153 protein-coding genes, 2 tRNA genes and 4 pseudogenes are annotated in these 163,327 nt (G+C 41.7%); 104 read left to right on the top strand and 55 right to left on the bottom strand.

Going from position 1 to position 163,327, the window contains the following annotated elements; all coding sequences use genetic code 11:
- Window positions 1-199: 199 nt before the first annotated feature.
- Window positions 200-814, top strand: a complete 615-nt coding sequence (locus tag QLG00_RS13730) for a glutathione S-transferase family protein (protein ID WP_282471221.1) — start codon at window positions 200-202, stop codon at window positions 812-814.
- A gap of 53 nt (window positions 815-867) precedes the next feature.
- On the top strand, window positions 868-1,179 hold the full coding sequence (locus QLG00_RS13735) for an ankyrin repeat domain-containing protein (RefSeq protein ID WP_282471222.1): 312 nt from the start codon (window positions 868-870) through the stop codon (window positions 1,177-1,179).
- 255 nt (window positions 1,180-1,434) lie between these two features.
- Here QLG00_RS13735 and QLG00_RS13740 read toward each other — a convergent pair whose 3' ends face one another.
- The 4 genes from QLG00_RS13740 to ribF form a co-directional block, all read right to left on the bottom strand.
- On the bottom strand, window positions 1,435-1,917 hold the full coding sequence (locus QLG00_RS13740; protein ID WP_004941888.1) for a peptidylprolyl isomerase: 483 nt from the start codon (window positions 1,915-1,917) through the stop codon (window positions 1,435-1,437).
- Complete coding sequence (gene lspA, locus QLG00_RS13745) at window positions 1,910-2,449, bottom strand: signal peptidase II (protein WP_004941885.1); 540 nt, start codon at window positions 2,447-2,449, stop codon at window positions 1,910-1,912. The genes QLG00_RS13740 and lspA overlap by 8 nt, the downstream gene beginning before the upstream one ends.
- Window positions 2,442-5,279: an isoleucine--tRNA ligase gene (ileS, locus tag QLG00_RS13750; protein WP_151815309.1), complete on the bottom strand. Its 2,838-nt coding sequence runs from the start codon at window positions 5,277-5,279 to the stop codon at window positions 2,442-2,444. Before ileS ends, lspA begins: the two co-directional genes overlap by 8 nt.
- 64 nt (window positions 5,280-5,343) lie before the next feature.
- Window positions 5,344-6,345: a riboflavin biosynthesis protein RibF gene (gene ribF, locus QLG00_RS13755; RefSeq protein WP_104125137.1), complete on the bottom strand. Its 1,002-nt coding sequence runs from the start codon at window positions 6,343-6,345 to the stop codon at window positions 5,344-5,346.
- Between the two features lie 417 nt (window positions 6,346-6,762).
- Between ribF and rutD the strand changes: the two genes are divergently transcribed.
- The gene (gene rutD, locus QLG00_RS13760; RefSeq protein ID WP_282471223.1) at window positions 6,763-7,578 is read left to right on the top strand and encodes a pyrimidine utilization protein D; all 816 of its coding nucleotides are present in this window, start codon (window positions 6,763-6,765) and stop codon (window positions 7,576-7,578) included.
- Between the two features lies 1 nt (window position 7,579).
- Here the strand turns inward: rutD and QLG00_RS13765 are convergent, their stop codons facing one another.
- Entirely contained in the window at window positions 7,580-8,194 is a 615-nt protein-coding gene (locus tag QLG00_RS13765; protein WP_004941873.1) for a TetR/AcrR family transcriptional regulator, read from the bottom strand.
- Window positions 8,195-8,643: 449 nt separating this feature from the next.
- Here QLG00_RS13765 and rutA point away from each other — a divergent pair, with 449 nt between their 5' ends.
- The 5 genes from rutA (at window position 8,644) to rutG (ending at window position 12,910) form a co-directional block, all read left to right on the top strand.
- Entirely contained in the window at window positions 8,644-9,753 is a 1,110-nt protein-coding gene (gene rutA / locus QLG00_RS13770) for a pyrimidine utilization protein A (RefSeq protein ID WP_282471224.1), read from the top strand.
- Entirely contained in the window at window positions 9,750-10,484 is a 735-nt protein-coding gene (rutB, locus tag QLG00_RS13775; RefSeq protein ID WP_025095220.1) for a pyrimidine utilization protein B, read from the top strand. Before rutA ends, rutB begins: the two co-directional genes overlap by 4 nt.
- An 11-nt stretch (window positions 10,485-10,495) precedes the next feature.
- Window positions 10,496-10,882 carry a pyrimidine utilization protein C gene (gene rutC / locus QLG00_RS13780; protein ID WP_004941863.1) on the top strand — a complete coding sequence of 129 codons (387 nt, stop codon included), beginning with the start codon at window positions 10,496-10,498 and terminating at the stop codon, window positions 10,880-10,882.
- A 69-nt stretch (window positions 10,883-10,951) separates the two neighbouring features.
- Window positions 10,952-11,518, top strand: coding sequence for an NADH-dependent FMN reductase RutF (gene rutF, locus QLG00_RS13785; RefSeq protein ID WP_282471225.1), 567 nt, complete (start codon window positions 10,952-10,954; stop codon window positions 11,516-11,518).
- Between the two features lie 27 nt (window positions 11,519-11,545).
- Window positions 11,546-12,910 carry a pyrimidine utilization transport protein G gene (rutG, locus tag QLG00_RS13790; RefSeq protein WP_004944467.1) on the top strand — a complete coding sequence of 455 codons (1,365 nt, stop codon included), beginning with the start codon at window positions 11,546-11,548 and terminating at the stop codon, window positions 12,908-12,910.
- Window positions 12,911-12,971: 61 nt separating this feature from the next.
- On the opposite strand, the gene QLG00_RS13795 is transcribed toward rutG, so the two are convergent.
- The 11 genes from QLG00_RS13795 to ubiG all read right to left on the bottom strand — a co-directional run bounded on the left by QLG00_RS13795 (window position 12,972) and on the right by ubiG (window position 23,035).
- Window positions 12,972-13,766, bottom strand: coding sequence for an ATP-binding cassette domain-containing protein (locus tag QLG00_RS13795; protein WP_282471226.1), 795 nt, complete (start codon window positions 13,764-13,766; stop codon window positions 12,972-12,974).
- 12 nt (window positions 13,767-13,778) lie between these two features.
- Window positions 13,779-14,579 (bottom strand): aliphatic sulfonate ABC transporter permease SsuC, encoded by an 801-nt coding sequence (ssuC, locus tag QLG00_RS13800; RefSeq protein ID WP_004941853.1) that lies wholly within the window; start codon window positions 14,577-14,579, stop codon window positions 13,779-13,781.
- Entirely contained in the window at window positions 14,576-15,760 is a 1,185-nt protein-coding gene (gene ssuD / locus QLG00_RS13805) for an FMNH2-dependent alkanesulfonate monooxygenase (protein ID WP_282471227.1), read from the bottom strand. The genes ssuC and ssuD overlap by 4 nt, the downstream gene beginning before the upstream one ends.
- A gap of 27 nt (window positions 15,761-15,787) precedes the next feature.
- Window positions 15,788-16,783: an aliphatic sulfonate ABC transporter substrate-binding protein gene (locus QLG00_RS13810; RefSeq protein ID WP_149931107.1), complete on the bottom strand. Its 996-nt coding sequence runs from the start codon at window positions 16,781-16,783 to the stop codon at window positions 15,788-15,790.
- Between the two features lie 17 nt (window positions 16,784-16,800).
- On the bottom strand, window positions 16,801-17,775 hold the full coding sequence (locus tag QLG00_RS13815) for a sulfonate ABC transporter substrate-binding protein (RefSeq protein ID WP_004944454.1): 975 nt from the start codon (window positions 17,773-17,775) through the stop codon (window positions 16,801-16,803).
- 401 nt (window positions 17,776-18,176) lie between these two features.
- Window positions 18,177-19,529 (bottom strand): amino-acid N-acetyltransferase, encoded by a 1,353-nt coding sequence (argA, locus tag QLG00_RS13820; RefSeq protein ID WP_282471228.1) that lies wholly within the window; start codon window positions 19,527-19,529, stop codon window positions 18,177-18,179.
- 109 nt (window positions 19,530-19,638) lie between these two features.
- Entirely contained in the window at window positions 19,639-19,944 is a 306-nt protein-coding gene (locus QLG00_RS13825; protein ID WP_119026423.1) for an RcnB family protein, read from the bottom strand.
- A gap of 182 nt (window positions 19,945-20,126) precedes the next feature.
- On the bottom strand, window positions 20,127-20,528 hold the full coding sequence (locus QLG00_RS13830; protein ID WP_004944447.1) for an RcnB family protein: 402 nt from the start codon (window positions 20,526-20,528) through the stop codon (window positions 20,127-20,129).
- A gap of 308 nt (window positions 20,529-20,836) precedes the next feature.
- The gene (locus QLG00_RS13835; RefSeq protein ID WP_004941833.1) at window positions 20,837-21,583 is read right to left on the bottom strand and encodes a YciK family oxidoreductase; all 747 of its coding nucleotides are present in this window, start codon (window positions 21,581-21,583) and stop codon (window positions 20,837-20,839) included.
- A gap of 31 nt (window positions 21,584-21,614) precedes the next feature.
- Window positions 21,615-22,325, bottom strand: a complete 711-nt coding sequence (locus QLG00_RS13840; protein WP_282471294.1) for an HAD-IA family hydrolase — start codon at window positions 22,323-22,325, stop codon at window positions 21,615-21,617.
- On the bottom strand, window positions 22,325-23,035 hold the full coding sequence (gene ubiG / locus QLG00_RS13845) for a bifunctional 2-polyprenyl-6-hydroxyphenol methylase/3-demethylubiquinol 3-O-methyltransferase UbiG (RefSeq protein WP_004941828.1): 711 nt from the start codon (window positions 23,033-23,035) through the stop codon (window positions 22,325-22,327). The genes QLG00_RS13840 and ubiG overlap by 1 nt, the downstream gene beginning before the upstream one ends.
- Before the next feature lie 179 nt (window positions 23,036-23,214).
- Here ubiG and QLG00_RS13850 point away from each other — a divergent pair, with 179 nt between their 5' ends.
- Complete coding sequence (locus tag QLG00_RS13850; protein ID WP_004941825.1) at window positions 23,215-23,835, top strand: thiol:disulfide interchange protein DsbA/DsbL; 621 nt, start codon at window positions 23,215-23,217, stop codon at window positions 23,833-23,835.
- Between the two features lie 80 nt (window positions 23,836-23,915).
- Here the strand turns inward: QLG00_RS13850 and QLG00_RS13855 are convergent, their stop codons facing one another.
- Both QLG00_RS13855 and QLG00_RS13860 read right to left on the bottom strand, forming a co-directional pair.
- Window positions 23,916-24,551, bottom strand: a complete 636-nt coding sequence (locus QLG00_RS13855; RefSeq protein WP_004941821.1) for a TetR/AcrR family transcriptional regulator — start codon at window positions 24,549-24,551, stop codon at window positions 23,916-23,918.
- 129 nt (window positions 24,552-24,680) lie between these two features.
- A complete protein-coding gene (locus QLG00_RS13860) occupies window positions 24,681-25,316 on the bottom strand; it encodes a TetR family transcriptional regulator (protein ID WP_282471229.1) in 636 nt (211 codons plus the stop codon).
- 191 nt (window positions 25,317-25,507) lie between these two features.
- Here QLG00_RS13860 and QLG00_RS13865 point away from each other — a divergent pair, with 191 nt between their 5' ends.
- The 4 genes from QLG00_RS13865 to QLG00_RS13880 all read left to right on the top strand — a co-directional run bounded on the left by QLG00_RS13865 (window position 25,508) and on the right by QLG00_RS13880 (window position 28,972).
- Window positions 25,508-26,530, top strand: a complete 1,023-nt coding sequence (locus QLG00_RS13865) for an FAD-binding oxidoreductase (RefSeq protein WP_282471230.1) — start codon at window positions 25,508-25,510, stop codon at window positions 26,528-26,530.
- A 38-nt stretch (window positions 26,531-26,568) separates the two neighbouring features.
- Window positions 26,569-27,717: an acyl-CoA desaturase gene (locus tag QLG00_RS13870; protein ID WP_282471295.1), complete on the top strand. Its 1,149-nt coding sequence runs from the start codon at window positions 26,569-26,571 to the stop codon at window positions 27,715-27,717.
- A 111-nt stretch (window positions 27,718-27,828) separates the two neighbouring features.
- A complete protein-coding gene (gene rph / locus QLG00_RS13875; protein WP_004941812.1) occupies window positions 27,829-28,545 on the top strand; it encodes a ribonuclease PH in 717 nt (238 codons plus the stop codon).
- 244 nt (window positions 28,546-28,789) lie between these two features.
- Complete coding sequence (locus QLG00_RS13880) at window positions 28,790-28,972, top strand: hypothetical protein (RefSeq protein WP_004941799.1); 183 nt, start codon at window positions 28,790-28,792, stop codon at window positions 28,970-28,972.
- Here the strand turns inward: QLG00_RS13880 and nadC are convergent.
- Window positions 28,969-29,814, bottom strand: a complete 846-nt coding sequence (nadC, locus tag QLG00_RS13885) for a carboxylating nicotinate-nucleotide diphosphorylase (RefSeq protein WP_282471231.1) — start codon at window positions 29,812-29,814, stop codon at window positions 28,969-28,971. The genes QLG00_RS13880 and nadC overlap by 4 nt on opposite strands.
- A gap of 177 nt (window positions 29,815-29,991) precedes the next feature.
- Here nadC and ampD point away from each other — a divergent pair, with 177 nt between their 5' ends.
- On the top strand, window positions 29,992-30,582 hold the full coding sequence (gene ampD, locus QLG00_RS13890) for a 1,6-anhydro-N-acetylmuramyl-L-alanine amidase AmpD (RefSeq protein WP_151752951.1): 591 nt from the start codon (window positions 29,992-29,994) through the stop codon (window positions 30,580-30,582).
- Window positions 30,583-30,634: 52 nt separating this feature from the next.
- Window positions 30,635-32,182 (top strand): murein biosynthesis integral membrane protein MurJ, encoded by a 1,548-nt coding sequence (gene murJ / locus QLG00_RS13895; RefSeq protein ID WP_151747088.1) that lies wholly within the window; start codon window positions 30,635-30,637, stop codon window positions 32,180-32,182.
- Window positions 32,183-32,281: 99 nt separating this feature from the next.
- Here the strand turns inward: murJ and QLG00_RS13900 are convergent, their stop codons facing one another.
- The 5 genes from QLG00_RS13900 to QLG00_RS13920 form a co-directional block, all read right to left on the bottom strand.
- Complete coding sequence (locus QLG00_RS13900; RefSeq protein WP_048763157.1) at window positions 32,282-32,974, bottom strand: FKBP-type peptidyl-prolyl cis-trans isomerase; 693 nt, start codon at window positions 32,972-32,974, stop codon at window positions 32,282-32,284.
- Window positions 32,975-33,038: 64 nt separating this feature from the next.
- Entirely contained in the window at window positions 33,039-33,746 is a 708-nt protein-coding gene (locus QLG00_RS13905) for an FKBP-type peptidyl-prolyl cis-trans isomerase (RefSeq protein ID WP_282471232.1), read from the bottom strand.
- Window positions 33,747-33,929: 183 nt separating this feature from the next.
- Window positions 33,930-36,122, bottom strand: a complete 2,193-nt coding sequence (locus tag QLG00_RS13910; protein WP_282471233.1) for a polysaccharide biosynthesis tyrosine autokinase — start codon at window positions 36,120-36,122, stop codon at window positions 33,930-33,932.
- Between the two features lie 23 nt (window positions 36,123-36,145).
- Complete coding sequence (locus QLG00_RS13915) at window positions 36,146-36,574, bottom strand: low molecular weight protein-tyrosine-phosphatase (RefSeq protein ID WP_282471234.1); 429 nt, start codon at window positions 36,572-36,574, stop codon at window positions 36,146-36,148.
- A 1-nt stretch (window position 36,575) separates the two neighbouring features.
- On the bottom strand, window positions 36,576-37,679 hold the full coding sequence (locus QLG00_RS13920; protein WP_282471235.1) for a polysaccharide biosynthesis/export family protein: 1,104 nt from the start codon (window positions 37,677-37,679) through the stop codon (window positions 36,576-36,578).
- A 462-nt stretch (window positions 37,680-38,141) separates the two neighbouring features.
- On the opposite strand from QLG00_RS13920, the gene rfbB reads away from it, so the two are divergent.
- The 15 genes and pseudogenes from rfbB to QLG00_RS13995 all read left to right on the top strand — a co-directional run.
- The gene (gene rfbB, locus QLG00_RS13925; protein ID WP_282471236.1) at window positions 38,142-39,206 is read left to right on the top strand and encodes a dTDP-glucose 4,6-dehydratase; all 1,065 of its coding nucleotides are present in this window, start codon (window positions 38,142-38,144) and stop codon (window positions 39,204-39,206) included.
- The gene (rfbA, locus tag QLG00_RS13930; protein WP_282471237.1) at window positions 39,206-40,081 is read left to right on the top strand and encodes a glucose-1-phosphate thymidylyltransferase RfbA; all 876 of its coding nucleotides are present in this window, start codon (window positions 39,206-39,208) and stop codon (window positions 40,079-40,081) included. The genes rfbB and rfbA overlap by 1 nt, the downstream gene beginning before the upstream one ends.
- The gene (locus QLG00_RS13935; RefSeq protein WP_282471238.1) at window positions 40,078-40,935 is read left to right on the top strand and encodes a WxcM-like domain-containing protein; all 858 of its coding nucleotides are present in this window, start codon (window positions 40,078-40,080) and stop codon (window positions 40,933-40,935) included. The genes rfbA and QLG00_RS13935 overlap by 4 nt, the downstream gene beginning before the upstream one ends.
- Window positions 40,935-42,050 (top strand): DegT/DnrJ/EryC1/StrS family aminotransferase, encoded by a 1,116-nt coding sequence (locus tag QLG00_RS13940; RefSeq protein WP_282471239.1) that lies wholly within the window; start codon window positions 40,935-40,937, stop codon window positions 42,048-42,050. The genes QLG00_RS13935 and QLG00_RS13940 overlap by 1 nt, the downstream gene beginning before the upstream one ends.
- Before the next feature lies 1 nt (window position 42,051).
- Entirely contained in the window at window positions 42,052-43,302 is a 1,251-nt protein-coding gene (locus QLG00_RS13945; RefSeq protein WP_282471240.1) for an O-antigen translocase, read from the top strand.
- Window positions 43,303-43,305: 3 nt separating this feature from the next.
- Entirely contained in the window at window positions 43,306-44,454 is a 1,149-nt protein-coding gene (locus tag QLG00_RS13950; protein ID WP_282471241.1) for a glycosyltransferase family 1 protein, read from the top strand.
- 51 nt (window positions 44,455-44,505) lie between these two features.
- Entirely contained in the window at window positions 44,506-45,546 is a 1,041-nt protein-coding gene (locus tag QLG00_RS13955; protein ID WP_282471242.1) for an EpsG family protein, read from the top strand.
- A 13-nt stretch (window positions 45,547-45,559) separates the two neighbouring features.
- A complete protein-coding gene (locus QLG00_RS13960; protein WP_282471243.1) occupies window positions 45,560-46,594 on the top strand; it encodes a glycosyltransferase family 4 protein in 1,035 nt (344 codons plus the stop codon).
- A gap of 6 nt (window positions 46,595-46,600) precedes the next feature.
- Complete coding sequence (locus QLG00_RS13965) at window positions 46,601-47,428, top strand: glycosyltransferase (protein WP_282471244.1); 828 nt, start codon at window positions 46,601-46,603, stop codon at window positions 47,426-47,428.
- Window positions 47,429-47,440: 12 nt separating this feature from the next.
- Window positions 47,441-48,046, top strand: coding sequence for a sugar transferase (locus tag QLG00_RS13970; protein ID WP_282471245.1), 606 nt, complete (start codon window positions 47,441-47,443; stop codon window positions 48,044-48,046).
- Window positions 48,047-48,085: 39 nt separating this feature from the next.
- On the top strand, window positions 48,086-48,967 hold the full coding sequence (gene galU / locus QLG00_RS13975; protein ID WP_282471246.1) for a UTP--glucose-1-phosphate uridylyltransferase GalU: 882 nt from the start codon (window positions 48,086-48,088) through the stop codon (window positions 48,965-48,967).
- Between the two features lie 11 nt (window positions 48,968-48,978).
- The gene (locus tag QLG00_RS13980) at window positions 48,979-50,244 is read left to right on the top strand and encodes a nucleotide sugar dehydrogenase (RefSeq protein WP_282471247.1); all 1,266 of its coding nucleotides are present in this window, start codon (window positions 48,979-48,981) and stop codon (window positions 50,242-50,244) included.
- The gene (pgi, locus tag QLG00_RS13985) at window positions 50,241-51,911 is read left to right on the top strand and encodes a glucose-6-phosphate isomerase (RefSeq protein ID WP_282471248.1); all 1,671 of its coding nucleotides are present in this window, start codon (window positions 50,241-50,243) and stop codon (window positions 51,909-51,911) included. Before QLG00_RS13980 ends, pgi begins: the two co-directional genes overlap by 4 nt.
- A 12-nt stretch (window positions 51,912-51,923) precedes the next feature.
- Window positions 51,924-52,946 (top strand): UDP-glucose 4-epimerase GalE, encoded by a 1,023-nt coding sequence (gene galE / locus QLG00_RS13990; RefSeq protein WP_282471249.1) that lies wholly within the window; start codon window positions 51,924-51,926, stop codon window positions 52,944-52,946.
- Window positions 52,947-53,068: 122 nt separating this feature from the next.
- A pseudogene (locus tag QLG00_RS13995) lies at window positions 53,069-53,703 on the top strand (NAD(P)-binding domain-containing protein); the annotation flags it as partial.
- A gap of 98 nt (window positions 53,704-53,801) precedes the next feature.
- Here QLG00_RS13995 and QLG00_RS14000 read toward each other — a convergent pair.
- Window positions 53,802-54,164 (bottom strand): HEAT repeat domain-containing protein, encoded by a 363-nt coding sequence (locus QLG00_RS14000; protein ID WP_282471250.1) that lies wholly within the window; start codon window positions 54,162-54,164, stop codon window positions 53,802-53,804.
- 298 nt (window positions 54,165-54,462) lie between these two features.
- Between QLG00_RS14000 and tviB the strand changes: the two genes are divergently transcribed.
- From tviB to QLG00_RS14055, 11 genes are all read left to right on the top strand, one after another.
- Window positions 54,463-55,743, top strand: a complete 1,281-nt coding sequence (tviB, locus tag QLG00_RS14005) for a Vi polysaccharide biosynthesis UDP-N-acetylglucosamine C-6 dehydrogenase TviB (protein WP_282471251.1) — start codon at window positions 54,463-54,465, stop codon at window positions 55,741-55,743.
- A 30-nt stretch (window positions 55,744-55,773) separates the two neighbouring features.
- A complete protein-coding gene (locus QLG00_RS14010) occupies window positions 55,774-56,799 on the top strand; it encodes an NAD-dependent epimerase/dehydratase family protein (RefSeq protein ID WP_151791635.1) in 1,026 nt (341 codons plus the stop codon).
- Window positions 56,800-56,804: 5 nt separating this feature from the next.
- Window positions 56,805-58,100, top strand: coding sequence for a lipid II flippase MurJ (locus QLG00_RS14015; RefSeq protein WP_282471252.1), 1,296 nt, complete (start codon window positions 56,805-56,807; stop codon window positions 58,098-58,100).
- Window positions 58,097-59,197 carry a glycosyltransferase gene (locus QLG00_RS14020; RefSeq protein ID WP_282471253.1) on the top strand — a complete coding sequence of 367 codons (1,101 nt, stop codon included), beginning with the start codon at window positions 58,097-58,099 and terminating at the stop codon, window positions 59,195-59,197. The genes QLG00_RS14015 and QLG00_RS14020 overlap by 4 nt, the downstream gene beginning before the upstream one ends.
- A 12-nt stretch (window positions 59,198-59,209) precedes the next feature.
- Window positions 59,210-60,292 (top strand): glycosyltransferase, encoded by a 1,083-nt coding sequence (locus tag QLG00_RS14025; RefSeq protein WP_282471254.1) that lies wholly within the window; start codon window positions 59,210-59,212, stop codon window positions 60,290-60,292.
- Window positions 60,289-61,437 (top strand): glycosyltransferase family 4 protein, encoded by a 1,149-nt coding sequence (locus QLG00_RS14030; protein WP_282471255.1) that lies wholly within the window; start codon window positions 60,289-60,291, stop codon window positions 61,435-61,437. The genes QLG00_RS14025 and QLG00_RS14030 overlap by 4 nt, the downstream gene beginning before the upstream one ends.
- Entirely contained in the window at window positions 61,431-62,045 is a 615-nt protein-coding gene (locus QLG00_RS14035) for a sugar transferase (RefSeq protein ID WP_282471256.1), read from the top strand. The genes QLG00_RS14030 and QLG00_RS14035 overlap by 7 nt, the downstream gene beginning before the upstream one ends.
- The gene (locus QLG00_RS14040; protein ID WP_151747137.1) at window positions 62,026-62,721 is read left to right on the top strand and encodes an acetyltransferase; all 696 of its coding nucleotides are present in this window, start codon (window positions 62,026-62,028) and stop codon (window positions 62,719-62,721) included. The genes QLG00_RS14035 and QLG00_RS14040 overlap by 20 nt, the downstream gene beginning before the upstream one ends.
- Window positions 62,715-63,908: a DegT/DnrJ/EryC1/StrS aminotransferase family protein gene (locus QLG00_RS14045; RefSeq protein WP_282471257.1), complete on the top strand. Its 1,194-nt coding sequence runs from the start codon at window positions 62,715-62,717 to the stop codon at window positions 63,906-63,908. The genes QLG00_RS14040 and QLG00_RS14045 overlap by 7 nt, the downstream gene beginning before the upstream one ends.
- 32 nt (window positions 63,909-63,940) lie before the next feature.
- Window positions 63,941-65,815 carry a nucleoside-diphosphate sugar epimerase/dehydratase gene (locus QLG00_RS14050; RefSeq protein WP_282471296.1) on the top strand — a complete coding sequence of 625 codons (1,875 nt, stop codon included), beginning with the start codon at window positions 63,941-63,943 and terminating at the stop codon, window positions 65,813-65,815.
- Window positions 65,816-65,878: 63 nt separating this feature from the next.
- On the top strand, window positions 65,879-67,528 hold the full coding sequence (locus tag QLG00_RS14055; RefSeq protein ID WP_282471258.1) for an O-antigen ligase family protein: 1,650 nt from the start codon (window positions 65,879-65,881) through the stop codon (window positions 67,526-67,528).
- Window positions 67,529-67,583: 55 nt separating this feature from the next.
- Here QLG00_RS14055 and QLG00_RS14060 read toward each other — a convergent pair whose 3' ends face one another.
- Window positions 67,584-68,957 (bottom strand): phosphomannomutase CpsG, encoded by a 1,374-nt coding sequence (locus tag QLG00_RS14060; RefSeq protein WP_282471259.1) that lies wholly within the window; start codon window positions 68,955-68,957, stop codon window positions 67,584-67,586.
- A gap of 143 nt (window positions 68,958-69,100) precedes the next feature.
- Window positions 69,101-70,000, bottom strand: coding sequence for a LysR family transcriptional regulator (locus QLG00_RS14065; protein WP_004941710.1), 900 nt, complete (start codon window positions 69,998-70,000; stop codon window positions 69,101-69,103).
- Between the two features lie 403 nt (window positions 70,001-70,403).
- Between QLG00_RS14065 and lldP the strand changes: the two genes are divergently transcribed.
- From lldP to QLG00_RS14090, 5 genes are all read left to right on the top strand, one after another.
- Complete coding sequence (gene lldP, locus QLG00_RS14070) at window positions 70,404-72,065, top strand: L-lactate permease (RefSeq protein WP_282471260.1); 1,662 nt, start codon at window positions 70,404-70,406, stop codon at window positions 72,063-72,065.
- Window positions 72,066-72,087: 22 nt separating this feature from the next.
- Window positions 72,088-72,840, top strand: a complete 753-nt coding sequence (lldR, locus tag QLG00_RS14075; RefSeq protein WP_004941703.1) for a transcriptional regulator LldR — start codon at window positions 72,088-72,090, stop codon at window positions 72,838-72,840.
- On the top strand, window positions 72,837-73,991 hold the full coding sequence (gene lldD, locus QLG00_RS14080; RefSeq protein WP_250365418.1) for an FMN-dependent L-lactate dehydrogenase LldD: 1,155 nt from the start codon (window positions 72,837-72,839) through the stop codon (window positions 73,989-73,991). The genes lldR and lldD overlap by 4 nt, the downstream gene beginning before the upstream one ends.
- A gap of 13 nt (window positions 73,992-74,004) precedes the next feature.
- On the top strand, window positions 74,005-75,708 hold the full coding sequence (dld, locus tag QLG00_RS14085; RefSeq protein WP_282471261.1) for a D-lactate dehydrogenase: 1,704 nt from the start codon (window positions 74,005-74,007) through the stop codon (window positions 75,706-75,708).
- Window positions 75,709-75,832: 124 nt separating this feature from the next.
- Window positions 75,833-77,275 (top strand): capsule assembly Wzi family protein, encoded by a 1,443-nt coding sequence (locus QLG00_RS14090; protein ID WP_282471262.1) that lies wholly within the window; start codon window positions 75,833-75,835, stop codon window positions 77,273-77,275.
- A 76-nt stretch (window positions 77,276-77,351) separates the two neighbouring features.
- On the opposite strand, the gene QLG00_RS14095 is transcribed toward QLG00_RS14090, so the two are convergent.
- From QLG00_RS14095 to QLG00_RS14105, 3 genes are all read right to left on the bottom strand, one after another.
- Complete coding sequence (locus QLG00_RS14095) at window positions 77,352-77,612, bottom strand: SemiSWEET family transporter (protein WP_004941693.1); 261 nt, start codon at window positions 77,610-77,612, stop codon at window positions 77,352-77,354.
- A gap of 133 nt (window positions 77,613-77,745) precedes the next feature.
- Window positions 77,746-78,960, bottom strand: a complete 1,215-nt coding sequence (locus QLG00_RS14100; RefSeq protein ID WP_282471263.1) for an amino acid aminotransferase — start codon at window positions 78,958-78,960, stop codon at window positions 77,746-77,748.
- A 189-nt stretch (window positions 78,961-79,149) separates the two neighbouring features.
- Window positions 79,150-80,547 carry an amino acid permease gene (locus tag QLG00_RS14105; RefSeq protein WP_282471264.1) on the bottom strand — a complete coding sequence of 466 codons (1,398 nt, stop codon included), beginning with the start codon at window positions 80,545-80,547 and terminating at the stop codon, window positions 79,150-79,152.
- 291 nt (window positions 80,548-80,838) lie between these two features.
- On the opposite strand from QLG00_RS14105, the gene QLG00_RS14110 reads away from it, so the two are divergent.
- Window positions 80,839-81,618 (top strand): helix-turn-helix domain-containing protein, encoded by a 780-nt coding sequence (locus QLG00_RS14110; RefSeq protein ID WP_119689729.1) that lies wholly within the window; start codon window positions 80,839-80,841, stop codon window positions 81,616-81,618.
- A gap of 72 nt (window positions 81,619-81,690) precedes the next feature.
- On the opposite strand, the gene hppD is transcribed toward QLG00_RS14110, so the two are convergent.
- On the bottom strand, window positions 81,691-82,743 hold the full coding sequence (gene hppD / locus QLG00_RS14115) for a 4-hydroxyphenylpyruvate dioxygenase (RefSeq protein WP_119689730.1): 1,053 nt from the start codon (window positions 82,741-82,743) through the stop codon (window positions 81,691-81,693).
- A 449-nt stretch (window positions 82,744-83,192) separates the two neighbouring features.
- Window positions 83,193-83,663 carry an Lrp/AsnC ligand binding domain-containing protein gene (locus QLG00_RS14120; protein ID WP_004941677.1) on the bottom strand — a complete coding sequence of 157 codons (471 nt, stop codon included), beginning with the start codon at window positions 83,661-83,663 and terminating at the stop codon, window positions 83,193-83,195.
- Between the two features lie 138 nt (window positions 83,664-83,801).
- Here QLG00_RS14120 and QLG00_RS14125 point away from each other — a divergent pair, with 138 nt between their 5' ends.
- The 8 genes and pseudogenes from QLG00_RS14125 to QLG00_RS14160 all read left to right on the top strand — a co-directional run bounded on the left by QLG00_RS14125 (window position 83,802) and on the right by QLG00_RS14160 (window position 92,833).
- Window positions 83,802-85,061, top strand: a complete 1,260-nt coding sequence (locus QLG00_RS14125; RefSeq protein ID WP_004941675.1) for a D-amino acid dehydrogenase — start codon at window positions 83,802-83,804, stop codon at window positions 85,059-85,061.
- 32 nt (window positions 85,062-85,093) lie between these two features.
- Complete coding sequence (gene alr, locus QLG00_RS14130) at window positions 85,094-86,191, top strand: alanine racemase (RefSeq protein ID WP_216198422.1); 1,098 nt, start codon at window positions 85,094-85,096, stop codon at window positions 86,189-86,191.
- 10 nt (window positions 86,192-86,201) lie between these two features.
- Window positions 86,202-86,561, top strand: coding sequence for a RidA family protein (locus QLG00_RS14135; RefSeq protein ID WP_004941667.1), 360 nt, complete (start codon window positions 86,202-86,204; stop codon window positions 86,559-86,561).
- A 190-nt stretch (window positions 86,562-86,751) separates the two neighbouring features.
- Window positions 86,752-88,176 carry an amino acid permease gene (locus tag QLG00_RS14140; protein WP_119689732.1) on the top strand — a complete coding sequence of 475 codons (1,425 nt, stop codon included), beginning with the start codon at window positions 86,752-86,754 and terminating at the stop codon, window positions 88,174-88,176.
- A 1,244-nt stretch (window positions 88,177-89,420) separates the two neighbouring features.
- Window positions 89,421-89,843, top strand: a complete 423-nt coding sequence (locus QLG00_RS14145) for a hypothetical protein (RefSeq protein ID WP_004941648.1) — start codon at window positions 89,421-89,423, stop codon at window positions 89,841-89,843.
- The gene (locus QLG00_RS14150; protein WP_104125354.1) at window positions 89,837-91,012 is read left to right on the top strand and encodes a CsgG/HfaB family protein; all 1,176 of its coding nucleotides are present in this window, start codon (window positions 89,837-89,839) and stop codon (window positions 91,010-91,012) included. The genes QLG00_RS14145 and QLG00_RS14150 overlap by 7 nt, the downstream gene beginning before the upstream one ends.
- Window positions 91,013-91,097: 85 nt before the next feature.
- Window positions 91,098-91,718 carry a hypothetical protein gene (locus tag QLG00_RS14155; RefSeq protein WP_282471265.1) on the top strand — a complete coding sequence of 207 codons (621 nt, stop codon included), beginning with the start codon at window positions 91,098-91,100 and terminating at the stop codon, window positions 91,716-91,718.
- A 187-nt stretch (window positions 91,719-91,905) separates the two neighbouring features.
- A pseudogene (locus tag QLG00_RS14160) lies at window positions 91,906-92,833 on the top strand (IS5 family transposase).
- Window positions 92,834-92,876: 43 nt separating this feature from the next.
- On the opposite strand, the gene QLG00_RS14165 reads toward QLG00_RS14160, so the two are convergent.
- The 3 genes from QLG00_RS14165 to QLG00_RS14175 are packed head-to-tail and all read right to left on the bottom strand — an operon-like array spanning window position 92,877 to window position 97,562.
- On the bottom strand, window positions 92,877-93,500 hold the full coding sequence (locus tag QLG00_RS14165) for a response regulator (protein WP_282471266.1): 624 nt from the start codon (window positions 93,498-93,500) through the stop codon (window positions 92,877-92,879).
- Between the two features lie 42 nt (window positions 93,501-93,542).
- On the bottom strand, window positions 93,543-96,368 hold the full coding sequence (locus tag QLG00_RS14170; RefSeq protein ID WP_282471267.1) for a response regulator: 2,826 nt from the start codon (window positions 96,366-96,368) through the stop codon (window positions 93,543-93,545).
- 15 nt (window positions 96,369-96,383) lie between these two features.
- Window positions 96,384-97,562 (bottom strand): EAL domain-containing protein, encoded by a 1,179-nt coding sequence (locus QLG00_RS14175; RefSeq protein WP_282471268.1) that lies wholly within the window; start codon window positions 97,560-97,562, stop codon window positions 96,384-96,386.
- A gap of 236 nt (window positions 97,563-97,798) precedes the next feature.
- Here QLG00_RS14175 and QLG00_RS14180 point away from each other — a divergent pair, with 236 nt between their 5' ends.
- From QLG00_RS14180 to QLG00_RS14220, 9 genes and pseudogenes are all read left to right on the top strand, one after another.
- On the top strand, window positions 97,799-98,464 hold the full coding sequence (locus tag QLG00_RS14180; RefSeq protein ID WP_282471297.1) for a molecular chaperone: 666 nt from the start codon (window positions 97,799-97,801) through the stop codon (window positions 98,462-98,464).
- A gap of 1 nt (window position 98,465) precedes the next feature.
- The gene (locus QLG00_RS14185; protein ID WP_282471269.1) at window positions 98,466-99,455 is read left to right on the top strand and encodes a fimbrial protein; all 990 of its coding nucleotides are present in this window, start codon (window positions 98,466-98,468) and stop codon (window positions 99,453-99,455) included.
- Window positions 99,456-99,508: 53 nt separating this feature from the next.
- Entirely contained in the window at window positions 99,509-100,513 is a 1,005-nt protein-coding gene (locus QLG00_RS14190) for a fimbrial protein (RefSeq protein ID WP_282471270.1), read from the top strand.
- A 442-nt stretch (window positions 100,514-100,955) separates the two neighbouring features.
- Window positions 100,956-101,814: pseudogene (locus tag QLG00_RS14195) on the top strand (IS982 family transposase).
- Between the two features lie 397 nt (window positions 101,815-102,211).
- Window positions 102,212-102,805, top strand: a complete 594-nt coding sequence (locus QLG00_RS14200) for a fimbrial protein (protein ID WP_151746908.1) — start codon at window positions 102,212-102,214, stop codon at window positions 102,803-102,805.
- 52 nt (window positions 102,806-102,857) lie between these two features.
- The gene (locus tag QLG00_RS14205) at window positions 102,858-103,580 is read left to right on the top strand and encodes a molecular chaperone (protein WP_151746907.1); all 723 of its coding nucleotides are present in this window, start codon (window positions 102,858-102,860) and stop codon (window positions 103,578-103,580) included.
- Window positions 103,581-103,607: 27 nt separating this feature from the next.
- Window positions 103,608-104,030, top strand: a complete 423-nt coding sequence (locus QLG00_RS14210) for a DoxX family protein (protein WP_151746906.1) — start codon at window positions 103,608-103,610, stop codon at window positions 104,028-104,030.
- 80 nt (window positions 104,031-104,110) lie between these two features.
- Window positions 104,111-106,603, top strand: a complete 2,493-nt coding sequence (locus tag QLG00_RS14215; RefSeq protein ID WP_282471271.1) for a fimbria/pilus outer membrane usher protein — start codon at window positions 104,111-104,113, stop codon at window positions 106,601-106,603.
- A 55-nt stretch (window positions 106,604-106,658) separates the two neighbouring features.
- Window positions 106,659-106,976, top strand: coding sequence for a hypothetical protein (locus tag QLG00_RS14220; protein WP_151746904.1), 318 nt, complete (start codon window positions 106,659-106,661; stop codon window positions 106,974-106,976).
- Between the two features lie 413 nt (window positions 106,977-107,389).
- Here QLG00_RS14220 and QLG00_RS14225 read toward each other — a convergent pair.
- Both QLG00_RS14225 and QLG00_RS14230 read right to left on the bottom strand, forming a co-directional pair.
- Window positions 107,390-107,465: transfer RNA gene (locus tag QLG00_RS14225), tRNA-Gly, on the bottom strand.
- A gap of 41 nt (window positions 107,466-107,506) precedes the next feature.
- Window positions 107,507-107,582: transfer RNA gene (locus QLG00_RS14230), tRNA-Gly, on the bottom strand.
- Between the two features lie 224 nt (window positions 107,583-107,806).
- Between QLG00_RS14230 and QLG00_RS14235 the strand changes: the two genes are divergently transcribed.
- The 5 genes from QLG00_RS14235 to QLG00_RS14255 all read left to right on the top strand — a co-directional run bounded on the left by QLG00_RS14235 (window position 107,807) and on the right by QLG00_RS14255 (window position 110,638).
- On the top strand, window positions 107,807-108,115 hold the full coding sequence (locus tag QLG00_RS14235) for a BolA family protein (protein WP_025095898.1): 309 nt from the start codon (window positions 107,807-107,809) through the stop codon (window positions 108,113-108,115).
- 11 nt (window positions 108,116-108,126) lie between these two features.
- A complete protein-coding gene (locus QLG00_RS14240; protein ID WP_004941634.1) occupies window positions 108,127-108,519 on the top strand; it encodes a SirB2 family protein in 393 nt (130 codons plus the stop codon).
- 82 nt (window positions 108,520-108,601) lie between these two features.
- Window positions 108,602-109,435, top strand: coding sequence for a ParA family protein (locus tag QLG00_RS14245; RefSeq protein WP_104125352.1), 834 nt, complete (start codon window positions 108,602-108,604; stop codon window positions 109,433-109,435).
- A gap of 12 nt (window positions 109,436-109,447) precedes the next feature.
- Window positions 109,448-109,828 (top strand): hypothetical protein, encoded by a 381-nt coding sequence (locus tag QLG00_RS14250; RefSeq protein WP_282471272.1) that lies wholly within the window; start codon window positions 109,448-109,450, stop codon window positions 109,826-109,828.
- Window positions 109,829-110,047: 219 nt separating this feature from the next.
- Entirely contained in the window at window positions 110,048-110,638 is a 591-nt protein-coding gene (locus tag QLG00_RS14255; protein WP_004941627.1) for a LysE family transporter, read from the top strand.
- 4 nt (window positions 110,639-110,642) lie between these two features.
- Here the strand turns inward: QLG00_RS14255 and QLG00_RS14260 are convergent, their stop codons facing one another.
- A complete protein-coding gene (locus QLG00_RS14260) occupies window positions 110,643-111,290 on the bottom strand; it encodes a DedA family protein (RefSeq protein WP_004941624.1) in 648 nt (215 codons plus the stop codon).
- A 197-nt stretch (window positions 111,291-111,487) separates the two neighbouring features.
- On the opposite strand from QLG00_RS14260, the gene QLG00_RS14265 reads away from it, so the two are divergent.
- The 3 genes from QLG00_RS14265 (at window position 111,488) to guaA (ending at window position 114,085) form a co-directional block, all read left to right on the top strand.
- Complete coding sequence (locus QLG00_RS14265; protein ID WP_282471273.1) at window positions 111,488-111,910, top strand: DoxX family protein; 423 nt, start codon at window positions 111,488-111,490, stop codon at window positions 111,908-111,910.
- Between the two features lie 133 nt (window positions 111,911-112,043).
- Window positions 112,044-112,388, top strand: a complete 345-nt coding sequence (locus QLG00_RS14270) for a NirD/YgiW/YdeI family stress tolerance protein (RefSeq protein ID WP_282471298.1) — start codon at window positions 112,044-112,046, stop codon at window positions 112,386-112,388.
- Between the two features lie 128 nt (window positions 112,389-112,516).
- Entirely contained in the window at window positions 112,517-114,085 is a 1,569-nt protein-coding gene (gene guaA / locus QLG00_RS14275; protein ID WP_004941614.1) for a glutamine-hydrolyzing GMP synthase, read from the top strand.
- Between the two features lie 138 nt (window positions 114,086-114,223).
- Here guaA and QLG00_RS14280 read toward each other — a convergent pair whose 3' ends face one another.
- The gene (locus tag QLG00_RS14280) at window positions 114,224-115,837 is read right to left on the bottom strand and encodes a phosphoethanolamine transferase (protein WP_282471274.1); all 1,614 of its coding nucleotides are present in this window, start codon (window positions 115,835-115,837) and stop codon (window positions 114,224-114,226) included.
- Window positions 115,838-116,189: 352 nt separating this feature from the next.
- Between QLG00_RS14280 and QLG00_RS14285 the strand changes: the two genes are divergently transcribed.
- Complete coding sequence (locus QLG00_RS14285; RefSeq protein WP_282471275.1) at window positions 116,190-117,137, top strand: pirin family protein; 948 nt, start codon at window positions 116,190-116,192, stop codon at window positions 117,135-117,137.
- Between the two features lie 190 nt (window positions 117,138-117,327).
- On the top strand, window positions 117,328-117,969 hold the full coding sequence (locus tag QLG00_RS14290) for a glutathione S-transferase (protein ID WP_076033341.1): 642 nt from the start codon (window positions 117,328-117,330) through the stop codon (window positions 117,967-117,969).
- Here the strand turns inward: QLG00_RS14290 and QLG00_RS14295 are convergent.
- Window positions 117,966-118,841: an AraC family transcriptional regulator gene (locus tag QLG00_RS14295; protein ID WP_282471276.1), complete on the bottom strand. Its 876-nt coding sequence runs from the start codon at window positions 118,839-118,841 to the stop codon at window positions 117,966-117,968. The two genes, QLG00_RS14290 and QLG00_RS14295, sit on opposite strands and share 4 nt — an antisense overlap.
- A 178-nt stretch (window positions 118,842-119,019) precedes the next feature.
- Here QLG00_RS14295 and QLG00_RS14300 point away from each other — a divergent pair, with 178 nt between their 5' ends.
- Window positions 119,020-119,922, top strand: a complete 903-nt coding sequence (locus QLG00_RS14300; protein WP_278804439.1) for a DMT family transporter — start codon at window positions 119,020-119,022, stop codon at window positions 119,920-119,922.
- Window positions 119,923-119,992: 70 nt separating this feature from the next.
- Here QLG00_RS14300 and QLG00_RS14305 read toward each other — a convergent pair whose 3' ends face one another.
- Window positions 119,993-120,607, bottom strand: a complete 615-nt coding sequence (locus tag QLG00_RS14305; protein ID WP_004944264.1) for an SPOR domain-containing protein — start codon at window positions 120,605-120,607, stop codon at window positions 119,993-119,995.
- Between the two features lie 120 nt (window positions 120,608-120,727).
- A complete protein-coding gene (gene argS / locus QLG00_RS14310) occupies window positions 120,728-122,521 on the bottom strand; it encodes an arginine--tRNA ligase (protein ID WP_282471277.1) in 1,794 nt (597 codons plus the stop codon).
- Window positions 122,522-122,841: 320 nt separating this feature from the next.
- Here argS and QLG00_RS14315 point away from each other — a divergent pair, with 320 nt between their 5' ends.
- The 4 genes from QLG00_RS14315 to QLG00_RS14330 all read left to right on the top strand — a co-directional run bounded on the left by QLG00_RS14315 (window position 122,842) and on the right by QLG00_RS14330 (window position 130,782).
- A complete protein-coding gene (locus QLG00_RS14315; RefSeq protein WP_282471278.1) occupies window positions 122,842-124,542 on the top strand; it encodes an NAD-dependent malic enzyme in 1,701 nt (566 codons plus the stop codon).
- A 151-nt stretch (window positions 124,543-124,693) separates the two neighbouring features.
- Complete coding sequence (locus QLG00_RS14320) at window positions 124,694-128,014, top strand: type VI secretion system Vgr family protein (RefSeq protein WP_282471279.1); 3,321 nt, start codon at window positions 124,694-124,696, stop codon at window positions 128,012-128,014.
- A 10-nt stretch (window positions 128,015-128,024) separates the two neighbouring features.
- The gene (locus QLG00_RS14325) at window positions 128,025-130,070 is read left to right on the top strand and encodes a LysM peptidoglycan-binding domain-containing M23 family metallopeptidase (protein ID WP_282471280.1); all 2,046 of its coding nucleotides are present in this window, start codon (window positions 128,025-128,027) and stop codon (window positions 130,068-130,070) included.
- Between the two features lie 13 nt (window positions 130,071-130,083).
- A complete protein-coding gene (locus tag QLG00_RS14330; protein ID WP_282471281.1) occupies window positions 130,084-130,782 on the top strand; it encodes a hypothetical protein in 699 nt (232 codons plus the stop codon).
- 45 nt (window positions 130,783-130,827) lie between these two features.
- On the opposite strand, the pseudogene QLG00_RS14335 reads toward QLG00_RS14330, so the two are convergent.
- Window positions 130,828-130,953, bottom strand: a pseudogene (locus QLG00_RS14335) (peroxidase); the annotation flags it as partial.
- Between QLG00_RS14335 and QLG00_RS14340 the strand changes: the two are divergent.
- The 4 genes from QLG00_RS14340 (at window position 130,918) to QLG00_RS14355 (ending at window position 133,232) form a co-directional block, all read left to right on the top strand.
- A complete protein-coding gene (locus QLG00_RS14340) occupies window positions 130,918-131,229 on the top strand; it encodes a hypothetical protein (RefSeq protein ID WP_282471282.1) in 312 nt (103 codons plus the stop codon). The pseudogene QLG00_RS14335 and the gene QLG00_RS14340 sit on opposite strands and share 36 nt — an antisense overlap.
- A gap of 11 nt (window positions 131,230-131,240) precedes the next feature.
- The gene (locus QLG00_RS14345) at window positions 131,241-131,615 is read left to right on the top strand and encodes a hypothetical protein (protein WP_282471283.1); all 375 of its coding nucleotides are present in this window, start codon (window positions 131,241-131,243) and stop codon (window positions 131,613-131,615) included.
- Window positions 131,616-131,632: 17 nt separating this feature from the next.
- Window positions 131,633-132,160, top strand: a complete 528-nt coding sequence (locus tag QLG00_RS14350) for a hypothetical protein (RefSeq protein WP_104125343.1) — start codon at window positions 131,633-131,635, stop codon at window positions 132,158-132,160.
- Between the two features lie 889 nt (window positions 132,161-133,049).
- A complete protein-coding gene (locus tag QLG00_RS14355) occupies window positions 133,050-133,232 on the top strand; it encodes a lysozyme inhibitor LprI family protein (protein ID WP_282471284.1) in 183 nt (60 codons plus the stop codon).
- Between the two features lie 132 nt (window positions 133,233-133,364).
- Here QLG00_RS14355 and QLG00_RS14360 read toward each other — a convergent pair whose 3' ends face one another.
- Window positions 133,365-134,288, bottom strand: a complete 924-nt coding sequence (locus QLG00_RS14360; RefSeq protein ID WP_282471285.1) for a Dyp-type peroxidase — start codon at window positions 134,286-134,288, stop codon at window positions 133,365-133,367.
- 152 nt (window positions 134,289-134,440) lie between these two features.
- Here QLG00_RS14360 and QLG00_RS14365 point away from each other — a divergent pair, with 152 nt between their 5' ends.
- Entirely contained in the window at window positions 134,441-135,067 is a 627-nt protein-coding gene (locus QLG00_RS14365; protein ID WP_025095882.1) for a LysE family transporter, read from the top strand.
- A 10-nt stretch (window positions 135,068-135,077) separates the two neighbouring features.
- Here QLG00_RS14365 and znuB read toward each other — a convergent pair whose 3' ends face one another.
- The 3 genes from znuB to QLG00_RS14380 are packed head-to-tail and all read right to left on the bottom strand — an operon-like array spanning window position 135,078 to window position 137,158.
- Window positions 135,078-135,896, bottom strand: coding sequence for a zinc ABC transporter permease subunit ZnuB (znuB, locus tag QLG00_RS14370; RefSeq protein ID WP_004941578.1), 819 nt, complete (start codon window positions 135,894-135,896; stop codon window positions 135,078-135,080).
- 3 nt (window positions 135,897-135,899) lie between these two features.
- Window positions 135,900-136,688, bottom strand: coding sequence for a zinc ABC transporter ATP-binding protein ZnuC (gene znuC / locus QLG00_RS14375; protein WP_004941575.1), 789 nt, complete (start codon window positions 136,686-136,688; stop codon window positions 135,900-135,902).
- Window positions 136,661-137,158, bottom strand: a complete 498-nt coding sequence (locus QLG00_RS14380; RefSeq protein ID WP_004941573.1) for a transcriptional repressor — start codon at window positions 137,156-137,158, stop codon at window positions 136,661-136,663. Before QLG00_RS14380 ends, znuC begins: the two co-directional genes overlap by 28 nt.
- Before the next feature lie 122 nt (window positions 137,159-137,280).
- Between QLG00_RS14380 and QLG00_RS14385 the strand changes: the two genes are divergently transcribed.
- The 11 genes from QLG00_RS14385 to QLG00_RS14435 all read left to right on the top strand — a co-directional run bounded on the left by QLG00_RS14385 (window position 137,281) and on the right by QLG00_RS14435 (window position 146,466).
- Window positions 137,281-138,123 (top strand): zinc ABC transporter substrate-binding protein, encoded by an 843-nt coding sequence (locus QLG00_RS14385; protein WP_282471286.1) that lies wholly within the window; start codon window positions 137,281-137,283, stop codon window positions 138,121-138,123.
- Window positions 138,124-138,295: 172 nt separating this feature from the next.
- The gene (locus QLG00_RS14390; RefSeq protein WP_004941569.1) at window positions 138,296-138,694 is read left to right on the top strand and encodes an ATP synthase subunit I; all 399 of its coding nucleotides are present in this window, start codon (window positions 138,296-138,298) and stop codon (window positions 138,692-138,694) included.
- A gap of 102 nt (window positions 138,695-138,796) precedes the next feature.
- The gene (gene atpB, locus QLG00_RS14395; protein ID WP_004941567.1) at window positions 138,797-139,672 is read left to right on the top strand and encodes a F0F1 ATP synthase subunit A; all 876 of its coding nucleotides are present in this window, start codon (window positions 138,797-138,799) and stop codon (window positions 139,670-139,672) included.
- An 84-nt stretch (window positions 139,673-139,756) separates the two neighbouring features.
- A complete protein-coding gene (gene atpE, locus QLG00_RS14400; protein WP_000424060.1) occupies window positions 139,757-140,002 on the top strand; it encodes a F0F1 ATP synthase subunit C in 246 nt (81 codons plus the stop codon).
- 39 nt (window positions 140,003-140,041) lie between these two features.
- On the top strand, window positions 140,042-140,512 hold the full coding sequence (locus QLG00_RS14405; RefSeq protein WP_004941564.1) for a F0F1 ATP synthase subunit B: 471 nt from the start codon (window positions 140,042-140,044) through the stop codon (window positions 140,510-140,512).
- 11 nt (window positions 140,513-140,523) lie between these two features.
- Window positions 140,524-141,060, top strand: coding sequence for a F0F1 ATP synthase subunit delta (locus QLG00_RS14410; RefSeq protein ID WP_004941560.1), 537 nt, complete (start codon window positions 140,524-140,526; stop codon window positions 141,058-141,060).
- A 45-nt stretch (window positions 141,061-141,105) separates the two neighbouring features.
- On the top strand, window positions 141,106-142,650 hold the full coding sequence (gene atpA, locus QLG00_RS14415) for a F0F1 ATP synthase subunit alpha (protein ID WP_004941557.1): 1,545 nt from the start codon (window positions 141,106-141,108) through the stop codon (window positions 142,648-142,650).
- A gap of 77 nt (window positions 142,651-142,727) precedes the next feature.
- Window positions 142,728-143,597 (top strand): F0F1 ATP synthase subunit gamma, encoded by an 870-nt coding sequence (gene atpG / locus QLG00_RS14420; protein ID WP_004941554.1) that lies wholly within the window; start codon window positions 142,728-142,730, stop codon window positions 143,595-143,597.
- A gap of 30 nt (window positions 143,598-143,627) precedes the next feature.
- Window positions 143,628-145,022 carry a F0F1 ATP synthase subunit beta gene (gene atpD / locus QLG00_RS14425; RefSeq protein WP_004941550.1) on the top strand — a complete coding sequence of 465 codons (1,395 nt, stop codon included), beginning with the start codon at window positions 143,628-143,630 and terminating at the stop codon, window positions 145,020-145,022.
- A 27-nt stretch (window positions 145,023-145,049) separates the two neighbouring features.
- Window positions 145,050-145,469 (top strand): F0F1 ATP synthase subunit epsilon, encoded by a 420-nt coding sequence (locus QLG00_RS14430; RefSeq protein WP_004941547.1) that lies wholly within the window; start codon window positions 145,050-145,052, stop codon window positions 145,467-145,469.
- A 115-nt stretch (window positions 145,470-145,584) separates the two neighbouring features.
- The gene (locus tag QLG00_RS14435; RefSeq protein WP_119690750.1) at window positions 145,585-146,466 is read left to right on the top strand and encodes a D-hexose-6-phosphate mutarotase; all 882 of its coding nucleotides are present in this window, start codon (window positions 145,585-145,587) and stop codon (window positions 146,464-146,466) included.
- A 6-nt stretch (window positions 146,467-146,472) separates the two neighbouring features.
- Here the strand turns inward: QLG00_RS14435 and QLG00_RS14440 are convergent, their stop codons facing one another.
- The 4 genes from QLG00_RS14440 to QLG00_RS14455 form a co-directional block, all read right to left on the bottom strand.
- Window positions 146,473-147,087, bottom strand: coding sequence for a hypothetical protein (locus tag QLG00_RS14440; protein ID WP_119690749.1), 615 nt, complete (start codon window positions 147,085-147,087; stop codon window positions 146,473-146,475).
- 185 nt (window positions 147,088-147,272) lie between these two features.
- Window positions 147,273-147,818 (bottom strand): hypothetical protein, encoded by a 546-nt coding sequence (locus QLG00_RS14445; protein WP_004944233.1) that lies wholly within the window; start codon window positions 147,816-147,818, stop codon window positions 147,273-147,275.
- A gap of 142 nt (window positions 147,819-147,960) precedes the next feature.
- Window positions 147,961-148,731: an AraC family transcriptional regulator gene (locus tag QLG00_RS14450; RefSeq protein WP_282471287.1), complete on the bottom strand. Its 771-nt coding sequence runs from the start codon at window positions 148,729-148,731 to the stop codon at window positions 147,961-147,963.
- 19 nt (window positions 148,732-148,750) lie between these two features.
- Window positions 148,751-149,965: an MFS transporter gene (locus tag QLG00_RS14455; RefSeq protein ID WP_004941532.1), complete on the bottom strand. Its 1,215-nt coding sequence runs from the start codon at window positions 149,963-149,965 to the stop codon at window positions 148,751-148,753.
- A gap of 148 nt (window positions 149,966-150,113) precedes the next feature.
- On the opposite strand from QLG00_RS14455, the gene QLG00_RS14460 reads away from it, so the two are divergent.
- From QLG00_RS14460 to QLG00_RS14475, 4 genes are all read left to right on the top strand, one after another.
- On the top strand, window positions 150,114-150,788 hold the full coding sequence (locus QLG00_RS14460; RefSeq protein ID WP_048763959.1) for a TetR/AcrR family transcriptional regulator: 675 nt from the start codon (window positions 150,114-150,116) through the stop codon (window positions 150,786-150,788).
- 75 nt (window positions 150,789-150,863) lie between these two features.
- Window positions 150,864-151,778, top strand: a complete 915-nt coding sequence (locus tag QLG00_RS14465; protein WP_004941526.1) for a DMT family transporter — start codon at window positions 150,864-150,866, stop codon at window positions 151,776-151,778.
- A 237-nt stretch (window positions 151,779-152,015) separates the two neighbouring features.
- Complete coding sequence (locus QLG00_RS14470) at window positions 152,016-152,957, top strand: LysR substrate-binding domain-containing protein (protein ID WP_004941523.1); 942 nt, start codon at window positions 152,016-152,018, stop codon at window positions 152,955-152,957.
- 306 nt (window positions 152,958-153,263) lie between these two features.
- Window positions 153,264-154,172 (top strand): outer envelope protein, encoded by a 909-nt coding sequence (locus tag QLG00_RS14475; protein WP_048763958.1) that lies wholly within the window; start codon window positions 153,264-153,266, stop codon window positions 154,170-154,172.
- 502 nt (window positions 154,173-154,674) lie between these two features.
- Here the strand turns inward: QLG00_RS14475 and QLG00_RS14480 are convergent.
- Genes QLG00_RS14480 through QLG00_RS14490 form a run of 3 tightly spaced genes read right to left on the bottom strand, consistent with a single transcriptional unit; the run spans window position 154,675 to window position 157,602 of the window.
- Window positions 154,675-155,247: a Sua5/YciO/YrdC/YwlC family protein gene (locus QLG00_RS14480; RefSeq protein ID WP_282471288.1), complete on the bottom strand. Its 573-nt coding sequence runs from the start codon at window positions 155,245-155,247 to the stop codon at window positions 154,675-154,677.
- Window positions 155,248-155,286: 39 nt separating this feature from the next.
- The gene (gene dprA, locus QLG00_RS14485) at window positions 155,287-156,438 is read right to left on the bottom strand and encodes a DNA-processing protein DprA (protein ID WP_282471289.1); all 1,152 of its coding nucleotides are present in this window, start codon (window positions 156,436-156,438) and stop codon (window positions 155,287-155,289) included.
- Window positions 156,439-156,459: 21 nt separating this feature from the next.
- The gene (locus tag QLG00_RS14490) at window positions 156,460-157,602 is read right to left on the bottom strand and encodes a LysM peptidoglycan-binding domain-containing protein (RefSeq protein WP_282471290.1); all 1,143 of its coding nucleotides are present in this window, start codon (window positions 157,600-157,602) and stop codon (window positions 156,460-156,462) included.
- A 119-nt stretch (window positions 157,603-157,721) separates the two neighbouring features.
- Between QLG00_RS14490 and def the strand changes: the two genes are divergently transcribed.
- From def to QLG00_RS14510, 4 genes are all read left to right on the top strand, one after another.
- On the top strand, window positions 157,722-158,246 hold the full coding sequence (gene def / locus QLG00_RS14495; RefSeq protein ID WP_004944209.1) for a peptide deformylase: 525 nt from the start codon (window positions 157,722-157,724) through the stop codon (window positions 158,244-158,246).
- An 81-nt stretch (window positions 158,247-158,327) separates the two neighbouring features.
- Window positions 158,328-158,759, top strand: coding sequence for a DUF2946 family protein (locus QLG00_RS14500; protein ID WP_282471291.1), 432 nt, complete (start codon window positions 158,328-158,330; stop codon window positions 158,757-158,759).
- A gap of 102 nt (window positions 158,760-158,861) precedes the next feature.
- Entirely contained in the window at window positions 158,862-160,853 is a 1,992-nt protein-coding gene (locus tag QLG00_RS14505) for a TonB-dependent copper receptor (protein ID WP_282471292.1), read from the top strand.
- A gap of 75 nt (window positions 160,854-160,928) precedes the next feature.
- Entirely contained in the window at window positions 160,929-161,234 is a 306-nt protein-coding gene (locus tag QLG00_RS14510) for a hypothetical protein (protein WP_004941498.1), read from the top strand.
- 33 nt (window positions 161,235-161,267) lie between these two features.
- Here QLG00_RS14510 and QLG00_RS14515 read toward each other — a convergent pair whose 3' ends face one another.
- Window positions 161,268-162,473: an oxygenase MpaB family protein gene (locus tag QLG00_RS14515; protein WP_282471293.1), complete on the bottom strand. Its 1,206-nt coding sequence runs from the start codon at window positions 162,471-162,473 to the stop codon at window positions 161,268-161,270.
- A gap of 83 nt (window positions 162,474-162,556) precedes the next feature.
- Here QLG00_RS14515 and QLG00_RS14520 point away from each other — a divergent pair, with 83 nt between their 5' ends.
- Window positions 162,557-163,153 (top strand): TetR/AcrR family transcriptional regulator, encoded by a 597-nt coding sequence (locus QLG00_RS14520; RefSeq protein ID WP_004941493.1) that lies wholly within the window; start codon window positions 162,557-162,559, stop codon window positions 163,151-163,153.
- The last annotated feature ends 174 nt before the right edge of the window (window positions 163,154-163,327 follow it).

Below are 163,327 nucleotides of genomic sequence, written 5' to 3' on the forward strand. Positions count from 1 at the left end.
TGTGAGAGTAAGTCATCGCCAGCTTTTAAATACTAAGCCCCCTTAACATACGTTAAGGGGGCTTTTTTATGCCTAAATGAAAGAGAAAAGAAATAAAAAAATAAGTAGAAAGCGCATATCAAATTAGAAAATACAAAATCTGCCCAGCACATCGATCACTTTACGTTATGATAAATGAAAAATCATCTTGGACGTACTTATGAAAGTTTATGGCGATATCCAGTCTGGAAACTGTTATAAAATTAAACTCTTATTAAGTTTCCTGAGAATTGAACATGAATGGATTCATATTGATGTGTTAAAAGCAGAGACACATACGCCAGAATTTTTAAAAATGAATCCAAATGCGAAAATCCCAGTTCTACAGCTAGAAAGTGATCAATTACTTGCTGAATCAAATGCAATTTTAGGCTATCTTGCAGAAGGAACGTATTTTGTTCCCTCAGATCGTTATAAGAAAGCTAAAATGTATGAGTGGATGTTCTTTGAACAATATAGCCATGAACCCTGTATTGCTGTTGCTCGATTTATCCAGAAATATCAAGGCATGCCAGAGGCCCGTATTGAGGAGTATAAAAAATTACAACCCAAAGGACATCGGGTTCTTAAAATTTTAGAGCAAGCACTTAATAGACATCATTATTTGTTAGGCGAGGAAATTTCACTTGCCGATATCTCGTTGTATGCCTACACGCATGTGGCTGATGAAGGTGGTTTTGATCTAAATTTATATCCGAATATACAGCACTGGTGTCAGCGTATTGCAAACAGTGCAGGGTATATTGGAATGAATGAACAAACAACTGCTGTATAAAACATTGTGATTGTAAAGTAAAAGCCAGTTTATTTTATAAGAGTGTTGATAAAATGAAAATAAATAGCGTTTCATCTCTGTCAGATCAAGAGGATGATGTTCAACTCCCTGAACTCGTGTACTGGGCATCACTTGGTGATACAGCGCGGGTAAGGCAATTACTCGCAGACGGTATCGATCCGAATCAGAGCGATGAAGAAGGTTACAGCGCCCTTCAGGCTGCTGCTGAAAATGATCATCTGGATGTTGTAAAGCTTTTGGTCAGTAAAGGTGCCGATATCAGTTTTAAAGGCCAATATACGGCACTGGAACTGGCAGAAATGGCACAAAATGCACAGATTGTGCAGTACCTAAAAGATTTATAACCATATATAAAAATAACAGCCAAAAAAGAACCCCTATCATCCTGATAGGGGTTCTTTGTATTCCGATTATTGTGTCGTTAATGTCCTATTCACGACCACGTCCTGTGTATTTTTATTTTCAATGAGACTTCCTGTCTCTCTATGTCTTGTATCTTAGTTAAAAATTCTTAATCACAACATGGGTGATTCACCATGATCCGTGTAGGCTTTTGCTGACAACGTGATAAAAAAAGCACTCCGAAGAGTGCTTTTGATTTACATCAGTTTAATGCCTTGCTGGCCAGCAGGTGTTACCTTAAAGATTTCAACTTCAAAGGTAATATTTTTTCCTGCAAGTGGATGATTAAAGTCGATTTCGGTAATACTGTCGTCGACCGATTTCACCACACCAAATAAGGTGGCTTTCGCTTTATCTTCAAACTCGATCATATGGCCGACAATAGGTCGTTGCTCGAATTTGACCGTATCAAACTTTTGTATGTTTTCTGGATTCCATTCACCAAAAGCGTCTTCTGGTGGTAAATGTACCGTACGGCGGTCACCAGCACGTAATCCAAACAGTGCTTTTTCGAAGCCTGGCAGTAAGTTGCCATCGCCAATGGTAAGACTAACAGGCGCTTCACGACTGCGGGTATTATCAATTTCAACGCCATTTTCAATGGCCACTGAAAAGTGCAAATCGACTTTTGCACCTTCTTCAATACGAATTTCTTCGTTAGGCTGGATAATCTCAGTCATGTTTGGCTTCTGCACGTTGGATGCGTTGCTTTTCTAGAAAGAACGTATCGATTAACAATAAAATGGTACCCAGAGTGATCGCACTGTCGGCAATATTAAACGCGGGGAAGTGGTGATCTTGATAAAATACATGGATAAAATCGACCACATAACCTAAGGTCACACGGTCAATCAGATTGCCCAATGCACCACCCAAAATCAATGCAATCGCAGCAGGCAGCACAACGGTCTGTTTAGGCATGCGCATCAGCCAGAACACAAAAATGATGGATACGATGCCTGCTAAACCTGTAAATAGATAGTGCTGCCAGCCTCCTGCATCGGACAGAAAGCTAAACGCTGCGCCATAATTATGCAGTAAGGTCCAGTTTAAAAAGGGCAAAACTGGCACCGGATCTGCATAATTTAGATGGGTGCTGGCAATCCACTTGGTCCACTGATCCACCACAATGGCCAGCACAGAAAGTGCGAGCCAAATCAGGTTATGAGGATAAAACTGGAATAAGCCCTTTTTTGCTTGAAGCTTAGGCATATTTTCTCACTTCGCCACTGCCCGTGACGTTAATAATACAACGACCACATAAACCTGGGTGATCTACATGTGTATTGACATCTGGAAGTACGTGCCAGCAGCGCACACATTTTTCACCTTCAGCCGCAGTCACTTTGACACGTAGGCCATCAAGCTCTGTCGCTTCACCGTGCTCTGCATAGGCATAAACATGCACTTGCGATGTAATCAGTACAAAACGGAGTTCATCACCCAACTGGTTTAAAACGCTTTGAATGTCATCTTTGGCCCAAATTTCAACTTTGGCAGAAAGATTACTTCCCACGATCTTAGCGTTACGTGCCGCTTCAATCTGCTTATTAATTGCTGATTTTACGTTAATTAATGTTTGCCAGTCGGCCTCAGACACCAAGTTTGCACTGCTTGCGACAGGAATATCGTACCACTCGGTAGTAAAGACATATTGCTCACTTTGCTCTGGAATTAACGGCCATGCTTCTTGTGCAGTGAAGCTTAAGATTGGTGCCATCCAGCGTACAAATGCCTGAACCAAATGATACAAAGCGGTTTGTGCAGAATGACGCGCTTGTGAGTCTGCTTTGGTGGTGTACTGACGATCTTTGATGATATCAAGATAGAAACCACCCAAGTCATTGATACAGAAGTTAGTCAATGCACTGCACACGATATGGAAGTTCATATCTTCGTAAGCTTGCTGAATGGTTTTTTGAACCTCAGCAGCACGTTGCAAGATGTATTGATCCAGTGCAATCAATTGATCGACAGGCAGTGCATCTGTAGACGGTTTGAAGCCATTGAGGTTGGCCAGCAAGAAGCGCAAGGTATTACGAATACGACGATAACCATCTGAGGCACGGCTGAAAATTTCTTTACCTGCGGTCATCTCATAACGGTAATCACTTGACGCAATCCAGAAACGTAAGCCATCTGCACCCATGTCTTTGATGATGTCTTGAGGGGTAATGATATTGCCTAAAGACTTCGACATCTTACGGCCTTTTTCATCGACCACGAAACCGTGCGTCAGTAAGCCTTTGTAAGGTGCACGCTGATTAATCGCGACAGAAGTGAGCAGAGATGACTGGAACCAGCCACGATGCTGGTCAGACCCTTCAAGGTACAAATCTGCCGGATCGGTTAATTCTTCACGCTGGCGCAAAACCGCATAATGTGTCGTACCTGAGTCAAACCAAACGTCTAGTGTGTCTCGGACTGCATTGTAGTGCGCTGCATCTTCACCAATGAAGTCTTTGGCATCACGGTTGTACCATGCATCGATGCCTTCTTGTTCGATCAGTTTAGCAACTTCTTCGATGAGTTCAGCGGTGCGCGGATGCAATTCATTGGTATCTTTATGTACAAAGAATGGAATTGGAACGCCCCATGTACGCTGACGTGAGATACACCAGTCTGGACGACCTTCAATCATGGATTGAATACGGTTTTTACCCCAATCAGGTACAAAACTGATCTCATTTTCGATGGCATTCATTGCACCGTCACGTAAGCCTTTTTGGTCCATACTGATGAACCATTGCGGTGTTGCACGGAAAATGATTGGTGTTTTGTGGCGCCAGCAATGTGGATAGCTGTGTTTGATCGGTTGATGTGCCCACAAGCGTCCAACACTGCCCAATGCCTCAATGATTTGCGGATTGGCTTTGTAGATGTGCTCACCGGCAAAAATAGGTGCGCTTGGTAAATAAACCCCGTTTCCACCCACTGGGTTATCTACTTTTAAGTTGTATTGCAAGCCAACTTTGTAGTCGTCTGCACCATGGCCCGGCGCGGTATGCACTGCACCCGTACCGCTCGTGGCAATCACGTGTTCGCCCAAGATCACAGGAACCTGACGATCTACCAGTAATGGATGTTGCAGCTTGAGATGCTCAAGTGCTGCACCTTTAAAGTCTGCCAGTACGACTGGATTTTCAAGCTTGTAACGCTCAATCGCCGATTCGACCAGATCTTTGGCCAGAATAAAGTTTTGCAGACCACGTTCGCCTTGAACTTGTACCAGTTGGTAATCAATCTCGGCGTTCAGTGCAACCGCCTGATTGGCAGGTAATGTCCATGGAGTAGTCGTCCAGATCACAATATCGGTTGGTGCGGTGACGTCTGCATTGACACGTTGTGCCAGATCGTGAAGATCGACCACGCCAAAACCAACGTCAATGGCGTCGGATTTTTTATCTTCGTATTCCACTTCAGCTTCTGCCAATGCAGAACCACAGTCGATACACCAGTTCACAGGTTTTAGACCAGGTTCGATATGACCTGCTTTTTGAATTTCACCCAAGGCACGCACAATATCAGCTTCTTGTTTGAAGTTCATGGTCAGGTACGGATCGTTCCAGTCACCAAAAACGCCCATCCGGATAAAGTCTTTACGCTGTAAGTCGACCTGACTCATGGCGTAGTCACGGCAGGCTTTACGGAAGCTCGATGCATCGATTTTAACGCCGACTTTACCAACTTTTTCTTCAACTTTAAGTTCGATTGGCAAGCCGTGGCAGTCCCAGCCGGGTACATACGGCGCATCAAAGCCGTCCATCACGCGGCTTTTAATAATGATGTCTTTGAGTACCTTGTTGACTGCATGACCCAAATGAATCTGACCGTTGGCATACGGAGGGCCATCGTGTAATACATATTTTTTCTTGCCAATACGCGATTCACGAATCTTCTGATAAATGTTGTCGGCGTACCACTCTTCTAACCATTTTACTTCGCGTACGGCCAAGTTTGCTTTCATTGCAAATTCGGTGCCCGGCAGGTTTAACGTGGCTTTGTAATCCACTGCATTTTCAGGAGTTTGCTTATCGCTCATGCAAGTCGTCTTCCAGTTCAATCAGCTCGAACGCTGACGTGTTTTACTATCAAAAAATTCGAAATTAAAAAGGGTGTTGTGAATGTTGCTCACGATATTCGAGCAAATCTTCAACATCTTGGTCAATGCCGGCCTTGAGTGCTTCAAGCGAAGGGTAAGGTCGTTCACCATGTAAATAGTGCAAAAACGTCACCCGCATCAATAAGCCATACAGATTAGCAGAAACTTGTGGAAAGTGTACTTCCAATCGCCATTCGGGATGAGTTTGCGCAATGGCAGGACGGGTACCCACATGGCCTGCGCCAAACAGGCTGTCACTTCGATAACCAGCTACGCCGGGTTGCTCCGGATTTTGCGCACGAACTTTTTCATTTAAGGCGGTGGTTTCGCAGACCACGTCTACGGCATAAATGCCACTTAAACAAGGCTTATGGCGCCCAAGGCGAACATTGATGGTCGGAAAGTTTAGGGTACGACCAATCTGGTCACCATACTGAACCCGACCAATAATACTATACGGACGCCCCAAAAGCTGCGCAGCCAGTGCCAGATCGCCTTCGGCCAGAACCTGACGGATACGGGTAGAACTGACGCGGTCACCTTCAAAATTGATGGTGTTTAAGTTGGTTACATCAAAGCCGTAATCGCGTAAAAACTCGCTATTGCCTTGACGGTTTTTACCAAAATGAAAATCGTCCCCCAAGACCAGATGCTGGGCATTAAGTTTAAATTTGAGCAAATCTGCAAATTCGGTGGCATTTAGGCTGCGAAAGAACTGATCGAATTTAGCAACCGCAATATAATCGACACCCAGTTCAGTCAAATATTCGACTTTTTCGCGAAGAGAACTGATACGTGGCGGAGCATCGTAGCCTTTAAAATATTCAAGCGGTTGAGGCTCAAAAATCATGACCAGCGTTTTTAATCCCTCAGCCTGAGCCAATGCTTTAAGCTGTGAAATCATCGCTTGGTGTCCCAAGTGAACACCATCAAAATTGCCGATCGTGACCGCAGTTGGAGCTAACTGAAAATCTGGCGATAATGCGTTAAGACGAAGCAACTTCATGAGCGTTAAATACTGAGAATTTTGCAGAGGCTTTATATTGCCATAATCTAACGCATTCGTCTTGTTGTTGTGTTTTTATGCAAAGGAAAACTTTCTCTTTTTATTGTTATGGATCAGTATTTCTAATGTTTTTATGAGTCATTAATCAATTTTACTGTTTTTGATGATAAATATACGCACTGCATCGGGTCAATCTGAATCGATCCCATCGGCATATACATAATCCAATACTGCTTGTGATGGAAAAGGATAAATACGTATTTCTATGATCTGATGGATAGGTAATGCTTCATCAAACAGTGTAGTGCACGATTTTTGATATTTCGATTAGACTTGCTCATAAAAGATTTTCATATGCTGTAAAACGGCATAAATTTTGCTGATCATTTCAATCATGATTTTACCAAATGGTTGAAAATGTACTATCAGGTTTATCCAAATATGACCAAAGAGGCCGATTATGTGGTGCTGGCCTCGGGTTTAGGTGGTCACGCCAGTTTCTGGCAACCGCAAATACAGGCCTTGCAAGCATACTTTCATGTGGTGATCTACGATCAGGAAGGCTGTCATGCCGACAGTGCGGCTTTGCCTGAAGACTATTCTTTTTTTAATCTTGCCGAGCAGGTCGAGCAATTACTCTGTCATTTGCAGATCAAACGCTTTCATTTTATTGGTCATGCCTTGGGTGGTTTTATTGGCGTGGAATGGGCATATCGATTTGCGCAGACCAGCGCCCAGATGCTCAGTCTGAGTCTGATTAATGCCTGGCAATCTCTCGATGCGCATACGCGGAGATGTTTTACCACTCGGCGCACCTTACTTGAGCAGGCCGGGGCTGAGGCTTACTTACATGCCCAGGCCCTATTTTTATATCCACCCACTTGGATTTCCAGTCATAGCGCGATGCTGATTGAACACGAAGCCAAGTTGCAGCAAGATTTTCCGCCACATGGCAACGTTCTGGCGCGCCTAAATGCCTTGATGCACTATGTTTTGGATAAACCGCGCTGTACCGCTCTAGATTCACTTCCGATTTTACTGTTGTGCAATCAGGACGATATGCTGGTGCCCTATACACAATCTTTGCAATTGTACCGGGCGCTGGGTCATGCAGAGCTGGTGATTTTGCCGCAAGGCGGCCATGCCTGCACGGTCACGCAAGCTGGACAGGTCAATACTTGTCTGATTGAATTTTTGAATCAAACAGATAATGCTCAGCTCAAATCAGCTTGAATCAGGTACGCGGCAGTACACCATAGAGCATCATGTGCACGGTATGTTCGATCGCGCGCTGATGCATACTTTTATTTTTCAGGGTTTTGCCGGTGACCATGTCCATTTGCGTGCTGAAATCGGCATAGTTTTGGGTAACGGCCCAAATATTCAGGATCAGTAATTCTGGGTCGATCTCTGCCGAGATTTTGCCTTGTTCCTGCCAAGTCTGGATAACTTTAGCTTTACGCTTAAATAATTTTTTCAGCGGCCCTTTTAGAATTTCCAGAATATGCGGCGCACCCTGAATAATCTCAAGCGCAAACAGTTTGGATGCTTTTGGCTGGGTACGTGAGACTTCAATTTTTTGAATCAGATAATGGGCCAAAGCCTCGGTTGGCTCCAGCTCAACTTCAAGCGTCTGTAAAGGCGCCAGCCATTTTTGTAAAACAGTGGTCAGCACCTCAACGTAGAGTGCTTCTTTATTTTCATAATAATAAAAGATGTTGGACTTATGCATTTGTGCCAATTGCGCAATTTCGTCCAGACTCGCCCCACTAAAGCCATACGTAGAAAAGACATCCAGAGCGGCATTGAGAAGCTGATTACGTTTTTGCGTACTCTTTTTTTGTTCCATTGATTTAACAAACTGGGGAAAGTCAGCTCATTGTAAGGGAAATCGAATGATTTGTGCACAGTTCTTGGCGATTTTCTTTCGCTTTATGTCCGCTTAAGTCGCTCATCTGTTTAGAGATTATCTAGTTTGATTAGGAAGTAAACACATGCTGCATACAACGGGTTGTAGTCGGCTATTTCGCAGCCAGATTTTCTGCTGCGCGATTTTTGCACACTATTGAATCGCTGTACACAAAAACAGTGCATCTGAATGCCACATTATTTTACTAAATGGTAAAAACTGTTTGACCGTATGTTTTTATTAAATATATGAAAAATAATATTTATTTAAAGTTGGCACGTTGTATGCAATATAAAAAATTAAGAATTGGCCATTCTGCGTACCACGATTATTAATCTAGGCGATCACGCACAGCGTGACCTATTGCCGTCATAAGAAGGATGGGTAGTATGAAAATTGGTGTTTTTTGTCCTATCGGAAATAACGGCTGGCTGCTTTCGGAAAATGCGCCTCAATATATGCCGACATTTGAACTGAATAAAAAAATTGTACAACGCGCTGAACATTACGGCTTCGATTTTGCGCTCTCTATGATCAAGCTTCGTGGTTTTGGCGGAAAAACTGAATTTTGGGATCATAACATGGAGAGCTTTACCCTCATGGCAGGGTTGGCTGCGGTCACCAGTAAAATCAAAATTTATGCCACTGCTGCAACACTGGTGATGCCACCAGCCATTGTGGCAAGAATGGCATCGACCATTGATTCGATTTCGAATGGTCGTTTTGGACTCAATGTCGTAACGGGCTGGCAAGCACCTGAATATAGCCAGATGGGAATGTGGCCAGGCGATGAGTATTTTGCCAAACGCTATGACTATTTATCTGAGTATGTACAGATCCTGCGTGAACTCTGGGCGACAGGACAATCCGATTTTAAAGGGGAACACTTCCAGATGGACGATTGCCGCGTGAGCCCTACGCCGCAAGCCGATATGAAAATTATTTGTGCGGGTCAATCCGATTCGGGGCTGGCATTTTCGGCACAACATGCCGACTACAATTTTGTGTTTGGCAAAGGCCTCAACACCCCGACTGCTTATGCCGCAATTAATGACCGTTTAAAGGAGTTTACCGATCAAACCGGGCGTGATGTACAAACTTATGTGCTGTTTATGGTGATTGCGGCAGAAACTGATGCTGAGGCCATGGCCAAGTGGCAACATTACAATGCCGGTGCAGACGTTGAGGCGATTAACTGGCTGATGAATCAAGGCAGTAAAGATACACGCTCAGGCGCAGATACCAATGTACGTCAGATGGCTTCGAGTGTTTCACCAGTCAATATCAATATGGGCACATTGGTGGGCTCGTATGCCAGTGTGGCTGCCATGCTCGATGAAATTGCCCAGATTCAGGGGACAGAAGGCATCTTGCTCACCTTTGATGATTTTGTTCATGGTGTTGAAGATTTTGGTGAGCGCATCCAACCGCTGATGATGTCGCGCCAAGATGCAGTTGCTGAATATCGTCCACTCACCGCATTGGAGAAAAGCGCATGAATACCGTTGTTGCTGATTTTACCGAACGTGCCGGAACGGGATGTGTACTTAAAGCCGAGCCAGAAGCCATCCAATTGGCACCTGAGCATACCGCGCTGATTGTGATTGATATGCAAAACGCCTATACCTCGATTGGCGGTTATCTGGATTTGGCCGGATTTGATGTCTCGAAAACCAAACCTGTGGTCAAGAATATTCAAAAAGCCGTCGCGGCTGCGCATGCTGCGGGTATACAAGTCATTTATTTTAAAAACGGTTGGGACAAGGCCTATGTTGAGGCAGGAGGTTCAGGATCTCCGAACTTTCATAAATCCAATGCCTTAAAAACCATGCGCAAACAACCCGAACTTCAAGGCAAATTACTGGCAAAAGGTGGCTGGGATTTTGAGCTGATTGATGAACTGACACCGCTGGCACAAGACATCGTGATTGAAAAGCCTCGCTATAGTGGCTTTTTCAATACCGCGCTAGACAGCATGCTACGTGCACGCGGCATACGCAATCTGGTTTTTGTGGGTATTGCCACCAATGTCTGTGTGGAATCGACCCTGCGAGACGGCTTCTTTTTAGAATATTTTGGTGTTGCACTGGAAGATGCCTGCTATCAGGCCGGGCCAGTCGAGATGCAACAGGCCAGCATGTACAACATTAAAACCTTTTTTGGCTGGGTATCGGATACCCAGACCTTTGTCGAAACTTTCGATCAATCTCATTTAGCCAAAACTGCCTAGCGAGTAGCCGTATGCCAAAAGAAATTATTTTACCCACCGGAACACCAGCCCCACTGGCACCTTATGTACCTGCCACCAAGGCAGATCATATTGTCTATGTTTCCGGTATTTTACCGCTCGATGCACACAACAACGTGGTACATGTCGGCGATGCCGCAGCCCAAACTCGGCATGTGCTTGAAACCATTCAAGGCATTGTCAGTCATGCTGGAGGAACGCTCAAAGACATCACCTTTAATCATATTTTTTTACGTGACTGGTCTGACTATGCGGCGATTAACGCCGTATATGCCGAATTCTTTCCAGATGAGCGTCCAGCACGCTACTGCGTACAGGTGGGTTTGGTTAAGCCCGAAGCCTTAATCGAAATTGCATCGGTGGCTCATGTGGCCCCTTAACGTATTAAAACCTTAAAGCGACCGGCGTATGAGATACCGCGCTTAGCCCAGTGAGGCAGGAGACAGGTTATGACCGTATTAGAAGACACTGCAAAACATATTGAAACGTTGATTCGTCAAAGTTCACCACTTGAACGTTCGACCACTTTACACGTCGACTCACAAGTTTTTCGACAGGGAATGTCTAATTTGGGTGCCGCCGTCCACGTGATTACCACCGATGGCATTGCAGGAAAATCTGGCTTTACAGCTTCGGCCGTATGTAGCGTCACCGATTCTCCACCGACCTTACTGGTATGTCTGAATCGGGGGGCATCGGTGTTTAAAACCTTTGAGCAAAATAAGGTGCTCTGCGTAAATACACTGGCAGCTCATCAGGTACATCTGTCAAATTTATTTGGTGGCAAAACCCCAATGAGCGATCGCTTTGCGCAGGGGGATTGGGATTTTTTGCTTACGCAATCACCCGTATTGCAAGATGCGCTGGTGTCGTTTGATTGTGAGGTCGTGAACAGTGTTTCGGTGGGCAGTCATGATGTACTGATTTGTGAGGTTCGTGCCATACAGCAATGTCAGGGTAAAAATCCCTTGATGTATTTTAATCGTCACTATTGTGAACCACATGCTGTGGCTTAAAGCAACTAAAGAGCAGGAGTAATCGTCATGTCGCAACATGAACCGTGGTTTACCAAATTTAAACCTTATCGAGGCGACCTGAATCATCAGCCGGTTCAAATCGATGAATATCTTCCCGCAGGAAAAAGTGTGGTTTTAGGTATGCAGCATGCCTTTGCCATGTTTGGTGCCACGGTGCTGGCACCCATGTTGATGGGTTTTGATCCCAATCTGACCATCTTGATTACCGGATTTGGTACCATCTTATTTTTTCTGCTCACTGGCGGGCGGATGCCCAGCTATTTAGGTTCAAGCTTTGCTTTTATTGCGGCGGTTGCTGCTGCCACAGGATACAATGGTGTGGGTGCCAATCCCAATATTGCATTGGCACTGGGTGGTACAGTGGTATGTGGTCTAATTTATGCTGCGATTGGTCTGATCGTGATGCGAACAGGAACAGCATGGATTGAAAAACTGATGCCACCGATTGTCACGGGTGCGATTGTGATGATTATTGGATTAAATCTGGCACCTGTTACTATCAAAAGTGTCTCTGCTAATGGCTTTGATACGTGGATGGCGGTCCTGACCATTTTGTGTATCAGTGCCGTTGCCGTCTTTACGCGAGGCATGTTGCGGCGCTTATTGTTACTGGTCGGGCTATGTTTGGCGTATCTGGCTTACTTTGTTTTGGCCAACCTAATGGGATTGGGTAAAGCCATCGATTTTGCGCCAATTGCACAAGCCGCATGGATAGGTTTGCCCACATTTCATCAGCCTGTATTTCAGGCAAATGCCATTTTGTTAATTGCACCTGTCGCCTTAATTTTGGTGGCTGAAAATCTGGGACATTTTAAAGCAGTTTCGGCCATGACCGGTCGTAACCTTTCGCCGTATATGGGGCGTGGCTTTTTTGCCGATGGAGTCTGTACCACCTTGTCGGCTTCTGTAGGCGGCACCGGCATGACCACTTATGCAGAAAATATTGGTGTGATGGCGGTGACCAAGGTTTATTCCACCACCATCTTTTTATTTGCAGGTGTCTTTGCGATTTTACTGGGTTTATCTCCAAAATTTGGCGCGATTATTCATACCATTCCGGTAGCACTGCTGGGTGGTGCATCGATTGTGGTATTTGGCTTGATTACAGTGGCCGGAGCCAAAATCTGGATCGATCATCGAGTTGATTTTAGTCAAAACAGCACGCTGATTATCGCGGCGGTCAGTTTGATTATGGGGGCGGGTAACTTTAGTTTGCATATTGGTGCATTTGATTTGGGCGGTATTGGCACGGCTACGCTGGCGGCGATTGTATTGAATTTGCTTTTAAACCGAACTCAGCAGCAGCCTGTCGCAACAGTGAATGCATCGACTGAAAAAACGATTCATCCTGCAACACCACATTCCTCCTAAAAAGAAAAATAAAAAAACAGCGTGCCAGATGACACGCTGTTTTTTATTTGGGCAGCGGTATTTAGGTGGCTAAAACGGCTTCAAGCACCTGTTGCTCAAGCTGGGCAAACTCTAGACTTTTCTGGCGCGGACGCGGCAATTTCACCTCAAAACTTTGTGCAATATGGCCTTTATCGAGCAGGATGATGCGGTCTGCCAGTTGCACCGCCTCACTGACATCATGTGTAACCAAAATGGCCGTAAAGCCTTGCTCAGTCCATAAACGTTCAATCAGGCTTTGCATTTCAAGGCGCGTCAGGGCATCGAGCGCACCCAGTGGCTCATCTAGCAATAAGATGCGTGGGGAATGTGAAAGCGCGCGTGCCAAGGCTGTACGCTGGCGCTGACCACCCGAAAGCTGCGACGGCCATTGTTCTGCTTTGTCTTTTAAGCCGACTTTTTCAAGCAAGGCGACGGCATGATGCTGCTGTTCTTTCTTTAAACCCAACTGCACATTATGCACAATACTTTTCCATGGCAACAGGCGCGGATCTTGGAACATGACCCGAATGTCGTCTGATGTAATGCCTTCACGGAAATTGCGTGCCGATTTAAATTTGATTTCACCGTAACTGGTGTCTTCAAGCCCTGCAATGAGGCGTAGCAGGGTACTTTTACCACAGCCGCTACGGCCAACAATCGCAATAAACTCGCCGGGTTGAATGTGTAAATTCAGATCTTCGAGTACTTTAACCTGACCATAAAACTTATGCAGTTGTTCGATTAAAATTTCTGCACCGATAGGCGCTTTTGTATCACCTGGAGTGGCTGCTGTGTTTGACTGATCTAGATACAGCGGGACATTTAAATTGCTCATGATCATGACCTCTTATTGTTGATAGCCTGCATGCCAGCGCAGCAAATAACGTTCTAGGCTTTGTGCCAGCACATCTGCCAGTTTGCCCAGTAAGGCGTAAAGTAAAATGCCTACTAGCACGACATCAGTCTGCAAAAATTCACGTGCGTTCATGGTCATATAGCCAATACCTGCTTGTGCAGAGATGGTTTCAGCCACAATCAGCAATACCCAAACCAGACCTAAAGAAAAACGCAAGCCCACTAAAATCGATGGCATTGCACCCGGTAAAATAATTTCTTTATATAACTGCCAGCGACTCAAACCGTAACTTTTGCCCATCTCGATCAGCTGAGGATCGACAGAGCGAATACCGTGATAGGTATTGATATACATTGGAAAAAATACCCCGACGGCCACCAAAAACAGTTTGGCAGATTCATCGATACCAAACCACAAAATTACCAGTGGAATCAGCGCCAGTGCAGGAATGTTACGAATCATTTGTAAGGTGGTGTCGAGTAGGGTAGAGGCGATTTTGGACGAGCCATTGAGCAGCCCCAAAAATAACCCCAGTCCACCCCCTATTAGTAAGCCAATCAGTGCACGACCAGCACTCACCTTGACATGGTGCCAAAGCTCACCACTGATCAGAAGCTGCCAAAATGCACTCACCACGGCACTCGGTGCGGGTAAAACACGGCTTTGCAACAGGCCCACGCTCGATGCAAATTGCCAGACTGCAATCAGCACCACCGGGAATACCCAAGGCAGTAATTGCTGCCCGAGTGCTTTGGTTCCACGTGAAACATTCGATGTATTCGATCGACTCATGCGGGCTCCTTGACGACCTGATTTTTGGGTTCGTCCTTTTGCTGGTTCGGAACATAGTTATTGGCAATAATCTCGCCAAATGGTCCAGTCAGATTCGGTTGGGTCAGTTTTTCACGGGTTTTAAGCGGCAGCAGTGGAAACACCAGTTCAGCAAAACGAATCGACTCTTCTAGGTGCGGATAACCAGAGAAAATAAAGGTATCGATACCAAGGTCGGCATATTCTTGAATACGCGCGGCAACGGTTTCAGGATCACCGACCAGTGCAGTTCCCGCACCGCCACGAACTAAACCAATCCCTGCCCACAAGTTGGGTGACACTTCAAGCTTATCGCGGCGTCCGCCATGCAAGGCTGCCATACGCTGTTGTCCCACCGAATCCATCTGGGCAAATTTCTTTTGTGCAGCGGCAATGGTGTCATCGTCTAAATATTGGATCAGTTCATTGGCTGCAGCCCATGCTTGCTCGTTGGTTTCACGCACAATCACATGCAAGCGAATTCCATAATTGAGTGTGCGGCCTTTGGCTTGTGCACGCACTTTCATGGCGTCAACTTTCTCTTTCACTGCCGCTGGAGGTTCACCCCAAGTCAGATAAGTATCGACTTGTTCGGCAGCCAGTTCGGCAGCCGCCTCAGATGAGCCACCAAACCAGAGCGGTGGATACGGCTGCTGAATAGGCGGATAAAGCAGCTTGGCATCATCGACACTTAACCGTTCGCCGTGAAAGGTCAATGACTCGCCTGTGTGCGAACGGGTTAAAATTTCGCGCCAGATTTTGACGTATTCGGAGGCCGTCTGATAGCGCGTGTCATGGTCTTCATATAAGCCATCGCCTTTGAGTTCCTGTTCGTCGCCACCGGTGACCAAGTTCAGCAAAACACGTCCGTTCGAAAGTCGGTCGAAGGTGGCTGCCATCCGCGCCGCTAGTGCTGGTGTGGTAATGCCCGGGCGAAGCGCCACCAAAAACTTGAGCTGCGTTGTGGCATCGATGAGGCTGGCGGCCGTAATCCATGGGTCTTCACAAGAACGACCTGTCGGAATCAGTACACCGGTATAACCCAGTTGATCGACCGCAACAGCAATTTGCTTCATATAGCCATGGTCGACCTGACGTGCACCTTTGCTGGTTCCAAGGTAGCGACTGTCACCGTGAGTGGGAATAAACCAGAAAATATTCATACTAACATTCCTTACAAGTTGCTAAATCTAGGGCTTCGCAGTCCAGATGGTCTGGCTCACGTTGATGGTTTTGGGAATAAGCTGCACCTGCTGAAACAGATCTGCAATCTGCTGCTGCGCTTGCGTTACTTCGGCATTGATGGGTTGAATTGGAGACGGTTTGGCACGCTTATCCAACACCGCCTTCGCCACTTGCGTATCTAGACCCGTACTCTGCGCATAAATACTTAAACCTTGATCTTGATGCTGAACAAACCATTGATCGGCTTTATTCAAACCATCTAAAACTTTCTGTGCTGCATCGGGGTGTTGCTGAATAAAGCGAGGATTGCCGATATAAAATGAATAGGTGGTTGGAAACGCACGGCCATCGATCAGTGATTTTGCATGGCCTTTAAGCTCGGTAGTGCTTAAGTACGGTTCCCAGATCGACCATGCATCAATGGCACCTTTGTCAAAAGCCGCGCGCGCATCGGCAGGTGGGAGCCAAATGGGCTGAATATCGCTCCAGCTCAGCCCCGCTTTTTGCAATACTTTGGCCAGTAGTTCATGCGCACTCGATCCTTTTTGAACGGCAATGCGCTTGCCTTTTAAATCGGCAATGGACTGAATGCCACTGTTTGTTGGAATCAAGATGGCTTGCGAATCGGCAGGAACTACTTCATATCCGACATAGCTCAGCGGTTTATCGGCTGCCTGAGCAAAAATAGGCGGTGTATTGCCCACAGCGCCAAAATCGACTGCACCTACGGCCAAGGCTTCAAGCATTTGTGGCCCAGCAGGAAATTCACGCCATTCAATTTTGGCGCCCGGAAACTCTTGTTCATAAATTTTTTGTTGTTTGGCAATCAAGAGATTCAGCGATGATTTTTGAAAGCCAATGGTCAGAGTTTTCACTGCGCTTTCGGCTGCAGGCGTGGTTTGGGCTTTATTTTCTGTGCCTGCGTCATGCTTTTGGCATGCGGTCATTACTACGCTCAGCCCCAATGCACCGATTACGCCGAATGTTTTCAATATGGTCATGATGAATGTTGCCCCAATTATTTTATTTGGCCAGTTAAAATGGCATCTTGAATTTTGAGTGGTTGTGGAATCAGTTTTTGTTGATAAAAGGCATCTGCAACGTATTGCTGCTGCTGAATCACTTCAGATGAAAGTGGTGTAACCCCAAAGCCCATACGCGAAATGGACGTTTTTAAAATATTGAAATCTAGTGCAGTCGGTTTTTCTAATAAACGAGCTGCATCGTCCTGATGGGTTTTGACCCACTCGGTGGTTTGATTGAGCTGTTGCACTACGGTCTTAAGTACTTCTGGATGCTGCTCGGCAAATTTGCGATCGGCTAAATAAAACTGATGGTTACTGACCAGATTTTGCCCAGTGGCCAGTACACGTGCGCCAATTTGCTGCTCTGCTGCTGCAAAGAATGGATCCCAAATCACCCATGCATCCACCGCACCTTTTTCAAAGGCTGCACGGGCATCGGCAGGTGGCAAATACACCACTTGAATATCCTGCAGCGTAAGCTGGTTTTTCTCGAGTAATTTAAGCAGCAGATAATGCACGTTTGAGCCTTTGTTCAGCGCCACGCGTTTGCCTTTTAAATCTTGAATACTTTGAATAGGCGAGTTTTTTTGAACAATCAGTGCCTCGGCGTTTGGTGCAGCAGGCTGATTGGCCACGTACACCAGATTAGGGCTGGCAGCTTGTGCAAAAATAGGAGGTGCCTCGCCCGACTCACCAAATACGACACTTCCGACATTTAAGCCTTCAAGCAGTTGCGGACCCGCCGGAAACTCGACCCATTTCACCTGAATACCCTGTGCTTTCAGGGCCTGATCCAGATCGCCACGTTGTTTCACGATGGGCAATAAACCGTATTTTTGAAAACCAATATTTAAAGTGGTGAGTGCTTGTTTTTGTTCTTTGGCACAGCCGCTAAGCATCATCATGCTGGTGATTCCTGCTGCAATCACTGAAAACTTAAACCATGAAGAAGATGCGATACTGGCCATGATGCGTGCTGCCTCGAAAAAGTGAAAAGATCGAACTAGAGGGCACACCTTAGAACCAATTGCTTTGCATAAAAAATAAGATTTTTAACATTACTTATGTAAAAAATAGATAAATAAAAAACTGCAAAGCTTATCTGTATTTGTCATTTATAAAATTATGACGGCAATGAATTTTATTGAATTAAGTATTTGAATTTTATGTATTTTTAATATATTAATAATGTCATCTTAAAACTGAATAAAGCGGTGAAGGCAGGCAATAGCGCTGATTTGACTAAAGATTGCATGAATAAAGATATAGCAAGTTCTGCTAAAGCCAAATGACTCACACAATCTGACATGTAGCGAAAGGCAAAGGGCAGTCTGGCTCTGACTTGCACGCGACTGCCCAACAGTTGGCCTTACATCAGGATTTTTTTAAAGACCAACGAGTTGCGCTGAAAATTGTAAAGTGCTTGGCGCGCGTTGGGTAATTCGTCCACGCTGGCATGCGAAAAACCATGCTCTAAGAACCAGTGCGCTGTACGTGTGGTCAGTACAAATAACTGTAAAATTCCGTCTTGGCGCGCTTTTTCTTCTAAAAAGTGCAAAATCTGGCTACCCCGGTTGGATTTGCGATAGGCCGGATCGACCGCTACACAGGCAATTTCGGCCGAACGAATTTCGCCCTTTGCGGTTGGTATTGGATACAGCGCTGCACACGCCAGAATCATGCCATCACGTTCAATCACAGCAAACTGAGCAATCTCGCTCTCCAGTCGTTCGCGTGAGCGGTACACCAAAATTCCTTCTTGCTCGAGTGGGCGCAGCAAATGAATCAAACCACCGACATCTTGAATGTTGGCGATACGCACCTCTTCATAATGTGCATCGGTAATAAGCGTACCAATCCCGTCACGGGTAAACAGCTCCTCAATTAAGGCACCATCATGAAAATAAGGAATTAAATGCACACGATGCACGCCTGAAAGCGAAGCCGTTTGGGCACCTTGTAGCGGAATGACATGCTCAAGCCTTTGTGCCTTTTGCTGAATGTAGCGATCAAGCTGATGCGGCGTTAGCTCGCGCAGCAGTTTACCTTCATCGTTGACCAAGCCTTGCTGATCGGTCAGAAAAATTAGTTTATCTGCTTTGAGCGCAATAGCCGTACGGGTGGCCACTTCTTCGGCCATTAAGTTGAATACCTCACCTGTGGTGGAATATCCCGTTGGACCCAATACCACAATATTATGGTTATCGAGGTGGCCTCTGATCGCATCGGTATCAATACTTCGTACTTCACCAGTGAGCTGAAAATCGATACCATCCCGGATTCCATAAGGCTTGGCGGTAACAAAATTGCCAGACACCGCATCAATGCGTGCGCCGTGCATCGGCGAGTTGGCGAGCCCCATCGACAGCAGCGCTTCAATTTGCAAACGAATTGAACCCACCGCATTCATGACACTCGCTAACGATTCACGTGTGGTGACACGCCGATGCTGGTGAATAGGCGTATATAATGATTTTTCTTGAAGATTCTGGTTAATTTGTGGGCGAGCGCCATGTACCAGAATCAGACGGATGCCCAGAGAGTGCAGCAGGGCAATATCGTGAATAATATGTTGGAAATTATGATGTTGAACGGCTTCACCACCAAACATTAAAACGAACGTTTTATTTCGATGCGCGTTGATATACGGAGCTGAGTTTCGAAACCAGTGGACATACTGTTGGGTTTGACTGTGTTCAGAATGATTTTCTGGAAGCGACATAGAAGGCTCAGCATAAGGAAAGCATAGTTAGGATTCTAAACAAAATCGCTAATCCTTCAATAAAAAAATGCCCAAACCGTCATGGCTTGGGCATTTTTGAGGGATTCAATTAGCGAACGACTTGAATAATTTTGTGGTTGTGATCGTTGATTAAAAGATAATGGCCGTTGGCTTTAATCCAGTGTTGGCCGCGCCCTGGCTTATGAAGCTTTTTATATCCGCGATGATCGACTTTATAACGATCAGATACGTACTGTTTTGGTGCGAACTGACCCGGACGCCAGTCGGCTTTTTTATCCTGATACGCAGCATGATGCTCATGACGCATGTCGTTGTGATCGTGTGGTGCAGCCATAGCCGAAGTGGTCACAATACCTGCTATTGCTAAAATAATGGCAGTAGTTAATTTACGCATGATGTTCCTCATTTATCTTTGTCGATTTGATAAATCTAATGTAATGAATAATTTAAGATGAATGATGAAGACAAGTTGTGGAAATGTGAACTTGATGGATAAAAATTGGATCCAAAAAATTTCTTAAATAAAAAAAGCCTGAACGTGGGTTCAGGCGAAATCTGACTTTTTGAGGAGATCGATTAAAAATTCATGATGCGAACGATATCGTTGCTGTCTGAATTGACCAAAATAAAATCATTGTTAATTTTATACCACTGCTGGCCACGGCTCGGACGGGGCAGATTAAACTCGCGATAGTCGGCTTTATAGGCATCGCCGCGATAATGCTGCGGCATGATGTAACCTGTCTGCCAGCGATGCTGTTTTAAGCGCTGTACGCCTTGTTCTTGACGAAAGCGGCGCTCCGAACGAATCGAGTCATCCTGATCGCGATCAAAACGATTTGAGCGATCAAAACCTTGACCGCGATCACGGGGAGGTCCCCCCATATCTGATCCGCGATCAAAATTAGGTGCTGCGATCGTGACAGTGCTTGTGAGCGTAGCAAGTGATACGACTAAGCTTGTCAAAATCTTTTTCATGATGCATCCTCGACGACACAAGTATTCTCTGTGAATGGGTATTTGTACGAGCCTTTAATGTACAAAAAAAATGCAGAGAAACTGTGAAGATCATTCAATAATTCTATTAAAAATATGGAGATATCTTTTTTGTTTATCAGGCTAAGGTGCTGAATTTTTTCGGCTTAGATCCGGCTTGTATATCATAAGATGCAATATTTTTATTTGATCATGATCTTCACTTTAAATGGATCTGATTGCATACGCAACCAGACCTAGACCAATGTGTAAGTGACCGAACACATGCTGTTCAAGATTCGCTTTATCCGTTAATCCTGTGCATCGATACTGACGCCGTTTAAATCGAGACTATCATCACCCATCAAGTACAGATAGGCGGGCATGATCGATTCGGATGTTGGTAAAGACAGTGGATCTTCTTCAGGATAGGCTTTGGCACGCATGGCAGTACGTGTTGCCCCCGGGTTAATGCAGTTAAAGCGAATATTCGGATAAGTATGTTCGCTGGCAAAAATTTTGCTGACAGCTTCAATGGCAACTTTTGAAACCGAATAAGCACCCCATAATGCGCGCGCTTCACGGCCCACACCGGAGCTGGCAAACACTACCGATGCATTTTGCGATTTTTCAAGCAAGGGTAATAGTGCCTGCGTTAATACAAAAGGAGCGCGCAGATTTACCGCCATGACATCATCCCATACGTCGGCAGGATAATGCGCCAGCGGAACACGTTCACCCAAGATGCCCGCATTGTGCAAAATACCGTCTAGGCGACCAAACTGGTCTTCAAGAGTATTAAACAGCAATTCGTAATCACGATCTGAAGCACTTGAAAGCTGTAACGGCAAAATGGCCGGTTGCGGTGCACCCAGACTCTCAATTTCATCATAAATGACTTCAAGTTTGTTTAGGGTACGGCCATGCAAGACCACTGTAGCGCCATGTAAGGCATAACTTAGTGCTGCTGCACGCCCAATGCCATCGCCAGCACCCGTGATTAAAATAATGCGGTCTTTGAGTAAATCGGTACGAGGTTGATATTCTGAATATTTCATTGTGGAACCTCCTTAAAATTGAGTGTTGTTATCAAGCATGCTGTTGCATCTGTTCAGCTGGATTTGATTTTAAACCCAGCTGCTGCAAAATTTTTGTTTCCAGTTCTGTAACTGTGTGCACAATTGCATCGGCTTGCCATGCAGCCAGATCGTCTTTGTAGGCCAGCGGTAGGTAACCATAAGCGGCCAGAATCGTATACATGTTGGCTGCGCGTCCTGCATCGATATCACGCGGATGATCACCCACATAAATAATTTGCTCGGCTGGAACCTGAAGCTGCTCGGCCGCCAGAAACATGGGTTCTGGATCAGGTTTGGCATGTTTGACATCTTCTGGGCATACCAACACCGCACAGCGCTCGGTCAGATCAAGTCGCTTTAATAGCAATTCGGTCAGATAACGTGGTTTATTGGTGACAATACCCCACGGAATCTGCTGCGCCTCTAACTGTTCGAGTAAAGATGTCATCCCGCTAAACAGGTCGGTGTCGACGACAATATCTTTCTCATACAAATCGAGAAAGCGCTGACGATGCGCGAGAAAGGTCGCATCATCGACGGCCAGTTCTGGATAGACCAACTTCACCATGGCACGAGCGCCTTCAGACACTTGAGTGCGAATCAAGTCGGCATCGACTACATCACGCTGTTCTTCACGGCACATGGCCTGAATGATGCGAATAAAGTCAGCCGCTGTGTCAATCAGGGTACCATCAAGATCAAAAAGAACAGCGCTCATGATTATCCTTGTTTTACCGTATGAACCATGTAGTTAACATCGACATTTGGCGCGAGCCAGTAACGCTTGGTCAGCGGATTATAATGCAGACCGATCATGTTTTTGAGCGTGAGCCCCGCATGGCGAATGTCTTGCGCCATTTCGGACGGTCGGATAAATTTGTGATAGTCATGCGTGCCCTTTGGCAGCAAACGCAAGATGTATTCGGCACCTAAAATGGCAAATACATAAGACTTTGGATTACGGTTAATGGTGGAGAAAAAGACATGTCCACCCGGTTTAACCAAAGCCTGACAAGCACGAATAATCGATGCAGGGTCTGGTACGTGTTCCATCATTTCCATACAGGTCACGACATCGTACTGACCGGCTTGTTCTTTGGCCAAGTCTTCCACCAGTACCTGACGGTATTCGATGTTGCTGACGTTTTCTTGCTGGGCATGCAAACGACCCACATTCAGCGGCGCCTCACCCATATCGATCCCGAGTACGTCTGCACCACGGCGTGCCATGCTTTCGGCTAAAATACCGCCCCCACAACCGACATCGAGCACCTTTTTACCCGCCAAACCGCCTGCATGCTCGTCAATCCAGTTCAGACGCAATGGATTGATCTGATGCAATGGTCGAAATTCAGAATCCTGATCCCACCATTGGGCCGCAAGTGCTTCAAATTTTGCAATTTCTTGTGGATCAACATTCAACTGTGACATGCGGGTGACCTCAGATTAAAATGGATTGTCATGATTTTGATATATTGTTTAGTGTAGCGATAATTCTAGAAAAAGCGATAAATTCAGAAAAAATCTTCACACAACGAAACGAAAATTGAATATTTGTTTTATATTTAGCGCATACACTCAGCATAATGATTCAGAGGATAATACGGACAATGAAAAAATTTGTTTTGGGCGGACTTTCTGCTGCAATAATGGCCTTTTCGGGCACCACGATGGCAGCCGATTTTGTGGCAGGCAAGGACTACACCGTGATTGCAAACCCGGGTAAAGTCGCGGTACCGGGCAAAATTGAAGTACGTGAGTTTTTCTGGTACGGCTGTCCGCACTGTTATAAGCTTGAGCCATACATGCAAACATGGTTAAAGCAACTGCCAAAAGATGTGAATTTCTTGCGCACGCCGGCTGCCATGAATAAAGTCTGGGAGCAGGGTGCTCGTGCCTATTATGTGTCTGAAGCGCTGGGTGTACGTCAAAAAACGCATCTCCCGTTGTTCCATGCGATCCATGCCCAAAACCAGCAAATTTTTGATCAGGCATCTTTGGCCAAGTTTTATGTGAACTATGGCGTGCCAGAGCAAAAGTTCAACAGCATGTTTAACTCTTTCCCGATTACGGCCAAAATTGCTGAATCGAACAAACTGGCGCAGCAGTATCAATTAACGGGCGTGCCGGCTGTGGTGGTCAACGGCAAATACGTGGTACAGGGTGAAGATGGTAAAGTGGTTCAGGTGGTGAACTATCTGGTGCAAAAAGAGCGCGCTGCGAAAAAATAACCCACAAAATCGCGATTAGCCCTCATAAAAAGGTTTCTGAACATCAGAAACCTTTTTTGTGCATATTGATTTTGCAAGGGTTAGGCATCTTTGAGTTCAATCTCGAATGCATCCAGATTGATCGACTGCGCAGGTAAAGAAAGCGCCTGATTAATATACAAGTTGATCAGTTTTTGTCGTGAGCCAATCGAGCGCTGATAATAGCTCGAATTGAGCAACAGTGCCGCACCATACGTCAGTGACCAAATGTACGACAGGTAATCACGAATCGACATGTCGTAATTGACCGATTTCAAATAGGCCTCAGTAATGTCCTTAATGGCCAGAATACGTGCCTGACGAATCTCGTAGAGCGCTTCGAATAGGTGATTCAGCTTCGATTCGGTCATGGTCAGATTTTCTTCAAGCTGATGCAGCAAGATGGTACGTGCAGGCGCCGTCAAATGGTGCAACATGTAGGTTGGTGCATATTCCTTAAAATCACGATTATGCTGTTGGGAAATCTCCAGCAAACGCTTTTCATTTTGAATCACCAGCTCTAAAAGTAGCTCGTTTTTACTTTTAAAATGTTTGTAGAGGGTGCCTTTGGCGATATCAAGCTCTGCCACCAGCTCGTCTAGGGTAATTTCCTGATTGTTTTCCAATAACAGCTTTTCGGCGACACTTAAGATGCGTTCTTTACGGATTAAAAATTGTTGATGGCGATCTGGATTCATGAGTATTCCTGTCACTGTTTTGATCACACGCCAGCATCCATTTGCTTTGGGCGAAATTATCTGTTGTCTTTGGTGATACCTCCCATCTATAGCATGTTGCATCACCTGTCATCAACAAAAAAAGCCACGCTATTCCCAGTTTGCAACGCCTCTGAACAATAAGCGCACTTGGGTTGTGGCATTTTCAACAAAGTTATGTTGCTGATCAGACAATATAGGCTCTTGTAATTGACGTGGCAGGCTTAGCCATGTCATGGCCCAGGTAAAAGACATATTAATCAAAATATCGGAAAGCACTTTTAAATCTTGAGAATGCTGAATATGTTCAAACATCGGCAGTTTGCGCAGGTCGCTGGCCAGATCTTCAATCAAATCGTCGATTTCGCGTGCAATGGCCTGACGTACTGCCGCAGAGCCGCCCCAACGCTCAGCAATCATAAATTGCCATTCTAGAGGGCTGCGGTTGATGGCTTGAAAAAACAGCTCAATACTGGTTTGCGGATGTGAATTGGCTTGTTGCAGATAACTTTGACCGAGCTGATGAATCAGACTTTTAATATGAAGCGCAACTTGATCGACCAGTTCTTGTCCCAATGCATCCATATCTTGAAAATGCCGGTAAAACGCGGTGGGAACCAAACCGACCTCGCGGGCCACTTCGCGCAGACTGATACTGCTAAATGAACGACCCCCTGTACTCAGTTGTAACGCGGCATCGAGTAATGCCTGACGACTTTGCTGTTTACGTTCATCCCGGATCGACATGCCCATGACCTAATAAAAACCTGCCACGAGTCTATCAAAAAGCATCGGTATTTCAAAAAAGTAAAAATAAGCAATCAAAAAACCAGTGAACACTTGTTGACTGAAATAAAAAAAGAGCCTATTGTGTACAAGTGTTCACTAAAAGCACATTTGTTCACTCATATAAATAGCCAGATACAAACGAGGAACGTATGAACATGTTAGCCCGCTACCAGCCGCAATGGATTCGTGAAGACTTTGTCGATTTTGTACTCGAACAGGTCAACCCAATGTGGTCGTGGAAGAAAGCCAAAGCACAGGTGGTTGCGGTTGAAGCCGTAGCGCCTGATTTTTATCAAGTGTCTTTATTACCGAATACTCATTTTAATACACAGCAGATCCGTGCCGGACAAAGCCTCTTGGTCACGCTGGTGCTTGAGGGTGTTCATCAGCAGCGCAGTTATTCGATTATGCGTAGCCACCCCAATGGTCAGATTGATTTAGGCGTTAAGGTACAAGGCAAGGTGTCTCGCGCAATTAGCCAGCTTAATGTGGGGCAGGTGATTGAGATTTCGCAGCCGCAAGGTGACTTTATTTTGGCGCCGGCAGCGAATCGTGTATTACTCATTGCCTCTGGTAGCGGCATTACGGCCATTTATGCCTTGTTAGAGCAAGCACTTCTTGAGCAATCTGAGCAAATCGATGTGGTTTACTTCACCCGCGACGATGCATTTCATGCCATGTTGCAGCAGGTGGCCGATCAGCACGAAACAGTCCGCTATCATCACATTAATACTGCACAGCAGCCACAGCATCTGAGTTTGGATTTTTTAAATCAACGTATATCCGATCTTGCACAGTGTCAGGTTTATGCCTGTGGTGCCTCGGCGATGATGCATGCAGCAGATGACATTTTTACCCAGTTAGGGTGCCGCGACAGATTACATATGGAGTATTTCCAGAGCCAAGTGGATGAATCGCTTGAGGCACAGCCAGTGACTTTTATGCGCGCACAGCAGCAATTTGAGGCCCGAGGTAACTTGCTTGAAAGTGCCGAGCACGCTGGACTACGCCCTGCGCATGGCTGTCGTATGGGAATTTGCAATACCTGCACATGCACCAAGGTCAGCGGAAGCACCAAAAATATACTGACCGGTGAAATTGATCATGGCAGCAATACCCAGATCAAACTTTGCGTTAGTCAGGCGGTCAGTCCTGTCGTGATTAACCTATAAAACGTTACAAGATCAGGATTCGGAGAAAAACAATGAATATGTCGGTTAAATTTCCTGAACGCAGTAAATCGAGCTATTTAAGCCCTGAACAAATCGAGGCCTTTGGCCAAGAGATTGAAACGATTCGCCGTGAGGTGATGGATCACTTAGGCGAAGCCGATGCACTGTATATCTACAAAATTCGCAACTTTGTCCGTTACACCGAGATTGCTTCACGTGGCATGCTGATGTTTGGCGGCTGGATTCCACCTGTATGGCTTCTTGGAACAGGGCTATTGGGTGTCTCTAAAATTGTAGAAAACATGGAACTCGGACACAACGTCATGCACGGTCAGTTTGACTGGCTCAATGATCCGAGTTTGAACGGCGCCAATTACGATTGGGACACCATTGCTACAGGCGACGACTGGAAACACACGCATAACTATGTGCACCACACTTACACCAATATCGTCGGTAAAGATCACGATGTCGGTTATGGCTTACTGCGCGTGAGTGAGCAGCAAAAATGGGAACCGCGCTTTCTTTTTAATATCCCGATGGCAGCGCAGCTGATGCTGTTTTTTGAATGGTACGTCGGTGTGCAAAATCTGCACCTAGAAGATGCCTTGGTGTATAAAACCAGAAGCTGGAAACAGGTCTGGCTGGACTCTGCCAAACTGCGCAAAAAAGTGGTGCGTCAGGTGGGCAAAGACTATGTATTTTTTCCACTCATTGCCGGCCCAAATGCGATTCCTGTCTTTATGGGCAATGCTGTCGCAAATGTGATTCGTAATTTATGGTCTTCTGCGGTGATTTTTAATGGTCACTTTACCGAAGATGCTGAAACCTTTGAAGAAGATCATACGGCTACCGAAACACGCGCGCAGTGGTACTTACGTCAAATTCGCGGATCGAGTAACTTTAGTGGTGCCGAATGGTTACACATTTTAAGCGGTAACTTGAGCCACCAGATTGAGCATCACTTGTTTCCAGACATGCCGGCCAACCGTTATGCCGAGGTTGCACCAAAAGTAAAAGCCTTATGCGAAGCGTATGGCGTACATTACAACGAAGCCAATTTTACCCAACAGTTTTGGAGTGTATGGGTTCGCCTCGCTAAATGTTCGTTACCCAATGATGTATCGATCAAAGTGACTGGACGCTGGCAGAAAATCAAACAGCGCTTGTTGGGTGGGTACACCTGAGTCAGTTGCTGTTTTGTACAGTTGTAAGAGGCGCTGAAAATTTGTCCAATCTTCAAAGTCAGGTTTGCTATACTATGCAGCAATTTGAATAGTGGCTATTAAGGATAAGTTATGCGTATTGACCAACGTGCTCTCGATCAATTACGTGATGTAAAAATTACGCGCAATTATACGCGTTATGCAGAAGGTTCCGTATTGGTTGAATTTGGTCATACCAAGGTCTTATGTACTGCTAGTATCGATCATTCCGTGCCGCGTTTTCTAAAAGGCCAAGGCCAGGGCTGGGTAACCGCTGAATACGGTATGTTGCCGCGCTCAACGCATACACGTAGTGACCGTGAAGCGGCGCGTGGCAAGCAAAGTGGACGTACACAGGAAATTCAGCGTCTGATTGGTCGAAGCCTGCGTGCTATGGTCGATTTGAAAAAGCTGGGTGAAAATACCATCACCATCGACTGCGATGTGATCCAAGCTGACGGTGGAACGCGTACTGCTGCCATTACGGGTGCTGCTGTGGCGTTGGTCGATGCGATGAACGTGTTACTGGAAAAGAAAAAAATCAAGCATGATCCACTTAAAGGCTTAGTGGCTGCAATTTCTGTAGGCATGTATCAAGACGAAGTCTTGCTCGATTTGTGCTATGAAGAAGATTCAAACTGTCAGACTGATCTAAACGTCGTCATGACTCAGTCGGGCGAATTTATTGAAATTCAGGGTACAGCAGAAGACAAGCCGTTTACCCGTACACAAGCCGATGCCATGTTGGAAATGGCTGAAAAAGGAATTCAGCAGCTCATTAAAAAGCAGCAAGATGCACTAGGCTGGTAAAATAGTTTCAATAAAAAACGCATCTTAGGATGCGTTTTTTTATGTCTATTTCCAATATGATGCAGATTAGGCGTCACTTTCTGGTCTAAAAAAATAGTGAAAACAGAAACTTCGTTACAAGATTTCAAATTGTTTCACAAAACGTAACCTTTTGTATTGAAGCACCTACATTCTCTGCCCATCCTGATCATGCTTGATCATTAAAGTTGTTCAGCATTGAAATTGAGAAATAGGGGAGCCAACTATGCTACAAATATTTATTGTGATTTGTGCGGTGATTACGTTTACCGTGATGGCAGCCGATCCGCGCCCGAGCCAAGATCAGCAGTCGGCTTCTGCATGGCAAAAACCGGATCAGTCGAAACCATCACAGGCCACTCAAAAAATTATTGAGCAGCCGAATAACTCAGCGCATGAAGATGCTTAAGCATTAAAACGCATCGATAAATCGATGGCAGTGACGTCTTTGGTTAAAACACCCATCGAAATATAGTCGACACCCGTTGTTGCCACTTCGCGCAAGTTGTCTAGCGTAATATTACCTGAGGCTTCAAGTTTGCAGCGACCTGCTACATGCTGTACAGCATCAATCATTTGCTGTTGAGAAAAATTATCGAGCATTACAATATCGGCACCCGCCTCTAAGGCCTGTTCCAGCTCATTCCAAGTTTCTACTTCTACTTCAACAGGCTTGTTCGGTGCAATCTGACGCGCCTGCGCGATGGCCTGTGCAATTCCACCGGCTGCCATAATATGATTTTCTTTAATTAAAAAGGCATCGAATAAACCGAGGCGATGATTTTGTCCGCCACCAATGGCTACTGCATATTTTTGTGCGATACGTAAACCAGGTAGGGTTTTACGTGTATCAAGCAGTTTGGTGTGCAAGCCATCGAGTTGTTTCACATAAAATGTAGCTTTGGTCGCCACTGCCGATAAAGTTTGAATAAAATTCAATGCAGGGCGCTCGACCGTTAGAAGGCTACGTGCCGAACCTGCCAATTTTAAAAAAGCTTCACCCGCCTGAACGTGTTCACCTTCGGCTTTGAGCCACTCCACTTTGACTCGATGATCATAGTGTTGAATAAGTGCATCAACCCACGGACGACCGGCTAAAATCATGTTTTCACGTGTAATAATGGTCGCAGTTGCTTGTTCGTGTTCTGGGGTGAGCAATGCCGTAATATCGCCATCACCAATATCCTCGTTCAACGCCTGTTGGATATTGAGTTGAATCGATTGTTCAAGCAATGATTGTGGAATGCTCATAAGTACGTCCAAGATGTAACCCAGAAAATTGAGCGATATATTAGCATTGTCGTTTTAAAAAATAAGTATTCTTGGCACAATATTCCTAAAATGCAGATACCGCTCGGCAGTTTCAATCTGTCGATACGTGATGGATGATGTCGCGAATGCTATGGCGAAAAAAGAGAGTTGTTTCAGATGATGCCGCGTTTTGAAGTCAAAGATGGTCAGTTAATCGGGGCGCAGCAGCTGCCTTCGCCAAATTTTAATCAGCGTCCGCCACAGACCGAGATGTGTTTGCTGGTGATTCACAATATCAGTTTACCGCCTTCACAATTTGGTGGCGGTTACATTCAGCAGTTTTTTCAAAACCAATTAGACTGGTCGCTGCATCCTTATTTTAAAGAAATTGAAGGCATGTGCGTTTCGGCACATTTGCTGATTTTGCGTAGCGGTGAGGTGATTCAGTTTGTAAACTTTAACGATCGTGCATGGCATGCCGGTCGCTCACAGTATCTTGGTCAGGTTGAGTGTAACGATTATTCGATTGGCATTGAACTGGAGGGCAGTGACGATCAGCCCTTTGAACCAGAACAGTACGAAACACTGGCCGATGTCACATGTTGTTTGCAGCGTGCGTATCCTAAAATCCAGACACATATTGCGGGGCACTCCGATATCGCACCTGTCAGAAAAACCGATCCGGGGCCTTTTTTTAACTGGCCTCATTTTCGCGCAAAACTTCATGCAAAAAAAACTGCTGCTAGACATGATTTCGCAACGAAATAATATCCAAGTTTCATTACAATAACGACTTTGTGTTTAGGCGTGGGTAGAGGCGATGGCATTGTGGCGATCGACGTTTATTGTCAGTGCAATGACGATGTTATCTCGCATATTGGGTTTGGTCCGCGATATGGTCCTGCTCAATGTGTTTGGGGCAGGAAAAGATTTTGATACCTTTGTGGTGGCATTTCGGATTCCAAACTTTTTTAGGCGTTTGTTTGCCGAAGGTGCATTTTCACAAGCCTTTATTCCTATTTTGACCGAATATAAAACGGGTCGTGCTCATGCTGAAGTACAAATTCTGATTAGTCGGGTGTTTGGTTGCCTGCTGATGGTGATGAGCTTACTTACCTTAGTAGCCATGATCATTGCACCGGTGATTATTTATGCCTATGCCCCCGGTTTTCACAACGATCCAGAAAAGTTTGATCTGGCTGTCGGAATGTTTCGTCTGACCATTCCTTACTTGATGTTTATGTCGCTGACCGCATTTGCCAGCAGTATTCTCAACAGTTATGGCTCGTTTGCTTCACCAGCTTTTTCTCCCGTTTTGCTTAACGTGGCCATGATTGCAGGGGCGTGGTGGCTCACGCCGTATATGCAGCAGCCGATTATGTCGTTGGGTTGGGCCGTGCTTGGGGCAGGGATTTTACAGCTTGCGATCCAGATTCCAGAGCTTTGGCGTAAAAAACTCCTGATCCCACCAAAAATTGACTTCAAGCATGAAGGGGTCGAGCGCATCATGAAACTGATGTTACCGGCCTTGTTTGGTGTTTCGGTTACTCAGATTAACCTGTTGCTCAACACCATTTGGGCATCGTTTATGCAGGATGGTTCAGTCTCGTGGCTCTATAGTGCTGAGCGTATGACCGAGCTACCGCTCGGACTCATCGGTGTTGCCATTGGTACAGTAATTCTGCCTTCTTTATCTGCCCGTCATGCCGAGCAAAATCAGGAGAAGTTTCGCGGGATGCTGGACTGGGCTGCACGCGTGATAGTATTGGTGGGTTTACCTGCCAGTATTGCACTGTTTATGCTGTCGACACCGATTATTCAGGCGCTGTTTCAGCGCGGTGAATTTACTTGGGAAGACACCAAAATGACAGCACTGGCCCTGCAATGCATGAGTGGTGGCGTGATTGCCTTTATGTTAATCAAGGTGTTTGCACCGGGTTTTTATGCACAGCAAGATACCAAAACTCCCGTACGTGTAGGCTTGATTGCTGTTGCCACAAATGCGCTTTTAAATGTGATATTTATTGGGCTATTTAAGCTGATCGACTGGAAAGCCGAACATATGGCACTGGCGCTGGCCTCATCGGGTTCGGCTTTGGTGAATGCCGGAATGCTGTATTTTTATCTGCACAAGCGCAATATTTTCCGTTTTGGCGGACACTGGAAAAAACTCGCACTCCAGTATGCTGTCGCTAATTTAGCCATGATTGGGGCGCTATGGGGCGCACTGCATTGGTACGATGGGCAGTCTTCTCAGCTGATGCGCATCATCGAAGTGATTGTTTTTTGTGTAGTGGGTGTGGCTGCCTATGCAATCGCACTATTTGCAACGGGCTTTAGACCTCGCCACCTAAGGCATGAGACATAAAATAAAGCAGCGCGTGACAATACATGAATTGCGCTTTATTTTATGTCGCAAGACAAGCGAAGCGTTAAAAAACTGCTGTGATGACAGCAGTTTTTTTAATTATTTGGCTGGTAATACTTCGAGTAATTCAATATCAAAAATCAGCGTACTGTTTGGCCCAATTGCATCACCACTGCCGACTTCGCCGTAGGCCAGTTTGGCAGGCACAAACAAACGTGCTTTTTCACCTTCTTTCATCAGTTGTAAGCCTTCGGTCCAGCCCGGAATCACTTGGCTGAGTTGAAACTCGACCGGATGATTACGCGCAATCGAACTATCGAATACGGTGCCATCGAGTAAGCGGCCTTCATAATTCACTTTTACTCGTGATGTGGCTTTAGGTGATTTACCTTTACCTGCACTCAAAACTTGATATTGAAGACCTGATTTAGTGGTGATCACACCTGATTTCTTCGCATTTTCTGCCAAGAATGCATCGCCACTTTTCAGATTTTGCTGAGCCAGTTGCTGATATGCATACAGTTGTTTGGCTTCCATTTGCTTTTTATACTGACTAAGTACCTTGGCCATATCTTCATCCGTCAAAGCGGCATCTTTGCCTTGTGCACCTTCTTTGAGGCCCTGCACAAAAGCTTCAATATTGAGATCTTTTAGGGTATCGGCATTGGTACGACCCATCACGTATCCATAGCTATAGCCTAATTGATCTTTTTGGGGGCTATTTTTGGTAATTGCTGCAAAGCCTGAAACAGACAGACTGGTTAAAACCAAACCGAGCACAGTTTTTTTCATCATTTTTATCCAAATTATATGTCATATAAAAAACAAGGAGAGCACATGACTCTCCTTTGAGCGATTATTTTACTTCGAGAAGCTCAACATCAAAAATCAGAGTGCTGTTGGCCGGAATCATGCCTGGAACACCTTGTTCGCCATAACCAAGTTTTGCCGGAATATAAAAAGTCGCTTTGCCGCCTTCTTTGAGCAGTTGCAAACCTTCGGTCCAGCCCGGAATCACTTTATTGAGCGGGAATTCAACCGGCTCACCGCGATCATACGAACTATCGAAGATCTTACCATCGGTCAACTGACCTTTGTAGTGTACTTTGACCACAGACGTGGCTGTTGGGCGTTTACCTGTACCTTCGGTAATAATTTTGTATTGCAAGCCTGATGCTGTGGTTTTAACGCCTTCTTTTTTGGCATTTTTGGCTAAGAAGTCATTGCTACTCGATTCAGACTTTTTGGCATGCTCAAGCTCTTTTTGCTGCGCTTCTTGCTGGTAAGCAGTATAGGCGGCTTGAAGCTGCTCTTGCGTGTAGGCTGCAGGTGTATGAGCATGACCATCACGAATACCTTGTACAAATGCATTAACATCCAGCTCTGCAGGTGTTTGATTGGCAACTTCATAACCGAGCGCATAGCTGATTTTTTGCACCGGAGACGCATTTTGATCAGCCTTGCTGCCTACGTTTGTTGCAGGATGCTGAGTCGCGTAATAAACAGGAATAAGTGCAGCACCGCCTAAAATGATAGCGACAGCAACGGGTAAGGCTTTACTCATACAATGTTCCAAAAAAGATGTTTATTTGATCATGTTAAAAATACATGTGATCTTAGCATGCATCTGTTTAGCATATAATGTTTGTAAAAAAAAACGAGTGGATTTTTATACTGTTTGCGTTGTTTAAACGAAAAAGCCGAATCATGTGATTCGGCTTTTTTGAGTCTAGCTTAGATTAGATGATTAATCATCTTTTGCCGCGGTATAGCTATAGGCATAGTTGTATCCATAGCCGCCACTCGACTTCTCGATATCATTTAAAATAAAGCCATTCACTTTCACGCCTGCCTGTTCGAAGCGACTCAGAGTCAATTCAAGCTCTTTCATTTGTGTTTTATTATGACGCGCAATGATCAGGTTTACCCCTGCATATTGCGAAATGATAATACCATCGGTTACAGCAAGTACTGGCGGCGTATCAATCAAGATATGGTCATAAAGCGGCATGATTTCATCAAGAAAAGCTTTAAATTTAGCAGAGCCGAGCATTTCAGACGGATTTGCAGGACTTTTGCCTCGGGTAATCATGTCTAAGCCAGTTACTTCAGAATGATGAATGATCGACTCAAAGCTGGCCTGATCACTTAAATATTCCGATAAACCGGGTTTGATCTCGACATTAAAGTATTTATTTAGGTATCCGCGGCGTAAGTCGGCATCAATCAACAGCACACGTTTATTGCTTTGTGCCAAAATCGTGGCCAAATTCACAGAAACAAAAGATTTACCGACAGCAGGTGCAGGGCCTGCAATCATGATCAGATTATTTTTTGCATTTGCCAAAGCAAAGTGAATGGCGGTACGCATACTACGTAAGCTTTCAATTGCAATATCGTCGCTGTTTTTGATCGACAAGATTGGAATCGTCTTTTTCTTTTTGAGCAGTTTAATCCGACTTTCCTGAATAGGCGAGCGTGGTACTGTTGCATATACAGGCAGGTCGAGTTCATTTTCGATTTGTGCAGAGTCTTTAATACCTGTACGGAGCATTTTACGCATCAATGCAATCAGTACACCAATAAAACCTCCCACAAAAAGAGATAAAATTAACACAATTAATTTTTTAGGTTTAATTGGTTTTACAGGTTCGATTGCGGTATCGATTACTCGTACGTTGCCAATTTCACCTGCATTTGCAATTTTGAGCTGCTGATAGTTATTGAGTAAATTGGTGTAGAGTTCCGTATTGACCTTTACATCACGATAGTATTGCAAATACTGACGCTGTAGCTCTGGAAGCCTTTTAATCGTGGCACTTAATTCGGCAGACTTTTTATTGACTGCATCGAGCTGAGCATTGATTTCAGCCATGAGTGGATGATCGCTGGTATATTTTGCTGCGAGTTCGGCTTGTTTTTGTTTGAGCTCGATTTTTGTGGTTTCGAGTGCAATATTTTGCTTTAAAAATAGCTCAGATTCTTGTGTGACATCAACTGTATTGTATTGTTCACGGAATTTATTAAACTTAAGCTCAGATTCTTCAAGCTGCTTTTTAAGTTCAGGCAATTGTTTGTCTAGAAAGCTTAGCGTTTGCTGCGCTTCTAAGGATTTACGCTCGATATTTTGCGCATGATACACCGTTAAAATATTATTCAGTACTTGCGTAATGTGAACAGGATCTTGGCCTTGGTAAGTGAGCCCCACCACACCTGTTGATTTTCCTTTTTCAGCTACACCATAATCTTCTTGAAAGTTCTTAACAGCAGTAGGGGTAGCTAAACGACGAAGTATAAAAGTACGATTAAATGGTATTTGGCTGTCGATTCGTACTTGCCATGTGCCTTTAGCATCTTTACGAATATTCTCTTTGTTTAACGTGCCTTCAAAAACTGGGCTATCTTTGTAGCTTAAACTGAATTGCTGTGTTTGAGATTTAAACTCTAAGTTTAACGGTTTATCAAGATAGTACTCAGGCACATCTAAACGTTGAATAAAGAAAGCATGGGTGTGATCTTTAAACTCTACGCCTTTGTGCGAATAATCAATTTGAGCATCATCACGATTAAACAGTCGATGAAGAAATGTATCTTGGCTGTCTGTTACTTGAATATTTAGGTTTAAATTTTGAATGACATTACCAAGGACTAATCTGGACTTTAAAATTTCAATTTCAGCATCTGCTGGAGATTTTTGACCTGCACCACCAGCGATGTTTCCAAGCTCACCCAGAAGCGCTTTAGATGCGGCGCTTTTACTGTCTTCTACTTGTATCATGGCATCGGTAGAATAAATACTTGGAGAAACCCGCAGATAAAGAAGGGCACAAATCAAGCTGAATAAAGTGCAGACGGCAATCAGTTTCCATTGCGCAATTAAGGAGAAGAGCAACTCTTTTAAATCGATTGTGTCTTCATTGGTATTTGAATTTTGGCTCATAGTATCGATGTTACTGCTTCAAATTAAAGATGTGATGCCCAGTCTGCGACGTACGACTGAATGTTTAAGCATGTTTGATCAAAAAATGCCTGATCATGCTGGTATGGGTCGGGTACATTTTGCCCCTGCCAATGACCTAATCGAAAGGTTTTACCTTTAGCAAATGGCCAAGTCTGCTCAATGTGCTTTTGCTGATTATTGCTCATCACCAGCACAAGATCGGCTTTCTTGATCATCTCTGCATTCAACTTACGTGCCACATGGTCGCGCATATCGATATTTAACGCATCCATACACTTAATGGCTTTATCATCTGCACTATGGCCAGTCAAACCTGAAATACCAGCAGACTCAATTTTTAACGAAGGATGCTTTTGTTTTAATAAGTATTCGGCCATGGGGCTGCGGCAAATATTACCCACACAAATGACCAAAACATTTTGGATTTGCATTTTAGTTATTTCCAAGAATCTTAAATGAATAAATTGCGCTTGCGAATGGAACGATTTGCCCAATCACACGTTGCCAGCGAGTCAGGCCCGTTGCATCGATATACACAATATCATTTTTTTGCATCTGGAACTGATTGGCCAAAGCCAAGTTGCCGAGGTTAGACAAATCTAAATGATACAGCTTTGATGTACGATCTTGTAAGTTCGTACGCATCACGTAAATTCGGGCAGCACTGGCCGAATATGGGTTAATCCCTTCGCTTTCACCCAGAACATCACTTAAAGTCATGCCCTGATCGCGTAAAGCAAGTGCTTGACTTTTATTCGACTCACCCATGACATAAAGTTTCTGATTTTGTTTGGTATTTACAAAAATCGTATCGTTGGGTTGAATCAATAAATTGTGCAAAGAATAGCCTTGTTTTTCTAGGCTTATTGCATTTAAGTCAAAGGTTTTACCATTACGAATGAGCTGAATAGAGGTATTGTCACCTGTTTCGGTATTTACGCCACCAGCCATACTGAGCGCCGTATAGATACTAATCGGCTGGTCATTTAAAGTATATTGGCCGCTTTTCATGACTTGGCCATTTACAAAGTAACGGCTACCTTCATAAGAGAGTACCCGAACCACGACATCTGGCGCTTTTAAGTACTGAGCAAATCTGGAGCGGAGGTGCTGAGTCAGCTCGGAAACACTTTTACCCTGTGCTTGTACTTTTCCAATTAAGGGTAAGTAGATATTCCCATTACTATCAATAGGGTAACCAATGCCTTTAATGTTATTTCCATCTTGAAGAGGAGGTGTAATTTCAGGATAGGCCCAAAGCTGTATAGACAGCACATCCCCTGCTCTTAAGCGGTATAATTGATGTGATGATCTGAATAAAGATGCAATATCTGATTGATAGCGAATATTTTCAGCGGGCTGTAGTTTAGGCAAATTGGTTTGGTTGAGCTGTACAATTGAAACCTGAGCGCCTTGATCGGTTACATAAGTGCCTTGCTCAGGTATGTCGTGTGTTTGCAAACCTGAAGTAACGGCACAACCTGATAAACCTATAAAACAGGACGATAAAAAAAGTAAAGTGCTTTTATACTTCACATTGAAACCCTTAGATTGTAAGCTTTAGCGTGATATTTTGAAATGTCGTTATAACGCGACATTCTAGACCATAATTTAAGAGAGTTATAGTTTTTTTCGGCACGACTTTGTATGTGCACAGAAAAAACATATTCTTGATTTTAGGCTTTTGAGTTGTATAAATGTATTTCATCAAGTAGATGTTTTGATTGTCAACAACGAAGTAATAGATTTGCTTGTTGCAATTGAAACGTTTAACATTTTTATTTAAAAATCTTGAAATCGAAGCTATTATTTGCGGCTAAATTAAATGTGAATTCAGATTGTTATTTAAGTTTTTAAAGAGATAAAGACCGAATAACATATTTTACATCAAATATGTAACATACATATTCTATATTGAGCATCGATGCAGGTTGTTTTCTATAAAATTAGTCAATTAACTCAATAGATCCAGCATTTAAGTGGTATTACAGGAAATCTATGAAAATATTAATTACCGGTGGTGCGGGTTTTATCGGTTCAGCCGTTGTTCGCCATGTTATTGAAAATACTAAAAATGAAGTACTTAATGTCGATAAACTCACCTATGCAGGCAACTTAGAGTCACTTGCTTCAGTTGCAGATCATCCACGGTACACATTTTCACAAACCGATATTTGTGATCGTGCTGCTCTAGATGAATTATTTGAAAATTTCCAACCCGATGCTGTGATGCATTTAGCTGCTGAATCGCATGTCGACCGTTCAATTACTGGCCCTGCGGCGTTTATTGAAACCAATATTATTGGTACCTACCAACTCCTTGAGGCAGCACGCCATTACTGGAATCAACTAGATCAAAATAAAAAACAAGCATTTCGATTTCATCATATTTCAACAGATGAAGTGTATGGCGATTTAGAAGGTACAGAAGATCTATTTTTAGAAACAACACCTTATGCTCCAAGTTCACCTTACTCTGCCAGCAAAGCCAGTTCGGATCACTTGGTTAGAGCATGGTACCGTACGTACGGCTTACCGGTTGTACTCACCAATTGTTCAAACAACTATGGGCCGTTCCATTTCCCTGAAAAACTCATTCCGCTGGTGATTTTAAATGCACTGGCGGGTAAACCACTCCCTGTATATGGAAACGGTACACAAATTCGTGACTGGTTGTATGTAGAAGATCATGCCCGCGCACTGTATAAAGTAGTCACAGAAGCAGCAGTGGGTGAAACTTATAACATTGGCGGTCACAACGAGCAAAAAAATATTGATGTGGTAAAAGCAATTTGCGAACTTTTAGAAGAGCTTGCTCCAAACAAACCTGAAGGCTTAACACGTTATCAGGACCTGATCACTTATGTGACAGATCGTCCGGGACATGATTTGCGCTATGCGATTGATGCAAGTAAAATCCAGCAAGATTTAGGCTGGGTACCGCAAGAAAGCTTTGAGACAGGCCTTAGAAAAACCGTACAGTGGTATTTAGAGAACCAAGAATGGTGCAACCGAGTTTTAGACGGTAGCTATAAATTAGAGCGTTTAGGTGTCAGTGCGTAATGAAAACAAAAGGTATAATTTTAGCAGGTGGTTCTGGTACACGGCTGTATCCGATCACAAAGGGTGTCTCAAAACAGTTATTACCAATTTACGATAAGCCAATGGTTTACTATCCATTATCTGTCTTGATGCTGGCTGGTATTCGAGAAGTTCTTATTATCAGCACGCCAGACGATATAGATGGTTTTAAGCGATTGTTAGGCGATGGTTCACAATTCGGTATTGAACTAAGTTATGCCGTTCAATCAAGTCCGGATGGTTTAGCTCAAGCATTTATTATTGGCGAAGAGTTTATTGGCGAAAGTAATGTTTGTTTAGTACTTGGCGATAATATTTTCTATGGTCAAGGCTTTACACCAATGCTTCGTGAAGCTGTTTCACGTTCAAAGGGCGCAACTGTATTTGGTTATCAAGTTAAAGATCCTGAGCGTTTTGGTGTAGTTGAGTTTGATGAGCATAAACGAGCAGTGTCATTAGAAGAAAAACCAAAACATCCAAAATCGAATTTTGCGGTTACGGGTCTTTATTTTTATGATAATGATGTAGTGAAAATTGCAAAACAAGTAAAACCATCAGATCGTGGTGAACTTGAAATTACGACAGTGAACCAGATGTATCTAGACCGTGGTGATCTCAATGTTGAGTTACTTGGACGCGGTTTTGCTTGGTTAGACACAGGAACACATGCAAGCTTGCTTGAAGCAGCACAGTTTGTGGAAACTATTGAAAAACGTCAAGGTTATAAAGTGGCGTGTCTCGAAGAAATTGCACTTCATCATGGTTGGTTGACGAAAGCTCAAGTGTTAGAAATTGGCCAAAGTATGAGTAAAAATGATTATGGTCAATATCTCGTATCTTTGGTGAATGAAATATGAATTTAATTAGTTGGATTGATTTACCGAATTTAGGTGATGAGCGCGGTGGCTTAGTTGTTGCTGAGGCTAGTAAAAATATTCCTTTTAAAGTGAATCGTATTTATTATATTTTTGATGCAAAACCAGAGATACCACGCGGATTTCATGCACATAAAGAGCTACAGCAAGTTGCATTCTGTATAAGAGGGAAGTGCAGAATGCTTATGGATAATGGTATTGATAAACAAGAGGTATGGTTAGATCAAGCCAATAAAGGCTTGATGATTCCTCCATTTGTTTGGCATGAAATGCATGATTTCTCAGAAGATTGTATCTTATTAGTACTAGCAAGTGAACACTATGATGAAAGTGATTACATTCGCAATTATGAGGATTTTTTAATTGCAGTGAATCGTCCATTTATTCATCCACTATCAGATGTACATTCGGAAAGAATCGGACAAAATACAAGGGTTTGGCAATATAGCGTTATACTAAAAGATGCAATTATTGGTAATGGATGTAATATTTGTGCCCATACTTTAGTCGAAAATGATGTCTTAATTGGTAATAATGTGACTGTAAAATCAGGGGTTTATATATGGGATGGTATTACATTAGAAGACAATGTATTTATTGGCCCGTGTGTTGCCTTTACTAATGATAAGAAACCACGTTCTAAGCAATATCCTGAAAGTTTTGCCAAAACGATAGTAGAGCGGGGGGCCAGTATAGGGGCTAACGCTACCATTTTACCAGGAATAAGAATTGGTCGAAATGCATTGGTTGGTGCAGGCGCAGTAGTAACTAAAGATGTTCCGGAAAATGCAGTTGTAGTAGGAAATCCTGCAATTATTAAAGGCTATGTAAAATAATGATTCCTTTCTTAGATTTAAAAAGTATAAATAGTCAATATCGTGCAGAACTCATTGAGGCTTGTACTCGTGTAATAGACTCTGGTTGGTACATAGGCGGAAATGAGCTAGCTCAATTTGAACAAAACTTTGCGCAATATTGTGGAGTAAAATTTGCAATTGGAGTTGCAAATGGTTTAGATGCTTTAATTCTTACGCTTCGAGCATGGAAAGAATTAGGTAAATTAAACGATGGTGATGAAGTAATCGTACCATCAAATACATACATTGCAAGTATTTTAGCAATCACTGCCAATAATCTAACTCCAGTTTTAGTTGAACCAGATATTAATACTTATAATATCGATCCAAGCAAAATTGAAGCTGCAATTACTTCAAAAACGAAAGTAATCTTACCTGTTCATTTATATGGGCAATTAGCAGAAATGCCTGCAATCATGGCAATTGCTAACAAGTATAACTTATTGGTTTTGGAAGATTCAGCTCAATCACATGGCGCTCAAACTGATGGAGTGAAAGCTGGAAATTGGGGAGATGCTTCCGGATTTAGTTTTTATCCTGGTAAAAATTTAGGTGCATTAGGGGATGCTGGTGCTGTAACCACTAATAATGAAGAACTTGCACAAATGTTACGTGCTCTTCGTAATTACGGTTCTCATGAAAAATATAAAAATTTAGTACCTGGTGTAAATAGTCGTCTTGATGAAATTCAAGCTGCCATGCTAGATATTAAATTAAAATATTTAGATCAAGAAATAGCTCATCGCCGTAAAATTGCGCAATTATATTTACAGAATATAGTAAATCCTTTAATCAAATTACCGTTAGTTCTGCAAAATGCTGAAGAGTATCAACAACACGTTTGGCATTTATTTGTGATTCGTACTGAGCATCGCGAGGCTTTACAAAAGTACTTGGCTGAACAAGGCGTTCAAACTTTAATTCATTATCCTATCCCACCTCATAAGCAACAGGCTTATAGAGAATGGAATGATTTAAGTTATCCAGTATCTGAGCAGATTCATGATGAGGTGATGAGTTTACCTATTGGTCCTACACTAAGCGTAGAAGAGGCTGAGAAAGTAATTCAGATTTGTAATAATTTTAAAGTCTAAAATGAATTTACTAAAAACAAGTGTACTAAATGGCGTGGCTGTTTTAATTAAAACAGCCACGATGTTTATTTTAAACAAGATTTTAGCTATTTATGTTGGTCCAGCTGGTTATGCGGCTATTGGCCAGTTCCAAAATTTTATACAAATGGTGACAACCTTTGCTGGTAGTGCAATTAATACTGCAGTTATTAAATATACAGCAGAGTATTATGAAGATGAAACTAAACAAAGAAATATATGGAAAACAGCGGGAAGTATTGTCTTACTTTTTAGCTTAATTTTTTCATTAATTATTCTAATTTTTCAAAAACAACTTTCACTCTATATTTTTCATACTGATCTTTATCAAACGGTATTTGTTTGGTTTGCGGTATTTCTGACATTTTTTACTTTTAATGCACTTTTTTTAGCCATTTTAAATGGGAAAAAAGAAGTTTTAAGATTAGTTATTGCAAATATTGTAGGTAGTATTTTTTCTTTAGCTGTCACAAGCCTTTTAGCAATAAAATATAGTTTATATGGCGCTTTAGTTGCGCTTTCAATTTATCAGTCCTTGGCTTTTTTGGCGACCCTATTATTATGTTATAAAGCTAATTGGTTTAGACTTTCATATTTGTTTGGAAAAATAGATAAGTCCATCGCAAAAAAAATTGCAGCTTTTGCTTTGATGGCATTGGTTAGTGCGGTCTGTGTTCCTCTTTCTCAAATGGCTATTCGAAGTTATTTAACGCATGAGTTTGGTGTAACTTATGCAGGTTATTGGGAGGCAATGATACGTTTAAGTGCAGCCTATCTAATGTTAGTGACCACAACCTTGGGAGTATATTATTTACCTAGACTTTCGGAATTATCAAAACTTGAGGAAATCAAGTCAGAAGTTTACTTAGGATATAAATATATATTTCCTTTGGCTGCTATAGGTAGTCTAGGTGTATATTTTCTTAGAGACTGGATTATAGCTATTCTATTTACTAAAACATTTTTACCTATGCGTGATCTGTTTTTTTGGCAGATGATCGGTGACTCCTTAAAAATTGGTAGCTGGATACTTGCATATTTAATGTTAAGTAAGGCCATGACCAAGTTATTTGTAACAACGGAAATTTTATTCGCAGTAACTTCAATATTGCTAACTTATCTATGTACTCATATGTTTGGATTTAAAGGAGTTTCTGTAGCTCATTTAATAAATTACGGTGTATACTGGTTAGTCCTAGGATATTTTATTTTTAAGAAATTAAAGGAGAGTTAAGTTATGAAAGTATTGTTGATAGGTGAATATTCTGGTGTACATACAAATTTAGCAAAAGCATTAAAGCAAAAAAATATTAATGTATGTACAGTACATGATGGTGATTCATATAAGAAATTTGAATCAGATGTAATCATAAAATATAATAGAATTGAATCCAAAAATAAGTATATCAATTTTATTTTAAAAATATATTACCAGCTATTATTATATTTAGGTTTGTCTGGCTGCATGCAAATATTTAAATATCATGATGAACTTAGTAAATTAAAAGGTTATGATGTAGTTCAAATTATAAATCCTGTTTTTTTATCCAGTTTTGGCTCAATAGTAAATATTATAGTTTTAAAGTATTTATTAAAACACAATAAAAAGTTATTTATGTGTGCTTTGGGTGATGACTATATTTGGGTTAAAGGTAGTTTAAAGAATAAAAAATTTAAATCTATGTTTCATTTGATGAATTTAAGAAATTTTCGTCAATATCTACACTCTATGATGTATGTTTATGGATTTTTGTATCCCTATTTAAATAAATTGGTTATAAAAAGAGCAAATAGAATAATTCCTGGTTTGTATGATTATTTTTATTATTATAAAAATTATAACAACTGTAATGAAATAGTTCCTATTCCAATAGAAATAGATACAGAGGTGCAGCCTTTAAAATTTAAAGATTATCCAGTTAATATTTTTCATGGTTGGCAACCAAATAAAGAATACCGTAAAGGAAATATTTTTTTTGATGAAGCATTAAATAAGTTAATGAATAACTATCCAGATAAAGTAAATTATCAGATTGTCGGTGGCTTACCATATGAAGAATATATTAAAACTTTTAACGATTCACATATATTTCTGGATCAATGTATGAGTATGGACCAAGGTGTCAATGCGCTTTTGGCCCTAGCAAAAGGTAAAGTCGTTTTTTCCGGTTTTGATGACTATTTATGTAATTTTTACTCATTGCTGGATAAACCTTTATTGGATACTAAACCTGATGTTGAGTTCATTTATAAACAATTAGAAAATTTAATTGTCAATCCACATCTTTTGGACAGTTATTCTAAGAAAGCTATTTTATTTATGAAAAGATATCATAACTTTGATTATATTACTGGAAAATACTTAAAGATTTGGACCGAATTTTAATTTTTTGTGATTAAAGTCAATTGATAGAATATAGATTTTAGGTTGAGTAAAATGATCTTTACAGTGAAAAAAAATTTTTTATGGTTCCTCCTACTTAGTGTTCCTTTAGCACTCATTGTGGGAAATAGAGGAGATACAAATGACACTTTCACATATTACTCAATTTTTAAAAATATTAATTCTTATAATTTAACTAATTTTAGTGATTTTTATTTGGAAACAGGTGTTGAATTAGGTTGGGGTTTATATTCAAAATTTATATCATTTTTTTCAAATAGCGAAGTAGTTTTGTTTTCAGTTTTTTCATTGTTAACTTTTTATTTTATATATAAAACTTGTGATATTATTAAATTAAAATTTATTTATGTTATGTGTTTTTATTTGCCTACAAGTTTTTTTTTAATGCAACAATTTATGCAAATTCGCCAAGGATTTGCTGTCCCTGTTGCAATATATGCAAGTTTCTTATATTTAAATAATAGAAAATTCATATCAATATTATTTTTTATTTTAGCTTTTTTATTTCATCAAACTATTAGTGTTTATATTTTATTTTTTTTAGCTTTTTTGTTTGCTTATGAAAAAATATTTAAACAAGTCAAAATATTAAATTTTAAAACATATATGTTGTTTGTCCTTTTAATAGGTATTATGTTTGCGCGCATTATAGTTATGCCACTAGCATTATCTTTTTTTGATAGATTACAGGCCTACTCTAGTACGGGATATTCTGAGAGTGTAAGTCTTGTTGGACTGGCTAATATAAAATTTTATCTTGAGTTTATTTTTATACTATTTTTTATGCATAAAAAAGATTTGAATGATAAATTTCTTATATTGATGATTTTTGTTTTTACGATAGGCTTAGCCATTCGCATAGCTTTCTTCGATTTTGCAATTTTAAGTGGCCGCTTGTCTAATGTATTTTTATTTATAGAAATATTTCTTATGCCATACTTTATTTATAAGCGTTTTAGTAAAATAGTTTTGCTTACTACTCTTGTTTTATACTTTCTCATAATTGGTTTTATATCGTGGAACTTTCAAGTAGCAGAGTATTTAGCAGATTCTTATTTTTATCCTTTGTATTAATTATGAGTTAGCTATGAAAATTCTTTTTATAATCAATTCCTTAAAAAATAAGTCGGGTTCGGAGCGAGTTGCTGTAGAGCTTGCAAATAAGATGTCTAGAATAGATGATTATGAGATTACGCTTTTAAATAGAGAGTCTACTAAAGACAATACTGCCTATCCGTTATTTGAAAATATAAATGTAATTACATTAACTGGAAATATATTTCAATTCTATAAAAAATTAAAAAAATATATATCAACTTGCACTTATGATGTGGTGATAATTCATAATATGGGAAAATTATCTCTACTTTGCACTTTTCTACCAAATTTAAATAAATTAGTAACACTTGAGCATGTGTCTTTCATCAGTAGGCCCAAGACTGTTCAATTGCTCAGTCATTTTTTTTACACAAGAATTGATCAGGTTGTTACTTTGACCCAAAATGATAAAGAACAATTCGATAAATTTCATCCTAATGTAATTGTTATTCCTAATTTTTCACCATTTCCCATTGTTTCACCATCCAATTATACCAATAAACAAATTGTAACGATTGGTCGTTTAACTGATCAGAAAAACTACCTTCATTTACTACAAGCTTGGGAAAAAATATATAAAGATATTCCAGATTGGCAACTCAATATTTATGGCGAAGGTGAGCATAAAACAATGTTGCAAGACTATATTGAGCAGCATTCTCTCGCAAATGTAAGTTTGAAGGGAATTACATCAAATGTTAAGCAAGTTTATGAGCAATCTAGTTTTTTTGTAATGTCATCCAAATATGAAGGTCTCCCAATGGTGTTAATAGAAGCTCAGAGCTTTGGTTTACCTATTGTTTCATATAATTGTCCATATGGCCCAAGTGATGTCATTCAAGAAAATCAAAATGGTTTATTAGTGGAAGATCAAAATATTGATAAATTGGCAGAAGCCATTTTAAAACTTGCCTCATCTCCAAATTTATTAGATCGTTTTTCACAAGAATCTTTATTAAATGCTAAAAAATATCAACCTGAACAAATTTTAAAAATTTGGAATGAAAAAATCTTGCAAGGATAAAGTTTTATGTTTTCTGTATTAAGCTCTATTTATCACAAAGAGCAGCCATCGCACTTTAATGATTGTATGGAGAGTATTTGGGATAAACAAACTTTAAAGCCTACAGAAATTATTTTAGTTGAGGATGGGCCTTTAACACTTGAACTTGATAGCATAATTGCACAGTGGCAAGAAAAGCTGGGTAATATTTTACGTGTTAAGAAACTTGATAAAAATGTAGGCACTGGTAAAGCAAAAAATATTGGTTTGCAAGAATGTACATTTGATATCGTATCTATTGTCGATACAGATGACATCTGTGTACCAGAGCGATTCGAAAAGCAAATTGAATTTTTAAAGAACAATCCCGATGTTTCAATTATAGGTGGTCAGATTCTTGAATTTGTTGAAGATATAAGTATGCCTACAGGCATGCGTAAAGTTCCGTTATCAAATGAAGATTTGACTGAGTATGCAAAAAAGCAAAGCCCCTTTAATAATATGACAATTACCTATCGCAAATCGCATATTCTTGAGGTAGGTGGGTATCATCACCATTTGTGGATGGAAGATTATAACCTTTTTTTAAGAGTAATTGCTAGAGGTTATAAGATTCAAAATTTAGCGGATATTTTGGTCTATGCGAGAATTGATAATGGTATGCACGGTCGTCGTAAAGGTTACGAATATATTAAAAGTGAAAAACAGTTACTAAATTTAAAGTTGGAATTAAAGTTGCAATCTCTAGCCTCCGCTTATATCCTATTCGCTGTTAGGTCTGCCTTTAGAGTGTTGCCATCAAATCTGCTTGGCAAGATTTATAATATATTTCTTCGAAAAAAAGCTCAAAATTAGAGTACTTAAGCAATGAAAAGATTAATTGATATAGTTATTGCCTTGTTGGCATTGACTTTTTTGTTACCAATTTTCATTATTGTAGCCCTAAAAGTACGTAAAAATTTAGGTGCTCCAATTTTCTTTTATCAAGAGCGCCCAGGTAAAAATGGTAAGCTCTTTAAAATGATAAAGTTTCGTTCTATGAAGGATGCTTTCGATGCTCAAGGTAATCCGTTGCCCGATGAAACTCGAATCACACCATTTGGTCAAAAATTGCGTTCGACATCTTTAGATGAAATGCCACAACTTATTAATGTACTTAAAGGTGACATGAGTGTTGTTGGGCCCCGACCAATGCTCAAAGAATTTGTACAACTTTACTCACCAGAGCAAGCACGACGCTTAGAAGTGCGCCCTGGTATGACGGGTTTAGCACAAGTGAGTGGCCGTAATGAGCTTGATTATGAAGAACGCTTTAAATGTGATGTATGGTATGTAGATAACCATAATCCTTTAGTAGATTTCAAAATTATGCTAAAAACTGTTGCTGTTATGACGAAGCGTGAAGGAATTAATGCGCCTGGTCATGTTGGCCCATCATTGTTTAAGGGTAATGATTCACAAGCCCAAGATTAAATTGATCTTTAAGTTTTCATATTGCGAAGTATTGTTTAAATGATTAAAAAAGCTATTTTGCCCGTTGCCGGTCTTGGTACGCGTTTTTTACCTGCCAGTAAATCGATTCCTAAAGAAATGGTAACTGTGGTAGATCGCCCTGCTATAGAGTACGTAGTTAAGGAGGCTGTGGCAGCCGGTATAGAGCAGATTATATTGGTGACTCATTCTTCAAAAACATCTATAGAAAATTATTTCGATCGTAATTTTGAGCTTGAAACTACATTAGTAAACAAGAAAAAAATGGATTTACTTAAAGAAATTACTGAAATTTTACCAAGTAATATCAGCGTAATCAGCGTGAGGCAACCTCAACCTTTGGGTTTGGGTCATGCAGTGTTATGTGCAAAATCAGTCATTGGGAATGAAGACTTTGCTGTGTTGTTACCAGATGTATTAGTAAAAAATAATAGTGCTAAAAATGATCTTGCTCGAATGATTCAGCGCTTTAGTTTATCGAAAGCATCACAAATTATGGTCGAAGCCGTGCCTGATCATTTGGTGGATCAGTATGGTATTGTTGATGTAAAAGCATCACCTGAAGAAGGTGAAAGCGTTGCAATGCAAGGTATAGTAGAGAAACCCACTGTAGGTACAGCGCCTTCAAATCTATCGGTTGTCGGACGTTATGTACTGCCTGCAAAAATTATGCAGTTACTTGAGCAAACACCTAAAGGTGCAGGAAACGAAATTCAACTCACCGATGCAATTGCTGCCTTACAAAAATTAGAAAGTGTAGAAGCTTATCGTATGAAAGGTCAAACTTTCGATTGTGGAAGTAAATTAGGCTATTTAAAAGCTGTGCTACACTACGGTATGTGTCATCCAGTTTTAGGTCAAGATTTTAAAATACTAATTGATGAGCTAAAGACGTCATCCTAGGAATCTCGACAATGAAAATTGCAATATTTGGCAGCACGTTACAAGCCGAAGTGATGGCAGCTTTGCTTTCTGAGTACGGTAACTTTGTTTTTTGGGTTGATTGCTCCAGTACACAGTCAGATGCAATGCCTATGTTGCAGTATCATGATGAGGAGGTGAGTCGTCGTTTAAAGAAACAGCGTGAAAGCCAGAGGTTAAATACTGTTACTTTAGATGATATTCCACTTGATGTAGATGTTTACTTTTTTTGTTACAGCCCAGTAGAGTTGTTCTTAGCAAAAACAACACTCGAAATGCTTTCTAAGCGACCGATCATTCATCCGAAATTAATGATTAATGGTTCTACGTTTGGGTTGCATGGAACTCGTCAATTACAAATACTATTGCCTAAAGATCGATGGGTCTATTTTCCTGATGTAATTCAAGAAGGAAATGCCATTAATAGTGTCTTAAGTGTTAAGCATGTGATTGTTGGTGTAGAAGATGAATCTTCTAAAGTGATCATTAGAGAGTTATTGCGTCCTTTTTTTCGTCAGCAAAATCAATATTTATTTATGCCCATTTTGGACGCCGAATTTACCAAACTAAGTATTTCCGGTATGTTGGCTACACGTATTAGTTACATCAATGATTTAGCAGTAGTCGCTGAAAAACTCGGTATTGATATTGCCAATATTCAGCAAGGTATGGGAGCAGATACAAGAATAGGCTCAACATACTTGTCCGCAGGAGTTGGCTTTGGCGGCGAGAATTTTTCTCATGATATTTTGACTTTATCTAGTGCGGTCTCAAGCAGTGGAATGAAAAGTCGATTATTAGAGCAAGTTTGGGAAATTAACGAGCATCAAAAAGAGATATTGTTCAGAAAGTTATGGCGTTATTATCACTCAGATTTGAAAAATAAAACTATAACCATCTGGGGAGCCGCGTTTAAAGTCAATAGTTCGAGTGTTCATAACTCACCTGTGCACGTAATGTTAAATGCATTATGGGCACAAGGTGTGCATGTAAAATTACATGATCCTCAAGCCTTACAAGAAATTTACGATATTTATGGAGCGCGCGAAGACTTAACGTTAAGTACAGATCCATACGAGGCTGCTAAAAATGCAGATGCACTATGTGTGATAACGGCATGGAAGCAATATCATTCGCCTGATTTCAAAAAATTAAAGCAATTAATGAAACATCCGCTACTTCTCGATGGGCGTAATATATATGATCCCCACTTCGTGAGAGCGCAAGGTTTTGCTTATGAAGGGATTGGTCGAGCATGACTCAAAATATAGAGAAATTCCCAAAACAAACCATTTCAACTGCTAGCACGCTAATAGAGCTTGCATTAGAAATGAAAAAGCATCATCTAAACGATTTATTTGAAGTGCAACATGACCGTTTTGATCAATTTGCATTAAAATTTGACGATTTAATATTCGACTATAGTAAGCAGCGAATTAATCAATTAGTGCTCAACGCTCTGGTGAAATGGGCTGAGGATAAAGAACTTTCTACATGGATTAAAAATCTTTTTTCAAATCAGTTAATTAACTATACAGAACAGCGCGCAGCAATGCATTGGTTGTTACGTGTGCCACAGAGTGCAGAAATGCAATACTCTGAGCTTTCGAGTATACATGAGCAACTTAATCGAATGTTCGATTTGGTTGAAAAAATACATGCAGGTCAGTATCGGGGTGTTACTGGAGAGATTATTCAAGATGTGGTGAATATAGGGGTTGGTGGTTCAGATTTAGGACCTTTAATGGCCTGTCATGCATTATCAGATTTTAAAGTTAAAACTATAAAGCCATTAAATATTCATTTTGTTTCTACAATGGATGGTAGTCAGCTAAGTGATTTGCTACATCAACTGCGTCCTGAAACAACCTTATTTGTCATTTCTTCAAAGTCTTTTGGTACTGTTGATACATTATCTAACGCTGAAACAGTACGTTTGTGGCTTGAGAAAAGTTTAGGAAAGCGTGAGTGTGTTATAAAAAGTCATTTTATTGGCGTATCGACTAAACCAGAGAAGATGACAGCTTGGGGTATTCATCCTGACCATCAGTTATTACTTTGGGACTGGATCGGCGGACGTTATTCGCTGTGGTCATGTATCGGTTTTCCTATTGCTTTAAAAATCGGTGTAGAGGGCTTCAAAGCTTTTTTAGAAGGTGCATATCTTGTAGATGAACATTTCAAAGAAATGCCTTTTTCTAAGAATTTACCTGTTTTAATGGCATTGCTAGGTGCTTGGAATACGAACTTCTTAGGTATGCAGACACATGCTGTACTACCTTATGATGGTCGCTTAAAGTATTTTGCTTCCTATCTACAGCAGCTAGAAATGGAATCTAATGGTAAGTCAGTTCAACGAAACAATTGCAAGGTTCAACATGCAACTTGCCCTATTGTGTGGGGAGAGGTAGGTCCTAACGCTCAACATGCTTTTTATCAGTTGTTACATCAAGGAACACATGAAGTTAGTTGTGATTTCATTGCGCCAATTCAGCGCTATAATTCAAATCATTTCACTTATGTTGAAAATGCCACGGCTTTAATTGAGCAACATCATCTTGCACTATCAAATTGCTTGGCGCAGTCAAGACTTCTTGCCTTCGGAAATAAAGCGCTCTGCCCACAAGAATTAGAAAATTTGCCTTCCTATAAACAATATACTGGAAATCAGCCAAGCTCTACGTTGTTGATTCAGGAATTAAATCCAAAAACCCTAGGAATGCTTATCGCATTGTACGAGCATAAAGTTTTTGTGCAGTCAGTGTTGTGGGATATCAATCCCTTTGATCAGTGGGGAGTTGAAAAAGGTAAAGAAATTGCGAATCAAATTTTACCTATTTTAAATGGCGATCAAACGGAAATAGACCAGCTAGATGCTTCTACACAAGGGCTTATTCAATTGTTAATGAAAAGTAAGAAATATTAGGAAGTGTTCAAAATGTCAAAAATTTTAGTGACAGGTGGTGCAGGTTATATTGGTTCGCATACCTGCATTGAATTACTCAATGCGCAACATGAAGTTATAGTCATCGATAACTTATCTAACAGTTCCGTCGAGTCTTTGGCGCGTGTACAAACTTTGACTGAAAAGAAGCTAACTTTTGTTGAAGGTGATATTCGAAATGCTGATTTGTTAGATCAAATTTTTTCTGAATATCATATAGATGCAGTCATTCATTTTGCGGGTTTAAAAGCAGTTGGTGAGAGCCAATCACAGCCTCTTACTTATTTTGATAATAATATTGCAGGTAGTATTCAACTTATTGATGCAATGCAGCGTGCTCAGGTTTTCAATTTAGTTTTTAGCTCTTCTGCCACTGTATATGATGAATCAAATATATCTCCACTCAATGAGAATATGCCTACTGGTATGCCATCCAATAACTATGGTTATACAAAACTCGTAGTTGAACAGATATTACAAAAACTTGCAGAAGCAGATTCTCGCTGGTCAATTGCGTTGCTGCGTTATTTTAATCCTGTTGGTGCGCATAAAAGTGGTCAAATTGGAGAGGATCCACAAGGTATTCCTAATAACTTAATGCCTTATGTAACTCAAGTGGCAGTTGGTCGTCGTGAAAAACTATCCATATTTGGTTGTGATTACGACACCATTGATGGAACTGGCGTGCGTGATTATATACATGTTGTGGATCTTGCAAACGCGCATTTGTGTGCGTTAAACAATCGTTTAAGCAATACAGGCTGTCGTGTATGGAACATTGGTACAGGTAATGGTTCATCTGTATTGCAAGTGAAAGATACCTTTGAGCAAGTCAATGGTCGATCGATCGCATTTGAATTTGCGCCACGTCGTTCGGGAGATGTTGCAACCTCATATGCAGATAATAAACGAGCAGTCACAGAATTAGGATGGACGCCGAAGTACAAATTAGAAGATATGCTTGCAGACAGTTGGAACTGGCAGCAAAAAAATCCATTGGGTTATTCAAAAAACTAATACGTAAAATAGGCAGCTTTAAGCTGCCTATTTTACGTATTAAAAATCACATTTCTTTCTAATGGAATGTTGTAGAATAACTGCATCTATTCACAGAATAATCAACGTTTATGTCGTCTTGCATGCCTCTAGATCTTCAAAATCTTCGTATTGCTATCATTGGTTTGGGTTATGTGGGCTTACCGCTGGCCGTCGAGTTTGGCAAGCATGTTGCTGTAGTCGGGTTTGATATCCATCAAAAACGCACCAGTGAGCTACAGCAGGGGTAAGACCATACGCTTGAGGTCAGTGCAGACGAGCTGCAACAGGCCAAGCATTTGCACTATTCGTGCGATGTCTCAGATTTGCAAGATTGTAAATTCTTTATTGTGACTGTACCTACCCCGATTGACCAGTTTAAACAGCCAGATCTCACACCGCTCATCAAAGCGTCACAAACCATTGGTCGCGCACTTAAAAAAGGTGATGTGGTGGTGTATGAATCGACGGTATTTCCAGACGCAACCGAAGATGTCTGTGTGCCAATTTTAGAGCAAGTGTTGGGTTTAAGCTTTAATCAGGATTTTTTGCGGGTTATAGCCCCGAGCGTATTAATCCTAGCGATAAGGCGCACCGTGTGACCAATATTTTAAAAATCACGGCGGGTTCTACCCCTGAAATTGCAGATTACGTCGATGCGGTGTATCAGTTGATTATTGAAGCTGGCACCCATAAAGCACCAAGTATTAAGGTGGCTGGGGCAGCAAAGCTCATTGATGAAATTGAGCAAAAGACTAAGAGATGTGAGCATCATGACGTATTTAAGATAACTGATGCTAAATGATCTGGTTACAGGTTAACCAAGTAATTTGAGCATTACATCACTCTCAATCGTGATTCTTGTTTATGATCTGCTAGGTTTTCTGCCAATTCATTCAATTCCGTATTCTTCATGGCCTCGCCTAAAGCGTTGATAGCCAATTTTTTTATAGAGTTGGTTGTTGGGGTTTGTATTTCATTCATTAAAATATCTATCGCATCTCGGCCGCCTATCTCACCGAGTGCCTGAATTGCCGCATTTTTTTCTGGTTCACTATTAAATTTGATAACGTGAGATAAGATCTCAATCACAAGCGAGTTGTTTTGTTTGGTTTTGGCTATCGCACCGATTGCAGTCAATCTGATATCTAATGAATTAGATTGTATTAATCTGACCAAAAATTCAAATTCAGTTTTCAATGCGACATCCTCTGTAGCGATAAAGTAAACTTCATAGCTTAATTATGCTCTAGTTTACATAATAAAACATACTTAAGATGTTAATTTTAAAAATATTTTTAATTTTTATGTGATTAAATTTACATAGAGTTACAAAAAAGTGCCTTACTTCGCAGTTATAAATTTTTCTTTATATTCCCCATTTTTTTTAAAAAAATCTAATAAAACCTAGACCAAAAAAATGACACATTCCGATATGGAGAATGTTGTAGAATAACTGCATCTATTCACAGAATAATCAACGTTTATGTCGTCTTGCATGCCTCTAGATCTTCAAAATCTTCGTATTGCTATCATTGGTTTGGGCTATGTGGGCTTACCGCTGGCCGTCGAGTTTGGCAAGCATGTTGCTGTAGTCGGGTTTGATATCCATCAAAAACGCATCAGCGAGCTACAGCAGGGGCAAGACCATACGCTTGAGGTCAGTGCAGACGAGCTGCAACAGGCCAAGCATTTACACTATTCGTGCGATGTCTCAGATTTGCAAGATTGCAATTTCTTTATTGTGACTGTACCCACCCCGATTGACCAGTTTAAACAGCCAGATCTCACACCGCTCATCAAAGCGTCACAGACCATTGGTCGCGCACTTAAAAAAGGCGATGTGGTGGTGTATGAGTCGACGGTATTTCCGGGCGCAACCGAAGATGTCTGCGTGCCGATTTTAGAGCAAGTGTCGGGTTTAAGCTTTAATCAGGATTTTTTTGCGGGTTATAGCCCCGAGCGTATCAATCCTGGCGATAAAGCGCACCGTGTGACCAATATTTTAAAAATCACGGCGGGTTCTACCCCTGAAATTGCAGATTACGTCGATGCGGTGTATCAATTGATTATTGAAGCTGGCACCCATAAGGCACCAAGCATTAAGGTGGCCGAAGCAGCCAAGGTCATTGAAAACACCCAGCGTGATGTCAATATTGCCCTGATTAATGAACTGGCGATTATTTTTAATAAAATGGGCATCGACACCGAAGCGGTACTTAAGGCCGCGGGCACCAAATGGAACTTTTTACCGTTTCGTCCGGGCTTGGTTGGGGGCCACTGTATCGGGGTCGATCCGTATTACCTGACCCACAAGGCACAGGCCATTGGGTATCACCCTGAAATTATACTGGCAGGCCGTCGTTTAAACGACAACATGAGCATGTATGTGGCCAATCAGCTCATCAAAACCATGAATAAAAAGCGCATCCAGATTGAAGATGCCAAGGTACTGATTTTGGGCCTGACCTTTAAAGAAAACTGTCCCGATATTCGTAATACCAAAATTGTCGATATCGTGACGGAGCTAAAAGACTTCAATATGCAAGTCGATATTTACGACCCGTGGGCAGATGCTGAAGAAACGCGTCATGAATACGCGATTGATCTGGTGGCCCAGCCTGAGCAAGGTCGTTACGATGCGATTATTTTAGCGGTCGCCCATGATCAGTTTAAAGCCATGGGCAGTGAAGCGATTCATGCATTAGGACGCGCCAATCATGTGGTCTACGATTTAAAATATGTACTGGATCACGCGCAGTCGGATATCCGTTTGTAAGTTGTAGTGCGGTTAAGTGGAGAGATCATCATGACGGCTTATCAAGATTTGTGTACGTCGCTCAAAGCGACACCCAGCACATGGTTGGTGACAGGGGTTGCAGGTTTTATTGGTTCAAATCTGCTCGAAACCTTGCTGAAATTAAATCAGCGTGTGGTGGGGCTAGATAACTTTGCCACAGGGCATCAGCACAATTTAGATGAAGTTCAAGGCTTGGTCAGCGCTGAACAATGGGCCAATTTTCGTTTTATTGAAGGTGATATTTGCGATCTGCACACCTGTCATGCGGCATGTGCGGGCGTCGATTATGTGTTGCATCAGGCTGCACTCGGTTCTGTACCACGTTCATTAGACGACCCGATTACCACCAATAGTGTCAATATTGGTGGCTTTTTAAATATGTTGGTGGCGGCTCGAGATGCGCAGGTTAAAAGCTTTACCTATGCTGCCAGTAGCTCTACCTACGGTGATCACCCCGCATTACCTAAAGTTGAAGACAATATTGGCAAGCCGCTTTCACCCTATGCGGTTACCAAGTATGTCAATGAAATCTATGCCGATGTCTTTGCACGCAGTTATGGCTTTGAGTGTATCGGCCTGCGTTATTTTAACGTCTTTGGTCAGCGCCAAGATCCAAATGGTGCCTATGCGGCGGTTATTCCAAAATGGACTGCAGCCATGATTCAGGGCCAAGATGTGTTTATCAACGGTGATGGCGAAACCAGTCGCGATTTCTGCTTTATTGAAAATACGGTACAAGCCAATCTGTTGGCTGCAACCACCTCATCAGAAGCGGCTAAGAATCAGGTGTACAACGTGGCAGTCGGTGACCGTACCACGCTCAATCAGTTGTTTGAGGCAATTCGTAATGCACTTGCGAATAATCAGGTGCAATACGCAAAAGATGCGGTACATCGGGAGTTCCGTGCAGGAGATGTAAGACACTCTCAAGCGGATATCTCCAAAATTAGTCACTTACTGGGTTATGTACCGACACATAAATTTGCACAAGGTATTGAACAGGCCATGCAGTGGTATGTGCAGGATTTAACCTGATTTCAATGTATAAAAAGCTTCTGTCGTCGTCTGCACTGGTACTTTTAATTGGTCTGGCTGTCAGTGCATTAGGCTTTGTCAAAGAAATGCTGGTGGCCTATCACTTTGGGGTATCCAGTCAAATTGACGTGTTTTATCTGGCCTTAAGCGTTCCGCTGTATCTGGTCAGTTTATACGGCTCATCCATCAATGCCACCATTATGCCTGCCTATTTGCAGGCCAAGGCTGAGCAGGCGCAAGCGCTGTTTTTCTCCGAAATGATGGGGCTGAACCTGCTATTTTTAGTGCTGCTCAGTGGGGTGTGCGTGGCATATAGTGCGCTGTTACAGCCATTTTTTTTGCATGCCACACCCGGAAAAAATCAGCAAATCATCACCATAGGCCTGCTGCTTGCGCCTATGATTGTGGTACAAGGTCTGACCTCTTATTTTGATAGCATTCTAAATGCCGAAAAACGCAGTCTGATCAACAATCTATTTTCGCTATTTATTCCTTTGGGCACCATTGTGCTACTCAGTATTCAGCAGGTTCCTGCGGCACTGTTGCTCACCTGCGGCTGGTATTTGGGCTTTGGGCTACGTTTGACGGGGCAGTATCTGACCTTACGGCGGCAGATCGCGTTTCAGTGGCAGCGCCCGCGTAGCGCACTTTTTTACAAGCATAGGCCGTTGATTCAAGATTTTTTCTGGATCGTGTTTTCATCAGCAATCTTGGGCTTATTACCGGTCATTTCAAATTATCTGGCGGGTTATTTAGGCGATGGGCAGGTGGCGAGTTTGAACTATGCCACCAAACTGGTGTCTACGGGCCTGATGCTGGTGGGGATTATCATTAATTCGGTGTTGTTCCCGCATATTGCGGAGCAGATTGTAAAAGACTCTGCTCACGGAATTCGCGAAGGATTGAAGCTGGCGGCTTTGAGCTTTGTGGTGTTTGCGCTGTTGCTGTTGCCGCTGTATTTTTTTGTAGAGCCTATTGTCGCGCTGGTGTTCGAGCGTGGTCGCTTTAGTGCCGAAAGCACGGTACAGGTGGCCTATATTTTAAAGTATTTGCTGCTGTATATTCCGTTTTATGTGCCGTGTGTGTTGCTGTCGAGGCTTGTGGTATCGTTACGGATTTCGCGTATTTTTGTGCTTGGCAATCTCATTTCACTGGTCTTGTTTTTTTTGTCGGGTGCCTACTGGATTGTGTATTTAGGCAAGGGCATAGAAAGCCTAGGCTGGGCCTTGATGCTGGTGTATCTGGTATCGGCTGTGTATTTACTCACGCACATTGTGCTGTATAGGAAACGTCCGCAATGAAAAAAGTAGCCTTGATCATTCCGACTTTGGGCGGCGGCGGTGCTGAACGTACCGCGGTATTACTGGCCAATGGTTTTGCCAATGCCGGACTGGAAACTTATGTCATTGCGGTCAATCTTGCAGGCGAAAAATCCAAACTCAAAGCCGAGTTGTCTCCTGCTGTGCATTTGGTCGATTTAGCCTGTGGTCAGGTGAAGTACATGACGCGGCCATTGGTGGCATGGCTCAAGCAGGTACAGCCCGATGCGCTGATTAGCACCATGACCCACACCAATATTATGGTGTATTGGGCAAAACATTTATCGGGTATCACAACACGCCTGATTTGCCGCGAAACCAGTACAGCCAGTGTGAATTTAAAACATCGTACTGGTCTAAAAAAGTGGTTGCTACAAAGCGCGATGCGCTGGGTGTATCAGCGCTGTGATGTTTTGGTTCCGGTATCGCAAGGCGTGGCCGACGATATGCAGCAGTATTTGGGTACTGCCTTGCCGAAAACACACGTGATTTACGATCCCGTGATTACGCCGGAGCTATACCAGCTGGCCCAAGCAGCAGTTGAAGAGCCTTGGTTTCTGCCCGAGCGTAGCATACCTGTGATTGTGGCGGCTGGGCGATTAACCGAAGCCAAAAATTATCCGCTGTTGCTGCATGCGTTTGCTCAGCTGATCCAGCGCACGCCGGCACATCTCTTCATTCTGGGCGAAGGTGAGCAGCGCGCTGAGTTAGAGAGCCTGATTCATACTCTAGGGCTTCAACAATATGTGGCACTGCCGGGCTTTCGTGCCAATCCATTTGCATACATGGCCAAGGCCGATGTGTATGTGATGAGCTCGAAATGGGAAGGATTACCCGGTGCGCTGATTCAGGCATTGGCTTTAAAGCTCAATATTGTGTCGACCGATTGTCCGAGTGGGCCACGTGAAATTCTGGAGCAGGGGCGCTATGGTGTTTTGGTGCCCAATCAGGATCAGGCGGCACTGAGCGATGCACTGTTTAAGGTTTTACAGGGCGATATTCAGACAGATCGCGCTCAACATCCAGAACAGGTCTATGGCTTGGATGCCATTACACAGGCCTATCTGGCCCTGATTTAGGAGCGGCAGCGCATGAAGGTGTTGCATGTTATTACAAACTTTTCTGCGCTGGGTGGCGCAGAGAGCATGCTCTCACGTCTGATTCAGGCACAGCCCGAGCACGAACATCATATGATCGCGCTGATGCGGGTCAATAATACTTATCAGGCTGCACTAGATCGTTGTGCATCGGTGAAGGCATTGCACTGGAACGGCATCAATACTTTGTCTTGTCTGCTACAGTTGCGTCGGCAGATCAAAGCGCTTCAGCCGGCGGTGATCCAGTGCTGGATGTACCATGCCAATGTGCTGGTCTCGCTGGCCTGTTTGAGTGGGGCGTCGCATCCACCCATTGTATGGGGAATTCATCATTCCTTGGCTGCGCTCAAAGATGAGTCACGCAGCACCAAACTGGCTTTACTGCTGAGTCGTCGTCTTTCGGCTCGCCCCGAGGCCATTGTATATTGTGCGCATGCCGCGGCTCAGCAGCATCAACAATTTGGGTTTCACTCGGCACGAGGCTGTGTGATTCCCAACGGAATTACACTGCAAGACTTTCATACTCAAGCCGAGCGCCACACGCCGATGGTGATTGGATTTGCCGGACGCTACCATGCTGCCAAAGGTTTCGAGTATTTATTTGCCATGATCGCGAAGCTGCAAGCGCTTCCAGTGGTCTTTCATCTGGCGGGTAAGGGCGTAGAGGCAGAGCAGCCTGAGATTGCCGCGCTGATGCAGCGCTATCAGATTGCGCCGCATAAAGTGATATGCTTCGGGCCAGTCCACGATATGCCACGTTTTTACCAAGGGCTGGATCTGCTGGTGATGACCTCAATTACCGAAGGCCTACCAACGGTACTGATCGAGGCGATGGCTTCGGGTGTGCCTTGTGTGACCACCGATGTGGGCGATGCAGGCTTCATTGTGCAGGAGACTGGCTATGTGGTCCCTGCGCGTGATGTCGATGCATTGGCCGATGCAGTAGCGCATTATTTTAAATTGTCCGATACAGACCAACAAATTTTAAAAACCCAAGCGCGTGCACGTGTTGCTGCACAGTTTAGTCTTGATCATGTTGCGGACCAATACGCAGCACTTTGGGCCTCTTGCCAATGAAATTTTTAATGATTAGCAGTTATTTGCCGTCGGTACTCAACTTTCGAGGCAAACTTTTAGAAGCCATTGCCGCACAAGGGCATGAAGTTGTCGTGATTGCGCCCAATCATGCCGATTTCCCTGAACAAGTGACAGCACTGACACAGTTAGGCTATACGGTGCTCGAAGTTCCCATGCAGCGCACAGGCACCAATCCGCTGGCCGATCTGAACACGCTATTTGCGTTATATCGCGTGATTCGTCGGGTACAGCCAGATATGGTGTTGTCTTATACCATTAAACCTGTGATCTATGGCACATGGGCGGCATGGCTTGCTCGCGTGCCACAGCGCTTTGCTCTGATTACCGGATTGGGCTATGCATTTCAGCGTGGTGAGGGTCAGGCCAAAAGTTTGTTTCAGCGTGCTGTGCACGGCCTGTATAAAAAAGCCCTGACCTATAGCGATAAGGTATTTTTTCAAAATCCAGATGATCTGGCGCTGTTTCGACACATGAATTTGATCGAGCGCAATAAGCCTGCCGTGGTTGTCAATGGCTCAGGGGTCGATCTGGCTAAATTTGATCAGGTTGAATTACCAAGACAGGCAAACGGGCAGCCGAAAGTGGCGTTTCTATTGATCGCACGCTTGCTCGGCGATAAAGGTGTGCGAGAATATGCCGCTGCTGCTGCCAAAATTAAAGCCACGTATCCCGAGATCGAATTTCATCTGGTGGGCTGGTTAGATAAAAAAACTAATGCCATAAATAGAGAAGAGCTAGATCAATGGGTGCAAGAGCAACGCGTCACGTATTGGGGTAAACTCAAAGATGTTCGTCCGGCCATTGCCGCAACATCGGTCTATGTATTGCCCTCATATCGTGAAGGTACGCCACGTACCGTGCTAGAAGCCATGGCGATGGGCCGTGCTGTCATTACCACCGATGCACCGGGCTGCCGTGAAACCGTGATTGAAGATGAAAATGGTTATCTGGTTGCAGTAAAATCGGTAGATGCGTTGGTGAATGCGATGCAGCAGTGTATCGACCAGCCAGCGCGAGTAGAAGATATGGGACAACGTTCTCGAGAAATTGCTTTAACTAAATATGATGTGCATCGGGTGAATGCACACATGCTGACCGAAATGGGTGTGAAGCCGTCATGCTAAAACGAAGCCTTGATATTGTGATTGCATCCACTGCACTGGTGGTTTTATCGCCGCTTTATCTGTATGTGGCGTATAAAGTCCGTAAAAATTTGGGCTCACCTGTACTGTTTCGTCAGACACGTCCAGGTTTGTATGGCAAACCTTTTGATATGATCAAGTTTCGCACCATGACCGATGCACGTGATGCCTCTGGGCAGCTTTTGCCCAATGATCAGCGCCTGACACCCTTTGGTAAGATGCTGCGCTCGACCAGCCTAGATGAAATGCCCGAGCTATGGAATGTGATTAAAGGCGACATGAGTATTGTCGGACCGCGTCCATTGTTAATGGAATACTTGCCGCTGTATAACGAAGAGCAGGCCAAGCGGCACAATGTACGCCCGGGCATGACCGGCCATGCACAGGTCAATGGGCGTAACTCGATTAGCTGGCAGGAAAAATTTAGACTCGATACTTGGTATGTCGAGCATCAGTCGATCTGGCTTGATTTTAAAATCATGCTACAGACCGTCAAAAAGGTGCTGATTAAAGAAGGCATCAATCAGTCTGAGGCCGTGACCATGACGCGATTTACCGGAAATCCAAAAGATGACGAGCGAACCCCTTAAAACGCTTTATGCCATTTATGGCGCCAGTGGTTTTGGGCGCGGTGTCATGCCGCTGGCGCGTGCCCAGTTGCAGGCGGCTGATTTAGAGAGTGCTTACGAACTGGTATTTATCGATGATGCCGAATCGGCTGAATGGGTCAATGGACACCGTGTGCTGTCGTTTGATGCATTTGTGGCACTTGAAGCGACAGCGAAATATGTCTGTATTGCCATCGCCAACAGCCAGATACGTGAACGACTGGTACAAAAGCTCGAACAACACTCGCTTCAGCACTGGAGTGTATGGGCTGCGACCCAGATCCAGATGGATGATGTGCAGATTGGGCAAGGCGCCGTACTGTGCAATCATGTGCATTTCAGCTCGAATATTCGTGTAGGCGATTTCTTTCATGCCAATTATTTTAGTTATGTGGCACACGACTGTGTGATTGGCAATTACGTCACGTTTGCACCGTCGGTCAAGTGCAACGGCAATGTGCATATTGGTGATCACGCCTATATTGGTGCTGGCGCCATGCTGCGGCAGGGAACCTCCACTCGGCCATTAATGATTGGTCGTGGCGCTGTGGTGGGAATGGGGGCCGTCGTCATCGACGACGTTCCTGATGGCGCAACGGTGGTGGGTAATCCAGCCCGTATTATCAAGATATCAAGATCAGGACCTTCAGCATGTTAAATACTGCCTTCGCCCCATGGCCCAGTTTTACCCAAGAAGAAGCGGACGCAGTCTCGAATGTGCTGCTCTCCAATCGGGTCAATTACTGGACGGGTCAACATTGCCGTGATTTTGAAAAAGAGTTTGCCGCATGGGCGGGCGCTGCCTACGCGGTCGCGGTTTCCAATGGCACCACTGCACTGGATTTGGCTTTAAAGGCACTAGATATCGGTGCAGGAGACGATGTGGTGGTCACATCACGTACCTTTTTGGCTTCGGCCAGCTCGATTGTCACTGCGGGTGCCAATCCGGTTTTTGCCGATGTGGAGCTAGATTCTCAGAATATTTCTAGAGCCACCATTGAAGCTGTCATTACGCCCAATACCAAAGCCATTATCTGTGTCCATCTGGCGGGGTGGATGTGTGATATGGACCCGATTATGCAACTGGCGCAAGAGCGTGGTATTTATGTGATTGAAGATTGTGCGCAGGCACATGGTGCATCGTATAAAGGCAAATCTGCGGGTGCAATTGGGCATATTGGTGCATGGTCGTTTTGTCAGGACAAGATTATGACCACCGGGGGTGAAGGCGGTATGGTCACCACACAAGATGAATATCTTTGGAAAAAAATGTGGGCCTATAAAGATCATGGTAAAAACTATGACAGCGTGTATCACACCCCACATCCACCTGGATTTCGCTGGTTACATGATTCCTTTGGAACCAACTGGCGTATGATGGAAATGCAAGCGGTCATTGGGCGCATTCAACTTAAACGAATGACCGAATGGACATTGCTGCGTACCCAAAATGCCATGCAAATTTTTGCTGCCTTTGAAAATTCGCCGTATTTTTTGGTGGCAAAACCTGCCGTCGATACAGTACATGCTTATTACAAATGTTATGTACAGGTGGTGCCAGAACAATTGCCACCGGGTTGGTCACGTGATCGAATCATGCAAGAAATTACCGTACTGGGCGTGCCCTGTTTCAGTGGTTCATGTTCTGAAGTTTATCTCGAACATGCTTTTGACTACACGCCATGGCGTCCTGCACAGCGATTGCCCAATGCACGGGCTTTAGGGGAAACCAGCCTGATGTTTTTGGTGCATCCAACCTTAACCCAAGACAATATGCAGCAGACCTTGAGTGCCATTCAGCAGGTACTTGAGCAATTAGATGCTGCGCGTACGCAGACCCAGTGACCAACGCAATGGCAACTCAAATGAAAACAGGCATGGTCAAGATTTACCTCAATTACTTATCTGGACTCGGTCGTCTGCAGAAAAAAACGCTGTTGCTGCTGATCGATGCTTGTGTATTGCCACTTCTGATGTGGTTTGCGTTTGCCATTCGTTTATTTAATTATAAAACCCCAATCATGGCAGGAATGAGCTGGTGGCCGCTTCTGGTCATTGTGATTGGGTTAGGTTGTTTGTGGCTGACGGGTGTTTATCGCGCCGTGATTCGCAGTTTTAACGAAAACTTTATTTTACGTCTGGCCTTGGCAGTCTTACTGAACATGATCGCGCTTTATGTGGTCGCCAAATTACGATTAGCCTTTGTACCGATGAGTATTCCGATCATTTTTGGGTCGTTATTGTTTGCATGGGTCTGGTGCAGTCGGGCCTGTATCCGTATTGTTATTAACAATACCTTATACAGTCATATTGAAAAAACCCGTGTTGCCATTTATGGTGCGGGCAATGCGGGCCAACAAATGGCGCTGGTGCTAGAGCGCTCTTCAAACCATATTCCGGTACTCTTTTTAGACGACCAACCGGGCTTACAAGGCCAGATGGTTCAAGGGCTGAAAGTGTATGCGCCAGATGAGTTGCTACAACTCAAACAGCGCTTTCATTTGCATGAGATTTTGCTGGCAATTCCTTCGATTGGACGTCAGCAAAAAATGAAAATTATTCAAAAGCTGGAGTCGCTGGCATTACCGGTGCGAGAAATTCCGAGTGTTGAGCAGATTATCGATGGACAACTGCGGATTTCGGATATTCGCGAAGTGGATATCGAGAGTTTGCTGGGGCGAGAGCCTGTTCCTCCCAACGTCGAACTGCTCGATAAAAATATTCGCGCTAAAGTCGTGCTGGTGACAGGAGCAGGAGGCTCAATTGGCTCAGAACTGTGTCGGCAGATTTTACAGCGTCAACCAGCATTATTGATTTTGTTTGAGCAGTCCGAATTTTCACTGTATAGCATTCATCAGGAATTACAGCAGATTGCCAGCAATGTGCTGCCGATTTTGGGCTCGGTATTTAATGAAAAAAAACTGACCCGAATTATGCAGCAGTATCAGGTACAAACGGTCTATCATGCTGCGGCTTATAAGCATGTGCCCTTAGTTGAGGCCAATCCGATAGAAGGTCTACGCAATAATAGTGTCGGGACTGCTAAAAGTTTAAATGCAGCCGTTGCTGCACAGGTAGAAACCTTTGTACTGATCTCGACCGATAAGGCGGTTCGCCCGACCAATGTGATGGGCGCATCCAAGCGTCTTGCTGAGTTGTATTGTCAGGCAGTTGCGGCCACACAGCCAAAAACCCGCATCAGTATTGTGCGTTTTGGTAATGTATTGGGCTCTTCGGGTTCGGTAGTGCCACTTTTTAAAAAGCAAATTGCAGCGGGTGGCCCGATTACCGTGACGCATCCTGAGGTAACCCGTTACTTTATGACCATTCCCGAAGCGGCACTTCTGGTGATTCAGGCGGGTGCCATGGGTGAGGGGGGAGATGTATTTTTGCTTGAAATGGGTGATTCAGTCAAAATCCGAGATTTGGCTGCACAAATGATTGCCTTAAGTGGTCTTAAGCTCAAAGAGCATGCCGATGATGAAGGCGATATCGAAATTCACTATACCGGTTTACGCCCGGGCGAAAAGCTTTATGAAGAGTTGTTGATTGAGCGAAGTAATGTACAGCCCACTGCTCATGAGCGAATTGTAAAGTCATTTGAAAAGCAGTTTGCATTAAATGAAATTAAGGGCCTAATGGAACTGATTCAGCATAGTTATACGCATCGAAATGATTTGGATAGCATTTTGGATCAGCTAGAATGCTATGTAGATGGTTACAAACGCAGCGATAAAGTTGTGGTGAGTTAATTTTAACTTGGGTCATTCATGGCGTGTGTATAATAGCCTCATTCCGAATTTGTAGTGGCGATTATGCGCTTTGTTCTGTTTCTTCTGACCGCCGTTCTGATCAGTCTTGCTTGGCTTTCGCCCGATCATAGCTACCCATGGTTGACTTTTGCCAGTGAAATGCTCAGTTTTGCTGCCTTGCTCACCTTACTCACTGTCTTTTTAAAACAACCGCTCCGCTTGCCACGCATTCAGTTGTTGGGCTTGCCGATTGTGTTTATTCCATTGTTACAATGGGGTTTTGGCTTAGTCATCGATCTAAGTGCTGCACTTCTCTCCACCGCATATTTACTGGGGTTTTGGTACGCAGTGCTGTTAGGGTATAACCTCAGCTTAACCCATACAGATCAGCAGCAGACCTTACGCCAATGTTGTTATGTACTCTATGCCGTTGCATTGACCACCAGTCTGATTGCGTGTGTGCAGTGGCTGAACTTGGAAGCACATGTGCCGGGCGTGATGACGCTTTATAGCCATCGACCTTATGCAAATTTTGCCCAGCCCAATAATATGTCGACTTTTCTGATTATGGGGCTTTTGGCATGTTTGTATTTGGCAGAAACGCAGGCCATGAAACTGCGTTATCTCTGGCCAGTCGCAGCTTTAATCATTTTTGCTATTACCTTAAGCCAGTCACGTACTGCTTGGGTATTCGGACTATTTTTTCTGGTTTACTGGGCGTATAAATCTTGGCGCTATCCAACCCGTATCAACCGTAGCTGGATCATGCTGTGGGGTGTTGGATTTTTTGCTGTGGGGCTGGCGTTCCCGCGATTGACCAGATGGATCCAGAGTTTAAATCAGACCGATGTAGTCAAGACCTCAAGCATCATACAGCGCGCCAGCGCTGGGCATGAACGCATCGGCATCTGGGAACAGATGCTGCACGCCATTCAGCAGCAGCCGTGGACAGGGTATGGATGGAACCAGACCAGCCTGGCTGAACTGTCGAGTATGCCATTCAACACAATTCACGTTTGGTTTAATAGCTCGCACAATGTGGTACTGGATATTCTGGTCTGGAATGGTGTAGTACTCGGTGGTCTCATTTTAGTGTATTTCACACTGTGGATGATTTGGCTGAATTATCATAGCAAGCGTATCGAGTCGATTGTGGCCAGTTTAATGGTGGCAGCCGTGTTGATTCATGCCTTGTTGGAGTATCCACTTCAATACGCCTATTTTTTATTGCCTGTTGGTTTCTTGATGGGATTAATTCAAGCGCAGACACCCGATCAGAAATGGTACGCGTTACCGCGTGGAATCACCCGTGTGGTTTGGCTTGCAGGTTTTATTCTGCTGGCACTGATCTGGCGCGATTACAGCCTATATAAACTCAATAGTGTCAGAATTATCAAAAAGCAGCCGCCCAATGTTGAGATTTGGGGCAGTGCCAAGATCTTGGTTCTCACCGAGTTTGATCAGCGTTTAGACTGGTTAAAATTAAGTCCGGTGGCTCAGTTGAGTTTGCAACAGCTGAATCAAATTGAAAAAATGGTCTACAACAAAGCCACACCTTACAATATGCAAAAGTACGCGCAATTATTGCTGGCAAATGGACAGGTCGATAAGGCCAGAGAGCAGGTCGGCTATTTAAGTCGTTTGCATAAAAAAGACTACACACTCTATGATTTAGAGCAGGCCAATGCATCGGCGCTCAAGCAAGCAAAGTAATGTTTGAGAAATAAAAAAAGGCGATTCTTGGAATCGCCTTTTTTGTGGATATGGCTTAGGCCTGAATCAGTGCAGTAACTTCATCGACATACTGTTGAATCGGTTGAGCTGCCTGATCATGACCACGACTTTCGATATTCAGACGCAATAGCGGCTCAGTATTCGAGGCACGGACATTCAGACGCCATGTTCCGAAGTCTAGGCTCACACCGTCGGTACGGTCAATCTCGGGATTTTGATCATTGTAGTGATCAAATAATTTTTGAATGGTGGCTTGGGTATCGGCCACTTTAAAGTTGATTTCACCACTGCATGGAAACTTGGCAATCATGTTTTCAACCAATGTCGATAACGATTGCTGTGTTTCAGACAATAAGGTTAATACCAATAACCAAGGAATCATGCCGCTGTCGCAGTAAGCAAAATCACGGAAGTAATGATGCGCGCTCATCTCACCGCCATAAACAGCATTGTGTTCACGCATCACTTGTTTAATAAATGCATGCCCCGATTTAGATTGAACCGTGACGCCGTCATGAGCATCGACAATATCAAGGGTGTTCCAGACTAAACGTGGATCGTGGACAATTTTTTCCCCTGATTGTTTCAACAAGAAGGCTTGTGCAAGCAAGCCAACAATATAGTAGCCTTCGATAAACTGGCCTTTTTCATCGAATAAGAAACAGCGGTCAAAATCGCCATCCCAAGCAATCCCCATGTCTGCCTGATGTTCAATCACTGCATTGCGCGTGCTGTCACGGTTTTCAACCAGTAAAGGGTTCGGAATACCATTTGGAAAGCTGCCATCAGCTTCATGATGAATCTTGATAAATTCAACTGGCACGTTCAGGCTTTTAAATTCATGCTCAAGTGCATCGATCACGTGGCCTGCCGCACCGTTACCAGCATTGACTACCAATTTAAGTGGGCGGATTTTGCTGGTATCAATATAAGTCAGTAAGTGCTGAATAAATTCTGGCAAGATGTTGTACGCTTGTGTGGTGCCTTTGACCGCAACATCATGAAATTCATTGCTTTCTGCAAGTGCCTGAACTTCTTTTAAACCAGTATCTGCACTGATAGGGCGCGCATTTTCACGCACCAACTTCATACCGTTGTAGTCCATCGGATTGTGACTTGCAGTCACTTCAATACCACCCTGAACATCTAGATGAAAAGCGCCAAAGTAGACCTCTTCAGTACCGGTCATCCCCAAATCAAGTACATTGACACCGGCATCGTTTAAACCGCGAATAGTGGATTGTTTAAGGTCTTCACTGCTTAAACGGACATCGCATCCGACCACGACAGTTTTAGGTTGATAAATCTGACCATAGGCACGGCCAATTTTGTAAGCAATTTCTTCGTTTAGTTCTGTACCAAGTTTGCCTCGAATATCGTAGGCTTTAAAGCAGGTAAGTGTTGTCATCTTAAATTAGATATTAAAAAAATTATGTGCGCCCATTATACCCAAGCCACATGAAAAGAATATGATCGTTTAAACCAGATCGTTAAAAGCCTGACGCGGTAAATTACATCAAAATATAACGGCTTGAATTCACAATTTGATGTTTAAGCAATGGTTTTGAAAATTTCATAGCACGATTGACGAAACCATTGATGGCTGGTCTTGTGATGACAACACATATGCCAGTGCTGCTTGATGCTATAGGTGGGAAACTCAAGCGGTGCATCGTAAATTTGCAGGTTACCGCGTGCCAGTAAGACCTGACTCAAATAATACGGTACGGTGGCAATCGCATCGGTTTCCTGGACCACCAGCCCTACACCCAGATAGCTGGGCAGTCGAATGAGTACGTTGCGTCTTAAGCCTTTGTTTTGCAGCTCATTTTCGATGTGATAATGCCCAGCACCAGCATCAATATCGATGTGCATTTCACGAATATAATCATCAATACTGATGCGGTCACTTTGCAGGCGTGGATGATTTTTACGGGAAATCACCACATAACGCTGTGAAAACAATTTCTGTTGATAAAAACCATCTTCGAGCTGAGGCAGAAAGCCAATGGCCAGATCGATTTCACCATTTGCCATTTGATAGCTGGTTTCTGAGCTAATCGGACGGACATTGAGCCGAATAAACGGCGCATTTTTATTTAAAAACTGAGTAATTTGTGGCAACAACACCAGATGCGACACATCGGTCATGGCCAAGGTATACAGCAAATCCGACTTGGAAGGATCGAAATTCACACTGAAATTATTAATACTTTCAACTTTGTTGATCACTTCACTAATCAGCGGAAAAATTTGCTTGGACAATTCGGTGGGAATCATTTCATTGCCCACACGTAAAAACAACGGGTCGCCGAAATGCTGGCGAATTTTGATCAAGCCATTGCTGATGGTCGGTTGACTCACACCAATCGCATCGGCTGCCGTCGAAACACTCTTGGATTTATAAACATGATAAAAAATATTGAGTAATCGGCTATCAAGATCAAACATGTTGTGTTGTCCTTAACCATTCAAAATAAAAGAAGGGAAAACCGACGGCTCTTTGCAAAGTATTCATGTGTTCATCATAACATTGAACCCAATCAATCGATTAGGATTTTCAACCAATCTGCGTCTGGAGTTGTCGTGTAGATGGATGCTTGGCCTCATGCCTACATCAGTGTTTCGCGATGACCAAGAAGACAAGCGATGTCCTTTACTTCATATTGGTATGACCAATTTAAATTTAAAATAAGCATTGAGATTCTATTTTAGCTGGTTTAGTATGCAAAAAATAGAAATCCCCTAGCATATTTTTGCTTAAAGCTAAATTGGTATGACCAATTTAAATGTATTGACTGGTTTGCAGGAGCATTTTTCCTGAAAACAAAATGATTCTCGGCATTTCAAGGAGATGAAAATGCTGCATGTTTGGCAACAAGCCTATGACCCTCTAAATAATATCTGGCTATCCAGCTTGGTCGCGCTGATTCCGATTATTTTCTTTTTTATCGCACTTGCCGTATTACGTTTAAAAGGCAGTGTTGCGGGGACCATTACGGTGGTGCTGGCGCTTTTAATTGCATTGTTTTTTTACCAAATGCCAGCAGCAATGGCTTTTGGTGCAGTGATTTATGGCTTTTTTTACGGATTATGGCCGATCTCGTGGATTATTCTGGGAGCGGTATTTTTATATAAAGTTTCGGTCAAAACCGGACAGTTCGACATCATTCGTTCCAGTATTTTATCAATTACCGCAGATCAGCGCCTTCAGATGCTGTTGGTCGGATTTGCCTTTGGTACCTTTTTAGAAGGTGCAGCAGGCTTTGGTGCCCCTGTTGCCATTACCGCGGCATTACTGATGGGTTTAGGGTTTAAACCGCTCTATGCCGCAGGCCTGTGTTTGATTGTGAATACCGCACCGGTGGCTTTTGGCGCGATGGGAATTCCAATTATTGTGGCAGGGCAGGTTTCTGGGGTCGATACCATGGAAATCAGCCAGATGGTGGGGCGTCAGCTGCCTTTTCTGGTGATCATTGTACTGTTTTGGATTATGGCCATTATGGATGGCTGGCGTGGCGTGAAAGAAACATGGCCTGCGGTTTTGGTGGGCGGTGGAGCATTTGCGATTGCGCAGTATCTGACCTCAAACTTTTTGGGGCCTGAACTACCGGACATTACGGCTGCGATTGCATCCTTAGTCAGTTTGACGGTGTTATTTAAATTCTGGCAACCCAAGCATACTTTTAGATTCGAACAGACCGAAGATACTCAGACTGCCCCCCAATCTGTACAACATTACCGCGTAGGTCAGATTGCCAAGGCGTGGTCACCATTTATGATCCTGACGCTCATGGTCACCCTCTGGAGCATCAAGCCATTTAAAGCATTGTTTGCCAAAGGCGGTGCATTGGAACACTGGATTTTTAAGATTGAAGTACCTGGCTTACATCGATGGGTCGAAAAAGTTCCACCGATTGTGCCAGAGCATACTCCCTACGATGCAATTTATAAGTTCGACTGGTTTTCTGCCACCGGAACGGCCATTTTTATTGCCGCAGTGATCACCATCATTTTCTTAAAAATGAATGCAAAGCAGGCTGTGGTGACTTTTGGCGAAACTTTAAATGAGCTAAAAGTACCGATCTATTCAATCGGGATGGTCTTGGCTTTTGCATTTATTGCCAACTATTCTGGACTGTCTGCCACCTTGGCGCTTGCTTTATCGCATACGGGCCATGCGTTTACCTTTTTCTCGCCATTTTTAGGTTGGTTAGGGGTGTTTTTAACGGGTTCGGATACCTCATCGAATGCCTTGTTTTCGGCATTACAAGCCACCACCGCCCAGCAGATCGGTATTCCTGAGGTATTGCTGGTAGCAGCCAACACCAGTGGCGGCGTGACAGGTAAAATGATTTCACCTCAGTCAATTGCGATTGCCTGTGCTGCGGTGGGTTTAGTGGGTAAAGAATCGGATTTGTTCCGTTTTACGGTAAAACATAGCATCATATTTACCATCTTTGTGGGCATCATTGTGACGGTACAGGCGTATATTGTGCCGTGGATGATTCCCTAAACTCACGATATAAGGAAAAAGTATGCGAGTCTCTGACCAGGTGGTACAAAAGTTACAGGCGCTCATTGAGCAACGTAACCTGAAACAAGGCGACCGCTTGCCTGCCGAGCGTGTACTGGCCACCAGTCTGGGAATTTCGCGACCCTCACTACGCGAAGCCATCCAGCAGCTCAATAGTTTGGGGGTGCTGGCCAGCCGTCGAGGAGATGGTACCTATATCGTGCATTTGCCCGAAACATGGCCACAACAACACATCGTCGAGCCAATTAGTCTACTGCTTGAAGAAGATCCGCAGTATCGATTTGATGTGCAGGAGTCACGGCTCATTTTGGAAGGCGGTACGGCATGGTACGCCGCACAGCGAGCCACCGAACAAGATCGTGCCAAAATTCACCAGTATTTTGATGAAATTGCACAGCATCAGGCGCGTGGCGATTCTGCGGCGGCAGCGGTGGCCGATGCCAATTTTCATCTGGCGATTGCAGAAGCCTCGCACAATGCAGTGCTGATTCAAATGATGCGCAGCCTGTTTGACCTGCTGCAATACAACGTCTTTTTGGGCCGAAAAAAAGTTTATAACCATCCTGTAAGCGCCGATTTACTCAGTGATCAGCACTTTCAGGTTATGGATGCCATCGACCGCCAAGATGCGCAAGCTGCGCGTGATGCGGTATGTGGTCATATCGAATTTGTCATCCATCAGGTACGTGCACTGGACGAAGACGACGCTCGCCAGAAACGTGCTACTCGTTTAAACAGGATTGATTCAGCATGATTATTTCATCTTCAAACGATTATCGCGAAGCGGCGCAGCGCCGTTTGCCGCCGTTTTTATTTCATTACATCGATGGCGGCGCATATAGTGAATCGACGCTGAAACGAAATGTTGAAGATTTAGCTCACGTGGCACTGCGTCAGCGTGTATTAAAAGATATGTCGGCATTGAGCCTCGAAACCCAATTATTTAACGAAACGCTTTCGATGCCGTTGGCATTGTCTCCAGTCGGGCTAACAGGCATGTATGCCCGTCGTGGCGAGGTACAAGCAGCCGTAGCGGCAGATAAAAAGGGCATTCCTTTTACCCTTTCGACGGTTTCGGTGTGTCCGATTGAAGAAGTGACGCCAGCCATTCAGCGTCCGATGTGGTTTCAGCTTTATGTGCTTCGTGATCGTGGCTTTATGAAAAATGCCTTGGAGCGTGCCAAAGCGGCAGGCTGCTCGACCTTGGTCTTTACCGTCGATATGCCAGTGCCGGGTGCACGTTATCGAGATGCCCATTCAGGTATGAGTGGCCCGAATGCAGCCATACGCCGTTATTTACAGTCGGTCATGCATCCACATTGGGCGTGGGATGTGGGATTGCTGGGTCGTCCGCATGATTTAGGCAATATTTCAAAATATTTAGGAAAACCGACCGGGCTTGAAGATTATATTGGCTGGTTGGGCAATAATTTTGATCCGTCTATTTCATGGAAAGATTTGGAATGGATTCGTGATTTTTGGGATGGCCCGATGGTTATTAAGGGCATTTTAGACCCGGAAGATGCCAAAGATGCGGTTCGATTTGGTGCCGATGGGATCGTGGTATCTAATCATGGTGGACGCCAGCTTGATGGCGTACTGTCTTCGGCACACGCCCTACCTGCGATTGCCGATGCAGTCAAAGGCGATTTAACCATTTTGGCCGATTCAGGTATTCGCAATGGTTTGGATATTGTGCGCATGCTGGCCCTTGGCGCAGATAGCGTCATGATCGGACGTGCATTTGTTTATGCACTGGCGGCGCAAGGGGGGCAGGGCGTGTCTAATTTACTCGATTTACTTGAAAAAGAAATGCGAGTGGCCATGACCCTGACCGGTGTTAAGCGCATTGCCGACATTGATTCATCTTGCTTGGTCGAAATGAACAAAGCATTGAGCTTCTAAAAGGATATTCCACATGCCACACAGCACAACATCACTGATTCAGCACTTACAACAGATTGTGGGCAAGTCTTATGTTTTGACTGGTGATCAGCAGACCCGTCAGTATCGACAGGGACGACGATTTGGTGAAGGCAAAGTGTTGGGCGTGGTGTGTCCGGGAAGTTTACTCGAACAATGGCGTGTTTTGCAGGCGGTGCTCGATGCAGATTGTATTGTGATCATGCAGGCCGCCAATACTGGCCTGACGGGAGGCTCTACACCATATGGTGAAGATTACGACCGGCCGGTGGTGCTTTTAAGTACCCGACGTTTGCAAGGGATTCAGGTCATACGTGATGGTGAGCAGGTGGTCTGTCTGCCGGGTGCGACACTAGATCGACTCGAACAGACCCTTAAACCTTTTCAGCGTGAGCCGCACTCGGTTATTGGTTCATCGTGTATTGGAGCCTCGGTGCTGGGCGGTGTATGTAACAATTCGGGAGGCGCTTTGGTTCGTCGCGGACCGGCCTATACCGAGCTGGCGTTATATGCACAAGTCGATGCTCATGGCGAGCTTCACCTAGTGAATCATCTTGGGATTGCACTTGGCGATACACCTGAAGAGATTCTGACACGGCTTGAAACGCAGCAATATCGCGGTTCAGATATTCAAGACGATGTGGGGCATGCCTCCGATCCGCATTATAGCCACGATGTAACGCAAGTCGATGCTGATAGTCCGGCGCGATTTAATGCCGATCCATCGCGATTGTTTGAAGCGTCCGGTTCTGCCGGAAAAATCTGCGTCTTTGCGGTACGGCTAGATACCTTCGCCAAAGTCGAGAGTCAGGTATTTTATATCGGAACCAACGATGCCGATGATCTGACCGCGCTCAGACGTGCCTTGCTGACCACACTACCGAGTCTTCCGATTGCAGGTGAATATATTCATCGTGATGCCTATGATATTGGTGCAAAATACGGCAAGGATACTTTCTTATTTATTGAAAAATTCGGAACGGCCAATGTACCCAAGGCCTTTGCTTTAAAAGATAAAATAGACGGGGTTCTGGAGCGTTTTAAGCTAAAAGGTTGGACTGATCAGTTGTTGCAGGCGGTGACCTATTGTTTGCCCAATCATTTACCTGAACGCATGAATCAGTTTCGAGATCGTTATGAACATCACCTCATTTTAAGAATCGAGCAGCAATCGATCTCTGCTGTGCAGACATTTTTACACGATTATTTTGCTGTACATCCGTCTGGTGCTTTTTTCTTGTGTGATGAAGATGAAGGCCGTAAAGCATTTTTGCACCGTTTTGCGATTGCCGGCGCCGCGATTCGCTACCGCGATACACATTTAAATGAAGTCGAGGATATTGTTGCCTTAGATATTGCCTTAAGACGCAATGATCGGGATTGGGTGGAGCAGTTGCCGGCCCATCTTGAATCCAAAATCTTACATAAACTTTATTACGGTCATTTTTTCTGTCATGTTTTTCATCAGGACTATATTGTCAAAAAAGGCGTAGATCCCTTAGCGATGGAGCACGAAATGTGGACCTTACTCGATGCGCGCCGGGCAGAGTATCCTGCCGAGCACAACGTGGGTCATTTATATATCGCCAAGCCAGCGCTGGCACAGTTTTATCAGCATCTGGATCCGACCAACAGTTTTAATGTCGGTATTGGTCATACCTCCAAGCTAAAGTATTGGGGGAAATCAAAAAAAATCTAAACGGGTCTGTCTTATGCAGCTATCACACACTGTGCCCTTACATTTCCATTTTTTTTAAGGTTGCAAAAGCAAAAGAAAAAAATTAAGGTGAACGAGATATAATAAACTAGAGAAAGACCAGGTCATGTTGTTTAGAAAAACTATTTTATTTTCTGCGTTAATGGGATGGGGAGCGCTTAGCTTTGCCCAAGGCATTGTGCTGAACAATGAAGATTTGCGTACGGATTTAAACTGGTTGAATCAGCAAGGTGTGATTCAAATCAGCACATCGACATGGCCTTTAAGTGGTGATGAAATCCAGCGTGCCCTTGCAAATGCCAAGGTACAAAACAAGAATCAACAGCGCGTACTCAATTCTGTCGTCAATGCGCTAAAAGCCGATCAGACACCGGTTAAACTCGGATTATTTGCCGAAACCGATCAGAAAAATTTACCTCAAGCCTTTGGTGATCAGCAAAAAGCACAATATGTTGCATCGTTGGAAGTAAATGCCGGTGGTGAAAACTGGGATGGTAAATTACGTGTAAATGGCGAAAAAGATCAGCAAATCGATAACGGCCGTAAGGTCAATGTCGAAGGCTCGTATTTGGCCGGTAAACTCTGGAACCAGTGGGTGATTGCAGGCCAGATTCCAACATGGTGGGGACCAGGACATGACGGCAGCTTGATTCGAGGCGATGCCAGCCGCCCGGTTTATGGCGTGACAGTGCAACGTGCCGAACAAAAAGCATTTGAAACCAAATGGCTGTCATGGATTGGGCCGTGGCAGTACCAAGTGTTTGGTGGTCAGCTCGACAAATACACCGCTGTACCTGATGCCAAGCTTTTAGGCCTTAGACTGACAGCGCAGCCACTCCCTTATTTAGAATTAGGTGCAACCCGAACATTACAATGGGGCGGTAAAGGGCGCTCAGAGAGTTGGGACTCCCTATGGAATGCGATTAAAGGTAACGATAACGTCTATGATGCCAGTGAAGATCGTTCGAATCAAATTGCTGGTTTCGATGCTCGTATGAACTTTAATTCTATTCTTAACGTTCCTTTTGGAATTTACGGTCAATTAGTTGGAGAAGATGAAGCAGGTAAGTTACCTTCAAAACATCTTTATGTAGCAGGTTTTGACTACTCCTCTAGCGTACGCAATATGCCTTACCAGTTGTATGCTGAATGGGCAGATACCCGTACTAATTTTGATGTCAAGGGTGTATCTTACAGTCACTACATTTATACAGACGGCTATTACCAGCATGGTTATCCGCTAGGTCATGCCATCGGTGGTGATGGTCAGATGTACTCGGTGGGCGGCGATATTCGTGTAGATGTCATGAACCGAATTAGCGGGCGCGTCTTACTGGCAAAAGTCAATCAATCTAATCTCGCAATTAACCGTGCTTTCCCTGAAAAAGACGAAGTCAAAGCACTCGACTTAACGTGGACGCATTACATTAAGCCAGATCTGCCATTGAAGATTAATGGCTGGGTAAGTGATTCAGATATACACGGCAACGATGCGGGTGCATCGATTGGGGTCGAAATTCCGCTCGATCTAAAACAGTTCCGTTTCTAAAATTAAAACGTATTGAGCACCTCTCCAAATGGAGGGGTGTTTTTTACTCAAACATTTATACAAAATAATAGTGAAATTAAAGTGCAGTGAAACATGCTGCGGCACCAAACAAAATACCGGGTGCATTGGCCGCCGCAAGCGGATAGTCTTTGCGTTTGAGTCCATAAATGACCCACAATAAACAGTTGATTGCTGCAACAAAAGGTTGAATCGGATTTCCTTTGTGTCCAGCCAGATTATTCATGATTTGTGGAATATACGAAACGTACATACAAATGGCCGTAAAGGTTGCCACCCAACCTAAAATCTGGATAAATTTTTGTTGATCTTGAAGCATTATTGTCCATAAAGTAATGAGTTATGAATTTACTATATAAGTATTTTTATATGAAAAACAATTCAATGCTGTAACAACGACGGTATAAATAGACGTCCGCTGTGCTGCATACGCAACACAGCGGCGATTCAGATTAAGCTTGTGCAGTTTCTTTGGCCAGAACTTCTGCCATTGCTTTGGCCACGATGTATACGTTGCTCATGTTGAGGCCTGCAACACAGATACGACCACTACGCACGAGGTAAATCGCATAGTCTTCACGTAATTGATCGACCTGCTCACCCGTTAAACCGGTGTAGCTAAACATGCCTTTTTGCTCAAGCAGGTAGTTAAAGTCACGCTCAGGAAGTGCTTTTGTAAGCTCATCACGCAAGATTTGACGCATTTTAAGAATACGCTCGCGCATATCTTTTACTTCGTTTTGCCATTGTTGGTTCAACGCTGCATCATTTAGCACCTGATCGACCAACCATGCACCCGTCGTTGGTGGGTTTGAGTAGATACGGCGTACAGTGGCTTTTAACTGACCAAACGTACATTGCGCACTTTCTGCATCGTCACATACAAATGTCAAACCACCAACACGCTCGCCATACAACGAGAAGATTTTAGAGAATGAATTGCTGACAATAAAGTTCATTCCCGATTGATCAAGCGCACGAATGGCATACGCATCTTGCTCCATACCTTCGCCAAAACCTTGGTAGGCAATGTCTAGGAAAGGAATCAGATTGCCTGATTTTAATACCTCAATCACTTGGTCCCACTGTGCTGGCGTCAGATCTGCACCGGTTGGGTTATGGCAGCATGGGTGTAAAAGCACAATACTTTGCGCCGGAAGCTGTTTGAAGGTAGAGAGCATACCATCGAAGTCAACACCACGTGTTTCAGCATCAAAATATGGATAGTAATGCGTTTTAAGGCCGGCACCATTAAAGATTGCCACGTGGTTGTCCCAAGTTGGCTGGCTGACCCATACTTCAGAATTCGGGAAATAGTTTTTAAGAAAATCTGCACCCACTTTCAATGCGCCTGAACCACCGAGCGTTTGAATGGTCACGGCACGTCCACTTTGTACCGCCGGGCTGTTATTTCCAAAAAGTAGGGCTTGAATTGCATCACGGTAAGGCTTGAACCCTTCCATAGGCAAATACAGTTTGGTTTTATTTTGCTTTGGTTCGATACGCTTTTGTGCTTCCATGATGGTATCAAGTTGCGGCACAATGCTATCTTCGTTGTAATAAAGCCCGATACTTAAATTTACTTTACCTTCACGCGTGTCGGCATTGAATTGTTCCATAAGCGATAAAATTGGATCGCCTGCATACGGTGGGATATGTTGAAACATTAAAAAGTCCTTTCATTCCACAGTTAAGCTCAAACTGTGTGTTATTGGAGTGTGACAGTCTTAAGCGGGATCTCCGCTTAAACTGAACTAATGTATCAGTAAGCGCCAAGTAGCACCATGCTGAAATACGACCGCCTTGAAAATTATTTTTACAAAACCTTTCGACTTTTTCTAAATACACTATTGAGTTTATTTAAATGAATTTTCAGACTCAAATGTCAATGCGGCACTGCGCATGGCATCGTTTCGTTGCTGAATCCAATACGCCAGACTTAAGCAAATGAGCCATGCTGGAATCAGCCAGACGGCAAGACGCATGTCGGGCGTGAGGCTCATGATCACCAAAATGCCAAGCATAAAAGCCATACATAAATAATTGGTCACAGGGTAGAACAAACTTGGAAAATGCGATGTCACATGGATACGTTTAAGCTGCTGACGAAATTTTAAATGGGTAAAGGAAATCACCACCCAGTTAATCACAATAGCCGCCACGACCAGCATCATCAAAAATGCAAAGGCTTTTTCTGGGAACAGATAATTGAGCAATACACAGAGTGCAGTGACAAAGGCAGAGAGTAGGACTGCATAAACTGGAATGCCGCGAGAATTGATTTTTTTCAAAAATTGAGGGGCATTGCCTTGTTCGGCCAAACCCAGCAACATGCGGCTACTACAGTAGCTAGTACCGTTATAAACCGATACGGCCGCAGTCAAGATAATAAAGTTGAGGGCTGTCGCGACACCTTGACTATTGAGTGAGGCAAATACCATTACAAATGGACTGCCACCTTGTGCCATTTGATTCCATGGAAACAGTGCCAGTAACACGCACAACGTAGCAATATAAAAAATGAGAATCCGGTAAATAATCTGATTGACGGCTTTAGGGAGTGTTTTTTTCGGGTCACGTGCCTCGGCTGCGGTAATACCAAACAGTTCGATTCCACCGAAGGCAAATACAATCGCGGCCATGGCCATCAGTAGGCCGGTTACGCCATGTGGAAAGAAGCCACCCAGTGCCCAGAGATTGCTGATTTGTGCCAGAGGTCCTGCGCTTCCAGTGGCCAGCAAGTAAGAACCAAAGGCAATCATGGCCAAAATGGCGGCAATTTTGATGATTGAAAACCAAAATTCCATTTCACCAAAAAGTTTCACGTGGAGCAGGTTAATCACGTTAATCAGGATGAAAAAGCCCAGTGCTGAAACCCATGTTGGGATGTCGGGCCACCAGTACTGTACATACAGGCCAACCGCGCTCAGCTCGGCCATACAGACCAGCACGTTCAACACCCAATAATTCCAACCCGAAATAAACCCGGCAAAGCGTCCCCAGTATTTATTGGCAAAATAACTAAACGAGCCACTGACCGGCTCATGCACCACCATTTCACCAAGCTGACGCATCATAAAAAAGGCAATCAGACCCGCGATGGCATAACCCAAAATAACCGAAGGCCCTGCCAGTTTGATCGATTGTGAAATACCGAGGAATAGTCCCGTACCAATCGCACCGCCCAGCGCAATTAATTGAATATGGCGATTGGATAAACCGGGTTTGAGGCGACCTTGCTCTTGCTGTGACATATGCTTATTCTCATCCATGTCGTGTAATTTTTTTAAAACAAATTACGTATATCATAAATTTAAACCAAAAAAAATCAAAATCTGTCGATAATCAACCGATTTTCAAAGGTGCTATAGCGGCATACTGTGCCGTGAAATCTGCTGGAATCGGGGCAAAGTCGTGGCATAAATGAAAAAAGAGCATTTCAGTTTTGACCAATGTCAGGCATGATGTCAGCACGTTTATGCAGTCTTGTAAAAATATCGGAACACTGCATATGCTTGAGAATTTCATCTTAAAAGAGTGCATCAATGGTTGAAGAAAGATTATCGGGTGGGGTTCAATCGCTTGAAGTGGGTTTGAGTGTGTTGAATGCATTGGTCGACCATCAGCATCCCATTATTTTAAAAGACTTATCGCACAAATTAGACATGCATCCTGCAAAAGTGCACCGTTATCTGGTGAGCCTGATTCGTATGGATTATGCCAAGCAGCTTGATGATGGCCAGTATGCACTGGGCGATCAGGCTTGGCGATTGGGGCTGAATTGTATTCAACATACCGACGCGCTGCAACTTGTTCAGTCGATGATTTATGATGTGCAGGCCAAAATTGGCTGTAGCATTCAAATTAGTAAATGGTCACCGCGTGGACCGCTCGTAGTACAAGCCATGGAGTCGAATCACCCCATTGCCATTGTGACCAAAGTTGGCTCGATTATGCCATTGGTTAATTCGGCATCGGGCCGAGTCTTTGCCTCATTTATGCCCGAACATGTGGTGCGTCCACTTATGGAACTGGAATGGCAAGCCGCGGCACAGTCGAGCTATCCGCTTAAACCACAAAATTGGGATGAATTTCTAACCCTCAAAACTTCGATTCTTGAGCAACACATGGCACTGGCACAAGGCGATTTGCTGGTGGGGATTAATGCTGTGGGGCTGCCTGTCTTTAATGCACAGGGTGTATTGGAGTTTTGTATTGTGGCCATCGACACTGAAATGTTCTTGCCGCTAGATGCACAAAGCGAAAAGTTGGCTGAGCTGAAAAGCGCAGTGGCGGCGATCAATCGTTTTTTGCAAAACCGCTAAACACAAAAAATAAATCCACTGCGCTTCATTCAAAGTGCAGTGGAGTATCAGGCGATTTCGGGTGTTAAATGCTTATACTTGAAGTACACCACGACGAATCTGATCACGCTCAATCGATTCAAACAACGCCTTAAAATTACCCTCGCCAAAACCGTCATCTGCTTTACGCTGAATAAATTCAAAGAAAACCGGCCCAATCATATTTTCAGAAAAAATCTGAAGCAGTAGTTTTTTCTCGCCATTTTGCGTGCTGCCATCGAGTAGAATACCGCGTTTTTGTAGCTCTTCAGTCGGTTCGCCATGGGCGGGCAAGCGCTCTGGCAGCATTTCGTAGTAGGTGGCAGGCGGTGGAGTCATAAAGTTCAGCCCGAGCGCCTTGAGTTTATCCCATGTGGCCAGTAAATCATCTGTAATAAAGGCAATATGCTGAATCCCTTCGCCGTTAAAATCGGCTAAGAATTCTGCAATTTGACCGTTACCTTTGTCTGAATCTTCATTGAGTGGAATGCGGATTTTACCGTCTGGCGCGGTCAGGGCTTTAGAGGTCAGGCCCGTATACTCGCCTTTGATATCGAAATAACGGATTTCTTGAAAGTTGAAAATCTTTTCATAAAAAGAAGCCCAGTAGTCCATGCGGCCTTTATAGACATTATGCGTCAGATGATCGATTTCTTTTAAACCTGTGCCGACAGGATTTGCCTCGATACCATCGATAAATTCAAAATCATTTTCATAAATGTCACGATCGACCAAAAAGATTGGCATACCACCAATGCCTTTAATGGCTGGAATATTTAATTCCATCGGGCCGATTTTGCTGTACATGGGCTCGGCACCCAGTTCGAGTGCTTTATTAAATGCTTTGGCAGCATCACGGGTGCGAAAGCCCATTGCGCAGGCCGATGGACCATGTTCATTAAAGAAATAAGATGCGTAAGATTCAGGTTGATAATTCAAAATAATATTGATATTGCCCTGACGCCAAAGGAATGCTTGCTTTGATTTATGACGTGCAACTTGGGTAAACCCCATGGTTTTAAAAATCAGATCAAGTTCGTTTTCTTTGGAAACAAACTCTATAAATGCAAACCCGCATAGCTCCAAAGGGTTATCTAAAATATCCATCTTATTCCGTCCTCATTATCGATTTTTACCGAATCCACTCATTGGATCGCTTTAGATTTTTAAACATAGAATGCTACAGAGCCTATAAAGGGCTAAGGAATAGGCATCACCAATACAACCAACCAATTTAAAATTGTATCGGGGTAGCACCCTAGGTTTAAAAGACGATTGCGCTCAAAGGAAATTATTGAAACTCAAAATCGCCGTCCTGCTTCATTTTTTTAACAACGTATCGTCCAACTGATACTGCGTTATATGAATGAGCATACTAAACTCAATTTAATTATGCAATACATAATTAAATTATGAATTTTGTAATAATGATGGCTATATTTATAATTTTGCACCAAAAAGACGCATATTAACTGGAGTTAATTAAAAAAACCACACGACTGGGTGTGGTTTGCAAAGTGATGCTTGATTTTTTAAGAATTCATTAAGTCGTGTGATTACAGACGTGAAACGTCCAAAAATAAGGTTTCCTTAATTTCCTCCATCACAATATAGCTGTGTGAAGACGCCGAGGAGGGCAGTTTTTTAAGCAGATCGCCGAGCAAGCGGCGATAGGCACTCATTTCCTTCAGGCGTGCTTTGACCAGATAATCAAATTCCCCCGAAATCAGATGACACTCCAACACTTCAGGAATCGCCACTAAGTCACGTGCGACCTGATCAAATACATCCCCCGATTTTGCCGATAACTTGATTTCCAGAAAGACCAATAGATTCCGATCGACATACGCCGGATTCAGCCGTGCATGATAACCTGTGATCACGCCATCGCGCTCTAGTCGCTTGACCCGCTCGGAGCAAGGTGTGGTCGATAAATTGACCCGTGAAGCCAGTTCGCTGATGGCAATGCGCCCTTCCTTTTGCAGAATATCTAAAATCTGCCGATCAATCCGGTCTAGTGCACGCATAAGAAATTTCCTTTTTTTCGTTTTTTTGCACGACGAATTCTTAAAATTACCTAAATTATAGCGTTTAAATCAGTGAAATTAACTATCTAACCAGAAATATACTAGTGAAATAACCTAATACGGATTGAAGGAACGGACATGCGTGTAATTGTTTTGGGCAGTGGTGTTATTGGTGTGGCTAGCGCTTATTACCTTGCGCAACAAGGCGCGCAGGTTACGGTATTAGACCGTCAGGCGGGGCCAGCAGAAGAAACCAGTTTTGGCAATGCTGGTCAGATTTCACCGGGTTACTCTACCCCGTGGGCAGCGCCGGGCATTCCGTTTAAAGCGGTAAAATGGATGTTTCAACATCATGCACCCTTGGCAATCAATATCGATGGCAGCATGTGGCAGTTACAGTGGATGGCGCAAATGCTTAAAAACTGTAATCCAGCCAGCTATACCACCAACAAAGAACGCATGATGCGTGTGGCTGAATACAGCCGTGACTGCCTCAAAGCATTGCGTGAAACCACAGGTATCGAATATGAGAACCGTGCTAAGGGAACCTTGCAGGTTTTTCGTAGCGAAGCACAATTAGAAGCAGTGCAGCGTGACATTCAGGTGCTAGAAGAATGTGGCGTTGGTTATGCACTACTTGATCGCGAGGGGCTTGCCCAAGTCGAGCCGGCACTTGCACATGCTCAGGATAAACTGGTCGGTGGTTTGCACTTGCCAAATGATGAAACTGGCGACTGTTATTTGTTTACCAATGCGCTGGCCAACAAAGCCAAAGCACTAGGCGTCGATTTTCGGTTTAATCAGCAGGTCGAAGGCTTGGTGGTCGAAGGCGATAGCATCAAAGGCGTGCGCGTTAATGGTCAAACTCTAACAGCAGATCGTTATGTATTGGCATTTGGTAGTTATTCGCGTGACTTTTTAAAACCGCTTGAACTTAATCTGCCGGTGTATCCAGTCAAAGGGTATTCACTCACAATCCCGATTGTGCAGCCTGAGTTCGCGCCGCAGTCAACCGTGCTCGATGAAACTTACAAGATCGCCATTACCCGTTTCGACCAGCGTATTCGTGTGGGAGGGATGGCCGAGCTGAGTGGCTTTAATCTTGGCTTAAATCAAGATCGACGCGCCACGCTTGAGATGGTGACACAAGATTTATTCCCGGGCGGCAATATGGCAGAAGCGTCTTTCTGGACAGGTTTACGCCCAATGACACCAGACAGCACGCCAATTATTGGTGCGACCCGCTTTAAAAATTTATTTCTCAATACCGGACATGGCACTTTGGGTTGGACCATGGCCTGTGGCTCTGGCAAGTTGATCAGTGACATTGTGCTGAACCATCAAACCGATATCAGTACCGAAGGGCTCTCGCTGCAACGTTATTCTAGCGCAGCCTAAGTCTATGTCTTAAACCTCAGGGAAGATTCACCATGCCACGTCCCATTCATGCCGTTGTGCATCAGGATGCCTTAACACACAATCTTCAGGTTGCCCGAAACGCCACGCCAGACAGTCAGGTCTTTGCCGTGGTTAAGGCCAATGCTTATGGTCATGGTATCGAACGCGTATATCCGGCCTTAAGCGCCGCCGATGGTTTTGCACTACTTGATCTTGCCGAAGCCAAACGCATTCGAGCGTTGGGCTGGACCGGGCCAATATTGTTACTGGAAGGTGTGTTTTCACCGCAAGATTTATACGATTGCACGCAAGATCAGCTCAGCTTTACCGTACATCACCTGAGCCAGATTGAATGGATCGAGCGTCATCCTGCGCCAGCGCAGTTTCATGTTTATTTAAAAATGAACAGCGGCATGAACCGTTTGGGCTTTCAGCCTGCGGCGTATCGCGAAGCGTGGCAGCGCCTGCATGCATTACCGCAGGTGGCCAGTATCACGCACATGACGCACTTTTCCGATGCAGATGGCAGTCGTTTTGGCGAATCTGGGATTAACTATCAGCAACGTATTTTTGAACAAACGGTTGAGGGGCTTGCGGGCCCACGATCGATCAGTAACAGTGCCGCGATTCTACGCCATCCATTGCACTCCGATGTTGTCCGTAGCGGCATCATGCTCTATGGCAGCGCACCAGATTATCCGGCACATTCAATCGACCACTGGACACTCAAGCCCACGATGAGCCTACGTAGTGAGTTGCTGGCCATTCAAGATTTACAGCCCAATGACACTGTGGGATACGGCTCAAGCTTTATGGCAGACCGCCCACTCAAGATCGGTATTGTGGCTTGTGGTTATGCCGATGGTTATCAACGTATATCGCCGACAGGTACGCCTATTCTGGTAGATGGCGTGCGTACCCGTACCGTTGGTCGCGTCAGTATGGACATGCTGGCAGTCGATTTGACGCCTGTACCACAGGCTGCTGTGGGAAGTGAGGTGGTGCTGTGGGGCAGGTCTAAAACTGGTGCAACTTTATCCATCGATGAGGTGGCAGTGGCTTCGGGCACCGTAGGTTATGAACTCATGTGTGCTGTGACGGCACGCGTTCCATTTATTATACAAACATAAGGATATAGGCATGTCGAACAGCGATATTCAGCGCATCAATACCACCGCGGTAATGAGTGCTGTCACCATTTTTAATGGCGTAGTGTATCTCTCTGGTCAGGTTCCGAAGCAGACCGAGCAAGGGATTGAAGGGCAAACCCGAGAAATTCTGGCAACCATCGATGCTTTGTTGGCCGCAGCCCATACCGACAAATCCCGTCTGCTTTCTGCGCAACTGTTTTTAAAGCATCTTGATGATTTTCAACAGGTGAATACAATCTGGACCGAATGGCTCGATGGACTGGCCACCCCCGCACGGGCCACCATTCAGGCCGATCTGGTCAATCCAGACTGGCTCATCGAAATTGCCGTGATTGCGGCACAAGCTTAATTTTATATCCGCCAGCGCATTCGTGTGCTGGCGTTGACAATTTAAGACCCGTATTTCCCTTTATGTTGAAGTGAATGACGGGCACAAGGAGCGTTAGATCCCGCCGTTTTCAGTATTTTTGTGAGGCGATCCCAAACAAAAGGAAAAATGGCTGGGTTTAAAAGAGGAAATTCAAAAAGGATGTGACCTTATGACTACAGGACGTCATAGCGACGCTGAGCATGTACCCCATGAGCTTCAGCGCAAACTGTCGAATCGTCATTTACAATTGATTGCGATTGGCGGTGCCATTGGAACAGGCCTCTTTATGGGATCAGGGAAAACGATCTCGCTGGCAGGACCTTCTATTTTATATATTTACATGATCATTGGCGTCATGTTCTTTTTTTTAATGCGTGCCATGGGCGAATTGTTACTGGCGAATCTGCATTATAAGTCTTTTGTCGATATGGCGCATGATCTGCTCGGTCCGGGCGCTGGCTATTATCTGGGCTGGACCTACTGGTTAGGCTGGGTACTGGTCGGAATCGCCGATCTGGCTGCCATTATCAACTATTTAAGTTTCTGGTTACCCGATGGGACCACCTTTACGCCAATGGGGCAGGCACTCATTAGCGCAGCATGTGTGTTTTTGGTGCTCGGGCTGAATCTGTTAACCGTGCGCCTGTTTGGTGAAATCGAATTCTGGTTTGCCTTGATTAAGATTCTGGCGATTGTCGGATTGATCGGCGTCGGTGGCTACATGGTGTTTAGCCATTTTCATTCTCCTGCCGGCGCTGTGGCATCGATCAGTAATGTCTGGTCTGCAGGGGGAATGTTTCCTAAAGGCGTTGAAGGTTTCTTGGCTGGCTTTCAAATTGCAGTTTTTGCTTTTGTTGGGGTGGAGCTGGTCGGTACGACTGCCGCAGAAACCAAAGATCCTGAAAAAAATCTTCCCAAAGCCATCAATGCCATCCCAATCCGCATTATTTTATTTTACGTATTGGCACTGTTTGTGGTGATGTCGGTGACGCCTTGGAATCAGATCAGTGCCAATAAAAGCCCATTTGTAGAACTGTTTTTGTACGCAGGTATTCCGACTTCTGCCATCATCATGAATCTGGTCGTGTTGTCTTCGGTGATGTCCTCGATGAACAGCGGTGTGTTTTCGACCAGCCGTATGTTGTTTGGTTTATCACGTGATGGTCAAGCCCCTAAGGCATTTGCACAGTTATCGCGCCGTGCAGTACCGGCCAATGGCTTACTGTTTTCCTGCCTCTTTATTATGGCAGGTGCCGCGTTGCAATATTTTGTGCCCAATACCATGGAGGCCTTTACGCTGGCCAGTTCACTTTGCGTGATCTTGTTTATTAGCGTATGGAGCATGATCATGGTGTGCTACTTGCGTTATCGTAAGCTGCGCCCTGAGTTGCATGCCCAATCGACATTTAAAATGCCAGGCGGTATTTTGATGTCGTATGTGGTTTTGGGCTTTTTGATGTTTACGTTGGTGATTCTGGCATTAGAGCCCGATACCCTTAAAGCACTTTACGTGAGTCCGCTCTGGTTGATTATTTTGGGCTTTACTTATCAGTTTATGTATAAGCCTCGCGTGAAACGTTTGATGCAAAATTAAAAGAAATGATCTATTGAAGAGCATCGTCTGGCGTATGCTCTTCAATGTTTTACTAAAAAAATAAAGATAAGCGACAATAAAGACAACATTTAAAATCGATAAAAATCCATAGAAATTTTGCGTTACATGTGAACTGATTAACTTTTTTGATTCAGATTGAGAGCTTATCGTTTTCCCTGCGGATATCAACCGAAAGCTTCAAACATCCAAATCAACTGAGCCAAAAATTGTAGCGCTAGATGTCTCAAATAGCACATATCGAAAGCGAACATTACAAGCCTTATAAATTTATGATCTGATTTTTTAAAAGCATCTAAACAAATAAATTATTGATCAAGCGGTAAAATTTACTACTGAACTCATTGTAAAAGATCAGTATTAATGAAAAATAATAGATGTGATTATTTTTTTAATCCTTTTATCTTGGTGAAGTTGCACAAGAAAATATTGATAACTCAATGTGGTTATTTAAAGAGTTAAATCAGATTTATCAGTTAAAAAATTGGAGTATGAATAAATAGAAATTTTAATTATGTTATATTATAACATAATAATATGATGAAATTTAAAATGAAAATAAAAGTGGAAATATAAAATTAAGAATAAAGATATTTATCATTCAAAAATAATTAATTTTGTCAAATAATATAAACGCTATAAATAATAAACTTCAATTGTAAATGATTTCCATTTAAATTATTTTTTGTTCGTTAGGCTGATATTTTTTATACTAAGAAAAAATTTAAAATCTTAAGTAAAAACTAAGAAATAATAAAATTTACATAAATTAATCATGGAGTGAGAATTATTTTAATATTATTATCTTTATAATTAATGTTAATTTTCAAGTAATATTTGATTTTAAATATCATGATTTGTTTTATTTTTACCTTTAAAATTCAATAAAAAACAACTATTTAAATTAATTTAAATTAATAAATAAATTTCATTTTTTTATAGGCTTTATAATAAATATTAATTAAATAAATAATCTTAATTTAATTAATATTTATAATTGGTAAACAGTTTTATGGTTTGTAAAAATAATTTGTTACACTGTTTTTAAAATATATTAATATTATTTAAAACAATAATATATGCTTTAAATAGATTGAGGGTAAATTGTGTTTTTAGGTTGCTTTATTTTATTTGTTTTGTATTTGCAAAAATTATTTTCTAGAATTATTAACTGTGGAAGGAAGCTAATTAGAAAAAGATCTAGATAAAAAAGGACGGTAAAGATTATGAAACTATCAGCAATCAATGTCGCTTTAATATGTTTGTGTTTTCTAGGAAATACACATGCTACCGATGACTGGAGCTACCGCTGGAAAGCATCAAGCACACGATCTAGTGAAAACCTTTATCAAGCCAATTTAATTGAGCTTATGGATTCTGATTATTATTCTGGCTTGGGAAAAACAACGTTAAATACCACCAACAATGTAAATACCACCAATAATATTGAAACGCAAAACAATACCAGTTCAACGTCGATTGGAGCACTCGATACCTCGACGAACTCACTCACAATTAATGGTTCAAATAACAGTGGTATAAAACTTTCAACCTCTGCCTTTAATGAAGGGTCAATCAATTCGAGTACACAACAACAAAATCAGAATTGCCCTAATTTAAGCACTCACTCGGACGTACCACTATGCTGAATCTTACTTCCAATAAAATCAAAATATCTTCGGTGGGTACCACGATATTTTTCAGCGCTTTCCTGAGCGGTTGTACTGGCTTAGCGGTTTCAAATAAAGAACCTGTAAGCCTCGTTCAAGGGCCAGCAATTACAGACATTTTTACTCCTTTTGACATGGCATTGTCGTGCTTAAAAGGTCAAATACGTAATGACGTCAACTTTTCTGTAGGTGCCATTCTAGATCAGACAGGTAAGGACGTTGTGACTGACGGTGGCACAGGTAAATTGGTCACTCAAGGTGCAGGAGATATGGTGCAGTCGGCCTTGTTCCGCGCGGGTGTGAGTTTACTCAACCGACGTGACCCACGCATTATTGAAAGTGAAGCCAAATGGGGGATTCGTGATCCGCGTATGATTCAAGCTTCTAATTACTATGTGACAGGCAGTATTAATAGTTTGGATTTTATCCCAGGTGGTGGTTTTGATATGCAAATTGGTGGAGTAGGGCCAAATTACAGTCAGACCCGGATTATCGTTGGTCTTGATTTGTCCTTAACCGATGCACGCACCAGTAAAGTGGTGGGGAATGTATCTTTGCAAAAACAAATCGTCGCGCAAGATTACGGGATTAGCGCGGGTCGTTTTGCAGGACGAACACTTTTAAACATTCAAATTGGTAAAGGTGAACGTGAAGCAACCAATTTTGCACTGCGTCAAATGCTCAATCTAGCCACGTTTGAGCTGCTTAGTCAGGTCGTGCCGCCATCCACATTTGAAGGCTGTCGTAACACCATTCCACCCGAATTTGGGCGTTTAAGTCTCACCCAGAGTTCGGTGGCACTCTACAAATATAAAGAGACACAGCAGCAAAAAACACCAGTGACCAGTGGCGTGACAGAATCCTCACTGACCAAAACAAATCCGTCGACTGAAAAAAATAAACCGGCCAATGTACCCAATAAAGATATACAGCCCATGAAGGAAAAAGAATCGAACTTGATTAGTAATCCAGATGGCGATTCTGAACTGAATAAGAAAGATCTGATCAAGTACATCAGCATGAAACCAGCGGTTACGCCACCAGCGAAAGTGGTTCCAGAAAACAGTGATGCTGAACAAGAAAAACTCCTGACCGATGCGGTACCTGGGTTTGAAGACAACTACTGGTCGAGCATTCAGCGCGACTAAAGAATTTGCAGTAAATGGGCTCGCTACCATTATAAAAAAGAAGTACTCAGCGAGGAGTACTTCAAAACAAAAAAGGAATACAACTATGAAAACGACTATCACAAAAATTGCCTTAGCCGCAGCCTTCCTTTCAACCGCAGCTATGGCGAATGCATCCCCTATGCAGATCAGCGTTAATTCAGGTGCAACAAGTATTATTAACGCATTAGCACGATATGCAGATCGTACGACCAGTACCGCATTTAATGTTGCTGTGAATACAGGTGATGTAGATGCATCTGTCAATACTTTGGGAGCATTCAACTCACTCAGAAATGTTGGAAGTACCATTGCGGTTGAAACATCTGCTTTAGGTGCAGCCAATACTGGCGATATTTATTTGGAACAAGGCAGTTTGAATGCTACTAGTTCTGGTGCAGTAGCAGGGTCTATGGCTGCAGCTAGTGCTGCTTCAGGAACTTCGGGCTGGGGTTGGCATTCAAACAGCAGTTCTTACGGTAGCGCATTTAACTCTGCTTATGGCTCTAACTTTGAAAACTCACTCGATGAAACACTCAGCAATTACAGTGCGGCAAACATTGCCTACAACTCAGGTTCAATTGATGCATCGGTCAATACCGTGGGCTTAGTGAACCGGATCAATGGTATTAGTACTTCCGCAGTGGGTGCAGTGAACACAGGTGGTATTTCTGTTGTTGTGAAGTAATACCCTCACATTTGATTCTTCAGGGTCCTAACTTTAGTCATATTGTTAGGCCCTTCTTTATTTAAAACAGCCATCGAGTAATTAATTTTAAACGTTTTCTAGATTTGAGTCTGCTTTATAGTTACATGAGGCTTTATTGCATAAACCTAGCGATAATATCTTATTCCACAATATAATTCGCAAATGAATGAGCCTCTCTAAAATCTATCGTGCAATTAATTGGTCTATATAAACGAGCCTTAATTAATCGAGTTAATAACTCCATCTGGTTTGATCCATCGACTCATTGATATGCTCAACCATAAGGAAAACATCAACGAAGTTAAACTTACTTGAATATAGCTATTCAAAGCTGCTTGATGATCAAATCTATATTCTGTCATTCTTTACATATAGTCACTGGCTTTGTACAAAGCCTGATTAAACTTTGTAGATTAGATTGGATAGCGCTAGATTATTCAATACTGTGCAGAAAACAAATGCATACCAATATTGCGTTAGGCTATAAAAAAAGTCGTAATGTCTTCCATCTACTCGTGAACTCTACAGGTTTGAAATTTTCAAATGAAGATGAATGGAAATGTAAGAAACATGGATATGAATATAATTACCAATAACGTAAACTTCGTCTTGCTATAAATGATAAAAACTTTGAAATAGTTATTGTACAACTCACGACCAATAATGTTAGAGCTTCATGAGCACTACAAGATTTACTTGCTCAAATTCCTTTAGATAAACCAATCAATTCTATCTATAAAGATGGTGCTTATGACACAAAACGATGCCTTCAGGTAACTGCAGATCGGCAAGTATATAAGTAATTTTATCCAGAAAAATGTAAAACTTTAGAAAGATTTGAAAGTTCACTCACGAGAAAAAATTAACATATTCAAACAATTAAACGTTATGACAAGATACTATGGAAAAAATGGTTGGGCTATCTGTGTCGCAGTTTGGTGGAAACTAAGATGCATTGCATTAAGTTATTGGAAGATAAGTTGATGGTAAAATATTTTTTAAGTCAGATGGATGAGATTAGTGCGCGTGTGGCAGTTATGAATAGATTTATAGAGTTAGGTGGATTTGATGCCCAAGTTATCAAATTAATTTGAATAGATTGAGAAAAATTTAGATTTTTTATAAATATATCTAATATTAGTTAAAAAAATTAGAATATATACAATAATGAATTAAAGCTTGATCATTATCAAACCCGAGTTTTCTCATTGCTGAAATTTTTTGATGACTAATAGTTTTGATACTACGATTAGTTCTGGAAGCTATTTCACTAAGACTTAATCCAGTTATAAATAATCTCAAAACTTCGTACTCTTTAATTGTTAAATTCAAAGTGGAATTTTCATTTTTTTCATTTTTTTCATTTTTTTCATTTTTTTCATTTAAAATATCATTAAGAATTCTTGTAATATTCTCCTGAAAATTACTTTTTAAAATTATTTTTGTAACACCTAAATTAGTCAATTTTTTTAAAATCAAATGATTGCTGAGCATAGTCAAAACAATTACTTTTGTAAAAGGAAAATTTCTAATAATATAATCAAGCATTTTAAAGCCATCACCATAGATATTATCATTTGGCATATAGAAATCTGTAATCAAAATATCGGGTTTTTGCTCTTTTAAAAGTTCAACAGTTTCAGTTGAGCAAGTTGCTTCACCTACGACTGAAATGTTTTTATTTTTACAGATAATTTCTTTTAGACCGAGAAGAATGATAGGATGATCATCTGCTATAACAACTTTTACTACTTTTGACATAATCGTCTCCTAATGAAATATTGAAATTAATATCTTAAGCTGTTAACTTTCTAAATTTTGATATAAAAAATTTAAAAAAGATTTTAAATTTTGAATATCAGTGCTATCAAAAAATCTATTTTTTATAATATTTTCGTATTTGAAACAAGTTTTAGCTATTTGAATTTCTTCAATGGCAGCATAAGAACCGGAGATTTTATGCAAAAGTTGTATCAAAATTATATAATTTTTTGAATTAATAGCATCTAGCGCAATATTTAAATCTTCTTTAGTACTTTTTGTAAATAATTGCTTCATCTCTATTGATAAACCGTTAAAGGAGGTAGTTGTAACTGGAATTAGAATATTTCCTATAGCATTCTTTAAGTCTTCAATAGATAGAGGTTTTACTATAAAACTATTCATACCGGCTTTAATACATCTCTCTTTTTCTTCAATTGTAGCATTTGCAGTTACACCAATTATAGGGGTAACTGAATCTAAGGTTCTAATTTTTTTGGTTAATTCATATCCATTTAGTTTTGGCATATTAATATCGATGATAATTAAATCAAATTTTTCTTCATTCCATGCTTTTAAAGCATTCATGCCATTACTTTCAGATACTACATTTAAACCTAAATTTTCTAATTGTTTTTCTAAAATTGATCTATTTATATAGTTATCTTCTGCAATTAAAACTTTATATTTTTTCTCATTAGAAAAAAATAATGGAAATTGATTAGCCTCTTCAAGGCTTTGAATTTCTGAATTTATTGTTTTTACTGGTAATTCTAAAAAGAAACTACTTCCAGTACCTAAATCACTTAAAACTTTTAATTTACCTCCTAGTAGATGGCTTAGTTTTGAGCATATTGCTAAACCTAAACCAGCTCCATCTTTAATATAGGAGTCATTTACCTGATAAAATATGTTGAAAAGCAATTCTTGCTGTTCTTTTGATATTCCAATACCAGTATCAGATATTTGCCATAATATTGTTGATATATCTTCATTTTGATCCAATAAACTTATATGTAAGTTAACATAGCCCACTTCAGTAAATTTAATTGCATTATTTAGTAAATTTAGTAATATTTGTTTTATCCGCATGTGATCACTTTGAATATATTGAGGAATTCTAGGATCGAAAGTTAAAGTTATTTTAATTTTTTTCATCTCAGCTGTGGCTTGTAAAGAGTTAATTATATCTTTTGCCATTAATGAGGGGGAAAAAATACTATATTGAATATCAAATTGATTTAATTCAATTTTTGATATATCTAATATGTCACTAATAATTTTTGAAAGATAATATGATGAGTTTTTTATAGAGTCTAAATATAGTTTTTGATCAGAAGATAAATCTGTTAAATTGAGTAATTCTAGATTACCTAAAACACCATAAAGAGGTGTTCTAACTTCATGACTCATTGTTGCTAAAAATAAAGTTTTAGCATCGCTAGCTTGATCAGCCAAAATTTTAGCTTTAGCAAGTTCAACATTATCGTTTCTATGCTGAGTAATATCATTAAACGCACATAATATAATTTGTTCGCCATAATATCTTGTTAAGATGAAAAAAACTTGAAGATAGATACCATTGAATTTCAAACAAAATTCAGTCGAATCTGGTTGTTTTTTGATTAAATCAAGAATTTCATTCGTACAATTCCAAGTTCGTGAATTTTTATTCTCTAATAGAATTTTCTGATCACTACATCTAACTATTGAGATTCCATTTGGAGCATTATCTATAACATCTGCTATAAATTTTTTTGCTTCTAATAAATCAAAATATGACTTTTCAGCAGGTTGAACAATAGTTTTTGTATACCAATTATTAATGAGTAACATTAAAAAAATACTAATAGAAAAAATAAACAAAATAGAAAAAAGAGGAATTTGAAGTAGTTTTATAAAATTTATATAACTTATCGAATATATACCAGTCCAATTGTTGTGACTGTTTTTTTTTAGTACAAGATACAATCCATTTTTTTTTATATTTAATCCATCAGAAAAATTATTTAAATTAATTTTTGGTCCAATTACTGTATTTCCCTCAGGAGAAATCAAAGTAAATGTATCATAAAATAATTTTTCTTGATTCGAAATTGCCTTACTATAATCTTTAATTTTAAAGCTTGTAGATAATATCAAAAATTGTTTCATGGGATTTTTTAAATTAATGCTTTTCATATTAATTAAAATAAATCCGTATAATGTATCTTTGCTACCTAATGTTGACCACCAAACACGAGAGTCATTAATTGAAATATGTTCTTTTAAAATATTATTACGTAGATCCTCGATTGAATCAATATAGTTATCCTGTCGTAACGGTGTTTTTATTTTTATATAATCTGTTGCAGGAATAGAAATAGAAAACTTAGGATCATGTGAAATTAGTATTAGTTGCGGTCCCTCAAATTCTGAAGAAGACCAAAAATTTGCATAGTAAGCAGCCATTCGTACTGTCATCTTTATACTATTATCAAATTTATATTTTAGAGAATTTTCATCAGAAGAAATTGTAAAGGGTATAGAAACATTTAGACCTCTACCTCTATATAACTTTTTTCCATATATGTGTTGTAATTCATTCATCATTACAAATTGTGTACCACCAGGTAAATCAAAATTACTTGGATATAATCTATATTGATTATTAATATCTAATAGAAATCTTTCATTCAAGTTAATTAAGTTAATAGTTTTAGTAAAATTATTATTAATTTTAATTTTTTCTTCATCTATTAAAATTTCGCTTAATTTAAAAAGTATAATAAGACATAAAACGATAAAGATAGTTAGAATCAATAATATTCTATTTTGACGAACAGAGCTATTTGCTAACTCTTCTACAGGCTGTGAATCATTATGCATAATAAAAATCTAAAATTAATTTATAGGATTTGATAAACTATTAGAATTTAAAATTTTATCAAATTCAATATATGTCATCGCTGGATAGTAATAAAAACCTTGTACTTGATCACATCCTAATATTTTAAGAAATAAAACTTCTTCTTTATTTTCCACACCTTCAGCAACAACAGTTAAATTTAGTGATTTACCTAATTTAACAATACTTGTTAATATCTCTTTCTTTTTTTCATTGACAAGACAATTGCTTACAAATGATTTATCAATTTTGATTTCTGTAAATGGTGTTGCAGAAAGATTGGCATAGGAACTATAACCCGTTCCGAAATCATCTTGAGCTAGGCCAAAACCTTTCATTCTTAAATTCCAAGCTGAAGCATAATACTTACCTAATGAAAATGGTGTATTTGATTCTAATATTTCAAAAGTTATCATTTTTGGATCAATATTTGCACTTTTGACTACTAATTCCACTTGATTAATAAAATCTTCATCTTCTAGAAGGAAAGTAGGTAAGTTAATTGAAGTTTTAATAAAGTGACCTGAAGCTAACCATCTAATTTGTGCTTTAAAAGTAAATTTAAGTGCTACTAGTAATAATTCTTTATTAAGGGAAAAATAATTAATAAAAGGCATAATTTGACCTGCTAATAGCAAACCATACTTAGGATGTATCCATCTAACAAGTGCTTCTGCTCCATCAATTTTAGAGTGTTTAATATTAATCTTGGGTTGAAACCATATTTGTATATTTTCATTTTTCAAAGCTTCTTTTATTTCACATAATGTAAAATCCAATTTATAATTTCTCTTACTTTTTTTTTCAATAATTTTTTTTAATTTTTCACTATTTAATTTCACACTTAGTGAGGGTCTTTCAATTTTATCTAAAACATTAAGATTGTAATTTTTTGCTATTAAAGTAATATTTTCTATTATTGTATTTTGATAAGACGTAATGAATATAACATTTGAAGATTTATGATTTTTTTCAATCAATTGAATATTTTTAATATTAAAAAGAAGATTGTTTGACAATTCAATGAATATAAAATCATAATTTTTTTTTGATAAGGATAAGAAATTTTCAAAATGAGAATCTACAGTATCTATATTAAATATTTCATAACTTAATAAAAAATTTTGAATCATCTTATTTGATATATAATTACTCTCTAAAATTAAAACATTCAATTTAAATCTCCAGGTAAATATATGAAATTTTGAGTATTTTAATAAAAAAATTTAAATTTGTCTTAGCTTTACTTGATAAATAAGAATATTCTTAATTTTTTTTTTAATTTTTTCATTATAATTACAATTCATAGATCATCAAAGTGCTAGGCTTTATTTTGAAAATGAACTTGGTTATATTTTACTCATTTACACAAAGATTACGTGTTTTTATTTATTGTTTTTCTATATTTTTTATGTTACCAAATAGTTCTTACGCAGATTTGGCTTTTGATAATAAAACTAGATTTATTATGAAAAAAAAACGTATGCCTATTATAATTCAAAATTTAACTGAAAATGAAACTCTTGTACTAGCAACATTAGATCAGCCAAATAATATATCCGATAATATTCCAGTGACATTAAATACACCTATGATCAAACTGGAACCTAACTCTAAAAAATCTATAGATATACTTTATAAAGGCTTTGGTCTTCCATTAGATAGAGAAAGTTTTTTTATATTAAGTATTCAAGAAATACCAAAAAAAATAGAAAATAAAAATTCAATAAAGTTCGCTTTAAATCATAAATTTAAAGTCTTTTACAGGCCAAATTTCATAGCAAAATATAATCAAAGTAATGCTCTTCAATGGATTAAAGAGAATAAAAATTCAAAAATAAAAATTAAGAATTTATCTCCATATTATATTACTTTAAGTAGGATTAAAGATGGAAATAATAAATGTAATTTTATGATTGAGCATATGATGATATCTCCATTTTTTGATAGTGAATTAAACTTAACATGCGAAACTAATTATATAAATTATAGTTTAGTAACCGATGAAGGTAATTATTTACCTTATCATGTGAATATAAAATCTAATATTAATGTTCCATTTAAAAGTGAGTATTAAAATGAAATATTACTTTATCATCGTTTTTCTTTTATTTTTTTTCGATACTACTCCTACTTATGCAGCAAAGTGTATAAGTGTATATGGTTCTTCAGCAACAAATATCAAAATAAATGATAAAATTGGGATCGTATCCTCCTTGCCTAAAGGAACAAAATTATGGGTTGGTAATTCCGTTACAACAACTCTTCGTTGTTGGCAAGAATCAAGTTCAATGTCCGAATTAATATATCTTTATTTAAATCCAGAAAATATCAGTTCGAGTGCTTTGGGGGATCAAATTGAAATCGGTGTAACAATAGGTGGTGAAGATTTTATTTGTGATTCTGGCACATCAGGATGTAAAAAAAGTATTGATTTGTACTTGGGTTCATGTGCTAATGGGAGTAATTGTGTATTAAATGCCAAAAATACGACAATAACATTTAGACCATTTATCATTAAAAAAAGTGAATCTTCGCAAAATAATTCTGATACAGTTACAACTTTATCTAACTATCATCTTTTAGCATTTGGTGATAGAAGAGGTGCAAATTTGGATACCTCAGCATATCAGTTTTATATTGAAAATTTAAATAATTTTAAAAATATTCCATGTGCTGCAAATATATCAATATCGCCACAGAAAATTGACTTTGGCCATGTAAGTGTAGATCTATATAAAGATCAATTGATCAAAGAAGTGCCTTTTAGAATTACTTTAAATAAAACATGTGAAAGTGTTTTTGCAATTTCAGCTTTAATGAATCCAATAAATAGTACTATTCAAAATAATATAATTATACCAAATGATAATAATACTATTGGTATAAAAATTTACGATTCTTCAAACAAAAATCAATTATTAATCAATAATGAATTTTTATTATTTGATTATAGTAGTCAAAAAACTCAATATAAAAATTTTTATGCTCAACTTAATTGGTTAAAGAAACCTTATCAGGTTGGTAGCTTCAATGTAGGCGTAAATATAGATATTTATTATAAATAAGAGAAATTAAATTTAATTTTGAATTTTTAAAAAATTAATATGAGGATTAAATTGTGTTATTAGTAGTTAAACTTATGAGTCAGAGAATATTTCTTTTAACTATCATTTTTTTATTTTACTCATACAGCCATGCAACTATGTGCCAAAGTATTAGTGGCCCAACAAGTGTATCAATTAATACATCAGTAGCGGTTTTGTCTTCACTTCCAAAGGGAACTAAATTATGGATTGGAGACGAATTTGCACTACATATGGCATGCTGGCAAAATGGAACAGCTAAACCTGAAAATGTTCATTTGTATCTCAATCCAACTGATACTGGAAATAATATATTAGGAAATGATATTGAGGTAGGGGTTACATTGAATGGTGTGGATTTTGTTTGTAGCTCTTCTGGGACAGGTTGTAAAAATGATCTGGGAATTTTATTAGGTGAGTGTAAAAGCTTTAGAGGATGCGAATCTACTACACGCAAGGAATTCTATATCAATCTTAGGCCTTTTGTATCTAAAAAAAGTGAACCTTCACCAAATAAAGAGGGTACACTCTCAACTGTTTCTAGTTATCAGCTTTTAGCTTTTGATGGTGTGGGAGGAGTAAATACTCGACCACCCTATTACCAATTTTTTATAAATAATTTAAATAATTTTAGATATCTTTCTTGTGGTTCTACAATATCAATTTCACCTGAAACTATTAATTTTGGGAATGTAAGTGGTAATCCAAAAATTTCAAATATTATAAAGGAAATACCTTTTCGAATAAATGCAAGTAAGACATGTCATAGTGTTTTTGCTATCTCAGCAATTTTATCCCCATTAAATGGTTTTTTAGATAATGGTGTATTAAGACCTAATGATAATAATGGTGTAGGTATTAAGATTTTAAGAAACACTGACCGATACCAGATACCTTATAACTCTGAATTTACTTTAGTTGAATCTACTGATCAATTGGTTTCTTCTGTAGACTATATTGCTCAATTGGTTTGGCAAAGATATGATTATAATGTTGGATCATTTAATGTTGGATTAAGTGTAAGTATTTTTTATAAATAAATTTAAATTAAACTTAGTAATTGTTCGTTGGTTATGGTAATTAGATATTTATTATAATTCGAACTTTTACTAAGATGTATTAATTTTTAATTGTATCTTTTTTAAATATTAAAATGAAGTTTTTAAAATACTTGTATTCGCTTTATATTTTTTGAAAATTAAATTATTAAAATATTTTAATAAATTTATAACAGTAGATTCCATCAATAGAATTGAAGTTTAAACCTAATCTTATTTATTGGTTAAAATATATCTCGCCAAAGTTTTTTGAAGTATTTAATCCTAAAACTAATTTTTTTCATTTTTAGAATGTATTTTTTAACCATATGTCTATTTTTAAAAAATTAAGTAACCCGAATCGCAGATAAGAAATTGACTTGAAAAATAAGACGACTAGAGCCATCAGTTAAGTTACCACACCAAACTCACAACTCTAGTCCTGATGTTCAATAGTACCGAATTATTCTGCGTAATTGATGATTTTTCTCTTAAATTTGAATCAACTTATTGGGAGTTTCTCAAACAAAACCGTGGTTCCTTAAGAATCAGAACTGCTCAACTTAAAATTTCAGAAATCTGCTTTATTGCCATTTGATACATATGCTCTCATTTCAATAATTTCAAAGCCTTTTTCACTTGGTTAAAAGAAGATAAAAGCCATTTATTTAAGTACTTGCCTTGCTATCAAAGGATGATTTATCTGATCAAAAGGCATGAATTAGCACTGCATGCCCTACATGTGGCGCTGATGAAAGGCCAAGGTACACAATATTTATGGATTGATTCAACAACTCTGCCGGTTTGTAAAAATCAACGTATTCAGCGTCATAAATCATTAGTCCAAATTGCATCACGTGGTAGAAGCTCAATGGGCTGGTTTTATGGCTGTAAATTACATATTGCGATGAATCAATTTGGTGAAATTGCCCGTTCTGCTTTATCGAATGGACATGTTGCTGATATAAAAATGGTTGAGCAATTGGTTGATGGCCTAAACGGAAAACTTTACGGAGATCGAGGTTACATCAGCCAAGAATTAAAAAATTAGATTGAAAGATCAAGGTATTGATTTAATTACATATCATCGGAGGAATATAAAGGCTATTCAACTCTGTGTATCAGATGAATATCACCTAAGGCAACGCAATAAGATAGAAACATTATTCAGTTTATTGAAGGGGAAATACAATTTAGTGACGAGTAAAGCACGTAGTCTCCATGGATTTCTGAGTGGAATTTACGCCTCACTATGTACATATCAAATAAGCCATGGAAATAAGCCAACAATTCAAATTAAGTAATCATCGGCTTAAGCAGGATTCGGGTTAAGTAGACTATTCATGTGGAATATATAGAGGCAACTCAATAACTTTAATATTATTTTGAGAGTTTAAAATATATAATAAAATTTATTTATAAAAACCAGTATTTTAAAATCTAATATTTTATATTATATTAGATAAAAAAGTAAATTTTTATCATAAGATTTTTTATATTAAGATGTATTTATTTTAAAAATAATAATTCATTTTTTGCTTATGAAGTATAATTATTAAATTTAAAATTTATTTTAATCTATTAATAATTAATTCTTTCAGTTTAATTCATTATCAAATAAATAATATAAGAATTTTCTTATATTTTTTTCTTCTTACTTTCCCTAAAATTTATTTGTCCCAAACAAGCAGAGTAATTCTTATGTCTTTCAATACAGCTAAATTAGTTTTTTTTACATTAACTACAACTTTTTGTACTTTTGCATCAGCAGCAGATGGTGTAATAAATTTCACTGGTAATATCACAGCAGCATCATGTGCCGTAACTCCAGGCGCTGGTACACAAGTTCAAGGAAATCAAGGTAGCCAAACTATTAGTGTTGGGCTGGGCTCTGTGAGTATGGATTCTCTTGGAGATTCTTCTGCTACCAATATTGTAGGTGCAAAAACTATAAATTTGAATCTTAATTGTGGTGGAACAGCATCAGGTTTAAATACTGTAAAGGTACAATTTGACCCAGTCAGTGGATCTGGACTAGATACAAATAATAATTCTCTTTTGAAAACAACGGGTACAGCAACTGGTGTTGGTATCGGTATATTTAATAATAATGGGAACCTTATTAATTTATCAGGGAACGAAAATATTACAGGTAGTTTGACTTCAACTGGTAGCGGTGAAAACATTACTTATTCAGCACAGTTAAACCTACGTGCAGGTTACGTGGCGAATGGTGCAGATAAAGCAGCTGGTACTGCTAATGGTACATTACCTTTTACTTTAATTTATGAATAATTGAATAATTGAATAAAGGGAGGAAATTCCTCCCTTTTTGAGGAATTCTAAAATGTCTATATTATGTCGATTATTATTTCTATTTATTTCTATTCTTCCATTAGAATATGTATATGCTGGAATTGTCTTAGATAGAACACGTCTGATTTATAATGCTAAAGATGCTGAATCTTCATTCATAGTCACAAATAAAGATATTAACGAAGTAATGATTCAGTCTTGGATAGAGTCTGATTCAATATCTTCTGATAATATTCCATTTATTGTTACACCATCATTAGTTAGAATAGATGGTGAAAAACAACAAAAACTTAGACTATTTTATAAAGGAGATGGTTTGCCTGACGATCGTGAATCAGTACTATGGATGATAATACAAGAAATTCCTCAAAAATCAAAATTAGAAAATTCTATATTATTGGCTGTACGACAGAGAATTAAAATGTTCTATAGACCTAATAAACTAAATGGGTCTCAGTCAATTGCAGCTAAGAGATTAGAATTTAAATTAGAAAACAATAAAGGTAATATTTATTTAATTATTAATAATAAGTCAGAATATCATATAACAATCGCTCAATCAAAAATTTACCTTTCAAAAGGTAATGATAATAATGTTGTCACGGTTGAAAATGGAATGATAAATCCATTTGAAGTTAGGCGTATAAAATTAGAAAAAACTTTTAATGAAACTAAAGAAAATATTGATATTGAATTTGATAGTATTAATGATTTTGGTGGTCTTGATAGAGTTAAATCAAGTTTAGTTGTATAAGTTACTACTTGATTTATTTGGGGTTTTATGTTTAATCCAGATTTTTTAATTGAAAGATTAATAGTTTGCACTAACTCTACTTGCTTTATTGATAAACTTTCAAGAATATTAATGTCTTCTTTGTTTATTTATTCAGGTTGGTACAAGATTTTAAACTATTCTTCTACTGTAGAATATATGGAGGCTATGGGCGTGTCTAGCGTTTTTTTACCACTCACCTTTTCAGTCGAATTTATTAGTGGTTTGGCATTGTTTCTTGGTTTCCAAACACGCATATTTACTCTAATTCTTTTATTTTTTTGTTTAGTCACAGCTTATATTTTTCATTGTGACAAAAATCCAATTGATATAAATGAATTTATGAAAAATTTAGCTATAGCAGGTGGTTTAATGCATTTTTTAATATGCGGGCCAAGTAAATTAATTTTTAATAAAGTAATTAGAAAATAGAAATTTGACTTTATAGCTACTTTGTTTTTAGTGTTTTTATTGTTTTACCAGATCAGCTAATTATAGCTGGGGATTTTTTTATGTGTCTTATCTTTAATAAAGTATCTAATTTATTTAAATTAACTATACTTTTTATTTTATCTGGTTTTTTTTATTTTGCTCAAGCATCAGATGTGGAATTTGATGAAACATTTCTTAATTCAGTAGCAGAAAAGGTAGACATAAATAGCTTTAAACGTAATGATTACTTTAAGTCAGGCTTTTACGATTCTGATATATATTTAAATGATATTTTAATAAAGAGAGATAAAATTTTTCTTGAAGTTAATTCAAATAAAAAGATTATATCAGTCATTGATTTAAACACTTTACAAAGTTTTGGTTTAGATTTAAAAAAAGTACCAAATAATACGGAACTTAGTAATTTAATAAAAATTGATTCTCAGAGTATTGTTTCTTTAATACCAGGATCGTCTATGAATTTTGAAATGAATAATTTGGAATTAAAAATTTCAATTCCTCAAGCTTATCTTGCACATGCTACTGATCGTGTTGATAATTCTCTGTGGGACAGTGGTATGTCAGCTTTTTTCAGTGATTATCAAAGTAATTTCTATAAATCAAAAAATTATAATATCGAAAATGAATTTTTTAATATCAATTTTAGAAATGGTTTTAATTTAGCTGGCTGGCGTTTTAGAAATGAGTCTACGTTAAATGGTGGTTCAAATACTAAATATGAATTTCGAAGCAATCGTTTGTATGCTGAAAGAGATATCAATTTCTTAAAGAGTAAAATTTCTATAGGAGAGTTATATACTTCGGGTGAAATATTCGAATCTTCACGTTTTAAAGGTTTCCAAATTAGCTCTGAGCTTGGGATGCTAAGTAACAGTGAACTTAGCTATGCACCAGTTGTTAGAGGAATAGCTGAAACAAACGCTATGGTCGAAATAAGACAAAATGGCTATGTTATCTATTCCAATTCTGTGCCTCCTGGACCATTTGAATTTAGAGATCTAAACACAAGTGGATCAAATGGTGATCTTTTAGTGCGAATTATTGAGTCTGACGGTCGAGTTAAAGAATATAGACAATCTTATTCATATCAGCCTGTGATGATTAGGCAAGGAAATCTTAGATACAATTTTACAATTGGAAAATATAATTTAGATGATCTTCCTTCACCATTATTTATTAATGGAACTGGTGTATATGGTCTTTTTAATAATTTGACAGGTTTTGGTGGTTTAATACTTTCTTCTAATTACTTTGGCTTAAATACAGGAATCGGAATAAATTCAGCTATAGGTGGAATTTCTTTTGATGTGACAACAAGTAGTTCAAAGAATTATGAAGGAAAAAATGATAAAGGATTTAGCTCGAGGATATTGTATTCAAAAACTCTTAACTCAACTAATACAACATTTACAGTTGCTGGTTATCGCTATTCAACTGAAGGTTTTCGAACTTTTAATCAACATGTTGTTGATAATAACAAAAATCTTCAGTTTGTTCAGACGATTAGTAATCAAAACTCACAAAAAAGTAGATTTAACTTAAGAGTAAATCAGACATTGTTCAATAATAAATCTATCTATATATCTATGGATGAAACTACATATTGGCGTTATATCAAACCTACAACAAATTGGCAAATCGGTTTTAATGGTAGTAATCAAAAATTCAGTTATGGAGCTGCAATATCTCATATAAAAAGTCATAGCTACTACGATAATGATGATACACAAATTACTTTAACTATGAATATCCCATTAGGTAAAACACGATCTGTTCATAACCTATCAAACTCTATTGTTAGCTCAAAATCTGGGGGAGAGACCTATCAATCAACTTTATCTGGTTTTATAAATTCAGATTCTAAGTTTGGATATATGGCTAATTTAAGTCAAAATAAATTAAGTGGAACTACTACAGGATTTTCTCTCAATACAGATATGTCAACTTTAAAACTACAGGGTGGTTTTAATAAAGGAAAAAATACTGAACAAATTAATTTTAGTGCTTCTGGCTCTATAATGGCTCATGCTGGTGGTGTTACTTTCGGACAACCTGTTGGAGATACATTTAGTCTTATTGAAATTCCAAATGTTAAGAATGCAACTATATCAGGTTGGCCTGGTGTTAAAACAAATAAAAAAGGCTTTGCTATATTACCCTATATTCAACCTTATAGATATAATTGGATTAATCTAAATACTGAATCACTTGGTACCGATACTGAAATTGATGAAAACTCTAAAGTTGTAGTTCCTACTCGTGGTTCGATTACTAAAGTTAAATACGCTTCTACATCAGGTAGAAGAATTCAATTTAAAGTATATGACGAAATGGGAGAGACTATTCCATTAGGAGCCCAAGTATTTGATCAAAATTCAAAACTTTTAGGTTTAATTGATAATCATTCAAAAGTTTTAACATTTGGTATTAATGATAAAGGCTATTTAAAAGTAATTTGGGGAGATAAAACTTGTTTTATAAATTACTCTTTACCAGATAATGATAGCAATTTGGTTTATCAAGATGTTATTGGTGAGTGTAAGATAGATTGATTATTTTTGGCTGTTTAATCTTTTAAACAGTCAATTATTTAATGGTTTAAAAGTTATGACAAAATATAGTAAATACTTCAAATTAAAAGTTGTTTATACATATTTGAATTCTCCAAATGATGGATATAAAAAAACTGGTAAAAAGTTTAATATTGATAGCAGTGTTGTTAGGCAATGGGTTTATTTGTATAATTTTTCCACCAATAAGAATTTTAATTCTAAATATGATAGAAAAAAATATACTGATGAGTTTAAATATAAAGTGGTTACTAATATATTGGATAGAAAAATCACCTATATTCAGGCTGTTGAAGAGTTTAATATTGGAAGTATCGGTACTATTTCAAGGTGGGTTAATGAATTTAATAGATAATGTAGAAATATATCTTTCAAATTTATTTAATTTTACTTAAAATTTAATTTAACATTTTTTGCAGTACAGAGTTATATTTAATTTGAAGTTGTTAAATTAATCTTTAATTTTTTCTTTTCTTTAAAAAATAAAAAGATAACTTTAATCAAAAAGTCGCTTGCTGCTGCTTTGTAATAGAGTAAGATAATTTTACCTGTAGTAGAGCAAAAAAGATGGGCTATTGAATACATTTAAGTTTAATTGTGACTATCTTCACGGTGGTCGTTACGCCATGTTTACATCTTGCTCACAAAATATATATTTCACTAAGAATATTTATTATTGAATCGAATCGCCAAGAAATTCGGGTTTTAAAAATATAACAAAAGCAACAATAGAAAGCCCCCATCTTTCGATGAGGGCTTTTTAGAATCTGGAGCGGGAAACGAGACTCGAACTCGCGACCCCAACCTTGGCAAGGTTGTGCTCTACCAACTGAGCTATTCCCGCAAAATGAGCAGTTTTAATCAAAAACTTTCACAAAAAATATCTGGAGCGGGAAACGAGACTCGAACTCGCGACCCCAACCTTGGCAAGGTTGTGCTCTACCAACTGAGCTATTCCCGCGTGCCGCCTATAATACATTAAGAAAAACAAGGGTCAACACCTTTATGCAAATAAATCGACTGATTGAATAAAATAAAGGCAGTATAAGCTTAAAACGTCCCGTATTGGCTAAGAGGTGATCGAAAATGAATGTGATTTCTTGGGCGGGTATTCAATAAATGATCAATGAAAACAGAGAGAACACGATATACTGCCTAGAAGTTGAATCTATAAAAGGAAAACGCATGAGCCTTGAACAGCAATTAACAGAGCGATTGATGTCACTGAATCCTATTCATCTTGAGGTCATCAATGAGTCGGCCGGTCATGGAGGATATTTTCCGGGAAAAGAAAGCCATTTTAAAGTTGTGGTGGTCAGCCCGATATTTGAAGGATTACGTTTGGTACAGCGTCACCAGAAAGTTTATGCGCTAGCTGCCGATTTAATGAGCCCGGCACGTATTCACGCTTTGGCCATTCATGCTTATGTTCCTCAAGAGTGGCAAGGGCAGGCACCTGATAGCCCAGATTGTGCACATGCACCGAAACGTTGAGGTGATAAAATATGGATGCGCATCTCATCACTAAAATAATTCATATGACTGCGGTGACCGTCGCACTGGTCGTCTTTGTCGCTCGTGCTTTCACCTTATTTATCGGTACGCAAAATCAGCAGCCCAATCCAATTGCCCGTGTGCCGCTCACAGCCTTGCAACATTTAAGTTATAGCATTGTGCTGATAACGGGTGTTGTATTGCTGTTTATGAAGCATTTTCAGGTTCAGCCTTGGTTTTATGCCAAGATGGTTCTGTTTTTGGTACTGTTGTCATCGCTCATGAAAGCCTTTAAAAAGGATAATCAAATTTTACTGGTCCAACGTCGTGCCGGACTATTCTTGGGGGCGATTGCATTTGTGGCAATCATGAGTCTGGTGATCATCAAACCAGTTTTTAACTAATTGTTTGACATACTTTTCCTTTTATTTCGTATGCTGGGTTAAACTGTGTACGAAAGAAAAATAAACACGAAGCGGGGGAAGTATGCTGACAAGAGTGGTGTTCAATCAAAAAGGTGGGGTTGGAAAATCCAGTATTACGGTAAATCTGGCCGCAATCAGTGCCAAGCATTTTAAAACCTTAGTAATCGATCTTGACCCACAGGCCAACTCCACCCAGTATTTGCTGGGTGAAGCGGCCACCTATGCGGCAGACAAACCCGTACTTGAGCCCAATATTGAAAATTTCTACGACGATGTACTCGGTGGAAATCAGCCCAAGGGCTTGATTGGCAATGCCATCGGCTCACTTTTGAAATCACGTGCCAAAGGGCTCGACAGTTTTATTCATCCAACCGCGTTTCCTCAATTAGATGTACTTCCTGCTAGCCCAAAACTGGGTAGTCTTGAACATGCGCTTGAGTCCAAGCATAAAATTTATAAATTGCGTGACGCGATTATCTCACTTGCTGGTCAATATGACCGGATTTATATTGATACGCCGCCTGCATTCAATTTCTTTACTTTATCGGCATTAATCGCGGCCGATCGTGTCCTGATCCCTTTTGATTGTGATGTATTTTCCAAACGTGCGTTACAAACATTGATTGAAAATGTGATCGAAACCCAAGATGATCATAATGATCGTCTCGAAATTGAAGGAATTGTGGTCAATCAGTTTCAGGCACAAGCCAAACTTCCACGCGAAGTGGTGCAACAATTGAAAGATGAAGGCTTACCTGTACTCAATCATATGTTGCCGCCTTCAGTATTGATGAAGGAATCACATCTAAAGAATTTGCCGTTGGTTCATTTGGCACCTGAACATAAACTGACCTTGGCCTATCAAGCGTTGTTCAGGGAAATCGAATCGCTTTAAAGGGAATCATATATGAAAGGTTTAAATGTTGTGCCTTTAGTGGCCGCTAGTTTACTGCTCGGTGCATGTGCAACCACTGTAAAACCCACCTACGTTTCACCTACGCAGTATCAATCACTCAATTGCTCGCAATTGCAAAGTGAATACAATCGGATTCAGACGTATATTAACAGCGGCGTACAAACACACAAACGTACAGGTGTCGGTGTTGGCTTAGGACTCGGTGGTGGTTGGGGACGTGGCGGTTGGGGCTTTGGACCGTCGGTTTCGGTTAATCTTGGTCAGTCATCTGAAACCAAAAACACGGAATTATCTCGTGTTTTGGGCCAGCAGCAGGCGATTGCTCAAGCTGCACAGTTTAAAAATTGCCCGATTATGACCGGCAAACGATAAGGATTTTATCGTAAGCCTTCGGTTTTACGCACAAGTTTGGTGTAAAACCGAAAATTAAGTTTTTCAAAATATTATTAAAATTGTTTATAAAAATTAAAATCTTATAAAATAGTACTGCTGTTTTTGTGTCGATTTTCCTGTGCGGTCAGTGTATAAAACTTGTCAGATGAAATGACTTTCCTATAAGGTGTGCTGCTTCTTCATCATTATGGATACTGCATGATTGAGAGTTGGTTTTTTGTCATCGCGATGATCGCGGTACTGCTGATTCCAGGGCCAACCAACGCCCTGCTGGCCAGTGCTGCCCACCAGCAAGGTATTGTAAAAACAGCTTATGCGGTGCCAGCAGAGTGGCTGGGATACATTTATGGCATTAGCCTCTGGGCCATTTTTATTCACTTGGGTGAACCCATCTGGCCTGCTTTGATTCCGATTTTGCATACCATTAGTGCCATGTATGTCATTTGGCTGGCATTTAATTTATGGAAAAGTTCACATCTTGAGCGTCATAGTCAACAACACATCTCGATTAAACCACGTCAGATCTTTTTTGCCAGTTTAAAAAATCCGAAAGCCTTGCTGTTTGCTGCGGGTATTTTCCCGCCCGAAACTTGGGAGTCGCTCTACAATACCGTGCATGTCTTTATATTGTTTAGCCTGATTTTGTTGCCTGTTGCGTTCTTTTGGATGTGTTTTGGGCGTGCTTTGCTGGCAGGAAATGTTCGTGGTGTGCGGGCAGAACATTTGTATAAAGGTTCTGCCTTACTGTTGGTGGTCTGTATGCTTCCGGTGATTTTTAGATTCTTTTAAGCGTTTATTTTTGCAAGGTTTGGCGTCTATTTAGATATTTTTGGCGTACAAACCCGATCACGCCAGGCAAAATACTTAAAATAATAATGCCAAAAATCAAATGCGTGAAATTGTCTTTGACCACAGGCATATTGCCAAACAAATACCCAAGCGTAATAAACGAGCCAATCCATAAAAAGGCACCCACGACGTTATAACTTAGGAAAAATTTGTAATTCATACTGCCTGCGCCCGCCACAAACGGCGCAAAGGTACGGGCAAACGGAATAAAGCGTGCAAAAATAATGGTTTTACCGCCATGACGCTCAAAAAAAGCATGGGTTTTGACCAAATGTGACTTATTGATAAAACGAGAGTTCATTTCAAACACACGCGGTCCGATAAAGCGTCCGATGTGATAATTCAACGTATCACCCAGCACCGCTGCAATAAATAACAGCAAACCCAGTAGCCAAGGATCCATGGCACCGGTTGAGGCAGCCAGCGCACCGGCTGCAAATAATAAACTGTCACCTGGTAAAAAAGGCATGACCACCAAACCAGTTTCTACAAAAATAATCAGAAACAAGATGGCATAGATCCAGACTCCATAATTTCGAATGAATTCAAGGAGGTGGTCATCAACATGTAAAATAAAATCGAAGAGTTCCATGGGGCATCAAAGTGCAAAATTGTATCCAAATCCTAACAGTGCTGTACCGGAAAGTCAGTACGATAAAGTAACAATCTGAAAGAGATTTATTGTTCTCAAAATGGAACAATTTGTATTTTTAATAATGTTTATTGCAAAAATAATTCTACATAGAATCTCAGTATTCCAAAACATGTTCAAATAATGAGGTATATCTGATGTTTAATCCAAATGTTATCGTTAAAAATGCAGTTGCTCATCACGGTGTAAATGGTGTGGTCAGCTTGGTGGCCCGCGTATTGATGGCTTATATTTTTATCGTAGCGGGTTGGGGCAAACTGACTGCTTATACTGCAACAGTAGGTTATATGGAGTCTATGGGAGTGCCGGGAGCATTATTACCTCTGACGATTCTGGTAGAGCTTGGTGGTGGTCTGGCGTTGCTGTTTGGATTTCAGGCCCGCTTTGCGGCGTTTGGTCTAGGAATTTTTAGCATCATCACGGCATTTATTTTTCATGAAGGCGCCGAGAGTGCACAAGCCATTAACTTTATGAAAAACTTTGCGATGGCAGGTGGGTTATTTTTCTTGATGCTACATGGCACAGGCAAGTTTAGTATCGATACCGCAATTGAAAAGTAACATTGATCAAGCGACTTGATTTGCCTCTTACAAATCTCTACCCGACAATCTCGTGAAATTCTGTTTAGATCACAACGAGTTGAATAATAAAAGGAGATGATCTGTGAAAAAAACAACGACGTTATTGTCGCTTATGGTCGGTTTAGCGGCCTCATCGATGGCCTTTGCGGGTAAGGATGATCATGTGATTATTCAAGAAGCGGCTAAAAATAAAGTGAATGTGCAACAAATCGCTCAGCTTAAAGACGAAACAGGCATTACTCTGATTGGACAGATTATCCAGCACCTCAAAGGCGATCATTATCAGTTTCAAGATGCGACCGGTCGCATTGGTGTGGAGATTGACGATGATCTATGGCGACAGGCCAATTTGAAGGTCGGTGATCATGTTCGTGTGGTGGGTGAAGTCGATACACATCGCTATAAACCGACCGATATTGAGGTGATTCAAATCGAGCGTTATACGCACGCACATTAAGTAAGTAAATCCTTGTATTTCATCGACTCTTTTAGCGAGTTTGATTGTTGAAGGAAAGAGCGTGCGCGGTACAGTGAAAAATGTTAGAATACTGCGCTTCTCTCGTTGCCTTGCATAGTTGTGTAATCATGACAACCAATACTCACATTACTGATGATCGTATCTTAATTTTGGATTTCGGTTCTCAATACAGCCAGCTGATTGCGCGTCGTGTACGTGAAGCCGGCGTATATTCTGAAATGTATGCTTTTGATATGTCTGAAGAAGACATTCGTGCATTTAATCCGAACGGCATTATCTTGTCGGGTGGACCTGAAAGTGTACATGTGGAAGGTAGTCCACGTGCGCCTCAAGTTGTTTTTGAGCTTGGTGTACCGGTATTGGGGATTTGTTATGGTTTCCAAACCATGTCAGAGCAACTGGGCGGCCAAGTAGTACCGGGTACTGTGCATGAATTTGGTTATGCCGAAGTGGATATCCAGCACCGTGACCCACTGATCGGTAATTTACAAGATCGTGAGAACCAGCTGCATGTCTGGATGAGCCATGGCGACAAAGTCGGTCGTTTACCAGAAGGTTTCGTGACTACTGCAAGTACACCAAGCTGTCCGTTTGCGGCTGCGTCTGATGAAACGCGCCGTTTTTATGGCGTGCAGTTCCATCCGGAAGTGACACATACCGCTAAAGGTGCAGAATTATTGTCTAACTTTGTTCACAAAATTTGTGGATGTGGCGGCCTCTGGACACCGGAACACATTATCGATTTGCGTGTAGAGCAACTGCGTCAGCAAATTGGCGATGAAAAAGTATTGCTCGGTTTATCTGGTGGTGTCGATTCATCTGTGGTGGCAGCATTGCTGCACAAGGCAATTGGTGATCAACTGACCTGCGTATTTGTCGACAACGGTTTACTTCGTTTAAACGAAGGCGATCAAGTTATGCAAATGTTTGCAGACAACATGGGCATCCGTGTGATCCGTGCCGATGCTGAAGAGCGTTTCTTGACTGCGTTGGCTGGTGAAGTTGATCCAGAGAAAAAACGTAAAATTATTGGCCGCGAGTTTATTGAAGTGTTTGCAGAAGAAGCACGTAAACTTGACGGTGTAAAATTCTTGGCGCAAGGCACAATTTATCCTGATGTGATTGAATCTGCCGCCAGCAAACAAGGTAAAGCGCATGTGATTAAATCGCACCATAATGTGGGCGGTTTACCAGAAGACTTGGCGTTTGATTTGGTTGAGCCATTACGCGACTTGTTTAAAGATGAAGTGCGTAAACTGGGCACCACATTGGGCTTGCCACATAGCATGATTTATCGTCATCCATTCCCAGGTCCTGGTTTGGGTGTGCGTATTTTGGGTGAAGTGAAAAAAGAATATGCCGATATTCTTCGCCTTGCCGATGACATCTTTATGCAGGAATTACGTGCCAGCGGTTGGTACGATAAAACAGCACAAGCATTTGCTGTGTTCCAACCTGTAAAATCTGTGGGCGTGGTCGGAGACGGTCGTCGTTATGCATGGGTGATTGCGTTACGTGCTGTAGAAACAGTCGATTTCATGACCGCGCGTTTTGCACACCTGCCATACGAATTGGTCGATAAGATCTCAACGCGTATCATGAATGAAATTAAAGACGTTTCACGTGTTGTCTACGACGTGTCGTCTAAACCCCCTGCAACCATTGAATGGGAGTAAATTTGGGCTTTCAAAATGCATCGCATTTTGCCAAATTTACGACAAGAGCTTGCTCGTGGTAGTGAAGTTGAAATCCCTTAAAGTTTAAAAAAAAGAGCGCCAATTGGCGCTCTTTTTTCTTTTAAGTCGGTGGTAATTTTAAGACGACGCTGTCGCTTTCCAGTAGGGCCAGTTCGAAGAGGGATGAAATAAATAATTATGGCTGAGCAATGAATCATGCGTGTGTGGATTGCGCTCATGTAAGCCCATTAGCTCCATCATCATTTGATCCACATCGGCAGTATTGATGGGTGAGTTTAAATTGACGCCCGTGTCTTTTATTCCATTGTGCCAAACAACTAAAGGCACTTGATAGCCTGCTTGCGTATTTGGACTATGGCCAGCAAAATCGATCTCATGACCCACTTCGTTGCCATGATCGGACACAAAAATAAATGAGCGCCGCTGTGCGTGATCATTTTTTTGTAAGATCTGGAAGAAACGACCAATCAACCAGTCCTGATATAAAATACTATTGTCGTAATAATTGCGCTGCTGTTGAACCAGCATTCCAATATCATTTTGTTCTAGCTGTGATTCCACAGCGTCGGTATTTTCTGATGAAAAGCGATCAAACTGTTGCGGATAGCGGAGCTGATAATTTGGATGTGCACCGAGCATATGCACAATAATCAGTTTTTTGGGTTCTGGACGCGTTAAGATTTCTTGGTACACTGGCAAAAGCTTTTCATCAAAAGAATGACTGCTACGTCCTGAGCGATGATTGGTATAAATTTGCTCATCAACAAAAGAACCAAAAAGCGAGGAAATATAGCTGTCATTTTGATTACTGATCCAGTACACCTTAAAGCCTGCAGTCTTGGCATAAGCCAGCACACTTTCGGTGGCATACTGGCTTTGCTCGACGTGACGAGCCTCGGTCAGTTTCATTTTCAGTGCGCCAATAGTGGATGCCGCTGGTGAAAAGGCCTGACAGAAAATTTTAAAAGAGCTGCTATATTTTTCTAGCTCTGGCGTGGTATTACGCGGATAACCACACACACCAAAATTTTTGCTGGTGACACTATCGGTGATCAATAGGGTATGCGTTTGCGACTGAGGCTGCTGGTTATCGAGCACCAACTTATGTTTGGCAGTTTCCAGCCATACATCGTGTATCTGCTGATGAGTCTCGATCTGCTGCTTAAAATTTTGAATTTTAGAATAATAGTCTGTCCAATAGAGCATCGGATGCTGGGCACGCGATGGCTCGATCAGATAACTAGCTAGCGCCAATACACCTAAAAATGAACACAAATAACGATTGAGTCGAACCTGAAACACATGCGCTGATAAGTTGCGGAAAGTAGGTTTAAAACAGATCCAGAAATAACCGATAAAACCGATACTAAATGCCAAACTCGCCAAGAGTAGCGTTTGAGCATGCAATTGAAGAAATTCAAGCGCTTCTTGCGCTGTGGTGTTGGCAATCGCTTGCACAATAAAATAAGCATCGGTATCACTTTGATACACAAACCAGCTCAATGAGCGCAAACTGGCATCGCCGAGAAAAACCAGCCACCAACAAATAACTGCCACTTTCCAGCCCAACCGAGCGCGTGATATCGCACGATAAATCAGCCATGCTCCTGGAAGTGAGAGTAAGCCGAGGCGAATACCATCGGAAGGATTTCCAGCAATGGATAAAATGCCTGCTGTAAGCAGCGCAGGAAGAAGCACCCAAAGTAAAACCAACACATTTCGACGAGTCATAAGGCTTGACGCTTCAATAAAAAAGTACAGAGTGGATCAATTAGAAAATCTAATTAAAAATTTTGGCTCTTCAATTTAATTGAAAAATAGCAAAGAATGAATTTATTTTTATGCGCTTTATGTCGAGATAGAAGAAGAAACTGATAGAAAAATGAGAGGCGAGAGTACGTCAAGAGATGAGCTAAAAATGGCTTGAAAGAATCGATATTTGTGATTCAAGCCAAGCCCTCAAATAGTTACTTAACCACCAAAGACCCGATGGACCAGACAGGCTATGCTCAAAGATACTTCTCATTTTTCAGCACCGATGAAAAGAAAAAATATGATTAAAGATCATAAAGGATAAAAAACCATGACCACCAACCATGACACGGACATCTCTGATTCACAACAATGCGAATCATCCGCCCCTCAATCAATTCAGGAATTTCCTATTCGTCGTGCAGAAATCGGTCAAGGCACGGTCATTAAACGAGCCTTACCCAGCCGTCACAAACGTATGATAGGTGCGTGGTGCTTTTTAGATCATGCAGGGCCGGTACATTTTCCGCAAGGCGATGGCTTGGATGTGGGGCCACACCCGCATATTGGCCTGCAAACCTTTACCTGGATGATCGAAGGCACCATTATGCATACCGATAGTCTGGGAACGAAACAGTTAATCCGTCCGTATCAGGTTAATTTAATGACAGCCGGGCACGGTATTTCGCATACCGAGGTAGCACCAGAGCATGAGACAAAAATGCATGCGGCTCAGCTATGGATTGCCTTGCCAGATGAAAAACGCAATATGGCGCCACAATTTGATCATTATCCGAATCTGCCGCACACAGAACAAGATCAGATCAAGTTTACGGTACTGGTGGGCGAGTTTCTGGGGCAACAGTCACCTGTGGCTGTGCATACGCCTCTGGTTGGCGTCGACATGACTGCACAGGCAGACACCAAAACACGTATTTCACTGAATCCAACATTCGAATATGGTTTTTTGGCATTGGATGGTCATGCATGGATCAATGGCCACGAACTCACTCAAGACAATCTGCTGGTCCTCGAATCTGGTGCTAGTGAAATTGAGATTGAATTGCCACAAGGTCATCAGGTGTTACTGATCGGGGGAGAGCCATTTAAAACACCGATTTTATTGTGGTGGAATCTGGTTGGACGTACCACCGAGGAATTACGTGAAGCCCGTGACCAATGGATCAATCACGACTCACGTTTTGGTGAAATTGCAGATTATGATGGTCCGCGATTAGAAGCGCCTGCCTTTCCAGATCAGATGAGAGCATCCAAATAAGTTGTATTGCCCGAAGTGCAGTTAATAGATTAGTGATTAAAACCTTGCAGCGCAGTGTTGAGATGAGAATCATCATTCAATCATGATGTTTCAATGAAATGACTTTACAGTTAAGTCCATGCCATTGTCATGGGCTTAATGCTATAACTGAAAGTACAGATCAGACACATCAGGACTAAAAGAAAATCTCATGCTGACGATTCACCATCTAGAAAAATCACGCTCATTTCGTATTGTATGGGCACTTGAAGAGCTCCAGCAGCAATATCAGATCAAGCTTTATAAACGACTGCCAAGCCTTGCAGCACCACCTGAGCTCAAACGCGTACATCCGCTCGGCAAAGCGCCTATTTTAGAAGATGCCGGACGTACCATTGCAGAATCGGCTGTGATTCTGGAGTACTTGCAAACCAAATTTGATACGGCACAACGTTTTAAACCACAACAAGATGACGATGCATTTCAATATCTCTACTGGATGCACTATGCCGAAGGTTCACTGATGCCGTTGCTGGTGTTTCAACTGGTGATGAATAATGTGGGTAAAAATGTTCCATTTTTTATTCGACCGGTCGCTAACAAAATTACCGATGGCGTTAAAGCCGGATTTATTGGCCCACGGTTAAAAGATCATATTGCCTTTATCGAGCAGTATTTGTCTGAACACGATTACTTTGCTGGGGAATTTAGCTTTGCCGATATTCAAATGAGCTTTCCGCTGAATGCGTTGCTAACCCGAACAACTGGGCAGTTTCCAAATATTCGGGCATTTTTAAAGCGAATTGAAATGCGCCCGGCTTATCAGCGTGCCAAAGAGAAAGGGGATTATTAATCGGGGATGGCTCGCCCAAGCCGTAATTCGGAAGGGCGATAGCCATAGTACTGCTTGAAACGAGTACTAAAGTGGCTGGCAGAACTAAAACCACATTGCAGGGCAATGTTGGTAAGCGGTTGGGTTGAGTGAAGCGCCAAGTCATGCGCGCGTTGCAAGCGTTGTTGTAATACATATTGATGCGGTGAAACGCCTGTCGACTGCTTAAACATGTGGGCAAAGTGATATTCGCTCAGTTCGGTCTGTGCTGCCATGTCTGCTAAGGTCATGGCTTCTGCGAGGTGCTCGTCTATCCATGCTTTTAGCCGATGAAGCATAAACGGCGCCAGCCCGCCGCTCACTCGTGGTAATTGCCATTCTACGTTGCTATAACGCTGTAACAGAGAGATTAGCAGCAAGCTGGCGCTATGGCTAAGCTGTAAATGGTTGCTACGATCTTGCCAATCACAATTGAGCAAAAAATGCCGATATACGCTACTGATTTGGACATCCTCGACAAAACTTTGTTCTGCCAATTCGATGTGCGCGGGTTCTTTGTCCCAAATTTGTGCTGCGACATGCTTTAAATGCTGATCGGTATAGTACAGATGCACAAAACGCAGATGATCACGAATGTCCCACGTCGAGGCTTGTCCCTCAGGCATTAAACAAAAGCGATCTGGCCCACCACCATTACGCCATCCCTGTGGGGTCTTTTTATAACTTTCATAGCCGCCCTTGATATATAAACTCAAGGTATGGTGATCACTGCATACACTTACCCGATCGTGCTGGTTTTGCCAAGCAGCCAACTGCATGCCCGAGCCCAGTTGCAGGCTATCGAGTAACTTGGTTTTATGCTGTTGCAACTGCGACAGGGTTTGATAGTTCATGCCAAATGCGGTAGCGAATTAAAAATAATAATGCGATGATTTTATCCTTTTTTTCATCATTTGATAAAAGTTGTCTCGTAAAAAAACGCAAGATTAGGCAAGTGGCCGCAAATATGCGAAAGCGTTCAAAATGAGCACTGCGGATACTGTTGAGCACACTGGATAAAAAGAGATTGTAATGAACGCGGTGTTATATGCCTTGGTGGTGCTGATTTTTGGAACGACATGGATCGCAATTACCTTGCAAAGTGCTGAAATCGCGCCGGTTGTTGCGGTATTTTGGCGGTTTTTTATTGCGGGTACACTCTTGATGGTGGCGCTCCTGATTTCAAGACGATTAACTCGCCTGAAACTCAATGATCACCTATTTTGCTTGTTACAAGGCTTATGTATTTTTAGTTTAAATTTTATCTGCTTTTACATCGCCGTGCGTTACATCAGCAGCGGTCTGGAGTCTGTTATTTTTTCTATGGCGGTTCTTTTTAACACGCTCAATAGCTATTTCTTTTTCCGTCAGCCAATTTCAGCCTATTTCCTGCCTGCGTTTATCTGTGGTTTGTTGGGCATGATCGCTTTATTTTGGCACGACCTAGCAACGACGCAAAACGACTGGCAAACCGTGAGCGCAATTTTATTGTGTGTATTGGGGACTTATGGTTTTTCTTTGGGGAATATGATTAGTTTGCGTCATCAGAAACAAGGCTGTGACGTCCTGACCACCAATACCTATGCCATGCTCTACGGTGCCATCGTGATGGCTGTCATCATTGCGCTCACCGGCCAATCATATTTACCTGAGAGTTCAGTGGTCGGTTGGTCTGCTTTGATGTATCTTGCGCTGATTGGATCTGTACTGGGGTTTTCAATTTATTTTATGCTGATCCGGCGGATCGGGGCAGGGCCTGCCGCATACAGCACCTTGCTGTTTCCCTTGGTGGCACTGACTATTTCAACTTTTTTTGAAGGTTATCAGTGGACGTGGAGTGCAGTATTCGGGGTGATGCTGATTTTACTTGGTAATTTAATTCTGTTTATCCAGCCCAAAGGATTGCCATTTATCCGATCCAATCAACGGGCCTAAGCTTTGAAAGTGAAATTGCGATAAAAAAAGAACGCGTAAAGCGTTCTTTGGATGTAAAGCATGTTCAGTCTTAGCGTTTCACGACAATCGAGTCGATGCCGCTGTGTTGCAAGGTTTGTTGAGCACCTAAAGCTGCTTCTTGTGTTTCATATGGCCCTGAAATCACACGGTACCATGTTTTTCCGTTTTCGACTGTTTTGACCACATCCGCAGACAGTCCATTTAAAATAATTTCAGCACGACGAGCATCAGCACTGTCAGGATCTGCATAGCTACGCACCTGCAAAATAAAGCTGGCAGGCTGTGGCGCAGGCGCCGCAGTCACATTTGCCGTACTACCCGATGCAGTTGGCGCACTGGCTGCACTTTCTCGCGGTGCTTCTACAATCACCGCAGCATTTTGATCTTTGGTCTCTGGAACAGCCTGATCCGGAATCGGCGTCATTTGCTGTTGAGGCAACAGATCATAGAAGCGATAATCGTGATTGGTGTCTTCTTCTTGATAATGGGTCGAAGTGACTTCATTTTTGGTCGAAACAGGTTTCCACGGCTTCCACAGCATCAGCATGACAGCAATGCACATCAGCACCAAGATCGCCACCACCATGCCTAACCAGCGAGGCACTAACGGTTTCTTGGGCTTGTTCGGTCGTTCAGATACACCGCGTTGCGTTTTTCCAAACACGTGGACATCCTCTTTATAATTTCTACCACATAACCAATAACATAGAAGCCGAAACAACCAAAACACTATTGTTTGGCTTCTTTGTAATACAGCGTCTCAGATCGCGTTCAATCAGCGAACTTACATGCTCTCTGGTGCAGATACACCCAGTAATTCTAAGCCGTTGCGTAAAACTTGCTGTACGTTTACTGAAAGCAATAAACGTGCTTGTGTAAGCGCTTGATCGTCGTCATTCAAGACTTTGTGCTCGTTGTACCAGCCATGGAACAGCGCTGCCAATTCTTTTAAATAGTTGCCAATCTGATGCGGTTCGTAGGCATTTGCAGCACGTACCAAAATGTCTGGGTAAGCAGCCAGTTTGGCCAGAATTTCCGTTTCGGCATCGAGGTTTAAACGCTCTGCCAATGAGCGAGCCTGTGTGCGGTCAAACGCGATCTGGTTGCTGTGTGCTTTTTCCAACATACGGCAAATACGGGCGTGCGCATACTGGATGTAATACACGGCATTGTCTTTGCTTTGCGATACGGCCAAATCCAAATCGAAGTCGATGTGTTGTTCCGATTTGCGCATTACATAGTAAAAGCGTGCGGCGTCGTTACCGACTTCTTCACGCAGTTCACGCAAGGTCACAAATTGTCCAGAACGCGATGACATCTGTACCATTTCACCGCCACGCCATAAGCTCACAAACTGCACCAGCAATACGGTCAGTTTAGATGAATCAAAGCCCATGGCATCAATTGCAGCTTTCACACGTGCGATATAGCCGTGGTGATCTGAACCCCAGATATCGACAATATCGGTATAGCCACGTTGTAATTTATCGAGGTGATAAGCAATGTCTGAAGCAAAGTAGGTGGTTTGACCGTTACGACGTTTGACCACACGATCTTTCTCGTCGCCAAATTCAGTCGATTTAAACCAGATGTTGCCGTCTTTTTCGTATAAAAAGCCGCGCTGATCCAGTGTTTGTAACGCTTCATCAATTTTTTGATTCAGTGATGCTTCACTAAACCATTGATTAAAAGTCACACCGAACTCTTCAAGGTCATCTTTAATGTCATCTAAAATGGCTTTGAGTGCCGCTTGATGAAACACGCGATAGCCTTCACCTGTCAGGCGCTGTGCATTGGCAATTAAGCCATCAATATGTTTTTCTTTGTCGCCAGAAACAACGACTTTATTGCCCTCTGCATCGAGTTCTGCTGCGAACTGAACATCTTCAGGCACATCATGGTACACCGCTGCAACAGGGTGCACGTAAGCATCGCCGTCTTGATCGATAATGCTTTGCGCGATTTCTTTAACGTAGTCGCCTTGATAGGCGTTTTTAGGGAAAACCAGAGATTGACCAAGTAATTCTAAATAACGTAAGTAGGTCGATGTCGCCAAAATGTCCATCTGACGGCCCGCATCGTTGACGTAATATTCACGATCAACTTGGGCACCTGTTGCTTCAAGCAAATTGGCAACAGTCATGCCGTAGGCTGCACCACGGCCGTGGCCCACATGCAGGCTTGAGGTTGGGTTTGCCGATACAAACTCGACTTGTACTTTTTTTGCGGCATTGACTTGAGTCTGACCAAACTTCGACCCTTGCGCTTGAATTTGATCCAGCACAGCAAAGCGTTGATCGGCATTTAAAAAGAAATTGATAAATCCTGGGCCTGCGATTTCGGCTTTACTGATGTCCGCCACTTCTGGCAATGCTGCCATGATCTTTTCTGCAAGATCACGAGGTTTCATTCCTGCCGCCTTTGCGCCGACCATTGCAATATTGGATGCAAAGTCACCGTGACTTCGGTCTTTGGTACGCGTCAAAATACTGTTGTTGATCCAATCTGATGGAAGAATCCCTTCGTGTTGAAGAGACTGCACTGCATGATCCAAAGCGGCTTGTATGGCGGTATTCATATCGATCTAAAAGGAATGTGTCGCAGAAAAACGCCCAATATAGCAAATTTTGACTGATTTAGGTGAGGGTCTTGTTCGGATTCTTGTATTTCCCGACAATCAAAGTGGGCGCTTTGCCATAGACCGATCAATTTGGATTTTTCAGGCAATAAAAACAATAAAATTGGATTATGAAGTAAATCTTATTTGAGCGCTGAATGTAAACGATATCGTTATAAATTTTCGAAATACCTGTTTTGCCTAAAAAACGCTTAAGCTATAGCAGTAGATAAATAGACGAGTAACCTTTAGGGCAATAGTCCCTAAACACGAGATAGGCAATGACAGCTGAAACCAATACGAATAAACACCCCCTCTATATTCCTTATGCAGGATATACCCTCCTCGAACTCCCACTTCTCAATAAGGGATCGGCTTTTACTCAGGAAGAGCGTAGCCATTTTAATTTGCACGGTTTAGTTCCTCATGTGATCGAAACTATCGAAGAACAAAGCCAGCGCTCGTACCAACAATATGAAACATTTAACGACGCGATCAACAAGCATATTTATTTACGAAATATTCAAGACACCAACGAGACACTTTTTTACCGTTTGATCAACGATCATCTGGAAGAAATGATGCCAATTATCTATACGCCAACTGTGGGCGAGGCGTGTCAGGAGTTTTCGGATATTTACCGTCGTCATCGTGGTGTCTTCATTTCTTATCCAGACCGTGAGCATATCGACGATATTTTGCAAAACGTCAATAAACGCAATGTGAAAGTGATTGTGATCACTGACGGCGAACGAATTTTGGGTCTAGGTGACCAAGGTATTGGCGGTATGGGGATTCCGATTGGAAAACTGTCGCTGTATACGGCATGTGGTGGTATCAGTCCTGCTTATACGTTGCCGATTACCATTGATGTGGGAACCAACAATCAACAATTGCTAAACGACCCAATTTATATGGGCTGGCGTCAACCACGTATCAGTGGCGATGAATACTATGAGTTTGTGGATCAGATTCTGACTGCTATTCGCCGTCGTTGGCCAGATGCTTTAATTCAGTTTGAAGATTTTGCACAAAAAAATGCAATGCCATTGTTGACCAAGTACCGAGATAAATTCTGCTGCTTCAACGACGATATTCAAGGCACTGCTGCGGTTTCAGTCGGCAGCCTGATTGCAGCAAGTCGTGCGGCAGGTAAAGAGCTGAAAGATCAGAAAATTGCCTTTTTGGGCGCTGGGTCTGCAGGCTGTGGTATTGCCGAGCAGATTGTGGCACAAATGGTGGCTGAAGGTCTAAGCGATGATGAGGCTCGTGCACGTATCTTTATGGTGGATCGTTTTGGTTTAATCACAGAAAACCAACCCAACTTACTCGACTTCCAGCGCAAGCTGGCACAAAAAGCAGACACTGTCTCGGCTTGGGGTAATGTGGAAGAGGTGATATCACTCCTCGATGTGGTTCAAAATGCTAAACCGACGGTGTTAATTGGTGTTTCGGGGCAGCCGGGACTTTTCACTGAAGAAGTGATCCGTGCACTAAATGAAAATTCAGAGCGCCCAATCGTGATGCCTTTGTCGAATCCGACGTCACGTGTTGAAGCCGTGCCAGCAGATATTATTCAGTGGACAGATGGCAAAGCCCTCATTGCAACCGGCAGTCCGTTTGCACCTGTAAATTATCAAGGCAAGCTCTACAATATTTCACAGTGTAATAACTCGTATATCTTCCCAGGGATTGGTCTGGGGGTGATTGCTTCTGGCGCCAAACGGGTGACTGACAATATGTTGATGGCATCCAGCAATGCCTTGGCCGATTGTTCGCCGTTGTTAAATGATCCAAACGCCGATCTTTTGCCTGCGATTTCAGAGATTCAGGCGGTATCGAAGCGTATTGCATTTAAGGTTGCTCAAGCGGCAATTGAAGACGGTGTTGCACTGAATATCCCTGATGAGGTCTTGCTTGCCAATATAGAAAAAGAATTTTGGAAGCCTGAATACCGTACTTATAAACGCGTACCGTTCTAATCGAATATAGATCAAGCCTGAACCCCACATTTGCCAAGTCGAATGTGGGGTTTTTTATCGGGCCGTATAGAATAACTGTAGACGAAACGGTCTGTATTTTTTAGAATGGCTTGCAATTGATATCAATAAAACTAAAAAACGAATTTAGATCATGTTAAGCAATATGAATAGGGTGTTAGAACAGCTTGGGCTGGGGGCATTAAAACGTGCTGTGCATGTACAATTTAGTCATGCTGCCTTAAATGCGCAGGTTTTTTTACAGCGGATTGAGGGAAAACATGCCCTAAATGATGGCTTAAGTGTTGAGCTGACTTGTCTTTCCACCAATGCGCACATCGCATTAAAACAATTTATTGGATGTCGGGTGGCGGTCGATCAAGTGACCGATAGCGGTGCGCTCGCCAGAACATCTGGCATTATTACCCGTGCAACACAAGGGCAAAGTGATGGTGCACTAACTATTTACACGCTGACTTTACAAGATCCGACTGCATTTTGGCATAAGCGGCGGAATAGCCGTGTATTTATCAATAAAAGTGTACCCGAAATCAGCGAAATTCTGTTTAAAGAATGGCAAAGTAAAAGTCGCTTGTTTGCAGAAAGTTTAACGCTTGATTTGAGCGGTCTGAGCCAAGACTACGATATTCGCCCGCTCAGTATACAAATGAATGAAACTGACTATGAATTTCTCACGCGTTTATGGCGAAGTGAAGGGATAAACTGGTTGGTGGATGAAAAACATGTTGTGGTTGCACATGCTTTGCAAGAAATGGCGCCTCAAAAACTACGATTAATTGATCACAATCAGCCATTTTTAGCCCTTGAGCGTGGAGTGATTCGTTTTCATCGCAGCCATGCCACCGAATATTTTGACAGCATGACACAGCTTGTTGCGCATCGCCAATTACAATCTACCGCGACATATCTACAACGCTGGCAAGCCGATGCTTTGATTCAAGATGAAGGAAACGGATCGATTCAAAGTGCGCATCTGCACAGTGAACAGCACAGTAACGAAAGTTTAAGTCTAGAACAGGCTTGGTCGATCGAACCTGCATGGACAACCGATTTAACAGGTGCCGATCAAGCAACCATTTCTAGTGCGCAGCAAATCGAAAAACTGAATCAGAATATGACCGCCTATCAAGAGTTTCAGGCCAAATATTTTACTGCACATAGCAGCGTACGTGACGCGCAGGTCGGATACTGGTTTGAGCTGACGGGACATCCCGAAATAGATACGCATGAGCGCGCAGACCGACAATTTTTGATTTATGAAAAGCAATTTTACAATCAGAATAATTTGCCCAAAGCACTGCAACAGCAGGTTGAACGGCTTCAACCAGCTTCAACATTAAATTTTTTACAAAATCAGGAGCGTCAAGGTAATCAGTTGTCCTTGATTCGTCGTCAAATCAAGTTAGTGCCCGATTATCAGCCTTTGGTGCATCGTCCCGCTGTATATCCACAGCGAGCAAGGGTGGTCGGATCGGAAAATGAAGAAATTCACGTGGATGAATGGGGGCGCATTAAGGTTCGGTTTTTATTTACCCGAGCAGAAGATCATGCGCATGATACCGGTGCGGGCTCGAACGAAAATGATACAGATTCGGCTTGGGTCGATGTGCTCACACCATGGGCTGGTGAGCAATATGGCGCCAGATTTTTACCGCGTGTAGGCGAATTGGTGGTCATCGATTTCTTTGATGGTCACGTCGATCGGCCATTTGTGATTGGGCGTATCCATGAAGGACAACGCTCGCCTACAAAATTTGATGTAAAAGGCCAGTTGCCTGCCACGCGAAACCTGAGTGGAATTCGCTCCAAAGAAGTCGCAGGAAGCGGATTTAATCAGCTACGTTTTGATGACACAACGGGTCAGATTAGTGCACAACTACAAAGCAGTCATGGTACCAGCCAATTGAATTTGGGAAATCTGAGCCACCCAAAGAACGAAGAAACCAGTCAGGGACGAGGGGAAGGTTTTGAACTGAGAACTGATCATTATGGGGCGGTTCGTGCTGGTCAGGGTATGCTCATTAGTACTTATGCGCAGCAACAAGCCATTGCTGATCATTTAGAAGCTGCTCAGGCACAATCGTTACTGGTTCAGGGTCATGAAAGTATGAAAATGCTGAGTGATATTGCCCTCAAACAGCAAACTGACGCACTAAATGTCATTGATCGCTTACCTAAGTTTATTCAATCGCTCGAGTTAAAAACTACAGGTCAGGCTTTAGAGCGTACCTTAAATTTGTTTAAAGATGATTTGAATAAAGATCCCATTCAAGCATTAAAGGGGTGTGGTGGTTTTATTGAAGATATTGGGCGTTTGGGAAGCGACTCAAAAGGCGTTATAGAAGAGCTTGATACATTCTTGGCGAATAATGAGGATGCATTAGAAAATCTAAAAGCCTTTATTGAAAATGTGGAAGAGCATGGAACTGATCTGATCAAAGGCCAATTGGTAGGGATTAAAGATAAAATCCAGAAAAATCCATTTGAAAGTATCCAAGATGTTGGAAAAGTGCTTGCTCATGCTGATATCAGGGATTTTGATTTGATGAGCGAGTGTGGAACTTTTACTAAAGGCACAAAATTAGAAGTCACGCCATCTAAAGCTTTGAGTACTTTGCAAGGTTTTATGGAAGGATATACACAAGGCTTAGAAAGTAGCGCCGATACCAAACAAAAAGAGCAGGGCAAAATTTTTAGACAAGCACTTATGTTACTGGCATCACCAAACGGTATTGCATTAACCACCCCTGAAAATATTATTTTACAAGCCTCTCAGGATATTGCTGAGAGTGCCAGTGGCTCAATTAATTTGAGCGCACAGAAAAATATTATTGGTCATGCTCAAGATAAAGTAAGTTTGTTTGCTGCACAAAAGGGACTGAGTGCTTATGCAGCAAAAGGCGCAGTTAAAATACAAGCGCAAGATGATTTAGTCGATATTATTGCCAAAAAAGTGATTAAGCTGATTTCTACCGAAGATAAGATCGAACTAACCAGTACTAAAGAAATTGATATTAAAGCTGGCGGTTCTCAGTTGATCGTCAATGGAAATGGAGTTTTTATCAAGACAGGTGGTAAGTTTGAGGTTAAATCAGGACAGCATGTGTTTACCAGTGGTGAAAAAGTTTCATATGAAGTACCCGAGTTGCCAAAAATAGGGCCATATGCTGTTGATTTCTTATTCTTAAGTTTAGCAGGTACAGAGATAGAAAATGCAAAAATACAGATGTATGAGCCAGATAAAAAAGAAACTATTTGGGAAGGTGTAACGAGTTCAGCAGGCAAAAGCAGCTTATCAGTGCAAGAAGAATCGAAACGATATGAAGCATTGATTGGTTTTGATGAATGGTCAAGTATTTTTGATGATGAGGATAAGTACGAAGAAGAAAATGAAGATGAATTTGAAATTGGTGAGCATGGTTTACAAGCTGAAAAAAAAGATTTAGAACAATAGGTAAGTCTATATGTCAAATGTTTATATAGTCAAATCTGGTGATACTCTTTGGGGAATCTCAAAAAAATATCGTATTACAGTAAAAGAGCTTGCGAGAATTAACTCATTATCAGGCAGAATGATTCATAGATTGAAAATAGGGCAGAAGATTCATTTAAAAGAAGAGTCTACTGGTAATAATAAATATGAAACTCAATTAAAAATAGTTTTAATGGATCTTTCTTTTAAACCAATCTTAAAAGCTACAATTCAATTGGATTTTGATGATAAGAAAATAATAAAGAGTACAACTAATGGTATATTTGATGATATAGGAATAGAAGACCATTCTAAGGGATTAAAAGTATTCTTCAAAAATATAAATGGTAGCTTTGATTTAATTGCTGACCATAAAATTCTACCATTGGGTCGAAAAGTCTTAAAATTAACTTCAAGAAAAATTAAAGTCGAAGGATCGTATTACGTAAAAGAAGGATTAATTAATGAGACTGTATCTGAAATTAAAAATAATTTAAAAAGAGTTGGTAAACCAATAGTCGATGGTGTTTCTTCAGTGGTTGAAAGTTTATCAAGTAAAAAAAATCCTAATCAGCCTCATATAGTATCATCTAAAGAAAAAAAACAATTACCTGAAGAAAGACACGAACAAAAACGAACTGATGCTGGTAATAGCACACATATAATTGCTGCACAGTTTACAGAAGATAATTTTTTATTAAAGCCAGTCAATAATAAATATAGAGCCTATATTATAAGTGCTGCTAAGCGACATGGTTTTACCCCACACTCATTAGCAGCTGTTATCGATGCTGAAGCTGCAAAAATAAAAAAAACAGGAGAATGGAATGTTAATAGTAAAGCGAATTCTAGTTCTGCTGCTGGTTTGACTCAATTCCTAGATGGTACATGGCTCACTATGTGCAATGACAGGAGTTCTTTAGTTGGGCAATATGTGAAAAATAATCCCAAAATAACTAAAGAGCAAAAATTAAATTTGAGATTCAATGCAGAAATGGCAATTGATGCTGCCGCTGCTTATGCTGTTAGTAATTTTAAAACTTCTGGTCTTCCTTATCAGAATTTAACTGAGCCGAGTTCAATGGCAAAATTTGCTTATTTACTACATCATGAAGGAGCTACAGGCGGGAGACATTTTGTCTTAAATACGTTAACTCCAGAAAGAGCAAAGAAATTACTGTTTACTCAGTTCGGTAAAAATGGCGCTAAACAAGCCGAACAGTTCCTAAAAAGATATCAAGACGATGCGAGAGCGGCTTATGGAGCGTGGCTAAGAAATTATATTGATGGGCACATCAACATTTATCAGTATGTCGTCGATAAGAGTAAAACTTCAGGCATAAATCTAAGTATGGAAGAAACTATTAAGTTATTAAAAGGCCAGTCAATACCAGCACCTATTCCTAAAGAGCAAAAAGTAAATTCACAAGCTACTAATACTCAACAACTAGTAACAAAGAGTGAGAGTAGTAACAAACCTCAAGTTTTGAGTCATGAGAAAACTGTTGGAGGAGGTGAAGGATGGCATGATCCTTTACTTCAATGTAAATTAAGAACAGCAGGATTAGCAAATGCGAAAGGAGCTACATTTGGTAAAGTGAGAAATAATGGAACCAAGAATCATCAGGGCGTTGACTTACAGGCAAATCCTGGTACAAAAATATATGCTGTATGTGGAGGGGTGATTGTTTTTGCTAAGGACTCTGGTGGTGCGTATGGTAAAGTTATTGTTTTAAGAGTTGATATAAATGATTTAGCTGAAAAACAAAAAAAATATGCTCATAGCAAACTTACAAAAAATCAATATGTCTACTTTTTTTACGCTCATTTGTCAGATATTAATGTCGCTAAAGAAGATTCAGTGGATACTGGAGAGGAAATTGGAAAGACAGGTTCAACTGGTAATGCGAATAAGATGACGACAATTCCCAATGGTGCTCATCTTCATTTTGAAGCTAGGAGCGCTCCTTTATTAGGCGTTGGACTGGATGGAAGGATTGACCCTATACCATTTATAAATGCGAATTTACCGTATTGATTTTGAGGTTTTTATGAAATTTATCAACACTTTTGTAATGATAATCGCTTGTGGAGTTTCTTTTAACGTTTGTTATGCAAAAGAAAATCCTTCATGGAGTGATTATTTACAAGATGCTACTCAAATTAATTCACCTGTCGAATATATAGATACGTATAATAAATATTCTGTTATTAGCCCCAATTTTAAAATAAAATTAACTGATTTTGGGAATATTGAAAAAACAAAGAAAAATATTACCTACACATTAAAGAAATATGGGGTGCAAGTTTTAAATGGAAAATATGTATATAATTTATTTGAAACAACAACTCCTTTGAAGTCTAATGTTGATTTTAGTTTGCTATATTATGATAAAAGTATCGTTGCTTTTAGAGTAAAAGAAATCGGTACTATCGATTATGTTAGAGTTCCTTTTAAAAAATTTCAGGTCACAACTTATCTATATAATATAAAAGATAATAATTTCACTGAAATACCAGTAATACTCTCTAATAGTGATGAAGGTAATGAGAAAACAGATCTACTCATGGGTGATCAGGTAACATATGATGCTAAGAAAGGACTGTATACGTATCTTGCAAATGTTAAAACTTATAAAGATGGAAAAACTTCACCATTCAAGGTTACTTTGAATGCTAATCTTAAATGTATTTCATCTACATTAGGTTGTGAGACTATAGGTGTTTTAAAGGCTAAGAAAGAAAATTAATGTGATTAAGGAGAAATTGAAACCATCAACTTCTCCTTAATTTTTCTAACCCTCCAAAATATCCTCCAAAACCTCTTCACTTGGTGCAAAATAATACGCACCATTCAGTGGTGTCACAAAATGCAGCAGTCGGTCATGAATACCATCGCCACTGGTTCCAAACATACGCTCTGGCAGTGGTTAGGTGTTTCTTCATCTAAAATGCAACCAATTTTAGATGAATTGAATAAAGATTTATTTGGCTATAAATTGAATACTCGTTTAAGGCAGGCTCATTTTATGGCGCAAGTTAGACAAGAGGTAGGAGCATCTTTCTCATTGAGAGAACAAGTTGAATATATGGGTGCTACGGCATTGAAGAGCAATTTGGATATTATAAAACGCATCCGAAACAAGCTGAAATTGATGGGTATAAAAAGGGAAAAGGACCCGCAAATGGCGAAGTAATTGCAAATCGTATGTATGATGATAACTATCGAGATGCACAATATAAGTTAGGTAATACATCGCCTGGTGATGGTTGGAAATATCTGGGCAGGGGGTTGAAACAGTTAACAGGGAAAAATAATTATCAAGATTTAACTAATATGTATTCGACAATATGGTCGGATGAAAAAGTAGATTTTGTAAAGAACCCAAAATTAATTGAACAGCCAAAATATGCAGTTAGATCAGCTATTAGATTTTGGTTAAAATATAAGTTATATGAGATAGCTGATAAAGGAACTACTGGAGCACAAGTGGATGCTATTACAAAAGTAATTAATAAAGCTACAGACTCATACTCTCAACGTCGTACACATTTTGCTCTGGCAATCAAGATTTTTATTTAACTAGGAGTTTTTACAAGATGAAAAAAAAACTAATAAGTGTTTTTTTGATTGTATTTTCAATAATATATTCTTCTAATTTAATTGCGGGTGATAAGTGTGATAAGAAAGAAACAATAAATTTGAGTGTTTTTAAGAAAAATGACTATAAATTTTATAATTATACGTGTAAATCTGATAAAGGTATATATTTAAAAAGTTATATTGGGAATTCAAAAAAGACAAAATTTTTGAATGAATATTATGATTTTGCTGCTAAGGAAGATCCTCAGCTTTTAGCTGTTAGTATATATAAGTCGAAAAAAAATAAACAGCCATTATTAATAACTCTTAATTCTGCATATTATTGCTGTAGTCCACAAATGGAAGGTTTTGTTTATAAGGTTAATTTTTATAAAATTGATTCAAATAATCAGGTTTTATTGGAAAATATAACTCATATATTTGATGAAAAATCAGAAGGATTTGAAGGTATGGCTGAGGGGAAAGTTTATTACAATTATAAAAATATTGCTTCAATAAAAAAATGGTTGGATAAAAACTATTGAAAATCATAATTTTAATATTTGGTAAATGAAAATATTTAAAAATTTTCTTTGGATTAACTCAGAAAGAGAAAAATTAGATATAGAAATAGATGGGTATGGTGCAGATAGAGCAAAAGGATTTGCAAAGCCAAGGATTGAAAATTTATGAAATTTAAGTATTTATTTTTACTTGCTTTTTTTCTTAGTTTTAATGCTAACTCGAAAGACAGCTATTTTTGTTTGTCAAATTGAAAAAATTCAATTTTATTAGTTTCTAAAAATTATCCAAATATTAGTGAAGTTAAATACTATCCTTATTTGAAATCTATAAAAATTTCGGAAATTATAAAGAAAGAATATGGCGATGATACTGGAGAAAAGCCAGAGGTTTATTATACTATGAATGAATTGATTAATGGAAAAAATACTGGTAAGTATGTATTTATGCCCCAAGGTTATGTTTTGTATAGCGTTGATTACTTAAACTTTAAGAGCAAAAAGATTACTGAATTTTCTAGAATTTATAATTATGAAATAAATTTAAAAAATATAAATTTTCTGTAATTATATTTGCTTAAATATATATGAGATTTTGAAAAAATAAATATTTTTTCTTAATTATTTTTGAATCTTATTTATGTCGATTGTAATTATTTATTAAGTAATTTTCTTGAATTGGATGGTTCTAAGTTTTTTAATATTATCAAAATTATAAGATTAAGAATATGCTAAATTTGAGTAAGAAAGTAAAAATTTTAATTTTATCAGTTTTGATGTCTTCGTGTGTTCATGCAGATCAAGATATTGTGACATGTAAACCTAATAGTGTGGTTTTTAATGATATATTAAATTGTTTTCTTATTGAGTTTAAAAAAGTCGATAAAGATTTAAATTTTATTTATCAGAAAAAATGGAAAAATTATCTGAAAAAGATAGAATCAAGTTGAAAATATCTCAAAGAAATTGGATTAAGAAGAAAGAAAATTTATGTGTTGCAAATGAAGAAGAGTACGGGCGAGAAAGTCATTTCGAGGCATTAGCATGCCAAACAAAAATGACAAAAGAGCGAATTTTATTCTTAAAGAATTATTAAGTAATAGATATGATTTGTTATATTTAAATATAGAATTAATTAACTTGTTAAAATTAAGAAAAACCTTAATTAAAACAAACGAGGTTTTTCTTAATTGTTTCAAGACTATAATTCAGACTGGATGAAAGATAACTATTTATCCTCCAAAACACCCTCCAACACCTCTTCACTCGGTGCAAAATAATACGCACCATCCAGTGGTGTCACAAAATGCAGCAGTCGGTCATGAATACCATCGCCACTGGTTCCAAACATGCGCTCTAGCATTTGATCAATTCTGCTCAGATCTTTGGTATAGGCAATAAAAAATAAACCTTGATCGCCTTTTCCATCGCCATAAGGCAGGCTATGGCGCAGAATTTCTAATTCTTCACCTTCCTCATCTTCTACCACTGTTCGTGCAACATGGGCATTATCTGGTTTTACATCGTCATCAAGTTCAATAGATTCCAGTTTGGTGCGTCCCATCACCTGTTCTTGCGCATCAACTTTGAGTTTTTTCCACTTTTCAAGGTCATGCGCATAACGCTGTGCGAAAACAAAACTTCCATCTGCAAAAACTGCATGTTCATCACCCAGTAATGCTGTTTCTGCACGATTGTCTGGAAACTGTGGATTTTCAGTGCCATCTATAAAGCCCGTGATATCGCGACCATCGAAGTATCTAAAGCATACACGTTCATCCAAAACTTCTACTTGATCCTGTATGCCCTCAAAAAAAGCCTGACTTAAAGCAAAACAAATATCTGCACGAGTACTGGCAATATGAATGAGGACATCGGCGGGCACTGCGGGCATATGAAAAGTACCGTGAATCGGTTCAAGTGTCTTAAACCCTTCAGGAGTCTGTGTATAAAGCTGTTTCCACAAAGCTGCACCAAATGCTACGCCTGTTTTGATCTGCGCATTGGGATGTTGTGTGATCAATCGATCGCGGGTTGTCAATAAAGCCTGTAATTGTTTCTTTAAGCCTTTTACCGACAAGTTGCCCAAGTTTAAAATAATAAAACGCGCATGATCTGAGGGTAGGGGAAGAATGACAGATTGTGCAGTCACCAGTGACTCCTAAAGCATTATTTAAATTCAATATTTCTCTATTGTGCCGTATCTTTGCTGCATATTAAATATGCGGTAGCGATATTTTTATCGATGATTAGAATCGGATTCATACAACAGGTATAATCCCATTTTTGCTTTATGTTCAGGTTATGTCATTTCAAGTTTGGATAGGTTATATGCTGGCGTGTTGGGTGATTAGTCTATCTCCCGGCGCAGGTGCGATCGCCTCAATGTCGAGTGGTTTGAATTACGGCTTTCGTCGTGGCTATTGGAACGCACTTGGCCTACAGTTAGCACTTTTGGTGCAAATTGGAATCGTTGCAGCCGGTGTGGGCGTACTGTTTACCACAACACCGTGGGCTTTTTTACTGGTGAAATGGTTTGGAATCGGTTATTTGCTCTATTTGGCCTATTTGCAATGGACGGCGCCTGTTCAATCGATTCAGATTCATTCCGAGCAACTTGAAATTTCTCGTCAGCGTCTGATTCTCAAGGGTTTTGTTGTCAATATCAGTAATCCAAAAGCGATCGTGTTCTTACTCGCGGTATTGCCACAATTTATTGATCTAGCGCGCCCGCAAGCACCACAGTACGGCATTATGGCCCTAACCATGGTGCTGATCGATTTGATTGTAATGGCGGGATACACCGGATTGGCTGCCAAGGTGCTGCGCTTATTGCGCTCACCGCGACAGCAAAAATATCTGAATCGCAGCTTTGCGGTGATGTTTAGTGGCGCAGCGCTCTTGCTGAGCATGGTCAATCAAACGCACTAAACCCTGATACTTATAAATATTTGGGTTGTTGACGGCGCGCCTTAATTTTTTGAACCAGAAAAATTGCGATAAATAACATCGACATGCAAATTACAATACTTAAGCCTGTGGCAATGTTTAAGCCCGCGCTGGACCAGAGTCCAATACTCACACCCAGTTGAGCAAACACAAATGCCCAGATCACCATTTGTTTAGGGGAGTGCGCCACCAGACGTGCCGTCAAGGCTGGAATAACCAGTAAAGCGCCCATCAGCAGAGAACCTACAGCACGTAGCGCAAGCACTGTAAATAAGGCCAACAGCAACATGAAAATCAAGCGTTGCCATTTGGCATTTACACCTTCACTAATGGCGATATCTGGATCAATCGCGATCTGAATTTGCGCTTGCCAGTATCGATACAAAATGCACAGTGCAAAACCAATCACGATTACAAAGATTGGTAACTCATCCCAGCTAATGGTGAGCAGGTCGCCAAATAAGTAGCTGAGCAATTCAGGTCGTAAGCTAGGTAAATACTGAATAAACAATAATCCTGAGCAGAGTAGCGTCGCTGAACACAATGCCAGTAAAGCATCGTTGGGTAAGCGTGGATCATGTAAGACCCATAAAATACCCACCAGCAACAAAGCCAGCAGGGTGACGCCAAACCATAACGGTAAACTCAGAGCACCTGCCACCGCAACACCGAGTAACGTGCCGTGGGCCATGGTGTCTGCAAAAAAGGACATTCTGCGCCACAGCATCAGACAGCCCAGGGGTGCAGTCAGGAATACCAGTAAAGTGCCCATCGTCCATGCGGGGAGGAGGAGTTGTAGCCACTCGGTCATGGATTAAGCTTCCGGTTCGGGATGAATATGAGGGTGATCAAGATGTGCACAAGGCTCCACATGGTCGCCATGGGCACAATGATCGTGATGATGTTGATAGGGCACGCGCTGACCGCCAAAAATTGCCAAGTATTCAGGATGTTGCTGAACACTTTCAGGCAAGCCGCTACAACAAATATGTTTGTTGAGGCAGATCACGCGCTGTGTACCTTGCATGACCCACTGTAAGTCATGCGACACCATCAAAATAGCGCAGCCATAGCGCTCGGGAAGACTACGTACGTAATCATAAAGCTCTGCCTCTGACTGAATATCGAGGCCTTGCATTGGTTCATCCAGAACTAAAATATCCGGTTGACGCAATAACGCACGTGCTAACAGCACACGTTGTCGTTCACCGCCAGACAATTGCTGTACTTTGGCTAAAAGCAATTTGGCAATGCCCGTATCTTGGACAATTTCATCCCGCAACGACTTACTGCACTTTTCTAGGTCGAGCAGATCTTTTACCCGCAGTGGTAAACTGTGTGAAGGATTGAATTTTTGTGGCACATAGGCCATCTTGAGTTTTTTGGCGGTGCGAATTTTGCCTTGCGTGGGCTTGGTAATGCCCAGTAATACTTTAATTAAAGTCGACTTTCCTGCACCGTTGGGACCAATCAAGGTCACAATTTCATTTTGATGCAAGGCAAAGTCAATATTTTTAAGGATATCTCTGTCATCGCGATGAACAAAAATTCCATCTAAGCGAATAAGCTCAGAGGTTAACGCGGCTGGGTGCACTGCTGACATTTTCCAGAAATTTCAATAATCGTATGCTGCGCACTGAACTGATCAGAGGCGGCCAGCTGATTGAGTTGGCTGGTAAGGCCTTGAGAAGATGCTTCTTTTACCACATGACATTCGGTACAAATCAGGAATGCAGCCTGATGCCCTTCACGTGGATGACAACAAGGAATATAGGCATTGATTGACGTCAAACGATGGATTAGACCTTTTTCAAGTAAAAAATCCAACGTTCGGTAAACTGTCGGCGGGGCAGCAGGGCGGTCAGAGTCGCTTTTAATTTTCGCAAGCAAGTCGTAGGCACCCATCGGACCCGATGCATTTAAGATCAGTTCCAGAACTTCTTTACGTAATGGTGTTAAGCGTGCTCCCGCTGCGGCACATAAGCTTTCTGCTTCAGCCAGACGCGCAGCTACATTGTGATGGTCATGGACACCATGTAATGCATTGTGATGTTCGTGGGAACAGGAGCTCATAAGACAACCTCGTAGTTTTATCAAATATTAACATGAACTCATAGATGTTACGATTAGGCTTAGGAATTTTTGCAATTTTGTTATAATATAACACAGTTCCAGATCTAGGTTTTAATTTGCTCATGTTGCGTTTTGTGCTGATTTGTTGTTTGACTCTTTTAAATGCTGCCAGTTGGGCACAAGGTCCCTTGGTTGTATCTACTCATCCTTTATATTTGATTGCCCAAAAAATTACGGCAGGCGTGGAAGAACCGCAACTATTATTAAGCAATCAATCCGGGCATGACGTTCAGTTGACGCCTGCACACCGCAAAGCCATACAAGATGCGTCTTTGGTGATCTGGTTGGGCAAGGCGCATGAAGCACCTTTGGCTAAATTGCTCGACAATAACGCAAAAGCAGTCTCCATTATTAACTCCCAAATTGGCACATCACTCCCGCAACGAACCACGCGTGGGGTACCCATTGCCAATACCATCGATACGCACGTATGGCTCGATCCTAATAATGCGGTACGTATTGGCTTCTTTATTGCGGCATTACGCTCGCAGCAAATGCCAGAAAACAAAACCAAATACTGGAATAACGCACGCTTATTTGCCCGAGACATGTTACAGGCTGCACAAAAGTACAACAGTACTGCCGCACCAAAACCTTACTGGTCGTATCACGATGCCTACCAATATCTAGAGCGCTCACTGAATCTTAAATTTGCCGGTGCACTGACGGATGATCCACATGTAGCACCAACGGTAGGTCAAATCAAATACTTAAATGACAACCGTCCAAGTGAGAGAATGTGCCTCATGGCCGAAGCACATGCCAGCAAAAACCAATATCAAAAACTTAGCCCAATTGTCTTTGAGTCGGTAGACGAAAGTCTGACAGGCGAAAATGACTTTGTCGTCGCTTGGCAGAAACTGGCCAGTCAAACCGTGAAATGTGTGCAAACAGCAAGCAAATAAGCACATTATTGTGAAGCGCTTCCCACTCTTGAAGCGCGAAGCAATCTTAGAAAAAAACATGACTTAGGTCGGGAAATGATTGCATGTTTAGGGGGTGGGCTCTATAATGCCTGCGATTAAAAACGATCAACTGCGAAACTTGTCAAGCATTCATGCTGTGAGTGGATAAACAATGAGCCGACCTAGTCGCTTGATTGACCGACGATTAGCGAAAGCAATGGTCTTCTTACAAGCATTAATGATCCCTGTTTCTAGCTTGATTGCATGGGGAGTGAAAGACTCAACTGCTGCACTAAGTGCTGCTTTGGGGGCTTTTGTATGCTGGATTGCACACGTATATTTTTGTTGGCAGTCATTCCGTGCAGCTGGAGCTAGAGCATCTAGACAGGTTCTCTCCAATATGTATCGAGGCATATTGGGAAAATTTGCAATCGTGATCGTTGGATTTATTTTAATTTTAAGCAACGTCAAACCGTTATCACCGGTGGCATTGTTTTGTGGTTTTATTCTCGTTCAAGCCATGTCGTGGGTCGCTCCGTTTTGGGTGTCACGTCTACAAAAACGAGTTTAGGCACATCAAAAGTTGAAAAATTTTTTGAGTGTGACGAGATATCAAGCAGCTTGCGAGATTCGTCTACTCTTTTTAGTAATTGACATTGACCAGGTGTGATTTATGGCTGCTGAAGAACATGCCCTTACTTCGACAGAGTATATCAAGCATCACTTGACCAATTTGACCTATGGCAAAATGCCGGACGGAACTTGGAAATTGGCTGAGAATGCAAAAGAAGCTCAAGAAATGGGGTTTTCTGCTATTCACTTGGACTCGATGGGTTGGTCAATCGGCCTTGGTATCATTTTCTGTTTGGTTTTCTGGTGTGCTGCAAAAGCTGCAAAAGCGGATGTGCCATCAAAATTCCAATCTGCAATCGAAATGATTATCGAGTTTGTTGATTCCAGCGTTCGCGATACCTTCCATGGTAAATCACGTCTGATTGCGCCTCTTGCTTTGACCATTTTTGTGTGGATTTTCCTCATGAACTTGATGGACCTTATCCCTGTGGATTGGGTGCCGATGTTGGCTCAAATTATTGGTGCACACGTGTTTGGCATGGACCCTCACCATGTTTATTTCAAAATCGTACCATCTACTGACCCGAACATTACCCTAGGTATGTCGCTGTCTGTATTTGTGCTGATTTTGTTTTACAGCATTCGTGAGAAAGGCATTGGCGGATTTGTTGGTGAATTGGCACTTAACCCATTTAACCCAAGTAACCCAGTTGCAAAAGCGTTGTTGATTCCAGTGAACTTAATTCTGGAATTGGTAACTTTCCTTGCACGACCAATTTCATTGGCTCTACGACTTTTCGGTAACATGTATGCGGGTGAGTTGATTTTCATCTTGATCGCACTTTTACCGTTTTGGATTCAATGGGCATTGTCCGTGCCTTGGGCAATCTTCCACATTCTCGTCATCACGTTGCAGGCATTCATTTTCATGATGCTGACCATCGTATACTTGAGCATGGCAAGCGAAAAGCATTAATGGTTTATCCCTAGTTATCATAGGGATAGCTAGGTACAATTTTTAGTTTAATTTGGTAATAACCTAACCTCTGAGGAATTTTTCATGGAACTCACTTTAGGTCTAGTTGCAATTGCATCTGCTATCTTGATCGCTTTCGGTGCTTTAGGTACTGCGATTGGTTTTGGTCTTTTAGGTGGTCGCTTTTTAGAAGCTGTTGCTCGTCAACCAGAACTTGCTCCACAACTTCAAACTCGTATGTTCTTAATCGCAGGTCTTCTTGATGCTGTGCCTATGATCGGTGTTGGTATTGGCTTGTTCTTCATCTTCGCTAATCCGTTTGTAGGTTAATCATCTTAATTCCGAAATCCACCATTTTGAGGAATTGCTATGAATATTAACCTCACATTGATTGGTCAAGCGATTGCATTTGCGATTTTCGTCGCATTCTGCATGAAATTCGTTTGGCCACCACTAATCAATGCGATTAGTGAGCGTCAGCGCAAAATCGCTGATGGCTTAAATGCTGCTGAAAAAGCAAAGGCGGATCTCGCTGATGCTCAGGCGCAAGTTAAGCAAGAGCTTGATGCTGCTAAAGCACAAGCGGCTCAATTGATCGAACAAGCGAACCGTCGTGCAGCACAATTGATTGAAGAAGCGCGCACCCAAGCAACTGCTGAAGGTGAACGTATTCGTCAACAGTCAAAAGAGACTGTTGATCAAGAAATCAATGCTGCTCGCGAAGAATTACGTCAACAAGTGGCTGCTTTGGCAGTTGATGGTGCAGAAAAAATTCTGAGCCAGCAAGTTGATCAACAAGCTCATGCTGCCATGCTTGAACAGCTGGCTGCTAAACTTTAAGCGAGGGAAGTATGGCTGAACTCTTGACGTTGGCACGCCCGTACGCTAAAGCAGCTTTTGCTTACGCTTCTGAGCAGGGTGCGACAGATAACTGGTCCACAGCATTACAAGTGCTCAGTGCAGCGGTGCAAGACGAAGCATTTTCCGCTTATTTGAATCGTCCTGAACTTACTCCTTCAGAGCAAGTTGAGCTTTTCGCTAAAATTTTAGGTGAAGATCAATCACAAGCAGTGTCAAATTTTTTGACGCTTCTTGCTGATAATGATCGTTTGATTCTTTTGCCAGAAATCGCAGAAGAATACGAAGAGCTTAAATCACAGAATAACAACGTGGTAGATGTCGTGATTGAATCGGCATTTCCATTGTCTGCTGAACAAGAACAACTGTTAAAAACTGCTCTCGAAAAGCGTTATAACAGCTCTGTGACGATCGCAGTAGAAGTGAAGCCTGCATTAATTGCAGGTGTTGTTATTCGTGCAGGCGATCAAGTGATAGATGATTCTGCGCTGAACAAGCTTGAAAAAATGCGGACTCGTCTTCTTGCATAATGCATAAAAGAAGACTGAACTTTAAAAAGATTGAGGAATAGCGCAATGCAACAACTGAATCCATCCGAGATCAGTGCGCTCATTAAACAGCGTATAGGCGATCTGGACACCAGCGCGACCGCGAAGAACGAAGGTACCATCGTCATGGTATCTGACGGTATCGTGCGCATTCACGGTCTTGCTGACGCAATGTACGGTGAAATGATCGAATTTGACGGCGGCTTATTTGGTATGGCACTGAACCTAGAACAGGATTCAGTGGGTGCCGTTGTTTTAGGTAACTACCTAAGCCTTCAAGAAGGTCAAAAAGCTCGTTGTACCGGTCGTGTACTTGAAGTGCCAGTTGGTCCTGAACTTCTTGGCCGTGTCGTAGATGCTTTGGGTAACCCAATTGATGGTAAAGGCCCAATTGATGCGAAATTAACTGATGCTGTTGAAAAAGTAGCACCAGGCGTAATTTGGCGTCAATCGGTCGACGAACCTGTTCAAACTGGTTATAAATCAGTTGATACCATGATCCCTGTAGGTCGTGGCCAGCGTGAGTTGATCATTGGTGACCGTCAAACTGGTAAAACAGCAATGGCGATCGATGCGATCATCGCTCAGAAACATTCAGGCATTAAATGCGTATACGTTGCAATTGGTCAAAAACAATCGACCATCGCAAACGTAGTGCGTAAGCTTGAAGAAACTGGCGCTATGGCGTACACCACTGTTGTCGCTGCTGCGGCTGCTGATCCTGCTGCTATGCAGTACTTGGCACCGTACTCAGGCTGTACAATGGGTGAATACTTCCGTGACCGCGGTGAAGATGCGTTGATCATTTATGATGATTTGTCTAAGCAAGCTGTTGCTTACCGTCAAATCTCATTGCTTCTTCGTCGTCCACCAGGCCGTGAAGCATATCCAGGTGACGTATTCTATCTTCACTCTCGTCTTCTTGAGCGTGCTTCGCGCGTTTCAGCTGACTACGTTGAGAAATTCACGAATGGCGCAGTAACGGGTCAAACCGGTTCTTTGACTGCATTGCCAATCATTGAAACTCAAGCGGGTGACGTATCTGCATTCGTACCAACCAACGTAATTTCGATTACTGACGGTCAGATCTTCCTTGAAACATCATTGTTCAACGCGGGTATTCGTCCTGCTGTGAACGCGGGTATTTCGGTATCGCGTGTTGGTGGTTCAGCTCAAACCAAGATCATCAAGAAATTGTCTGGTGGTATCCGTACCGCTCTTGCACAATATCGTGAATTGGCTGCGTTTGCTCAGTTTGCTTCTGATCTTGACGAAGCAACGCGTAAACAACTTGAGCATGGTCAACGTGTAACTGAGTTAATGAAGCAGAAACAATATGCGCCTTACTCAATTGCAGACCAAGCTGTTTCTGTTTATGCATCTAACGAAGGCTACATGGCTGACGTAGAAGTGAAGAAAATCGTAGACTTTGATGCTGCGCTAATTTCTTACTTCCGTTCTGAATATGCGCCTTTGATGCAACAGATCGATGAAACTGGTGATTACAACAAAGACATCGAAGCAGCAATCAAATCAGGTATTGAGAGCTTCAAAGCGACTCAAACTTACTAAGTTTATCTTTAGTTAAGTTTGGTTCACGGATCAACCTTCGAAGGCTCGAAAGGGCTTTCGACTACTAGGTTAAGCGTATGGCAAATTTAAAAGAAATTCGCGCCAAAGTAGCCAGTATCAAGAGCACGCAAAAGATTACTCGCGCGATGCAAATGGTGGCTGCTTCTAAAATGCGTCGTGCGCAAGAGCGCATGGCCCAAGGCCGTCCGTATGCCGATAATATGCGCCGTGTAATTGCTCACTTGGTCCAAGCAAACCCTGAATACAAACATCGTTATATGGTTGATCGCCCTGTTAAGCGTGTTGGCTATATCGTGGTGTCTTCAGATCGTGGTTTGGCAGGTGGCTTGAACATTAACTTGTTCAAGAAAGTTGTGCAGCATGTCAAAGCACAACAACAGCAGTCAATTGAAGTTGAATTTGCTTTGATTGGTCAAAAAGCGGTTTCGTTTTTTAAGAATTACGGCGGTAAAGTGCTTGGTGCAACGACCCAGCTTGGCGATGCGCCAAGTCTTGAACAGTTGACAGGCTCAGTACAGGTCATGCTTGATGCATTTGACAAAGGCGAGTTAGATCGTATCTACCTTGTGTCAAATGGCTTCGTCAATGCAATGACTCAGCAGCCTAAAGTTGAACAACTTGTTCCTTTAGCACCAGCAGAAGAAAGCGATAACCTCAACCGTACTTATGGTTGGGACTATATCTACGAACCAGAAGCAGAACAATTGTTAAATGGTTTGTTGGTTCGCTATATCGAGTCGATGGTTTATCAAGGTGTAATTGAAAACGTTGCATGTGAGCAATCAGCTCGTATGGTCGCAATGAAAGCAGCGACAGACAACGCAGGACAATTGATTAAAGACCTACAACTCATTTACAACAAGCTGCGTCAAGCCGCGATTACTCAGGAAATTTCCGAGATCGTTGGCGGTGCCGCTGCCGTTTAACATTATTAAGTTTGAATTGAGGAGACAGCAATGAGTAGCGGTCGTATCATTCAGATCATCGGCGCGGTAATCGACGTCGAGTTTGAGCGCAATAGCGTTCCTAAGATCTATGACGCTCTCCAAGTTGACGGTACTGAAACTACATTAGAAGTTCAGCAACAGCTTGGCGATGGTGTTGTTCGTACCATCGCAATGGGTTCTACAGAAGGTCTTAAACGTGGCCTTAACGTAACCAGCACAAATGCACCGATTTCTGTTCCAGTAGGTCCGGCTACACTTGGCCGTATCATGGACGTTTTGGGTCGCCCAATTGATGAAGCAGGTCCAGTTGCGACTGAAGCGCGTTTGCCAATTCACCGTCAAGCACCTTCATATGCTGAACAAGCAGCTTCTACTGATCTTTTAGAAACTGGTATTAAAGTCATCGACTTACTTTGCCCGTTTGCTAAAGGTGGTAAAGTTGGTCTGTTCGGTGGTGCTGGTGTTGGTAAAACCGTTAACATGATGGAGTTGATCAACAACATCGCGAAAGCTCACTCAGGTTTATCTGTGTTTGCTGGTGTTGGTGAGCGTACCCGTGAAGGGAACGACTTCTATCACGAAATGAAAGATTCTAACGTTCTTGACAAAGTAGCAATGGTCTATGGTCAGATGAACGAGCCACCAGGTAACCGTTTACGCGTAGCGTTGACTGGTTTGACTATGGCGGAATATTTCCGTGATGAAAAAGATGAAAACGGTAAAGGCCGTGACGTATTGTTGTTTGTTGACAACATCTATCGTTACACACTTGCAGGTACTGAAGTATCAGCATTGTTAGGCCGTATGCCATCTGCAGTAGGTTACCAGCCTACACTTGCAGAGGAAATGGGTGTACTTCAAGAACGTATTACGTCGACTAAGTCTGGTTCGATCACATCGATCCAAGCGGTATACGTACCTGCGGATGACTTGACTGACCCATCGCCTGCAACGACGTTTGCTCACTTAGATGCAACTGTTGTATTGAGCCGTGACATCGCATCTTCTGGTATTTATCCAGCGATCGATCCACTTGACTCAACTTCACGTCAGCTAGATCCATTGGTTGTTGGTGCTGAGCATTATGAAATTGCACGTTCTGTACAGAACGTATTGCAACGTTATAAAGAGCTTAAAGACATCATCGCGATCTTGGGTATGGATGAATTGGCAGAAGAAGATAAGTTGGTTGTTTACCGTGCGCGTAAAATCCAACGTTTCTTCTCTCAACCATTCCACGTTGCTGAAGTATTTACGGGTGCACCTGGTAAATTAGTACCACTTAAAGAAACGATTCGTGGCTTTAAAGGTCTTTTAGCTGGTGAATACGATCACATCCCAGAACAAGCGTTCTACATGGTGGGTGGTATTGACGAAGTAATTGCTAAAGCTGAGAAACTTTAATTAGCAACTCTAATTTAGGAGGTTCTCATGGCGACGATGCAATGTGATGTCGTAAGTGTGAAAGAGTCAATTTACTCTGGACAAGTTACGATGTTGATCGCTAAAGGTGCAGGTGGTGAGTTGGGTATTTTACCTGGACACGCGCCACTGGTAACCTTGCTCCAACCAGGACCGATCCGCGTTCAGTTGGAAAATGGTACAGAAGAAATCGTTTATGTATCAGGCGGTGTGTTAGAAGTTCAGCCTCACGTTGTGACCGTGCTTGCAGATACTGCAATCCGTGCTGACAACCTAGATGAAGCAGCAATTGTCGAAGCGCGTAAGCACGCCGAGCAATTGCTTGCCAATCAGAAGAGTGATCTGGATTCTGCTGCTGCACTTGCTGCGCTTGCAGAAACTGCAGCTCAGCTTGAAACGATTCGTAAAATCAAGAATCGCGCGCTTTAAGCCACGATTTTGGATTGAAGAAGCCACCGTCAGGTGGCTTTTTTTATGTCTGTTGTTTAGCAAAGCTTTGCGCTAAGCTCTGTTGCAAATAGGTGCAGCAGAGGACATGACAGATATGGCGTTTCAAAACATCACGGGCCTTCAGTGGGTATCGTTGGGACCAGATGCGCTTCAGGTCTTGCAGATCGACAACGAATTTTGTACGGCTCAAGTGGCTCTACAGGGTGCGCAAGTTCTACAATTTTATTCTAAGCAGCATCAGCGTGATGTACTCTGGCTCTCAGATCGTAATTCATTTGCAGCAGGAAAGGCTATTCGAGGTGGCATTCCGCTATGTTTTCCATGGTTTGGTGCGCATGCAATTGAAACAGATTATCCTGCACATGGCTTTGCCAGAAATATGCAGTGGCAATTCAAAGATGCCCAATATCAACAGGGTCAAGGACACAGCTTGACCTTTGAACTTCGTGATCATGCTGCGACTCGTCGTTATTGGGATGCCGCATTTTGTCTTGAAATGCACATCCGGTTGGGGCAAACCCTTGAACTCAACTTTAAATTGAATAACTTAGATCTCCATCCGATCAGCTTCGGTTTTGCTTGGCACAGTTATTTTGCTGTCAAGACTCAACGTACCCGACTGTATGGCATTGAAGGGTGTTCTTACATCGATCAGCTAGATGGTCATCAGATCAAGCAGCAGGATACTGCACCGTTTGAGTTTCATTGTGAAACCGATCAGATCTATCCGCTCACGAAAGGAAAATTTCGCTTAGATGACTCGTCTACAACACAAATTGTGATTGAGACATCTGCACAAAGTGCGGTGGTGTGGAACCCATGGATTGAAAAAACCAAGCGCATGGCCGATTTAGCACCTCAAAGCTGGCAAGAATTTGTTTGTGTTGAGGCTGGACAGGTGGCCACCGAGCAACAAACACTATTGCCTGAGCAGCAACTCAGTTATCAACTTTGTCTTAGTCTGAACGATCTCTAGGGCGCTTTAAGATTTAGAGTCTGTGCTTGAAGCCGTCGAGTTTGGATTAACAATTAGGGCAGCCAGTTTCAGCATTTCAGTTTGTAGCGTATTGAGCTGATGCTGAATAGCCACAATATCCTGTTTTTTCCAGTTCAATGTCTGTTGAAACAGATCGCTCTGTAACAGCTGCTCATTGGTATTGATCAGCTGTTGACGTAATTTTTCAACTTCTGGGCTCTTTAGTTGTAACTGATTGAGATTGTCATTGAATTGGGTCAACTGGGTTTTAAAGTGAGATAATGTTTGCTGTGCGGCCTGCGGGTCTTGTTCTTGAAGCGCAGTTTCAAGCTGGCTTTGCGTCGCTTGTAACTTTTGCATGTCTTGACCTACTTTGAGCTGCAAATCTGCCGCGTCGCGAAGCAAGTAAAATAGATTCGTGGTCGATGAACGCTCTTCATTGTTGAGGGCATCATCACTACCTTGATTATCGATAGGCATGTTGTCTTGATTGACCGATGTCATGCTTTGCTCACGCGCTGTACTTTCCGCGTCGGGTTGTTGATCACACCCCACAAACAATATGCTACAGCTCAGCACAAGCAAAGAAAATTTAGCAGCGAAAGGTGTAGGCATCATCATTTTTTCCATCCAAGGCCATATGACACCCGCATTATCAAACAGAAACTTCAAATGGCGCCATATTATTAATTTAATAATTAGAGCATGCCCGATTTAGCAGAATATGAAGGTCATGTTGTAAAAGTATTGTTTTTAGAGGATAGAATGCATGAGGCATACCTGCGGCATGCCTCATATAGAATGGCTTATTTGGCTAATTCTTGATTAATGGCATCAATCAGGCGAGGATCATCTGCGGTAATGTCGGGTGCAAAACGGGCAACGACTTCGCCTGTTTTACTGACTAAAAATTTTTCAAAATTCCATAGCACTTCTGGTGGTTCATTTGGGGTCAGACCATATTCAACCAAGTCTTTCCACCACGGGCCTTCTCCAATACGTTCGGGCTGTGCTTGAATAAGAGTTTGATAAAGCGGATGCTTGTCTTCACCAGCAACCGAAATTTTTGCAAACAATGGAAATTTCACATCGAAATTTAAAGAGCAGAACTGCTGAATTTCTTCATTCGTTCCAGGCTCTTGTTCCAAAAAGTTATTGGCTGGAAAGCCTAAAATGGTTAAGCCTTGATCTTTTTTAGCTTGATACAGTGCTTCGAGTCCTTCGTACTGCGGCGTGAGGCCACATTTTGATGCAACGTTCACAATCAAGAGTACTTGGCCATGGTATTGTTCAAGATCGACCGCTTGGCCTTGAATGTCTTGAACAGGAATATGATAAACCGACTGACTCATATCGAATCCTTATGCAAAAGAAAGAGTAAAGATAAGCTTACAAGAGCATGTATTGAGGGCGCTCAGGCATAGCATACGATGACATGTTTAAATGCGATGTATAGCATAATTTTGTGATGAAATAGATCGTTAAGGCTTGAGATTAACGCGTTCTAAGCTGTACGGGTGTGTGTCCGGTGTAACGTTTAAAAAATGCGATGAAGCTCGAGCTTTGATGAAAGCCCAGCTCAAGCGCAATACGTTTGACTGAATCACCCTGACGAATTTTCGCAACTGCGTACACCACTTTGGCTCGATTGCGCCATTCAGAGAGCCCCATGTTTAACTCTTGCTGACATAAGCGCAGCGCATGTCGCTCGCTAATCTCAAAATCATCAAGAATTTGCTGTAGGCTTTGAGCAAAGCGTTTGACATCGGCCAAGGCATTTAAAATCGGTGCCAGTACGGGATGCGCTGACGGTGGTAAATAATGATCATATTGTTTGGCTGTCAGGAGCTGATCCAGCAATACCTGTAATAAGTGCAGACGGCTTTGCTCGGAATGATCACGTGTCGGATCTAGAATCTCCTTTACCAAGGCATGAAAAAATGGCTGGATCTCGAGTGTTTTTGGACAATCACTCAATTTCGCGGAAAGCTGAGGATGTAGCCGAATACACACAAAATGTGTCGGCTGATCAATATTAAGACAACAATGTGTGGTCCGTGGTGGTAGCCACACACCGTAATTGGGTGGTGCGAAAAATGTCCGTTGCTCGACCTGAATTTGCAGCAGTCCATTCAAGCTAAAATTAAAATCCCCCCATAGCGATGAATGTGCAAGCACTTCATCGTGGGGGTGAAAGAAAAACTCATGGATATCAATCTGCTCTTTAAGCATCGCTGCGGCAGATGATACGGAAGATAAATCCATATGAGAAATCCGAAAAAATTTACTGTTCGCAGTGAAGTTTTGGATTGCTTAAACCTTTAACTAAGGTAAATAAACCAATTAAGGCCAACACAACAAAATTGAGCACACCATAAATTAAGATATTTTCATTAAAATGGTCAACTACATAGCCGCCGATCAAAGAGCCTGTCGCAATCATGACCTGAAACATCCCGACGAATAGTGGCATGCCTTTTTCGACGGCTTTAGGCGCATGAACAAACATCCAGATATTGGCCGAAGTTGGAAATGCACCAAAGGCAAAGCCCCATAACGCAGTTAAAATCATCGCGCCGGCTTCATGGATGGCAAAGACGGGAAAGCTAAAGAAAACAACCGCAAAACATACGCCCACAAAAGCCATGGTGTAGCGAATATTCAAATTACCACTATAGCCTGCAAAGGCATTACCAAATACTCCCGCAATACCGTATAGCAAAAGCAGACTACTGATGGTGGTGCCGTCGAATCCTGCAATATGTTTAAAAAAGGGTGCGAGGTAACTATAAGCACAAAAGTGTGCCAAACCCATCAATAGCACAATTAACATGCCGTTACGTGCTTTAGGCACTCGCAATAAGGCTGGTAAGTCTTGAAGTCGAATCGATGATTCAGGAACCAGTACCGGTAAAAAACGTAGCTGTAACAGCAGCACCACAAAGCCAATGATGGCAGTAATGCCAAAGGCACTGCGCCAGCCATAAAATTCGCTTAACCACGTGCCAATCGGAACGCCCAGTACCGTGGCTAAGGTCACACCGGCCATCACTACGGCGGTAGCTTTGGCAATTGGTAAATGGGCAGGCGCCAATTTACCACTCAATGCAATTGCCGTGGCCCAGAACCCGCCAATGGCAATGCCCAGAATCATCCGGCTGATAAGCAGCACGTTAAAATCGTCTGCAAATGCAGTCAAGGCATTGGCCAGTACCATAATGGCGGTCAGAACAATCAGTACATAACGACGATCGAGCTGTTTAAAAATAACCGGCAGTGATGGTGCCGCCAGCGCCGCCATGACGCCGGGGAGTGTGATGATCAATCCGGCAGTACCCACCGAGATATTCAAATCAGTGGCCACGTCATTGAGTACCCCGACAGGTAAAAACTCACTGGTCACCAGTGCAAATGCCGCAATTGAAACGGCGAGTATGGCGAGCCAACTGCCACCAGTGGGACGAGAGGGCGTAGCCTCTTGAGCATGAAGCGCATTCATGATGAATATCCTAATTATGGGAGATGCAAAGCGTGTGATCGATCTAATTTATAATTTAATAGTGATCATTATGAAAATAAAATAGTTGAACAATTCACCACCGTCAAGTAATTTAATAGTGATTGTTATAAAAATAAACGTGGCGTTTATGACAGATGTAGCAAATGGCTTTGAGCAGCAGGATCAAGACGTGCCGTGCAAAAAAAAACGCGGGCGCCCAAAATGCTTTGATGAGCAGCAAGCGCTTGAAAAAGCGATGCTGCTGTTTTGGGCACATGGCTACGAGGCGACCTCAATCAATGATCTGACTCAGGCATTAAATGTGACTGCCCCGAGCTTGTACAGTACCTTTGGTGACAAGGCGACTTTGTTTTATAAAAGCATCGATTATTATTTAGCGCATGAGGCATGTCCCATCGAGCGTATTTTTGAACAAGCCAAAACTGCTAAAATTGCCTTTGAATTGTATTTTTATGACAATCTGAACCGTTTGCTGCAACCTAATAAGCCTTCCGGTTGTATGTTGGTGGTGGCGACCATGAACTGTTCCGAATCGACCCAGCAAGTTCAGCACACCTTGTTGTCAAAACGGTTGAAAACCAAACACAAATTATTGGAGCGCTTGCAACAGGGCATCATCGATGGTGATTTACCCGCCAACGCACCGATTGAAACCATGACCGATTTTTATGCCACGCTGCTTCAGGGTCTTACGCTACAGGCACGTGATGGTGCAGATCTAGCGCAACTCACAGCGGTAGTGAAGTACGCTATGCAGAGCTGGTGTTTGTTTGTACAGTCGCATGGCGATCACGCGATATAAATGTCTGAAATGCGATATTTCAATTTCATCCGTCATTATCGACAATAATCGTATCTTCAGGATACAGAGAGCAGCATGAATCAGATCGCAAAAACCCAGTGGTGGGCTTTTTTATTGCCCTTAATTGCAGTACTGATTTGGTCGATGAATATTGCCGTTACGCGTTATGCGGTCGATCTGATTGAACCGGCCAGCATTAGCTTTTACCGCTGGCTCATAGCCTTTATTGTGCTGACGCCTTTTATGCTATTCAAAGTCTGGGCGCAACGTGCTTTGGTCCGTCGGCATTTGGGCCAGCTCGCCATACTGAGTGCCTTCGGGATGGTGCTGTATCAGGGCTTATCTTATACCGCCGCGCATTATACCACCGCCACCAACATGGGAATTGTCAATGCATTCATTCCCGTGTTTACCATCTTTGTTTCAATGCTGATTTTAAAAGATATTCCCAATCGATTTGCCATTGTGGGCAGTATCATTTCGTTTTTAGGTCTGCTGTATATTTTAGGCAAAGGTGATTTTACTACGCTACTCAATATGGGCGGTCATTCGGGTGATTTACTCATGGTCGTGGCTGTCTTTTTCTATGCCTTTTATGGTGTATTCTTAAAAAAATGGCAGCTCAAAATTCCATTACTGATTAGTCTATATGTGCAAATCGGTTTTGCCTTGCTCTATCACATCCCGTTTTTAATGTATTTTGGTCTAGATGCAATTAATGCACGAAATGCACCGAGCTTACTTTATGCGGGTATTTTTCCTTCATTGCTGGCGCCGTTGCTATGGATGCTGGCTGTACAACACATCGGGCCAAATCGTACCAGTATTTTTATGAATTTAATGCCAGTGTTTACTGCAATTATTGCCAGTTTATGGTTAGCCGAGCAATGGACTTTATTTCATACTATTGGTGGCATGATGATTTTGGTCGGCATTGTGATGGCACAAAAGAAAAATGCGCCTGTCATCGTACAAAATACCTCGTCTTAAAAGATCCGCTTTCTTTTTAATTTAACTGTATCTTCAACTTATGCGGGCGAGTATCTGAATGGACAGCGTGGTGTGGCAGTGTATTCAATACGATGGCAGAATAGGCAAAACATGCAGTAAATGGTAGTGTACTGATTGAGGGCGTGTGGTTGATCGTCTGGATGAGTTTTAGAATTGTCCATTTGGTATAAAACTTGAATACGCTAAACATGTAACGAATAAAATCAGGACGCAGCGGTGATTAATCCAGCCAACAAATGGGAAGCTTTAGATGCACATCTTTTGCAGGTGTTGCATGTGCTATTAACTGAAAAAAGCGTCTCCAATGCGGCCAAGCGGCTCAATCAATCCCAACCTGCCATCAGTACCGCACTCAAAAAACTCAGAGACATTACCGGCGATCAGCTTTTGGTTCGTAGTCGTAATGGCATGACCCCGACCGAACGTGGTGAAGCGCTACTTGAACCTGTGCGTCAAGCACTGGCGCAAATGGAACTGATTGCCACACAGCAGGTGCATTTTCATCCGGCCGAGTCGCGTCAAGTCTTTAATATTGCCGCGCCGGATTACCTCAACGCAATTGCGCTGGGTGAAGTGTTGCGTCGTGTACGACAAGAAGCGCCGCATTGTACCGTGATCATGCACTCGATGGCGCACGATGTAGATTATACCCATGCACTAGAAAGCGGAATGTATGATGCCGTGATTGGTAACTGGCCGCAGCCACCCGAATATTTGCGCCTTGCACCACTGTTTGAAGATGAAGTGGTGTGCCTGATGCGTAAATCGCATCCAATGGCTGCACGACCATTAACACTTGACGATTATCTGCAAGCCGACCATATTGCCCCAACGCCATATACCGTCGGTCAGCGTGGCGTGATTGATTTGTATTTGGCCAAAGAACGAATCAAACGTAATATCGTGGCCTATGTGCCATACTTCGGCATGATTCCCTACATGCTGCTGCAATTTGACGCGATTTTTTCAGCACCGCGTTCATTCTCTCGCCATTATAGTGCATTGCTGCCACTCAAAGTGGTCGATGCGCCAGTCAAGTTCCCCAAGATTCCGTATTTCTTGCTCTGGCATGAGCGTTTACATCGCTCGCAAGAACAGCGCTGGTTTCGTGAGCTGATTATTTCGGTACTTCGAAACGACAGTCACGTCTTAAACTAAATTCCTTTGTATCATCATAATGCGCATCCCTGATCAGGCGCGAGCATCAGATCATCATCTGCTGGCGCTTCTTTTCTTATTTATCATGGCCAATATGGATGCATGATAGACATGTGTTATGGCATTTTTTGCATAAGCAACATTGCAGATTCTCAATAATCATTTCTTTGGTAGGAAACTTGCCTTTATCAGCGGGCGACATCGTTTTGCAAGCCATTTAAGCGAATGTCAAACAGCCATCGCTATGCATCTTCAGATAAATAGCCAGTGCTTTTACTTAAGGAAGTGGATCAGGAGAAGTGTGTAATGAACGCAGTACAACAAGGCAGATCATTAAAAAAACTGATGGGAAGCCTCGCGACCATTCTGGGGGGAATGGGCGCCATGCAAGTCGCAGATGCAGCAATCTGGAGTGATACCTCAATTGGCTGGCGCTACGGTACTCAATTTGCAGAACCTTATAAAAATGATGCCGCAGGCGATCGAATTGATATTACCAAGCAGATTTTTAATCTCACCCATGCCAGTGGTGATAAATATGGCTCCAACTTTTTTAATGTCGATTTACTTCAGTCAGATGATGAGCCCAACAGTACCCAGTCAAGTGGTAAAGGTGCCCAAGAAGCCTATGTGGTAATACGCCGTTATCTGGATGCAGGTGCACTGTTTAAAAAGGATTTGGCGGTACCCGGCTATATACGTGGCGCAGGTTTGACCGCGGGGTTAGACTGGAATACCAAAAATGACAGTTATGGCTCGAAAAAGCGCATGTGGGTGGTAGGCCCAACGGTTCGCTTTGATGTACCGGGCTTTTTAGATTTTAGTGTGCTGGCACTATTTGAAAGTAATGATCCGTCTTCTGATACGCCACGATTTGGTTACTCAACGGGTCGTTATACTTACGATACACACATGGCGGCACAGTTTACGTGGGGCATTCCGATTGCAAAAACACCGCTGTCCTTTGAAGGCTATGCACTGTGGATTGATGCTAAAGGAAAAAATGAATCTGGTGGCGATACCAAAGCGGAAACCCACATCGATGCACGCATTATGTATGACATGAGCGGATTGATCGGGCTAAAAGACAGCAAATTACGTGCGGGTGCAGGTTACGAATACTGGAAAAACAAATTCGGTAACGATACTGATGGTTTTGCCGGAAAGGGGGCCACTGCGAGCACACCTATGGTAAGAGTGGATTATCACTTTTAAGTGCTAAGGGCAGGGTGGGAGCATATGAACAGGGTTTTTATGTGCTCTCTTTTGTCTGAATAAATTTAAGTAAAAAATATTCTGACACGATGTGATGACTTATCGAATTCCACTATGATTACAGGGTGTGTTTAAAAATTAAACAATTATCAGTTTTCTATAAAATTTGAATAAAAAGATCAATATAAATTAACTTTTTAAACAAATATTCAAATTGATTCGAACTTATTCTAATTTTATGTAAGATAAATAATATATTTGTATTAATGAGTTGTTTCTTTCATACTACGCGCACTGTAAAAACAGTCACTTTTTAAGTGTACTGTTGCTACTTCCAGATTGTTGAACCCTCTGGATGTGATTGATACACATCCCTTTTTATGCTCAGTCATCCTCATATGACTGAGCTTTTTTTTGTCTGTCCATTTATCTAGGTAGCTAGATAGACAGATCTGTATAATATAAATTAACGATAATTATTTACATTTGAGTGTTCATTCATTTAGTTGCGAATCACATCGCCAGTTTTGGCATCGAGAATCCGACTTGGCTGCTGGCTTAAACCCAAATCACCATTTAAATAATGTAATTGCTGCCCAAAATAGGCGGAAGCTTCCTGTAGTGAGCGCGCAGGTTCAAGTCCTGCCGGATTGGCACTGGTAGAGACAATAAAGCCGCCAAAGGCATGACACAGTGCCATACACAGTGGGTGATTAGACACCCGAACAGCCACCTGATGATGTTGACCTGTAATCCAAGCGGGAATTTGCTGTGAATGGACCGGCAATAACCATGTCGTGGCGCGCTCATCGACGCCGCGCTGTGTCCAGCTTTGAATGACTTGCTGGCGAATATCTGGATCAAGTTCATCCAGTAGATGCTCGACCTGTGAAATATCTCCGGCCAGTAAAATCACGCCTTTTTCAATAGGGCGCTGCTTTAAACGCAGAATTTCATGAAATGCCTGCTCATTGAAAGGATCACAGCCCAAGCCCCAGACTGCCTCGGTCGGATAGGCCAGCACATCGCCCTGTGTCAGGTATTGGGCTGCTTCCGTAACGGAGGTGGTCAGCATAATTCATCTCCAAATTTAAAAATAACGCTATTGTGAACCTTAAAATCCGCCAGTACAACGCAGATAACGTCCCGACTGCTGAATGCACAATCCCAACAGTTCAAGTTCCATGAGTTGACCGGTCAGCTCTGCGGTCGAACCTTCAAACTGCTGTGCCAACTGATCGAGGTCTTGTCCCGTCCAGTCTAAGCGCTGATAAAGCGGAATCAGCTCTTCGGGAACAGCCAAGGCATCGGATACATCTTCAGGGGTAGAGGTGGCCGAGACTGCTGCCGTAGATTGAGCATGCCAATGTGTGGGAAGCGCTAAATCTTCCAGAATTTGCTCCGGATGATCCACCAAAATTGCTCCTTCTCGAATCAATTGATGGCAGCCTTGATGAAACTCACTATAAATATGTCCCGGAATCGCGAAGACCGTTTTACCTTGCTCAGCAGCTCGATTCGCGGTAATCAGTGAGCCACTTTCTTTTTTGGCTTCTACCACCAACACGCCTAAACTTAAGCCACTCACAATACGGTTGCGTCGTGGAAAATTGGCCTTTAACGGTGGTGTGCCCGGCAAAAACTCGCTGACGACTGCACCGCCTTGCGAAGCAATACTCTCGTATAATGTACGATTCCCTGCCGGATAACATCGATCCAATCCAGTTCCGACCACTGCAATCGCCCGTTGCTGCATGACACTGCCTTGATGGGCTGCTTCATCAATGCCGTGTGCAAGCCCACTGGTGATATAAAATCCTTTTTCACTGAGGTAATAGGCAAAGTCATAGGCCACTTGCCGACCATGTGGGCTGGGTTTACGACTGCCCACCACGGCAATTTGTGGCTGTAATAAGGGCTGAGCCGAACCACGACCAAATAAAATTGGAGGCTTGTCGGTATAGGGCATCAACTGGGCCGGATATAGTGGATCTTCTGGCGTAACAATAAAATCAGTGTGTTGCTGAATGTGCGCAAGCAAGTTTGAAAATGCCGCTTGCCCCGCTGGTGTTGCGTATTCCGCAGCTCGCTTTAGATGATTGGCATGTAGCTTTAACTGTTGCCACTTGGCCAGATTCTGAGGTTCAAGCGCCGTTTCACAATCGCCAAAATGACGAACTAAGGTATCAAAACTTGAGATTGAGTGTTGCACCAATGACCATACTGCAATGGTATGGCGATGGTACGCAGAAAATTGTTTCATCATAAGTCTATTAATAATATTGTTTTATTCTTCATCTTGAGGCGGGCGAATTTCTGCCCCGACTTTAATGGGTAAGTTGCTCTCGAGTACGTAAGCGTAACTGAATTCATCAAAGGTTTTAAATATCATCAAACTTCCAATATTTTGATTCGGAAGTTTGATCAGTTCATGCGTTTTCGGGTCTTTGACGCTTTCGCCTTGCGCATAAATATCGAGTACTTGTCCTACTTTGGCACCTTGGTTCAAGCCTCGATTAAGCGTCACGACACTATTGCGTGCTGCTGTGGCAATGGAGCCCATAACACGAACAATCTTGCCACCTGCCACCATTTCATTGCCTTCGGTTGGATAAAACAATGTTGGTAACATGGCATCTTGCTCTGGCATGACCAAATCGCCACGACGTGTTTCTGCGTTATAGGTGTCGGTGAGTTCGAGCGTGGTGATCTCTTGTTCAGATTGCACTGCAATACCCGAAGCCACCTGAATCAGTTCGACGGCCAGAATGCGCTTTTTGCCGTGTTCATCTAGGGTGGTGTAAGGCTCACCCTCATGATAGATCGCATAACGCTGACCATTTTGTAGGCCCTGACCCCGTACAAAGATTTTTTGACCTTTGGCAGCCAGTACACGTTGATCAGTGGTGCCCACAACATAAGGCACAGACTCAATAGCGTCCGCCGATACAAGTGTCGAGCGCTCCAGCCATTGCTGAATTTGGCTTAGCGGAATGACGGGAATACTATTTTTTAATTCTTCAATGCGAACTTGTGGGGGTAAGGTGGTGCGGCCTGTATAACGACGAATAATTCCTTCACAGCCATCCCCCATATCTCGTCCAACGAGCGGTTGACCATTGAGCGTACACAGCAGCAATCGGTCGCCTGGATAAATCCAGTGTGGATTCTTCACATGTTTGTTACTGGCCCAGATCTCTGGCCATCGCCATGGTTTTTTTAAAAATTTTCCAGAAATATCCCAAAGCGTATCCCCTTTTTTGACCACATAGACATGCGGTGCACCTGCCTTGAGTGAGGGTGGATTTTGATTGCGCGTTGCAGCTTCGGCATTCGATATGCCCACTACACCACAGATGGCCAGCGCGAAACCGTATTGTTTAAGCCCCAAATGAGAAAACGTGCGTAAGCCGTTTAAAACCATGTTCATTATCATAATTCCTAAAAATTAGGTCTGTATTTGCGTTATAATAACGGCAATACATACATTTTTATTTCGAGTTGCCTTTCTTTGGGTTTTCTAATCAATGGCACGAATGAGGAGACACTATGGCCTTATTACCGATCTTGAGTTTTCCTGATCCACGCCTGCGCACCGTTGCAAAACCTGTCGAAGAAGTGACAGATGAAATCCGCCAACTGGCATCAGACATGCTAGAAACCATGTATGAAGCACCCGGCATTGGCTTGGCTGCATCTCAGGTTGATCGTCATATTCAGCTGATTGTCATGGACTTATCTGAAGAAAAAGATCAGCCAATGGTTTTCATCAACCCCAAAATCACCCCATTAACAGACGAAACACAGGCTTATGAAGAAGGCTGTCTGTCTGTTCCTCAAATATACGACAAAGTCAACCGTCCGTCACGCGTCAAGATTGAAGCGTTGAACCTTGATGGTGAGGCATTTGAAATCGAGGCCGATGGTTTGCTCGCTGTCTGTATTCAGCACGAAATGGATCATTTGAGCGGAAAGCTGTTTGTCGATTATCTATCTCCACTTAAACGTCAGCGAGCGCGTGAGAAAGTAGAAAAACTGACACGCCAGAAAGAGAAGGTCGCTGTCAAACGTTAATCGCTCAAAATGCACCAAAGAAACCCAATTTCGATTGGGTTTTGTTATACTGTAACGGTAAAATTTCTGAGAAGGCTGGACTTGTTTAAAATTGGGCTGCTGCTGGGATTCACCGCAGTGTTATTACAGATTGCGGTTTTTTTACAGCCGTTATTGCCGAAGCAGTATCAGATTGCTCCGGTCTGTGAAACCATTGCCCAAACTTTTGATCTGTCGGCGCTTCAGCATCATAAGGCCATGTCGCATGCAGATTCACACATGCAGCATATGCCCCGCATGCTCGAAAAAGCGCAATCGGCGCCAGCTCATGATCATCATGATCTCAATCATCAGTGTCAATATTGCACCGTTTATGGCCATTTAATTTTACCGCCCGAACTGGATGTAAAAGAAATACTGGTTCGCATTCAAGTGCGTTTGCTGGCGTTTCAGCAAGCATTTCGACACGTCTATTACGCGCTTCAACGTCTATTTTTACTGCCTCAAGGTCGGGCACCGCCTGTATTTTCATAAATCACGCTTCGTTGCGGGGTTTTATCCCTCGTATGTTTTTCTGGCCTAATACGCATAAGACGTATCAGGCATAGCGCGTATTTATGTTTTTGAGATACAGACATGACTCAGCCTCAATTTTTATTACAGCCGATTACGGCTGCGATGCTACTTGCCACCACAACTGCATTTGCCGAAACGCAATCTGCAACTGATACGACACAGATGCCGCCAATTGTGGTAACTGCACAAGAAACAACGCGTTCAAATGGTTTGATTGTTCAGGCAGATCCCAAACAGCCCATTCAGCCCGTTCCGGCCACTGATGGTGCAGATTATCTACAAAGTATTCTGGGCTTTAACGCCATTAAAAATGGCGGTACTAACGGTGATGTGACCTTTCGGGGCATGTTTGGTTCACGCATTAAAATGCTGACCGATGGCACCGAAAACTTGGGGGCTTGTCCAGCGCGGATGGACTCTCCAACCTCCTACATTAATCCTGAAAGTTATGATCGAATTACCGTAATTAAAGGCCCGCAAACTGTGTTGTATGCCACCCCTGGCTCGGCGGCAACAGTCCTTTTTGAACGCGAACCTGAGCAGTTAAGTGCTGATAGACCTTATCGTGGACAGGCCAGTGTACTGATTGGCTCCTTTGGTCGGCTTGATCACAATATTGAAGCTGCCGTAGGTGACGAAAGCAAATATGCACGCTTGAATGCCAATCGTTCAGTAGCCGGAAATTATCAAGATGGCAACGGCAAAACAGTGCAATCCCAATGGGAGCGCTGGAGCACCGATTTAGCTTTAGGCTGGAAACCGACTCAAGATACTTGGCTTGAGCTACGGGGAGGCGCAAGCGATGGAGAGTCAGCCTATGCTGGCCGAACTATGGATGGCACACAATTTAGACGTGAAAGCCTAGGGCTGCATGCCGAGCAAAAAAATATCACTGATGTGATCAAGAAAGTTGAAGCGCAGATCGATTATAGCTACAACGATCATGTGATGGACAACTTTAAACTGCGCACACCGCCAATGATGCCGATGGCTATGGAAGTGACGCGCCGCACGATTAATGCACGCACGGCCGTAACCACCGAATGGGGCAATTTTAGTGCTGTTTCTGGTGTGGATTCTCAGCATAATCAGCACGCAGGCAATATGTATATGCGCGATGCCAACCCAATTCCACCTTTAAAGCGTGACCTAGAATATCAAAGCTATGGTGCATTTACCGAGTGGACGTATACCTTGTCGCCAGAGACAAAATGGGTTGCGGGTGGTCGTATCGATCAAGTAAAAGTGAATCATGCTGCGAATGATCAACAGCGTAAAGACACCAATCCAAGTGCCTTTGTGCGAATTGAACATGCATTGCCAGAACACGGGCTTAAAACCTATGCAGGCATTGGGTATGTTGAGCGTAGTCCAGACTATTGGGAAATCTCTCGCGTATCAAAGGGGCTACTGAACTATCTTGATACCGAAAAGACCACACAGCTTGATTTAGGCTTTGAATTTGAACAGGGTGCCTTAACGTCGTGGGCATCGGCCTATGCTGGATTGATCGATGATTTTATTTTGGTGCCGTATCAATCCAATCCAAACGGCAGTGTCAGCATTTTACCAGCACGTAGTATCGATGCCACCATTGCAGGGGCAGAAGCAGGAATCGGTTATCATCTGACCGATCATCTTCAAACCGATCTATCTGCCATGTACGCATGGGGCAAAAATACCAGCGACGGTAAGCCTTTGCCTCAAATTGCACCGCTCGAAGGCCGATTCAATCTGCGTTATGTGCAAGATCGCTATAGTCTAGGGCTATTGTGGCGCGCAGTCGCCAAGCAAAACCGAATTAGTCTCAATGAAGGCAATATCGTAGGTTATGATATCGGTAAAAGTAAGGGCTTTAGTACGCTGGCGATTAATGCAGCTTATCAATACAGTCCAACACTCGATTTTGCCGTGGGGATCGATAATCTGCTCGATAAAGCCTATGCCGAACATCTGAATAAATCGGGAGCAGCCTTATTTGGCTATGCTGCTAACGAACAGTTTAACAACAGCGGGCGTAATTATTGGGCGCGCGTGAGTATGAAATTTTAAGATTTGCATTTTTTATAGACTAAATATAGAAGAGGATGAAAACGTGAGATCAGCCTCTTCTTATAGGAGATGAACATGAGTGAAAAACTGTCACCCGAAAAATCAGTGTGGGGATGGAAGCTGCTGATCGTGGCCTTTATCTTGAGTCTAATATTTATGGGCGTTTTTTATCTGGCGGTGAACAATGAGCCAGATTACATGCCGAGTCAGCAGAAAATGCACACCCAGCAGCATGCTTTTAAAACAGCACCTGCCATGGCGCCAGCAACTGAGCAAAATGCAGCAGCCTCAGCTACTACTTCACATGAGGAAATGCATATGGACATGAAAGATATGAATATGGATCATTCATCTCATTCGGGTGGTGCAGCCCATCAATAACAGATGAAAAGAAAGGGAGCATGGCTCCCTTTTTTAACTGTGCATATCACTGAGTGACTGGACTTCGTTTTGGTATAAATGCATACCAAACTTTTGTACAATTCGACCGCGTCGAAGTAAAAAACGGTCCACTTTGGGCAGGTACTTCGCACTGGTATGTAAAATCAGATTTCGCACAATTAAGAAGTAAGCAAACCATGCCGCAGGGCGCTCTTCCAAGCCCAGTTTGTGCATGCGTTTACGTCCAATAAAAAACTGCGTTATTTCAAGATGCATATGATACGCCAGCTTTTGCTGAAAACTACGCATACGCTGATAACGACGTTCAAAAGGTTCCTTTGAAAGGCTTTGTCCAAGTGCCAAGCTCGATTCGTCCGATTCTGGGTGAGCATCTTGCATCCAGTACAATAAACGCCAAGCATCGCGCTCGTTGTCGACCAGCCATTTTTCATCGACCCCCATCAGCCAGCCTACGTATTTCCAGAAATGTAAAAATTGTGCTACCTCATGCTTATTCGGAAATACAGCCAGCGCCCGAATACCCAATAACACCACACCACTAAAGGCGATATTGGTCATGGCCAGATCAAACTGATTGAGCGGTAATCCCCATTTTTTTGTATCCCATTCTTCTGAGCGCGACAGTTGATGCCGAACCAGTGCATGAATAAAGCGCACGTAAATGGTCGAGGTAAAACCTGATCCAAAGCGCTTTAAACCATCAATCTCGGTAATTTCAACCCACCATTTTGTGGTTTCCGCCAAGCGTTTACCGGCATGTTTTTTCAATGCCCCAGTAAGAATCAGCGGACGGTTAAATCCAGGGTATAAGTAGCCCACCATCAAAGACAAATCGCGCAGAATAAAGCCGTTATTGACGCCCAGTCGATGCGTGAAAATCACTGCATCATTTAGACGGCTTTCATCGAACCATGCAGGCGGATGCGTAATCTGCTCAAAAAACTCAATCAGTTCTGGAATGGGCTCAGCTAGCGCATCAAGGCCTTCAAAGAGCGCCGTCTCAAAAAGCTGTCGGTGTTCGGCAGGATTTTGCATCAGCCAATCGATCACCTTGTCCATGGCGGGATCACCCATCACTAATGCTTCCGCGAGTTCTCTATACTCTTTTACGTTGGGTTGAATGGGGCGCTTACAAATATAGGATAAAACACGCCCCAGCCAGCGTGATTTCGACATATGATCAAATGAAGCTAATCTGGACGGTACAAGAGTTTGCATTGAACATTCAGCCTGATTAATGTTTAATCAACTCTAATACGAATAATTATTCGCATTCAATTCGCATTTGAGACAGGCGATTTATGAGAAAACAACCCCAGCAGCAACGCGCGATTTATCTGGTCGATACTGTCTTGGAGGCTACCCAATTATGTATTGCAGAATACGGCCTACATCAAGTCACGACACCTAAAATTGCAGAGCGCTCTGGTATCAGTGTCGGATCAATTTACCAATACTTTGAGAACAAAGAAGAAATTATTCAAGAGTTACTGTTACGTAAAAGTGAACAACTGGGGCAGACCTTCAAAAAACTGGTAGTTGCACAAGAGCAATTAGAAATTGAATACCTGATTCCACTGAGTATTCAATTTGGATTCGATAAAATGAATGCCGATCAGGGATTTTTTATCGAGGTACTTAAACACTGGCATCAATACAACCATTCAAAAGCTGCTCAGATATTAGAACAGCATTTTTTCGAAGTCGGTCTTTATGTGTTTAATCGGCTTTATCCCGAATGGGATTTTGAAAGACTCAAGCATAAATCCTTTGTGATCATCAACAGCACCTTATTTACCATGATGCGTTATGTCAGTAGTAACGACTTTTTAATTGAAGAACAAAAGCTTAAACAGGAATTATGCCAGATGATTTTGGCCTATCTGAAACAAAATTAAATGTGAGAAAAAACATTTAAAATAAATAAACTATATAAAATAATAACTTATATTATTTTTGGTTCAAAATATAGCCATGCAATAAAAACTTTAGTCCAACAAGCTTGCAAGGGGTGAGAAATAGTGTAGAATGCACATCCATCGGCGGTGATGCAGATAGAAACTTGTTGAAAA

It is taken from the genome of Acinetobacter sp. V89_7 (assembly GCF_029967895.1).
GTDB lineage: Bacteria > Pseudomonadota > Gammaproteobacteria > Pseudomonadales > Moraxellaceae > Acinetobacter > Acinetobacter soli.

Excerpts from the sequence above, each read along its gene's own strand:
- QLG00_RS13730 (WP_282471221.1), top strand. The coding sequence starts at position 200 with ATGAAAGTTTATGGCGATATCCAGTCTGGAAACTGTTATAAAATTAAA.
- QLG00_RS13735 (WP_282471222.1), top strand. The coding sequence starts at position 868 with ATGAAAATAAATAGCGTTTCATCTCTGTCAGATCAAGAGGATGATGTT.
- QLG00_RS13740 (WP_004941888.1), bottom strand. The coding sequence starts at position 1,917 with ATGACTGAGATTATCCAGCCTAACGAAGAAATTCGTATTGAAGAAGGT.
- lspA (WP_004941885.1), bottom strand. The coding sequence starts at position 2,449 with ATGCCTAAGCTTCAAGCAAAAAAGGGCTTATTCCAGTTTTATCCTCAT.
- ileS (WP_151815309.1), bottom strand. The coding sequence starts at position 5,279 with ATGAGCGATAAGCAAACTCCTGAAAATGCAGTGGATTACAAAGCCACG.
- ribF (WP_104125137.1), bottom strand. The coding sequence starts at position 6,345 with ATGAAGTTGCTTCGTCTTAACGCATTATCGCCAGATTTTCAGTTAGCT.
- rutD (WP_282471223.1), top strand. The coding sequence starts at position 6,763 with ATGTACTATCAGGTTTATCCAAATATGACCAAAGAGGCCGATTATGTG.
- QLG00_RS13765 (WP_004941873.1), bottom strand. The coding sequence starts at position 8,194 with ATGGAACAAAAAAAGAGTACGCAAAAACGTAATCAGCTTCTCAATGCC.
- rutA (WP_282471224.1), top strand. The coding sequence starts at position 8,644 with ATGAAAATTGGTGTTTTTTGTCCTATCGGAAATAACGGCTGGCTGCTT.
- rutB (WP_025095220.1), top strand. The coding sequence starts at position 9,750 with ATGAATACCGTTGTTGCTGATTTTACCGAACGTGCCGGAACGGGATGT.
- rutC (WP_004941863.1), top strand. The coding sequence starts at position 10,496 with ATGCCAAAAGAAATTATTTTACCCACCGGAACACCAGCCCCACTGGCA.
- rutF (WP_282471225.1), top strand. The coding sequence starts at position 10,952 with ATGACCGTATTAGAAGACACTGCAAAACATATTGAAACGTTGATTCGT.
- rutG (WP_004944467.1), top strand. The coding sequence starts at position 11,546 with ATGTCGCAACATGAACCGTGGTTTACCAAATTTAAACCTTATCGAGGC.
- QLG00_RS13795 (WP_282471226.1), bottom strand. The coding sequence starts at position 13,766 with ATGAGCAATTTAAATGTCCCGCTGTATCTAGATCAGTCAAACACAGCA.
- ssuC (WP_004941853.1), bottom strand. The coding sequence starts at position 14,579 with ATGAGTCGATCGAATACATCGAATGTTTCACGTGGAACCAAAGCACTC.
- ssuD (WP_282471227.1), bottom strand. The coding sequence starts at position 15,760 with ATGAATATTTTCTGGTTTATTCCCACTCACGGTGACAGTCGCTACCTT.
- QLG00_RS13810 (WP_149931107.1), bottom strand. The coding sequence starts at position 16,783 with ATGACCATATTGAAAACATTCGGCGTAATCGGTGCATTGGGGCTGAGC.
- QLG00_RS13815 (WP_004944454.1), bottom strand. The coding sequence starts at position 17,775 with ATGGCCAGTATCGCATCTTCTTCATGGTTTAAGTTTTCAGTGATTGCA.
- argA (WP_282471228.1), bottom strand. The coding sequence starts at position 19,529 with ATGTCGCTTCCAGAAAATCATTCTGAACACAGTCAAACCCAACAGTAT.
- QLG00_RS13825 (WP_119026423.1), bottom strand. The coding sequence starts at position 19,944 with ATGCGTAAATTAACTACTGCCATTATTTTAGCAATAGCAGGTATTGTG.
- QLG00_RS13830 (WP_004944447.1), bottom strand. The coding sequence starts at position 20,528 with ATGAAAAAGATTTTGACAAGCTTAGTCGTATCACTTGCTACGCTCACA.
- QLG00_RS13835 (WP_004941833.1), bottom strand. The coding sequence starts at position 21,583 with ATGAAATATTCAGAATATCAACCTCGTACCGATTTACTCAAAGACCGC.
- ubiG (WP_004941828.1), bottom strand. The coding sequence starts at position 23,035 with ATGTCACAGTTGAATGTTGATCCACAAGAAATTGCAAAATTTGAAGCA.
- QLG00_RS13850 (WP_004941825.1), top strand. The coding sequence starts at position 23,215 with ATGAAAAAATTTGTTTTGGGCGGACTTTCTGCTGCAATAATGGCCTTT.
- QLG00_RS13855 (WP_004941821.1), bottom strand. The coding sequence starts at position 24,551 with ATGAATCCAGATCGCCATCAACAATTTTTAATCCGTAAAGAACGCATC.
- QLG00_RS13860 (WP_282471229.1), bottom strand. The coding sequence starts at position 25,316 with ATGTCGATCCGGGATGAACGTAAACAGCAAAGTCGTCAGGCATTACTC.
- QLG00_RS13865 (WP_282471230.1), top strand. The coding sequence starts at position 25,508 with ATGAACATGTTAGCCCGCTACCAGCCGCAATGGATTCGTGAAGACTTT.
- QLG00_RS13870 (WP_282471295.1), top strand. The coding sequence starts at position 26,569 with ATGTCGGTTAAATTTCCTGAACGCAGTAAATCGAGCTATTTAAGCCCT.
- rph (WP_004941812.1), top strand. The coding sequence starts at position 27,829 with ATGCGTATTGACCAACGTGCTCTCGATCAATTACGTGATGTAAAAATT.
- QLG00_RS13880 (WP_004941799.1), top strand. The coding sequence starts at position 28,790 with ATGCTACAAATATTTATTGTGATTTGTGCGGTGATTACGTTTACCGTG.
- nadC (WP_282471231.1), bottom strand. The coding sequence starts at position 29,814 with ATGAGCATTCCACAATCATTGCTTGAACAATCGATTCAACTCAATATC.
- ampD (WP_151752951.1), top strand. The coding sequence starts at position 29,992 with ATGATGCCGCGTTTTGAAGTCAAAGATGGTCAGTTAATCGGGGCGCAG.
- murJ (WP_151747088.1), top strand. The coding sequence starts at position 30,635 with ATGGCATTGTGGCGATCGACGTTTATTGTCAGTGCAATGACGATGTTA.
- QLG00_RS13900 (WP_048763157.1), bottom strand. The coding sequence starts at position 32,974 with ATGAAAAAAACTGTGCTCGGTTTGGTTTTAACCAGTCTGTCTGTTTCA.
- QLG00_RS13905 (WP_282471232.1), bottom strand. The coding sequence starts at position 33,746 with ATGAGTAAAGCCTTACCCGTTGCTGTCGCTATCATTTTAGGCGGTGCT.
- QLG00_RS13910 (WP_282471233.1), bottom strand. The coding sequence starts at position 36,122 with ATGAGCCAAAATTCAAATACCAATGAAGACACAATCGATTTAAAAGAG.
- QLG00_RS13915 (WP_282471234.1), bottom strand. The coding sequence starts at position 36,574 with ATGCAAATCCAAAATGTTTTGGTCATTTGTGTGGGTAATATTTGCCGC.
- rfbB (WP_282471236.1), top strand. The coding sequence starts at position 38,142 with ATGAAAATATTAATTACCGGTGGTGCGGGTTTTATCGGTTCAGCCGTT.
- rfbA (WP_282471237.1), top strand. The coding sequence starts at position 39,206 with ATGAAAACAAAAGGTATAATTTTAGCAGGTGGTTCTGGTACACGGCTG.
- QLG00_RS13935 (WP_282471238.1), top strand. The coding sequence starts at position 40,078 with ATGAATTTAATTAGTTGGATTGATTTACCGAATTTAGGTGATGAGCGC.
- QLG00_RS13940 (WP_282471239.1), top strand. The coding sequence starts at position 40,935 with ATGATTCCTTTCTTAGATTTAAAAAGTATAAATAGTCAATATCGTGCA.
- QLG00_RS13945 (WP_282471240.1), top strand. The coding sequence starts at position 42,052 with ATGAATTTACTAAAAACAAGTGTACTAAATGGCGTGGCTGTTTTAATT.
- QLG00_RS13950 (WP_282471241.1), top strand. The coding sequence starts at position 43,306 with ATGAAAGTATTGTTGATAGGTGAATATTCTGGTGTACATACAAATTTA.
- QLG00_RS13955 (WP_282471242.1), top strand. The coding sequence starts at position 44,506 with ATGATCTTTACAGTGAAAAAAAATTTTTTATGGTTCCTCCTACTTAGT.
- QLG00_RS13960 (WP_282471243.1), top strand. The coding sequence starts at position 45,560 with ATGAAAATTCTTTTTATAATCAATTCCTTAAAAAATAAGTCGGGTTCG.
- QLG00_RS13965 (WP_282471244.1), top strand. The coding sequence starts at position 46,601 with ATGTTTTCTGTATTAAGCTCTATTTATCACAAAGAGCAGCCATCGCAC.
- QLG00_RS13970 (WP_282471245.1), top strand. The coding sequence starts at position 47,441 with ATGAAAAGATTAATTGATATAGTTATTGCCTTGTTGGCATTGACTTTT.
- galU (WP_282471246.1), top strand. The coding sequence starts at position 48,086 with ATGATTAAAAAAGCTATTTTGCCCGTTGCCGGTCTTGGTACGCGTTTT.
- QLG00_RS13980 (WP_282471247.1), top strand. The coding sequence starts at position 48,979 with ATGAAAATTGCAATATTTGGCAGCACGTTACAAGCCGAAGTGATGGCA.
- pgi (WP_282471248.1), top strand. The coding sequence starts at position 50,241 with ATGACTCAAAATATAGAGAAATTCCCAAAACAAACCATTTCAACTGCT.
- galE (WP_282471249.1), top strand. The coding sequence starts at position 51,924 with ATGTCAAAAATTTTAGTGACAGGTGGTGCAGGTTATATTGGTTCGCAT.
- tviB (WP_282471251.1), top strand. The coding sequence starts at position 54,463 with ATGCCTCTAGATCTTCAAAATCTTCGTATTGCTATCATTGGTTTGGGC.
- QLG00_RS14010 (WP_151791635.1), top strand. The coding sequence starts at position 55,774 with ATGACGGCTTATCAAGATTTGTGTACGTCGCTCAAAGCGACACCCAGC.
- QLG00_RS14015 (WP_282471252.1), top strand. The coding sequence starts at position 56,805 with ATGTATAAAAAGCTTCTGTCGTCGTCTGCACTGGTACTTTTAATTGGT.
- QLG00_RS14020 (WP_282471253.1), top strand. The coding sequence starts at position 58,097 with ATGAAAAAAGTAGCCTTGATCATTCCGACTTTGGGCGGCGGCGGTGCT.
- QLG00_RS14025 (WP_282471254.1), top strand. The coding sequence starts at position 59,210 with ATGAAGGTGTTGCATGTTATTACAAACTTTTCTGCGCTGGGTGGCGCA.
- QLG00_RS14030 (WP_282471255.1), top strand. The coding sequence starts at position 60,289 with ATGAAATTTTTAATGATTAGCAGTTATTTGCCGTCGGTACTCAACTTT.
- QLG00_RS14035 (WP_282471256.1), top strand. The coding sequence starts at position 61,431 with ATGCTAAAACGAAGCCTTGATATTGTGATTGCATCCACTGCACTGGTG.
- QLG00_RS14040 (WP_151747137.1), top strand. The coding sequence starts at position 62,026 with ATGACGAGCGAACCCCTTAAAACGCTTTATGCCATTTATGGCGCCAGT.
- QLG00_RS14045 (WP_282471257.1), top strand. The coding sequence starts at position 62,715 with ATGTTAAATACTGCCTTCGCCCCATGGCCCAGTTTTACCCAAGAAGAA.
- QLG00_RS14050 (WP_282471296.1), top strand. The coding sequence starts at position 63,941 with ATGGTCAAGATTTACCTCAATTACTTATCTGGACTCGGTCGTCTGCAG.
- QLG00_RS14055 (WP_282471258.1), top strand. The coding sequence starts at position 65,879 with ATGCGCTTTGTTCTGTTTCTTCTGACCGCCGTTCTGATCAGTCTTGCT.
- QLG00_RS14060 (WP_282471259.1), bottom strand. The coding sequence starts at position 68,957 with ATGACAACACTTACCTGCTTTAAAGCCTACGATATTCGAGGCAAACTT.
- QLG00_RS14065 (WP_004941710.1), bottom strand. The coding sequence starts at position 70,000 with ATGTTTGATCTTGATAGCCGATTACTCAATATTTTTTATCATGTTTAT.
- lldP (WP_282471260.1), top strand. The coding sequence starts at position 70,404 with ATGAAAATGCTGCATGTTTGGCAACAAGCCTATGACCCTCTAAATAAT.
- lldR (WP_004941703.1), top strand. The coding sequence starts at position 72,088 with ATGCGAGTCTCTGACCAGGTGGTACAAAAGTTACAGGCGCTCATTGAG.
- lldD (WP_250365418.1), top strand. The coding sequence starts at position 72,837 with ATGATTATTTCATCTTCAAACGATTATCGCGAAGCGGCGCAGCGCCGT.
- dld (WP_282471261.1), top strand. The coding sequence starts at position 74,005 with ATGCCACACAGCACAACATCACTGATTCAGCACTTACAACAGATTGTG.
- QLG00_RS14090 (WP_282471262.1), top strand. The coding sequence starts at position 75,833 with ATGTTGTTTAGAAAAACTATTTTATTTTCTGCGTTAATGGGATGGGGA.
- QLG00_RS14095 (WP_004941693.1), bottom strand. The coding sequence starts at position 77,612 with ATGCTTCAAGATCAACAAAAATTTATCCAGATTTTAGGTTGGGTGGCA.
- QLG00_RS14100 (WP_282471263.1), bottom strand. The coding sequence starts at position 78,960 with ATGTTTCAACATATCCCACCGTATGCAGGCGATCCAATTTTATCGCTT.
- QLG00_RS14105 (WP_282471264.1), bottom strand. The coding sequence starts at position 80,547 with ATGTCACAGCAAGAGCAAGGTCGCCTCAAACCCGGTTTATCCAATCGC.
- QLG00_RS14110 (WP_119689729.1), top strand. The coding sequence starts at position 80,839 with ATGGTTGAAGAAAGATTATCGGGTGGGGTTCAATCGCTTGAAGTGGGT.
- hppD (WP_119689730.1), bottom strand. The coding sequence starts at position 82,743 with ATGGATATTTTAGATAACCCTTTGGAGCTATGCGGGTTTGCATTTATA.
- QLG00_RS14120 (WP_004941677.1), bottom strand. The coding sequence starts at position 83,663 with ATGCGTGCACTAGACCGGATTGATCGGCAGATTTTAGATATTCTGCAA.
- QLG00_RS14125 (WP_004941675.1), top strand. The coding sequence starts at position 83,802 with ATGCGTGTAATTGTTTTGGGCAGTGGTGTTATTGGTGTGGCTAGCGCT.
- alr (WP_216198422.1), top strand. The coding sequence starts at position 85,094 with ATGCCACGTCCCATTCATGCCGTTGTGCATCAGGATGCCTTAACACAC.
- QLG00_RS14135 (WP_004941667.1), top strand. The coding sequence starts at position 86,202 with ATGTCGAACAGCGATATTCAGCGCATCAATACCACCGCGGTAATGAGT.
- QLG00_RS14140 (WP_119689732.1), top strand. The coding sequence starts at position 86,752 with ATGACTACAGGACGTCATAGCGACGCTGAGCATGTACCCCATGAGCTT.
- QLG00_RS14145 (WP_004941648.1), top strand. The coding sequence starts at position 89,421 with ATGAAACTATCAGCAATCAATGTCGCTTTAATATGTTTGTGTTTTCTA.
- QLG00_RS14150 (WP_104125354.1), top strand. The coding sequence starts at position 89,837 with ATGCTGAATCTTACTTCCAATAAAATCAAAATATCTTCGGTGGGTACC.
- QLG00_RS14155 (WP_282471265.1), top strand. The coding sequence starts at position 91,098 with ATGAAAACGACTATCACAAAAATTGCCTTAGCCGCAGCCTTCCTTTCA.
- QLG00_RS14165 (WP_282471266.1), bottom strand. The coding sequence starts at position 93,500 with ATGTCAAAAGTAGTAAAAGTTGTTATAGCAGATGATCATCCTATCATT.
- QLG00_RS14170 (WP_282471267.1), bottom strand. The coding sequence starts at position 96,368 with ATGCATAATGATTCACAGCCTGTAGAAGAGTTAGCAAATAGCTCTGTT.
- QLG00_RS14180 (WP_282471297.1), top strand. The coding sequence starts at position 97,799 with ATGTTACCAAATAGTTCTTACGCAGATTTGGCTTTTGATAATAAAACT.
- QLG00_RS14185 (WP_282471269.1), top strand. The coding sequence starts at position 98,466 with ATGAAATATTACTTTATCATCGTTTTTCTTTTATTTTTTTTCGATACT.
- QLG00_RS14200 (WP_151746908.1), top strand. The coding sequence starts at position 102,212 with ATGTCTTTCAATACAGCTAAATTAGTTTTTTTTACATTAACTACAACT.
- QLG00_RS14205 (WP_151746907.1), top strand. The coding sequence starts at position 102,858 with ATGTCTATATTATGTCGATTATTATTTCTATTTATTTCTATTCTTCCA.
- QLG00_RS14210 (WP_151746906.1), top strand. The coding sequence starts at position 103,608 with ATGTTTAATCCAGATTTTTTAATTGAAAGATTAATAGTTTGCACTAAC.
- QLG00_RS14215 (WP_282471271.1), top strand. The coding sequence starts at position 104,111 with ATGTGTCTTATCTTTAATAAAGTATCTAATTTATTTAAATTAACTATA.
- QLG00_RS14220 (WP_151746904.1), top strand. The coding sequence starts at position 106,659 with ATGACAAAATATAGTAAATACTTCAAATTAAAAGTTGTTTATACATAT.
- QLG00_RS14235 (WP_025095898.1), top strand. The coding sequence starts at position 107,807 with ATGAGCCTTGAACAGCAATTAACAGAGCGATTGATGTCACTGAATCCT.
- QLG00_RS14240 (WP_004941634.1), top strand. The coding sequence starts at position 108,127 with ATGGATGCGCATCTCATCACTAAAATAATTCATATGACTGCGGTGACC.
- QLG00_RS14245 (WP_104125352.1), top strand. The coding sequence starts at position 108,602 with ATGCTGACAAGAGTGGTGTTCAATCAAAAAGGTGGGGTTGGAAAATCC.
- QLG00_RS14250 (WP_282471272.1), top strand. The coding sequence starts at position 109,448 with ATGAAAGGTTTAAATGTTGTGCCTTTAGTGGCCGCTAGTTTACTGCTC.
- QLG00_RS14255 (WP_004941627.1), top strand. The coding sequence starts at position 110,048 with ATGATTGAGAGTTGGTTTTTTGTCATCGCGATGATCGCGGTACTGCTG.
- QLG00_RS14260 (WP_004941624.1), bottom strand. The coding sequence starts at position 111,290 with ATGGAACTCTTCGATTTTATTTTACATGTTGATGACCACCTCCTTGAA.
- QLG00_RS14265 (WP_282471273.1), top strand. The coding sequence starts at position 111,488 with ATGTTTAATCCAAATGTTATCGTTAAAAATGCAGTTGCTCATCACGGT.
- QLG00_RS14270 (WP_282471298.1), top strand. The coding sequence starts at position 112,044 with ATGGTCGGTTTAGCGGCCTCATCGATGGCCTTTGCGGGTAAGGATGAT.
- guaA (WP_004941614.1), top strand. The coding sequence starts at position 112,517 with ATGACAACCAATACTCACATTACTGATGATCGTATCTTAATTTTGGAT.
- QLG00_RS14280 (WP_282471274.1), bottom strand. The coding sequence starts at position 115,837 with ATGACTCGTCGAAATGTGTTGGTTTTACTTTGGGTGCTTCTTCCTGCG.
- QLG00_RS14285 (WP_282471275.1), top strand. The coding sequence starts at position 116,190 with ATGACCACCAACCATGACACGGACATCTCTGATTCACAACAATGCGAA.
- QLG00_RS14290 (WP_076033341.1), top strand. The coding sequence starts at position 117,328 with ATGCTGACGATTCACCATCTAGAAAAATCACGCTCATTTCGTATTGTA.
- QLG00_RS14295 (WP_282471276.1), bottom strand. The coding sequence starts at position 118,841 with ATGAACTATCAAACCCTGTCGCAGTTGCAACAGCATAAAACCAAGTTA.
- QLG00_RS14300 (WP_278804439.1), top strand. The coding sequence starts at position 119,020 with ATGAACGCGGTGTTATATGCCTTGGTGGTGCTGATTTTTGGAACGACA.
- argS (WP_282471277.1), bottom strand. The coding sequence starts at position 122,521 with ATGAATACCGCCATACAAGCCGCTTTGGATCATGCAGTGCAGTCTCTT.
- QLG00_RS14315 (WP_282471278.1), top strand. The coding sequence starts at position 122,842 with ATGACAGCTGAAACCAATACGAATAAACACCCCCTCTATATTCCTTAT.
- QLG00_RS14320 (WP_282471279.1), top strand. The coding sequence starts at position 124,694 with ATGTTAAGCAATATGAATAGGGTGTTAGAACAGCTTGGGCTGGGGGCA.
- QLG00_RS14325 (WP_282471280.1), top strand. The coding sequence starts at position 128,025 with ATGTCAAATGTTTATATAGTCAAATCTGGTGATACTCTTTGGGGAATC.
- QLG00_RS14330 (WP_282471281.1), top strand. The coding sequence starts at position 130,084 with ATGAAATTTATCAACACTTTTGTAATGATAATCGCTTGTGGAGTTTCT.
- QLG00_RS14340 (WP_282471282.1), top strand. The coding sequence starts at position 130,918 with ATGAATACCATCGCCACTGGTTCCAAACATACGCTCTGGCAGTGGTTA.
- QLG00_RS14345 (WP_282471283.1), top strand. The coding sequence starts at position 131,241 with ATGTATGATGATAACTATCGAGATGCACAATATAAGTTAGGTAATACA.
- QLG00_RS14350 (WP_104125343.1), top strand. The coding sequence starts at position 131,633 with ATGAAAAAAAAACTAATAAGTGTTTTTTTGATTGTATTTTCAATAATA.
- QLG00_RS14355 (WP_282471284.1), top strand. The coding sequence starts at position 133,050 with ATGGAAAAATTATCTGAAAAAGATAGAATCAAGTTGAAAATATCTCAA.
- QLG00_RS14365 (WP_025095882.1), top strand. The coding sequence starts at position 134,441 with ATGTCATTTCAAGTTTGGATAGGTTATATGCTGGCGTGTTGGGTGATT.
- znuB (WP_004941578.1), bottom strand. The coding sequence starts at position 135,896 with ATGACCGAGTGGCTACAACTCCTCCTCCCCGCATGGACGATGGGCACT.
- znuC (WP_004941575.1), bottom strand. The coding sequence starts at position 136,688 with ATGTCAGCAGTGCACCCAGCCGCGTTAACCTCTGAGCTTATTCGCTTA.
- QLG00_RS14380 (WP_004941573.1), bottom strand. The coding sequence starts at position 137,158 with ATGAGCTCCTGTTCCCACGAACATCACAATGCATTACATGGTGTCCAT.
- QLG00_RS14385 (WP_282471286.1), top strand. The coding sequence starts at position 137,281 with ATGTTGCGTTTTGTGCTGATTTGTTGTTTGACTCTTTTAAATGCTGCC.
- QLG00_RS14390 (WP_004941569.1), top strand. The coding sequence starts at position 138,296 with ATGAGCCGACCTAGTCGCTTGATTGACCGACGATTAGCGAAAGCAATG.
- atpB (WP_004941567.1), top strand. The coding sequence starts at position 138,797 with ATGGCTGCTGAAGAACATGCCCTTACTTCGACAGAGTATATCAAGCAT.
- atpE (WP_000424060.1), top strand. The coding sequence starts at position 139,757 with ATGGAACTCACTTTAGGTCTAGTTGCAATTGCATCTGCTATCTTGATC.
- QLG00_RS14405 (WP_004941564.1), top strand. The coding sequence starts at position 140,042 with ATGAATATTAACCTCACATTGATTGGTCAAGCGATTGCATTTGCGATT.
- QLG00_RS14410 (WP_004941560.1), top strand. The coding sequence starts at position 140,524 with ATGGCTGAACTCTTGACGTTGGCACGCCCGTACGCTAAAGCAGCTTTT.
- atpA (WP_004941557.1), top strand. The coding sequence starts at position 141,106 with ATGCAACAACTGAATCCATCCGAGATCAGTGCGCTCATTAAACAGCGT.
- atpG (WP_004941554.1), top strand. The coding sequence starts at position 142,728 with ATGGCAAATTTAAAAGAAATTCGCGCCAAAGTAGCCAGTATCAAGAGC.
- atpD (WP_004941550.1), top strand. The coding sequence starts at position 143,628 with ATGAGTAGCGGTCGTATCATTCAGATCATCGGCGCGGTAATCGACGTC.
- QLG00_RS14430 (WP_004941547.1), top strand. The coding sequence starts at position 145,050 with ATGGCGACGATGCAATGTGATGTCGTAAGTGTGAAAGAGTCAATTTAC.
- QLG00_RS14435 (WP_119690750.1), top strand. The coding sequence starts at position 145,585 with ATGGCGTTTCAAAACATCACGGGCCTTCAGTGGGTATCGTTGGGACCA.
- QLG00_RS14440 (WP_119690749.1), bottom strand. The coding sequence starts at position 147,087 with ATGATGATGCCTACACCTTTCGCTGCTAAATTTTCTTTGCTTGTGCTG.
- QLG00_RS14445 (WP_004944233.1), bottom strand. The coding sequence starts at position 147,818 with ATGAGTCAGTCGGTTTATCATATTCCTGTTCAAGACATTCAAGGCCAA.
- QLG00_RS14450 (WP_282471287.1), bottom strand. The coding sequence starts at position 148,731 with ATGGATTTATCTTCCGTATCATCTGCCGCAGCGATGCTTAAAGAGCAG.
- QLG00_RS14455 (WP_004941532.1), bottom strand. The coding sequence starts at position 149,965 with ATGAATGCGCTTCATGCTCAAGAGGCTACGCCCTCTCGTCCCACTGGT.
- QLG00_RS14460 (WP_048763959.1), top strand. The coding sequence starts at position 150,114 with ATGACAGATGTAGCAAATGGCTTTGAGCAGCAGGATCAAGACGTGCCG.
- QLG00_RS14465 (WP_004941526.1), top strand. The coding sequence starts at position 150,864 with ATGAATCAGATCGCAAAAACCCAGTGGTGGGCTTTTTTATTGCCCTTA.
- QLG00_RS14475 (WP_048763958.1), top strand. The coding sequence starts at position 153,264 with ATGAACGCAGTACAACAAGGCAGATCATTAAAAAAACTGATGGGAAGC.
- QLG00_RS14480 (WP_282471288.1), bottom strand. The coding sequence starts at position 155,247 with ATGCTGACCACCTCCGTTACGGAAGCAGCCCAATACCTGACACAGGGC.
- dprA (WP_282471289.1), bottom strand. The coding sequence starts at position 156,438 with ATGATGAAACAATTTTCTGCGTACCATCGCCATACCATTGCAGTATGG.
- QLG00_RS14490 (WP_282471290.1), bottom strand. The coding sequence starts at position 157,602 with ATGAACATGGTTTTAAACGGCTTACGCACGTTTTCTCATTTGGGGCTT.
- def (WP_004944209.1), top strand. The coding sequence starts at position 157,722 with ATGGCCTTATTACCGATCTTGAGTTTTCCTGATCCACGCCTGCGCACC.
- QLG00_RS14505 (WP_282471292.1), top strand. The coding sequence starts at position 158,862 with ATGACTCAGCCTCAATTTTTATTACAGCCGATTACGGCTGCGATGCTA.
- QLG00_RS14510 (WP_004941498.1), top strand. The coding sequence starts at position 160,929 with ATGAGTGAAAAACTGTCACCCGAAAAATCAGTGTGGGGATGGAAGCTG.
- QLG00_RS14515 (WP_282471293.1), bottom strand. The coding sequence starts at position 162,473 with ATGCAAACTCTTGTACCGTCCAGATTAGCTTCATTTGATCATATGTCG.
- QLG00_RS14520 (WP_004941493.1), top strand. The coding sequence starts at position 162,557 with ATGAGAAAACAACCCCAGCAGCAACGCGCGATTTATCTGGTCGATACT.